Here is a 221976-nt window from a genome sequence, read left to right as displayed (position 1 = left end):
TCGGAGGCAACCCAGCTACTGACCCGCGAGGACGTGATGGACGGCGTTCCCGAGCTAGTCGACATGATTCAGGTCGAGCCGGTCTTCCCCGACGGCACGAAGCTCGTTACCGTTCACGATCCGATCCGGGCCGACAGTCATGACCAGCTCGAGACGGTCGATCCGGACCCGGACGAGGAGCTCGGGACGGACGATGCGACCGCGGACGGAGACGCACACGAAGTCGACGGCGGTACCGAACCGATGGAGGGTGACTGATGGGGTACCGAGACGTGGCGAAAGTCGGCCTCGGCGGTCCCGTCGGCTCGGGGAAGACGGCGATGGTCCGAGAACTCGTCCCCGAACTCGTCGCGCGCGACTACGAGGTAGGCGTCATCGCCAACGACATCATGACCCAGGAGGACGCCGACGTCTTCCGCGAGTCGTTCGCCGACCTGTTGCCCGCGGATCTCGTGGAGGGCGTCGAAACGGGGGCCTGTCCGCACACGGGAATCCGCGAGGATCCCTCGATGAACCTCGCGGCCATCGACGAGTTCACCGAGCGCCACCCCGATCTGGACGTGGTGCTCATCGAGAGCGGCGGCGACAACCTCGCCGCGACGTTCAACCCCGAACTCGCCGACTACTTCCTGTTTATCATCTCCGTCGCGGAGGGCGAGGACATCCCGCGCAAGCGCGGTCCCGGCGTCACCCAGGCGGACCTGCTGGTCGTCAACAAGACCGATCTCGCCCCTCACGTCGACGCCGACCTCTCGGTGATCGAGAGAGATGCCGCTTCGGTCCGGGGCGAGGAGCCGTTCGTCTTCACCAACTGCAAGGACGGCGAGGGGGTCGAGGCGGTCCTCGAGCACGTCGAACGCGAGGTGTTGTTCGCGTGAGCGCGGGCCGCTCGAGCGCCGCGACCGACCCCGCCCGACTGCCGCCCGCGTTCGAGGGCTACGCCGAGGAACCCCTCGCGCAGGCTCCCGCCGGCGGCCCAGGTAAAAACGGGCTGCTCGAGGCGACGTTCGCCCGCGAGGGCGACGGCCCGACCCGCCTGCTCCGCGACCGCGTGGAAGTCCCCTACCACCACACCGGGACGCTGGAGACCGATCCGGTGCCCGGGCTGACGACGCTGGTCGCGCAGGAGCCGACGGGTGGCGTCGCACAGGGCGACCGTCATCGGATGACGATCGACGCGCGAGCCGGCGCTCGCGCCCAATTGACGACCCAGAGCGCGACGAAGGTACACAGCATGAACGAGAACTACGCCCACCTCGACGCCGCGCTCCGCGCGGAGGCGGGGAGCTACCTCGAGTACGTTCCGGGCCCGACGATCGTCAACGAGGACGCCCGCTGTCTCCAGACCGTCTCGGTCGACCTCACTCCGGGCTCGGTCGTCGTCGTCGCGGACGTGCTCGTTCCGGACGGCCTGAGCGACCACGAGCCGTTCACCTTCGACCACTATCACGCGCGCGTCGAGGCCGAGTGCGACGACCGGTTGGTCTGTGCCGACGCCGTCGACCTGCGACCCGAGGAGCGCGACCCGCGGGATCCGGCCAGCGTCGGCGAGTACGGCGTCGTCGGCTCGCTGTACGTCTTCGCGCCGGACGGGGACGGGGAACCCGATTCTGCGAGCGCGGAACTCGACGCGCTGATCGAATCCGTCCGCGATCGGCTCGGCGAGTGCGAGGATGTCGCGGCCGGCGTCTCGAGGCTTCCCTTCGACGCCGGCGCGATCGTCCGACTCCTCGGTCACCGACAGGCGGACGTGACCGCGGCCCTGCGCGCTGCGTGGGACGAGACGAGACGGCAGACGGTAGGGGTCGGCATTCCAGCCGACCGGCGATACTGATGGAGCGAATCGACGGGGTCGTCGGCAACGTCCACGCCGACGACGAACTCGAGACGCTGCGCGAGACCCACGAGGAGCGAGGCTCCCTCGAGTGGGTCGTCCTCGATGCCGAGAACCGCCGCCGGTCGCGGTTCCGGGCGACGACGGACGCGGGGACCGAGGTGGGCGTCATCGTCGACAAACCGGCCGTATCGGCTGGCGACGTACTGCTGGTCGACGACGACCGGATGATCGCTGTCACGTTCGAACCCCGCGACGCGCTCGCGATCTCGCTGCCCGACGCGACGAGCGAGGCGCTCGAGGCCGCGGTCGACCTCGGTCACCGCGTCGGCAACCAGCACTGGGATCTCGCGGTCGACGATGGGGTCGTCTACGTCCCGCTCGCAGCCGACCGCCACATCGTCGAACGCATCGTCGCCGACGTCGTCCCCGGCTCCGAGATCCGGGCGACGACGGTCGAGGCGGAGCTGTTCGTAACCGAACTCGAGGACTCGGAGACCGATTCCGACGGTGGCCGTCGCCCCGTTCCCGACCTCGAGCACGACCACAGCCACCACGCTGGCGGGCACAGCCACGAACACGGCGAGCACGATCACAGCCACTCTCATCATGACCACTGATCCCGCGCCGTTCCTGACCGCGCTTCGCCTCTCGGACTCGTTTCTCCCCGTCGGGGGATACACCGCTTCGTACGGCCTCGAGCAGTATCTCAACGAAGACCGGATCGAAGACGGTGACGACCTTCGAGAACTGATCGCGGCGTACCTGCGGCGCGTCGTCGGTCCCTGCGAGACCGTCGCACTCGCCAACGCACACGCCGCGAGCGCGGACGGCGACCGCGAGCGACTGTTGGCGGTCGACGAGCGACTCCACGCGGTGACGATGCCCCGCGAATTCCGCGAGAGCTCGACGAAGGCGGGCGCGAAGCTCTGCGAACTGTTGGCATCCCACTCGAGCCGAGAGGACTCACACGCAGACGGGGGGATCGAGCCGTCGGACGACGCAGTGCACCGGGCGGCCGACGGGGGTGATGTTGCGGCGGCCGTCGACGACGCGATCGAGCGCGACGCGACGCCGGGTCACTACCCCGTCGTCTTCGGCGTCGTCGCCGAGGCACGGGGGCTCTCGCGACTCGAGACCTGTCTCGCACACGCGTACTCGTTCGTCACGGGGTTGCTCGGGGCGGCACAGCGACTCGGCCGGTTTGGTCACACCGAGATTCAGTCGGTGCTCGAGACGCTGCAGCCGGTGATCGCGACGGTTTGCGAGCGTCACGTCAGCGATGATGTCACGGCGATGGCCCCGTTCGCACCGCTCGCAGAGATCATGGGGATGCGTCACGAACACGCTGGCAGACGGCTGTTCATGAGCTAAGACCGACCGGCCATTCGAAAGGACTGTACTGCAGTCACCGATAGTGCAAGCCGTGTTTCCGTGGGTCGTCCGAGGGATCGTCATTCCACAGCGGATACGTCGCTCTATCGAGAGTCACGTCGCTGACGACCATCCACACGAGGCGGGGGGATTTCTCGCGTGTGAACGGCGCGGTACCCGGCTGCACGCGACGCGTCACGTCCCCGTGCTAAACGGGTCGTCGACACCGGAGAACCGCTTCGAGACGGTCGTCGACGCACGCGTTCCGCCGCCACCGCGAGTGTTCTATCACTCTCATACGAGCGCCCGGTCACCTTCCGGCCTCTCTAGCGTCGACGAGCGATCGATCCCCGAGCCGTTCGCTCTCGTCGTCTTCGCGCCCCACGGAACGGCGCTCAGTTTCCGAGCCTTCAAGCGCGGATTGCTCCAGTGGCGAGAACTCCTCGTCGAAGCCGCTACGGACCCGATGTAGTCGGCATCTCTCCGCCGTTCCCCCTCGCGTACGGATATATATTGTATAATCATTCACCAACAGGCATGCGTAGTTCATGCGTGTACGTGCGCCACAGAATTAAATATACAAATACAGGCCAGCACTTTTCATTGGTGAACGTTTTCCAAGTGCTGTCGATAATATGCTCGCAGAAGAACGCTACACTCGAGTAAAAGTAGACAAACACTCATCGGGACAGGCGAGGCAACGGGGGGCAAAATAATGGGCGTCATCACCTACGGGCTCGCGGCCGTCATCGTCGCGATGCTGGCGATCGGATTCTACGTGTCTCGGAAGGTCAACGGCGACAGCGTCAACTACATCGTCGCGGGTCGGGGACTGATACTTCCACTGGCTGCGGCCACGTTGATGGCTCAGTCGCTGGATTCGAACGCCACCCTCGGGAACACTGACCTCACGTCGGCCGCCGGTTTCTGGGCCGGTGCAGCGCTGCCAATTGGTTTGGCGCTCTGTCTCTTCCTCACCGGCTTGTTCTTCGCCAAGCCGATGAACCGAATGAACCTCACGACCCTCCCGGACTTTTTCCGCCGGAAGTACGGTCGCACGTCGGAGATCGTCGCGAGCTTCATCATGTCGGTCGCCTACGCGTTCTTGCTGGCGGGGAACCTCGTCGCGGGCGGCTACCTCTTCGAGATTTTCGTGGGGACGAGCTTCGAACTCGGCGTCTTCATTATCGCTGCGCTCGTCCTATCCTACACCCTCGCTGGCGGCCTGTTCGCAGTCGCGTACACCGACGTACTCCAGGCTGGCGTCGCGTTCGTCGGGTCCATCGCACTCATCGTCTTCGTCGCGACGCAGTACGGCATCACCATCCCCGCCGGGATGGGGCCCTCGAACCTGGGGCAACTCACCGATCCGAGTCAAGGGGCGTACATCAATCTCGCCACGATCGTCGCCCTCGGCTTGGGCGACATCGTCGCCATCGACTTCATGGAACGCGTCTTCGCGGCCGATAGCCCCGAAACCGCACAGAAGGCCTGCTTCATCGGCGGTGCCGGCACGCTGATTATCGGAGTGCCGTTCTCCATCGTGGCGCTCTCCGCCAACTCGATTCTCGCGTCGCTGGGCGTCGAAGCCGGTAACCAGGCAATACTGTACACGCTGTTACAGAACGCGGTCCCGCCGTGGCTCGCGGCGATCGTCATCGCGGGCATCGTCGCCGCTTCGTTCTCGACGAGCGACGGAGCGATACTGGGTACTTCCTCGGTCATCGCACGAAACATCGGCGGTATCCGCGTCGACGAGAGCACGCCCGCAGCGGCGGCAGACGGCGGCGTGGACGACGGAATCCTCGGCAACAAGAGCGATAAGCTGCTTACCGTGACCCGGCTGATGGCGATCCCGATCACGCTGCTCGGGATTTTCTTCGCGATTCAGGTCTCCGCCACCGGGATGTTGCTCGTTCTGGCGTTCGATATCATGCTCGCCGGCGCGTTCGTTCCGCTCGTGATGGGCCTCTACTGGTCGGATATGGCGAACACGCCCGCGGCACTCACCTCCATGCTCGCCGGATCGGCGACACGCCTGTTCTTCTTCGTGCTCCTCCCCACGACGTACGCCTACGAGAATACCCTGCTCTACATTCCGAACGATATCTTTACGGCCGCCTTCGACGGCCTGCCGACGTTCATTGCGGCGGGAGTGAGCCTCGTCACCTTCGTGACGGTCGCCTACGCCACGAAGGAGACCCACGAAGCACGCTCCCTCAATCGGGAGGGACGCCGTACCATCGTCGCGGCTGGAGATAACGAAGAAGAATAACGGGTTATGTGCACTTTTAACCAATAATGCCGCTATGACTTTCGCATACAGACTTATATGTGATCGGAACATCCCAATATCTGTCCCAGTGATTCCAGTTAGTCAAATTTCGAGGTGGGGCGAGTGAAGGGGAGCGATCTGCGTATCCGCCGGAAAGCCCAGCAGCTTGGCTCCTCGACGCTCGCAGTATCGGTACCCGCTGAGTGGGCCCATTACCACGAGCTCACGAAGGGTGACGAGCTAATCGTGCAACGTGACGAGAACGGTAACTCGCTTCTCATCACACCCAACCAACCAGCGGCCGAAGACGTCGAAACGACCATCAACGCCGATGCGATGAGCACGGACGCGCTTTCCCGGGCCGTCATCACGCAGTACGTTCTCGGGCGGGGCCTCATTCGCATCGAGGCAGACGAGTCACTTGACGCCGAACACTACGACGCAGTACTCGAGGCCGAACGCCGGTTGATGGGGCTCGGTATCGTCGAGGAGTCGGCGACCCATATCACAGTCCGCTGTTCGGTTGATCCCGACGACTTCGAACTCCCGACGTTACTCGGCCGGTTAGGACGGACGGAAGCGACGATCCGATCGAGTGCCGTCTCGGCCCTGTTGGACGGTGATACCGACGCAGCCCAGCGAGCACGGAATCGTGGCTCGCAACTCGAGAAACTCTTCTCGCTCTTTCTCAGACTCGTCTTCACCACCTACCGGAATCCACGGCTCAACCAGGCCGTGGGGGTCGGAACGGGGTTTCCGCTCATCGGGTATCGCTCCGCCGCGCAGGACGTGTCGCTGATGGCCGGCATCGCCGACGATATCGCGACGATCGCCATTGAACACGTGACTGATCCGCTCGAGGGCCCAGTAGCAGACGACATCAGATCGGTTCACGACGCTCTCGATACGGCCGTCGAAAAGGTTCGGAACGCCGTTATCGATCCGGATTACGAGTTAGTAACTGACGCCCGCGCAAGTCTCCAACGCGTCGACGACCACTCGGCAGCGGCCATCGATCGGCTCGAAACGGACCGCCCAGAACCGCTACTCGCACTCACCCGGGTTCACTTCCTCTTCGAGCGAAGTGCGCGCCACGCACGGGACACGCTGGATGTCGCGACGCACCTCGCGTTCAGGGAGAGTCCCGACGTCGTCAGACACGGTGCGAACTGACATCTACGTGCGGTCACAGAAGTCACAGGCGACCGCCCACGGCGTTAACCGTGGGAGATGGTCAACGCCGTAGCGCCCCTCTCCCAACCCCTTCGGACGTCTTCTCCGCCGACCGAGTTCGCACCTCGAGAGCGTTCTCCTGCCGACTCCTCGACCGTCTCGCCGCGCGATTCGACGCCCGTAGAGCGTCTACCCGATCTCGTGATTTAAGGTGTATTATGGCACTCGAGTTGCTCGAGCGTGCACCCACTCACCGGAAGGATTTGGACATCCTCCAAGCAAGTCTTTAGTATACTCTTGTGCATCCACCAGATGGGCAAGAAAGAGCTCGAATGCACTCGAAATTGCGCTAAAAGGAGACAAACAAATACATGGCTAACGAACGATCCGGCGAAGATATCTACGGCGACGAGTACAAAGAAGCGAACGAACCGATCTTCAGCGGCATCCCGACTTTCCTCAAACTCCCCGAGGTCGAACGAGAGCAGCTGGCCGAAGAGAACGTCGACATCGGCATTATCGGTGCGCCACTCGATACGGCCACCACGATCCGTCCCGGGACCCGCTACGGCCCGCGTGCCGTTCGTGCGGCCTCGACAGTCCCGTCGCCGCCGTACGAGCACTTCAATATCGAGACCGGCATCGATCCCTTCGATACGTTCAAAGTGGCGGACACCGGCGACGCTCCCGTCTCCCCCGGCGATACGCGACAGAGTCAGTTGAACATCGAGGACGCCGTGGCGGAAGTGAGCGAGCAGGCTACGCCGATCGTCATCGGCGGTGACCATTCTATCTCGTACCCCGATATCAAAGGCTGGGCGGAAGCCAACGGCTACGAAGACATCGGCCTCATTCACTTCGACTGCCATGCCGATACCGGCGAGGACGGGCTAACCGGCTTCGAGTACGACCACGGCGCGTGGGTCAAACGCGTCTACGACGACGAGCTAATGGCCGGCGAGAACTACACGCTCATCGGTCCGCGCGGCTTCTGGCCCGGTCCCGACACGTACGAGGAGATGCGCGAGGCCGGCATGAAGTGGTACACCGCGATGGAAGTCGGTCGGATGGACCTCGACGATATCGTCACCGACGCGGTCCAGCGTGCCACGGACGGCACCGACGCAGTGTGGGTCTCGTTCGACGTGGACGTGATGGAACCCGCCTACGCACCGGGCACCGGCGAACCCGAACCGGGCGGGCTCATCCCCCGCGAAGCCATTTACATGGTTCGCGAAGTCGTCAAGGCGCTCGAGCCGTCCGAGTTCGGCTTCGACGTGGTCGAGGTTTCGCCGGCGTACGACGTGAGCGATACGAACTCCTACAACGGTGGGATTACCAGTGGCTTCGCCAATCGCCTCATCATCGAAGTGATGGGGAGCATGGCCCTCGCGGAGAAGGGAGTAGCGGAAGGCTCGCCGATAAAACCGAAGGAACCGCTGGGCCCGAGTACGGAGCTCGAGACGCAGGCGGACGACTGAACCGTTACTCGTTTTCGGAGTGAGCCGCCGAGCCGTCGAAATCGGCCTCGATTGCAGCGGCTAGTCGGAACAGGGTCGCCTCGTCGAATCGACGGCCGACGAGTTGGAGCCCGACCGGCAATCCGTCGACCGTTCCGCACGGGACCGACACGGCGGGATGTCCGGTCTGATTGAATATACCGGTGTTGACGGGGAGCGTCGACAAGCGTCCGACTCGCTCGACGCGGTCGGCGTCGGGGTCGTGTTCGACCGCCGTCATCGGTGATGTCGGGAGGACGAGTGCGTCACACCGGTCGAGTTTCTCGTCGTATTCTCGGCCGAGTGCGAGAACACGATTCTTGGCTCGAGCGTATCCGCTCCACCCCGTCGTCTCCCAGCACTCCCGGGCGAACAGGAGCGTCGCGACGACCGCGGGCGAAAGCATATTTGGGGACTCCTCGAGCGCTGCCTCGACGGCCGCGCGGCCGTTCGTCCAGTGCCAGCCGGGTGTCGTCGTCCCGACACCTCCCTGGCGGACGGTGATCGCGGCACCGATTCCAGCCGTCACGCCGACGAGCGACGGTGCACGTCGGTGGCCAGGAACTGAGACGGAGACGACATCGACGCCCGTGTCTTCGAGTCGAGCGATAGCCTGCCGGACCGTCTCGTCGACTCGAGGCTCCGATTGCGGCCAGTCGAACCCCGCTTCTAAGACGCCGACAGTCATGCCCGCTACGTCACGATCGGCTGCCACGACGTAGTCGTCGGGGGTGACACCCCTGGGTTGACGCGAGTCGAGCCGGCAGCCGTTCTGTCGATCCTCGCCCGCGATCACGCCGAGGATCCGACCGGCATCCCGAACCGTTCGCGTAATACCGCCGACGTGATCGAAGCCGAAATCCATCCCGAAGACCCCGGTGTACGGGACCAGCCCGTAGGTAGGTTTGTAGCCGACGACGCCACACCAAGCGGCCGGGGTGCGAACCGATCCCGCCTGATCGGTCCCGATGGCGGCGTCACAGTCGCCGGCCGCCACAGCGGCGGCGGAACCGCTGCTCGAGCCGCCCGCTAGCCTGTCCTCGTCGGCGGGATTCAACGTCGGCCCGTAGTCTTGGAGTTCGCCCGCATCGCCCATCGCGAACGCGTCCATGTTGGTTTTCCCGAGTACCGTCGCCCCTGCATCGAGGAGACGGCCGACGACCGTCGCGTCGATTTCCGGCTCGAACGCTTCTAGTGCCTTTGCCCCGGAGGTACAGGGGACACCCGCGACGGCGACGTTGTCCTTGATACCGAGTGTGTACCCCTCGAGTGGGCCGTCGGGCGCTCCGTCGATCCGACACCGGCTGAGCCACGCGTTGTACGGGTCCCGGTCGGCCCCCGGTCGCGTGACCGCGTCGCGACCGTCGTGTCGGTCAGGCGACCCGTGAAGTACGTCGAAACGCGGCGGCGACATCGACTCGATGTCAGATAGCGCTGCCATCATGTCGTCGACTAGCGTTCGGTAGTCGTCTCGTTCCGCGGCGGTGAGATCGATCCCCCACTCCGCGGCGATCGCAGAGAGCGTCGGTGCCACGTGTCACTCCTCGACAGTTACCGGCCCGGTCTCTGGATGGACCCGTCCCGTCTCTTTGACGCGTTGGACAACCGGGTTCCCGTCGTATTCGTCGAACGATTCCGTGACGGCCTCGAGCGAACGAACCCCTCGCGGCTGCAGGTATCGAAGACAGCGGAGCCCGAGTTCGTGGAGTTCGTCACTCGGGGCACCGGTTCCCTCCTCGACGACACGGAAGGCGTAGTCGCGCTCGTGGGCACCGTGGGCCGTGTACTGGACGCAGATGTTCGTCATGAACCCGACGAGGACGACGGTGTCGACGTCGTACGTGGCGAGTAGGTGCTCGAGATCGGTCCGGTGAAAGAAGTTGTATCGCCGTTTAGCGATGATGTACTCGGCGGGTCCCATATCGCCTTCGTCTACCACGAGCCGGTCGTCTAACCGTTCGGCAGCGGTCCCGTAGAGGCCGTGTTCGGGTTCACTGGACTCGAACTCCGCTCCGTAGTCGGCGAAGTCAGTTCGGTGGAGTTCCTTCCCCCAGACGATCGGGACATCGGCGGCTCGAGCGTGTGAAACGACCTCGTTGATTCGTTCGAGGATCGCTTCGCGCCCGCCCGGAACGGAACCCGATCCGGAGTGCATCTGATCCGATCGGTCGGAACTGCCCTGTTGTGCGTCGATTACGATCAGCGCCGGGGTCCCACCGGTCGGTGAGTTGGTCATCGGTAGCATGGTACGTGTACGCTCACTCTCGGAACGGTTCGCTTGAACCTTCCCCTAGGTTACTAGGGTATCAATAGAAGAGTGAGATCGCACGATCGCCCCTAGTACTCGTATGGTCATATATAAGGTGACCATGCTACTTCTAACCATACTTGCGTACTGGCACCGATAAGAGATATCACCCTCATATATGGAGAAGCCTTTTCAGTATCTTCCGTTTGTCTGATTATGTCGCAATCGAGCTTGCGTACTACACAACAATGCGAGAAAAAGATAAAACAATATCGAATAGCAGGAGAAATTTTGTTAAATATGCCGGCGCTGCCGGCGCAACGGGACTCACGGGTCTGAGCGGGTGTGTATCGATGTTCGCCGGTTCGGACGGGACGACCCTGACTGTCTCGAGTTTCGGCGGCGCGTTCAAGGAGATCCTCGACGAGCAGTTGTTCGGTCCCTTCGAGGAAGAGACGGATATCACGGTAGAATCGCAGGCACAAGGAGGAACCTCGGAGGTACTCCCGCGGATCAGAAGCGCAGTCGAGAACGGGAACGCGCCAGTGGACCTGCTGATCATGACTGTGCCCGGTGTACTGCGAGGGCTCAACTCGGATCTCTGGGCGACCTTCGACGAGTCGGCCTTCGAGAACCTGGAGTACATCTCCGACGACCTCAACGAGTACGACGACGAAGACAATCTCGTCGGGGTCGGGTCACAGGGGTGGCTCATCAACCTCGTTCACAACACCGAGGCAACCGATGCTGGCCCGAGTTCCTGGGGGTCGCTCTGGGATTCGGCCTACGAGGATCAGATGGCGATGATGACGCCGGCCGTCACCGGATATATGCTCGATATCACGGCACACGTCCATTTCGACGGCGCCGAGTCGCTACAAACGGAGGACGGTATCCGCGAGGTCTTCGAGAAGCTGCAGGGGGTGAAACCGCAGGCGAACATGTGGTTCACTAACGAGGCGAACTTCCAGTCGCGACTGGCGGACGGTGAAGTTCCGATGGGGATGTTGTACAACGACATCACGCTGGTGTTACAGGACCAGGGTGCCCCCGTCGAGAGCACGTTCGTCGACGAGGGGTCCGTCCTCGGCAGCGGACGCTGGGTTTCCCCCCGGACCTCGGAGAATCACGACGCAGTCACGCAGTTCATCGACTACGCCTCGAAACCGGAGGTTCAGGATCGGGTCTCAGAGAACCTGTATACGGTCCCGACGATCGAGGCACAGCACTCGAACCTGGACGACGACACCTACCAGAAGATCGCCGGTCCGGGGCTAGACGCGGCCATCCTGCCGAACTTCGAGATGTACGTCGAGCGCCAACAGTTCATCAACCAGCAGTGGAACGAACTCATAATCAATGAGTGACATCGTTCTCGAGGGTGTCCACAAAGTCTACCCCGGCGGTGTCGAAGCAGTCACAGGGGCATCACTGGTCGTCGAGGACGGAGAGTTCGTGACGATCGTCGGCCCGTCGGGCTGTGGCAAGACGACGACGCTCCGGATGATCGCCGGCTTCGAGCATCCAACCCGCGGGAGAGTCGGCATCGGCGGTGACGACATGACCGACGTCCCACCCGACGAGCGCAACACCGGCATGGTGTTTCAGGACTTCGCCCTGTTCCCGCACATGACCGTCGGTGAGAACATCGCGTACGGGTTGACCGTCGGAGGCGGCTGGGACGAAGCGGACGCGCAGGACCGCGTCGAGGAGATGCTCGAGCTCGTGGAGCTGCCGGGATTCGCCGACCGCGATCCCGAACAGCTCTCGGGCGGTCAGCAACAGCGCGTCGCCCTCGCTCGTGCGCTCGCTCCGGAACCCGAAGTGCTGTTACTGGACGAACCGCTCGCGAGCCTCGACAAGAAACTCCGCGAGAGCATGCAGGTCGAACTGCGCCGCATTCAGGAACGCGTCGGGATCACGACGGTGTTGGTGACCCACAACCAGAAGGAAGCGCTGACGATGTCGGACCGGATCGCGGTAATGAACGACGGCCAGTTCGATCAGGTAGGCACACCGCAGGAGGTCTACAATCGACCGGCAACGCGGTTCGTTGCCGATTTCGTCGGCACTGCAAACGTCTTCGACGGGACCGTCGTCGACCGGTCTCACGAGAAGATCACCGTCGACTGTGAGGCCTTCGAGATCGTGGCGACGGCACGTACCGATGTCACCGTGGGCGATACGGTGAGTGTCGTTGTCCGTCCCGAACACACCCGCGTGGAGACGACCAACGGCGCCGCGAACGTCATCGAGGGGAACGTCGAAGTGAGCCGGTTCTTGGGCGACCACGTCGAGTGTCACATCTCGCTCCCGACCGGAACCGAAGCCGTCGGCATCGTCACGCCTGACAGCCCGTCGCCGACGACCGGCGAACAGGTCACCGTCGGCATCGACGCCGAAGACTGTCTGGTGGTGACCGACTGATGTCACACGGGACCGACACCTCGGAGACGGCAGATTGGACCGGGCGGCTTCCGCAGACGAAGTACCTCATCGCCTCGTATCCGGCGACGGTTCTCGTCTTATTGTTCTTGCTCCCGCTCTGTCTGTTGTTCCTGTACAGCTTCTACACGAACGTCAGCGGCGGCTATCTCGAGCGAACGCTGACGCTGGCAAACTACCTTCGGCTGGTTCGGGAGCCGCTGTACGTGGATCGGCTCGTGTTCACCCTCCGAATCGCGGCGATGACGACCGTCCTTTCGTTGCTACTGGGCTACCCGCTCGCCTATCGGTTGGCCAGAACGCGTAGCTCGAGGGTCCGACGAACCGTGCTGACGATCGTCGTCTCTAGCCTGTGGTTGACGTTCATCATCCGGGGCTACGCCTGGTCGGTGATGCTGAGTAGCGACGGGCTGATCCCCGTCGCCGCCGCCAATGTCGGTCTGCTAGCCGAACCCGTCTCGTTCGTCCCCGGCTACTGGGCGCTCGTCGTTAGCATGGTGTACGTGTTCCTGCCGTTCATGGTCTTGACACTGTACACGAGTATCAAGAACGTCGATCTCGAGTTGCTCGAGGCGTCGAAGAACCTCGGCGCTGGCCCGCTCACGACGTTCCGTCACGTGACGCTCCCACTGACGAAAAGCGGTATCGTCAGCGGGTCGTTGCTGGTGTTCGTCCTGTCGTTGGGCGTGTACGTCCTCCCGCGTATCCTCGGAAGCCCTCCCCAGTGGACGCTGGCCGTCATCATCGGCAATCAAGTGACCATCGAATCGAACGTCCCGTTCGGCGCGGCGCTCAGTATCGTCCTGATGCTCGTCGTCGTTCTCTTGGTCGCGGTGACCGTCCGCCTCACCGGCGTCACGACCTTCGGCCTGAACAACGGAGGTGAGGAGACGTGAGGCCGAGCCGCTGGGCGAACCGCGACGCGATCATCGAAGCGCTACTCGGCATGTACACGTGGCTGGTAGTCGGGTTCATCCTGCTTCCTCTGTTCGTTATCGGCGTCATGTCGTTTACGCCGGGCGAATTCATGGAGTTCCCACCACAGGGAGTGTCACTCCGGTGGTACGGAGAATTCTTCAGTTCGCTCACGTGGCTGACGGCGATGCAGAACAGTCTGCTCATCGCGACGATCTCCGCCATCGGTGCGACATCGGTCGGGGCGACGGCCGCGTTCGCGCTCGATCGATACGACTACCAATTCGAGTGGGCACTCACCGGGCTGGCGGTGTTGCCGACCCTTCTCCCGCCGGTGATCATCGGGGTGGCGTTCGTCACCTTCTTCGGCGCGATCGGCGTCGGCGGGCAGCTGTGGACGCTCGCGATCGCCCACAGCATCTTCTTCGCTCCGTTTCCGTTCATCCTCGTCTCCCAGGGTCTCGCCGACGTCGATCGGACCTACGAGGAAGCGGCTCGCGATCTCGGGTCGCGGCCGCTCACTGTGATCCGAACGGTGACGCTCCCCCTCTTGCGTGCGAACGTCTTCGCGGGGGCGATTTTCGCCTTCATCCTCTCGCTCAACGAGTACATCATCAGCTGGTTGATCTCGGGGTTCTCGTTCCAGACGATCCCGATCCAGATTTTCACCAGCCTTCGGTACTCCTACTCACCGGTCATCGCGGCCGTGAGTCTGATCTTCATCGTGGCGACGTTCGTCCTCATGACCGCCGTCGACCGTATGACAGGTGGGGTATGGGACTGATCGGCCGCCTCTCACACGAGACGTATCGACTGCCAACCATCACACCATCCACCACGCATCAATGACCAACGACATCACCAAACCGACGAATCGACTACCAGAACTCTCCTACGCCGGCATCGACACCTTCCTCGGTGCCGAGACGGCCGACCCGGAGGCCCTCACACCAGACATCGACGTCGGATTCGTCGGCGTCCCCTTCGACGGCTCGGTGTCGCGCCGTCCCGGTACCAGGTACGGCCCAGGCGCACTTCGGTCGGCCAGTAGCTGGTACGACCACTTTGGTGGCCAGCCCGGCGGCGCTCACAACGTCGACGTTGACCGCCACGTCAATCACAACGACATCACGATGCGCGACTGCGGTGACGCGCCGACCGTCCCGAACGACGTCGAGCAGACCCGCGATCACGTCGCCGCCTACGTCGAGGCCGTCGCCGAGAGCGCGTTCCCGGTCGTCCTCGGCGGCGATCACTACATTACGTACCCATCCTTTGCGGGTTTCGCGAACACCATCGACGGCGACGTGGGGTTGATCCACCTTGACGCGCACTCGGACACGATGGACGACGAGGAGATCTATGGGCCACACTGGCACGGGTCGCCGATGGCCCGTATCGACGACCTCCCGAAAGGAGGGTACGAGAACCACGCCATGATCGGGATCCGCAGCTACGAGCGGGCCGACTTCCCCGATATCGTCGAGGATCGCGGCATTCGGGTCGACTACGCTCACGACGTTCGCGAAAAAGGGATTCGAACCTGCGTCGAGGAGGCCATCGACCACGCGACCGACGGTACGGATGCAGTGTATCTCACCGTCGATATCGACGCTGTCGATCCGTCGTTCGCGCCGGGGACCGGAACGCCGGAACCGGGCGGGCTCACCAGCGCCCAACTGCTCACCGCAATGGACCTGTTAGGTGCCTGCTCGGACATTCAGGCGATGGACCTGATGGAGGTCGCCCCTCGTCTCGATCCGACCGATGCGACGCAGATGCTCGGGGCGATGGCCATCACCCGCTTCGTCGAACGCCGGTTCTGCTGATGACCGACCGACCCAATACGAACCGACCGGTCACCGAGATCGGTAGTGGCATCTACGATCTCACGCTCACGCGTGAGCCGGCGCGGTACCGGGCGTTCCTGTTCGACTGGGACGTCCCAACGCTGATCGATTGCGGCCCCGCCGAGTCGCGCGACACGCTGCTCGAGCGAATCGACGCGTGTGGCGTCGCTCCCGAGCGACTCATCCTCACGCACGCGGATCACGATCACGTCGGCGGGTTCGACGCGGTCGTCGACCGCTACGACCCGACGACGTGGGTCCCCGACCAGTCCCGCCTCGGAACGGACAACGATCCCGACCGGCGGTACGGCCACGAAGACCAGATCGGCCCGTTCACGGCCGTCCATATCCCCGGCCATACCGAGGACAACCACGCGCTTGTGGCACCCGAGTACGACTTGGCGATCATGGGCGACGCACTGATCGGTGCCGACTGGCGAGGCCTTCCAGCCGGGTATTTCGTTCTGGTCGAGGGGATCTACTCGGACGACCTCTGTGCGGCCGAACGCAACGCCGAGCGCTTGCAGGAGTACGCGTTCGATGTCGGCCTCGTCTTCCACGGCTCCTCCGTTCTCGCGGACGCCCGCGTGAAACTGGACGCCTTCCTCGACTTCCCGAACAAGGGCGAGTGGGACGACTAGCCGCGACTTATCTTTCGAGATCGACCACGCTTCCGGTCCGTTTGACGCGTTCGACGGTTTCGTTGCCGTCGTAGTCCGCGAGCGCATCCGTGACGGCATCGAGCGACTGCACGCTGTCCGGTTGCAGGTATTCGAGCATCTCCAGGGCGGCGTCGTGAAGCGATCGGCTGGTACCGGCCGTACACTCCTCGACGACACGGAAGACGTAGTCGCGCTCGTGTGCGCCCTGTGCCGTGTAGTGGACGCAGACGTTGGTCGTGACGCCGGCGAGTAGCAGCGTGTCGATATCGAACGTCGAAAGGAGATGCTCGAGATCTGTGTTGTGAAAGCAGTTGTAGCGACGTTTCCGTACCAGATACTCCGCTGGGGGGAAGCCGTCCGCGACGGAAAACGTCGACAGGAACTGTTCCCCCTCAGTACCGGCAAGGGTATGATCTCGCTCGACCGAGAGCAACTCCGCACCGTAGTCCGATCGATCCGTTCGATGAGATTCTTTCGTCCAGATCACCGGCAAATCCGCCTTACGAGCGGCAGCGGCCACGGTTCGAATGTTCTCGGCCACCTGCGCCGTGGATTCGACTGACGAACACGGGCAATAGACCGCTCCGTCCGGATCCAAAAAGTCATACTGTGGATCGATGATGAGCAACGCTGGTGTCGTGCCGATAGGACCTGGCTGAGTTGGGATCATGACAACGCTTGCTACCAACAGGAAGTGAAATGGCGAATAGGTTCGTTTTTGTGCAAAAATAGCGCGAGCTGGCGAATACTATCGATGGTGGGATGCGGATTCGACCCGCGTCTTGGAAATCACCGCTATTGATTTCCTCGAGCTGGGGTGTTTGGCCCTATCGTGCGGTCCGAGCGTGGAACCTGCTTAAACACAACAAGGGAGATGCTACTGATTATATGGCCACCAAACAGCAATTACAGTGGGTGCAAGACACTAATATACCGAAACCTCGAATCATACATCCATATATATTACGAAACTGGTTTAGGATGGTCGATTGTCTCTCTCAGTATGAGCTCAGGATCGTATTCGAGCGAAAACAGCGATTTTCCCGAGTCACACCCGGAGCCACTCCGCTCCCGTGAGGCAGCACACGACCCCTTCGGGTGGTACGACCGCAAGCGTCAGGCCAGTCCGATCCACTACGACGGTGATCGAGGGGTATACGATGTCTTCTCGTACGAACACGTCAAAGCAGCCCTCCAAGACGACGAGCGACTCGTCCGCAAGAAACTCTCTCGGCCCCGGATGTCGGTTCCGAACCCGTTTTCGTACATCGACAACGCGATAGTGTGGTCCGACGGGTCGGGACACAGTCGGATGAAACACCAACTGTTCGAATATTTCAGACCGGATATCTTACGCGATCTCGAGCACACGATCTCGGATATCGCTCGCTCGCAACTCGACATCGCGCTCGAGGATGGTCCGGCGTTCGACTTCGTCGCAGACTTCGCAGTGCCGGTCCCGTTGCGAGTGGTCATGCAGTTAGTCGGTATCCCACAGTCCGACCACCAGCAGTTGCTCTCGTGGCTGGAGACGTTTCGGAAGGTGATGAACAAAGAGTACAGCGCTGCGGAGAGCGAGAACCCGGCCGCGATGGACGCCACGGTCGAGTACTTCGAACAGCTAGTCGACGCTCGAAAGACCGACCCGCGTGACGATCTCGTCTCCCGTCTCGTCGCGGAATCCGAACTGAGCGACGAGGAGATTGGCGCGAATTGCTTCGATTTCATCATGGCGGGACAGGGAACGATATCCGAGTTCCTCTCGAACGCCCTCTATCTCTTCGATCGACACGGGTTGTTCGAACAGCCTTCGGAGTACGAGATGGAGGTCGTTCTCGAGGAAGTGCTGCGATACCGGAGTCCGTTACAGTCTCGAGTCCGCGAGACGACCGACCCCGTGACGCTACACGAGACGGAAATTCCCGAGGGCGAAACCGTCGTCTTGTGGCTCGGCGCAGCGAACCGCGATCCGCAAAAGTATGAGGACCCCGAAACGTTCACACCGGGCAGAGACCCCGACCATCTCGCGTTCGGTAGCGGGGCACACGTCTGCATCGGCGCCCCGCTCGCGCGTCTCGAAGGGCCGATACTCATGCGCACGGTCGTCGACCGCTTTGACGACATCGAGATCGATCACGACGAGTTGAAGCCGAAACCCAAGGCGTCGAAACTCGGGTTCGAACGACTTCCCGTCTCCGTGACGCCTGCCTAACTGACTCTCATGATCGTTGCACACTCCGAAGTCCCGGTGAAACCCGCATTCCGAGACACGGCGATGGAACTGCTCGAAGAGATGGCGGTCAGGTCGCGTGCGGAACCCGGTGTCATCGACTATCGGGTCACAGCCGACCTCGAGGATCCGCACACGCTACGGATCATCGAACAGTACGAGGACGAAGCGGCCTTCGAGTCACACGAATCGAGTGAGCATCTCGAGCGGTTTCAGTCCGAGATTGCTCCCTGCCTCGCCGAAGAGGCAGAACTCACCTGTTTCACTGTCACGTCAGAGACCGTAGTGCCAGGTCCCTGAAACCCCGACTGTTGCCGTCGATCACCGCACCCGTCCTCGGAGAATCCTGGCGGGGAGTCAATTCCGTCCCGATATGGCAACCAGTGAATCACTTCGTGCTGTAACAATAAGATTGGGAGACTTCTCCGATTGTCCCCGCCTCCCGCTGGTAAGAGATCGACGATAGAACTATCATTCCAGACTCAGTTAGTCTATCTTGATAATCGTGAGCGGAAGTAGATCCCAAACTGACGGTGAGGGGGAAATCACTCCGATAGTGATCCTTATCGCTTCCCTCGTTTTCGGTGGGTACGTAGTGTTCGAACGCCCGTTTGATATCGGTGCGACCTATATCTGGGTCATCATACTCGTCCTTTCGGTGGCAGGCATCCTCTATGTCGTATGGGGATTTAACGCAGCCAAGAAGGAATCTGGCCTAAACACCGCGGTCAGCTGGTTATTTACAGAAATCAAACTTGATGGAGAGATACAATCATCGTCTGCTGATTCGGCCACAACCACCGAGAAAACGCCGCCGACACCGGAGCGGTTGAAGAACGACCTACGGCTTGATCGAGCAGATGGCCAATGTGAGTATTGTGATGAGGAGATCGACTTACTGGAAGTTCACCACATCCAACCGAGATCGGAAGGTGGACCAAACACACGGAAGAATCTCATCGTTCTATGTCCGAATTGCCACAGAAAGGCCGATCGAGGTGTCTACAGCAGATCGGAGTTAAAACATAAGGTGAAGCAACAAGAAGCGCTACAAGAGGTGTAAATAATGGGGACAGTTAGACGAGACGGAAAGTGGACACTAGAGAAGGATGAGGACGGAGTATACGCCATTTGTGAGCGTGGTGAATTGCGCGCTCGAGTCATCACGGACGACTACGAGCCACAAGGATTGCTGGATGATGCTACTACTGACATGATGACGGAAACGATTGAGGTTCGGTCGTTCTCAGAAGCAGAACAGGAATTTCAAAACTATATCAAGGACATGGAAAGCGGAGGGTTCTGGTAGGATGTCCATTGCTGAAATTTTCAGATGAGAGAACAGAGGTGTACAGTATCAGAATTACGGTTCGGTGGCTTTCTATTGTCACTCGGCGTGTTTTGTGCTGAAAGGATTTGATGGCAACACGATTGAGCGGTAGAGAATATAATAACTACGACTTATTTCGACATGATCGCAAGACGGCACCGACCACAACCAGTTTATTTCACAAAAGTGGAGTAATGGTGCAGCGGACCTTTAAGAACAACCGGCTCACGTCTGCTGTTTCGCGAGCGTGAAGCGAGCGAGTGAGTTGGGGCAGATTTGAACTACGCCGAGACGTGCTCGCTCCGCTGTGCGCGTCTCGTCTAATTCAAACTGCCGACCATTTTTACTGACGCAGACTCGTCGCTCTGCTCCTCGTCGTTGCGTCAGTAAAAATGGGTTGGGGCAGATTTGAACTGCCGACTTCCTCCGTGTGAAGGAGGTATCATAACCGGACTAGATCACCAACCCGCACGAGGCGATACCCGTGCGTTCGACTTAAGGCTTCCTTTCAGCGCTCGTCGTCGGCGTCGCTCGAGCCACTCCGGCCGACGCGAGTGCGCGCGGAGCCGACTGTACGGCGAACGCGCGTTTCGGCGCGTCGCTCGAGCGCGGTCACGTCCTCGCGAACGCGGTCGACCCGGCTCGGCTCCTCCCCTTCGGGCTCGTCCCGGCCGATCCGCGACCGAACCCGGCTTACGAGGGGCGCTACGGACTCCGTGACGCCGAGTCGGGCGTGTTCGACGGCTCGCGAGAGGTAGTAGCGGCTGTCGTGGAAGTGCCTGTTCATGGTACTCTATCCCAAACTGAGGTCGGGCGAGAATATAGTTCTTTCGCGAAGGTCAGAATTCGCTGGTGGCCTGGAACGGACGGATCGGTTTAGGTGTCGGCGCGTGAATCTCCCTCCATGAACGAGTTACAGCCGGTCGCCCTCGAGCGCGATGGGGCGACCGCCGACCTGGTCGTCGAAGACGGACGCGTCTACTGTTCGAACCGCAGGGAGTTCCTCGAGCGCGACGTGGCGGTCGTCGGCGACAGGATCGCTGCACTACTCGCGGACGCCGACGCCGTGATCGGGCCGGAGACGACGGTCGTCTCGGCCGCGGATCGGGTCGTCCTCCCGGGGCTGATCGACGCCCACACGCACGCCGACATCGAACTCATCCTCGATCGGACGGTTCCCGACCTGCTCGCGACCGGAACCACGTCGATCGTCACCGAAAGCTCCGGGCTCGGACTGCTGTTCGGCAGCCGCGGCGTCGACACCTTCCTCGAGCGAACCGCCGACTGTCCGGTGTCGACGTACGTCTCGCTCCCGCCCCAGGGGTTCGTCGACACGTTCGAACCCGCGACCGGATCGCCGGCCGAACTCGAGGCACTCGCCGATCTGCTCGAGCACGAGCGCGTCGTCGGCGTGGGCGAGATCGACTGGATCCACGTCGTCGGCCGGGACGCACCGCTCGAGGCACTCTACGAGCGCGCACGCGAAGTAGACGCGACGATCGTCGGCCACGGCGCGGGCTGTCGCGGCGAGTCGCTCCGGGCGTTCGCGACCGTGGTCGACAACGACCACGAGGCGATTTCGGCCGACGGAATCCGTGCGCGGGCCGATAACGGCATCCACGTGGTCGGCCGCTGTGGCTCCAACCGGGACGATCTCGGCGCGCTGATTGAGGCCTTTCCCGACCTCGACCGCGGGAGCGTCTCGCTGTCGACCGACGGCGTCGCGTCGGCAGACCTCCTCGATGGGTTCGGGATGGCTGAGGTCGTCCGCCGGCTGATCGACGCCGGAATCCGACCGGCGGACGCGATCGACGCGGCGACACGGAACCCCGCCGAACACTTCGGGCTGACGGGGCGGGGCGTCGTCGCACCCGGAGCCGCGGCCGACCTGCTCGTCGTCGATGACCTTGAGACGATGGGCGTCGAGACGGTCGTGGCCGACGGCGACCTCGCCGTCTCGAACGGGGAACCGATCGTCGACGCCAGAACCGATCCGTATCCCGACTACGTCTACGACACCGTCTCGGTCGCGACCGACCGCGAGCGGTTCACCGCGCCGCTCGAGGCGGCACCCGACGGTACCGTTCGCGCGATGGATGTCGGTCGCGGGCTCGTGACCACCGAGACGACCGTCGAGGCCGGTATCGTCGGTGCCAACGGCGATGACAGCGACGACGGGACAGCGCGGCGACTGGGTCCTGCACCCGAGCACGACGCTCTCACTGCGACGCTGCTCGACTGCGATCCCGCGACCGACGAGCGTGGCTTCACCGGCTTTCTGACCGGCTACGGGCTCGAGACGGGTGCCGTCGCCACGACTGGCACCTGGGAATCGACCGGGCTGGTGACCGTCGCGGCGGACACCGACGACGCCGTCGTCGCCGCTGAGCGCGTCACCGCGATGGGCGGCGGCTTCGCGGTCGCCCGGAGCGGCGAGATCGTCGCCGACCTCGCGACGCCGATCGCCGCGACCGCCGCCGAGATGCCCCCCGACGTGTTCGCGACCGCCAGCGACGCGGTCGTCGATGCGCTCCGCGAGAGCGGCGTCGATGTCGACCTGCCGCTGTTGACCGTCCAGACGCTCACGTTCCCTGGCGTCCCCGCACTGAAGCTGACGCCGTCGGGCTACGCCGACGTGCTCGGTCGATCCGTCGTCGGGCTCGAGCCCAGTGGCGACCCCTCACCCTGAGGTCCTCAGTGGCGAAGCGTCGGGGGACGGGCTGGACGCCGACCCATATCGTACCGTGCATCGGCTCCGTTCTCCGCCGACCATCTATCCCCTCTCGCTGCGTTTCGGTCCCCTGAGCGCCCGGTAGAGGGCCAGCAGGATCAGTATCGGGACGACATACGTGACCGTGAGCAGCAGAACCAGTACGAGCAACTCCCAGAGACCGACCCCGCCCGAAATGAACAGGGGGGACATCCGATAGTAATAATCTCTCTCGAGGGAGTAAATGAAAGGTGTTTCGGCAGCCGGTCAGCGGACAGGACGGCGAAGACGCTTCGCGGTCGACCGCCTGCAACACGGCTCGAGCCGACGAGACCCTAGTACTCGGGGGCGTCTTCGGGTTCGCCGTCTCGAGCGTTGACGACGCGAGCGAGGGTGAACAGGCCGTCAGAGAGCCGATTCAGGTACTGAACCGCGTCCTCGTTGATCTCCTCCTCGCGGGCGAGCGCGACGGCGCGGCGCTCGGCGCGCCGGCAGACCGTGCGGGCGTGGTGGAGCGCCGCCCCGTGGTCGCTCCCGGTCGGCAGGATGAAGGAGGTCAGCGGCTCGAGTTCCTCGTCGTACTTGTCGATCCAGTCCTCGACGGTTTCGACGTGGTCGGCGCGGATCGCGGGGTCGTCCTCGTCGGGGTCGGGGTTCGCGAAGTCGGCCTGAACGACGTGGAGGTGATTCTGGATCTCCGCCAGCCGGTCGTTGATATCGTCGTAGTCGGTCGGTCGGACGGTGCCGATGAGGGCGTTGAGTTCGTCGACAGTACCGTAGGCCTCGATACGCGCGCTGGCCTTCGAGACGCGCGTCATATCCCGGAGGTCCGTCTCACCCTCGTCGCCGCGACCGGTGTAGATCGACATGCCCGAACCGACGGACGGCGTTCACTTAACTTCCGCGTCGCTCGAGTCGCGCTCGGTCGTCGGCGACGGCGACCGAACCCCACCTCGCGGCCACCGCAATCAGTACGTTAAACTCGCTCCGTTCGCTACCACCGCGTATGGCCATGGAACTCGACCACGAGTGTCCCGACTGCGGCGGCGAGAAGACGTTCTACCGCGCCGCCAGCACGGAACTCCACCTCGGCGAGAAGATCAAGTGGCACTGCCCCGACTGCGACTACGGTTTCGTCCAGATCCGCGATAACGGAACCGTCATCGACTCGAGCGCCGCATAACCGGGTTCGGCATTCGACTTTCTCTACCGACCGCTTCGTCAGGAGTCGTCCTCGAGCGCCTGCCACGAAAGCCGCGGGTTCCGCGCGGCGCTCGTCTGGTCGATCCGGCGTGCGGTCGTTCGCTCCGGCGCGGTCTCGAGCGTCTCGCTGTCCTCGCCGGCGACGGCGTTGAACGCGGCGGCGAGCCGATCGAGCGTCGCCTTGCTCTCGACCTCGGTCGGCTCGGTCATCAGGGCCTCGGGGACGATCTCGGGCCACTTGGTCGTCGGCGGGTGGACGCCGTGGTCGAGCATTCGTTTGGCTACGTCTGCGGCGTCCTGTTCGCCGGCGCTGGCGACGAACTCGTGGTGGAACGGGCCGTAGGGCACGTCGTACTCGATCCCCTCGGCGAGGTAGTTCGCGTTCAACACTGCGGAGGCACTGGCGTCCGCGAGCCCCTCGTCGCCCAACCGGGCGATGTAGGCGAATGCCTTGATCAGCACCAGCCAGTTGCCGTCAAAGCCGTGGACCTTGCCGATGGTGTGTTCGGGCTCGAAGCGTTCGTAGAGCCCCTCGCCGGCGTTCGACCGCTCCTCGCGTTCTCGGACGCGCGGTGCGGGCAGGAACGGGGCCAACTCCTCGACGACGCCGACCGGCCCGGCTCCCGGCCCGCCGCCGCCGTGGGGCGTCGCGAACGTCTTGTGGACGTTGTAGTGCATCACGTCGAAGCCCATGTCGCCCGGCCGCGCGCGGCCGAGCAGCGCGTTCAGGTTCGCTCCGTCGTAGTAGAGCAGCCCGCCCACGTCGTGGACCATCTCGGCGATCTCGGTGATATCGCGCTCGAACAGCCCCAGCGTGTTCGGGTTGGTCAGCATCAGCGCCGCAGTGTTCTCCGAGAGGGCGGCCTCGAGCGCCTCGAGGTCGACCCGGCCCGCGTCGTCGCTGGGCAGGGAGACCACGTCGTAGCCGCCGAGCGCGGCGGTCGCGAAGTTCGTCCCGTGGGCGCTCTCGGGGACGATGACCTCGTCGCGGTGGCCCTCGCCGTTGTGCTCGTGGTAGGCCGCAGCGACGCGGATGCCGACGAACTCGCCGGCCGCGCCGGCGGGCGGCTGGAGCGTCACCGCGTCCATGCCGCCGATCCGAGCGAGGTAGTCCTGGAGCCGATACAGGAGCTCGAGCGTCCCCTGAACCGACTCCTCGGAGCGGTCGGGGTGGACGGCCGCCGACGGCAGCGCCGCCACGTCCTCGGTGAACCTTGGGTTGTACTTCATCGTACACGAGCCGAGCGGGTAGGGGCCGCTGTCGATCCCGTAGATCATCTGCGAGAGCCGCGTGTAGTGGCGCGCGAGCTCGGGCTCGGAGAGTTCGGGCAACTCGAGTGAGTCCCGCGTCAGGTCGTCGGGGAGCGGCGAGCCGCCGTCGCCGTCGTTCTCGCTCCCGTTACTACCGTCACCGCTTCCCCCGTCGCTGCCGCCGCCGATCTCGACCCGCGTCAAATCTTTCTCCGAGAGCAGCGGCTCGTACTCGCCGTTTTCGATGTAGCGAGCCTGGTCGTACCGCGACAGCGGCGGGTCGCCGTCCGCGGTTCGGTCACCGGTCATCGCGCCACCTCCGCGAGGACATCGACGAATCGATCGAGTCGCTCGTCGGGGACGCCGGCGACGCAGACCTGTATCTCGTGGTCGCCGACGACGTGAACCGCGAAGCCGCGGCGCTCTAAGTCGTCGGCGACGGCGCGAGCGGGCTGGTCGACGCGGGCGACGAACTCGCGGATGTGGTGTCGGTCGTGAACCGGCGCTTTCGCGCCGACGAGGTCGTCGACGCGCTCGGCGAGGGCCGCCGCGCGCGTCACGCCGCGGTTCGCGAGGTCGACCAGTCCGGTCGGACCGAGCGCGGCGGCGTGCATCGCGGTCCGGAGCGCGACCCACGCCTGATTCGTACAGATGTTACTCGTCGCACGCTCTCGGCGGATGTGCTGTTCGCGCGTCTGGAGGGTGAGCGTGAACGCGCGTCGGTCGGTCGCGTCCTCGCTGGCCCCGACCAGTCGGCCGGGGACCTGCCGAAGGTAATCCTTGCGGGTCGCAAAGAGGCCAAGTCCCATCCCGTAGCTCGTCGGCAGGCCGAGAACGCTGGCGTCGCCGACGACCACGTCGGCACCGACGTCGGCGGGGCGCTCGAGCAGGGACAGCGCGACGGGGTCCGAGCCAAGCACGAACAGCGCGTCGGTGTCGTCGGCGAACTCGCCGACCGCCGTCAGGTTCTCCTCGATCGTCCCGCGGACGGTCGGGTTCTCGGCGTAACACATGACGACGTCCTCGTCGAGGACAGCCTCGAGCCCCTCGAGATCGACGTTGCCGTCGTCCATCGGGTAGGCTTCGACGGCGAGGTCGGTGCCAGCGACGTAGTTCTCGAGCGTGCTCCGGCGCTCCTCGCGCAGCAAGTCGGGGACCAGCACGCGATGGCCCGACGTGTCGCGGACGCGGTCGGCAAGCGTGGCGGCCTCGCCAAGCGCCGTCGCCGCATCGTACATCGAGCAGTTGGCGACCTCGAGACCGGTCAACTCGACCAACAGCGACTGGTACTCGAACAGCGCCTGCAGGAACCCCTGGGAAATCTCGGGCTGGTACTGCGTGTAGGACGTGAGAAACTCCGATCGGTCGGCGAGGTGGTCGACGACCGACGGCACGTAGTAGCCGTAGTGGCCCCGGCCGAGCAGTTCGGTCAGGTCGTCGTTGCGACCGAGCATCGAGCGTACCAGCCGGCGCGTCTCCCGCTCCGTTCGCGCGTCGATCTCGAAGCGGCCGTCGAACCGAACGTCGGCCGGAATGTCGAAGAGTTCTTCGACGGTGTCCGCGCCGACCGCCTCGAGCATCGCCGTGCGGTCCTCCTCCGTGTGGGGAGCGTACGGACTCCCCGTGGCGTGTGATCCGTGCATGACTAGACGTGGTCCCGGTCGATCGGTCCGTTCGATCCCCTCCCGCGTCGACCGCGGCGTTCGATCCGAGACACGATACACGCCTCTAGCGGGTACGGGGTTATGAACGCACTCGTTTCGGTACTCCGCTCTCGAGCCGACGGACGGTCACTCCTTCGAGCCAGTACCGGTGTCGGAATCGGTGTTGGCCGTCGGCTCCGATTCGCTGTCCGCGTCGGACGGCGACTCCGTGTCAGTATCTGTCTCGGTCGCCGCCTCGTCGGCGTCGGCCGTCGACTCCGGATCGGTCACCGCCCCCTCGAGGTCGGCATCGGCCGGCGGCTCGCCGACGTGTTCGCGCGCGAAGCAGTCGAGAGTGAGTTTCGCGCCGCCGAGGACGACGGGACCGATGAACAGCCCGACGGCACCGAAGACGACGAGCCCGCCGAAGATGCCGACCACGACGATCGCGGAGTTGAACGCGCTCGTCCGGCCGATCATCGCGGGGCGGAGGTACGAGTCGGAGAAGCTGACGAGCAGCCCGTAGACGGTGACCGCGGCCGCGGCGGTGGGCCGACCGACTGCCACGAGATAGACCGCCACCGGAATCCAGACGCCGAACGCACCGACCAGCGGGAGCAAGGTGAGCACGAACGTCGCCACGGTGAGGAAGATCACGGCGGGGACGCCGGCGATCGCCAGGCCGACGCCGAGCATCACCGCCTGCACGGCGGCGACGGCGACGTTGCCGACGACCGATGCCCACATGAGCCGGTCTAACCCAACGCGGAGTTCCTCTAAGACCTCGTCCTCGATCGGCAACACCCACTGGAACCACGCGACGAGGCGCTCGCCGTCGCGCAACAGCGCGAAGAGGACGAACAGCGTGACGGTCAAGCCGATGAAGATTCCCGGAAGGCCGCCGACGATGTCGATCGCGCCCGTCGAGAGCCCTTGTAGCCCCGTCGCGATCCGCCCCTGATTATCCGCGTACAGCTCGGCGAAATCGACGGCGTACCCGTTGGTTGCCAGGACTTCTTCGATCGTCGCGACATCGATCTCACCCTGCCTGATGGCGCGAACGACGCGGAGCGATTGCTCGAAGGCGACGATGGCGACGTAGATGAGCGGGAGCAACACGACGAGTAACGTCCCGATGACGACGCCGACCGCTGCGAACGTCGGTCTGACGAACGCCTCGAGTCGTCGCTGGACGGGCATGAGAATGTACGCGAGAACGACGCCGAAGAGGACGTACTGGAGGTACGGTAAGACGACGAACAGCGCTAAGATGCCGCTCAACAGCGCGAGAACTGTCAGTCCGGGCTGTTCGACGAGCCAGTCCGGCGGACTGGGGCGGTCTGCCATATGCCGTATTGCGAGCGCCCTATAAATTAGTCCACTGATACGACCGACCTGTAGGGACCGTCTAATCGCTACTCGACGTACCGATACTTCCGCTCGCTCATACAGACGGACTTTTTACTCGCTCGCGCTGGCGCGCTCGCTCGCAAAAACCTCCACTAAAAACCCGCAAACCGCTACTCGACGTATCGGTACTTCCGCTCGCCCATCCGGCCCCAGCCGTCGAAGACGAACTCCGCACTGGGCGTCGTGAACTCCTCGACGTCGACGTCCATCTCGTGGTTGTGGGCGTCGTGGATCTCCTCGTAGTCCTCCCACGCCATCTCGTAGCGGTCGGCGAGTTGCTCGTCGACGTTCAGGGACTCGATCTCGTCCTCCCAGCCCTCCCGGATCGTCTCGGCGTGGATCTCCGCCTGCGCGCCGCTGCCGTAGGAGCCGACGAGCAGTTTCTCGCCGGTCAGGTCGCGGTCGTTCTCGAGGGCGTGTTTGAGCGCGCTCGCGCGGGCGACGTGAACGGAGCCGGTGTACCAGTTGCCGACTTCGCGGGAGATCGTCAGCGTCGGGTCGATCGTCGCGTCGTACCACTCGGCGTAGCGGTCGGTGCCCTTGAGCGCGTCCATGTACTCCCGGAGCGCCTCGCGGTAGGCCTCGTCGTCGTCGAACGCCTCGGGGCGGGGCTGGCGGCCGATCTCTTCGGCGAGATCGTCTTCGATGGGCGTGTCGCGGATGACGTGACGGTAGGCCAGCAGCGCCGCCTTTCGGACCATGCCGGGGAACGGCGTGTGGAACGGCGCGAAGACGAAGTCGTCCTCGTGGACCTCGCCCGCGACGCTCTCGAAGTCCTCGAGGGCCTCGCGCATCCGCGCAAGGTAGACCTGGACGGAGCGCTTGCCGTCGACCGAGGGGAACTGCTGGTTGGGCTTCAAGAAGTCGGTCTCGTCGGCCGAGCCGTAGCCCTGCTCGGCGGAGAGTTCGACCAGATTCGGGTCCTCGCTGATGAGCATCGCGACGGCACCGGCCCCCTGGGTCGCTTCACCGTCGTCGCCGCGGGCGTAGAGCGCGGTATCGGTCGCGATGACCAGCGCCGAGCGGCCGCGATTGCGACCCGCGCGGATCCAGTTGTACGCGTCGTCTAAGCTCTGGGTTCCCGCGATACAGGCGAACTTGCGCTCGCCCTTGTTGGCGTGATGAAAGTCGCCGTCGTAGACTTGCTCGAGACAGCCGGCGACGTACGTCGAAACCGGTTTCGAGTTGTCGAACGCGCTCTCGGTCGCAACGTCGATCCGGCCGATATCGTCGGGCTCGAGGCCTTTTCGCTCCATCAGACGATGAGCGGCATTGGCACCCATCGTGACGATGTCCTCGTAGCTGTCGGGGAACGAACTGGCGTTGAGGCCGAGTCCTTTCGTGTACTTTTCGGGGTCTTCGCCTTTCTCCGGGGCGAACGTTCCCGGAAGATCGAGTTTGAGATTACCGGTCCAGATCTCGACGGCGTCGATGCCGACTGCAGTCATACCTCTCCAATACAGGTGATAGTACAAGGTATTGTCGTTCGCCGTTTCGACGATCAACGAACGTCTCGATGGGACCACTGGGCAGCAGAGAGGAGAGGTGCCGTCGAGTCGGCGAACGGAGTGTTACCCGGCGACTTGCGTCCGAGTTGCGGTTGCGCTGTCTCCGTTACCGTCCGTGACGGTCAACTCGAGCGTGTACTCCTGTCCGTTGCCGAGGTTGTTGAACCCCGCGTTGTTCGTACTGGCAGTTTGACCGCTGACACCCCTCTGGTTCTCGTCGATGTACGTTCCGTCCCTGTACAGTTCGACGACGACGGTGTCGAGCTCCGCTCCTGCCGACGAGACGGACCAACTGTACCGAATGCCGACGTTGTTTCCGGGTCGCTGCTGCGTCGTAAACGAGTCGACCGACGGTCCGGACCCACCTCCGCCTCCGCCCGCCCCGCTCCGGGAGATCACGAGCTCGATTGCGTCGCCGTCGCTCCCGCTCGAGGTGTAGACGGTCACCGTGTCCCCGTCCTGGGCGTTCGAATCAACGGAGAACGTCGTTGTATGCGTCCCGCCGCTGCCGGTCGTTCCTTCGGCCGGCGAAACGGTCCCCACGCTTCGATCGCTCACCGCGTACTCGACGGTCGCACCGTCGACGACGCCGTCTGTCTCCATCGTCAGATCGACCGAGGAACCGGTGACGACGCAGGAGTCCGCGCTACAGTTGCCGTCGTCGACGCTCGATTGACCCGACGGGTCCCCCCAGTCGACGTAGTATGCTGGGCTCGCCCCGGTCCCGTTGCCCCCCTGTCGCCGGTGAACGTCGAACTCGTCGCTCGGGTCATCAGAATCGCCGATGCCGACGCGCGCCACCCGAAGGTCGTAGGGCTCTCTTCGCTGAGCGAGTTCAATTCGAAGCGTTCCGGCCGCATAGGACACGACTCGAGCGTTCGATTCGCCGTCACCGAACGCAGTTCCGATCGTTTCGTTCCACGCGCTGGGGGCGTGTGTCGGGACGGACAGCGTGATGTTCCCACTCCCGTCGTCCTCGATGGGAACGGGGTCGCTCGGACCGCTGAGAACCGCCGGGTCGAGCGAAACCGCACCGCGTCTTGACTTCGAGAGACTGCCGTTCAGGAGAACGAGCCGGACCGTGCCGTCGCTGACCAGTCCCTGCTCGGTCAACGGGATCGTCGCGTTCTCGAACTCGTTGTACGCGAGACCGTGTTCGATTCGAGTCGTCGGCGCGCTCCGATACTCGTTGTAGTCGGGCCGGTAGACGAGCGAGGTCGTCGCGTGAGTCCCCTGTGTCAGGTTCGACGGATCGCCGTCGTAGTCGCCCGAATCACCCGCGAATCTCGCGTTGTCGATCGACACGTTCGCCGTGCCCGTCGTCTCGAGCGTCCCCGTCGGATCGATCGGATTCGTCAGAAACGTTCGGGAGGGGTACTGGGTGCCGAGCGTGACGGAGACGGACGCTGAGCCGCCGTCGGTGCCGACGTTCCGGATCGCGTTTCGCAACTCCTGTAACTCGTTTTGAACCGCTCCGTTGTGCTGGCTCTCGATCGCCCCGTTCTCCGCTGGCACGGCGTTGACCTGATACAGCGCGAGTGCGGCGAACACGATGGCGAGAAGCAACACCGCCCCGATCTGGACGGTCACCGCTCGGTCGTCTCGCCACCGTGACATAGGCGAGGATAGTCGCCGCCGCTTAAACGTCTGATGGCTCTCGAGGCGCGGAATTCGGAACGGGTCCAAAAGCGGACGTTACTCGTCTTCTTCGACGACTTCGGGGTCGCTCATCGCGCTCTGGAGGCTGTCGAGTCCGTTGATCCACTCGGTGACCAGTCCGTACTCGAGATCCTCGGCGACGGTCATGTCGAGGTCTTCCTCGTCGATAATGAGCGTCCCCGCCTGTGCGGCATAGCCCAGCGCGGCGTCGAGATCTTCCTCGGCTTCGGCGTCGGCGGCGGCGCCGAGATAGTCGGCAACGCTGCCGTCCTCGGCCGGCCCGTTGGCGATGAACTCTTCGGCGGCGAAGAAGACGCAAACGAGACTGGTCTGGACGCCGTCGACGAGGATCAGTTTCTCCTCGTCCTCGATGTCGACCTCGCTGAGGACGATCTCGCGAACGTCGTTGATCTCCTCGAGCGCTTCCTCCTGGTCGAGTTCCCCGTCGTCGTAGGCGGCGACGATCTTCGCGATCGCGATCGCCGTGTCGTCCTGCAGATTGAGCAGGAGTCGAGCCGAGTCTTCGTTTTCCGGATCGATATCTTCGTCTTTGATGCGATCGATCCAGTTCTGCCAGCGTTCCTCCGAGTAGAACTCGGTCGGGGGATTGCTCATACAGACACCTACACCGGCCGCTTGAAATGCCTTTCTCTACATGAGCCAGCTCGGTTGAATGTTCAATTTTCTCTGTAGTGCTCCGAGAGCCACTCAGGTTCCCGATCTGGGCCTCGGTGCCTCTCCTGAGGGCCTGTCTCGAGCGAACGATCACACTCGAGGACGTGTCGGGGTCACCGGTCCAGCTCGAGGGTCGCCTCGGTGTCGATCCCGTAGACGTCCATCGGCGTCTCCACGTGGGCGAGTTCGACCGCCTCGTCGTGGCCGTTCTCGAGCAGCCAGCGAACGCGTCGCGGAACGGTTTTGGGGCCGAGCACCGCCCCCGGCCGGTCGGGGTCGTCGATGTAGTCGGTCTCCATCAGGAACGGCTCGCCGCGTTCGGCGGCCGTCTCGAGGCGCTCCTTGTCGCTCATCACGCTCGGGGTCGGCCCCTCGAGGCGGCCGCCCGCGTAGTGTTTGACGACGCGGTGGGCCGGCATGCCGGCGTCTTCCGCCCACTCGGCGACCTCGGTCATGTCCTCGCTGGCCTCGGCGTGCAGTTGGACGGCACACTCGAGGTCGGCCCCGTGTTCGAACGCCCGGCGCATGACCGCGTTCGACGCCGCCCAGACATCGTCGTCGACCTCGTAGTGGGGCCGCCCGGATTTCAGCGCCAGCGCATCGCCGGATTCGACGTACTCGGCCGCCACGTCGATCCCCGCCTGCATGAGATCGCGGGCCTCGTCGGGCGCGAAGCCGCGCTCGTCGACCAGCCGCGAGACGAGTCCGGGGTGGACGCCCAGCACGGGCCAGGCGCGACCCTCGAGTTCGCTCGAGGCCTCGTCGACGATCTCGATCGTCCGCTCGAACACCTCGCGAAAGTCCTCGCCGGTCTCGGCCTCGACGCCGAGGTGCCAGGAAGGCTTATTCACCACGAGCAGGTGGGTGCCGCCGACGCGGGCGAAGTCCCTGACGGCGTCGATGCCTCGGTGGTGGTCCGGATCGAGGTGGAGGTGGTCGTCCAGTACCGGCCGATCGTCGATCATACGCGGTACTGGGCGGGCCGCGCTCGAAAAGTCACCGACTCTCGAGCGCGTCCCCCGCTGCCGGTCGAAACCGACGAGTAAATGAGCACCGTCGTGCGTATCGAACGAGGGATAGACGATGACCGAACCAATCGTGGCTTCGCTCCCGTCTGAATTATAAGTATGTTTGTTACAGTTACTGTGAACGTGTGGTACTATGAGTAACGACGAACCGACCGATCAGTTCACGACACCCGACAGCGGCGGTCCGGCCGTCGAGTTCTACGGCGGCCGCGGAATGAGCGCGTTCCCGATCGCGTTTTTCATCGTCTGGGCCATCGTCCAGACCGCCCTCTGGCGGATCGGCGACACGGGTGGGCTCATCGTCGGCATCCTGATCGGGCTCATCCTCGGGATGTTCTTCGTCCGCGGGAACTGGCGGACCTACGCGAACACGATCTTCGAAGGGATGACCCAGCCGGTCGCCGTGACGGCGATCGTGGCGTGGATCTGGGCCGGCATGTTCGCCCAACTGCTTCAGGACGGCGGCTTCGTCGGCGGCCTCGTCTGGCTCGCCGACGCGGCGGGCATCGGCGCGGCGCTGTTCCCGGCGATCACGTTCGTCCTGGCGGCCGTCTTTACGACCGGGATCGGGACCGGCTACGGCGCGAGCGTCGCCTTCGTCGGCCTCTTTTTCCCCGCCGGCGTCCTGCTCGGTGCGAGCCCCGTCTTGTTGTTCGGGGCGATCCTCTCGGGCGCGATCTTCGGTGACAATCTCGCGCCCGTCAGCGACACGACGATCGTCAGCGCCGTCACGCAGGACGCCGACATCGGCGGTGTCGTCGCCTCTCGATTCAAGTACGTGATCATCGCCGCGGCGATCGCCTTCGTCGGCTACGTCGTCGCCGGCGGTGCGATGGACGGCCTCGAGATCAGCGCGCAAGCCCAGGAGATCTTCCTCTCGGGCAGCGAGGCGATCGGGCTCGTCCACGTGCTCTCGATGCTCGCCGTCATCGGCGCGGCGATCGCCGGCCGTCACATCGTCGAAGCGATCTCCTGGGGGATCGTCCTCGCCGTCGTCTTCAACCTCGTCTTCGGCCTCGCCGGCATCGGCGACATGGTCATGTTCAACGCGCCGCCGGACGCCCCGCTGGCCGAACCCCTGGCCGGACTGCCGTTCCTCACGGTCGTCGAGAACCCCGACGCGGTCGGCGTCACCGGGAGCCTCATGACCGGCGTCGCCGGCTTCCTCGAGCTGTCGATCCTCGTCTTGCTGATCATCGGCGCGGCTCAGATCATGATCCGCGGCGGGGCCTTCGAGGTGCTGCTCGAGTGGTCGATCGAGAACCTCGCGACGAACGTCCGCAACGCGGAACTCACCATGGTGGCCTCGACGGCGCTGATCAACGCGATCATCACGATCAACACCGCCGCCGAGGTCGCGATCGGCCCCTACATCTCGAAGATCGGCGAACGGTTCAACCTGAACGGTTACCGGCGCGCGAACATTCTGGACGGCCAGACCGCCGCGCTGGGTTACATCTTCCCGTGGTCGGGCGGCGTCCTCGCGGGGTACAGCGCGATGCAGAACCTGCCGGGCGAGTACGAGTGGTTCGACCAGTCGATGCTCGTTACGCCGATCGATGTCGTGCCGTTCGTCTTCCAGGGCTGGCTGCTCGTGGCGGTGTTCATCGTCGCCGCGCTGACCGGCTTCGGTCGCGAGTACGTTATCGACCGCGAGAGTGAGGAGGTGGCCCGCGTATGAGCCTCTTCGGCAAGTACCTCAAGGGCTGGCGGTTCCGAGCCAATCGGCCGAGCCTCGAGGAAGGAAGCGAGATCGATGTCTTCGTTGCGGAGACCAACGGCACCAGCGGTCGGGCGTACGTCGGCGACACCGAACTGGTCGTCGAGGGTGCCGGGCCGGAAGCGGTCGAGAAACAGGTCCGTGTCCGCGTGACCGAGTTCGACGAGACGACCGCGACAGGTCGCGGCGAGCTGATCGAAATCGTCGGCGAGAGTTCCTACAGCGGCTAGTTCCCGTCCTCGAGCGTCACCGCCTCGTCGGCCGCGTTCCGCAGCGCGTCAGAGCGACCGTAGGTGCCGGGCGCGATGGCGATCGTCTCGACGCCGACGGTCCCCGCGTACTCGAGGACGGGCTTGAAGTCCGTATCGCGCGAGGCGATCGCGAGTCGGTCGATGGTGCCGTCGCCGGCGAGCGCGGTCGCGTCGACGGCGAGTTTCACGTCGACATCGCCGCTGGTGACGACGACCTCGAAGCCGCGGGCTTCGGCGGCCTGGATGAGTCCGGGCGTGGCGTGTTCGTCGAGGTAGAGTCGGATGACGCCGACTCGGCCGAGGTCGCTCGCCGCGTCGCGCAGGTCGTCGAGGTCGACGTCGAACTCCTCGCGGAAGACGTTCGGTCCGTCGACGAACAGCCCCACCGACGGCTCGGCGGGGGGCTGTCGATCGCCGGATCGGGAGAGACGAGCGCGAACGCGGTCGAACATGCTCGAGCGTTGCCACGGCCGTGAGATAGGTGTGGCGAAACGGGGCGACAGCCGCGTCGGCCCGACGTACGGTCGGTTCCAGAGCCGTCCGGCGAAAACGCCGGGATCGTTTCTTCGGCTCGATCTCGCCGCTTCAGCGGCCGACTGTACAGATTCTCGCTTTAAGTCAGCTTCCGGTTTCGTTCTTCGACAGTCACTCCGAAACGTTCCTGGATAAACGGTTCTGAGTTCGATAAGAGTTTACTAATTTCACGGAATGGTGACTGTCGTCCGATGACACAGAACGGTCCCCCCGACGACAGCGCCGATCGGACGTACGACCGCCGGACGGTCTTGACCGGTGTCGGTTCGATCGCTCTCGGCGGACTGATCGGCTCGAGCGGCGTCGCGAGCGCGACACCCGGCCGCGAACCCGGTCCGAAGGAAGACGAGATCATCGTCGGTATCGAACCCGACGCCGACGTGGCCGCGGAAGCGCGGGGAGCCGTCCCCGGCGACGCCGAGGTCGTCCACAGCAACGAGACGATCCGCTACGCCGTGGTCTCATTCCCCTCCGAAGCGCCCGCCCACGCTCGCGAACAGTTCATCGAGACCATCACGCGTTCGCCTGCGGTCGAGTACGCGGAGCCCAACGTCACGGTCCAGTCGCTGCTCGCGCCCGACGACCCCTACTACGACTACCAGCACGCGCCCCAGCAGATCGGCTGCGAGCGCGCCTGGGAGACGACGCGCGGCAGTTCGGACGTCGTCATCTCCGTCGTCGACCAGGGGATCCAGTACGACCACCTGGCGCTCGAGTCGGTCGTCGACGACCGGATCGGCGAGGACTTCGCCGACGACGACGGCGATCCGTACCCCGCGGCCGACGAGGACCACGGTACCCACGTCGGCGGCATCGCTGCCGGCGGCACCGACGACGCCACCGGTCACGCGGGGATTAGCGACTGCTCGCTGCTCTCGGCTCGCGCCTTAGACGAGACCGGGCGGGGATCGCTCTCGGACATCGCCGACGCGATCCAGTGGTCTGCCGATGCCGGCGCGGATATCGTCAACCTCTCGCTGGGCGTCGACGGCTCTTATGAGACCATGCGTTCGGCCTGCGAGTACGCGGCCGACCGCGGCGTCCTCCTCGTCGCCGCGGCCGGCAACTCGGGAGCCGACCGTGTCTTCTCGCCCGCATCGGAGGACACCGTCGTCGCCGTCTCGGCCGTCGAGTCCGACGACTCCCTGGCATCGTTCTCGAACACCGGCCCGGAGATCGAACTCGCCGCGCCAGGGGATCGAATCGTCTCGAGCGTCACCGGCGATGGCTACGCCCGGATGTCGGGCACGTCGATGGCGTCCCCGATCGTGGCCGGCGTCGCCGGCCTTGCACTCTCGGCGCACCCCGATCTCACGCGGTCGGAACTCCGCCGGCACCTCCGCGAGACCGCCGTCGACGTGGGCCTCGGCGAGACCGAACAGGGGTACGGCCGGGTGGACGCGGCCGCGGCGGTCGAGATGGACCCGTTCAGGACGGCGAAAGCGAAGGCGGCGACGCCAGCGAAGACACGCAGAGCCAGTGCGGCGACGAGACGATCACCGCCAGTGCCGGCGGCTCGCTCGACGGCAGCGGCTGGTGGGGCGAAAGCGACCGGTATGGCTACGCGCTGCAGACGGCTGACCCCTGCTCGATCACGGTCTCGCTCGAGGGCCCCTCGAGCGGCGACTTCGACCTCTACGTGACCACCGACGGCCGCTCGCCCAACCGGTGGAACCACGACGAGTCTGCGACCGGGTCGGGGACGAGCGAATCGGTCACGTTTGCGCTCGAGGGCGGCGAGGATCTCGGGCTACAGGTCCACGCGAAAAGCGGGTTCGGTGAGTACACGTTGCGACTCGAGGAACGCGGGCGATAAAACGGGTCGCGGGCGGTACCCGACCGGCCGCCAGCCGATCTAGTCGAAGATGAAGTAGTCGCGCTCCTCGCCCTGCACCGAGATCCACTTGGGTTCGGTCAGCTCCTGGACGATCCACTCGCCGTGGTAGCGCCCGAGGCCCGACTGCTTGACGCCACCGAAGGGCGCGTTGTGGTCTTCGTTGATCGGCTGGTCGTTGATGTGGACCATGCCGGCTTCGACCTGATCGGCGAGGTCGCGGGCGCGCTCTTCGTCTTCGCAGAAGACCGCCGCCGAGAGGCCGTACTCGGTGTCGTTGGCCAGTTCGATGGCCTCCTCGTCGTCCGAGAACGGGATCACGGGTGCGACGGGGCCGAAGTGCTCGTTGCAGGCCGTCGGCATGTCGTTGGTGCAGTCCGAGAGGACCGTCGGCTCGACGAACAGCCCGTCGGCCTCGCCGCCCGTCTCGAGGGTCGCACCCGCGTCGACCGTCTCCTCGATGAACGCAACCAGATCGTCGCGCTGGGTTTCGTTTTGGACCGGACCGAACGTGACGTCCTCGTTCTCGGAGGGGTCGCCCACGATGAGCGATTCGGCGTGGTCGACCAGCAGGTCGACGTACTCGTCGTACAGCGACTCGTGGACGAGGTGGCGGTTGATCGAGATGCAGACCTGCCCTTGGTGGAAGAACGACCCGAACGCGCCGGCGCGGGCGGCCCGCTCGAGGTCGGCCTCGTCGGTGACGATGAATGGCGCGTTGCCCCCGAGCTCGAGGGCGGGTAGCGCGAGGCTGCCGCCGGCGTTTTCGGCGACGCCCTTACCGACGGCCGTCGAGCCGGTAAAGGAGATGACCCGCGGGATGGGGTGGTTGGCGATCCGGTCGCCGATGTCGGAGCCGCGGCCGGTGACGACGTTGACGACGCCGTCGGGGACGCCCGCGGCCTCGCAGAGCTTCGCGATGAGCAGGCCGCCCGTGATCGGGGTGTCGGTCGCCGGCTTCAGGACGACGGTGTTACCCAGCGCGATCGCGGGCGCAACGGCGCGCAGCGAGAGGTGCAGCGGGAAGTTCCACGGCGAGATGACGCCGACGACGCCGACCGGCTCGTAGACGATGTGGTTGTCCTTGTCGTCGACCGATGAGGAGGGCCGGACCTCCTCTTCGGGCGCCTCGAGTTCCAGTGCCATCTCCACGTCGCCGGTCGCGGTGGCGAACTCGCCCATCGCTCGATAGCCGGGCGTGCCGGCCTCCGTCGCGAGCAGGCCCGCGACCTCCTCGAAGCGGCCGTTGAGTTCGTTCAGTAGGTTCTGGACGATCTCGTTGCGCTCCTCGCGGGGCGTGTCTTCCCACTCCGGCTGGGCGGCCTCGGCCGCCTCGTAGGCGGCGTCGACGTCCTCCTCGGTCGCCGCCGGTACTTCCGTAAACACTTCCTGTTTCGCCGGATTTTCCACCGGGAGCGTCTCGCCGCTGGCAGCCTCACGCCACTCGCCGTCGATGTAAATTCGATCCCACTCCGCTTGGGGCTCGAGTTTCGGAGCGCTCATACGGAGATCTGTACGTTGTTTTTAGGCATATAGTTTCGGCAACCGGAGGCGATAGCCCGCCGGGTTGTTAACCACACTAGGTTTCGCCTCCCCGTCGGTCGAATCGGACGTGATGTGGACTCTCTCGAGGCGGGTACCGGCTCGAATGTTTCGAAGGGGACGCCGGTCCCGTCATCGGTCGCGGCGTTCGGCCGACGAAAAGACATTACTACTCCGCGGATGACGTTCCGGATATGCCGCTTCAGACGCCGCCGTTACGTGGGATTCACGACGAGCGCGGGGCGAAGTTCACGGAGTTTGGCGGCTGGGATATGCCGGTCGAGTTCGATTCGATTCAGACCGAGCACGCGGCCGTCAGGGAGGACGCGGGCATCTTCGACGTCTCGCACATGGGCCAGATTCACGTCTCGGGCCCGGACGCGACGGAACTGATGCAACGGCTCACCTCGAACGACGTCACCCGGCTCGACGTGGGTGACTCCCAGTACGCCGTCATCACCGACGAGGACGGAGTCATCATCGACGATACGGTGATCTACCGACTGCCCGACGAAGACGGGCAGTCGACTTTCCTGTTCGTCCCCAACGCCGGCACCGACGAGGCGACTCACGAGCGATGGATCCGCTACCGCAACGAGTGGGATCTCGAGGCGGTCGTCGACAACCGGACCGACGAGTACGCCATGTTCGCCGTCCAGGGGCCGAACGCGGTCGCGCTGGTCGAGGAAGCGACCGACGAATCGGTCGACGACCTCGAGCGCTTCGGGGCCCGCTACGCGACGATCGACGGCGTCGAGTGCTGGACCGCCCGCACGGGCTACACCGGCGAGGACGGCTTCGAGCTGATCGTCCCGTGGGCGGCGGCCGAGGAGATCTGGGCGGCGTTCGACTGCCAGCCCTGCGGGCTCGGCGCGCGGGATACGCTCCGCATCGAGGCCGGCTTGCTGCTCGCCGGGCAGGACTTCGACTCCGAGACCGACCCGCGGACGCCCTACGAGGCCGGCATCGGCTTTACCGTCGCGCTCGAGACCGAGTTCGTCGGCCGGGACGCCCTCGCGGAGATCGAGGACGCGGGCGTCGACGAACAGTTGGTCGGCTTCCAGTTGATCGACCGCGGCGTCCCCCGACACGGCTACGACATCACGAACGCCGAGAGCCGGGTTATCGGCACCGTCACGAGCGGGACGATGAGCCCCACGCTCGAGCGACCGATCGGGTTGGGCTACGTCCCCGTCGAGTACGCCGAGCCGGGGACGACGCTGCAGGTGATCGTCCGCGGTCAGTCCAAAAAGGCAAGAGTTGAAACGACGCCCTTCATCGACACAGTATAACATGAGCTTCGACGTTCCCGACGATAGACGGTATCTGGAATCGCACGAGTGGGCCCTCGAGACCGACGATGGCACCGTTCAGGTCGGCATCTCCGACTTCGCTCAGGACGAACTCGGCGACGTGGTCTTCGTCGAACTCCCCGACGTGGGCGACGACCTCTCTCAGGAGGCGGAGTTCGGCGTCGTCGAGTCGATCAAGGCCGTCTCCGACCTCTACGCGCCGGTCGGCGGCGAGGTCGTCGCGATCAACGACGACCTGTTCGACGCGCCCGAACTCGTCAACGACGACCCGTTCGGCGAGGGCTGGATGCTCGAGATCGAACCGGACGATCCCGACGAACTCGGGGCGCTCCTGACCGCCGACGAGTACGAGAAGCAGATCGCGTAAGCCGCCGCTGATCACCTTTCTGCTCGGTTCCCAACAGCGGCGCCGCAAGCACTACTGGCTCACTCGAGGGTCACGAGGTGCTCGAGCATCTCGTCCAACGGCGCGTTCGTCACGGCCAGCGAGTAGCCGTCGATCCGCGCCAGATCGGCCGCGTGGTCCCAGAGGTCGGCCTCGTCGATGCCGTGGAGGATGACGGCGTTCGGCGTCGGGTTGACGACCCGCAGCGCGACCAGCGGGGATTCGCCTCGCGTCACGCCCGTGAAGACGAGGACGCGATTCGTGCTCTGGCCGTAGAGTCGGAAGAACTCCTCGCTCGAGAGGCGGGTGATCGCCTGAATGCTGTCGATGACGGTGTGGCCGCTGACGCTGTCGGTGCCGCTCGACGCAATCTCCGTGGCCTCGAGGTCGTCGTAGAGCCGCGCGAGGGGGATCGAGGTGGCGTACTCCCGCAGGTCGTGGACCACGTCGCTCTCGAAGCCCGCCGAGAGGACGCGACCGTACTGCCGGATGCGCTCGCCGCCGCGGCGCTCGTCGATCGCGAGTAGCCCCTCGACGAGTCGACCGACGACGCCGATGCCGGGGCTCTCCCGGCGGCCGCTCTCGTAGTCGGAGATAACCGACGACGAAACGTCGAGTTCGGCCGCGAGGTCGGTCTGCGAGACGTCGAAGTCGGTGCGCCACTTCCGCAGCGTCGCGCCGGGGTCGTCGCTCAACGTGATCTCCCCGGCGATCTTCTCCGCGAGTTCCCGTTTCGGTCCGCGCCCGCCCATACGCGTCGGTCGCCCGGTCGACTCAAGTACCTACCGGAGACGGACCGCCGCGACGGGTCGCGCGAGCTCGACCCGACGCCCCAACAGTCAAGCCCTCGCGGTTCGAGTCGGCGGTACGTGCCATCGACCGTCGTCCACGTCGCGTTTGCGGGACTGCTCGGCGTCGCGCTGCTCGGCGACGCGTTCGATACCCGCAAGATCCTGTTCGTGATGGGCTGTAGCGCGCTGCTGGATCTCGACACGCTGATCGGGATCGTCGTCCCCGGCACCCACCGCGCGGCGCTGCACAACCTCTGGATCGTCCTCGTCCCCGCCGCCGTCTTGCTCTGGGACGGCGCGGTCCGCGAGGAATCGTTCGTCCGAGCGCGCTGGGGAGAGACGGCCCCTCGAGTCGCGTGGACGACGCTCGCCGCGCTCCTGTTCGCGCACGTCCTGTTCGACGCCTTCTTCAACGGCGTCAACCTCTTCTGGCCGCTCCACGACCGGTTTTACGACCTCTCGGGCTCGCTGCTGCTCACCGACCAGCGCGGGCTCGTCCAGACGTTCGTCGAACTCGAGGGCAGCGGACTCGCCGAGACGACGGCCCGCGGGACGACCGAGAACACCCACTACAGAACCGGGTTCGACCCCACCCGTGGCGAACCCGCGACGGGCATCGAGCGGATCTTCCCCATCGCGGGGACCGGCGAGCGGTTCGTGCTCACCGTCGCCGGACTGACTGCGGTGGGCGTGCGGATTCTCGAGGACCGTCGGTCGGCATGACCACTGATCCCTTTCGATACAGCGCGACGGTGACGCTCAGTTCGGTCACCGTGGTCTTATTGGATCAGTCGGCCGCCAACGAGCGAAGCTGCCTGAGGCGCGTCTCGAGCGGCGGATGCGTCGAACGAAGCCCCGAACTGGGGCGTTCGTCGCCGAGTGTCGGAAGAATAGCGATCGCGTTTGTCGAGCGAGCGTGCTCGCGAAGGTCAGCTGTCGGTTTGGCGGGCGCTGCTTCGTCGAGTTTCTCGAGCGCAGTCGCAAGTGCAGCCGGATCGCCGGTCAACTCGGCGGCGGCACGGTCTGCGGCCAGTTCTCGACCTCGGGAGAAGACGCCGACCCCGATCAGTGCGATACTGTTGAGGAGATGCCCGCAAACTTCGAGGACGTTCGACGTACTCCCCTCGTCCGGTGTAAGCCTTTCAGCGCCGATGAGCGGGATGAGTATCACCGTGAGCAGTCGAAGATCGTCGTTGGAAATGTGGGCGAGTTCGTGTGCGAGGACTGCCGAGAGCTCTGACTCCGAGAGTGTCTCGATGAGTCCCCGCGAGACGACGAGGACCGGCGTCGCGTCGTGACCGGTTCTGACGATCGGGTCATCCGATCGATACGTCGTGAACGCGAGCGGCGTCGCCGTTGGATTGACTCGTATCGGCGGTGTTGGGACATCTATCTGGCTCGCGAGACGACTAATTGCGTATTCGGTGTTTGACGGCTCCTTTCCCGCTATCTCCGAGAACGGAGTCGTTCGTTGGAGGAGATCAGTGCGTCCGAGACGGACGGCGCTCGCAATCGCCCGAGTGAACCAGACGATCGCACAGAGACCACAGAGCGACCAGACGGCCGCCCACACTACACTCGGGAGAGAAATATGAGCGAAGTCCAGCACATCAGACGCGTATGCAGAGAAAACCATCCCGCTGACGACTGCGATCACCACTACGATGGCAAGGCTACCGGCGAGTACTACTCCACTGATGGCCACTGCAAGCGTGGCACGGGCCGCAAGTCCCGCAAATATCGTCGGTCGCATTCTCGACGGTGTCCTCTCCCTGTATATTCACTACTTCCTGAAATTAAAAGCTCCGCGTGTTCCGTTGGTTGGACCCAGTCAGATTGCTCGAGAACGAACCGTCGTCCGTCAATCCGTGGTGTTCACATCGGCCGACGGCGGTTCGGTCGTCTCGACGCGCTCCCGCAGCCACTCGAGGGCCGCGTCGACCGTCTCCGGCTCCGTACTCGAGACCCGAATCCGGCCCGGTCGGTGCTCGCTGCGGGGATAACTACCCACGGAGACATCGAACCGCTCGCTCACCTCCTCGAGCGCCTCGTGGAGGGATCCCTCGGGGGCCGGCGTGTACAGCGTCCGAGCGACGGCGTCGCCCTGAAACTCGTCGGCCACTTGCTCGAACATCGCTTTCATCTCGTCGGGGATGCCGGCGAAGACGTAGACGTTCTCGACGACGCAGCCGGGAGCCCACCCCTCGTCGACGACGATCGGCGTCGCGCCCTCGGGGATCGAAGCGGCCGCGTCGATGTCCAGTTGGAGGTCGTACTCCTCGACCATCTCCGGGTTCTCGTCACGGAAGGCCGCGGCCTTCTCGAGGAGGCGCTCGCGAATTTCGCCGTGGACGACGAACTCCCGCTCGAGGCCGTCGGCGACGGCTTCGACGGTCACGTCGTCGGGCGTGCCGCCGATGCCGCCGGTAACGATGACGGCGTCGAAGGCGTCGCTCCAGCGGGCGACGTAGTCGGCGATGAGGTCGCGGTCGTCGGGGATCGTCAGAATTCGGGCGACGGTGCTGCCGCGTGCGGTGATCCGCTCGGCCAGCCACGACGCGTTGGTGTTGGTGGTCGACCCCGCGAGGATCTCGTCGCCGACGGTGACGATCGCGACGTTCATGGGCGGCGTTGGAGTTACAGCCAGTTAGCCGCTCCGGACCCGGCCATCGATCGGACGGACCGGCGTGCCGTTGCCGGCCGATCGATCGCGGCTTCGGACGAGCGCCCGCCGGTCGGCGGTCGATCGCCAGCGCTACGGTTTTGTAAGTCCTGTGCCAAGTACCCGTATGGTCGTCTCTACCGGCTGCGAGGCCCGTTCCGCGTCTCCGCCGCCGATCGTCGTCCGTCGGGCCGCTCGCTCGAGCGAGCGAGACCGACGGATCGGTCGTCGAGTGCGTCGAGAAACTGTCGTGAGTGCGACGCCGACGAAGCGCTCGAGGTCGCCGAGGTGGGGGCGGTGGTAGACCTCGTTTTCTCGGTCGGTCGGCTCCTCTTCGCTCTCTTCTTGGTCTTCCTGAACGGCTTCTTCGTCGCGGCGGAGTTCGCCTACGTCCGCATCCGATCGACTCAGATCGAGACGCTCGTCGAGGAGGGGAAGTCGTCGGCGAAGCTGGTCCAGGAGGCCGAGGAGAATCTGGACGATTATCTGGCGACCACCCAATTGGGGATCACGATCGCCTCGCTGGGACTGGGCTGGGTCGGCGAACCGGCCATCGCCTCGCTGCTCGAGCCCGTTTTGGGGCCAGTGTTGCCCGCTGGTACGCTGCATCTGGTCTCTATTGCAGTCGGGTTCAGCGTCATCACGTTCCTCCACGTCGTCTTCGGCGAACTCGCGCCGAAGACGCTCGCCATCGCCGATGCCGAGCGGATCGCGCTGCTGGTCGCCGCCCCGATGAAGTTCTTCTACTACATCTTCATCCCCGGTATCGTCGTCTTCAACGGGACGGCGAACTTCTTCACGCGCCTGATCGGCGTCGCGCCGGCCTCCGAGCGCGACGAGAGCCACAGTCCGGAGGAGATCGTACGCATCGTTTCGCGGTCCGGCGAACAGGGCGCCGTCGAGACGGACGAAGTCGAGATGATCGAGGCCGTCTTCGATCTGGGCGATACGATCGCCCGCGAGGTCATGGTCCCCCGACCGGACGTCGTCACCGTCCGCGCCGATATGCCCCTCTCGGAGCTCCGGGGCGTCGCCGCGAGCGGGAGCTACACCCGATTCCCCATCGTCGACGACGACGCCGACGAGCCCGTCGTCGGGTTCGTCCACGCGAAAGACGTCCTCCACGCGATCGAGACCGCAAACGAGACCGACGGCTCGGCGGCCGAGGAACCCACCGCGCGCGATCTGGCTCGAGACGTCATTATCGTCCCCGAGACCCGCCGAATCGACGAGATCCTCGCGGAGTTCCGCGCACGGAACGTCCAACTGGCGGTCGTCATCGACGAGTGGGGCGCGTTCGAGGGAATCCTCACGATCGAGGACGTCATCGAGGTCGTGATCGGCGAAATCCAAGACGAGTTCGACGTCGCGGAGATGGAACCCTCGATCGACGAGCTGACCGACGGCCGCTACGCCATGGACGGCGGCGTTTCGCTCGCGGCGGTCAACGAGACCCTCGAGACGAACTTCGAGAGCGAGGCGTTCGACACCATCGGCGGACTGGTCCTGAGCCGGCTGGGCCGTCCGCCGGAGGTCGGCGACGCGATCGAAGTCGACGGCTACGAAGTGACCGTGGAGGCGGTCGAGGGGACGCGGGTCTCACGAGTGGTCGTCAGTGAAGGAGTTCCGGAAGCCGAAGCCGAGGATCCCTCCGATTGACCGCCGGACGCGGGGTCTCGAGGTCCGACCCGACTGATTCAGGACCACTGCGTGACCGGTTCATCGCCGGCCGATCGGTCGAAGTACTCGCGTTGCATGGCGAACACTGCGTCCTCGAACGATTCGCCCGCCTCGAGCCCGTCGGCGACCCGGTCGAGCTTCCAGCGACTGGGCGTCGTCCGCTCGGCCCAGCGGGTCTCGAGCAGACCGAGGTACGTCTCGATCGTCTCCGACGGCACGCCCTGCTCGCGGAGGCCGCGACGGGCGAACGCGAAGAGCTCGTCGTAGATCACGCTCGAGTCCGTCGTCCGGTCGCCGTCGGCGGTGAGCCACGCGAGGTCCGCCTCGAGCCCGTCCTCGACCGCCGCGTAGAAGCTCCGCTCGGCCGCGTCGTGCTCGAGGCTCGCGAGCGGGTGGTCGGCCACGTACAGCCCGCGGAGGAGGCCGGCGACTAAACACTGGAACCCGATGTTCTCGGCGATCGTCGGCTGGGTCGGGAGCGGGCGGTACTCGATGCGGATCGACCATCGGTCCCCCTGACCGACGGGCTGGCCCCCGATGACGGCCCGGAGCCATCGCCAGTACGTTCCCCGCTTGTGGTCGAGTTCCCAGAACCGATCCGAAAACGTCTCGCGGTCCCCGTCCGCGAGCCACTCGCGCAGAAACGGGGCACACGTCTGGTCGGCCGCGAGCCGCTCGAGGGTGTCGGTCGCGTCGTCGATTCCGCGGGGGAACCGGACCTTCTCCCACGCCCGATTGATCGACTGTTCGAACACCGGAATGCGGAGTTCGTGGTAGGTCTCCTCGAGCAGGCTGGCCGGGTCCTCGATATCGTACAGGTCCGGCGGTAACAGCGGCGAGTTCGTCGCCAGCGCGAGCACCGGCCCGAGCGTCCGGACGGCGAGGTTGTAGTAGCGCGGAAACGCCTCGGCGTCGGGAATCTGGACGTGGGGCTGGATCGAACTCGCCAGCGACTCGAACAGGATCGACGGAAAGCGCCGCTCGACGCCAGGCACCTCGAGCGCGACCGACCCGCCCGTTCGCGCCAGGATGTCGTTGTCGATCGCGCAGTACCGCGGCGACGGCGTCATGTTCTTGGCGATCGTGACCCCCTCGCGGTCGCCGACGTCCGCGAGGTACGGATAGCTTCCCGCCGCGGGCGGCATCGTCCACATGGCGTCGAGGGCGATCGATGCGCCCGCTTCGTCCGCGACCCGTTGCACGCGCCGATAGCGCCGCCGGAGCGCTGCTGCCTGATCGGCGATCCCGTCGCCGTCGAACGACGACGGCTCCGTGTGAAACTCGACGTTCTGCCGTCCGAGTTCCTTCTCGCAGTCGCTCTCGAGGACGGTCTTCGGCACTCGGGTGAGTTCGCCGTCCCCGTCGACCGCGTAGGCCTCGAGTTCGATCCCCAGCCCGAAGCCGGGGCTGTCGAGTCGCCCCTCGCGAAGGGCGTCGGCCAGCCGCGTGGCCTGCTCGTCGACGCGGTCGTCGAACTCGCGTCGGGCCTCGTCACGGAGCGAGCGGTGAACGAGGTCGACCAGATCCGCCATTACCGGATTAAAGCCGGCCAGTCGCATAGAAGTAGGGTATCGAGGATGGCTCGAGCGACGAGGCGCACGAAGACGTTCCGGCCCGCCTCGACCTGAAACCGATCGACGAAGAGTGACGCTCCGCAACCACTAAACGCGGCTCACCCCAATCGGTATTCAATGACCGACTGGACGGAGACGTACCGCCCGACGACGCTGTCGGAGGTGCGCGGCAACAACAAGGCCCGCGATCAGCTCAGGGAGTGGGCCGAGAGCTGGGACGACCACCGCAAGTCGGTGATCGTTCACGGCAGCCCCGGCGTCGGGAAAACGTCGGCCGCCCACGCGCTGGCCAACGACCTGGGCTGGCCGGTGATGGAACTCAACGCCAGCGACAGCCGTGGGGCCGACGTGATCGAACGCGTCGCCGGCGAAGCCGCAAAAAGCGGGACGCTCACCGCCGGCGGGGCGGGCCGCAGGCTGGTCATTCTGGACGAGGCGGACAACTTCCACGGGAACGCCGACTACGGCGGCTCGCGGGAGGTCACCCGCGTCGTCAAGGACGCGAACCAGCCGATCGTTCTCGTGGCCAACGAGTTCTACGACATGAGCCAGTCGCTACGCAACGCCTGCGAGACCATCGAGTTCCGCGATGTCTCGAAGCGCTCGATCGTGCCCGTCCTCCGGGACATCTGCCGCCGCGAGGGCGTCGAGTTCGACGAGGAAGCGCTAGAGAAGATCGCCGAGTCGACCAGCGGCGACCTGCGCTCGGCGGTCAACGACCTGCAGGCGGTCGCCGAGGAGACCGAGCGGCTGACCGTCGAGGACGTGGTGACCGGCCAGCGCGACACCACCGAGGGCATCTTCGACTTCCTCGACGCGCTCATCAAAGAGGAAGACGCCGAAGGCGCGTTGCGGGCCTCCTACGATGTCGACGAGACGCCGGACGATCTGCTCAACTGGATCGAAGACAACGTCCCGAAAGACTACGAGGGCGCCGAACTGGCCGACGCCTACGGGTTCCTCTCGAACGCCGACCGCTGGCTGGGCCGGGTTCGGGCCACGCAGAACTACTCGTTCTGGCGGTACGCGACGGACAACATGACCGCCGGCGTCGCCGCCTCCCGGCGGGGCGACAAGGGCGGCTGGACCCGCTACGGCCCGCCGAGCTACTGGTCGAAACTCGGTCGCACGAAAGGAACCCGGAACACCCGCGATTCGATCGCCGAGCGTATCGCCGAGCGCGAGGGCGCGAGCGTCGCCACGGCCCGCCGCGAGATCCTTCCGTTCCTCTCGGCGATGACCCACCACTGCAAGAACCGCGAGCTGACCGTCCGCATGGCCGCCGCCTACGACCTCGACGCGTCGGAGGTCTCCTTTGTCACCGGCAGCGGGAAAGACACAAACAAGGTCCAGTCGATCGTCGAAGACGCCGAAGAGCGCAAAGCGGAGGAAGCGGTCGAACACTCGGGCAACGCCTTCTTCGAGGCCGAGCGCTCGAGCGAGGACGATACCGACGAACCCGCCGCCGATACGGACGCGGATGACGGCGGCAACGAACAACAGACGCTCGTGGCCTCGGAGACCGACGACGGGTCGGCCACGGAGTCGACAGCGGACGATCAGTCGGCGGCCGACGAACCTGACGACGATCAGTCAGGGCTGAGCGATTTCATGTGACGAACGTCCCTGCTGGTTCGTCTCCGGATGCCATCCAAGCGTTCAGCCCGCTCGATATATCCATATATTGAATAATCGACACTATTACGTCGATAAACGATGAGACGAATACATGGTGACTGGTTGAATGACGAACCCCCATAGCTGCCCGCTTTGCACAGAAACGTACGGCGACCGCAACGATCTCCGGGTCCATCTCGAGGTGAAACACCGGAAATCCGAGGTTGTCTCCTGCCTCGTCGACCTCGACGGCGAGGCGTCGACTGTTTCGTCCGACCACGACCGGTCGTCGTCGGAAGAAGAGCCACCGACACCGTCGGCCTGAGTGGACGCCGACCGATCAGACGCGTTCTATCGGCAATCGCTCACGAAACGCGGGCGACAGTGCGTCGCTGACGCCGGCGGCTAGCTCGCGCGGGTCGGGTTCGTCGTCTCTCCCGCCCAGCGGCGGCACCGTCTCGACCGCGTAGCCGGTCATCCGCTCGAGTTCGTCCGGGTTCGTCCGCTCGGCGACGGTTTCGCCGGCGTACTCGTTGACGACGATCCCGCAGACATCGACGCCGCGGTCCTCGAGCGCGTCGACCGAGAGCGCGGTGTGGTTGAGCGTCCCGAGCCCCGACCGGGTGACGACGACCGCCGTCGCCTCGAGATCGGCCACGAGGTCGATCACCTCGTGGTCGCCGGCCAGCGGCACCCGGAGTCCGCCGATCCCTTCGACGAACGGGACCGGCGTCGCCTCGATCTCGCGCTCGCAGGCCGCACGGATCGACTCGTAGGTGAGCTCTTCGTCCGCGATTTCGGCCGCGACGCGGGGAGCCAGCGCGGGCTCGAGGTAGCGCGGGCAGGTCGCGGCGGTCGGATCGTCACAGGCCCCGGCGACGAAGCCCGCGTCGTCGTCCGGCGGATGACCCGTCTGGGCCGGTTTGATCGCCCGTGCGTTGTGACCGGCGTCGCGAAGCAGGTGCGTGAGCCCGGCCGTGATGACCGTCTTTCCGACGTCGGTCCCGGTGCCCACGACGGCGATCGGTCGGGCTGCGCTCACAGCAGCCCCACCTCCTCGCCTGCGGCGCGGAACGCCTCGAGGCAGGCGACGATGTCGCCCTGCCCGTGGGTCGCCATCGGGACGACGCGGATGCGGCTGGTTCCCTCGGGGACAGTCGGCGGCCGGATCGCCGGTGCGACGACATCTCGCTCGCGGATCCCCTCCGCGAGGGCCATCGCGTCCCGACGGTCGCCGATGACGACGGGGAGAATCTGGGAGTCGCCCCAGACCTCGAGCCCCATCGACTCGAGGCCATCGCGCAAGTGAGCGACGTTCTCCCAGAGTCGCTCGCGCACGTCGCCGTGGCGAGCGACGTGCAACGCCTCGCTGGCGGCGGCGGCGGCCGGCGGCGCGAGGCCGGTCGAGAAGACGAACGATCTGGCGTCGTTGAGGAGACACTCGATCAGTTCCGAACTGCCGGCGACGTAGCCGCCCTGACTGGCCAGCGCCTTCGAGAGCGTCCCCATCTGGATTTGGACTCGGTCCTCGAGCCCTTCGGCCTGGACGATACCGCCGCCGTTCGCGTAGAGGCCCGTCGCGTGGGCCTCGTCGACCATCACCCACGCGCCGAACTCCTCGGCGGCGTCGCAGATGTCCTCGAGCGGGGCGACGGTGCCGTCCATGCTGAACACCGAGTCGGTGACGATCAGCCAGGATTCGTCGGCCGTTCCCCCTCCAGCTCGGTCGGCCCGCTCCTCGAGGGCCGCTCGCAGGCTCGCGGCGTCGCAGTGGTCGTAGACGACAGTCTCGGAAGCCGCGAGCCGACAGCCATCGATGATGCTCGCGTGATTTAGTTCGTCGGAGAAGACCACGTCGGGCTCGAGCGCTGCGATCGTCCCCACGTTCGCGGCGTACCCGGACGAAAATGCGAGCGCGCGCTCGGTGCCTTTCGTCTCGGCAAGCACGCGCTCTAAATCCTGATGGACCAGCGTATCACCGGTGACGAGGCGGCTCGCGCCCGCGCCGGTGCCGACGGTCGCGGCCGCCTGTCGGGCCGCGTCCTGTACCCGCTGGTCGTCGGTCAGCCCCAGATAGTTGTTCGAGGCAAACACCAGCGCCTCCGCCGAGTCGAGTACCGGGAGATCGGCGCCCGACGGCTCGGCGAAGTAGCCGCGCTCGGCGACCCGATCGCCAGGCGAGAGTGCCCGTTTCAAGTCGTTCTCCTCGAGCGTCCGGAGTCGGTCCTCGAGGTCGAACCCGCGGTCGGCCATTCGACTAGACGGACTCAGCGCCACGGTTTCACTCTCACGGTTCGGCTCGCTCGGGTGGTTCGTCCCGGAGACCGCTCGAGGCGTGCGATATGTGGCGGTATTGATTGCATCAATAGTTTTGATCATTGAAACGACGAGGGGAACAGTGCGGTCAGAAGCCGGGCATCAGATCGGCCGGTCCGAAGACGCCGTACTCGCCCGCACGGTTGCGCCGGACACCGGCTTTCAGGTAGCCCAGCGCGGGGCCGTTGACGTTGGCTTCCATGCTCGTCTCGTCGCCGAGTTGGAACGTGTTCGTCGCGGTCTCGCCGTCGGAGGTCCGCCCGGTCACGCGGACGGTGGTCGTCGTCGGCTTCTCGTCGTTGCGCACGTCGAGGATTCCGCCGACGGAGACATCCGCGGCGTCACAGACGCCCGCGCGCTCGAGCAACACGTCGTCGGCGTGTTCCATGTCCTCGAATTCGATGACGCCGTCGTGGTCGTCGATGATCGCCTCGATCTCGGCCTCGGAGAGCTCGCGTGCGGTCTCGATGTCGTACTCGGGGAGGTGGGCGATGTCCTCGCGGACGGTGCCGCGGTTGTCCTCGTAGCCGGATTTGAGGCCGACGCCCCAGTGGATGTCGACGTCCGTGACCTCGACGAACGACTGTGCCGCGAGCGCCGCCGCGCCGGTCAGCAGGCCGGGCGTCGCGCCAGCGCCGCAGATGAAGGTGATGCCGGCCTCGGCGAACTCGTCGCGGCGGTCGTCGAGCATGTCGATCACGCGCGAGCGCTTGAGCACGTCGATCATGACGCCGGAGTAGTCGCCCTCGACGAAGCGGTCGGCGGTCCGCGGGATGAAGTCGTGTTCGTAGTTCGGCAGGGCGAGCAAGACCGCGTCGATCCGGTCGCCGTGGTCGATGACCTCCTGAATGGGGTCCTCGCTGGGTCGGGCCTGGCTCGAGGCGACGACGCCCTTGTCCTCGCCGTGCTGTTTGACGCCGCCCCCGGCGGCTGTCGTTCCTCCATCAGTCGCAACTTCGTTATCGATATTTCCCTCCGTGGCCGCCAGCAGTTCGTCGACGTCGAGGCCGTCGAAGTCGAACGCGACGCCGTGTCGGTCACAGGCCGCGATGGGCGTCAGGGCGTCTTTGTGCTGGCTCACTTCGAGTGCTCGTCGGCCGATGCCGCCAGTTCCGAGTACCGCAAACGTGATGTCGTCCATGTGTATCGATGTGGTGAATTCGCGTGTCGTCAGTCGTCGCTCGGTTCTGCGCCCGTACTCGCCGACCCGGTCGACGATTCGGCGGCCCCGCCGTGGCGGGCCTTGACCTCCTCGGGGTCGAAGTTGTTGGTCTCCCGGTTGGGCTCGAGCCCGGCGCGTTCGATGATCTCGATGTCCTCGCCGGGGGACTGGCCCTCGGTGGTGAGGTAGTCGCCGGTGAGAATGCCGTCCGCGCCAGCCTCGAGGGGGAGGTGTTGCTCCTCGGGCGCCAGGTTGACCTCGCGGCCGCCGGTGAGCCGCACCCGCGACTCGGGGTGGAGCAGCTTGTACACCGCGACCGTCTTGACGATTTCCGCCGTACTGATGTCGACGCCCTGCTCGGCCAGCGGCGTGCCCGCGACCGGATTGAGGACGTTGACCGGCAGCGAGGAGATCCCGATGTCCTGCAGGGCGATCGCCGCCTCGACGCGGTCGGTCGGCGTCTCGCCCATGCCGAGGATGACGCCGGCACAGAGGTCCATGCCGGCCTCCTTGGCCACCTCGAGGGTCTGAACGCGGTCCTCGAAGCTGTGGCTCCCGACGATCTCGGGGAAGTAGTTCGGGGAGGTCTCGATGTTGTGATTGTAGTGGTTGATCCCCTCCTCGGCGAGGATCGCGGCCTCTTCCTCGGTCAGAATACCGAGCGAGGCGTCGACCTCGAGGTCGCACTCGTCGCGGACGAGTCGGATCGACTCGAGAACTTCCGCCCACTCTTCGGGGCGGTGTTCCTTCGAGACGCCCTTCTCGGCGACGACGATGCCGAATCGCTGGGCGCCATCGCGTTCGGCTCGCTTGGCGGCCTCGAGGATCTTCTCCGGGCCGAGGAAGCCGTAGGTGTCGATGCCGGTGTCGAAGTGGACCGATTGCGCGCAGAACCCACAATCCTCGGCGCAGTTGCCCGCCTTCGCGTTGACGATCGAGCAGGCGTCGACCGTGCCGTCGCCGAAGCGATCGCGCACGGCCGCGCCGGCCTCCGCGAGGGCGTCGACCGGCTGGGCCATCAGCGCGAGCCCGTCGGTCCGGTCGAGGCGCTCGCCGGAGAGCACCCGCTCGAGTGCGTCGTCGACCGTCTCGTTTCCAGTCTCGTAAACCACGATTCTAGACGTGGTTAACGAGATTATAACGTTTTTGGATAGTTGCGACGAGCGTGAAGTGTTCGGTGGCCGGTCAAGCCGCTTCTTCCTGCGGAGTAACACATTGTGATTATGGACGGAGACGGACCAGAGAAAATCTAGAATCGGTTGATATCGGTTCCCCAATCTTTGAATAGTGGTGTGGGGTATCACGCCGTATGGTCCTTAGTGTCCCGGAGGAGCGATTCGAGGACGTGCCGGATTTCGATTACGAGCCCCAGTACGTCGATGTCGGCGGATTGCGCATGGCGTACGTGGAAGCCGGCGACGAAGCCGACAAAGCCGAGGAGACGTTCCTCTGTCTGCACGGCGAGCCAACGTGGTCGTTCCTCTACCGAAAGATGATGCCTACGCTGGCCGAGCGCGGCCGCGTCGTCGTTCCAGACCTGATCGGCTGTGGTCGCTCCGACCGGTACGAGGACCTCGATGAGTACTCCGTCGAGATGCACTACGACGCGCTGAAGACCTTCGTCGAGGAACTCGACCTGACGAACGTCACGCTCGTCTGCCAGGACTGGGGGGGCGTTCTCGGACTGTCGCTTGCGACCCACGAACCCGACCGGTTCGCGCGCATCGTTCCGATGAACACCGGCGTCCCGGACGGGACACAGGAGATGAGCGACCGGTGGCACGAGTTCCTCGAGATGGTAGAGACCGCCGAGGAGTTCGACATCGGCAGGCTCGTCGAAGGGGGCTGCTACCGCGACCTCTCGGCGGAGGAGGTCGACGCCTACCGCGCGCCGTTCCCGGACGAGCGGTACAAGGCCGCCGCGCGGACCTTCCCCGGCCTCGTCCCGACATCGCCCGACGATCCCGGGGCGGAGCTGATGGCCGAGACCCAGGACCTCCTCGGCGAGTGGGAGAAACCCGCGTTCGTGCTGTTCGGGAGAGAGGACCCGATCACGTCTCACGATCGTGATCCGCTTCGCCAACACATTCCGACCGCAACCGAGCAACCCGACATCTGGATCGACGAGGCCGCACACTTCCTGCAGGAGGACGCCGGCGAGGAGATCGCCGAACACATCGTCGAGTTCGTCGACCGGACATCGCCGTCCGAGTAAGCGCCACTCGACTCGAGACGGTCGAGTACCGCCCGTCGACTACGGGTTAGCGTTGGTCGGTGAAAAACGACCGGAGCAGCGGATACCACGCCCCGAAGACGGCTCCGAACAGCAACAGGGCGAAGAAACTCCCCCAGTGGCGGAACGGAACGGGATACGCGTCACCGGTGACGAGACCGAACGCGAACGGAGCCGCGTAGGCGACGACGGTCACCCAGAGGAGGGCACCGTAGGAGAGCCCCACGCAGGCACAGAGGAACGGACTTCGATGGCTCTCCGCGAGCGGCCGCGGGACGCGTCGTCCCCGTGACAGTCGAGTGACGATCGCGACGAACGGGCCGCCCGCGACGAGACTGTGACAGAAGACCAGCGTCCACTCGTTTACCACGCCCTCGAGTCCGTACAGGCCGGCGATCGTCCGGAGGTTTCCGGTCGCGTGTAACGCGCCACCGAGGGCCGCGCCGGCGATCAGGGCGGCCGTCACCGTGGTGAGAACGGTCACCGGTGACAGACTGTCCCTTCGGTGTGACTGTCCATACGCCATTGACGAATATCTAAACTACATTTATAAATATCTATCTGACTTCTAGACGAATGTCTAGTTTTCGAAGAATATCGGCCTTGATCGGTCGCGATAGCTATGCTCGAGGGCCCCTACCGAGGTTACCGCGGAGTCTCCGCCCCCCACTTCTCGAGCGCCGTCGCGAGTTCGGCGTGGTCCACGGCGTAGTCCTCGAGACTGTCGCCGGCCATCGACGCCTCGACCGACTGTCGGAGCGCTTTCGCACCCGCGTGAGTCCCGTCGGGGTGGCCGTGGACGCCGCCGCCGGCCTGGACGACGATGTCGGTCCCAAGCGCCTCGAGCAACTGGTCGACCACGCCGGGGTGGAGCCCGCCAGAGGCCACCGGAAGCACGGGTTTCAGGCCGTGACAGTCGCCGGTGAGCCAGTCGTTGATCCCCGGCGTGTCCTCGTTTTCGAGTTTGCCAAGTCCCGCGGTACCGGTGTGGATGTGATCGACGCCACAGAGGCGGGCGATCTGGGCGATGACCCGCATCGAGACGCCGTGGTGGTCCAGTCGGTCGAAGGCGGCGTGCATCGCGCGGTGAGCGTGGATCGCCAGTCCGTGTTTCTCGCAGCGTTCGCGGACCGATTGGACCGCCGACCAGCCGCACGTGATCACGTCGACCATGACGAACCCGCCGCCGTGTTCGGCGACGAGGTCGACTCGCTCGAGCATCGCGTTCGTCTCCGCGGTCACGTTCACGAGGTAGTCTTTGCGCTCGCCCGTGTCCTCCTGTGCGCGGTCGCGGGCTGCGAGGCTCTCGGTGAGCCGGTCTTCGAACGGGTTGAACGCCTGGTCGGTGAGGTTCTCGTCGTCTTTCAGCAGATCGATACCGCCGCGCCAGGCGTCCTCGCCGACGCGGGCGTGGGCCTCGGTCGAGAGGCCGACCTTGGGTTTCGGGACCGTGGCCAAGACGGGGCGCTCGCCGGCGTCGAGCTTTTCGCTGGCGACGCTCGTCCCGAATTGCGGGCCCGGAAACCCGCCGACGATCGATTCGGGCCACTGGCAGTCCTCGAGCCGGATCGAGTCGACGGCCTTCATGCCGAGGATGTTGCCGGCGATACACGAGAGGATCTGGGGCATGCTGCCGGCTTCGAACAGTTCGGGCGGATACGCGACGGTGACCTCGGTCCCGTCGATTCCGCAGGCCACCGCGCCCAGATCGGTCAGTTCGTCCTCGTCGACGTGTAACGCCGCCCACGTCCCGTTCGAGGACTCCGAGGCGACCCGGCTGGCGGCCGCTTCCATCGACATGTCCGCAGCCGGTTCGATCGCGAACTCACAGACCAGTTCAGCGTCCGCGGGCTCGTACCCGAGGTCCAGAAAGTCGTCGTACTCGATCCCAGTCATGCTAACGCACCACGTACAATGCGTCGACTGATAGGGTTTACCCCGGCAGCGCCGCGGCGCTGCCGTGGTCCCGGCATCCGAGCAACACCTCCTGAATCGTGATTTTACCGATCGTTACCCGAAGCAGCTATTCAGTGCCTAGTTGTCAATTTTCGTGTTCGTCCCTCCCCCCGGACGGCCATCACACTAATACGTCATCGATATCATCTATCCGGACTGAAAAAATTCCAAAAATTAAAGTCATGTGATAATCCACTAGAAGTGAACGGGTTCATGACAGATAGTACGACAGACACCAGTTCGGGTGACAGCGCGTTCGATATCGGCTCGAGCGTCGACGAACTCTTCGGGGACCTCGAGACCGACGACTGGGGGGCCGATCGTCCCACGACGGACGACGAGGCGGCCGGTCGGGAGGAACCCGACGACGTCGAGGACAGGACGGCGGCCGACGTGTTCGAACAGCTCCGTGCCGACGCTGAGGACGAGGGCGGGGCCGACGACGTGCTCGAAGACGAGAGTCCGGAAGACATCATCGCGAGCGCGGACGAACCGGACCCAGAGCCCGACGCCCCGGTCGACGACGAGTTGCTGGCCGACGAGGACGAGCTCGCGGACCTCCTGCTTACCGGCCGCACGAAGGACCAGGAGTTCCTCTGGGTCGAGACGGAGGACTCGAGCGAGCCCGACGAACTCGGCGAATCGGCCGAGGGCAGCGACTCTCCGGCGACCGACGCTGACTCCGAATCTGCGACCGACGAACCTGCCGATGGCGTCGACGACGCGTCGGCCGGCGACGAGCACGACGAACTCGTCGACCGACTCTTCGGAGACGAGGACGCGCCGAAGTACGACCCCGACGAGGCGTCGGCGGCCGACGCCGATACCGAGAGCGAACGCGACTCGCCGTCGAACTCGAGCATCGCCGTCACGACGGAGGCGGGCGAGACGGACTCGAGCGCCGAAACCGGTGCGGACGGCTCCCCAGCCGCGGACTCGGACAACGACACGGCAGCGGACGAGACGGACGCGGATTCCGACGACTCGTCCGGCTTCTTCGGTCGGCTCCTGCCGTTTATGGGCTGATCCGTGCTGTCATCCGGCGGCTACTAGCATGCGACCAGGGTCACCGTCGGTTCGCGCTCGTGTCGCTGTGTGACCATCGCTGTTCTGCGCTCTTCGTTCGATCACGGATCGGGATGCCACTCGAGGCCGCGTCGGCGGACCGTGTACGGACGTTCACCACACGCCGGACACCGCGTGCCACCCCCTGAAATGTCGCTCCGCTCAGGAATCGTGTGTTCGGTTCCGCAGTGGTCACACTCGAGCCAGACCGGCATACGAGACGGTATCGGGCGAGATAGCATGACGGTACTGCGGGCGTGTGACGGGTCGGTTTGGGGCCGACGAGAGCGGTGAAACCAGTCGCTCGTGGCGTATGGTCGCGGTAGCTGTCGCCTCAAGCGAAAACGGGTGTCACCAGCCCGCGGCTCCGATCGCGGGCGACGCTGGTGGAGACGACTGCGTTAGCCGAGGAACTCCTCGATGTGGTCGGCGACTTCCTCGGGGGTGTCGCCGACGGGGACGCCGGCGTCGTTCAACGCCGAGATCTTGCTCTCGGCGGTGCCGGTACCAGAGCCGGAGACGATCGCACCGGCGTGGCCCATCCGCTTGCCCGGCGGCGCGGTGCGGCCGGCGATGAAGCCGGCGACCGGCGTGTCGACGTAGTCGTCGATGAACGCGGCCGCTTCCTCCTCGTCTTCGCCGCCGATCTCGCCGCACATGACGATGGCGTCGGTGTCGGGGTCGTCCTCGAACAGCTCGAGGGCGTCGACGAAGTCGGTGCCGATGATCGGGTCACCGCCGATGCCGATCGCGGTGGTCTGGCCGATGCCGCGAGAGGTCAGGTTGTCGACGACTTGGTAGGTCAGCGTGCCCGAGCGGGAGACCAGGCCGACGTTCCCCTCCGAAAAGATGTTGCCGGGGAGGATGCCCAGTTTGGCCTCGCCGGGAGTGATGAGGCCGGGGCAGTTGGGGCCGATCAGACGGGTGTCGGTCTCGGTCAGGCGCTTGTTGACTCGCGCCATGTCCTGGGTCGGAATGCCCTCCGTGATGGCGACCGCGAGGTCGAGATCCGAGTCGAGCGACTCGAAGATCGCATCGCCGGCGAACGCCGGCGGGACGAAGATGACCGACGTATCGGCGTTCTCCTCCTCGACGGCTTCGTGAACCGTGTCGTAGACGGGGACGCCGCTGACCTCCTGACCGCCCTTGCCGGGGACCGCGCCGGCCACGACGTTGGTGCCGTACTCCATCATCTGTTCGGCGTGGAACTTGCCTTCCCCGCCGGTGATGCCCTGTACCACGACGCGCGTGTCGTCGTCGACTAGTACACTCATGCTTCCACCTCCCCAGCGTACTCGACGGCACGCTGTACCGCGTCCTCCAAGGTCTGTTCGACCGTCACGAGGTCTTCGTTGAGAATTTCCATGCCTTCCTCCCAGTTCGTCCCGGCCAGTCGCACGACGACCGGCTTGGGGATCTCGTCGAACTGCTCTAACGCCTCGTTGATCCCGCGGGCGACCTCGTCACCGCGCGTGATGCCGCCGAAGATGTTGAAGACGACCGAATCGACATTGTCGTCGGAGAACACCATGTCCAGCGCGTTCGCGATGCGAGCGGCCTTCGCGCCGCCGCCGACGTCGAGGAAGTTGGCAGGCTTTCCGCCGTAGTGATCGACCAGGTCGAGCGTCGTCATCACGAGCCCGGCGCCGTTGCCGATGATGCCGACGTTACCCTCGAGCCGGACGTAGTCGAAGTCGTACTCGTCGGCCTTCTGCTCGAGTTCGTCGCCGCCCGACGCTTCCTCTTCCATCTCGGCGAGTTCGGGCTGGCGGAACAGCGCGTCCTCGTCGATGTTCATCACGGCGTCGGCCGCGATGACCTCGTCGTCGCTCGTGACCATCAGCGGGTTGATCTCGGCGTCGGCGCCGTCCTTGTCGTCCCAGAGCTGGTAGAGCGTGGTGAGCACGCTCGAGACGTCGCGCGCGACCGACTGGTCGACGCCGGCGTCGTAGACGGCCTTGCGAGCCTGGTAGGGATGCATCCCGAAAGAGGGGTCGATGTGTTCGCGGGCGATCGCCTCGGGGTCCTCCTCGGCGACCTCCTCGATGTTGACCCCGCCCTTGGTCGAGACCATCGCGACGGGCTTGCCCTCGCCGCGGTCCATCGTGATCCCGACGTAGAGCTCGTTGACGAAGTCGACCGCCTCCTCAACGAGGACTCGGTCCACGTGGTAGCCTTTCAGGTCCATCCCGAGGATGGATTCGGCCGCTTCGCGGGCCTCGTCCTCGTCCTCGACCAGCTTGATCCCGCCGGCCTTTCCGCGGCCGCCGACCTGTACCTGCGCCTTGACCGCTACCGGATACCCGATCTCCTCGGCCGCGGCGACGACGCCGTCGACGTCGTCCGCGAGTTGGGACTCCGGCGTCGGCACCCCGGCATCGGCGAAGACCTGCTTCGCCTGGTACTCGTGTAATTTCATACCATTCGAACGGCCGTTCCGCCCTTGCTTAAATCCTGCCAGTTTCCACTCGCCACGGGAATTCCATCCACGTGTATCAACGACTGCGGGTCAGCAGCCGTCGTACCGTTTCCGGTTCGGCCTTCTTTGTGTGGTTCTTCAACTGAAGCTAGACTGGACGCAACCACACGTTCGAACTCGAGCCCGAACGGTCGGCGTGAGTGGGCGATTTTCCAGATCGGGTCCCGTTCGTCAACCGCGTTCGAGTGCGCCGCCCCGTTCGATCCGGTCCGGCCTGGCCGGCAGCCGGCAGTGACTCCGCCGTCGCCGCCCGCTGGAACAGCGGGACCAACACAGCATTCAAACCCCGTCTGTCCCTAGCTCTCACACGAGGCCATCCCCGTGACGAACCAAGCGACGACGCACCGGACGCCACCATGGGTGTCGTCGGTAGCGGCCGTCCTCCGGTTTCTGGTCCACAGCAACCTCTTCATCTCGCTGTCGACGGTCAGCGTCGCGGTCACGACGGTTCGGCTCGCGGGGCTCCCGTTAGAGCCGCTGCCGCTGTTTATCGTCTTCGCGGCGACGATGTTCGTCTACACCGTCAACCGGTTCACCGACCTCGAGGAAGACGAGCGAAACGTTCCGCGGCGCGCAGCGTTTACGAAGCGCTACGGCCGGCTCTGGCTGGCGGCGGGTGTCGCCCTCTACGTCGCCGCGATCGGCCTCGCCGTCGCGGTGGGGCTGCCGGGTGCGGTGTACATGTTCCTGCCGCTCGCGGTGGTCCTGCTGTACTCCGTCGGTGGCGTCAAGCAGATCTTCCTCGTGAAGAATCTCGTCGTGGGCTTTGCCTGGGGCGCGATTCCGCTGGGCGTCGGGTACTACTACGATCGGCTCGCCTCCGTCGAGGTACTGTTCGTGTTCGCGTACGTGACCGTCATGATAACTATCGCCGCAGTGATCTTCGACGTGAAGGACATAGAGGGTGACCGCGCGGAGAACATTCCAACCGTTCCCAATCTGTTCGGTCCGCAAGCGACCAGGCGCGCTTCGATCGTCGCTACCGTCGCCGTCGCCGTCGGCGTCGTCGCCTTCATCGCGAACGGGGTCGTCCCAGCCGAGTTCCTCGTCGTTCTGGCGATGAACGTCTACGTTTGCGCATACATCCCTTTCGCAACCCCCGATCGCGGCCCGCTGTACTATGGCTTCGTCGTCGACGGCGAACACGTCTTCCTGGCCGCGGTCGTCCTCGCGCTCGAGTGGGTGGTCTGGTAACCGGCGTCCTGAACTCCCCGCCTATCGGCGGATACGCGCGCTCGCCGTTCGCCGTCTCTCGGGGCGAAATGGCGACGGCTCCGTCATCGACCGTCGGACCACGTTCAATCGCTTTTGAACGTTTCTTCGGGCGGGATGAACGTCCCGATAGAGACCGTGTACAGGGACACCGTCGCCACGCGGACCAGGGAGGCGACCAACACCGCCAGCGGTGAGAGGACCACCCCCGTCGCGACCACCACCACGATCGGCATGACCGCCGGATCGATCGCCGTCGGCAGGTCCGAAGCGGCGGTATAGGTCTGCGAGAGGAAGTACGCCACGAGTATCGCCGGGACGCCGGTGTAAATCAACCGCCGGGAGAGCATGGCGAGTTCCTGTTGAAGGACGAGCGTCTTGAAGAACTGCCGCATCGTTGCGGTTGCCTTCAACAGTTCGAAAACGTCGTCGAGAGCCTCGTCGGCCTCGTCGGAGAAGTCGTCGCCGTACTTGCTCCGGAACGATCGCGTCGTCTGGAGGTGGTCCGCGTAGTCCGTCCCGAGCGTGATCAGCAGCACTTTGTACGGGTCGTCGAAATCGTCGGCCCTCGAGAGGTGGTCGCCGTAATCGGTGATCGACGACGCGTACGTCTCGAGGTCGTCTCCGCCGCCGAGTCCACCGGCTCTCCGCTCGACTTCGCGACGGAAGTCCCCGACGCGCCGCGTCAGCGCCTCGCCGAGAAGGCCGATAAACGCACTGGGCTCGTTCGGACTCACGTTCACACCCGCGATCTCCTCGACGGTTCGCCGGTAGTCGAGGGTCTCCTCGAGCTCGCCAGAGAGGCCTCCCGCCGAGCCGAACAGACGCGAGAGGATGAGCTGATTGATCGAGAGGGCGACCGTCAGTAGCGTCAGTAGACCGGACAGCAGGCCGCTCGAGAGTGCCGTCGAGAGGTTGCTCCCGGACCTGACGTAGACGAAGCCGAACTCGATCGCCAGCGCCGCCGAGGCTGCAAAGAGGAGCGATAGTACGGCCGCGACTCCGAGGCGATTTCCCGTGAAGAAGAGCCACCGGACCGCCAAGTTGTCGCTGTCTCTGTCCCACGACGAACTCATTCTAACTCCCTCATCGCACCCTCGATACTCCACGATGTGAGTTAAATTGTGGCCGGGCCCTCGCCTGCGTTCGGAACGCTGCTCCCGGACAGCAGCGGCTGTCGGTCGCGGTCGGCGCTCGAGCGGACGCGATCAGTCGCGGTCGGCCTCGCTCCAGTCGCAGTCCTGGCACTTCCAGCCGGTGACGAGCTCGGTGACCGACGGCATGTAGGTCACTCGCAGGACGTTGCCGCCACACTCCGGACACGCTTTGTCGGCCTCCTCGATCGAGTCGACTTCCATCACCGAGTCGCCTTCGACCAACTCGGCGAGCGTTTCGGCCGTCACCATTCGCCCCTGAACGACGCGGTTCTCGCTCACACTCGCAGTACCGGATGCGATGCCCTAAGCGTTTCCTGAATCGACTCACACCGCCGGTCACGCACCTTCGTAACCCGTCGACGAGAAAACGCCGGTCCCGGCCCGACGAACCGGAACCGAACGACGGACGTCTCGCCGTGCACACGTCGTGGTCCGTGCGGGACCACCTCCCCTGATCGACGACTGTGAACGCAGCGGTGTCGTGCGGTTGCCGTTTCACCACCTACCGCATTGGCACCCCCGCCCCGAGACGATATTAGTGTATCCCGCACACGATGTGCGTGGCATGCACACCAACGATTGCCGCCGCTCACCCGTCGCCGCCGACCGGCGTTGCCCGTCGCTTCGCCGCATCGAACCGGTCGATCGCCCACTCCCTGACCCGTTCGTCGCTCGTCTCGAGTAGCGCCGTCGGCAGACCGCCGTCGTCGTGGACGCCGATCTGGACCGCCTCGTCGATGATTCCCAGGTAGAAGGCGACCTCGTCGTCGACGACGGACAGCGAGACTCCCTCGTGGACGGCGATCGACGCGAACTCGTCCGCGACCGGCGGTTCCGTCCGCAGGGCCTCGGCGACCGATTCGGTGGCGACCAGCTCGAACGTCGCTCCCGCTTCGATCGCGCTTCGAGACGCCTCGAGCGGATCGGCCCCCGTCGCCGGCAACAGCAACCTGGCGTGGTCAATGTCCGTGAGACTGTCCGCGTGGTAGTCGACCGGCGCGTACGGGTTGGCCGTCGTGGCTTCGACGACCGTCGCGTCGAGTAGTCGCTCGAGGTCAAACTCGAGTTCGTCCGCGGGCAATCGCTCGAGGACCGGCCGCAGTCGGTCGGCCGCGCCGACTCGTTCGAGCGCCGTCGACACGCCGGTAACAGCGAGCGATCCCGCAGGCGTGATCTCGTAGCAGCGATCCCGTTCGCGAATCAGTCCGTGTTCGGTCAGCCCCTCCAGGTTTCGTTGTAGCGTCGTTCGAACGACGTCGACCTCGTCCTGTAACGAGTCCCGCGAGACGCGGTCCCCACTCCGGAGCATCTCGAGAATCCGTATCCGGCACGGCGACCGCGCCACGAACTCGAGGGTCTCGATCGCGTCACGTCCCCAATCACTCATCTACGCTGATACGTTCGGCTACCACTACTTTATCTCATCGGCCCTACACGCGTCGTGACAGCGCCCGATCCGTCCGGCCGCGGTCGCGAGCCGGCCGGCCTGTGTCTGCGGGCACAACCGTATAACCCCTCAGCCACGAACGACCGTCCATGGAGACGCGATGGGCGACCGTCGACGGAGTTACCCTCGAGCTGCCCGCCGACTGTACCGCCTGCGAACTCAGAGACGCCCTCTACAAGCCCGACGACGCGGTACTGATCGGGGTCACGGGCGATCTCGTCTCGATCGTCCACGACGAAGACCGCCCGCTCTCGGAGCTCGTCGCCGGCTGTGCCGACACCTACTACTTTCGGCGGCCGGACGAGCCCGAACGAAACGAAGTCTTGGCCGCGCCGGAACTCGAGGCGGCGCTTTCCGGGCCGTCAGACGAGCGAGGCGGCGCCGAGACCACGTTCCAGCGACCGGGGATCGACCACTGAGCGTCAGTTCTCGACGACCGCGACCGGATCGCCGACCCGAAGCGTCGCTCCGCGATCGCGGTCGGCGACCCGCGCGATGAGCATGACCGTATAGTAGTGGTCGAACGCCTCGGCGTCGGCCCACTCGGGGAAGGTCTCCTCGCGCTTCGTCACGAACCGCTCCCGGAATTCGGGGGTCGGCTCGCCGGTCTCCGGATCACGCTGGGGGACGACGCAGCGCCCACACGGCGTCACCCCCTCGAGTCGAACGTCGCCGATCTCGAACGCCGGCGCGTCGGCGCCGACGAACCGGTCCTCCCAGAACGGCTCGGCGCCGCTCACTTCGACGTTCGCCCGCAGCCGTCGGCGCGCGCCTTCGACGGTCAGATCGTCGAACCACGAGGCGACCGTCTCGAGCGTCGCCGTGCTGATCACCGACGGTCCCATCTCGCGTCTGTCGACGAAGCCGAGCGTAGTATCGCGCTCCAGCGAGAGGTCCGCGTCGAAGAACTCGCCGAACCAGTCCGCGGCACTCGCGCGATCGTCCTCGAGATCGAACCGTCGACGCTCGCCGTCGGGCGTCTCGACCGTCAGGTCGCCGGTGTCGGGATCGAACTCGGTGTCGAGGTCGTGGACACGGTCGGTCCGTTTGCCGTTCAGAACGTCGCCATCGCCGTCGAACAGGGCGAACTCCCTGTCCCGGGCGAGCGTCCCGCCCTCGAGTATCGTGGCCGTCTCGCGGTCGATACCGTCGAGCCCCTTGATCGGGTACACCCGGAGTCGGCTGAGTTGTGCCATTGGCAGTACCTACCGATCGGTGGGCTATAGTAGCCACTGAAAGTCACTGCATATCCGATCGCACGAGAGCAGTGCGGTCGGTGTGAATCGTTTCGGTCGTCACGATCTCAGCGTTCGTTCGAACGGAGACGCGGGCGGTCGTGGTCGACGCCGACCCGTCGGTCAATCGATGGTCACGACCGGCTCCCCGTTCTCGTCGAACTCCACGGAAATCCGATGATCGGCGTACGTGAACCTCACGCTGCCGCTCCTGAGCCCACCCGATTCCGTCGTCGCGAAGATCGCCGTCAGTGCGTCGGGATCGACCGCTTCGAACAGCGGTGGTAACTCCATCGGATCGATCCCCTCGAGCGCTGCTACCCCAGTAACGATCCGTTCTGACACCTCGTCGGTGTCGACCGCGAGGGTCTGTCCCATTGCTATCTACCGCCACACTACTCTATTAATAACTTTCGGAACAGTCCTGTCGCTCGGATAGTACGAACGGGTATTCTGCCCCGAACGAACGGTCTGCTGGCGGCGATTCCGGCGGACCGACTCCGTGAGGGCGGAGCGGCTACAGTCCGAGGGGAAGTGTCAGCGCCAGGGAATATGTCTGCGATCCGAGAGAGGATACCGTCGCGGTGATCCGTCCCGTAGCGGTTACCCGTCGCCGCCGGTTCCGCCGCCGTCGCCGGTCTCGTTTCCGGCACTCGGTTCGCCACCGTCGCCTGGGGACTGCGGGAAGTAACCGCGTGTGCCGACGTCTATCCGCGCGAGACTCGGCTCCGCGGCCGCCGGCTCCTGAAGGAAGGTACCGTACGCGAAGTTCGCGATGTAGAGTCTCGTCGCCGTCTCCTCGGTCGTCCCGAAGTGAACGTCGGCGGGAAAATCGAGCGGCGATCCGCTGACGACCGTCTCGATTCCCCCGTCGCTCGTCACGCGGGAAATCTTGTTCTGGGCGTTGACGGCGACGTAGATGTTACCGTCCTGGTCGATCGTCATCCCGTCCGCGCCGACCAGCGCCTGGTCCTGCACGAGTTGTTCTACCTGACCGGCGCTCCCGTCGTCGCTGACCGGGACGCGCATGATCGAGCCCGCATTGAGGTTGTCGACGTACACGTCGCCGTCCGGATGCGCGGCCAGCCCGTCCGCTCCGACCGGCGTCTGTGCCTCCGTGTTCGGGTCCAGTAACGGGTCGTCGACCCAGACCTCGGCCTGGCCGTCCGTCGTCACCCGCCAGATCGCACCGGCCTGATGGTCGGAGACGAGCAACGCGTCCGCCGTCGTAGGGTCGAACATGATCCCGTTCGGCGTCGAATCCTCGGGCGAGAGCGCCGCGATCCGTTCGGGATCACCTCCCTCTAGCTCGACGCGCCAGATACCGTGGGTCTCGGGCTGGCCCGACGCGTTCGCGGCATAAATGACCCCGTCGAGGACCGTGATGCCGAGCAGGAGCCCCTGTTCGCCCGTGTCGATCGTCGCGACGGTCGACTGGTTCCCCTGGGAGTCGACGGCCAAGATCTGTCCCGCCGGTCCCATACTTCCGTAGACCGTTCCCTGACTATCGATCGCGAGGTTCTCGGGCAGCGCCGGTGGTTCGAACTCGGTCACGATCTCGAGGTCTTTCACCGCTGCATCGCCTTGCCGCCCAACGACGCCGGCCGGAGTCCCTGCGAGCGCACCGACCGCGGCGACGCCGCCGAGGAACGCGCGTCTGGACGGCCGTTCGCGAGCCATCCGAGGGTTTGTGTTATTAGTTGCCATGGATATGACGACGGACCGCACTATCCGAAATCCGGTAAACGACACGCATCGTTTCCCGGCAAATCACTCGATTACCGATCGTTCCACCGACACAGAGTCGTGTTAGGAATGTTTCACGAGGTATTATCGACGGCCGGCACAGCGGCGACTCGAGGCGAGGGTACGAGTTCGATGGCCGGATCTGACGGGATCGGACGCCCGACACGAGACGGGGCCACCGCTGCTTTATGGCGCTCGCTGCGGTACTACGCTTCCGATGGACGTACGGACGTTTCCGGTCCTGACCGACGAGGACGAGGGGCTCGTCGAGCGGCTGTCGGTCGGACTCGGCGAGAACACGGCCCGCGTCTTGACGTATCTGCTTTGTCGACACGGCGATCCCGACCTGGCCGACGCGGCCACGCGGACGGCGGTCCACATCGGCGCAGGGGTGAGCAAGAACGCGGCGGCGACGGCGCTGGACGACCTGGTCGCCGCGGACCTGATCGCCGAGACGACGGCGGCGACCGCCGAGCCCGGTCGACCGCCCAAAGCCTGGCACGCGGTCGCTCCCCAGTCCGAGACGGTCCGCCGAACGTACGCGCGCCACGCCGACCGCCTGATCGAGCAGGGCGAGCAAGCCGCGGCGGTCCTCGAGTCCGATCCGCCGGAAGCCGACGGCCGCGATTCGGCGACCGAACTCGACCGGCACAGCGACGAGCGGCCGGGTCCCGAGCACGTCTCCGTCGCGCTCAACTGGCGGTCGAACGCGCTCCACCTGCCGCTGTTCGCCGCGCGGTCGGCGGCCGAGAGCGACGTGTTGCTCGCGTTCGAGGAGTACGACGGCTCCCGCGCGGCCGCGACCGCCGTCGCGTCGGCGGACTGCGACGTCGGTATCGCCGGCGCGGCGACGCTCCTCCGAGAACGAGCGCGCGGGCGGCCGATCGTCCCGATCGCGGTCTGCTTCCAGCGGTCGATGGTCGTCCTCTACACGACGCGGGCGGCCTTCGGCGGCCCGTTCGACCGACTCGAGCAACTCGACGGCCGTCGCGTCGGGATTCGGACGGGCACCGAGACGGGCCTGCTCGGTCGACTCCTCCTCGAGCAGGCCGGGATCCGCGAGAGCGTCGACCTCGTCGACGTCGGCGGCGAAGAGCAGGCGGCGCTGCAGTCCGGTGAGGTCGACGCCGTGACCGGAATGGTCCCCGATCCGGATCGGCTCGAACTCGCCGAACAGCGGGTCGAGGTCGTCGCCGTTTCGGACGCGTACCCCGCGTACGGCCCGGCGCTGGTTACGGCCGAGGAGACGCTTCGACGGCGGCGCGAGCGCGTCACAGCGGTTCTCGTCGCCGCGATGGCGGGGTGGGCCAACGCGGTCTGCGCGACCGACGCGGCCGCGAGCGACTTCGCGAGCGAGACTGACGACTCCCCCGAGCGAATCGCACGGACGTTCGAGGCGGCGGTCGACCGATTCGGTGGCGACGCGGTCCGGCGACGCGGCTGGGGGTGGCACTCGCCGGACGACTGGCGGAACCTCCGCGACGCGCTCGCCCAGGGCGGGATCGTCGCCGACTGACTACCCCTCGCGGACCGACAGCTCGTCGCCGCCGCTTGGCTCCGTGAACTCGAGTTCGATCTCGAGTTCCCGTTCGCGTTGCTGGGAAAACTCGATCTCGACCTCGACGGGGTCGCTGTAGTCGAAGGGGATCTCCCACTCGGAAGCGGAGATCGTGAACGACCCGCCCTCGAGCTGATCGGCGAGGTCGTGGAGGAAGGCCGCCGTCTCCTCGCTCGAGAGGTAGACTTCCTGTTCGAAGAAGCCGCTCGTGATCGTCCGCCGGTCGCTGGTCCGATCGTCCGGAACATTGACGCGGTCGCCCATGCGAATTGGTACCACGTGAACGCCGATAAAGCCCCGTTCACCGGACGCGATACGTCGGGCGTCGGCGGACGGGTCGTTCTCGCAGTCGGGAGCGACGATTACCGATCGCGGGCCGCTCGAGGTGAGAATCGGCGAAACCTTTCTCGAGCTGGATCGCGCAATCGCCGGATATGGGCCTCATCGACGCCCTGGGAAACGGAACGCGGCTGGCGATACTCAGGGAGCTCTCGCGGAAGCCGATGTACGTCTCGGAACTCACGGAGGCCGTCGGTATGGACGGCAAGACGGCCGTTCATCACCTCTCGACGCTCGAGGAGGAGGGACTGGTCAGCCACTACAGACGGGGCAACCGGAAGTACTACGAACTCGATGCCGCGATCGAGCTTCAGATCGCCCCGCCGCCGGAGCGTACGTTCGTGTTGCAGGCAGACGATCTCGACGAGTCGGCCGACGGCTAGTCGTGCCCCGTTTTGCGGCCACCTCTCGCGGCGACCGCGGCGGGGGCTCCGACGAGACGCGTGTATAGATTTCCCGTGAACGTCTCTCCCCGGACTGTTAGCTATATGCCGATAGTTAACATGGGACACCAACATGCTGCGATCCCGCATCGAGACCGCGCTACGCCGGCCGTCTCGGCGGCACCTCGTCGGCTTGTTCGTCGCGGCGGTTCTCGTCGCGGTTCCGGTCGCACCGGCGATCGCACAGGTAGACGACGGCGGTGCTGTGGAAGACGAAGAAGGCGAGAGCGGCCTCGAGGGAGTCATCGAGGGCTTCGTGGACGGGCAGGGAACGATCGGCGCGGTCCTCGTTTTGGCGCTGGGTGGAATCTTCCTGACGGTCTGCGTCGAGAAGTTGATCAGCTACCTGACTCGCGCGGCGTTTGGCTTGCAGCTCTCGCTGTTCGCGCTCGCGATCGTGTTCACCGGCTTCGAGTTCGACGACACGGTGTTCGCTCTGGTGCTGTCGGCCGGCGGTCTGGAGGGCGCCGCCCTCGGGACCGCGCTAGGAACCGGACTGGCGATCGTCGGCGCGACGCTCGCCCTCGCCGCGATCATCAGGCCGTTCCCGGTCGACCTACCGACTGATTACGTCGTACTGTTCGCGCTGGCACCGTTCCTCTTGATTCCGTTCGTCCTCGCCGGGACGCTGACGTTCGGTCACGGACTCCTGTTGCTCGGCGCGTTCGCCTTGGTGTTCGGCTACATCATCGCTCGCGAATCCCGGCGCGAGACGCCGGTGTTTCGGAACACCGAACTCGGTGAGGAGATACAGGCCGACGGCGGGGTGGCAGACGGCGGGATGACGGTCCCAGCCTCGCTCCCCGAGATTCCCGAGGAACGCCTAGTCGGCGATCGTGCGGCCGCGGGGTGGCTCTGGCTCGGTCTGGCCGTCCTCGCGCTGGCCGGCATCGTCTTCGCCTCGATGTTGCTCGAGGCGGGGTCGGAGGCCGTCGTCGAGGGGTTCGGTATCGACGAGACCGTCTTCGGCGCGACCGTCCTCACGATGATTCTCACCTTCGAGGACGTGATGCTGACGATCGAGCCGGTTCGACGGGGCGTCCCCGAGATCGGCGTCGGCAACGTCATCGGGAGCGTCCTCTTCTCGGTCACCGGTAACGTCGGCGTCATCATGCTCTTGAGCGAACTCGAGGTCTCTCGCTCCGTGCTGACGTTTCACCTCCCATCAGTGATCGTCGTGACGGCGCTGGCCGCGTACTTCCTCCACCAGGGCGAATTGAAACGGTGGCACGGCGTGTTGCTCGGAAGCTGTTACGTCGTCTACTGGCTGAGCGCGATCGTCGTATTCGGGGGCGTTCCGATCGGCGGCTGAGCTCCGGTGACGTGACAGCGGTCGGTAACTAAGTGCGTTGCCGAGGTAGCGGGGAGTCATGGTCGGCCCGAGTTCGCTGGTGGCCCTGATCGCCGTGTTTGTCGTCGGCGTCGTGCTGGTCATCTGGTGCGTCGAAGTCTTCATCGAGGCGGTCGCCCAGAGCGCCGTCTCGCTCGGGATCTCGGGCTTTTTCCTCGCTGTCGTACTGGCCGGCGTCGACCTCGAGAACGCCGTGCTCGGGGTGACCGCGGCGGTGGTCGACCTGCCCGGGCTGGCGCTCGGGACCGTCTTCGGCGAGTCGCTGTTCGTCCTCACCGTCGCGGTCGGGCTGGCGGGGCTCTTGGTACCGTTTCGGATGGACGTGCCGCGTGCGTACCTGCTCGTGCTCGTACTCGCGCCCGTCCCGGCGTTCGCGCTGTCGATCGGTGGGACGATCGACCTCCTCGAGGGCATGGCTCTCGTCGCCCTGTTCGTTCCGCTGCTGGCCTACATCTTCTGGCGCGAGCGCCGCTCCGAGACGACGTACCTGCTCGCCGAGGAAGTGCAGGAAGTGGTCGACCTCGAGGCGGAACGGGGCGCGGATCCGACCGCGGAGGCGACCGACGGCGGCGACAGGGCGAGCCGAGCGACACGGGAGAGCAATCTAGATATCGACCTCGACCTCGACGAGTTCGTCCCCTCGCTCGAGGACCGAAGCGGATACGTCTCCCTACTGGTAGCCGTGCTCGCGGCGGTCGGGATGACGATCGGCTCGGGGCTGACGGTGTACAGCGCCGAGGGCATCTTCGTGGCGTTTGGCATCACGGGGTTGGCCTTCGGCGCGACGGTGTTGAGCTTCATCGCCTCGCTCGAGGAACTCGCGCTCACGGTCGAGCCCGTTCGTCAGGGACGGCCGGAACTCGCCGTAGGGAACGTCGTTGGCAGCACGGTCTTCTACATGACGGCCAACGTCGGCCTCATCGCACTGCTCCACCCCGTCGCCACCGGCGGCGACGTGCTGACACTTCACTGGCCGTTCTTCGCCGGTAGTCTTCTCGTGGTGACGATCCTACTCGAGCGTGGCCGCGTCACTCGCGTCGGCAGCGGCGTGTTGATCGGTTGCTACGTCGCCTACTGGATCGCGAACTACCTCTGAGTCGCGTGCGGGAACTCGCCGCCGACCGCGTTACGCTCGGTTCCCGGTCGATGGGAGATCGTACGCGGATCAGTGTGTGCACGATTAGGTGTCGAAAGACGGAGTTGAGACGCGATAAACAGCTATTAGGAATCCAGCGTTCTGACAAGTCGATCTTGAGTAGGGAACGATCGATCCGGTTTATTGCGCGATATCGACACTACGCTATGCGGTACGCAGGGTGATCCGGATCGATATCCGGCGCGGCGTACTGAGACTATGACACGGAACAACGACGACAAATCGGCGATTTCGAGGCGGAACGTTCTCCGCTCGTCCGCGGCGCTCTCCGTCGCGGGTCTGGCGTTACCCGGAGCGGCCCAGCAGGAGGGACTACCGAACGAGATCCGAATCGGCGGCCGGATCAGCGGCTGGATCGGCATGGAACCCGACGCGATCGCAGAGGAACGAAATCCGACGCTCACCCTCGTCGAGGGCGAAACGTATACGCTCACGTGGGAGAACCTCGACGGCGCGGGGCACAACTTCAACATCGAGAGCGAGGGCGGCGACGAACAGTTCGTTTCCACGGAGATCGTCGCGGGTGCCGGCACGACTCAGACGGTCGAGTTCACTGCTCAGGACGGGATGGCTCAGTACTACTGTGGCCCACACCCGGTCTCGATGCGCGGCGACATCGAGTTCACCGACGCGGGCGCCGACGGCGCCACCGGGGCCGAACAACCGGGACAGTACATCGGCCAGGGCCCGACCGTCGGCCTCGAGACGGTCGCCGAAGGCTCGCTGACGACGCCGACGAGCATGACGGTCGCCGACGAGGACGCCGATCGGCGGTTCATCACCGATCAGACCGGCCAGATCTACGTCCACGGCCCGGACGGGTTACAGGAGGAGCCGTTCCTCGACGTTTCGGACCAACTTATCGAGTTCATGGACTTCGACGAGCGCGGTCTGCTCGGGCTCGCCTTCCATCCCGACTTCGCCGAGAACGGGCGCTTCTACATCCGGTACAGCGCACCGTTAGGGGACGACATGCCCGAGGACTACGACCACACGTTCGTCCTCGCGGAGTACCAGACCACGGGTGACGACAACGCGACCGCCGACCCCGAGTCGGAGCGCCGACTGCTCGAGCTGCCGGAGCCGCAGTTCAACCACAACTCCGGCGCGCTCGCGTTCGGCCCCGACGGCTACCTCTACGTCGGGACCGGCGACGGCGGGGCGGCCAACGACGTCGGCCTCGGCCACGTCCAGGACTGGTACGAGGCCAACGAGGGCGGCAACGGGCAGGACACCGAGGAGAACCACCTCGGCGGCATCCTGCGGATCGACGTCGACGGAGAGTCGGAGGGCCGACCGTACGGCGTCCCCGACGACAACCCGCTCGTCGATATGGGGGACCAACTCCCCGAATACTACGCCTGGGGCTTTCGCAACCCCTGGGGGATGTCCTTTACCTCCGGCGGCGAACTGCTCGCCGCGGACGTCGGTCAGAACCTGATCGAGAGCGTCAACCACGTGCGGGCGGGGGGCAACTACAGCTGGAACGTCAAGGAGGGGACCTACTGCTTCAGCACTGAAACGCCGAACTCGCCGCCGGATCAGTGTCCGGAGACCACCCCCGACGACGTTCGCGGCGGCGAGGAACTGCTCGATCCCGTCCTCGAGTATCCCCACGAGCTCGGGGCCATCCAGTCACCGCCGGACGCCGGCGGCGACGGCGGGAACGCGACCGGTAACGCGACCGAGAACGGTGGCGCTGGCGGTGAAGCCGCGGCCGACGGAACGCGTCAGGGCGGCGGCGTCGTCGGCGATCAGATCGGCGTCTCGATCATCGGCGGCTACCTCTACGAGGGTGGCCAGATCGGCGGTCTCGAGGGCGGGTACGTCTTCGGGGACTGGAGTTTAGACGGCGAGAGTCCGGGTACCGTTTTCGTGGCTCGGCCGCCGGAGAACTGGCAGGATGCCGGTGGAGAGGATCTCGAGGACATGTTCCTCGATCCGCCGACCGAGGACGACGGTGACAACGAGACCGCCGGTAACGAGACCGCCAGTAACGAGACTGACGGAAACGAAACTGGCGGCGGCGACGGCCTCCATCCGACGGGAGAGGGCCGGGCGAACGGCGGCGATGGCGGCGGGACACAGGAGTCGGCTCGAGCCGGGCTGTGGCCCATCGAACAGATTCAGCTTGAGGGAGAGGCCGCACAGGACGGCCGACCGAACGGCTACGTGTACGCTTTCGGCGAGGGCGCCGACGGCGAGCTCTACGTCCTCACCACGACCACGGCGACGGTCGAAGGTGACGGCGCGGTCCATCGGCTCGTCCCCGCCGACGGCGGAAACGGTGGCGACGGCGGTGGTATGGCGGGCGGCGACGATGCAGGCGGAAACGAGACTGCAGGCGGAAACGAGACCGCGACCGGGAACGAAACGGACGGATAAAGTCCGACAGCTCCGTTACTCGAGTCGGCGCGTCCAATCGCGACGGACGGTGTTAGCGGCTTTCGATTTCGACGCGAAAAAATCGCCGTCGGCGACCGACTGTTCGACCGCGTTACTCCTGGAGCGAGTAGACGGCGATCGTGTTGCCCTCTTCGTTGACCTGATTGCCGCCGCCGCCGGTGATCGCGACGTACTGTTTCCCCTCGTTGGGGTCGTACCAGCTGATCGGCGCGCCGTCGACGCCGTGGTTGCCGACCACGTTGGTCGACAGCCGTTCGCCCGACTCGGTGTCGAAGGCGTGGAGGTAGCCGCCGGGACCGCCGGCGAAGGTCACACCGGTCGCGGTCGTCAGCGAGCCGCCCCACGGCGGGCCGACCCGCCAGCTGAACCAGTTTTGCCACTTCACGTCGCCGGTGAGCGGATCGATCCCGGCGATCACGCCGGCGTTCTGGTTCCACTCTTCGACGGACTCGTCGGCGAACTGCGTTTCAGGTTCCGCTTCCTCTTCCTCCTCCTCTTCTTCTCCGTCGTCTCCCGCATCCTCGTGGAGATCGCCACCATCACCGCCCGTCTCGTTGCCAGCGGTCTCGTTGCCGAGGCCGGTCTCGTTTCCGGCAGTCTCGTTGCCGAGAGTCGTTTCGTTACCGATGGCCGTTTCGTTACCGATGGCCGTTTCGTTTCCGGCGCGCTCGTTGCCGACCTCGTCACCCTCGCGCTGTTCGCCTACTTCCACCTTGACCGGCTCCGTCCGGCGCACGGTGTCCATCCCGATGTAGATCTCGCCCGGCTGGTACTCCGTTTCGAACCAGGAGAACTTGATCGGGTAGTTGGTCCCCTTGACGACCAGCGTCCGCGTCTCGGGGTCGTACGCGCTCGGCTGGGGATTCGTGCCGCCGATGAGGTCCGGCATGATCCACGGCGCGCTCTCGAGGTCGTCGTAGGGCGGGAGGTTGAACGTGTTGAGGTGCTGGACGAACTCGTCGCTGCGCTGGTGGAGCTGGCCGGTTTCCATGTCGACCGTGTACACCCAGCCGGTCTTCCCGGGCCAGGTCGCGAAGTTCTTCGTCTCGCCGTCGACCTCCGCCTCGAAGACGACCGGCGGGCTCGGCGAGTCGTAGTCCCACCAGTCGTGGGGGGAGTCCTGGTGGTGCCACTGGTACTCGCCGTCTTCGGTATTGACCGCGACCTTCCCGCAGGAGTAGGGGTTCCAGCCCGGCCTGACGGTGCCGTACCACGGCCCCGGGTTGGCCGCCGGAATGACGACCGTTCCCGAATCGGGCTCGAGCGCCCCGGAGGCCCAGGCGGTCGCGCCGCCGTGTTCCCAGGACTCGCCGACCCACTCGTGGGGCGGCGTCATGTTGACCCGCCACTGCGGACTGCCGTCCTCGAGACTGATGCCGTCGAAGAAGCCGCTGACGCCGAACTCGCCGCCGAAGCTGCCTTTCATCAGCATCCCGTCGTAGATCAACGGCGGGAACGAGGAGGTAGTCCCGCGGGAGCGTTCCCACATCAGTTCCTCGTGCATGGGGCCGTCCTGGGCGACCTCGCCGCGGTAGGCAGCCGCGCCGTTGTAGTACCACCGCTCCTCGCCGGTGTAGCGGTCGATCGCGATGACGCCCAGATCGAGCGTGCTCTTGTAGACCGTGTCGCCGAGGACGGCGGCGCCGCGTTCGGCCGGCGGCGTCGTGTCGGACGCGCCGACGAGAGGACGATAGAAGTGCCGCCAGAGGATCTCGCCCGACCGGGCGTTGATCGCGTACAGCAGATCCGGCCCGACCGTGACGTACATGATCGGCGGATCGCCGTCGACGAGGATCGGCGACCCCTGGAAGTCGTTCGGATGGTCCGCGACCTCGAGTCGATACTCGGTCTCGAGCTGATCGACGTTGTCAGGTGTGATGACGTCGGCGGTGGTGTGGCGCTGGGACTGGTACGAACCGCCCATGATGAGCCAGTTCGTGGGGTCCTCGCCCGTTTCGCCAAGGTCCTCTTCGGTAACGTCTACCTCGGGGATCTGATCGGTGTCGCCCTGTCTGTGGATCGATTCGCCCGGCTTTTCGTGCCACGGTGCGTCTTCGGGTAGTTCGATGAGGTGGGATTCGTAGGTCATTCGTGGTCACCCTGGTTAGTCGCTCGCCGGAGTCCGCGGCGCGCGCTTGTCGTCGGTGATCCGGACGACATCGCTGATCAGGAACTCCTGGGCGATGATCATGAGCGCGGTGCTGGCCGTCGTCAGCGTCGTGAGGTGGTCGTCAGCGATGTCGCCGGCTGCGAGGTCGCGCGCGGCCGATGCAAGCAGGTAGTACCCGCCGAGCATCGATTTGACGTCCCACAGACCGCGGCCGATCATCTCGTCGGTGACCAGCGGTTTCCGCTGCCACAGGAAGTGATCGAGCCCGTCGATCCACAGCAGCGATCCCTCGGCCGCCCGCTGGTGTAGCGGAGCGACGTACTCGTGGACGACACCGTCGTCGACCGCGTCCGCCGGCGGATAGTCCGGCGTCTTCATCCACCACGAGAGCTGTTCGCGGGTGTTGACGATGTTGACCACCAGCGCCGTCTGTTCTTGCTCCGAGAAGCCGACCTCCGACAGCGTCGCCGGCAACGCGTTGATCTGTAACAACTGTCGCGTCGTCCGCTCGATGTGGTCGGCGCTAAACGCCGGCAGGTTCGCCTCTGCGCTCGCGAAAAACCCCTCCTCCGACAGATGGTCGTTGATCGCCCACGCCGCCGTCGTCAACTCTTGGTAGGCCGACGCATCCTGTTCGGGGACGCCCATCGCCTCGAGCTCCGAGAGCATGCCGAAGCTCCCCTCGAGCGCCGCCAACTGTTCGCCCAGGAAGGCCTCGTCGAGCGTGCCGGTCAGTCCGTTCTGGACCGCCTGCCCCATCTCGGCGAGCCCCTCGGTCGCGCCGCTCGAGACCTCCGTTCTGAGGTCTTCTAACGTCGCACCGGCGACAGCGCCGCCGGCGATGACGCCAAGCGCCTTCAGGAACTCGCGACGGTTCTCGTCGCTGACCTCCCCGTAGCTGTATCTCTCTTCTGGATTGGTACCGTATGCCATGGCACTTGTTGGCCAACGGCATTATCTTCATTAGGGGTTCTCACAGTTGCAGTGTTTAGAGCGTATTTCTTCGCCGGGCCGATCCGCATCGTCCACTCAATATTAGGTATCGAATGAGGTCATGAGTCCTAATACATGGTTGGAATAGTCGCCAGACACTCAACGAAATGTTTCGATCGAATCCGCCATCTCGTGACGGTCTTCACAGGGATCGAATGCAGGTCTCCCATCGGACGGCTGACGGCGTCGCTCGAGCACGACGTGGGACGCGGTCGGGTATCGATCGATTCGGACAATGCTGCAACCGCTTCGACTTGTGACCTATGAGACAGGTTCGGATTACTTTATTGGCAGCTTCAACCATCGGCTCGTCTCTCGGAACGGCGATCGGGTTAAAAATACTCTGACACAATAGACGGAATTCGAGAGATCGAACGCGGAGCCGCTGGGTCGGATTCGGAACGGGGAACGACCGTCGCTGCCGCTGCGGCCCGGTTCGATACGACGGACGGATGCCGTCTGCGATTGCTTCTTCGGTACTTCGTCGCGCAGAAGAGTGCTCCGTCTGGGATTTGAACCCAGGTCATCGGCTCGAAAGGCCGAAATGATTGGCCGGACTACACCAACGGAGCCCGTACTCACCCGTTGCTCCGGGCTAGTGAAAAACGTTCCGTTCCGGGCCGGGAGTGCTACGCCGTCACGCACTCGAGCGCTCACTCGACGGAATCGCGAAGCGACGCCCCGTCGAACTCCATCGAGAGCGTCCCCTCGAGCCCTAGCAGAGCCGCGAGCGTCGGCGTCACGTCGGTCGCGTCGACCGGCCCGTCGCCCTCGAGTGTGGGCGCTGCCGGGCCCCGAGGCCGAAACAGCCGGAGGCCGACTCGTCGATGCGGTCGTGAGAGGTGCTGACCTGCAAGGGGTCGAGCGAGACGGGCCCCCTCTCCCCCGGCGCCGAAGAACAGCTCGCAGGGGTCGAAGCCGGGTTTCGCGTAGATGTCCATCTCGGTCGCGTCCGGCGGCGCGTCCGCGCGGTCGTCCCACCAGTAGTACTGGAACCAGGCGTCGGGCTCCGCGACGAGGACGAGGTCGCCCGCGGTCGGGAGGCCTCCGCGGCGCTCGAGCGGGACGCGTAACTCCGTCAACTAGCCCTCGCGCTCACCGCCTTCTCAACGCTTTTGATCCCCGGTGCCCATTCCACCGAGCATGAAATACGTCCGCTTTCGTGATCCGGCCGGCGCGGTTCGCCGTGGCGAGTACGACGACGGGACGGTAACGTTCGCGAACGAGCGCTACGACCTCGAGAGCGACGAGATCGACGTGCTCCCGCCGTCGGAACCGTCGAAAATCGTCTGTATCGGACGCAACTACGCCGACCACGCCGACGAGATGGGATCGGACCTGCCCGATCGGCCGATGCTCTTCTTGAAGCCGCCGAACGCGCTAGCGTCCCACGGCGATACCGTCACCCTCCCTGCGGGTAAAGAGCGACTCGACCACGAGGCCGAACTCGGCGTCGTCATCGGCGAGCAGTGTCGCCACGTCGCCGAGGAGGACGCGATGGACGTGATCGCCGGCATCACCTGCGTCAACGACCTCTCGAACCGCGACGACCAGCGCCAGGAACAGAACTGGATCCGCGGGAAGGCCTTCGACGGCGCTGCTCCGATGGGGCCGGTCGTGGCGACCCCCGACGAGGTCCCCGAAGACGCGTCCGTACGGACCCGCGTCAACGGCGAGACGAGGCAGGACGGCTCCCGCGAGCAACTCATCTTCTCGATCCCGGAACTGATCGCCGAGATCACGACTTACCTCACCCTTGAGCCGGGCGACGTGATCGCCACCGGCACGCCCGAGGGCGTCGGCCCGCTGTCGGACGGCGACGAGATCGAAATCGAGGTCGAAGGCGTGGGCACGCTCGAGCACTCGGTTCGGATTCCCTGACGGCTTCGACGCAGCGCCCGTCGCCCCGTCGGGAATAGAACGCTTTTCGGCCCGCTCGAGAAAGGACCCGTATGACCGTCACCTTCGACGCGCTGACCATCGACTGGTTCGGCCTCGCGACCCTCCGACTCGAGGGCCAGACGGGCGCGGTCGTCTACATCGATCCGGGCCCGGAACGCTACGGCGTGCTGGACGGCTTCGAACCCCGCGACGGCGACCTGGTGCTCGTCAGCCACGATCACCACTACGATCCCGACTCGATCCGACGGGTCGCTCGCGACGACGCGCTGATCGTCGTCCACGAGTCGATCCGCGCGAACGACCTCGACGGGATCGACGAGGACCCCGACGACCTGGCGTTCGAAGTCGAACGCGTCGGCGCGGACGAGTCGTTCGCCATCGGGCCGCTCGACCTGTATACGACGCCGGCGTACAACGATCCCGACGGCCCGCACACCGACGAACCCGGCGAGCCCTATCACCCCGAGGGCCGTGGCTGTGGCTTCGGGGTCACGATCGACGGGGTCACCGCGTTCTGGCCGGGCGATACCGACGTGCTGGCGGTCCACGACGACCTGCCGGTCGACTGCTTCTTCCCGCCGATCGGCGGCACGTTCACCATGGATCGCCGCGAGGCGGCGGCGCTTGCTGCGCGCCTCGAGCCGGATCTCGTCCTCCCGGTCCACTACGATACGTTCGCGGCGATCGAGGTCGATTCGGACGCGTTCGTCGTCGATGTCGCCCGCCGGAACGTGCCGGTCGTCCTCGACGAGTAGCGTCCTGTCGCTCTCCCATCGACCGCTCAAACGCCGACGCGAGTCCAGGCGAACGCGCCGAGTGCGAGGAGGACCAAGACGCCGATCGCGGCCCACGGGAGGAGCCCGCCCACTGTGAACGGCGCGAGGACGTTGACGAGGCCGGTCGCCTGCATCAGTCCCAGCGCGAGGATGAGGACGGCGATGATGGACACGAGGCCGACCGCGACGCCCTCTTTCATCATCCACGCGGTCTCGTCGGCCTCCTGCGCGCCGGACGTCGTCGGCTCGTCGATCGCCTCCTGGTCCGGCTCGCTGTGCATCGGCCGTTTGTCGTCAGTATCGTCAGCCATGTCACCGATCTAGCCGGAGAGAGTCGACGCAGACGGGAACCGGTTGCACCTGCAGACACAGGGCGACGCCGAACGACACGAGACGGCGATCGGGTTCGGTACTCTCGAGTCGGGAAAGCGAGAGGCAATTCGAACCGGGACGAGACTCGCGGACCGCCTACAGGACGCCCATCTCGTCCAGCCGCTCGGGGTCCATCTCCCTGAACGACGGGTCGACGGGCGTCTAGAGGACGCCCATCTCACTGAGGCGTTCAGGGAGATAGGTGTCCGTCACGAAGTCGAGACCGTGAGACGCCAGTGACTGCTGTTCGGACTTCTTCTCGATGTCGAGTTGCAGTTCGATCTGTTCTTCCCAGTAGTCGGTCTGGAATCGCGGGTCCTCGAGTTCGCTCTCGAGGGCGTTGATATCGGAGTCCGAAAGCGGGTCGGTCGGCAGTTCGTACTCGACGATGTCGGCGGGCTGGATGCCGATGAACTGCGCTTCGGGGGTCGCGAGGTACTCCGAGAGGTGGGCGGACTTGATCGAGCCGTACGCGACGGAGCCGAAGATACGGTACGACCAGGGGTCACCGTCGGTAAAGACTGTGACGGGGAGGTCGAGTTCGTCGTGCAGACGCTTGGTGATCCGCCGGGTCGCCCGCGCGGGCTGGCCCTTGAGGTGGACGATCAGGGCGTTGTACTCGTCGTCGAAGCCGTTTTCGACCAGTCGGTCGCGCATCCCGCCGGTCTCCACCGCGAGGATGAAGTCGGCGTCGCAGTCGAGGAAGTCGATCGTGTCGGGGTTGTTCGGGATCTGGTAGCCACCTTCGCCGACGTCTTCCTGACAGTGGATCTCGCGCTCGCCGCGGCGGGTCTGCTCTCGCAGGTGCAGCGGCCCCATGATCGTCGCGCCGGACTCCTCCGGGCGCATGTGGAAGTCCTCGCGGGTGACCCCCGAGACGATCTCCAAGTCCTCGACCATGCTGTTTGACTCGTCCTGATCCGAGAACTGGGCCTCGTTGTTGTCCCAACTCTCCGAGAGGTAGTAGAGTTCACGCAGGGTCGAGGAGCGATCCTCCTCGAGTTGGTCGGCGAGGAAGTCGATGGTGTAGACCGCCTTCAGGAGCTTGCGCGCCCCCCGGACGGAGTTGGCCGACCGGGTCGATTCGCGGTCGCCGTAAACCCAGACTTCTTTGTCCTCGTCGTACTCGATGTTGTTCTTCGTCCGCGTCGGCACGGACATGTGGGGGATCTCGCCCAGTTCGAACTGGTCGTAAAACTGCGCGGCGAGATCGATCAACTGCTCTCTGGCCTGTTGGTTGTCGTCTGCGCTCATTGGTCACTGACGGTAAGTTTCTCGCTCTCGACGCCTTTGACGTCCAGATCGAACGTCGCGTCGTCCGGTACCTCGTACTCGAGGGTGGCCTCGCCGTCGCTGCCGACCTCGGGCTCCCACTTGACGAACCACTCGCCGTCCATCTCGACGACGGTCGCGCCATCGGAGAGGCTCGTCGGCTCCGCCGAGACGATGTCGGTGATCTCGAGGGACTCGTTCGTACTCGAGTTGTTCTCGACGACGACGGAGACGGCCGTGCCGTCGCCGTTTGCCTCGACCTGCCGTTCGACGAGGACGTTGTTCATGATGCGGGCGATCGCGTCGCCGATATCGGGCTCGTCGCGGCCGGTGACCTCGGCGACTTTTTCGGCCATCTCCGGGAGGATCTTCCCGAGGACGTTCTGTTTCTTTCGGCGCTGTTGCATCGACCGGCGCTTGTTGAGATAGCTCTTGAGGTCGCGGGCGGCCTCCCGGATGGCGAGTTCGATCTCGTCTTCGATCTCCGGGACGTTCGCGACGGCGTCTTTCGACTCGCTGGTGAAGGGAACGTTCGTCGAGGCGACGTGAATCATGATCACCACAGGGCCGTTCGGCAGCCCGGAACCGCCGGGCTGGTCGAGGCCGTAGTTGCGCCAGCCGATCGACTTGACCACGTCGGTGGTCGCGCAGGCCCCGCGCTGGTAGACCAGCGGGACGCGGTTCGCAAAGCGCATGACTTCGCCGGTGCCGTCGGCTGGCAGGTCGCCGCCGTAGGCGATCCCGGCCTCGACGATGAACGGATCGCCGCCGGAGACGCCGGCGTCGCGGGTCGCGGAGGCGAAGAAGTCCGCGTCGAACTCCTTCTCGAGGCCGGCGGTGATGAGGTCTTCGGAGATGGGGGAGAGACACCGCGTCGGCGGCGCCATGATGTCGGTCGCGCGCATGGCGTCGACGAGATTACTGGTGGCGTCGCGGTCGCCGTTGAGTTCGCGCACGAGCGGCGGATCGTCGGGGACGGTCGCCATCACGTCCCAGACGGCCTCGACGACGTTCTCGCGTGCCGTTTCGCCGAATGAGACGTCGTCGTACTCCTCGGTGAGCTCCGCCGCCCGGTCGACGAACTCGCGGAGCCGCGTTCGGGTGAGCCGGTGGCGGACGTTCTCGGCCTCGCGTTCGTCCTCGAACTTGGCCGCGAGCCGCTCGGCGAAGGCGTGGATAATCTCGTCGTCTTTGCGGGTACTCGTCGCGTCGTCCGCGAGGTCGTACAGGTCGGCGGTGAGCCGCGACTCGGCGTTTTCGTCGGACTCGTCGGCCGCATCCGCGGCGGCCTCGAGTTCCGTATCGGCGGCGTCGATCAGCTCGAGCCAGACCGCCTCGACGGCGTTCTCGCGGACGGTGTCGCCGAACGTCGTTCCGTGGTCGGCTTCGACGTCGTCGGCGGCCGCGTCGACGGCCGCGAGCAGTTCGTGGTGGGCGACGCGGTCGTGGTCGTCGACTGCCTCGGCGATAGCCTCGGCGAATGCGCTGGTCGCGTCGGCGCCTTTGTTCGCCGTAGCGGCCTCGACCGCGGCTTCGATGTTGACGGACTCGTGAGAGGCGGGCGGCCGCCAGCGCATCTCGCGGCCGTAGTGGCGGTCGCGGAACGCGTCGATGATCGAATCGGCCGTTTTCTTCCCGACACGGGTGAACTCCTCCTGGACGAAGCCGGAGACCGTCTGGGAGTCCGTCGCCGCCAGCATCTTCATCACGGTGCCGAGTTCGACGCCGTGGGGGTGGGGCCGGATCTCCTCGGTCTCCTCGGGAAGCTGGTCGGTCGCGCGCTCGAATTTGAAATGTTCCTGTGGCTCGCGTAGCTCGAGGCGGGCGTGGGGATTGACGACCGCTGTGTGCTTGATGTAGTCGTGGAGCTGCTGGCGGGCGCGCATGTTTGCCTCCATCTCGAGTTCGATGCGCGTCCCGTGGGGGCGGTCCCAGGTGGTCGTCTCCTCGACGCTGATCTCGGGCTCGTTCTCGTCGGTGTCGACGATGAGTTCGAAGTACTCCGCCTCGCTCGAGCCCTGGGTTCGACTGGTGATCTTGGCGGGTTTGCCGCTGGTCAGTTGCGAGTAGAGGACGGCCGCGGAGATTCCGATCCCCTGCTGGCCGCGAGACTGTTCGCGCGCGTGAAAGCGAGAGCCGTAGAGCAGTTTCCCGAAGACTTTCGGCAGCGATTCCTTCGTCAGCCCGGGGCCGTTGTCCTCGACGATCAGCCGGTAGTAGTCGCCGGCTTCCTGAATCTCGACGTAGATATCCGGGAGGATGCCCGCTTCCTCGGCGGCGTCTAAGGCGTTGTCGACGGCCTCCTTGACGGCCGTGACGAGGCCTCGAGCACCGCTGTCGAAGCCGAGCATGTGCTTGTTCTTTTCGAAGAACTCGGCGATGGAGATCGACTGCTGGCTTTCGGCCAGCTCCTCGGCGATCCCCGGCTCGTCACCGAGTGTCGACTGGAACGACGTCATCGTCTCCCTGTACTAACGGCGGGGCTAAAAGATGTGCGCTACCGAAGTGAAAGTGAATGCGGAGGCCATCGCTGGCCGTACCGAGGGATCTCACCCTGCTCGGACGCGTCAGAACGTGATAATCTCGTAGCCGTCGTCAACTAACGAGCGGATGCTCGGATGTCCTTCGTTCTCGTCGACGGCGACGACGTCGGTGTCGTCGACCGCGTCGCTGACGCCGAAGGCGTTCGAACAGTAGTCACAGACGGCCGCCTCGTCGCGGAGCGACTGATAGAGGTCGTGGTAGTCGTGGTCTTCGTCCTCGAGTTCCGGGACCCACTGTGTCCCGGCTCCGTCGAAGATCAACTCGAGATCGTCGTCGGGGTTCTCGTCGAACTCCTTTGCCGCCTCGAGGCCGTTGACGAGTCGGCCGAGATCGCTGTGTGACTCGGTGCCTGCCAGAATGACGACTGCTGCGTTTACCATTACGGACGACACTGAGAGACGGGATCACAAGAGGTGACGCCGGTCGTGTGTCGCACGTGCAGAGTCGGCGGTCGGGGAGTGATCGGCGAGACGGTGCGACGATCAGTGATCGTGGTCACGACCGCCGCCGTGGCTGTGATCGTGCTCGTGCCCATGACCGTGCCCGTGCTCGTGACCACCGCCGCGCGTGAACTGCCCGGAGAACGCGCGCTGGACGACCTCCGAGAGCGCGGGGTGGATGTGGACCGACTCGCGGATGTCGTGGACCGTCCCGGAGCCGGCCGTCATCGCGACGACGACCTCCTGGATCAGGTTCGAGGCCTCGGGACCGACGATGTGACAGCCGAGGATCTCCCCCTCGAGGGAGATGAGCGGCTTGACGACCCCTTCGGCGTGCATCGCGCTCCCGCGGGCCGTCTCCTCGTACCGGTAGGTGCGCGTGGCGTACTCGCGGTCGGTCGCGCGCAACTCCCCTTCGGTCAGTCCGACGCCGGCGACCTCCGGCGAGCCGAAGACGGCGAATGGCATCGCGGAGTAGTCGACCGGCTCGAGGTCCTCGCCGAACAGGTTCCGCGCGACGGTTCGTGCCTCGTGGTTGGCGTTGTGTTTCAGCAGGTACTCGCCGACGATGTCGCCGAGCGCCCAGACGCCCTCGGCGGTCGTCCGCAGGTACTCGTCGGTGTCGACGAAGCCGTCCTCGTCCGTGTCGATGCCCGCGGCGTCGACGTTCAGCGTGTCGGTGTTCGGAACGCGGCCGGCCGCGACGAGCAGTTCGTCGCCGGTGACGGTCACGGGCTCCTCGTCCGCGCTCGTCTCACCGACGCCCACCCCCGAATCGCTTTCGTCCTCGTACGTGAAGGGGTGCGCTTCGACGGAGATCGAGCCGTCGGTCGCCGAGACGCTGGCGGCCTCGTAGCCGGTGTACACGTCGTACCGGTCGGCGTACCGCTCGGTGAACTCGGCGGCGACCTCCTCGTCGGCGTCGGGGAGTAACCGGGGCCGCCGGCCGACGATCGAGATCTCGCTGCCGAACGCGCCGAAGAACTGCGCCAGTTCGGCCGCGATGTAGCCGCCGCCGACGATGACGAGGTGGTCCGGTCGGGTCTCGAGTTGCAGTGCCTCCGTGCTGGTGAGGTACTCGATGTCTCCGAGGCCGTCGATCGTCGGAACCGCCGGACGCGTTCCGGCCGCGACGAGGACGGTCTCCGCGCGGAGGCGCTCGGCGTCGGCTCTCCCTCCGGCGAGCTCGATCGTCCGGTCGTCGACGAATCGGGCCTCAGCGTCGTACAGGTCTATCGCGTCCGACGCGTGGAGGCCGCGCTGGATCGAGTCCGAACTGCCGTGGACGTCCTCGGTGACCTCGCGGACGATGTCGGCAAAGGCCACGTCGTTCACCGTCGCGTCGATGTGAAACTCGCCGGCCTGATCGATCGTTTCCTTCACGTGCGCGTGATAGAGCAACTGCTTCGAGGGAATACAGCCGCGGTTGAGGCAGGTGCCGCCGAGACGCCCCTTCTCGACGACCGCGACCGAGAGTCCCTGCGTGGCCGCCGCGTTCGCCACGTCGAGCCCGGACCCGGAGCCGATGACGAGGAAGTCGTACTCCTCCATGGGCGTTCGACGGGACGGAGCGCAAAGAACCTCGGCCCGGCTCACTCCTCGAGCGGCCGCCACTCCCACGCGTCGGCCTGGACGACGCCGAGCAGGCGCTTCCGGCGGTCGGTCAGCTCTGAGAGGGAGAGAGCCTCCGCGAACTCCCGACCGAAGACGGTCGGGATGTCGTCCTCGCGGAGCTGCTCGAGCTTCGACGACCTCGGCCAGCACGTCCGCGGTCGCCGCGGGACGCGTTGGGTGCTCGCTCGCACTGAGTCGGGCCTCTCGAATCGGTCGCCTGCGAGCCCGACCGCGACAGCCAGACGACGTTGCCTTCAGAAGAAGGCCTATATATTTCTATCCCTTACCACAGGTGAAGATCAAATGCAAGGACAATCCCAGCAGCAGGCCTACGACCGGGGGATCACCATCTTCTCCCCCGACGGACGCCTCTACCAGGTCGAGTACGCCCGCGAGGCCGTCAAGCGCGGGACCGCAAGCGTCGGTCTCCGGACGCCCGACGGCGTCGTCCTCGCGGCGAACCGGCAGGTGAGTTCGCCGCTCATGGAGCGCTCGAGCGTCGAGAAGATTCACAAGGCCGACGATCACGTCGGGATCGCCAGCGCGGGCCACGTCGCCGACGCGCGCCAGCTGATCGACCTCGCCCGCCGTCGCGCACAGGGCGAGCAGCTCCGCTACGGGCAGGATATCGGCGTCGAGACGCTGACGCGTGCGGTCACCGATCACATTCAGGAGTACACCCAAACTGGCGGCGCGCGCCCGTTCGGCGTCGCCCTGCTCGTCGGCGGCGTCGAGGACGGCGAGCCCCGCCTCTTCGAGACCGACCCCTCCGGGACGGACTACGAGTGGCAGGCGGCCGCCGTCGGCGGCGACCGCGATACCATCCAGGGCTACCTCGAGGAACACTACCGCGAGGACCTCGATATCGACGGCGGGATCGAACTCGCCGTCCGCGCGCTCAGCGAGCCCGAGGACGGCGTCGTCGACGCCGCGGATGTCGACGTCGCGACGGTCACGACCGACGACGAGTCGTTCCGCTCGGTCGAGGAGGATCGCCTCGAGTCGATCATCGCCGAAATCGACACGGAGGAGAGCGATGAGTAACTGGAACGCGCAGACCCCGCGGGGTACCGGCGACCCGTCGCCGTACGAGCCCGAGTTGGGTTCGCTTCCCGACGGCAGCCCGAACGCCGGCGAGGGTGGCGACACCGTGAACAAGACCGGGACGACCACCGTCGGTATCACGACCGACGAGGGCGTGATCATCGCGACGGACATGCGCGCCAGCCTCGGCGGCCGATTCGTCTCGAACAAGAACGTCCAGAAGGTCGAACAGATCCACCCGACCGCCGCGTTAACGCTCGTGGGCAGCGTCGGCGGCGCTCAGTCGTTCATCCAGACGCTGCGCGCCGAGGCCAACCTCTACGAGTCTCGCCGCGGCGAGACCATGAGCATCGACGCGCTCGCGACGCTCGCGGGTAACTTCGCTCGCGGCGGCCCGTTCCGTGCGATCAACCCGATTCTGGGCGGCGTCGACGCCGAGGGCAGCCACGTCTACAGCATCGACCCCGCCGGCGGCGTCATGGGTGACGACTACACCGTCACCGGCTCCGGGATGCAGTTGGCCTACGGCGTCCTCGAGAACGAGTACGAAGACGACCTTTCGCTCGCGGACGCACGATCGGCAGCGGCCCGCGCCGTCAAGAGCGCCGTCGAGCGCGACACCGGCTCCGGTAATGGCGTCTTTCTCGCCGAGGTCACCGACGAGGGCGTCGATATTCAGGGCCACGAGTCGTTCGACGAACTGCTGTAGGCCCGACACCGACTTCGCTCTCGAGACGGAAACGGATGGTTTCGGTTCGCGCTCGCGCGCGTACACGTGACTTTTATTAGGGGCGGACTGCTATCCGAAAGCAGGTTTTACATGTCCCAGGAAAGCGAGTACGGCGCCGGACAGATTCAGGTCTTAGAAGGCCTGGAGGCTGTGCGAAAGCGGCCGGCGATGTACATCGGCTCTACCGATTCTCGAGGACTCCACCATCTGGTCTACGAAGTGGTGGACAACTCGATCGACGAGGCACTGGCCGGTTACTGCGACGAGATCACCGTCTCGATCAACGAGGACGGCTCGATCACCGTCGAGGACGACGGTCGCGGCATCCCCGTCGATACCCACGAGGAGTACGACCGCCCTGCACTCGAGGTCATCCTCACGGTCCTCCACGCCGGCGGCAAGTTCGACAACAAGTCGTACCAGGTCTCCGGCGGCCTCCACGGCGTCGGCGTCTCGGTCGTCAACGCGCTCTCCATGCGACTCGAGGCGGAGGTCAAACGCGACGGTGGCGTCTTTCGCCACGCCTTCGAAGCGGGCGAACCCGTCGGCGACATGGAGCGGGTCCGCGATATGGAACCCGACGAGGAGACGGGCACCGAGATCCAGTTCTGGCCCGACACCGACATCTTCGAGACCGACGAGTTCGCCTTCTCGACGCTGTCGAACCGGCTTCGCGAACTGGCCTTCCTCAACTCCGGCGTCCGCATCACGCTTCGCGACGAGCGCCAGGAGGCGGGCGACGGAGACGGTCCGGTCACCGACACCTACGAGTATCAGGGCGGCATCCGCGAGTTCGTCGAGTATCTAAACGAGACGCGCTCGGCGATGCACGAGGAGGTCATCTATTTCGAAGACGAAGACCAGAACATCCAGGTCGAGGTGGCGATGCAGGCCACCGAGGAACTCCAGGGGTCGATCCACGCCTTCGCGAACAACATCAACACCCGCGAGGGCGGCACCCACCTCACCGGGTTCAAGACCGCGCTGACCCGCTGTGTCAACGATTACGCGAACGAGAACGACCTGCTCTCGGACCTCGAGGACAACCTCAAAGGAGAGGACATCCGCGAGGGGCTGACGGCGGTCATCTCGGTCAAACACCCCGATCCGCAGTTCGAGGGCCAGACAAAGACGAAACTCGGCAACAGCGAAGTCCGGGGAATCGTCGAGAGCGCCATGCACGAGGGGCTCGGCACGTACTTCGAGGAACATCCCGACACCGCGCAGGCGATCGTGATGAAAGCCGTCGAGGCCGCCAAGGCCCGCATGGCCGCCCAGAAGGCCGAGGAACTCACGCGTCGAAAGTCCGCCCTCGAGTCGACCTCCCTGCCGGGCAAACTCGCCGACTGTCAGACCAAAGACCCCGAGGAGGCAGAGCTGTTCATCGCGGAGGGTGACTCCGCGGGCGGGAGCGCCAAACAGGCACGCAACCCCGAATTCCAGGCCGTCCTCCCGATCAAGGGGAAGATCCTGAACGTCGAGAAACACCGCCTCGATCGCATCCTCGAGAACGACGAGATCCGGAACATGATCACCGCCATCGGCGCGGGGATCGGCGACGAGTTCGACGTCGAAGACGTTCGCTACAAGAAGATCATCATGGCGACCGACGCCGACGTCGACGGCGCGCACATCCGTACCCTCATGTTGACGTTCTTCTATCGGCACATGCGCCCGCTGCTCGAGGGGGGCTACGTCTACGCGACCCAGCCGCCGCTCTATCGCATCCGCTATCGCGGCGAGACCTACGACGCAATGACCGACGCCGAACGCGACGAGATCGTCGCCGAGAAGTGCGACGGCAACCCCTCGCAGGTCCAGCGGTTCAAAGGCTTGGGCGAGATGAACCCCGAACAGCTCTGGGAGACGACGATGAACCCCGACAACCGCATCCTCAAACAGATCACGATCGAGGATGCGGCCGCGGCGGACAAGATGTTCTCCGTCCTGATGGGCGACGCCGTCGAACCCCGCAAGCAGTTCATCAAGGACCACGCGCCGGAAGCAGAGTGGATCGACATATAGAGTTTATCGCCACATGAGTTCAGACGTACCCGATCCGACGGACGTAGAGGCCAGAGCGGTCGAAAACGTCCGTATCGAAGACGAGATGGAGCAGAGTTACATCGACTACGCGATGAGCGTCATCGCCGGTCGCGCACTACCGGACGTCCGGGACGGGCTCAAGCCCGTCCACCGGCGCATCCTCTATGCGATGCACGAAATGGGCGTCTCCTCCGGGAGCAGCCACCGCAAGTCCTCCTCGATCGTCGGGGAGACGATGGGTGACTACCACCCCCACGGCGACAGCGCAATCTACGATACCCTGGTCCGGATGGCTCAGGACTTCTCGATGCGCTATCCGCTGGTCGACGGGCAGGGGAACTTCGGCTCGATGGACGGCGACCCGGCCGCCGCGCCCCGGTACACGGAGGCGCGGATGGCCCCCGTCGCCGAGGAGTTACTCGAGGACATCGAGAAGGACACCGTCGACTTCTCCTCGAACTACGACGACCGTCTGCAGGAACCGGACGTGCTGCCGGCGGCGTTTCCCAACCTCCTCGTCAACGGCTCTTCGGGGATCGCGGTCGGGATGTCGACGAACATCCCGCCGCACAATCTCGGCGAGGTGATCGACGCGACGATCGAGTTGATCGACAACCCCGAGGCGACCGTCGAGGACCTGATGGACCACGTCAAGGGACCGGACTTCCCGACCGGCGCGAACATCGTCGGTCGCGACGCCATCTACTCGGCGTACAAGACCGGCCGCGGCCGCATTCGCGTCCGGGCCGAGTTCGAGGTCGAGGAGTGGAAGAACGGTCGCGAGCGGATCGTCGTCACCGAACTTCCCTATCAGGCCAACAAGGCCCGCCTCGTCGAACGCATCGCCGACGACGTCAACGAGGGCGAGATCGAGGGGATCTCCGATCTGCGCGACGAGTCCGACCGCGACGGCGTCCGCATCGTCGTCGAACTCAAACGCGGCGCGAACGTCGAGGTCGTCAAGAACAAGCTGCTCGAGAACCATCTCGAGCGAACGTTCGGCGTCATCAACCTCGCGCTGGTCGACGGCCAGCCCCAGGTGCTCTCGCTCAGAGAGACCTTAGAGGAGTACGTCGCCCACCGACGCGAGGTCGTCCGGCGGCGCAGCGAGTACGACCTCGCCGAGGCCGAGGACCGAGCACACATCCTCGAGGGTCGACTGACGGCCGTCGAGAACGCCGAGCACGTCGTCGAGTTGATCCGCAACAGCGAGGATCGGTCGGCCGCGAAAGCCGCGCTGCAGGAGTCCTACGATTTCTCGGAGGATCAGGCCACCCACATCGTCCGGATGCAACTGGGCAGCCTCACCTCGATGGAGGCAGCCGAGATCGAAGACGAGTACGAGGAGGTCCAGGCCGAGATCGAACGACTCACCGAGATCTTAGAGAGCGAGTCGGAACTGCTCGCGGTCATCAAGGAGGAACTCCGCGAGATCAAAGCCGAGTACGACGACGAGCGACGGACCTCGATCGTCGAGGATCAGGGGACGGTCACCCACGAGGATCTCATCCCCGAGGAGGAGGTCTTCGTCGTCATGACCGAGGACGACTACGTCAAGCGGATGCCGATCGACGCGTTCGACCCCCAGGGTCGCGGCGGCAAAGGCATCATCGGCGCGGACGTCAAGGAGGACGACCGCGTCGCGACGGTGTTCCGGGCCAACACCCACGACTACCTGCTCTGTTTCACCAATCAGGGTGAGGTCTACCGCCTCAAGACCTACGAGATCCCCGAGATGGGCCGGACCGCCCGCGGGAAGTCCGCGGTCAACATCCTCGATCTCGAGCCCGGCGAGGACATCACGGCCATCGTCGACACCGACGCCTTCGGCGACGATGAGTTCGTGACGATGGCCACTCGTCACGGCTACGTCAAGCGAACCGCCGGCGAGGAGTTCGACAACATCCTCTCGACCGGGATCATCGCCGCCGATCTCGAGGAGGGGGACGAACTGGTCGACGTGGAGGTCACCGACGGCTCGCAGGACCTCGTCGTCGCGACCGAGGGCGGGATGACGATCCGCTTCGACGAAGACGAGGTCCGCGCGATGGGGCGGAACGCACGCGGCGTCAACGGCATCAAGCTTCAGGACGGCGACGCGGTCGCCGGACTGGTCGCGACCGACGAGGCCGACGAGCGCGCGCTCCTGACTGTCACCGAAAACGGCTACGGAAAGCGGACGCTACTCTCTGAGTACCGCACGCAGTCCCGGTACGGCAAAGGGTTGATCGACATCAAAACTGGCGAGCGAAACGGCCCCGTCACTGCCGTCAAGGCGGTCGCGGCGGACGACCAGCTCGTGTTGATGAGCGAGCGCGGCCAGATCGTTCGCACGCGAGTAGACGAGATCTCGACCGTCGGTCGAAACACGATGGGCGTCATCGTGATGGAGGTCGAGGCGGACGACGCGGTCGCGAGCGTCGACGTGATTCCCGCGACGGCGGCCGACGCGGCCGACGACGACACGGCCGAGTAGCGTCGTCGCGACTACTCGACGGCCGAGCGGCGACATCTCTCTCGAGTGATTTTTCGCGGCCGAGAGCGAGAACGGCGAGTCGAAAGACGAGAGACGAGCGAGCGACGCGGTCAGTGTGCCGGTTCTTCCGCCGGTGCGATCATGTCGTCGATTCGCAGGATGAGGATGTTGTTCGTATCGTCTTTGCCGTCGACGGTGCCTTCGATGACGAGCTTCGAAAGCGGCGTCGGGCCGACGGTGACGGCGTCGTTCTCGTGGATGTCGCCGAGGGCCCCCTGAATGTGGATCTCCGCGCGGCAGAGTTCGGGGTGGTGGACGCTCGAGAGGTCGATCTCCTCGATGATGGTGTCGTCGACGGGTTCGCCCTCGTGTTGCATGGGAACCGCGGCGGGCTCGTCCATCTGCTGGATCTCGAGGGCCTCGTAGGCCGAGGCCGTGGGTTTGTACCCGCCTTTCGGACCGGGTACCCCTTCTACGAGTTGGAGCGCTTTGAGACTCTGCATCTGATTGCGGATCGTCCCCGGATTACGGTCGACCTGATCGGCGATGTCCTCCCCTTTGATGGCGTCCTCGGACTCCTTGTGGAGGTTCGTCAGCGCGCGGAGTATCTTCTTCTGGCTGGGGGTGAGTTCGATGGATGACATAGGGATATATTCGTAGTTGCGTTCCTTAAACCCGGCGGGTGAGCGGACGTTCTGCCGGGAATGTGTCGCTCGAGCCGGGTGTGAGTCGGCGCTTTGTGACGTTCTGTCGCGGAGAGCGGAGCGTCCGTTTACCGCGCGATCCGTCCACTCGTACGGGCCCGTGTGCCGATTTCGATTACGATTTCGCTTCTGCGGGCCGTGCGACCCGAACGTGGTGGGCGACGGATTCGGGAAGCGACACCGGCTCGTCGGCTTCGTTCGAGCGCGCCGTCACCATGCCGAAGGGGGCGATCTCGAGGATCTCGAGTTCGACGCCGGGTTCGACGCCGTGCTCCGATAGATACGACAGCACTTCGGGATCGCGGTCGGCGACCTCCGCGACGGTGACGACGGTTCCTTCCTCGAACTCGGTGATGGCCTCGCCGTCGGGGCGCTCCGGCGGCTCGAGGTCGGCGCTGGGGATCGGCGAGCCGTGGGGATCGACCGTCGGCTCGCCGAGGGCGTCGGCGACGCGGGCCTCGAAGTTCTCGCTGATGTGATGTTCGAGCCGGTCGGCCTCGGCGTGAACCTCCGACCAGTCGTAATCTAAGTGTTCGGTGAGGTAGGCCTCGAGCAGCCGGTGGTGGCGGACGATCTCGAGGGCGACGGTCTCGCCCTCGTCGGTCAGGGTCACCCCGCGATACTTCTCGCGGTCGACGAGTTCCCGCTCCTCGAGCTTGTCGAGCATGCTGGTGACCGTCGGCGACGTGACGTCCAGCTCGTCGGCGATCTCGGAGGTCTTGATCCGATCGTCGGTCTCGCGCTGGAGCTGGTAGATGGCTTTGAGGTAGTCTTCCATCACGTCGCTCAGCATCATTCTGTGGCGAATTTAGAGTCGTCTACCCCTAAAGCTATCGACGCGCCGAACCGGCCGACCGCCACGACCAAACGGGTCGACGGCGTACGGGGCGTATGGGACGGACCGTCAGGATCATCGGCGCGCCGATGGACTACGGGGCGAACCGCCGTGGCGTCGACATGGGGCCCTCCGCGATCCGCTACGCGGATCTGGCCGACGGCCTCGAGCGAGCGGGTGTCGAGCCGATCGACGACGGCGACATCTCGATGCCGCGGGCCGAAGAGCGAGACCCCGACGCCGACCAGCCGATCGGCGCCAATGCGAAGTTCCTCCGGGAGATCGAGGGGGTCTGCACCCGCGTGAGCGATCGGGTCGCCGCGACGCTCGCCGACGGCGAGTTCCCGCTCGTGCTGGGCGGCGATCACTCGGTCGCGATCGGGTCGCTCAACGGCTCGGCGCGCGCGGCTGACCTTGGCGCGATCTGGTTCGACGCCCACGCCGACTGCAACACCCCGGAGACCTCGCCCAGCGGCAACGTCCACGGGATGCCGCTGGCCGCAGCCCTTGGTCGCGGCGCGTTCGGCGACCTCGAGTGGGCGCCCGCGCCCCGACTTCGGGAGTCGTCGATCGCCTACGTCGGTCTCCGGAGCATCGACGAGCGCGAGCGCGCGCTCATCCGCGACAGCGCGATGACCGCATTCACCATGTCCGACATCGACAAGCGGGGAGTGTCGGCGGTCGTCGAGGACGCCCTCGCGGTGGCGACCGACGGCACCGACGGCGTCCACGTCAGCCTCGATCTGGACTGGCTCGACCCAAAGGCGGCACCCGGCGTCGGGACCCCCGTCCGCGGCGGCGTCACCTACCGGGAGGCTCACGCCGCCCTCGAGACCATATCCCGGCGCAACGAGGGCGAGGGCTTCCTCCGCTCGATGGACGTGGTCGAGGTGAACCCGATCTTGGACGAGGCCAACGAGACGGCGACGCTGGCGGCCGAACTCACCGCGAGCGCGTTCGGGAAGCGTATTCTCTGACCGCACGGGGGAGACGAGTCGGCGACTCGAGAGGTGTGAACGCAGTGAAAGTAGGGGTGTGGCAACACCGAACACGCGGATTCTCGTTTCAACACCTTTGTATCATAGTGTTTCCCAGTGTGGCGTATGACTGAGAACGTCGTCGTGCTGGGTGCCGGGTACGCCGGTACCGGTGCGATCGCCAAACTCCAGTCGGAACTGGGGGGCAACGCCCGGCTAACCTGGATCGCTGACGTCGACTATCACCTCGTGCTCCACGAGTCCCACCGCGTCATCCGGGACCCCGACGTTCGATCGGACATCACCTTCCCGGTCGATCGGATCGCGGACCCGTCGACCCGGTTCGTCCAGGACGAGGTCACCGGCCTCGACACCGACGAGCAGGTCGTCGAACTCGCAGAGGGCGACGATGTCGAGTACGACTACGTCCTCGTCGGGTTGGGGAGCCAGACCGCCTACTACGGCATCCCCGGCCTCGAGGAACAGTCGCTGACCCTCAAAAGTCTCGACGACGCCCTCGAGATTCACGAGGCCGTCACCGAGGCCAGCCAGGAAGCGACCCGCGGCGACCCCGCGCAGGTCGTCATCGGCGGCGCCGGCCTCTCGGGCATCCAGACCGCCGGCGAGATCGCGGAGTTCCGCGACAACCACCGCGCACCCATCGAGATCCACCTCGTCGAGGCCCTCGAGGAGATCTTCCCCGGCAACGACCCAGAGATTCAGCAGGCCCTGCGCGACCTCCTCGAGGAGGCCGGCGTCCGCATTCACACGGACGATCCGATCACCGAGGCGACCGACGAGGCCATCGAGTTCGACGAGGGCGACCCCCTCGAGTACGACGTGCTCGTCTGGACCGGCGGCATCACGGGTCGGGACGCCTTCGACGGCACCGACCTCGAGAACGAGCACAACCGGCTCACTGCCGAGGCGAACTTCCAGACCTCCGACGAGCGCGTGTTCGCCATCGGCGACTCCGCGATCATCGACCAGGGCGACCAGCCCGCGCCACCGACGGCACAGGCCGCCTGGCAGGCCGCGGAGGTCGCCGGCGAGAACATCGCTCGCGCGCTCGAGAACCGTCCGCTCAAGACCTGGGAGTTCGACGACAAAGGGACCGTCATCTCCGTCGGCGAGAAGGCCGTCGCCCACGGCGTCAAGCCCGCCTTTGGCATCGCCCTGCCAGTCGACACCTTCGGCGGCTTCCCGGCCCAGAACTTGAAGAAGATGATCGCCGCCCGCTGGATCGCCGACATCACCTCGTGGAACGAGGCGCGCAAGTCCTGGTCGTCGCTGTAGAATCGGTTTCGGCACCTGTTTTCGGCGGTGTTTCGAAGCGGATACGCGTACCCGAGAGCGCAGGTGCTACGACATCGTGAGCGGCGCGTCGGGCTCGACAGGCGTCACGTCGCCGGCTTCCGCCGCTTCGTTGTAGATGTAGCCCCACATGGCGAACGTAAAGAGGGTGGCGTACGCCGCCGGAACGATCGCTAGCAAGGGAAGGAGGATGATACCGACGAGCGACAGTATGAGGAAGATCGAAATAATGTTGCCGACGATGGACATGCCGACCCAGAAGGCGGTGAAAAACAGCACGCCCTTGAGATAGTGCACCGAGAGCGCGAACTCCAGAATGCGCCCGTCGGAGAAGGTCTTCTTGAGGCTTCCCGTTCCGAGCAACACGGGGACGACTGCACCCGAGACGTAGCTGGCGGCCAGCATCAGGAAGAGCCCGACACCGACGATCGAAAACACGAGCAGTGGATCGTCCACGACGGCGGAAACGAACACGAACGCCAGCATCACCGCGGTGAGCACGATCGAGAGGAGGAGATAGAGGCCAAAGAGGATTAACCCGTCCTTGCCGATCTCTACCCAGTCGTCGAACGCCGGTAGGTCGGGGTCGCCGCGGGCCACAGCGCGGCCGACGCGATAGGCGTAGCCGAACGCGAAAATGGCGGGGACGATGAAAATCGACCCGAGCCAGAGCAGCGAACTGATAATAATCGGTTTCCCGCCCTGTCCGAAGGGATACGTGATCACGAAGTCGAGCAGGCTCGAGTCGTGGTAGATCGGCTCCGACGGGTCGCTCGCGTTCCGGTCCGCCCCCGTCGGCTCGGCGCCCCAGTTTCGGTCCGTCGTCGCGGTGTCGGCGTCCGAGTCGTGGATCGACCAGTCGGTCGACTCGTCCTCGGCGGGGTCCTCGTTCGACCAGCCCGACGACATTTCTACGCCATCGGGCTCCTCGGTGAGCTTCGATCCGCACTCCGGGCAGAGGATCGTCCCCCGTTCGAACCCCTCGTCACAATCGTGACAGTACGACATAGCCGAGGATTCGGTCGCTGGTCCATATATGTTATGTTGCCACGAACGAGCGCGGTGTATGAATCCTACTCGCCGCTCTCGGAGCCGTCGCCGTGATCGCTGTCGTCGCTCATCGACCGGGCTGGGACGCCCGCGACCGTCGCCCCCGGCGGTACGTCGCGGGTCACCAGCGAGTTCGCCGCGATACTGGCCTCGGCACCGATCTCGACGCCCGGTAAGACGATCGCGCCGGCACCGATCATCGCCCGCTCGCCGACGACGACCTCGCCGGTTCGGTACTCGTCTTGCAGGAACTCGTGACAGAGGATCGTCGCGTCGTACCCCACGATCGCGTCCGCTCGGACGGTGATCAGATCGGGCCAGAAGACGTCGGGCGTGGCCTCGAGCCCCCAGGAGACGCCCTCGCCGACGGTGACGCCGATGCGGCGCAACAGCCAGCGTTTGAGCCGAAGGCTGGGGGAGATTCGGACGAGCCAGACGACGACGTAGTTGATCGCGACCCGAAGGGGGTGGCGTGCGGTCGTCCAGTGGGAAAGCGAGTTGCGCGGCCCGGGCGTCGCGTGGCGTTCGACGCGGTCGTGGCGGTGCGTGGGATCGTCGGAAGCGGTCACTGCCTCTCTCTTTGCGATATCCATACATGAAACCGACCGAAGCGGAACCGTCGCGTCGCGGTCGACTACGGGATCGTCAACTCGACTCTCGTCCCCCGAGGCTCGTTGTCCTCGATCGCGATCGATCCCTCGAGTTGCGTGACGATCGTCTGTGCGATCCAAAGGCCGACGCCCTCCGAATGGGACAGCGGGGTCTCGATGCCTTCCTCGAAGACGGTGCGCTCGATGTCGGGGATCCCCGGCCCCGTATCGCTGACCGCGATCGTCACGGGGCCGTCCGGTGCTGCATCCATCGCCACCTCGATGGTCGGCTCGCCCGTGTCGTCGTGCTCGATCGCGTTTTCTATGAGTTCGTCGACGGCCGTCTCGAGGCGCGGATCGGTCTCGCGAACGACGCCGCCGGGAGCGTCGGTTCGGATCGTCGCCGAGGGATACTGGCGCCGAGCCGTGTCGACACGTCGTTCGAGCAGTCTGGAGAGGTCGAGTCGCTGTGGGCCGTGTGAGTCCCCGAGGACGATATCTCGAAGCAGATGGGTTTTCTCGCTGAGTTCGACGAGCCGTTCCGTCTGATCGGTGATCGTCTCGACGCGTTCGGTCCGGATATCGGTCGCGTCGTCGGCGAGAAGTTCGGCGTTGCCGCGGATAATGTTACAGGTGTTGCGGAGGTTGTGTCGGATGATCCGCTGGAGGATGCTCGTCTGCTGGAGCGCCCGGTCGAGTCGCTCGTTTGTCCGCTCTAGGTCCCGTTGGCTGTACGATACCAGCCCGTAGAGAACGACCGACGAACCGGCGACGAACAGCCAGCCTTTGATGATCCCGACGGAGACGGCAAGCCCCAGGTTTTCGACGGTGGTGTAGACGAGCACGTCCGAACCCAGAATCCAGAGCGTGCCGACCGCCGCGTATCCAGTGGCGATCGCAGTCGGTGATCGTGCGAGTACAGATCTGTCGATCACCCTCGTCACCTGATTGCGGGAGGAATCCGGCCCTCATCAAACTTCGGGGCACAGCACGCGAGCGGTCGGCGGTAGATGCCGTTCTCGACTGGATCCTCGAACGCGGGTATGTCGAGCGTTATGGCCCAACTAGTTAGGCGGTACAGTCGTACCGGTCGACGGCTGACGGTCAGCCATGTCACGATCCCGGACGGAGACCCTCGAGTTCAGCACGATTGCGTTCCTCCTCGCAAGCGAGACGCGGCGACGGACCCTCTCCAGGCTCCGAACGGTCGGAAGGACGACCACTCGTGATCTGGGCCACCACCTCGCGGCGATCGAACGCGGGATCGATTTCGCCGATCTCGAGGCAGCAGAGGGCCCGCGGACGGTCACGATCGAGTTACACCACGACCACCTTCCAAGACTCGACGAACACGGTGTCGTCGAGTACGACAGCGCCGAAAGCCAAGTCGAGACTGGACCAAACTTCGAGGAGGTCGCGCCGATCGTCCAACGCTTCGAGCGGACGGACTCCCGCTAACACATCGCTACGCCACGTTCGTGCCGTCCGCTGCCCGCTCGCCCGGAACGCCGACCAGGTCCCGAAACTCGGGACCCGAGAGTGCACAGCGGTACGCTGGCTTGAACATCATGTTCTCGCCGCCGGCTCGGACGTTCCAGGCCGATTCGATCTCCTCTCGCAGGTAGTACTGCGGCCGCTCGTTGCCAGCTTTGACGTAGTAGTCGCTGAGCCGGATCGGATCCCGCTCGAACAGTCCGCCGGGTTCGCGGCCGTCGACGATCACGACCGGCTTCTCGAGGTAGAGGTCGCCGTCCCGTGCCCGTTTCGCGTGGGCGTTTTCCGGGTGGGCCGCGAGGATCGCCGCCCGTTCGTCGGGGGGCGTTTCGGGGCCGACGACGACCACGTCGTCGACGGTGAAGTAGCCGATCAGGTAGCGGTGGGCGCGGTCGCCGCCGGGCCGGCGCAGGCCGGCGTAGAAGCCGACGACATCGCCCGACTCGAGCGCGCGCAGCCGCGAGACGTAGCCGCTGGTCCGGTGTTCGCCGTAGGTCAGCGCCTCGAAGTTCGGGTCGTGATGCAGGGGCCAGGACGCGAGGGCGTCGCCGGTGACGGTCTCGGTCCCGTCGTGGACCGGCTGGGGGGTGATGCGGGTCGTCAGGTCCGCGGCGACGCCGTCGCCAGCCCGCAGCTCCCACGAGCCGAGGCTCTCGGTTTCGCCCGTCTCCTGGGTTTTCTCCGGAATCGGCACGTACTCGAAGCGTCCGTCGTCGTACAGCGGTGCCAGCGCGCCCACGTTCGTGCTGTCCGCCCCGACGCCGGCGAGAACGACAGTCATCGTGTCTCAGCCTACGCGCTGTTCGGGACGAGAAGGCGATAAACCCGCCGATACGGGGCCGGCCTCGAGAGCGAATCACTCGTATAAGATCGAGGCCGTCACCGATCCGTCGACCGAGCGGCGTAGTACAGCGGGGCGAGCAAGATGAGGAAGATCGACCCCATTGCGGCGATCCCGATCCAGGCCGTCGACAGCCACCGCCCTGGGAGGACGCCCGCAAGCTCGAGCACCCAGAGGAGACTGTAGACGCCCAGTATCACCAGGCTCGCGACGTACGCTCGAAACAGCCAGCCGACGACGCGATACAGCGTCGACTTCGTGACCGCGGGCGGGAGCGAGTTCTCGAGGCGCCCGATCATTCGGTCACCGGCCGGCCGGCAGGATCGAGCGCGGACGGCGTCGGGGCGAGGTTGACCTCGCCGTCCCGGCGGCTGACTCTCTCGGGGTCGATCGTGTGCGATGCCATCGAAACGGTACTCCACGATGGTGAGTCCAGCCGCTTGAAGGTTTCTGCCGGCCCGTGACGCTCGTCCGTTCGTGGATCTGCCCCGGAGAGACGCGAGAGGTACCCTTATCGGGGCGGCCGTTCCACGTCCGCGTATGCGAGTGACTTTTCTGGGTACGGGCAGTGCCATGCCGACCGGCGAACGGTTTCAGGCGGGAATCCTGGTTCAAGAGGGCGGACGGACGCTGCTGGTCGACTGCGGGGCCGGCGCGCTTCAGCGCCTACAGCAGTCCGGCGTCGGCTACGAGAACGTCTCGACGATCCTCCTGACTCACCACCACTTGGACCACGTGGCCGACCTGCTCCCGCTGCTGAAAGCCCGGTGGCTCGCCGGCGGGGAACACCTCGAGATCGTCGGTCCCCAGGGGACCAAGGCGCTGGTCGACGACCTGCTCGACGTTTACGAGTACTTACAGGAGAAACTCGAGTTGCAGGTCAGGGAGGTCGTTCCCGGCGAGTTCTCCGTCGCTGGGTTCGACGTCTCGGCCTACGAGACTCGCCACTCGGTGCCCTGTCTGGCCTACCGGTTCGGCGATCTGTTCACGTTCAGCGGCGACAGCGAGGCCTTCGCAGGGCTGGCGAACTTCGCCGAGGGGTCGGCGGTCCTCGCTCACGACTGCTCGTTCCCCGACGATGTCGATGTCTCGAACCACCCCACGCCCGACGCGCTCGGCCGGGAACTCGCCGGCCGGGAGATCGGCCGGGTCTATCTTACCCATCTCTATCCACACACCGACGGCCGCCACGACGAGATGCTCGAGTCGATCGGCGAGCACTACGACGGCGACGTGCGATTCGCCGAGGACCTTCGGACCGTTTCGATCGAGTAGCGCCACCGCGGCGACCTCCGATGGGAGCCGGTAGCACGGTGATTCGTTTTCGGCCGATCTGGCATAGAAACGTGCGTCTCGAGTCGCCTCTCTCGGGTACGTGCCGGAAACGGCACGCAGGAAGGGATACCGAATACGTTTATACGATCGAGTTTGTAGGATCATAACAACAGAATGGTCCAGACCGATTCCCCGCCAGGTACCAGAGAGGTGTACGGATGAGTATTCCGGACCGCCTCGCAGACGGAATTACGACCCATACGCGAATCGTCCTCGTTGCCCTCCTGTTGACGACGGTCCTCATCGGCGCCGGGATGCCCCGCGTCGACAACGACTCCTCGCTCTCCCAGTTCGAGAGCGAGTCGGCCGAGGCACAGGCCCTCTCACAGATCAACGAGGACTTCACGAGCGAACAACGGGAAAACACGACCAGCGTCCAGCTGATCGCACGCGGCGACAACGTCCTGACCAAGGAGTCGCTCCTTTCGTCACTCGAGTTCCAACAGGAGCTCCGGGCGAACGAGACGATCAACTCGACGCTGGTCGAGAACCAGTCGATCACCGGCGTCGAGAACATCGTCGCGATCTCGGCGATCAGGAGCGAACAGGCGGCCGAACTGAACGAGACGCGGTCCGGTCTCAGCGACGGACTCGACCGGACGGTCGGGCTCCAGCGCCAGTACTCGCGACTGAACGAATCCTACGACAACGGCTCGATTTCGCAGTCCGAATACCAGCAGCGGTCGGCCGCCCTCGAGTCCCGGTTCGACGCGGTCGTCGAGAACGCGACGGCCGACCTCACCGCCAACCAGACCGCACAGTACCGCACGGCGGTCCAGCAGGTCCGAACGATCGAGTCACAGCGATACGAGATCCGCTCACAGTCCGAGAACCCGCGTTCGAATCCCGACTATCAGGAGCTCTCGTCGCAGCTTCAGGACGTGTACCGAATGGGGACCTACGGCGTCCTCGAGGACGAATACGCGGCACTACAGAGCGCCGAACAGCCGCCGCTCGAGGAACAGATCGCGACCCTCGAGAACCTGAGCGCGACGGAGTACGAACGGACGCTCACGGAGACGCTGTCCGGGGAGGGCGACGATAACTTCGCCATCGCGTTGATGCCGACCTCCTACGAGCCCGGCAGCACGACGGCCGAGGCTCGGATGACCTCGATCACCCAGCGGGCCACCATCGATGGCGCGGCGTCCGGGATGAGCGGGTCCGTCGGCGACCATATCATCGAGAGCCAACTCGCCATCGAGGAGCTCGCGGAGACGCAAAATCAGGAGTACCTCGTCTTCGGCGGCGGCGTCGTGACCGACGAAATCCAGGGTTCGATGGGTGACAGCCTCGCCATCGTCGGCCCGCTCGCGCTCCTGTTCGTCGTCGTCGCGCTGATCGTCGCCTACCGCGACCTGCTCGACATCGTCCTCGGGGTCGCCGGCATCATCGTCGTCCTCGTCTGGACGTTCGGCTTCATGGGCTGGGCCGACATCGCGTTCAATCAGATGTTCGTCGCGGTCCCGGTCCTCCTGATCGGGCTCTCGATCGACTACGCGATCCACGTCTTCATGCGCCACCGCGAACAGCGCGAAGAAGACGGGACCACCGGCAGCGTCCGCGGCTCGATGACGATCGCGCTCGCCGGCGTCGGCGTCGCCCTCGTCTGGGTGACGGCCACGACCGTCATCGGTTTCCTCTCGAACCTCGTCAGCCCGATCGGTCCGATCCGACAGTTCGGGATCGTCAGCTCCGTCGGGATCGTCGCCGCGCTGATCGTCTTTGGCGCGCTGATCCCCGCCGCGAAGATCGAGGTCGACGAGTTCCTCGAGTCCCGCGGCTTCGACCGGCGCAAACGCGCGTTCGGGACCGGCGAAGGCCGATTCAGCGATGTCCTTGCGGTCGGCTCGGTCGCCGCCCGGAAGGCGCCGATCGTCGTCATCGTCGGCGCGTTGCTCCTCTCCGCGGGCGGTGCCTACGGCGCGACGCAGGTCGACACCAGCTTCCAGCAGGAGGACTTCATCGCCGACAGCCCGCCCGAGTGGACCCAGAGCCTACCCGAGCCCTTCAAGCCCGGCGAGTACACGATGAAGCAAAACCTCGAGTACGTCAACGAGAACTTCCAGCGCGAGGACAGTCAGGCGCAGATCTTCATCGACGGGAACGTCTCGAACCCCGAGTTACTCGAGCGAATCGACACCGCACAGGCCGAGGCAGCAAACAGCAGCGTCGCCTTCAAGCTCGCGACCGGCGAGGCCGACGTGCAAGGGCCGCTGTCGACGATGCGAATGGTCGCCGCGCAAAACGAGTCGTTCAACGAGTCGTTCACCGCGGCCGACACCGACGACGATGGCGTCCCCGATCGGAACGTCTCGGCGCTGTACGATCAGCTGTTCGAGGTCAACGGCGAGGCCGCGGGTCAGGTGATCCACCAGACCGATGACGGCTCTTACGAGTCGACTCGACTGGTTATCGCCATCAAGGGCGACGCCGCGACCAGCGAGACGACGGGCGAGATGCGCGAGATCGCGAGCACGATCGAAGACGGCAGCGGCGGTCAATGGAGCGCCATCGCGACCGGCGAGCAGATCGTCTTCGACATCGTCGAGCAGGACCTGCTCGATACGGTCATCGAGAGCCTGCTGATCACCCTCGTAGCCGTCTTCCTCTTCCTCACGATCGCCTACTGGCTGACCGGCAGCAGCGCGACGTTGGGTATCGTGACCCTGCTCCCGGTCGCGTTCTCGGTGAGCTGGATTCTGGGGACGATGTACCTCATCGAGATGCCCTTCAACGTGCTCACGGGGATGATCACGAGCCTCACTGTCGGGCTCGGCGTCGCCTACAGCATCCACATCAGCGACCGCTATTCGCTCGAGTTAGAGCGCCAGGGCAACGTCTGGTCTGCCCTGCAGACGACGGTGACCGGCACCGGCGGGGCGTTGCTCGGCAGCGCGGCGACGACCATCGGCGGCTTCGGGACGCTCGCCTTTGCGATTCTGCCGGCGCTCCAGCAGTTCGGCATCATCACCGCGCTGACGATCACGTACGCGTTCCTCGCGAGCGTCGTCGTCCTGCCGGCGCTGCTGGTATTGTGGACGCGGTACTTCGGCCCGGAGGTCTCGTTCGATCCGTCGGGACTCGGCCGATCCACGCCGGCCGCGAGCGACGGCGGGACGCCGACGACCGACGATCCTGCGGGTGGTGACGAGTGACCGACGACGAAAACGCGGCCGTCGACGCCTTCGAAGGCCTCGGACTGACCAGCTACGAGGCCAAGGTGTTCATCGCGCTTCATCAGCTGGGCGCGGGGACGGCCAGAGACGTCGCCGAGGTCACCGACGTCCCTCGGTCGCAGGTCTACAGCGTCGCCGAGAGCCTCGAGAATCACGGTCTGATCGAGGTCCAGCAGTCGAATCCGATCCGGTACCGCCCGGTCGACATCGAGGAGGCGCGAAACACCCTCCAACGGCGGTTCGAGCGCGAACAGGACCGCGCGTTCGAGTACGTCGATACCGTCAAAAACGAGCCCTCCGGCGAGGAGACCCAGGAGGATATCTGGACGGTTCGCGACCGCGACCGCGTCAACGATCGGACCGTCGACCTCCTCTCGCAAGCGGACGAGCGGATCATTTTCGGAACCAGGCTTCCGGAACTCGTCACCGACTCGATCGAACGGGTTCTCGCGGAGCGGGCCGCGGCCGGCGTCGAGGTCGTCGTCGTCAGCGCCACCGAAGCGGTCCGCAATCGCTTCGCCGGCGTCGACGGCGTCACCGTCGACGAGCCCCCGGCCCACCGGACGGACGACCAACGGTCGGGTCGGATCGTCGTCGCCGACCACGATAGCATCCTCCTGAGCGTCCTCGGCGGCGAAGACGGCGAGACGGCGATTTGGAGTTCGGGCTCGGTGTTCGCCTCGGTCCTGATTCAACTCATCGAGGCCGGCGACGAAGTCAGATAACGAGCGCTCGACGGCGGCCGGAGCCGTTCGAGACGGGAGACGGCCGCCTCATTCGAGGCGGTATCGCAACAACGCCGCGATGCCGCCGAGGTTGGCGAGTTGCTGCCCGGGCGGGAACTCGCTCGAGAAGACCGTTACGTCGCCGCCTTTCTGTTCGGTCGTGCGGACGATCCCGTCGACGTTGATCGCCCACTCGCCGTCGGGGCCCCGTTCCTGGCGGAGCCGGTCGTCGAGGACGAGCAGGCGCTCGATCGCGCCGAACTCGGCGGCTTGCTGGACCTGTTCCGGTCCGTAAGCCGCCTTCGCCCCCTCGGCGATGCGGCGGGTGAGTTCGTCGATGTACTCGGCCTCGCTCTCGATGCGGGTCTCCTCTTGAACATCCGCGACGGCGCCGCGTTTGAGCACTTCGTGGACGCCGCGATCGCCGACGGCCGCCGTGTCGACCATCGTAATCAACTCGGCGACGTCGGGCTCGTTCTGCTCTAAGTGCTTGTAGGCGTCCTGTTTCGTAAAGCCGGGGCCGGCGAGGATGATCGCGTCGACCTCGAGGCGTGTGAGCACGTCCCCGAGTTCGGAAAACAGTTCGGAGCGTCCGCGGGCGTACTCGCCCTTGCCGGTCGTGCCGGTAATCGTCGCTCGCTCTTCGGTGCCGTACTGGGCGACCGTGTGGACGTGGGCCTCACCTTCCTCGACGGTCGCGATCGCGACATCCGGGTTTTCGGTGGCCTCTTCTGCCTCCTCGAGGCGGGCCTCCTGGTCGGGTTTGAACCGCTTCTCGATCGAGAACTCGTCGCGGGCCTCGACGTTCAGCGTGTGGTGAAAGCCGAGTTGGTCCTCGCGCGAGCAGGCAACGATCTCGCCGCCGACGCGTAGTCGGTTGGCGAACTTGTGGAACTCGATGTCGTCGACGGCGATGGCGACCCACATGTGCTCGCGCTCGCCGCCGGTGTCGCGCATCTGGTCGTCGTTGCGCTGGATCCGCCGGGTCGTATCGCCCGCGACGCGGTCGCCGGGCTCGAGGACGTACTGCAAGTGCCAGAGGTCGTCGACGCTCTCGGGAACGACGGTGACCCGTTCGCGGCCGCCCTCGACCTGCTCCCGGTCTTTGATCTGCATGGACGGCGATTCACGGGGCGGCGGTAAGTGGACTGCGATCGGTCGCAGCGACGATTCGGCGGCCGGTCGCCGTCACGAGCCACGTCCCCGGCGCTCGAGACGACTGTCAGCGGATGTGTAAAAGTCTGCTAATAGTTCACGTTCGACATAGTTAGGGACGATTTGGATGTGCGATCCCGACCTAGTAAGAGTATGGAACAGAATTACACCGACCGCTTAGAAGACTTCGGCGTCCGCTCGCTGGTTACCCACGCCATCATGGCCGTCACGTTCGCGGGCGCGATCGTGACCGGACTGTTCGTCGACGGGCAGATCGGCCTGATCTCGTTCGTCGCGTTCCTCAACTTCACGGCCGGCGTGTGGATCACGCAATCGATCCATTCGCTCGGGAACGCGCGAACCGACGACTCGTACAACGGGATCGTCTCGGTGTTGCTGGATACCACCGGCGAAAAGACGTTCTACGGCGTCGACACGGGTCGCCTGGGAAGACTGCTCGCGTTGATCGCGGCCGTGACGGCGGTCTCGCTGCTGACCGCCGGCGAGGTCCTCTCGGGAACGGTGGCCGCGATCGGGAGCGTCGCTATCGGAAGCGTCGCCCTCGTGACCGCGATGGTCGGATTCCTGATCGCCCTCGGGTCGTCCTACGATGCCGCCGAGCGCAGTGCGGCCGCCGGCACGGGATACGACGGCGGGGAGTCCGATACGCCGACGGGGCCCCGTCGTCAGGGCGGACCGGAGACGACTCCCGCCGACGAGTGAGAACGGCCGGTTTCGATACCCGACGGTCGTCGGTCGAACCCGTGTCGCCGTCGGGTACCGGTTTTGCTCTGGAGTGTGGTATCCCTCGCTCTGTAGCGAGTGTTGACTCCGCTTACACAGTGTTAGCTTTATATCGGTGAGCGTCGCCGCGACGAACACGGTTGCGCGCGGAGACGCGTCCATCCACCACGCACAATGACGGACTCAGCCACCGACTCATCGCAAACGATTCGGATAGAGGTCTTCCTTCGAAAGTGCGCGCCACCGGACGTGATCGACACCCTCCGCGAGACCGTCGCCCGCTTGCGCCGACTCGAGGAGCGAAACGGCGAGACCGACGTTCGCGTCAAAACGTGGGGATCGGTACGGCCCGCGATCGAGGCGCTGAGCGACTCCGGCCTGTCGGTCGCGCTCACGGTCGACGCGTTCCAGTCGTGGGCCGACCGGGAAGGCTACACGCTCACTCCGGCGTTCGAGCGCCACGAGACGCCCTCGAGAGGCGACCACGGCACGGCGGCGGAGGAGATCCGGGTCCCGGTCGTCTGCGTCGCCGTCTACGAGGAGGGCGATATCGAGTGCGTCGCGCCCTGTTCCGACGGTGACCGAATCTATTCCGTCGAAGATTGTCTTTCCGCGCTCGAGGAGGGCCGAACGACGCCGTTCACTGAGCGGGACGGTTCGAGCGATCGCTCGAGTGGTAGGCCCAGAGAGTCCGTCGTCGAGAAATCGGAGTGAGGACTCGGTCGTAGCGTTCGAGTCGGCGATCAGCCTCTGATCTCGTCGAGCTTGTCTTTCGCCTTCTCGAGACCGGTCTCGAACGTCTCTTCGATCTCCTCGACGGACCGTTCGACGTAGTGGACGCGCTCTTTTGGGACCCGGCGAACGATGTCGTTGCCGTCGTCGTCGGTCCCGTAGGCGAACAGCCAGTGATCCTGAAAGTACGCGAGTCGATCGTTGTCGACGGTGACGCGCTCGTCGTGTTCGCCCGGCGTCTCGTAGACGATGGTCGCGGTGCCGAGTTCGGGATCCGTGTCGGTGTCCGTGTCGATATCCACCATAGGCTCTCGTCTACGGTCGGTCGGGTAGTCGTGGGCCCGGCGACTGCAGCCTCCACTCGAGAGCGGACTGGTCGGTTCGACCGGACTCCGGTTGTGTCCCCGGACTGAACGCCAGGTACGCGACGAAGCCGGTGCTGAGCGCCGGCGTGACGGCGACGACGATGCCGGGACCCGTCGACGAGGACGAGCACCGCGGCCGACGTGACCGTCCCGAGCAGTGATCCCGGGCGCCCGAGACCGAGTCCAAGAGTTGGGCGTTGGTCCGGACGTATCGCGACCGAAACAGCTTCAGAGCGGTCGTCCCTTCTATAACACCGCTGCCCCAGTTTTTTATACGCTGTCCGATACAGTAAAGTGATCTGTACTCCTCTCTACGGCGGAATATCAATGTCAACACAACGTAAAACAGCCGCCACGACGGAATCAGCCGCAGGGATGTCGACCAGTCTCGGCCCGGACGGAAACGTACTCGGGGCGCTCTCGTATCTGTTCTCGCCCGTGACGGGAATCCTCGTCTATCTGCTCGAGAGCGAGAACGAGTTCGCGCGGTTCCACGCCGCTCAGAGCACCGTCTTCGGCGTCGTCGCGATGGTCACGTACTTCGTGCTCAATGCGGTCGCGACGGTCATGGCGATGCTCGTCGGCGACATCCTGGGCTTTCTGATCACGATATTTTCGTTCCTGACGCAGATGGGGCTCGCGTTCGCTCTGTTTCTCGTCTGGCTCTACCTCCTCGTCATGGCGTTTCAGGGGAACCAGACCCGGCTGCCCGTTCTGGGCTCGCTCGCCGAGACGTACCTGCTCTGAGGCGCGCCGCTTCTGACGGTATTCGCTGGTCGCAGAGCCGACGGTCATTCGGGACTCAGTCGTCCGTGATCCGACTCCCGCCCGGCGGCATGAAGTGCTGGATCCGATCGGGGCTGGCGATCTTGCGGACGAACGTCTCGTCCGCGAACCGGTCGCGGAACCGTCGGTAGAGCCGCTTTGCCGCGTCGGCCTGTGCGTACCGGCCGGGCTCGAGTTCGATCATCGTCTCGGCGCGGTCCTCGATGGCCGACGGCGGCCCGCCGATCACTCGCGTGTACGGCTCGCACTGGATGCCGACGGCAGCGCCGACCGCCGTGTCCCGGTAGTAGGTCCGATCGCCGCGGATCGCGAACCCGCCTTTCTCGAGGTACTCGCCGCTCTCGGGGGTCTTCGTGACCTGATCCGAGTCGACGGCGTAGACATCACCCGCGTAGCGGCCGTCCTTCCAGACCGACGAGTAGGAGACGGCGAACTGAGCGGCCTCTTCGATGCTCGCGTCCGGCAGTTCGATGTCGCTCGAGGAAGCCTCGCTTGGATCAGTCGCCTTCAACACGGTGACAGGGCCACCGTGGGCCTGCGTGTGGAGGACTGTATCGCCCGGCTCGAGGTACTTCTTGACGAGTTCCTCGTTCTGATCGGCGTTGCGCCCGCCGATGACGAGGTAGCCGTCGCTGGTGTGGAACCAGCGGAAGCGGTCGAACCAGGGCTCGTTTTCGCGGATGGGGATCGACGGCTCGGCGAGCCAGTCGCGTCGTTCGTTCTCGTCTCCGTCGCCCTCGTCGTCGGCCGGTTCGCTGTCCTCGGCTTCCCACTCGTCGCGGCGACGCTTGGCGTCCTCGAGATCCTCGCGGGTGTCCTCGATGGCCGCCAGCGCGCCCTCCTTTTTCTCCTCGACGCGCTTGGCCTCGGTGTAGAGTCGATCCGCGTTCTGTTCGACCCCTTGCCGGGCGAGGAGATCGATTCGCTCCCCGTCGATCTCGACGGTGACCGTCCCCTCGCTGCCGTCGACGCCGACGACGGCCTCTGCGGCTTCGATCCCGCGGTCGGCCCCCTCCTCGAAGCGCTCTCTGATCTCGTCCCAGGAGCGATCCTGCTCCCGAGCCCCCTGAACGGTCGAGAGGATCTCGTCGACCAGCCCGTACTCGGCGTACAGCGACTCGGCCTGCTCGCGCAACGCCTCGGCCTCCTGTTCGAACCCCTCGATCGCCCCCTGCTGTTGCTCGATGATGCGCTCGTACTTGGCGATCTCCGACTCGAAGTCCGGCCGCTGTGCCGTGGGATCGACCTCCTCTTCGTCCTCGAGATCGAGCCGGAAGAAGTAGTCGTCCAGCGCCGTCAGGAAGGTGTCGTAGGGCTCACCGTCCAGTTCGTCGTGCTCCTCGAGGGGGAAGGGAGTCACGTCGACGACGCGGCCGTCGCCGTCACGGCTTGCATCCGCTTTGGCGTCGTCTGTATCCTCCTCGCCCTCCGCATCGTCGCGCTCGAGGTAGAGCCGCGGCTCGAAGTTCCCGTTTCGGATGTCGAGCGCGAGCCGTTCGATGGCCTCGAAGAGCCGATCGTAGACGTCGTCGTCCGCGTCGGCGATGTCCAGCCCTTTCTCGACGCCGGCGCGGGTACACAGCTCTTCGGCGTAGAGCCCGCCGAAGTTGAGTTGCGTCGCGAGCGTCCGGACCACGTCCGTGTCGGAGTCGTCCATCTCGTGGTCGAACGCCTCGCGGGAGATCGACAGCGGGTTCGTCCGGGTGTCGGGGAACTCGTAGCGTGAACCCGGCACGACGGTTCGGGATTTCAGCCGGACGGTCTCGAGGCAGTCGATCACCTCGTACTCGCCGTCGGTGACCGCGACGTTGCCCTGACCGAACAGTTCGACGATGATGCGGGTCGTCCCATCCTCGCGCTCGAATATGAACTCGAGGATGCGGTCGAACTCGTACTGTTCGACGCCGGCGAAATCGGCCCCGGAGAGGCGGTTGCGCAGCATCATCGCGAACTGGGGCGGCCGGCCGGGTGCGTCGGGCACCCGCTCGGGGGCGACCGTGTGCGCTCGCTTGACCTCGCCGACCTCGAGGACGAGTTCGATGCGGCCGCGGTCGAAGTCGCGCATCTTGAGCCGGACGAGGTCGTCGCCGTAGAGATAGGCCTTGTCGACCTTCGCCCCCTCGTAGGCTCCGAACTCCCCGACGAGGGCGGCGAGGTCGACGCTCGTGAGCTCCCGCTTTGGATCCATACCTGAACTGCCCGGTCCGGTCAAAAAGGCGTGTCGCTCCGTCGCCATCGGCCGCTCGGCGCTCGAGGGGGAAGGATGGGAGACAGCGTGCGCCGGCGACGGCCCGCCGACCGAGGTCGGAAAGCCTAATCCGCGCCGGCACCCAGCATAGGGCATGTCCCAGGCTATCGGCGAATCCGAGCGCGATCGGGGTGATCGAGACGCATGAGCGTCGGCGACGAACCGCCGTGGACCGACGTCACGAAGTTCCCGAACTTCATCGAGCATCTCCGAAACGAGGGCGGCGCGACCGTCCGGAGCATCGTCGATCGGATCGACGCCGACATCGATCTGGACGGCGTCGTCTACCACGACCGGGGGATTCGCGTCCCGGGCTACGACGTAGCCTTCGTCCCGGAAGAGGAGGGGTCGCGGATGGTTCCTACCTTCAGCGCCGAGGTCAACACCGTCGGCCCGCGAAGCACCTGGGCGGTGTTCGACGCGACGCTCTCCTGGGACTTCTACCTCCTTCAGGCCGACGGCATCGCGGCCATCGCCTGGGTGAGCGACGAGGAGTTCAACGCCGAGGAGGCCGGAGCGTTCCTCAAAAAGTACGATGCGCTCGCCGCAGGCCGGTTCTCCTTTGGCACCTTCATCTACGCCGACGAGGAGTGGGAGGAGCAACGCGAGTTCATCGACGACACGAACGCGCCCGCGTTCCTCAAGCGCGACGACGGCAGCGTCCTCGTGCCGACCGACCAGGCCGAGTTCTACGAGATCGTCGGGTCGACGCCCCAGGAGTTCCGCACGACCGGCGGCCGGGCGCCCTCTCACCTCGGCCTGCTCGAGCTCGAGGTTACGATCGACTGACACGACCGGCTCGGTCGCGGCAGGGACGAAGGGGTGCGAACCGATTGATATCTCGAACCACGATAATATATTTAGATGGCTCTCGCATGGATTGCTGTGATATCGCGAGAAAACACGGTGATCGCCGTCGGAGCCGTCCTCTCTGTCGTCGTCCTCCTCGTCGGAGCCGCCATCGGACTCGAGGGACCCCTCTTCGGTGCAATCGTCCTCGTCGGCATTCCGATCCTCGGGCCGCAACTGTATCTCGCAGCCACGGGTGACGTCGAGGTACCGCCGGAAACGCGGATCCGCATCAGCGTGCTGGTCAGTATCGTCCTGCTGAGTGGGTTTACTGTCACCGGGACCGGCCGCGAGCGAACGATCGTTCGGACAGTCGTCTTCGGCCTGTTCGTCGCGCTCCTCGGATACGAGTTCGCCAGCGGCTATCGAAGCCGGAGTGGCGGTCAGTGAGCCCGGTCACGCGACGCCGCTCGTCGAAAGCGGGGGAAATCGACGACCTGCTGTCGAGCCGACGTGCCGATGGCAAGAGGGGTCCGGACGACGAGCGCGTCGGGTTCGCCCCAGGGGATCGGGCGAATCGATGGGAACTGACGCGCTCGAGCGGTGGTGCGGTCTGCCGCTGCCGGGGTGGGGAAACTGACAACGGTGCCGACGTTCGTCGGCGACTGAGTGTATCGTTTCTGCCAGTATAAATTTTGCGCAATTAATTCAAAATATTACTACAATATATCGGATAGTATGCCGATAGCGACGCCTCACGGTGCGGACCCACAGCACGTGCAGCGCATTGCGAAATCGCGTCTCAGAGTCGCTTGCTGACGTAGGGACCGTCCTGGTGGTAGCCGAGTTTGTTCCGGTAGTACTCTCGAGCGCCGATCCCCGAGATGACGCTCAGCTTGTCGTAGCCGGCGTCGGCGGCGAGCGCTTCGGCGCGTTCCATCAGGCGGCGACCGTAGCCCTGGTGCTGGTGCTGGTCGGTCTCACCGTCGCTCGCTCGCGGGCCCTGCCCGCTCGCGTTTTCCGAGCCGCTTTGTGGCTCGCTCCCCACGGCGACCTCCGAGCCATACACGTGCAGTTCCCGGACCAGCGCCGCGTTCTCGAGTTCCGGTCGGACCGGATCGTTCGGGAACCGAAGCCGGCAGAAGCCGACGAGCAGATCCCGATCGAAGTCCTCGAACGAGATGAAGTGTTCCGTGCCGCCGCAGGCGTCGTAGGTCAGCACGTCGAGTTCGACGTTCTCGGGTTTCTCGTCGTTCATGCCGGCCTCGCGACAGCGGATGCAGTCGCAGGTCCAGTCGTGGTCGTCCATCCGCTGTCGGGCGAGTTGGCGCAGGTTCGACTTCCAGACGCCGGCGTCGATGAAGTCCGCCGGAATGTCCCGCTGGACGCGCTGGAGGCGGGTGTACCGGGGGATCATGTCCTTGATCTCGGCGATCAGGTCGGCGGCCTCGTCGTTGTTCAGCGGCTCGTACTCGTCTCTGTGCCACCAGTCGTAGGTCGCGGTGCCTCGCACCACGAGCGTCGGATAGATCTTCAGGTAGTCCGGCTTCCACTGCTCCTGCTCGAAGAGCCGCCGGAAGTCCTCGAGACACATCTCCGTGCTCATTCCCGGCTGGCCCGGCATCATGTGAAAGCCGACTTTGAACGCCGAGTCCCGCAGCCGCTGGTTCGCCTCGATGGACTCCTGGACGCCGTGGCCGCGGTGCATCTCGCGGTTGATCCGCTCGTAGGTCGTCTGGACGCCGACCTCGACTTTCGTCCCGCCGAGGTCGAGCATCCGGTCGATCTGCTCCGGGTCACACCAATCGGGCTTGGTCTCGAAGGTCGTCCCGATGTTGCGGACATCCGCGGTCTCGTTTTCCGCGATGACGTCCTCGAGATACCGCCACTCGTACTCGGCGGGATCCTGCGCGAAGCTGATGCCCTCGGCCGGTTCTGGCTCCTTGTCGACGTCGAAGTCGTTCATCGCCTCGAGGGCGCGCTTGACGAACCACTCCTGATAGTCGTGGCTGCGGGCGGTCATCGTCCCACCCATCAGGATGAGTTCGGCCTTGTCGACGGGGTGGCCGATCTGGCGCAGTTGCTCGAGGCGAAGCGTCACCTGCCCGTACGGGTCGTAATCGTTCTGGACGCCGCGGGCCGCGGCGGGTTCTTCGCCCGTGTAGCTCTGCGAGGAGGAGAACTCGGAGTCCGGGCCGCCGGGACAGTAGAGACACTTCCCGTGGGGACACCGCTCGGGCGAGGTCATGATCGCGACCGGCGAGACGCCTGAGGCCGTCCGAACCGGTTTGCGCCGCAGCACCGTCTCGAGGGTCTCGCGGTGCTCCTCGGGCGCGTAATCGAGTAGCTCGGAATTTTTCGGCACCTTCGGCGCGGAGTGTTCCGAGCAGGCCTCGAGTTTGGCTTTCTCGACCTCGTCACGCTCGATCTCCCCGGCGAGGATCCGGTCGACGAGCGTCTCGCAGACCCGCTCGAACGCTTCGGTTTCGGTCGGTTCGGACGTCTCGGTGCTCACTGTGTATGATTCGTCGCCGTTCGCGAATAAGCGTGTCGGACTCACGGACGATCGTCGCTCCCGCGTCTCGCGAACGCCACTCTCTCCTACCTTCCACACGTTTCTGCCAGCCGAAAGGTAATCGCTTAAGGGCGGTCTTGCCCTAGCCTCGGCGTACTGAATGTCTCCCGATCAGGCGGTGATCGTCGCCGCGGTCGCGCTCCCGTTCGTGGCCGCAGCGCTCACGCCGCTTTTCTTTCGCGTCCTCGGTGAGGGAACCGGGTTCGCGGGGACCCTCGTCGCGCTGGCGTCGTTCGGTCTACTCGCGACCCAGTACGGGGCCGAGGGGACCGTCGCGCTGCAGTGGATCCCCTCGCTGAACGTCGCGCTCCAGTTCTACGTCGACGGCTGGGCGCTACTGTTCGCGCTACTGGCCTGCGGTATCGGGGCGCTCATTTTCACGTATTCGCCCGCGTACATGCACGGCCAGTCGGGCCTCGTCAGGTACTACGCCGCCCTGCTCGCCTTTATGGGCTCGATCGTCGGGGTCGCGCTGGCCGCTGACCTGATCGCTATCTTCCTGTTCTGGGAACTCACCAGCCTCGCGTCGTTCGTCCTGATCGGTTACTACACCGCCGACGAGTCCTCGCAGTACGCCGCCCGGATGGCCATGTTGGTCACCGTCGGCGGCGGCCTCTTCTTGCTCGTCGGCCTCCTCTTGCTCTCGATCGTCGCCGGCGATGTCCTCGGCCCCGCGTCGGCGTTCAACCTCGCGGCGATGCTCGAGAATCCCGAGGCAATGCAAGCCGCGCTGCGCGAGCGAGGACTGTTCCTGCCGGTGCTCGGACTGCTCGCGGTCGGCGCGGCGACCAAGTCCGCGCAGGTGCCGCTGCACTTCTGGCTCCCCAACGCGATGGCGGCCCCGACGCCGGTCTCGGCGTTTCTCCACTCCGCGACGATGGTCAAGGTCGGCGTCTACTTCGTCGGCCGGGTCCGTCCGATGCTCGTCGGCGAGGAGTGGCTCCTCCTCTTTGCGACGCTCGGACTGACGACGATGACGATCTGTGCGATGCTCGCCGTCGCGGCGACGGACATCAAGGAACTGCTCGCGTACTCGACGGCGAGTCACCTCGGGCTGATGATCGCCGGCTTCGGCTTTACCTCGGTCTACGGCGCGGAGACCGGCGTCTTTCACCTGCTCAACCACGCGCTGTTCAAGGCCGCGCTCTTTCTGGTTGCGGGGATCATCGCCCACGAAGCAGGCACTCGGGAAATCGCAAAGCTCGGCGGGCTTCGCCGCGATCTCCCCGTGACCGCGGCGATCACGACGGTCGCCGCCCTGAGCATGGCCGGCATCCCGCCCTTCAACGGCTTCTACTCCAAGGAACTGCTCTACGAGGCCGCCGTCGAGGCGAGCCACCACCACGAGATCGGTGCGCTGGGCTGGCTCTACCCCGCCGTCGCCGTCTTCGGGAGCATCTTCACCGTTCTCTACTCGCTTCGGTTTCTATCCCTATTCTTCGGCGACAGGCCGGACGAACTCGGCCCCGTCCAGAGTCCGCCGCTCACCATGCTCGTGTCGCCGGCGCTCCTGGCGCTACTCGCCGCGGTCGTCAGCGTCGATCCCCAGTTCGCCGTCGACCTCGTCGTCCAACCCGGCCTCGAGGCGACGGCGGTCGACCCCCACGAGATGCACGTCGGCCTCCCGACCTCGTACTCGACGCCGGTCGGCATGAGCGCGGTGACCATCCTCGTCGGGGTCGCTGCGTTCCCGTTCTACGATCGGCTCCACGACGCCATCGGCGCGATTCCGCGCCGTGTACCGCCGATCGGCGCGAACTGGTGGTACGACGCCCTCGTGGGCAGCCTCACCGACGAGGGCAGGTGGCTCGCCGGGCGCGTTCACAACGGACTGCTCCGGACGTACGCGACCTGGACGCTCGGCGCGACCTGTGCGCTCGCGCTCGTCGGCTTCGCCGCCGCGGGAGCCCTCGACCCGATCCGGTTGGGGCTCGAGGCCACGCCCTCGATCGCGCTCGTGTTGCTCGTCGCGGTTGTGGGGGCACTCGCCGTCGTGCTCTCGGATTCGCACGTCGCCGGCGTGCTCACGCTCTCGATTCTCGGGTTCATGATCGCGATCTTCTACATCCTCGCGAGCGCGCCCGACCTCGCGCTGACCCAACTCGTCGTCGAGACGCTGGTGCTCGTGATCTTCCTGCTCGTCATCGAGGAGATCCCCGACGGGGCCGCGATCGGGTTCAGCCGGAGCGTCCGCGACGCCGGCCTCTCGCTGGCCGTCGGCGTGACCGCCTTCGTCACGGTGCTGGTCACGACCGGCGCACGACCCGCCGGCCCGACCGACATCGCCCGCGGCTTCGTCGCCGAAGCGGTTCCGCAAGGCGGCGGGACGAACGTCGTCAACGTGACTCTCGTCGACTTCCGCGGCTTCGACACGCTCGGCGAACTCGTCGTGATCGGACTGGCCGCGATCTCGATTCTGACCTTGATCGTCATGCGCGGCCGCGGCGACAGCGACCTGATCGATACCCGGGCCGGCGACGAACTGCTCGACGACGGGTCGGCCGGGGACGGACCGGTCGGGACGCACGCAGACGGCGGAGATGCCGAGGGCACCGATAGCGACTCGACGGACGCCGGCAGCGAGTCCGAACGAGGTGACGAAGAGTGACGACAGTCATCATGCGCACGACCGCGCGGGCGATCGTCCCGATCATTCTGGTCGTCGCGATCTCGCTGTTCGTCGAGGGCCACAACCTCCCCGGCGGCGGCTTCATCGGCGGCGTCCTCACGACGACGGCCTTCGTGATCGTCTACATGGCCTACGGTCTGGACTTCTTGGAGCGCGGTATCCTCGGCCGAGACGTCGATCCCGGCAAGGAACCGTCTCGTGACCGCGTCGTCGTGGCCTACCGCCGGCTGTTCGCCTACGGCTTCGCGGTCGCGGTCCTCAGTGGGCTCGCACCGCTGGTCTTCGGCCAGGCGTTCCTCTCCCAGACGTTCGTCATCCTCGAGGGGCTGCCGATTTATCACCATCTCGAGGTGGCCAGCGCGCTGGCCTTCGACTTCGGTGTCTACTGCGTCGTGGTCGGCGGCGTCCTCACGATCCTCTCGGTGGTGGGCGCCGAATGACGGCGGTCGTCCTCGCGGCGACGATCGGCGCGCTGTTCGCCCTCGGGACCTTCCTGCTGTTGCGACGGGACCTGATCCGGGTCGTCTGGGGGCTGGCGATCGTCAGCCAAGCCGCGAACCTCTACTTGCTGGCGATGGGCGGTATCGCGCCGGCGACCGCCGAGTCGGTCCCGGTGCTCGCCGGCCACGGCGAGGACGTGCCGACGACGGCCGATCCGGTGGTGCAGGCGCTCGTGTTGACCGCCATCGTCATCGGCTTCGGCATGACCGCATTCGCGCTCGTGCTGTCGTATCGGGTCTACGAAGAACACGACACGCTCGACGTGTCGGAGTTGAGTGATCGCGAATGACGATACCGCTATCACAGCGACCGACGACGACGATGGAACCGATGGGTGATCGACGATGACGGCCGGGCCGTCGCTGGGCGGAAGTTCGCAACTCGTGATCGCGCCGATGCTGATCGTCCTCGTGACGGCCGTCGCGACCCTGCTGCTCGGCCGCCGACCCCGCGCTCGAGCCGCGGTGAGCCTCGGCGGCGGCGCGGCCTACGCGGTCGCGGTAGCGGCGATCGACTGGTACGTCGTCCTCGCGCCGAACGCGCCGGGGGTCGCGACCTACCAGGTGGGCGACTGGCCGGCCCCGTTCGGCATCACGCTCGTCGCCGACGGGCTGTCGGCGTTCATGCTGACGATGGTCGCCGTGCTGGGCGTGGCGTCGCTGGTCTTCTCGACCAGACACCTCCCCGGCGGCGAAGGGCGGAGCTACTACTTCCCGCTCTTTCACTTCCTCGCGCTGGGCGTGACGGGCGCGTTCCTCACCGGCGACCTGTTCAACCTCTTCGTCTGGTTCGAGGTGATGCTGATGGCGAGCTACGTCTTCGTCGCCTACAGCGGCGGGCCCCAGCACACTCGCGCCGCGTTCTGGTACGTCACGCTCAATCTGCTCGCCAGCGCCGTCTTCCTGCTCGCCGTCGGCGGCATCTACGCGACGACGGGAACGCTCAACATGGCGGACCTCGCCCAGCGGTTGGCCGAACCAGCCGCGTACGGTCTCGAGCCGGCCCCGGTGATCGGCCTGTTCGGCTTGCTCCTGTCGGTGTTCGCGATCAAAGCCGGGCTCGTTCCCTTCCAGTTCTGGATCCCGACGGCCTACCGGGCCGCGCCGCCCCAGATCACCGCCCTGCTGGCCGGCGCGACGAAGAAGGTCGGTATCTACGCGATCATCCGCCTCTCCTTTACGGTCTTTGCCGGGGCGGAGATCGGCGTCGATCTCGCGCTCCCGGGACCGGTCGCGATCGATTCGACGCTGTCGTTCGTCGGCGCGGCGCTGTTCCTCATGGCCGGGGCCAGCATCCTCGTCGGCGGGATCGGGGCCGTCGGCCGCGACTCCATGGAGGGCGTGTTCGCCTACTCGAGCATCGGACAGGTCGGCTTCATCGCCGTCCCCGTGGCGATCGCGGCGACGGTCACCGGCCCGGACCTGCGCCAGCTCGCCATCGTCGCCGCGCTCGTCTACGCGCTCAATCACACGCTGGCAAAGGGGCTGCTCTTCCTCGCGGTCGGCACGGTCAGGTCGGCGACGGGGACGAGCAGCTTCGACGGCCTCGGCGGGCTGGCGAAGCACTCGCCGCCGCTGGCGATCGCGGTGTTCGTCGCCTCGCTTGCGCTCGTCGGTATCCCGCCGCTGTCGGGCTTTTTCGGCAAGTTCCTGGTCTTCGATGCGGCGGCTCGAGCGGGGGCCGGCCCGGTGATCGTTCTCCTGCTGGTCGGCTCGCTGCTGACGATCGCTTACGCGACCCGGCTGTGGAACCGGTGTTTCTGGGGCGCTCAGACGCCCGCGGTGGAAGCGGCGGCGATCGACCGCGTACAGGTGGGGGTCCTCGTCGCGCTCGCAGCGACGATCCTCGCCGTCGGCGTCGGCTTCGAGCCCGTCTACGAGTTCGCGACGGCCGCCGCGGAGGCCGCCCTCGACACCGAGGGCTACGTCGAAGCCGTCGACCCCGTGGGGCCGGCGGAACTGGCCGACTCGAGCGCGAACGGAGGTGACCACTAATGGAGGTTCGGACGTGGCCGGTCGTCGGGGTCGTCTTCGCGACGCTGTGGGTGTTCGTCCGCGGCCTCCCGCTTTCTCCGTCGTCGCTCGTCGGCGGCTTCCTCGCAGGGTTGCTCGTCGGCCTGCCGGTCGCGTTCGTCTTCCGCCGGCTCTACGCCGATCGCATCGACCTCGGACGCGGGATCCGAGCGCTGCCCTACGCCGGGCTCTATCTCGGAGCCTTCACCTGGGAACTCCTGCGGGCCAACGTCGACGTCGCCTATCGGGTGCTCTCACCGGGAATGCCGATCGAGCCCGAAGTAATCTTGGTGCCGCTCCGGATCGAGTCCGACGTCGCGATCACCGTCATCGCCAACAGCATCACGATCACGCCTGGGACGGTGACGCTGGACTACGACGAGGAGACCAACGCGCTGTACGTCCACGGCGTCGACGGCCGCGACCCCGAGGCCATCGCCGAGCCTATCCGCACCTGGGAGGATTACGCGCTCGGAATGTTCGACGAGGACGCGTCGTCGTCTGATCCGCCGCCGGAGATCGTCGTCTCGGGCGGGGAAAGAGACAGTACTACGGGCGACCGGAACGGAGGAACGGACGATGACTGAGGCCGATCCGGCGTTCCTCGAGACGGCGATCCGGGCCGCGTTGGTCCTCGTCAGCGGGCTCTGCGTCCTCTGTAGCTACCGCGTGATCCACGGGCCGACGAACCCCGACCGGGTGGTCGCACTGGACGCCATCGCGACGAACGTCGTCGCGATCGCCGTGCTGTTTGCCCTCCTGACCGATCGGGGACTGTTCGTCACCGTGAGCCTCGTGCTCGCGATCATCGGCTTCATCGCGACGGTCGCCGTCGCCAAGTACGTCACCGAGGGCGAGGTGATCGAATGATTCACGATATCGTCATCGTCGCGCTAATCGTCGTCGGCGCGTTCTTCCTGACCGTCGGCACGATCGGTCTGTTGCGCCTGCCGAACGTCTACAACCGGATGCACGCGACGAGCAAGCCGACGACGCTCGGCACCGCCGCGATCTTCCTGGCCGGTTTCGTCGAGTTCGGACCCGGCAACGAGGGGCTAACCGCGCTCATCGGAATCGGGTTTCTCTTCCTGACCGTGCCGACCGGCTCGCACATGATCGCTCGCGCCGCCGAGCAGATCGGTATCCCGTTCCTCGGGAGCGTCACCTGGCCGGACGAGACGCAGGTCGTGAGAGAACGCGCCGAGCGCGTCGAACGGCAGGCGGACGACGAGTGACGATCACGCGCTTCGCGGAGCGAGCAGGCCGCCGTCGGCGGTCAGCGTCACGCCTGCGACGACGCCGGCGACGGCGAGCGCGACGACCGCGCTGCCGAGCAGCAACGCCGCGTACCCGGTCGTCGCAGCGATCCCGGCGAAGGCGACGGGACCGAGCGTTCGGCCGAGGAACGTCGTGCTGTTGCGGAGACTCAGCGCGCCGGCCAGGTAGCGACTCGCGACACGGTCGCTCACCTCCGCGTCGACCGACGGCAACACGAGACCGATTCCCGCGCCGATGATCGCGGTGGCGGCTGCGATCCCCACCACGGAGCCGGCGAGCCAGGCGACGCCGAGCCCGACCCCCAAGCAGACGAACCCCACCGTGACGAGCGCCGGGTTCGTCGCGTGTCTCGCGAACCGCCCGTTCGAGGCCGCGACGACGACCGACACGCCCTCCGCGAGCGTCAGGACGCCGCCGACCACGGCGGGCGCGAGACCGTACGAGCCGGTCAGCAGGAATGGTACCGCCGTCAGGACGGAGCCGAACAACAGGAGTTCGGCCGCGAACGTGGCCAGGTACATCGCCGACACGCTCCCCGAGCCGACGGCAGCGAGCACGCCTCGAGCGTAGGCGCCGTCGATCGTCACTCCCTCGTCCTCGGACCCACCGTCGACCGGTTCTCGGCCGTCGCGCCGTTCGGACTCGCTCGCCCGCTCGTCGGCGGCATCGGGTTCCTCGAGGACGTACCAGGCGGCGATCCCGAGCGGGACCGCGAGCAGGTACAGCAGGTACGGGGCGTCCCACGAGACGGCGACGAGCACGCCGCCGACGAGCGGGAAGATCGCCGCGCCGGCCGAGAGGACCGCCGTGTTGATCCCGAGAACCGCGTTTCGCCGGGCGTCCTCGAACGTGTCGCCGATGATGGTGACCGTCGCGACGAAAATTCCCGCGGCGGCCGTCCCCTGAACGACCCTGACCAGCAGGACCGTCGCGAACGAGGGGGCGACGACGATCGAACCGCCCGCGAGGCCGAAGACGATCAGACTCGCGGCGAGCACGCGGCGGCGGCCGAGTCGATCGGCGAGCGCCCCGATGAACGGCGAGAGGACGATCCCGGCGACGAAGTACGCGCTGATCAGCAGGCTGGCCGTCGGCTCGGTGACGCCGAACGTATCGCGCACGACGGGCAGGGTCGGACTGATAAGCGGAACCCCGAGCGGAGCCAATAACGTGCTTAGAAGGACGATACGAACCGTCGGCGAGTCCCAAGGGATGCGCGCCTCGGCGGAGTCGGACGTGTGAGTCGTCGGTTCCATAGTAGCAGAGAGGCGAGTGAGAACCCTATACTTGATTTCCGAGACGAGTTTCGGACAGCGAACGTCGTTTCACGGCGTGAGATAGGGTTAAGCCCGTGAGCGGAGTACTGTGTGGTGACTGTTAGCAAGGGGTAACCGAGCCGTGACACACAGCCTCCTCGACGAACTCATTCGATACGATCGGAACGCCCAGCGAGACCGGGAGCGACGCGAACGCGAACCGTTTCCGGACACCGAAGAGATGGTCGATATCGTCCGCCACGGGCACCTGCTTCGGGCGCTGCTCGTCGAGCCCCTCGATCGCCGCGAGATCGAGGCGACGCTCGAGGTGTCGCGAGCGACAAGCCACCGGTTCGTCCGCTGGCTCGAGGACAACGAGTACGGCGAGCGCGTCGACGGCCGCTATCGGCTGACGGGGCTCGGTACGGTCGTCGCCGATGGCGTCTGCAAATTCGAGGCCTATCTCCGGACCGCCCGTCGGCTGGACCCGCTGTTCGAGTACATCTGCGAGGACCACGAGGAGTTCGTCATCGAACCGTTCGCCGACGCGACCGTCACCGTCGCCGATCCGTCGGACCCGTACGCGCCGATCGCGCGGTTCCTGTCGCTGCTCCGCGAGAGCGAGTCGTTCCGCGGGTTCAACACGACCCACATGATCCCGCCCGGAAGCGAGGGCGACGCCGATCGGTTGCTCGAAGATCGAACCGTCGAACTCGTCTACGTTCCCGACACCGTCGACGCGCTTCGAGACGAGGCGGACGCCGCGCTCGCGGCGGCGATCGACGAGGGGAACGTCACCGTCCGCACGCGAGAGGCTCTCCCGTACGGTCTGGCGCTGTTCGACGACCGCGTCGGAATCGGCGGCTACGACGAGGAGACCGGGACGATGCGCGTGTTCGTCGACACCGACGCGGCGATCGCACGCGAGTGGGCGACCCAGGTGTTCGAGTCGATTCGGGCGGATTCGAGACCCGTACTGTCGTGACGGCCCGATCTTCCCGCCACGATAACGGGAAACCGGTCGCTCATGGGAGGCGTGTCGGTCACGACTCGTATTCCGTCTCTCGGTTCCGTTCGCTGTGCTTCTCGCGTCGGGTCCACGCCTCGGCGTCCTCGAGCGTCTCCGTGTCGAGCAGGCGCTCGAGTTTGCGCTCGAACTGCTCGTCGGTCAGGTCGCCTGCGGCGTACCGTTCGCGAAGCGTCTCGAGGGCGTCGCGGGTGTTGCGGTCTCGATCCGCCGTCGACGTTTCCGAGTCGGTGGTCGAGTCCGCCTCGCCGGGCGTGTAGTCGTCGACCCATTCGCGGCGGTCCTCCTCGTCGCCGAACAGGAGCGCAACCAGCGGTACGACCGCGATGTAGCCGACGAGCAGCGCCGCGAGCCACCACTCCTGACCCGTGAACATCGCGCCGAGCCAGAACGCCGTCACGAGCATCGACGCGATTCCGGTCGCGTTCTCGCGCAGTCTGGTCCGCCAATCGTCCTCCCTCCCGCGCTGACCGCTTCCCTCGAGCCCGTTCATACGTGGCAATTCGATGCGGATCGGAAATACGTTGGTGGCTCGAGAGATCACATCGTTTCTGGCGGTAGTAGCCACAGCGACGGCGTCGTAGCGCGACCGAAACTGCACAGCCATCGACCGGGTGTGCAGAAAGTATAATGGATTGATATTTACTACAGTACTGTGAACTGACCAACCAGAATGGGTGCGGCCCTCAGAGCGTTTGCGGTCGTGCTCGCGGTGCTCGTCCTTCTGCTAGTCGGCACGATGGCCGCACAACTCCCGCAGCCGTATCCCACGTGGCCGACGATCGGACCGGTCCCGGTCACTCCCGAACTCGTCGTTCCGGGGGTGCTCGGCCTTCTCGCTCTTTTCGGCGTCGTTCGGAACGGGATCACTCTCGGCTCGATACTGGTCGGGCTGGTCGGAGCACTGACGCTGTGGCTCGCAGGGGTGAGTCTGTACTCGCTGTACGCAGGGACTGCGGGCAGTCTCTTCGGTGGCGGACTCCTCACACTCATGTCCGGAACCGTTCTCGCCGTCGCAGTGCTCCTCGAGACGGCTATTCATCGATTCGTCGAGCGTGGTGTCACTCGTCGACTCAGCGATCGTCTCGAGCAGCGGCGGTGACGCAATTATTTCAAAGTCATTTTTACCATGGGTGTGTGAGTTTAGTGAAATGAACGATGATGAAATCATATTCCGTCTTAACGTAATCATCATATTGTTGGGAACCATCGCCGCGACGCTGGTTCTCGCTGCGCTCTCCCAGTGGCTTCCGATCCTCAGCGTGGTTTTCCTCCTCGGTAGCCCGATTCTTCTACTGGCACTCCTCTGGCTCCTCTCGTAACCACCTTCGAGCCGCGACCCCGATCTCTATGCGGACCGATTGCATGCCTGCGATCGTTTGAACACGCTTTTAAGGGGGGCAGCGCTACTGAGGTGTACACCCTACGTGGGGTTGATGATGCTCCTAGCCTCACAGGACTTCCGCCGGGTCGAACCCGGCCCGGGTCCCAGCACCCGGACGGCAGGGGAGCGCGAGCCCACGCGTAGGAGAGGTGAACAACCAATGTCAGTATACGTCACAACCGACATCCCAGCCGACCTCGCCGACGACGCCCTCGAGGCGCTCGAGGTCGCACGAGACACCGGACGCGTAAAGAAAGGAACGAACGAAACGACGAAGGCCATCGAGCGTGGCAACGCCGACCTCGTCTACGTCGCCGAAGACGTCTCTCCCGAGGAGATCGTGATGCACCTCCCGGAACTCGCCGACGAGAAAGGCATTCCCGTCGTCTTCATCGAGACCCAAGACGACGTCGGCCACGCCGCCGGCCTCGAGGTCGGCTCGGCCGCCGCGGCGATCGTCGACGCCGGCGAGGCGGGCGACGACGTCGAGGATATCGCCGACAAGGTCGAGGACCTCGACTGAGGTGATCAGAGATGAGTGCTGAAGAGGAAGAAAGCGGCTCTACGCCCGCCGAGGTCATCGAGATCGTCGGCAAGACCGGCATGCACGGCGAAGCCATGCAGGTCAAGTGCCGAATTCAGGAGGGCGAGAACCAGGGACGCATCATCACCCGGAACTGCCTCGGGCCGGTCCGCGAAGGGGACGTACTTCAGCTTCGCGAGACCGCCCGCGAGGCCGACTCCATCGGTGGACAATAATGGTCGAGAAACGAACCTGCGACTACACGGGCGAAGAGATCGAGCCCGGCACGGGCATCATGTACGTCCAGAACGACGGCACCGTACTCCACTTCGTCGACTCGAAGGCGGAGAAGAACTTCAAGCTCGGGCGCGAACCGCGCGACCTCGAGTGGACCGAAGAAGGGCGTCGCGGTAAGGGTCCCGCGCAGACGGACACGGCCGCCGACGAGGAAGCCGACCAGACCGAAGCGGCCGCAGCCGACGAGGCCGAGGACGCGGAACCCGAGGCTGATGCCGCCGAGGAAGACGAGGAAGACGTGCCTGCTGAAGACGAGACCGAGGACGCGGAAACCGAGGCCGAGGAAGCATGAGCGATCACGAACGCACTTTCGTGATGGTCAAGCCCGACGCCTTCGCGCGCGGCCTCGTGGGCGAGGTCGTCTCCCGCCTCGAGGATCGCGGGCTCAAGCTCGTCGGCATCAAAGTCGAGAACATGCCCCGCGAGCGGGCCGAGGAACACTACAGCGAGCACGAGGACAAGCCGTTCTACGACGACCTCGTCGACTTCATCACCTCGGGCCCAGTCGTCCCGATGGTCTGGGAAGGCCAGGACGCGACCCGACAGGTCCGCCAGATGATCGGCGAGACCGACCCGCTCGAGGCTGCGCCCGGCACGATCCGTGGCGACTACGCGCTCGACCTCGGTCGGAACGTCGTTCACGCCGCCGACCACGAGGACGAGGGCGCGAACGAGCGCGAGATCGCGATCCACTTCGACGACGACGAACTGATCGACTACGAGCAACACGACGCCGAGTGGCTCTACGAGTAACGATCGATCCGGCCGAGCGGACGGCCCAGTTCCGTCTTTTCGAGGCCGATGCCACACTGCTTTTTCACCGAACGCCGCGTTCCGATACTCGAACTCTGTTATCCTCTGGTCGTGTGAACGCCGTCAGTTCGGGAGATCGACGTGTGCGGTAGGCGTCCACTATCGATCGACTCGCCCCAGATTGCGACGGGGAGCCCCGTTTCGCGATACGAAAGCTTCGGTTGGGAAGAACAAAAGCGAGACGCCATCGTTTCGTACAGTGGCAGTCGGCCCCTCCGTCACGGGTTTGTGAAGTGATATCACACTAACTAACTGCAAACGTGTCATAAAGCGCCGACAAAGACCGGGAGCCGTGATACCCGGCGATATCGGAGGAGTGAGGCATATTACGGTGTTGCAATCTCCATTTTTATACACAGATATAACACAGGTCCGTTTCTAGGGAGACGTAACATCTAATGTGGCGGCTGTAGAAGAGGCTGGTGGTGGTTTCGAATGGTAACACACGGTAGGTGGTTCGCGGATGCGTGAAACGGAGGGAGAGGCGGCGGCACTGACAGCGGAGGTGACGCCGTCGTTAGATCTCGTTTTCGAACTGCTCTCGAGCAGCCGACGACGGTACGCGCTCTACTACCTCAACGAGCAACCGGACGGCGTCGCGTCGATCGAAAGCCTCACCGAAAACGTGGTCGCCCTCGAGCGAACGGCCGACGCGACGGCGGAGGACGAACCGACGATCGGGTCGAGTACCGACCACGACGCGGCGACATCGGAATCGGAGGTGCAGATGGAACTCCAACATATCCACCTGCCGAAACTCGAGGACGCGGGACTACTCGAACACGATCGCCGGAGCGAGACGGTGCGATACTGGAGTCAGCCGTCGCTCGAGGAGTGGCTCGAGCACGCTTATCACAAGGAGATCGCGTAATCCGGTCGATTCTGCGGCCACCTGAAGCGACCGTCCGACGGGGCTCCGAACCGAGGGCGCTGAAAGCTTTAACACGGAGCCCGTGGTGGAGTCCACTGACGTGTCGGTAAATCGCACGACGGGACGGCAACGACTTTATGAGGTGTGATATCGTCTCACTCCTCAAAACTTAACAAGCGAGATACCGATACTGACAGTGAGGTGCATACTATGGCTGATCACGAACTTCCACCACTTCCGTACGATTACGACGCGCTCGAACCGTCCATTTCCGAGCAGGTCCTGACCTGGCATCACGACACCCACCATCAGGGGTACGTAAACGGCCTCAACGCCGCCGAGGAGACCCTCGCGGAGAACCGCGAGGAGGGCGACTTCGGCTCGACGCCGGGCGCCCTGAGCAACGTCACCCACAACGGCTGTGGCCACTATCTCCACACGCTGTTCTGGGAGAACATGTCTCCCAACGGCGGCGGCGAGCCCGAGGGCGACCTCGCCGACCGCATCGAGGAGGATTTCGGCTCCTACGAGGGCTGGAAGGGCGAGTTCGAGGCCGCTGCCGGTGCCGCCGGCGGCTGGGCACTGCTGGTCTACGACCCGGTCGCAAAGCAGCTGCGTAACGTCGCAGTCGACAAGCACGACCAGGGCGCGCTCTGGGGCTCTCACCCCATCCTCGCGCTGGACGTCTGGGAACACTCCTACTACTACGACTACGGTCCGGACCGCGGCGAGTTCATCGACGCCTTCTTCGACGTTGTCAACTGGGAGAAGGCCGCAACGGAGTACCAGAAGTGCCTCGACCACTTCGAGTAACGCCGCAAGCCGTCTGAGCGACGAGCCAGTCAATCCCGTCTTTTTGTTGCAGGCGTCGACCGGTAGCGGTTGCCATCTCGAGCAGCGACGATTGAGTCCGCACCTCGCCGGCTCGGTCGCGCTCACATGTGCTGTGAGTGAGTGACATGGTTTAACTAGCTGTGGGACGAGTTCACATCGCATATGGCTGCCGAGGACAGCGGTGTCGACGCGACGGGCGAGGCCGGAGATGGACAGCCGGGACGACCGCCCAGCGAGACCGGCCGTTCTCCGGCCGGCGAGGCGCTCGCGACAGACCTTCGGACCGTCTGCGACGGCGATGTCCGGTTCGACGAGTACACGCGCGTGCTCTACGCGACGGACGGGAGTATCTACGGTGCACAGCCGGCCGGCGTCGTCTTCCCGCAGAATACGGACGACGTACGGGCGGCGGTCCGCGTCGCCGCCGACCACGGCGCGCCGGTCCTGCCTCGCGGGGCGGGTTCCTCGCTTGCCGGCCAAGCGGTCGGGCCGGGCTGTGTCGTCCTCGATCTGTCGCGCCACATGGACGCGATCCGCGACATCGATCCCGACGCACGGCAAGCTGTCGTCCAGCCGGGTGTCGTACAGGACGACCTCGACGCCGCACTCGAGCCCCACGGCCTCCGGTTCGCGCCCGACCCGGCCTCTTCGAACCGGGCGACGATCGGCGGCGGGATCGGCAACAATTCGACGGGGGCACACTCGGTGCGCTACGGCATCACCGACGCCTACGTCGAGGAGTGTGAGGTCGTCCTCGCGGACGGCTCGCTGATCCGCACGCGGGATATCGTCCTCGATAGCCCCGAGTGGGAACGGATCGTCTCGGAAGACGACCGCGAGGCCGAACTCTACCGGACGGTCCGGGCGCTCGTCGAGGACAACGCCGACGAGATCGAGTCACGCTATCCGAAACTCAAACGCAGCGTCAGCGGATACAACCTGCAGAAGGTCATCCGAACGACCGAGGACGGGAAGCAGGTTGTGAACCTCTCGAAGCTGCTGGTCGGCGCGGAGGGAACGCTCGGCGTCGTCGTCGAGGCCACGCTCTCGCTCGTGACCCAGCCCGAGGAGACCGCCCTCGCCGTCTGCTGTTACGACGACTTGCTCGAGGCGCTCGCCGCCGTCCCCGACGCCCTCGCGTGCGAGGCCAGCGCGGTCGAACTCATGGACGAGGAGGTGTTCCGACTCGCGGCCGAGTCGACGGAGTACGCCGAGTACGCGGAGCCGATTCCCGACGGCACGGCGGCAGCGCTGATGCTCGAGTTCGACTCCGAGGTCATCGACGACCTCCCGGACGCGATCACCGCGGCGACCGATCGGCTCGTCGAAGAGGGAGCGGCCTTCGACGCGCTCGAGGCGTTTGCGCCCGCGAAACAGGAGACGCTCTGGAAGCTCCGGAAGGCCGCGATCCCGCTGTTGATGAGCATGGAAGGCGATCCGAAGCCGTACCCGTTCGTCGAGGACGCCTCCGTTCCGCCCGATGAGCTCGCCGAGTACGTCGCGGGCTTTCAGGAAGTTCTCGAGGACCACGACACCACGGCCGCCTACTTCGCGCACGCGGGCGTCGGCACGCTCCACATTCGGCCGGTGTTGAACCTCAAGGACGGGGACGATGTCGAGACGATGCGCGCGATCGCCGACGACGTAACCGATCTCGTCGTCGAGCACAACGGCTCCTTTTCGGGCGAGCACGGCGACGGCCTCGCGCGGACGGAGTTCAACCCGAAGCTGTACGGCCCGGACCTCTGGACCGCCTTTCAGGAGCTCAAGTCGGCGTTCGATCCGGACTGGCGGATGAATCCCGGAAAGGTCGTCTATCGTGACGAGGACCCGACGGACATCCGCGAACACCTCCGATACGGGCCGGACTACGCCTCGCTCGAGCCGCGGACGGCGCTCGACTTCGACGACGACGGCGGCTTCTCCCACCTCGTGGAGCTCTGCAACGGCTGTGGGACCTGCCGGCAGACCGACGGCGACGTGATGTGTCCGACCTACCGGGCGACAGAAGAGGAGATCGCGACCACGCGGGGGCGAGCCAACCTGCTCCGGGCGGCGATCAGCGGCGAGATCGACCCGGAGGAACTGTACGGCGATCGGTTTCAGGAAGAGGTGCTCGATCTCTGTATCGGCTGTAAGGGCTGTCAGAGCGACTGCCCGACGGGGGTCGACCTCGCGAAGCTCAAGACCGAGGTCAAACACCAGTACCACGAACGCGAGGGGACGAGCCGCCGGGAGCGGCTGTTCGCGAACGTCGATCGGCTGGCGTCACTGGGAAGCGCGTTCGCACCGCTGGCGAACCGCGCGACGGAGCTACCCGGTGCGCGGACGCTCCTCGAGAAGACCGTCGGGATCGCCCCCGACCGAACCCTGCCGACGTTTCGGCGGGAGACGCTGGTCGACTGGTACGCGGAGCGAGGCCCGAAGGTGGATCCAGCGGCTGCCACTGCGGGGGTGGTCCTCTACCCCGACACGGACACGAACTACTCGAATCCCGAATCGGGGAAGGCGGCGGTCGAGGTCCTCGAGGCAGCGGGACTCCACGTTGCGATCCCCGATCTGGGTCCGACGGGACGCGCGGCCTACTCCCAGGGGATGCTCGAGGTCGCGGCCGACCAGGGCCGGGCGCTGCTTGCCGACCTCGAGCCCTTCCTCGAGCGCGGCTGGTCGGTCCTGTTCGTCGAGCCCTCGGACGCGGCGATGGTCGTCGACGAGTACCGCTCGCTGCTCGCGGACGACCGCGTCGAGGCGCTCGCGGCCAACGCCTACGGCGTCTGCGAGTACATAGACCGGAATCGGCTGGACGAGGCGATCGCGTTCGACGGGAGCGAGATGGCGGACACAGCGCTGGCCTTTCACGGCCACTGCCACCAGACGGCCCGCGGCGCGGACCACCACGCCGTCGGCGTCCTTCGACGAGCGGGCTACGCCGTCGATCCCGTCGACTCGGGCTGTTGTGGCATGGCCGGGAGCTTCGGCTACGAGGCCGAACACCACGACCTCTCGAAGGCGATCGGATCGTTGCTACGAGAGAAACTCGAGGACAGCGCGGACTCGATGGACGGAACCGACGAACCGACCGTGGTCGCGCCTGGGACTTCCTGTCGGACGCAGGTGGGTGACTTCGAAGGGTACGACCGGCCGGCCCATCCCGTCGAGCTCCTTGCGCGCGGACTCGACGCCGCGCAGTAGCACCGCCGCACCCACAGCGAACGGCGAGCGATTGCGACCGGTCGGTTACTCCTCGTCCTCGAGCCCGGTCGCTCGCAGGTACTCCTCGAGCAGCATCGGAAACTGGCCGCCCCGGACGTAGCGGAGGCCGAACTCGTCGGCCCAGGAGATGATTCCGCGGTCCTCGGTGACGACGCCGGCATCGAGTTCTCGAGCGAGGATCAGCAGGTCGAAGTCCTCCCGCGAGTCGAGGACGCCCTGTCGAAGAGCACGGCGGTACTTGTCCCGCAGGTCCGAGAGGATCCGATCGGCGTCGGTCATGTACTCGTTTGCTCCCTCCGCGTCCGAGCCGGCGGTGAGCTCGTCCGGGTCGAGCTGTTCGACCTCGCGGATCGCTTTCTCCGAGACGCGAAGGCCGCGGTCGACCCGGTCGCTCATCTCGTCGATGAAGTTGTAGACGACGTTTGCCGGGATCATGACGCCGTATCGGTCGGGGCTCTTGCGGACGACCCACGTGTCGAGCCGCGAGAACACCGCCTCGTCGACGTCGCGCTCGCGCAGCATCGCCGCGAGCTCGTCGTGGATCGACGGCGGCACGTAACAGGAGATGTTGAGCTCGAGCCGTGCGGTCGCAATCAGATCGAGCAGGCGGTCAACGGCGTCCTCGAGCGACTCGCCCTCCGCGCGAATCTCCTCGGTGATGAACAGCGACGTATCAAGGACGAACCGTTGGCGCGGCAGTTCCCCGTGCATGGTCGCCGATTGAACGGGAATCCACATAGGTATCATCCCGCTGGTGACCGGCCGCCCAACTACCCGGTGTTTTTCACCGCGAGCGTCGTCTGCCGACGTATGGATCGGGACGCCTACCTCGAGCGGCTCGACGCCACCACCGACGACGCCGCGGACCTCTTCGAGCACTTCGAGCGGCGGTCGGTGGCCGGACGGACCCACCACGTCCTCACCGCCGCGCGCCACGGCATCGAGCGCGGGACGGTTATCGTCGAGGAGGCCGATGTCGTCGTCCGCGGCTATCCGAGCGTGCCACGAATCCTCGTGCTCGATACCGGCGTCCCGTCGTTTTTCGAGGCGAGCGAGCGCGTCGCGATCGAGGAGAAGCTCGACGGCTTCAACGTCCGAATCGCGGATCTGGGCGACCCCCTCGCGTTTACCAGAAGCGGCTTCGTCTGCCCGTACACGACGGACCGAGCGCGCGACCTACTGGCGCTCGAGGACTTCTTCGCCGACCACCCCGAGAAGACGATCTGTGCCGAACTGATCGGCCCGGAGACGCCGTACACGACCCACGACTATGCGAGCGTCGACTCCCACGATTTCCGGGCGTTCGATATCCGCGACCGCGAGGCCGGCGAGGCGCTCCCGGTGCCCGAGCGACGCGAACTGTGCGCGGCGTACGACTTCGGTCAGCCTCGTCTCTTCGGGTATGCAGAGCCGTCCAACGCCGTTCCGGCAGTCCGGGACGCCATCGAGGAACTTGACGCCGCGGGCCGGGAGGGGGTCGTTATCAAATCGGCGGACGGGGCGACGATGGTCAAGTACACGACCGAGTCCCAGCACCACGACGAACTCGCCTACGCGTTCTCGCTCCCCTTCGACTACGGCCGCGATTTCGTCTTCTCGCGGATCGTTCGCGACGCGTTTCAGGCCGCCGAGTTCGACGAGGACGACGACCGATTGCAGCAGCGAGCGCGGGATCTCGGCGAATCGATCCTCCGCCCGATGGTGGCGACCATCCGGGACGTCGCCGACGGCGAGCCCGTCGGCGACCGGCACACCGTCAGGGGCGATCCGGACGCGATCGACGCGCTGTTCGCCCACCTGCACGATCAGTCGATGACGATCGACCTCGAGGACGACCGCCTGGAAGACGGGGATCGCGTCGTCGAATTCGTGAAGGTGGCCGAGTCGAGCCGCGATCGGATCGCACACTATCTGGACGGCGGACTGCGACACGAGTAGCGGACTGGCGCGGATCGCAGCCGGTTCGTGCTCGCGGCGCGGCGTACCGCCGTACCGACTTTGGCCCGACGGTCGGATCCGATTCGAGCGCGGATGAAAACGCGCGATCCGAACCGCTCACGCCGGCCGCCCGTTCGACCCCCGTGAACTCGAGCCGAACGCCGCCGGACTCGCTCTCGGCGACCGTGACCGACCAGTCGTGGGCCGTGGCGATCTGTTCGACGATACTCAGGCCGAAGCCGGTCCCGTCGCAAGTGAGTTCCACAGGAAAGCGGTCGCTCAGGAGGACGCCTGTACGCGGTCGTCGGCGTCGACAGTCTCGACGCCGGTGAGTTCGAATCTGGCGCCACCGTCCTCGCTCTCGGTGGCGTCGATCGTCCAGTTGTGTGCGGTCGCGATCTGTTCGACGATACTCAGGCCGAAGCCGGTCCCGTCCTCGTTGGTCGTATACCCCTGCTCGAAGATTTTCTCGTCGTCGGGAAGCCCACGACCGTCGTCCGCCACGTAAAACCCGTAGACGGAGTTCCCTCCGAGGACGCCGACGGAGACGGTTAGCTGTGGGTCCGCCTCGGTCGTCTCTTCGGAGCCACCAGCGCCGTCAGTCGGCCGCCCGTGTTCGACCGAGTCCTCGCGAGCGTGCGAAGGGGGGCTCGTGGAACCATGTTCCACGGCGTTGCGAAACAGGTTCTCGAGCAGTCGGAGCAGTCGCGCCCGATCGGCGAGGACGACCGCGGAGCTGTCGATCGAGAGCACGTTGGACCCGGTAGCGACGTTCTCCCATGCCTGCTTGGCGACCGCTCCCAGTTCGACGGGTTCAGTTTTGCTCACCGACTTGCCCTCGCGAGCGAGCGCGAGCACGTCGTCGATGATCGCGTCCATCCGGTCGTGGGATCGCTGGACCTTCTCGAGATGGGAGACATCGCCGGTCTCGAGGGCCAGATCGACGTAGCCGTCGGCGACCGACAGCGGGTTGCGCAGGTCGTGGGACACCACGTCGGCGAAGCGCTCGAGGCGCTTGTTCTGGCGCTCGAGTTGGGTCTCGTGACGTTTACGGTCGGTGATATCGCGGACGATAAACAGCCAGCCGACGTGACGATCCAGACTGTCTTCGATCGGCGTGGTCCGCACGTGATAGTGGCTGCCGTCGAGTTCGAGTTCGCGTTCCCGTGTCTCCGGGCGCTGGGTCAGTTCCCAGAACTCGTCGACCAGACCGGGCCGATCGGCCAGGAGCGACTCGATATCGGTCCCGATCGGAGACGAGTCGGTCTCTGCGAGGAACGCTCGAGCGGCGGGGTTGACGTCGATCAGCCGGCCCTGTTCGTCGACGACGAAGACGGCATCCGAGACCGTGTCGAGAACACGTTCACGGGCGACCGGGACGATATCAGTCAGGCGGTAGCGAACGATCGCGATCGCGAACAAAATCCCTGCGACGAGAAACCCGATCGGCGAGGTGTCTACGTCCACCAGCCCGAGGACGTAGACGACGTTCGCGCCCCAACCCACGACCGTCGCCCCTAGCAGCGCGGCGCTCTGGCCGCGGTACAGTGATCGTGACCGATAGAGGAACTCGAGGATCGATACCGTAGCGACGGTCAGGAGGACGTACGAGTAGGCCGTGTGAACCCAGAACGCGATCCCCCACTCGACGGGAGTATACGTCCTGAGAAAGAGGTTTCCCGGATTAACAGCCGCGAAGACGGCGACCAGAACCGGTTCGATCGAGAGCGCGAGGAGCGTCGACCGCGTGATGAACCGTTCCCGGCCGGTGTACTCGAGGGTGAACACGAGCAGCGTCATCACCGTAAACCCGACGGCGAGAAACAGAAGCGCTAAAAGCTCGAGGGCCAGCAGGCCCGATTCGACGACCGTCAGTGCGAGTATCGCACCGGCCCAGACGCCCGCCGCAAGCACGTGTGAGAGCAATGGCACCGCACCCGGTCGATCGCGGTATCGCCACAACACACCGGCGAGAACGGCGCTGTTGAACACGACGACCGCGTAAACCACCTGGATGGGGTCAACTCCCGTACCTGCGACCATCGTCCGTATTCGAATGGGAACGACATAAAATCCACTGGCCGTCCGGATGGCCGGAGAGAGTCGTCGATCGCGGCCGCCAGCACCGAGTTCACGATGTAACGGTGGGTTCGCTGGCTTTGGCGGTCTCGACGCCGGCGAGTTCGAATCTGGCGCCGCCGTCCTCGCTTTCGGTGGCGTCGATCGTCCAGTTGTGTGCGGTCGCGATCTGTTCGACGATACTCAGGCCGAAGCCGGTCCCGTCCTCGTTGGTCGTGTAGCCCTGCTCGAAAATTTTCTCGTCGTCGGGAAGCCCGCGACCGTCGTCAGCCACGTAAAACCCGTAGACGGAGTTCCCTCCGAGAACGCCGACGGAGACGGTTAGCTGTGGGTTTGCCTCGGTCGTCTCCTCGGTGCTACCCGTGTGGTTCGTCGGCCGCCCGTGTTCGATCGAATCCTCGCGAGCGTGCGAAGGGGGGCTCGTGGAACCGTGTTCCACGGCGTTGCGAAACAGGTTCTCGAGCAATCGGAGCAGTCGCGCCCGATCGGCGAGGACGACCGCGGAGCCGTCGATCGAGAGCACGTCGTCGCCGGTGGCGACGTTTTCCCACGCCTCCCGGGCGACTGCCCCCAGTTCGACGGGTTCGGTCTTTCTCACCGACTCACCCTCGCGAGCAAGCGCGAGCACATCGTCGATGATCGCGTCCATCCGGTCGTGGGAGCGCTGAACCTTCTCGAGATGCGAAACATCGCCGGTCTCGAGCGCCAGATCGACGTAGCCGTCGGCGACCGACAGCGGGTTGCGCAGGTCGTGAGAGACAACGTCGGCGAAGCGCTCGAGGCGCTTGTTCTGGCGCTCGAGTTGGGTCTCGTGACGCTTGCGGTCGGTGATATCGCGGACGATGAACAGCCAGCCGACGTGGGTATCGCGGCCGTCGTCGATCGGGGTCACCCGAACGTGGAAGCACCCACCCATGAGCGCCACCTCGCGTTCCGTTTCGGTCGGCTGGGTCGTGAGATCGTGATAGAGGTCGCGCAGATCGGGGAGGTCGACAAATATCGAATCGATATCGAGGCCGATCGCCGACCCCTCTATATCGGCGAGCATGGCCCGTCCGGCGGGATTGGTGTCGATGATCCTGTCCTCGCGGTCGATGACGAAGACGCCGTCGGAGACGTTGTCGAGGATCCGATCGCGGGCGATCGGGACGATATCGACCAGCTGGTACCGAAAGATGGCGACGGTAAACAGGACCCCAGTGATCAGATAGCCGACCGGCGTCGGGTCGAACGGGAACACCCCCGCGACGTAGAGGACGTTCGATGCCGTCGGAATGACCATCGCGCTGAGCAAGGCGACAGCCTGACCGCGGTACACCGATCGGGATCGATAGAGGAACTCGAGAACGAGCACGGCCGCGGCTAGCATCACCACGTACGAGTAGAGAATGTGCAACCCCGCCGCGAACCCCCACTCGATCTCGATTCCGGTCACTGATTCGGGGGCCGGCACGATCGACTCGAAGAAGACGCCACCCGGATTGAAAAACGCGAGCGCGACGACGATGATCGGCTCGATGGCGACCGCCGCGATCGTCGTTCGGGTGACGACGTGTTCGCGACCGGTGTACTCGAGGGCGAACAGAAAGATAGCCGCGATGCTCGTGACGATGCCGACGAACAGCGTTTGGACCATCAACGTCGAAATCGCGACGCTGTCGACGGCCGCCGCGACGAACAGCGCCCCGGAGTAGAGCGCGGTCCCGAACAGACACAGTGACAACGGGATCGCTCCCCGCTTCTCCCGGTTGTACCACACGAAGACGCCGAGTGCGAGCCCCACGGCCGTCGATAATCCGTAAGTGGCCGGAATCGTCCCGTGACCGATTGCCATCGTGACATCTCTCTCGGCAATCTTATAAAATGCTGTGGCCACAAGGGATGGTACCATTACCCACCATCGTGAGCGCGAACGAACGATTTAGGCGTCGGCCGCCGGTACTCCGAGGTATGCCCGTCCCGAAATCGGAGTTCGACGCGCTCCCGCCGTGTGACTTCTACACGCCCGCGGAGCTCCTCGAGAACGAGCAGATGTACACCGTCTACGAGATCGCACGCCTCCTACAGGGCTTAGATCCCGACGCCGATATCGACCGGGAGACCGAGGACATCCTGCTCGACTGGGCGATCCCGTGGATCATGACCAACGCCGACGAACTCGTCGTCGCCGAGCCGCGCGACGAGGACGAGCCCGGCTACTACGGTCTGAAAGAATGATCCTCCTCGTGGTGGGTGCAGACCGGGTCGATGCCGGCAAGACGACCTTTTCGGCCGGGCTGCTCGAGCGAACCGGCGCGGTCGGCTACAAACCCCGGGCCGGCAACGACTTCTGGTTCGACCACGACGACTGCCGGCGAGCGCTCGCCGACGGCCGACTCTACGGCAAGGACGCCGCGCGCCTCTCGGCGGCTGACGGCCGTGACCGGCCGCCAGAGGCGTTGAACCCCGTCCACCGGCTTTGGCGACCCGCGCCCGGCGGGGGAAGCGGCCTGCTCGGTCGGACGGACCGCGAGTTCGTCGTCGACCGGATCGGACGCGGGACCGACGAGGCGCTGTTCGTCCGCAACGCCACCGCTGACGTACCGGACGCGGTCGCCGAGGCGCTCCCGCTCGCGGAGGCGATCCCCGTCGAGACGGTCGAGGAGCTCAACGACCTCGCCGAGCGCGAGTACGTCCCCGCCTTCGAGCGGTTGGCCGACGAGATCGAAGTAGCCGACGTGGCCGTCGTCGAGTCCTACAGCGACATCGCGCTCCCGCTGTCGTCGCTCGAGCCGGCGTCGATCGCCGCCGTCGCGGCCGTCGAACCCGGCCGGGCCCGCATCTACTCGGGGGATCGCTACTGTCGGGCCTGCGAAATCGCCAGCTCGAGTCCCAGAGACGGCGCGATCGAAAAGCGCGTGCCGGATGTCCTCGACTATCTCGACCCGCTCGAGCGCGTTCGACTGCCGGCGATCGGCGGCGCCGATCGGGACGACCCCGCACGAGTCGCCAGCGCGTACGCGGACGCCTACGACGCGCTGCTCGACGCGGCCGGACGGGTATAGCTCGTGTCCCGCTCGCTACATCTGGCGCGCCATCTGCGCCGAGAGTTCGACGTGGTCGTACGGCTCTCTCGTCACGCTCGGTCCGTGACCGGTGTGCATCGCCTCGAGGTCGGGATCGATCCGCTCTTTGACGCGATCGATGCTCTCGATCAGGGTCTCCCGGTCGCCCTCCTCTAGGTCGGTGCGACCGAAACTCCCGTTCTGGAAGACGAGGTCGCCCGCGAACAACACGCCCGCCTCTTCGGAGTAAAAGCAGAGGTGGTCGTTCTTGTGGCCGGGCGTGTGGAGTGCGACGTACTCGTGGTCACCCAACTGAACCGTCTCCTCGTCCGCGATGGCGTGGTCGACGCCGTCGATCGCGGTGTCGTATCCCCACGCGTCGACGCCGTAGGCGTCTTTCACCGCTGTGAGGTTACCGACGTGGTCGCGGTGGGTGTGGGTCAGGATGACGGCGTCGATAGCGTCGACGTGAGAGCGGATGGCCTCGACGACGTCGAAGTTCGCGCCCGTATCGACGACGACGGGTCGATCGCCGTCGACGAGAAAGACGTTGCTCGTAAACGCCTGCACGCCCTGTGCGAGGTTGGTGATCATGGCGGCCGCTACGCGGTCGATCGATTTGTGGGTGTCGACACGGAACCGCGATGTCGAGCGCTCGAGTCGCCCCGGACCGGCCGTGAGCGGTCGCATGAGCCCCCGACGAGACCCGTACTGGTATCCGTCCCGGTATTCACAAGGATTTTTAGCTCCGGCACGTAGTGAGTAGACGAATGAATCGGCCGGTCTCCGTGGGTCTCGTCGTTTTCGTCATCCTCGCGGCCGTTGCGGGCGTCGGTGGGACGGCCGTTCTCGCACCGTCAGGACCGACCGCACCCGCGGCGATGGACACGGCTCCCGAAGACACGCGGTCCGGAACGGCCGCCCTCGAGGACTCGCGGTTCGCCACCGCCCGGGGAATGCAGGAGTTCAGCTCGAACATCGATACGACGACGTTCGAGATCACCGTCCACGAAAACGGGAGCGCGACGTGGACGTTCCGGCACGAACAGCGGTTCGCGAACGACGAGAACGCAACTAAGGCGCGACAGAACTTCGACGCGTTCGCAGAGGAGTTCGAAGACAACGAGACGGCGCTGTACGATAGCTTTCGGAACCAGTCACAGCTACTGACTCAGGCCGGAGCGCAGGAGACCGGCCGGGAGATGGAAGCGCAGAACTTTCATCGATCCGCTCGGATCGAAGAACAGCTCACTCCGACGGGGGTCGTCGAGATGTCGTTTCTCTGGACGAACTTCGCCGTCGTCGAGGATGACCGGATCGTCGTCGGCGATGTTTTCGAAGACCTCTACATCGGCCCCGACCAGCGGATCGTCATCGAGGCCGGTGGCGATCTCACGTTTCGCACGGTCGAACCCGAAAGCCAGTACGCCGGCAGCTCGCTCGCGGCTGTCGATTCGGTCAGCTGGAGCGGCTCACAGGAGTTCGTCGACGGCCGCCCGCGTGCGGTGTTCGACCGTCCCGGAGCCGGTGTCGGGAGTGGCAGTGAACTGAACGACTCGCCATCAGACGCGGGGCTCGTTCCGTACCTCGCCGCCGGTCTCGTCGTCGCCGTCCTCGCACTCGCGGCTATCGTCTGGTATCGCCACAACGGCACCGACGGGACCGACGACGACGGTTCGGCGGCCGGATCGACGGTCCGTCCACCCGATCGGGAATCCGCGAGCGAGGAGTCGACATCGATGGACTCGCCCGCCGCTGCCGACCCGAACGCCGGGACGGACCCGCTGTCGGAAGAGGACCTGATGACGGACGAGGACCGCGTCGTCAAACTCATCCGCGAGAACGGCGGTCGGATGAAACAGGTCAACATCGTCGAGGAAACGGGCTGGTCGAAATCCAAGGTCAGCATGCTCCTCTCGGACATGGAAGACGACGGCACCATCAGCAAGCTCCGGGTCGGCCGCGAGAACATCATCAGCCTCGAGGGGTTCGAACCCGAGGCGACGAAATCGCCGTTCGACGAGTAATCCTGTCAGGTGTCAAATTCGTGGTACTGCACGCCACTCTCGGACCGAAACGGAATCCTTAAACATCGTACCGCGCAACTATCGAGTGCAGGCGACGGACGCTCCGATGGTGTAGTCCGGCCAATCATATTGCCCTCTCACGGCAATGACCAGGGTTCGAATCCCTGTCGGAGCACTCGTTTCGTCCGTTTCTCGTGGTTTTCACCGTAAACTGCCGTCAGTGGAGCAGCGATAGTGGGACCAGTCAGTGGTAGAAGTCCGACAGCAGCCACCGGTCCCTGTCCTCGACCGAGTCCACAGCCCCAGGGTCCCTTGCGAGATGTACCACTGGCAGCGGCCCGGCCGAGAGAGCGACCGTCACCGCCCCGTCCGTGTCATCGGAGTGCGTACCGTTCGATCCCGTCTGCTTCGCTGATGGAAACCCGATTTTCGTCCTCGAGCAAGTCGAGGTGGCCGATCACCTCGGACATGCCGGGGAAGACCTCCGTCGCCGGGAGGTCGGGGAACAGTTCCTGCATCACGTCGTAGGCCGTCATCGCCCCCGTCTCGTCGATCAGGTCCGCGATGTGTTCTTTCCGGCGGTGGTGGTGCTCGAGGATCTCCTCGGCGCGGGCGTTCAGGTCGGGAATCGTCTCTCCGTGGCCGGCGTGGCCGATCTCCGCCTCGACCGTTTGGATCTTCTCTAACGAGTCGAGATACGCCGGGAGGCTTCGCGTTCGTTCGTCGTCGGTCCCGGGTACGATGGTGAGAAGCGGGTTCGGAGAGATGTGCTGGAGGACGTGATCGCCGGTGAACGCGACCGGCTCCGCCGACGGGACGAAGCAGACGGAACCCGGCGCGTGTCCGGGCGTGTGAACCGCCGTCAGTTCGATGCCCACGTCGACGGTGTCGCCGTCGGCGAGCTCGCGGTCGACGGTCAGGGGCGCTTGATAGTTCGTGTACGCTTCGGGAAGCGTGACGGCCGTTCTAGCGACCTGTTCGGGCACTCCCATCGCCGTCAGGAACGGCCGGAAGAAGGCCTGCTCGCGGTCGAAGTGCCCGATCGGATCGGCGAGGTGTCTCGTAGCCTCTCGGTGGGCGACGGTGCGGGCGCCGGACTCCTCGACGACCCGGTCGGCGAGGCCGAAGTGGTCCATGTGGGGGTGCGTGATGAGTACCCGGTCCACGTCGGCGACGGCGAACCCGCGGTCGTCCAGCTCGGCCGCGAGTGTCTCGTACGCCGCCTCCGTCGCCGGCCCGGGATCGAGCAGCGTCAGTCCGTCGGCGGTGAAGACGTAACAGTTCACCCGACCCACGCCGAACGGCGTCGGAATCTCGAGTTTGTGTACCTCGTTCATACGTAGCCGTCTATCCCTCGTCCTAAAACCGATACGGTCGTTTCGCCCAGCGGTCGGGTCTCCACAGGCGAGTTACTCCGCAGTTCCGCACCAATCGATGGCCGTTAGCGCGAGCGTCTGTGCCGTCTGGACGAGCGACTCGATTTCGACGTACTCGTCGGCAGCGTGGATGTTCTCGCCGCGCGGGCCGACCGAGGGACAGGGGATGTCGTAGTAGCGATTGTAGAACCGCTCGTCGTTCCCGCCGCTCCCGCCGCCGAAGGTCGTTTCCCCGCCGGTGATCGTCTCGGCGTTCTCCCGTGCGATCTGGACGATCTCCGCGTCGGTGTCCAGTTCGTGCGGGGCGGCGTTCCAGCCGAACCACTCGAACTCGGGTGGATGTTCGGACAGCCACTCGTCGGTCTCGGTGGCCTTCCGGACGGCAGCTTCCACGTCCGCCCGAACCTCCTCGCGCGTTTCGCCGGGCGGCCAGCCGATGCGTCCCTCCAGTAGGGCTCCAGAGGGAACCGTCGAGGGCCAGTCGCCGCCGTCGATCGTGCCGACGTTCAGGTTCGTCTCGTGGCCCTCGAGCTCCGGGTTCTGCCGGAAGGCCGGCTCGTACGAGATGCGCGATTTCCGCTCTCGATCGAGGTCGTCGAGCGCTCGGTAAATCTCCGCCGCCTTTCCGATGGCGTTGACGCCCGCGTAGCCGCGAGCGGCGTGGGCCGATTTCCCAGGGACCTCGATCCGGAAGTACATGACGCCAGCGCTCGCCATCCCGATGTTCGGGAGCCCAGAGGGCTCGGTGATGATCGCCGCATCGGGCTGATAGCCCCGCTCGAGGGCGGAGAGCACGCCACCGGGGCCACCGGCCTCCTCTTCGATGGTCGTCTGGAGCGTGAGGTCGCCCGCCAGTTCGACCTCGAGATCGTCGAGGGCCTCGTAGGCGATGAGGATAGCGGCGACGCCACCGAGCATATCGTTGCTGCCCCGTCCGTAGAGGCGGCCGTCCTCGACGGTGGCGTCCCACGGGTCGTAGCGCCACTCGTCCTCGTCGACCGGAACGACGTCGACGTGGCCACTGAGGGTCAGCGAGCGACCGTCTCCGACGCCCTCCCTGGTTGCCGCGACGTTCGGGCGGTTCTCGTATCCCTGTTCCTGGTAGGACGCCGTCTCGAAGAATCCGGGGTGGTCTCTCAATTCGTCGGCGTCGGGTTCCCACATGTCGACCTCGAGACCGCGGGACTCGAGGCGCGAGGAAACGACCTCCTGTGCGGGCGTTTCGTTACCGGTGACGGACTGTTGGCCGATCAGTTCGGTCAGGAGATCGACGAGATCGTCGCGTTTGTCCTCGATACGGTCACGGAGAACCGCTCTGTGGTCTGTTGACATAGATCCTGTCACAGTATACCGCCCGCCCATTTACCATTTTCTCCGAATACTACACTCTATTCGACATATATGGGATTTAATCGAACGTGGTGCATCGAATTGCCGGTGGGATAGGAACCCGTTCCGACCTCAACTTCCGCGGTGACGGCCCTTCGAAACCGTCGGTTGCTCTCGCTGTGAGGCGTGGCCGCGCCGAACGCGAACGGCCGCGATCACAACCCTGTTGGAATGGGGCACTCGAGAACGAACAGTGACGGGCTCCGAACAGCGCCGGCGCTCGCTCTGGGTGCTAGTCGCCGCGGCGACGCTGACGGTCATGGCCGGTGCGATTCTCGGCCCCATCGTCCCGCAGATCCAGCGGGAACTGGGCGTCTCCGGCTCGGCTGCGGGGCTCATCATCACCACCCACGGCGGCGTCATCGTCCTCGCGAGTCCGCTCGTCGGGTCGCTCGTCGATCGGGTCGGCCCGCGCACGCCGTTCGTCGGCGGGCTCGCCGTCTACGGGCTCGGCGGCGGTGCAGGGCTGTTCGTCGACTCGTTTTACCCGCTGCTGGCCTCTCGAGTGGTGCTCGGACTCGGGACCGCCGCGGTCTACACGTCGGTGACCGTGCTCATCTACGAGCTCTACGAGGGGCAGGCGATGGAGCGGGCACTGGGCCTTCGAAGCAGCGCGAACAGCGCGGGAGCCGCCGTCTGGCCGCTGGTCGGCGGCGCGGCCGGCACCATCGCGTGGAACCTCCCGTTCGGGATCTATTTGGTCGCGCTCCCGCTGGGAGTCTTCGCCGCGGTGACGATCCCCGAGACGCGGTCCGCGGACGGCGTCGCCACCGAGCAGGCCGCGAACGGCGACGATCACGGCGGAGTCGCGGGCATCCTCGACGTTTTCCGTCGACAGCCGGGCCTTCCCCTGGTGTATTTGCTCTACTTCGGCGCGAACGCGCTCCTGTACGCGATCGTCGTCTTCTACCCGCAGTTGTTGGCCGGTATCGGCGTGAACGGCTCGCTCGAGATCAGCCTCTATCTGGCCGCCAACGGGGCGGCGGGCGGTGTCTCGGCGGTCGCGTACGACCGACTCGTCAGTCGCGTCGACCGGCCGATGCTCGTACTCGCCGCGCTCGCCTGCTGGGTCGCCGGGTTCGGAATCGCGACCGCGGTCGGGACGGCCGTCGGGGCGGCGCTCCCCGTGGTCCTGTTCGGTCTCGGGCTGGGACTGGTCTTCCCGTCGACGTTCGCGTGGGTCGAGGCGTTCGCGCCGCCGGATCGCCAGGGGCAGTTCAGTTCGTATCTCGCCTCCGTCGGCTACACCGGCCAGTTCCTCTCGCCGGTGGCGTTCGGCTTGGCGGTCCCGCTCGCGGGCGTGCGTGGCGTGTTCCTCGTCGCCGGAGCCGTCGCCGGTATCGGTGCGCTCGGACTCGGAGGGATGACGCTTCGCGGACGTGTCTGACCGTTCGGTCCGGCCGGCGAACGCGACGACCAAGCGCCATGGGAATGGTAGCGTGTCACACGTTGGGAACGGGCGGAAGGATCATTACCGCCGATCCCGTTATCCGGTGCTGACGCGAGGGAGACGCCGTCGTTCGGTCGGGTCGGCCGGCGTCGTTCCTCATCGAGACCATGATACCGACGGATCGCGAGCGTGGATCGAAACGCGGGAGCGGCCGCCGAGAGTTCCTCCGAACGGTCGGCACGGCCGGCTACGCGCTAGGCGTGGCCCACGTGCTCGGCGTCGAGGACTTCCTGAGTGCGGACGGCGGGGAAGTCACGATCGCGACCGCCCTCGTCAGATCGGACCCGAGCGACCCGTGGGTGACCGAGACGCGGACGACGACTGTTCCCGCCGACTGGTACGCCGCGGTCACGAAGGCCTTCGAACTCAATCGCCGCCTCGCCCGGACGGGCGTGACCGGCTACCTCGGCAGCGCGGTCGTTCCCGGCGGCTACGACGATCCGGGCGCGTCGATCACGGTCGACGTTTCCGCGCGGGATTTAGACCAGACGCTCGAGTTTCTCGAGACGATCCTCGCCGAGATCGCGTTCGACGTGAACGCGATCGAGCGGGGCGAGGCGGCGACGGACGAACGGGACGGCGGACAGTTCAGACGGGTCGCTCACCTCGACGACGGTCGAGTTCCCGGCGGCGTCGCCTGCCGAGCGGGCTACAGCAGGGCGACGCTCACGCCGGCGCTCTACGATCCGAGCGCGAAACGAGCGCTGTTCGCGACGGCCAGCCATACCTTCGGCGGCTCCGACCCCGCACGCGGCGAACTCGCGCTACCGCTCGAGAACGGACAGTCCGTCCCGATCGGGCGCGTCTACGCAGACCACGCGATCGAGGACGTGGTCGCGGTCGCCCCGCACGGTCCGTTCCGTCCCGACGGCGTGATCGCCGGCCCGACGGACGTACGCGTCCACGGTCAGTTCACCCGACTGGGCCTGGCCGATCTCGTCGCTCGAGGGAAGTCCCTCGAGAAGGTCGGCGCGAAGACCGGACACACGACGGGCCGAATCGAGGGGATTGACGCCATCACGTCGCTCACCGGGGAGTCGCCCCGGTACGGACAGCTCCGATGGGGCGACGAACGCGACATGGCCGACGGCGACAGCGGCTCCGTGAGTTTCCGGGCGGATCCCGCGACCCCGGATCGGGGCGTGCTCGTCGCTGGCTTCAACAACGCCCGGACCTGGTGGCCGGGACAGAACTACATCTGGGGCACGGCGGCCTACCGGCTCACCGACCGGTACGGCTATCACTTCTGATCGATGATGGCACCAACGCGACCGACGACGAGGGCAACGGCGATCACGCGGACGACGGCTCGAGGTGACCGATGAGCGACGACCGACTAGCCGACGGTCAGCGTGACGGGTCGTTGTGGCAGCGGGCCCGGTCGCGAGCGGTCGCCACTACCGCCGGGCGATTGCTCGCGGATCTGGTGGTCGTCGCCTGCTGGGTGCTCTTGCTCACGCTGCTGTCGCTATCGGCGAACTGGTCGCGAGCGCAGTTCTACGCCCTCCTCTTTCTCGGGGTCGTCGCCTACGTCCTCGTGACGGCCCCGTGGGGGCGGTGAGCGGACGGCAACTGAGCGAGGGTCGGACTCGCCGACCGACGAGCCTGTTCTAGAAGAACAGCGCGGGCACGGTGTTTCGGAAGATGTTGAGCGAGATCAGAAACAGGAGCCCGACGACGAACCGGTTGAACAGGTCCTCGTCGACCTCGAGTCGGCGGAGAGACGTGCCAAGCAGCAGGCCGACGATCGTAACCACGGCGATCACCGAGCCGAGCCACAGCCGGTAGGTCGTCAACAGGTCGGTGAACAGCGCCATCTGGACGATGCGAATCGTGAACACCGTCCCGAGCACCATCGAGAGCCCGCCGATGTACCGCTCGGCGTCGCGCTCGAACGTGTGGAAGTAGACGGGGAGGAGCGGGCCGAGGTTCGCGACGGCGAGCAGGAAGCCCTCGAGGAAGCCGGCGGTGCCGAGCGCGACCGGGTGGTGGGCCTCCTCGACCGTGACGAAGCGCTGGACGAGCTGGAAGACGACGTAGCCGAAGATGATCAGCCCGATGAGGAAGGGGACGATGGGGCCGGTGCTGAACTCCGCGAGGAAGGCGACGCCGAGGACGGTCCCGACGGCGGCCAGCGCCACGAGGAGCCACTCGTCGCGGACGAAGGCGAGTCCGGTATCGGTCTCGCCGATCTGGAACATGTTGAGCATCCACGGCGGGATCGCCAGGACGACGACCGCGAATGTCGGGTCGATCACCGACGCGAAGATGGGCGTCGTGATCAGCGCGTAGCCGAACCCGATCATCCCCTTGACGACGCCGGCGACGATCGCGACGAGGACGAACGCTGCGAGCAGGCCGAGCGAGACGTCGGACTGGATACCCGCGCCCACGTTCTCGAGACCGGGGAAGAAGACGATCGATCCCGCGATCACGCTGAGCGTCGCAACGGCCATCATCACTTCGCGATATCTGAACGCGCGGAGGTTCGAGACGAATCGGTCGACGCGTATCGGAGACTCTGGTGAACTCATAGATTGACGAACGCTGGCGCGGTCGACGCGGACCCGCCGATAGCAAAGGCATGGCAGCGGCCCCCTATCCCGCTGTTCGATTCGGCGATATGTACTGACTGAGCCGTCGCAGTCGGTATCGCGCTTCGGTCGATAGCGCTCCCAGTAGCGCCGGTATCGTCGCTCTTTCCCGCCGACGGACTGTCGTAGATTGCGGCAATTGTTTCTTGATCGGGTCTACGGTCGAGCTGCGATCCGGCGGCGAGAACGGCTGTTAGGCCCGGACAAATCGATAGAACGCGACGACCGCTGATCCGGCGTCCACGCGAGCCACAGCGGGTGTCCGTTCCACGCGACGGCGGGTGTCTCGGTGGCCGGCGGATTCTGGAAGAGGGAGAGATCGATCACCGAGCCAAAGCGCACAGGTAGACGCTGAGTAGGGGATCTCACAGCCTGCTCGACCGGGAGTACGAGCGGAGCTAGACGCTGGTCCCTACTCACGAGCAAGTCGACCGATCGGCTCGCGAACCCGAGCGACCGGTTGTGGTGATCGAGCCGTCGGAACCCTCAGTAAGAAGATCGCATTACTCGAGCGTGACACGCCCGCTCGAGTCGACCGTCACGTCGTACCCGCGATAGTCGAACGTCGCCCGGCCGCGGCGGACCGTTCCGTCCGCGAGGGATGCGAAGAGCCGGTCCAACGCCGCCGGATCGACGGCGTCGGCGAGCGGCGGCTCGAGGTCGGCGGGATCGACGCCGTCCGCCGCGGCGACCGCACGGACCACGCGCATGCTCGGTCGTGTCTCGGACTGAAACTCAAAACCTCTCTCGTCGCCGGAGTTTTCGCTTTTCACGGGTTAGACCAGCAGTTGCACGTCCGATTCGGCCATGTGCTGGATGGCGGTCGCCGCGCCGACGCCGGTGGTGACGCCGTCGTAGAAGTCGTCCTCGTTGTAGTCCATCAGCTCGATGGTCATCTGGCAGGCCTGCAGGTCGACGCCGCTCTCGAGCGAGAGGTCGATCAGCTCCTCGATGGTGGCCGTCCCGTTGTCGTCGATACGCTTTTGCATCATCTTCGTCGCCATCGCGTCCATGCCGGGCAGTGCAGCCAGCGCGTTCGGGACCGGCATATTCGGGTTGCCGACGGCGCTCAGCTTGAGGTTCTGGGACTTCTCCTCGTGGAGGATATCGAGCCCCCAGAACGTGTGGAAGACGACGACATCCCAGCCGAAGGCGGCGGCCGTGCTCGCGAGGATCAGCGGCGGGTACGCCATGTCGAACGTCCCCTGCGTCGCGATAATCGTCATCTTCCCCTGATCGTCGGCGTCGTCGAGCTCGGAGACCGACTCCTCGAGCTCGTCGACGCGCTCGCGCAGCGCCTGCAGCTCCGCGGCGTCGAACTCGCCGTCGCCGTCGTCGACCGGTGTGGTGGAGTTGTCCGTACTCATCTTACGCCGTCTTCTTCACGTAGTGGGTGTACAGGTCGCCGTCCTCGACCTGGTCGAGCAGTTCCACGCCGTCGGTACCGTCCGCCCACCCCTGAATGTCGCTCATACTGCCCGAGTCCGTCGCGACGACCTCGAGCACGTCGCCGGCCTCGAGATCGTCGATGGCGCCCTTGGTCTTCACGATGGGCATCGGGCAGGACTGTCCTTTCACGTCGAGCGTCTCCGTGGTAGTGTATTCCGAACTCATGGTTTGTCTGTGCTCTGTTGTGGAGCTATCGTACAATATCGGTTGCGACCATAAAAGGATATCGGTTATTGTGCAGTATTCGAACTCCTCTCGTTGCCGCATCCATACTACGGGCGTATATGAGCACTAAGGTAGCCTCTGAAGGACAAGTTCGGTCAGACTCCCGACCGGCTATATTGTACACTAATCGAAATACTATGCAAACTCTTATGTGGGAGCGGCCGATACTGGACGGTGTACACGATGGACGACATGGACTTCCCAACGCCGGACGTTTCGGTCGAATCGATCGCCCCCGACGAGCTGAAACAGCGAATCGACGCGGGCGAGGACGTGACGATCCTCGACGCGCGCATGGCGTCGGAGTACGACGAGTGGCACGTCGACGGCGACACCGTCGAATCGATCAACGTCCCCTACTTCGAGTTCCTCGAGGAGGAGATCGACGAGGACGTGCTTGCACGAATTCCCGACGACCGTGAAATCACCGTCCTCTGTGCGAAAGGCGGCGCCAGCGAGTACGTCGCCGGCGCGCTCAAAGAGCGCGGCTACGACGCCGTCCACCTAGAGAACGGCATGAACGGCTGGGCGCGCATCTACGAGGCCGTCGAGGTCGAGCGCTACGACGGCGCGGGGACGCTGCGCCAGTATCAGCGCCCCTCCTCGGGCTGTCTCGGCTACCTCGTCTACGACGACGGCGAGGCCGCCGTGATCGACCCGCTGCGCGCGTTCACCGACCGCTATCTCGCCGACGCCGACGACCTGGGCGTCGACCTGAAATATGCGATCGACACCCACATCCACGCCGACCACATCTCGGGCGTCCGCGCGCTCGACGCGGTCGGCGTCGAGGGCGTCATCCCCGCGGCGGCGGTCGACCGCGGCGTTACTTACGCCAACGAGTTGACGACTGCCGCCGACGGCGACGAGTTCGAGGTCGGCGACGCCGTTATCGAGACAGTGTCCACGCCCGGGCACACCTCCGGGATGACCTCGTACCTGATCGACGGCTCGCTGCTGGCGACCGGCGACGGCCTGTTCGTCGAGAGCGTCGCCCGCCCCGACCTGGAGGAAGGCGACGATGGCGCGCCCGAGGCCGCCAGCACGCTCTACGAGTCGCTGCAAGAACGCGTCCTCTCGCTGCCCGACGACACACTCGTCGGCGGCGCACACTTCAGCGACGCGGCTCAGCCGGCCGAAGACGGAACCTATACGGCGCCGATCGGCCAACTCGAGGAGGAGATGGACGCACTGACGATGGACGAAGAGGCGTTCGTGGAGTTGATCCTCTCGGACATGCCGCCCCGGCCGGCCAACTACGAGGACATTATCGCGACGAACCTCGGCCAGCAGGAGGCCGACGACGACGAGGCGTTCGAACTCGAGCTCGGGCCGAACAACTGCGCGGCGAGCCAGGAATCGCTCGCGGGTGACTGACTCGACCGATGGTCGCTGATCCGGTAGCGCTCCAGGTGGCCGCCGAGTTGTTCCCCAACGGGATCAGTCGCTACGCCGTCGGCGGATTGCTCGTCGGCCTCGGCGCGGTCGTCATCTACGTCGGCACCGGCATCCCCGCCGGCGCCAGCACCTTCCTCGAGTCGACGCTCTCGTACGTCTCCGAGCAGTCGCGCTTCCAGCAGTACGTCGCCTCGCGGGACTGGCGCGTCGTGTTCACGCTCGGGATCATCCTGGGCGCGCTGGCGTTCGCGGCGACGATCCAATCGGGCGTAATCACGACCGCGCTCTACGAGCCCGGGACGACCGGCGAACTCTACGAGGTCGGGGGCGTGACGCTGTGGACGACCGACGTGCAGGCCTGGCGGCTGCTGGTCGGCGGCGTCTTCGTCGGCATCGGCACCCGTATCGGGAAGGGCTGTACGTCCGGCCACGGCGTCTGCGGCGTCGGCTCGGCCTCGAAAACGTCGCTCGTCGGCGTGCTGACGTTCCTGACCGTCGCGATCGTCACTGCGCAAACCGTCGCCGCCCTGGGGGTGTCGCCATGAGCGAGACGCCTCCGTCTCGAGGCGGCGACCGGGGAGGTGAGGACCCGTGAGCGAGGATCGTCATCCGCTGTTCATGCCGCTGATCCTCGTCGGCGGCCTGATCTTCGGCTTCGGCCTCGGATTCAGTCAGATGGCGCGCCCGGAAGTGGTGCTGCACTTCCTGCAGTTCGAGGATTTCGGGCTGCTGTTCGTCATGTTCGGCGCGGCGATCGTCTCCGGGATCGCCTTCGCCGTCATGCCCCGCGTCCGCGATAGCGCGCCGCTGACCGGCGATCGGTACGAACGCCGGCTCAAACCGTTCGATCGGAACGTCCTGATCGGCGGCGCGATCTTCGGCGTCGGCTGGGGCCTCTCCGGGATCTGCCCCGGCGCGGCCTACGCCAGCCTCGGCGTCGGTAACGTCGCCATCCTCTGGGCCATCGGCGGCATGTTCGCCGGCGCGTACCTTCAGGGCGCCTGGCGAAGCAGACGGGCGGCGGCCGATTCCGCCGCCTCGAGCGCCGACTGAGCCTATTTTCCGATGACGGCGCCGGTTTCCGGGACCGCGATACCGCCGTCCCCTCGTTCGTAGCGGGTCCGCGCGGTCGCTCGACTGCTCGGCGGTCAGACCGGAGTACGTCTTTAGGCCTCCGCACGAAAGACGCGGACGATGGCCGAGCAGCCACACGGACGGCGGCCGAAGCGCGTCCTCGAGGACCTCGAGTCGCGACCGAACGGGCTGTCGAACGGAGAGGTACGTCGACGACGCGAGGAGCACGGCGAGAACGAGATCGTGCAGGGTGGCGGGCGCTCGGCGGTCGACATCTTCGTCGCCCAGTTCGACAGCGTCCTGATCTGGGTGTTGGTGGTCGCGGCGCTGCTCTCGATCTGGGCGGGTCACACTATCGACGCGGTCCTGATCGCGGTCATCGTCGTCGCGAACGGGATCTTCGGTTTCGTGCAGGACTACCAGGCCGAGCGCAGCCTCGAATCGCTCCGGGAACTGGCCGCGCCGACGGCGACCGTCCGCCGGGCGGGAGAGTCGAGGACGGTCGACGCGACCGAACTCGTCCCCGGCGATGTCGTCGTCCTGCGCGGCGGCGACGTGATCCCCGCGGACGGCCGGCTGCTCGAGGCGACCGGCCTCGAAGTCGACGAAGCGGCGCTGACCGGCGAGAGCGTGCCGGTCTCGAAGGCCTCGGAGGCGGTCGACCCTGACGCACCGCTCGCGGAGCGCTCGAGCATGGTCTACAAGGGGACGAACGTCACGCGCGGCAAGGGCGTCGCGGTCGTCACCGGCACGGGCATGGAGACGGCCGTGGGCGCGATCGCTCGCGAACTCGCCGCGACCGAGGAGACCGAGACGCCGCTGCAGGGCGAACTCGACCGGCTGGGGCGAAGTCTCGGGATCGGGGTCCTCGCGCTCTCGGCGCTGGTCGCGCCGCTGTTGATCCTGCGCGGGACGGACGCGATCGGGGCCGCGCTCACGGCCGTCTCGCTCGCCGTCGCGGCGATCCCCGAGGGATTGCCCGCGGTGGTTACGCTCACGCTGGCGCTCGGCGTCCGCAGGATGTCCGCGGAGAACGCGCTCGTCCGCCGGCTGCCGGCCGTCGAGGCGCTCGGTGCCGTCGACGTCATCTGTACGGACAAGACCGGAACGCTCACGAAAGGGCAGATGACCGTCAGCCGGTGCTGGGTCCACGACGCCGTCCTCGAGTTCGACGAGGAGCAGGCAGCGAGAACGGAGGCGGCAAACGGCGGAGCGCTGGCCGACGCGGAATCGGTCGTCGGTGACACCACCGGCGCTGCGGACGGAGCCGCAGAGGCCGACGCGCCCTCGGACCACGAGGAACTGCTCTTACGAATCGGCGCGCTCTGTAACGACTCGACGCTCGAGGAGGGAGATCCGACCGAGCAGGCGTTGCTCGAGGCGGCCGACCGGCGAGGGCTCGACCGCGAGGCGCTCCGGGCCGAGAATCCGCGGACGGGCGAGGTTCCCTTCTCCTCCGAGCGCAAGTGGATGGGGACCGTCCACGGCGACGTCGGCTACGTCAAGGGCGCGCCGGAGGTCGTCGTCGACAACTGCGATCGGGTCCTGACCGCCGACGGGCCGGCCGCGCTGACCGACGAGCGTCGCGAGCGGATCGAGACGCGGGTCCGCGAGTTCGGCGACGACGCGTTGCGCGTGCTGGCGATGGCCTACCGCGAGGAGCCCGCCTCCCCCGACGACCTCGCGGACGGGCTGACGTTCGTCGGGCTGACCGGGATGATCGACCCGCCACGGACCGAAGTCGCCAACGCCATCGCGGCGACGAACCGCGCCGGCATCGACGTGAAGATGGTGACCGGCGACAACGTCCGGACGGCCGGCGCGATCGCCGAGACGCTGGGGATCGGCACCGAGGTGCTCGAGGGGCGGGCGATCGAGGGCATGGACGACGCGACGCTGCGCGAGCGCGTCGAGTCGGTCGACGTCTTCGCGCGCACGTCGCCCGAGCATAAGGTCCGCATCCTGCGAGCGTTACAGGACCGGGGCCACGACGTGGCGATGACCGGCGACGGCGTCAACGACGCGCCGGCGCTGAAAAACGCCGACGTGGGCGTCGCGATGGGGATTCGTGGGACCGACGTCGCCAGACAGGCCTCGGACGTGGTCCTGCTCGACGACAACTACGCGACGATCGAGCGCGCCGTCGAGCGCGGCCGGACGATCTTCGACAACGTCTGGAAGTTCGTCGCCTACCTCCTCAGCGCGAACGTCGCGGAGGTGGCGCTCGTTTTCATCGCGTCGCTGTTCGGCTACCTCATCCTGCCCGCCGTACAGCTGCTGTGGATCAACCTGCTGACCGACGGGCTGCCGGCGCTGGCCCTCGGCGCGGACCCGAACAGCGGCGACGTGATGGACCGGCCGCCGCGCGATCCCGAGCAGGGGATCATCGGCCGGCCGATGCTCGCACTCGTCGGCGGTGTCGGTGCAGTCACCACGACCGTCATGCTCGGGCTCACGTTGTTCACGCTCGCGGGCGCTGCCGCCGTCACGCCCTACGCGATGACGATGGTGTTCACCGGCTTCGTCTTCCTCGAGTTCGAGAAGCTCTACGTCATCCGCTGGCTGCGCGGGACGCCGACGCTGTCGAACCGGTGGCTCGCGGCCGCCGTCGCGGCGTCGGTCGCCCTCCAGCTCGCGGTGCTGTACACGCCGCTCAATCGGTACTTCGGGACGGTCCCCCTCGAGGCGGCCGACTGGGGGCTCATCGCGGCCGTCCTCGCCGTCTGTTTGCCCGCCTACATCGGGGTCGCTACCGTCGTGCAACGCACGTGGCAGTGACGGAACGGTTGGTCGTGCCGACTCGAGCCGAGCGGGCGGATATCCTCGTGTGCGTTCTCTCATCGGTGTGCTCGGCGATCGCACCGGCCGAACCGATCGGGCGAGTCACGGATTCGCATCGGCATTTATATGCGGCCTTCTGGTACCGGCCGTATGCGCCTCGTACAGGTGTTGGTTCCGGAGGGGAACCGCGCTCAGGTGTTGGAAGCGCTCGACGATCAGGGGATCGATTACGCCGTCTTCGACGAGACCGGGCGCGGCGAGTTCGAGGCGATGGTTCAGTTCCCGGTCCCACCGAACGGTGTCGAGCCGGTCCTCGACGACCTGCAGGCGGCGGGTATCAGCGAGAGCGCATACACCATCGTCCTTCCGACCGAAACCGTCGTTTCGCGCCGGATAACGGCGCTACAGGCGCTCTATCCCGGCACTCGAATCTCGCGGGACGAGCTCAAGGAGCAGGCGTCGACCCTCGCACCGGAACGCTCGACGTTCTTCGCGTTCATCGTTTTGAGCACGCTCATCGCCACGACCGGGCTGTTGCTCGACTCCGCGGCGACGATCATCGGTGCCATGGTCGTCGCACCGCTGATGGGGCCGGCGATCACCGCGAGCGCGGGCAGCGTTCTGGCGGACCGCAGCCTGGCGAGTCGCGGAGTCGTGCTCCAGATCACGGGCCTTCTGCTGGCTATCGCGGTCGCCGCCGCGCTCGGGGCGGCGCTCAAGGGGACGGTGCTCCTCCCGCCGGGAATCGACATCCGAACGATCCCGCAGGTGGCCGAACGGACGAGCCCTGGCTTCCTCTCGCTGTTTCTCGCATTCGGGTCGGGAATCGCCGGTGCGATCAGTATCTCGCGCGGTTCGGGATCGGCGCTCATCGGCGTCGCGATCGCGGTCGCGCTCATTCCGCCCGCGGCGACGGCGGGGCTGGGTATCGCTTGGGGATACACCGGCGTCGCGGTGACCGCCTCGGTGCTGGTGTTGGTCAACCTCCTGGCGATCAACCTCTCCGCACTGCTCCTCTTCTGGTTCAGCGGCTATCGGCCCGAGCAGACCGAACAACACGCCGCGGCTCGCTCGTCGGTGCGCCGACGCGGCGTGATCCTCGTCATCGCACTCGTCGCCCTCTCGGCCGTCCTCGGGGTCGTCACGCTGGGGACCTACTACACCACGACGGTCGAACATCAGGTCACCGCGGAAACGGAACAGTTCTTCGACGATCCGGCACTCTCCGCCTACGCCCTCGAGAGCGTCAGGGTACAGTACGACCTTCAGGACGCCCTTCTCGGCGACAAGCCGACCGTCTTCGTCATCGTCGGTCAGTCCGACGACGCGGCCGTTCCCCCGGACGTTTCGGAGCGCCTCGATCGACACCTAGAGGAGCGAATCGACGATGAGGTCGCCGTCCGGGTGGGCTTTATCACCGCTCAGGAGTCCGAACCGATCCCACCGACGACGGACACCGGGGTCGGGATCTAGCGCTGCGCGCTCTCGAGGACGGGCGCACCGGTGTGCTGTCGACCGAGAGCCGATCGGTAGCGCCATCGAGTTCCAGTCGTCTCGTCCCCTGTCACTAAGGGTGTCGAGCGAGAGTCACGTAGCATGGCCTCCCCGATACGACGGCTCGTCTTCGACGTGATGAAGCCACACGAACCGGACATCCTCGAGTTTGCCGCGGTCGTCACCGAGTGCGAGGGCGTCACCGGCGTCAACGTCGCGCTGATCGAAACCGATCGAGACGTTCAGAACCTCAAGGTGACCCTCGAGGGCGACGACATCGACGCGGCGGCCGTCGAGGAGGCCATCGTCGACCTCGGCGGGACGGTCCACTCGATCGACGGGGTCGCCCGCGGCGAGCGGCTGGTCGAAGAACGCGATACGCCCCAGGACCGCTGATCCGGTGAGACAGTGAGTTCCCTGCACACCCTTCTCGAGGACGATGACGTTCGGTCCATCTCGCGACGGTACTTCATCTCCAACGGGTTCGACGGCACGCTGACGAGCATCGGGGTCATCGTCGGCTCGTACCTGTCGGGGGTCGACGACGGTCTCACCGTGGTCACCATCGGGCTGGGCGCGGCCGTCGGCCTGGGTACGTCCGGCGTCTGGAGCGTCTGGGAGATCGAACGAGCCGAGAAGCAGGCCGACCTGCTGCGGATCGAGCGGGCCATGCTGACCGACTTGCAGGACACGCAACTCCAGCAGCGACGCGCGGGTGCACGGAAGATCAACGCCGTCGCGAGCGGTATCGGCCCGCTCATCGGCATTATCCTTCCGCTACTTCCGTTTCTCGCACACGGCGTGCTCTTCTCGCTGCTCGAGGCGACGCTGGTCGCGGTCGCCATCGGCGTGGCCGTCCTCTTTACGTTCGGTGCGTATCTCGGCTCGATCTCGAAGCAGAACTGGATCGTCGCCGGCGTCCGCATGGGGCTCGCGGGTATCGTGGTCGCGTTTCTCAACCTATTTCTACCCGGCTGAGTCCGGGCTCGGAAGGGGCAGAGGGCAGCTCAGACCCTCGAGGTGACCGGCCTCGCGCGCACCCGCCGGCCGACGATTCGAGCGACGTAGTAGCACCAGATGCCGAGCAACACGGTGTAGCCGGGGCCGTGAAGGAGCGCCGACCACGGCTCCTCCCGGTAGAAGAAGCCGACGCCGACGGCCAACACCGCCGCGTTCCAGAGCAGGACCGTGGCCGGACCGACGACCGACGGAACGGAGCCGCGGGCGAGGAGCGTATCGGAGCGGTCGGCCGTTCCCGACTCCGGCTCCGTTTCGGTCGTGCGCTCGAGGGGGCGAACGGCGAGCAGCGAACCGGCGAGCGCGACGGGGAGCGCCCACCCCGTGAAGAGGAAGTGAAGTGCGCCCGTTTCGATCCAGGCGCGCGGGATCCCGAGCGGGACGCCGAAGAGGATGAACGGGGCGAAACTCGCCGGCGCGAGGACCCAGAACTGCGCGACGAGCACCGAGAAAGCGGTCCCGTTGGGCGTCCCGGCCAGATAGGTCCGCACGAGGGTGTAGGCGTACAGCAGGTAGCCGCCGGCGTACAGCGCGAGGCCGACGCCGGTGACCGACCGTCCCATGCCGAGGACCGGACCGAAGACGAGCGGGAAGATTCCGAACGCGAACAAGACGAGCGAGAGACGTTGCAGGCGATCGCTGTACGGCTCCGCGTCGACGAGTCGGGGAAACAGATCGTACAGCGTTCCGATCGCCGCGAGCCCGAAGAAGCCCCACGCGTTGGCGTGGACGTGCGCCTCGCGAAGCCCGGCCCAGCCGCCCGGAACGGAGACACTGTGACTGTACAGGCCGAACGCGAAAGCCAGCCCGAGCAGGTAGACGAACGGCGAGAGCAGGTAGAAGCCGACGGTCGGATCGCGTGTCAACCGGCCATCGGCGCGGCGGGCCATCCCGAGCACGAGGGCAAACAGCCACAGCGCGAGCAGCCAGACGACCGCGAGCCCGATGTCGAACGCGAGCGGGATACCGACCGCGCGGCCGTACCAGGCGAGGAGGAGCGCGCCGTTCAGCCCGAGGAAACTCGCTCGAGTCGCCCGCGTCGACGGGGTCGGCCGCTCGAGTTTCCGGGCAGCCAGGTTCGGGAGCGTGCCGAAAATCAGCTGGGTGAACGCACCGATCGTCACGAAGTGGATGTGCGTCCACGTGAGCCAGGAGAGCCGCGGCACGAGCGCGAACGCCTGAAGGCCCTGATAGAGCGCGAGCACGAGCCCGGCGAGCAGAAAGCAGACGCCGGCGACGTGAAACGGCGTTCCCGCCGGCACGAGCGGGCTGCTCGTCGGCCGGGTAGCGTCTCGTTCGGAAGCGGGCCCGCGTGACTCGGTCGGCGCGTCGTCGGTCATACGTGTTCGAACGAGCGGCGAGGGCGTATCGGTTCTCGCGAATATCTCGGGGCGATTCGAACATGTTCGAAGGAGTCGCTACCGGTCTGGCCGCCGTCTTCGAAGCCGAATGCCGCGTGCAACGCTTACGGTACGGATTCCCGACTCCCTGTGGATTCGCGAGGTTTCGACGACGTATTCCGACACCGCCTTTCGGGTGATTTCGGTGCTGGTGGGGCCCGATGTCAGCGTCGCCGGTATCGAATTGGCGACGCCGAACCCCGTCCCGATCATCGCCAGCATCGACGACCGTGACGACGTCCGCGACCTGGAACTGCTGTGGAAACACGACGACACCGCGCTCCTCCAGGTCGAAACGGCGGACCCGTCCGTACTCCGCCCGATGCAGCGAGCGGGCGTCCCGGTCGAGACCCCGTTCGTCGTCGAGGACGGCGTCGTCACGTGGGAGTTGACCACGAGCGCCGACCGACTGTCCACGCTCGGGACCCTCTTGGAGGAAAGCGACATCGGCTATCGCCTCGAGTCCGTCCACGACGTCACCGGTCGGACGGACCGCCTGTTGACCGACCGGCAACGAGAGGTGTTCCTGACCGCCGTCGACGAGGGGTACTACGACGTTCCGCGCGCGGCGACGCTCACGGAGGTCGCCGCTCACCTCGAGATTTCGAAGTCAACGTGCAGCGATATTTTACACCGCGCAGAGGGGAAGATCGCGCACTGGTTCGCCGACGAGCGCATCGGACGGGGATCCGACGACCGGTGATCGTCGCGGGTGCCGCCAGCACGCGACTGACAATTCGTTTAGGCCGTCCGCGGCGGCGGGACGAGCAACACGTTCCCGTCGGCTCGAGCGACGATGTCTTCGGAGACGCTGCCGAGCAGCAGGCGGCGGAGCCTGCTGTGGCCGCGCGAGCCCACGAGGGTCGTCGTCGGCTCGTGGTCGGCCTCCGCGGCGAGGATCTCGTCGGCCGGATCGCCCTCGCGGATCTCGGTTCGCGTCTCGATCTCCCACTCCTCGAGTCGATCCGCGAGCGCCGCCAGTCGCTCCTCGGCGTCGTCTTCGTCCGGCAGGTCCGGGTCCTTCGGCGTTCGGACGTGAACCAGCGTGGCTTCCCGAGTCGCGTGGCGAAGGTACGAGAACGCCTCGAACGCCCGGTCGGCGTTCTCGGAGAAGTCCGTCGCGTACAGTACCCGCCGGAACAGGTGGGCCTCGCGGACGGCCGGCTCTTCGGTCTCGCGCTCGATCCGGTTGACCAACAGCGGCGTCACCGTCGTTCGCGCGAGATTGCGAGCGGTCGAGCCGATGACCCGGTTCTCGAGCGGGCTCTTCCCGCGCGAGCCGACGATCGTCAGGCCCGCGCCGATCGTTTCGGCGAGCCCGGTGATGCGTCGGTGGGGCGTCCCTCGCACGACGTGGGTCTCCACGTCGAACCCTGCGTCCTCGATGACGCGGCGATAGCGCTCGAGCGCCTCCGCACGTCGCTTCTCGAAGTCCATTCCCGGCATGCCGACGTGGACGTTCGACGGAATGACCGTCACGAGGTGGACCTCCTCGACCCCGATCCGCTCGAGACACTCGAGACACGTTTCGTTTCGAATGGTCGCTTCACTGGCCGCCGACAGGTCGGTCGCGTACACTGCCTTCATACTCTCCGTAGGGCCCGGCAGTATAATATTGTTTCCTGAGCTCAATACAGTGGGCCAGTTCGCTACCGATAGATTACTCTAGACCAACACGGTTCGATCCCCATGGCCGACGAATGACGACGATCGAAACGGTCGTCCATCGGTACCCCGATAACCCGTCACTCTCTGGGGCCGAACGCGCCCGAGATGGTGACCAACAGTCACGGCCCCCTTCTGTATCTCCATAACTTATGAGAATATTCCGGTGGGTTAGCGGTGAGATAGCCACGGATAATATTGTGCAGTATCTCCAAAAGCGTTATACCGTTGCTTCGGGTAGTGGGTAATGTGCAGAAACCCATGATCCATACACAACCGATTGGCGATCGGAGGCGGTACGAATGATCGACTTCGCAACCCTCGCGACGCCGGTACAGGCGGGCGCGCTCGTCGGCACCGTCCTCACCGAGGCGGTCGTCCTCTACGCCGGCTACGGCGCGCTCGAGCGAGTCGCGGGCCCGCACCTCGTCGGGGTGATCGCGGACCGATGACGATGGAACTGTTCGGTATCGGACTGCCCCTGCTCGCGCTGTTCGTGGGCTTTGGCTTCATGATCGGCGTGCTGTTCGGGTTCTTCGGAATGGGCGGCTCGTTCCTCGTCACGCCCGCGTTGCTCGTGATGGGGTATCCCGCTCGGGTCGCCGTCGGTAGCGGGATGGCGTTCGTCTTCGGGACGGCCGTGATCGCGACGCTGAAACATCACGACCTCGGGCAGGTCGACTACAAGCTCGGCGGGCTGATGGTCGTCGGCACCTCGATCGGGATCGAGGTCGGCCGGATCGGCGTGTTCCACCTCGAGGAACTGGGCCTCGCCAGCGGGGTCATCGGCGTCACCTACGTCGTCCTGCTCGGTGCGATCGGCCTGTTCGTCACGCGCAACGCGCTCAGAGACGACGGCGACGACGGCGGCGGTCACCACGATCCGGACGCGGAGATCGATCCCGACGCGATCCCCGACATCGCCAAGACGATCCAGTCGTACCGAATTCCGCCGATGATGACGATCACGGGCGGGCTGCAGGTCTCGCTGTGGATGGTCCTCGGCGTCGCGTTCGCGACCGGCCTGCTGTCGGGATTCCTCGGCGTCGGCGGCGGATTCATCCGCATGCCCGCGCTGTTCTACCTGATCGGGGTGCCGGTTCCCGTCGCGGTCGGGACCGACCTCTTCGAGATCGTCATCTCGGGCGGGATCGGCTCGTACCTCTACGGGATGGAAGGCGGCGTCGACCTCGCGATCGTCGCGCCGCTTTTGGCCGGGAGCGCCCTCGGCGCTCGCATCGGCTCGGCGGCGACCAGCATCGCCGACGAGGGCGACATCAAGATCTACTTCGGGCTAATGTTGCTGGGCGGCTCGGTCGCGGTCGCATTCCGACAGGCCGGGAACTACCTCGGAATCGAGGCGCTGAGCACGGTCAGCTTCGCGCTGATCATGCTCTCTGCGCTGTTGGTCAGCGGAGCCGTGATCTACAGCACGATCACCACCATGCGCGCCGAACCCGACGCCGCTCCCCGAGCCGCGGACTGACGCGGCTCCCGGGCGGTTCGCGGCGGCGAGATTGTACAATATTCACAAAATCCTTTTATCAGTTCGATTCCTACCACGTGGTAGGACAATGGCAGATTCAATGGCGGAACAACTCCAGCAGGATATGGAGTGCGAAGGGCTGCTGGAGTGTATCCACGGCCTCAAACAGCTCGACAAGGACTGCTTTCGGGTGCTGGTTGACAGCGGCGAGCCGCTGACGATCGACGAGGTCGCCGACCGGGTCGACCGGGAGCGCTCGACCGCCTACCGAGCGATCCAGCGACTGCTCCAGAGCGGCTTCATCCAGAAAGAACAGATCAACTACGATCAGGGCGGCTACTACCACGTCTACCGGCCGACGGACCCGACTCAGATCGCAAACGACATGCAGCGGATGCTAAACGACTGGTACGCGAAGATGGGCCAGCTCATTCAGGAGTTCGAGGATAAGTACGAACAGCCCGACGAAAGCGCGGCGACTGTCGAAGGGTAACTCGCGATCGAGCCTACTCCCTGACGTTGCTGAGGTTTTGCATCTCCCCGCCGCAGTTCGAGCACGCTGTCGTGTGGTGTGCCTTCACTCTCCTACCGCATCGTATACATTCATACAGGTTGTCGGGATGTTTCTCTTCGACCATAGCATACACCGTGGTATATGGTACCACTCATACCGCGATAAGTCATTCGTGCGCAAGACTGGCAATTCGTCGGGTGGCGGATAGCGACTGGTCACGCCGGCCGGACCCCACGCTCGTGCACCCGGTCGCGGCCGCGGATCCGTCGGGCATCTCGAGCGCTGAGAACCACCGCGAACGGTTATCGGAACGCCACGCGAAGGGAATCCCATGCGTCGACTCGCCGTCGGTCTCTTTCTCGTGTTGCACGGCCTCGTCCACGGCTGGTACGTCGTGCTGAGTCTGGGCTGGGTCGAGGTGGAAGACCAGATGGGGTGGAGCGGCCACTCGTGGCTCCTCTCGTCGCTCCTGCCCGAGGGTGTGATACTGACGGTCGCGAGCGTGCTGTACGTCGCGGTCACCGTCGGTTTCGTTCTCGGCGGTATCGGATACGCGTTCGAGTGGGGCTGGTGGAAACCGGCCGTCGTCGGTGCGGCAGTCCTCTCGACGGTGGTCCTCGTCGTCATGTGGAACGGTCGGTTCGACCTGCTGATCGAACAGGGCGCGGCGGGCGTGCTCATCAACATCGGCCTCCTCGTCGCCATCCTCGTTCTCGAGTTGGAGTAGCGCGACCGACTCGAGCGCGCGACTGAACCGATCGACCGTCATCGGAGAACGGGCGCGTCGTACTCGATCGCGTCCACGCTGGCTCGCCAGTACGACAGGTCGCCGTCCTCGAGATTCCACTCGACTTCCGCCTCGGTCGGCACCCGTCGTCCGTCGCGGTCCTCGTAGTCGCCGAAGCGTCCGGTCCACGGCGCGTACGACTCGTCTTCCTGCCGGTAGCGCTCGGCCGTCACCCGCTCGATCTCGTCGCGGTCGTCGAAGTGAAACACGACCGACGCCGTCGCACCGCCGTGCTCGAGCGTCGCCCGGGCGGCGTCATCGTCGTCGATCGGCTCCCACTCGACGCCGCGAGCGGGCAGCAAGGCGGTCGGATACCACGCTGCCTCGGCGAGGTAACGGACCAGTTCGCCCTCGTTCATCTCGGGCGACGGGCCGGCGCTCGCGACGGGAATCGCCGAGCGAAGGCGCGCCCGTAACAGCCCCTCGCCGCGCGCGTACAGGTCGACGACGCGAACCGACAGTAGCGGTGCGACGGCGATCGTCGCGTCCCAGACGAAGCCCGGCGGGCGCGTCGTGACGTGCTGGGTCGCCTCGAGGCGCTTCCACGAGCCGTCCGCGCCGCCGAGGCGGAACTCGCCGCGCTGGCGGAGGCGGACCGTTTGGGTGTACGGCTGTCCCTCCTCGAGCACGGTCCGAAAATATCGCGCCGCGGGCGCGGGCACGTCCTCGAGGTCGTCGCGCGTGAACGCACCGTCGGGATGGGGCTCGGCGGACTCGAGGAGGGCGGTCACGCGGTCGTCGATCCGTCCGTCGAAGCGGCGTGCGGCGGCCGCGAGCGCGGCGACCGCGAGAGCGAACAGGAGTGCGGGAACGAGTCGCATCCACCTCCCCCGCGCAGACCGCGAGTGTGTCGTCGGTGCCATCGGTCATGAACGTCGCTCGAGCAGCCCCCTAAAGCCACTCCCTGCCGGGTGGACTGCCGCGGGTCTATCCCACACTGCTACCGGTGCGTTCGAGCGGTGAAAGAGCGGCGGTGGCAGCCACCATATTGCATGCTTGGGGCACGATTAATACTGGTGGTCGGATCCGGGAGCACCAGCAATTGCTCGAAGAGAACGGATACGCGTACCCCTGCCTGGGATTGCAGTGGATTCAATTGCTTTGTATTGTGGCTTTCGTGCAAACCTTTATGCACTCTCGGTTCATACGGAGGAGTGATGGCAACTGATGCACACCGCGACGCAGCCGGACAGTCGATCGACGAACCCGTCTACATCGAGGGGAAAAACCACCTCGACGAGGTCGTTGACGAGCACGACGTCGTCCTCGTCGACTTCTACGCGGACTGGTGTGGCCCCTGCAAGATGCTCGAGCCGGTCATCGACAGGCTGGCGGGCGAAACCGAGGCGGTGATGGCCAAAGTCGACGTCGACGCGAACCAGCAACTCGCGGCCGCGTACGGCGTACGGGGCGTTCCGACGCTCGCGCTGTTCGCGGACGGCGAGCAAGTCGAACAACAGACCGGCGCGCTGCCGGCGGACCGACTGCGGAGCCTGATCGAGGGATACACCGAATGAACGAGGACCAATCCAGCGTATCGTCCGTCCGTAACGTGATAATCGTCGGCTCTGGCGTGGCCGGCCTCTCGGCCGCGGTCTACGCCGCGCGAGCCGACCTCGAGCCGCTGGTGCTCGAGGGGCCGGAGCCGGGCGGCCAGCTCACGCTGACGACCGACGTGGAGAACTACCTCGGGTTCCCCGAGGGCGTCGGCGGCATGGAGCTGATCCAGCGTGGGAAAGCGCAAGCCGAGCGGTTCGGGGCCGAGTTCCGCCACGGCACCGTCGAGCGGGCGACGCTCGGCGAGCGGCCGTTCGAACTCGAGTTCTCGAGCGGCGACGCCGTACGGACGCGGGCGTTGATCGTCGCGACCGGCGCGAGCGCCCGCTGGGTCGGCGCCGAGAACGAAGACGAGTTGATGGGCTACGGCCTCTCGACGTGTGCAACTTGCGACGGCGCGTTCCACCGCGGCGACGACGTGCTCGTGATCGGCGGCGGCGACAGCGCGATGGAGGAGGCGCTCTTCCTCGCGAAGTTCGCCGACAGCGTGACGATCGTCCACCGGCGCGACGAACTGCGCGCCTCCGAGGTCATGGCACGGCGCGCCCGCGACCACGAGAAAATCGAGTTCCGCTGGAACACCGAGTTGCTCGAGATCCACGGCTCGCAGGCGGAGGGCGTCACCGGCGCGACGCTGGCCTCCCATCCCGACGGCCACCCCACCGAGAAGCTCGAGACGGGGTTCGAGGTCGAGCGCGAGGATGTCGCCGTCGGCGGGATCTTCTACGGCGTCGGCCACGTCCCGAACACGGAGTTCCTCGCCGACACCGCCGTCGACCTCGAGCCATCGGGCCACCTGCGAACGCTCGACGGGCGGACGACCGAGACCGCGGTCCCCGGCGTCTTCGGTGCCGGCGACGTGATGGACCCCGACTACCGGCAGGCGATCACCGCCGCGGGGACCGGCAGTATGGCCGCCCTCGACGCTGAATCATGGCTCGACGAGCGGGCGGCAGCCGAGGAGCAGCCGGCAGTCGCCGCGGAACTCGAGGCAGACGACTAGCCTGCCGGGCGAGACAGCGCGTCGACCGTGGTGGCAGCCGGCCTTCGATTCCAGCGAACCTGTTACTTATATGGCGTCGTCAGTGGTGGATTGGCTCGCCCATGTACGAGACGATCCTCATCGCAACGGACGGGAGCGATTCGGCCGAGCGAGCGACGGACCACGCACTCGATCTGGCGTCGAGGTTCGACGCCGACCTCCACGCGCTGTACGTCGTCGACACGCAGCGATACGGCGGGTCGATGGTGTCGGACGCGGACGCGATCACCGCGGACCTAGAAGAGCGCGGCCGAGAGCTGCTGGACGATATCGCATCGCGAGCCGACGTGGACGTGACGACCGAGATCCGAAGCGGTCGCCCCTCCCAGCTGATCGGCGAGTACGCCGACGAGATCGACGCGGAGCTGGTGGTCATCGGCAATCGCGGTCTCGGCTCCGGCGGCGAGATCGGGAGCACCGCCGAGCGGGTCGTCAGATACGTCGATCGGCCGGTAATCACGGCCTGACGGCGGTCGTGGGGGTCCGGCTCGAGCGACTCACCGGCGACATCCCTCGAAATTAATGGTCACGGGTGAGAGAGTAGGCGTATGACGTTCGTCGTTCCGTTCGACGGATCGGAGCTCGCGGAGGCCGCCCTCGTCAGGGCCGTCGAGTACGGCGCTGCCCTCGAGCAGGAGATCGTGGCCGTCTCTGTAGTCCCCGAACGAAAGAAATACGCGCGAGAGAAGGGCTGGATCGGCGAGGATGAAGAGTACGACGTCGCGGCCGCCGTCGAGCGGCTCCGGGAGCAGGTACAGTCGCTGGCTCCCGACGCGACGTTCGAGTACGAGCGGATCCGGGAGTTCCCCCCGGAAGCGCGGCTCGCGAACCGCATCGAGCGACTCGTCCTCGAGCACGATCCGAGCGTCGTCTTCCTCGGCAGCGACAACGTCGGCCGGGTCGTCACGCCGCTGACCAGCGTCGGCGTCCACGTCGCCGCCGACGAGTCCTACGACGTGTTCATCGTCCGCCAGCGCCACCCGCCGAAACTCGAGACGATCGACGCCCACGAGGACTTCTACGAGGATGCCGACTCGCCGTCGTAGTACACGCGACACCGGGTCGCCGATGTCGACTCGCCCGCCGGCTCACTCGGTCGTTCGCTCGATCGAGTCGAGCATCGCAGAGACGAGTTCGCACTCGTAGTAGCGAACCGTCTCGCTGTGGGCGTCGTACTCGACGAGCCCGCAGTCCTCGAGCCGCGGGAGGTGGGCGTGAGCGAGTTCCAGCGCCCACTCGTCGGCGGTCATCGCCTCGCTCGTGGGTAGCGACTCGAGCAGCGACTCGCGGTGAGTCCAGTTTTTCGGCGCCGTGTCGAGGGTTCGGACGACAGTCCGGCGATGGGCGTCGGCAAGCAGCGATAGGATCTCGTCTACGTCGCACGTGCGCCGGACGGTACCGTCCGAATCGACGATCTGGCACTCGCTCATGGATCCGATGGTCGAGGTGTCGAGACTACCGGATAAAGCTACACAGCGTGTTCCCACGCTATGAAAGCAACCGGACGAGCGGACTATTCAGCGACGCTACCGGAGCCGCTGGACGCACCGACCGGAACCCGATCGACGGCCCACTATTATCGGCTTGATCGTGGTCGATCACCGCATGCGTTATCTCGAGATCACGGTTCCGGAGGGGCGGCAGCGGGCCGTCATCGATATCCTCGAGTCCGAGGGGATCGATTACGTCGTCAGCGACGAGACCAGCGACAGGGGCTACGCCGCGGTCATCCGGTTTCCGCTCCCGACACGCGCTGTCGAACCGGTCCTCGATCGCCTCGCCGACGCCGAGATCGATGACGCGCGCGTCGTCGTCATCAACGCCGAAACGGTCATCTCACGGGAATTTGACGACCTGCTCTCCCGGTACAGCCGCGGCGGGACGGGCGAGCGGACCTCGAGGCAGGTGCTACGGACGAAGGCCGACGAACTCACCCCTTCGTTTTCGATCTACGTCGCCATGCTGGTGATCAGCGCGGTCGTCGGTACGGCCGGTCTGCTGTCGGACTCGCCCGCGGTCGTCGTCGGCTCGATGGTCATCGCTCCGCTGCTCGGCCCCGCGCTGGCCGCCAACGTCGGTATCGTCACTGCCGACGACCACCTCCGGTCGACTGGATTTCGCTACCAACTCGCCGGCATCGTCATCGTCGTCGGTGCGTCGATCGTCCTCGCATTGCTCGCACGGCTGGCGGGTCTCGAGCCGGCGGGCGTCGACATCGTGGTCGTCGCCGAGCTGGAAGAGCGCGTCTCGCCGAACCTCCTGTCGATCGCCGTCGCGCTTGGCGCCGGCGTGGCCGGCATTCTGAGCCTCACGCGAGGGTTCTCGGAAGCGATCGTCGGGGTGATGATCGCGGCGGCGCTCATTCCGCCGGCGGCCGCCGTCGGAATCACGGTCGGGTGGGGGATGTACGGTGCCGCGGTCGGTGCATTCGTGCTGGTCGTCGTCAACATCCTATCGATCAACGTCGCGGCCCTGGCCACGCTGTGGGCCATCGGCTATCGGCCGCAGGGACTGTTCGACCTCTCGCCGACGCGGACGCAGACGATCACGTACGCGACGGTGTTCGGGGTCGCGTTGCTGGTGCTGGCCGCCCCGCTCGCCGGCATGACGCTGCTCGAGATCCGAACGACGCAGCTCCAGTCGACCGCAGAGGCGGAGGTCACCGCGGTCGTCGACGACACCGAGTACGTCGCGGGAGAGGATTCGGTCGAGGTAGTTCTGAACGACGACTACCCGACCAGATCGATCGACAGCGTCGTCGTCACGGTCACCGGACACGATCCCGGCCCGGAACCGACGCTCGCCGACCGGATCTATGAGAATATCTCCGAACACGTCTCGGGGTCGCTCGTCGTCGAGGTCCGGTACGTCATCGCCGATCGGCTCGGGACCGACACCGGCGAGCGAATCGTCGTCCACACTACCCACTCGTCCGATGATTAGTCGACCGTCTCCCGACCGGTGACCGCCGCCGGCTCGAGTTCGTAGAGGACGAACTCGACGTCTTCGACCGCTTCGTCGAACAGGTGAAACGGCGGAAACCACTCGTTGAGCGTCCCCTCGTCGATGTCGCGGTCCGACTGGCGGACGGGGCCGCGGATGTGGATACTCCAGGATTCGTCCCCCGTCGTATCGTAGCAGACGAACGTGGCGGTGTCGGTGGTCTCCAGATATTGACGCTTCTCGGCGTCGCCGTGGTCGCTCACGCGAAGCAGGAACCGCTCGCCGTCGTAGTGGTAGCTCAGCGGAACCGCGTACGCGTCGTCGCCGTCGGCCAGCGCGAGGACGCCGTGGTCGCCGGTTCGCAGTCGCTCCTCGAGGTCGGCGTCGTCCATCCCCGTCGTGTATACGTAGTCGGCGTGCTCCATATCGAACAGGACGGGACGATACGGTAAGTACGCTTACCCCTCGCGCCGTCGAGCCCGAAATACCTGATTTCACAGTCTCAAATGTTCAGCGGCGCGCTCGCGCGGCGATCCTCGACGACGCCGCCTGGCGCGACACCGACTTGGTTGTCATCGGGACTCACGACCGCGCCGGCCTCGGCAGGTACCTCCTGAGAAGGGGCACCGAAAAGTGGCCCCCCCAGCGCCGAGACGCCCGTTCTGGCGGTCTCGCCGCCCGACGAAAAGCGAGCCTCAGTCGTCTAGATACCGGGCCGGCACGTACGCGAGGACGCCGGTCGGGAGACTCGAGACGACATCGCCGTCGAAGAGTTCCTCCGCGATCCGCGGAAGGAGCCGGCGCACCGCGGTGTAGACGACCGCGACGGCCAGCGACGCGGCGACGACCCACCGGAGCGCCCCCTCGAGGGTGAGCAACAGCGGGACGGCAAGCGTCACCGAGAGCAGGAGGTCCTCGGGCGCGCCGTCGTAGCGCACCCACCGGTAGGGGGCGATCCACTGCCCGCGGTAGTGGTCGTAGACCGCCCGGTCGGAGGTCGCCTCCCACGGACGAAGCTCGAGGCCGCCGCCGAAGACGTCCGTGACGCTGTGGACGGCCGCGGCGAGCAAGAATACGGCGGCGGCGACCGTTGCCGCCGTCGGCGCGAGGAGGGCGAGCGGGGCGACCGCGACGGCGAGCGCCGAAAAGTACACCGGGTAGTGCAGCGTCTTCCGGTGGCCGACGTACATATCGAGGTCCGGGAAGACGCCGCCGAGAAAGCCCGCGACGAGCGCCGCGGTACCGAACTCCGGTATCGCGAGCGCGATCGGGAGCGCGAGCACGAGCCCGGTGAAGGCGTGGGTCGGAAGCATCATCGTGACCTGTTTCAGGGGACGGAATTACTTGAACGCGTCGGTGGCTCGAGCGAGCGCGTCGGGACCTCTACGCCGACCGGCCGACGACGAGGACGGGCACGTCGACCGTCCGCAGCAGGGCCGAGGTCACGCTGCCGAGCAGTTGCCGCCCGACGTTCGAGCGGCCGTGAGACCCCATCACGATCAGATCGATGTCGTGGTCGGCGACGTATCCGCGGATACCGGCGGCGGCACCCTCGCCACCGGTCGTCCGGACGACAGCTGTCGTAACGTCGACCTCGGACGCCGTCTCGGCGATCGCGCTCGCGGCCGCGTCGACCGCCTCGGTCCCGCGGGCCTCGAGGCGGTCGACGAACTCGGCCTCGAGGCCGCCGGCGCTGAACAGGCCGCCCGCGCTCTGGAGGTCGACGACGTTCAGGACGTGGACGGCCGCACCGCAGTGGCTGGCGATCGTCGCCCCGCGCTCGGTGGCCCGGTTTGCGTTCTCGCTCCCGTCGGTCGGTACGAGGACGCGCTCGTAGTCGGTGGCGGGCGTCGACGCCGCGTCACCGGCCGGAACGACGAACACCGGAACCTCGCTGCGGTGGAGGAGGTGCTCCGTGACGCCGCCGAGCAGTCGCTTGCCGAGGCCCGTCGCACCCTGTCGCCCGACGACGAGCAGCGTCGCGTCGGCCTCGGCCGCGTACTCGCGGATCCGGACGCCGGGGCGTCCCTCGCGAAGCGCCGTCGTCACCGGCTGGCCGAGCGACGCGGCGATCTCCTCGATCTCCGAGAGGATCGACTCGCCGCGCTCTCGAAGCCGCGTCTCTTCGTCGGCCGACGCCGCGAGCCGAAGGGATTTCCGCTCGACGACGTGGAGCACGTCGACGGTCGCGTCGACGACGGTAGCCAGTTCGAGGCCGCGTTTCGCGGCCCGCGTCGCCTCCTCGCTCCCGTCGACGGGGATGACGATGTGGTCGGTCATTCGTGGGGAGTTCGAACCCCGCCCCCTTCACTATTGGCCGCCGTCCCGAGCGGTGGGAGGTCTCCGGGCGCCGGCCGGCGGCCGGCACCGACACCGCCGCCTCAGTCGACGATCAGCACCTGCGCCGTCGCCTCCTCGGCGACTCGCTTCGAGACGCTCCCGCGAATGAGGTGGTCGAGTTCCCTGTGTCGTCCCATTACGATGAGATCGATATCGTGGTCGGCCGCGTACCCCAGGATCGCCTCGCCGCGAAGCCCGTGGGTCACGCACTCCTCGACGTGCTCGACGCCGGCCTCGAGCGCGCGGTCGCGGACGTAGTCGACCGCCTGCCGGCCGATCGTCTCGAGGTCGGCGAAGCTGATCCCCGGCGCGATCGCGGCGGAGTTGACCACGTAGAGGGCGTGAAGCGTCGCGTCCGTCTCGGCCGCGAGTTCGATGGCTTCGTCGATCGCCTCCTCGGTGTTCTCGCGGCCGTCGGTCGGGATGAGAATGTCGTGATACATACTGCACACTGCGTCGAGGACGCCAATAAGGACTGGTCTCGACGTACTCGACGGTTAGGCGGTCAACACCGGCCGGTCCGCCGAGCGGACGACCCGTTCGGCGGTGCTGCCGATCTTCCCTTCTCGGCTGTGGCTCTGGCCCTGATAGCCAAGTACGATCAGATCGGCATCGACGCCGTCCGCCCGCTCGAGGATCTCTTCCCAGGGCCGGCCGTGGCAGAGACACGTCGACACCTCGACCCCGTAGTTGTCGGCGCGGTCGGCCAGTTCCGACAGCAGGTCCTGGCCGCGCTCCTCGAGGTCGTTGAGCACGATCTCGGCGCTGCTCAGCGCCGGTTCGCCGTAGCGGTACGTCTCGACGCAGTAGAGGATGTCTATCCGGGAGCCGTACTCGTCGGCCAGCGAGAGCGCGTGTTCGACGGCTCGGTTCGCCGGATCGCTGCCGTCCGCGGGAACGAGGATCGTCTCGTACATCGTCGGATCAATGTTTCTGATGCGAAATCGCGGCAAATAGCTTTCTCCCCGGTAGTTGACAGGTGCGTGATTCGAACCGTCTCCGGACTGGAACAACGAGTTACGTCGTCCAGCCGACGAACGGCTCCTCGGTCGCCACGTCGAGCGCGTCCAGCGTCCGCGCCGTCGAGACGTAATGACTGGCGAGCATCGCGACGCCGACGACGGTATCCGTCTCGTAGTGTTCGCCGAGCCGGTCGTGATCGCCGTCGCGCGGATCGCCCAGTGCTACGCTCCGAGCGTACGCGACGAGCGCGGCGTCGCGGTCCTCGAGCGCCGCGAGATCCCCCCGGCTGATGGCGTCGATCTCGGCGTCGGTGACGCCCGCCTCGCAGCCCAGTCGGACGTGCTGGTGCCACTCGTACTCGTGCTCGAGCGCCCGCGCCGCCGCGAGGATCACGACCTCGCGCTCGCGGGCGGGCAGCACGTCCCACAGCCGCGTCGAGTAGCGCATGTACCACCGCATGAGTTCGGGAGCGTTCGCCATCGCCTGGAAGATGTGGGCATCGCCGACGTCGTTTTCGGTGAAGAGGTAGCGGTACTCCTCGGGCAAGTCCTCGGCCTCGAGCAGCGGAACCCGCGCCATCTCACTCCTCACCCGGATTCCGACGTGCGATCATGCCCAGTCCAATCCAGGAGATGACGACATCGCCGTCCTGAGTGACCCCCTGGAGTCGGCTGTCGACGTACCCCCGCCGGGGATCGCTCTCGGAGACGCGCTTGTCGATCACTTCGGTGCGGATCGAGAGCGTGTCGCCGGGCTTGACGGGCTGTTTCCACCGGAGTTCGTCGACGCCGCGGGCGCCCATGCTCGCTCGGTCCTGAATCGGGCCGTCGACGAGCATCCGCATACACATCGCGGCGGTGTGCCAGCCGGAGGCGACGAGTTCGCCGAAGGCGGACTCCTCGGCGGCGTCTTCGTCGACGTGGAACGGCTGGGGATCGTACTGCTCGGCGAATTCGATGATCTCCGCTTTCGTGACGTGGTACTCACCGAACTCGTTTGTCTCCCCGACCTCGATGTCTTCGTAGTAGCGCATCGCCGTGTGGTGTGGTACGTATCGGCAAGAACCTGTGGGACGAGGCAGCGTCGCCCGCTGTCGTAGAGCTCGTCCGCAGCGAATCAGACCGTCAGCGCTCGTGTGTCCGACGACCGGTCAACTCGTCGACTGCTCGAGGTCCGCTCCCGACTCGAGCGGCCGTTCGTCCCGCGTCCGCAGGTGGAGGGCGATCGCACAAGCCGCGGCGATCAGCCCGGCCACCGTCGCGATGGCGAACGCGACCTGGTAGCCGAACTCCGTGTAGACGCGGGTGCCGTTGACGGTCTGGCCGGTCCAGTAGGCGTCGAGCGCGGCCCCGAGGACGACCGGGAAGACCGCCGCGCCGGTCCACGCCATCGTGTTGATCAGGCCGATGACGGTGCCGCTGGCCCCCTCCGGATGGCGCTCTTTGATGACCGTATAGGCGAGCGGTATCCCCCCGCGCAGGACCCGCGAGAAGAGGAAGATCGCGCCGACGAGCAACAGCGGAACGGTGCCAAAGAGGGCGAACACGCCCCAAGTCAGTCCGAAGATGACCGTCGAGAGGACGATGAGTCCCGTTCGCTTGCCCGACCGATCGGACAGCCAGCCGAACAGCGTCGGGCCAATCATCCCGCCGACGTTGCCGAGCAGGAGGTAGACCGACGCTTCGGTCACGGAAATGTCGTGGGTTTGGACCAGATAGGGAATCCCCCACAGGCCGAAGATAGTGATCCCGATGCCGGTCATGAAAAAGAGCATCGTCCCGAGTAGCCAGGTCTCGGGCTCTCTGACCGCGTCCGCGACGTACCGCTTGAGCGTCGCGGCCGAGGTCACGTCCGGCCGATCTGGCACGTCCTCGATCGGCGGCAGGCCCGCGTCGGCCGGCGAATCGTGCGAGAGGAGGGCGATACCGACGGCGGCCGCGAGCCCGACCGCGCCGAGGCCGAGCATCGAGGGCCGCCAGCCAACGGTCGTGACGGCGATCGCGAGCGGCGTCGTCGCCGCCAGTCCGCCCAGAATACCGACGCTGAAGGTCACGCCGGTCATCGTCCCGAACTCGTCCGGCCGGAACCAGTTTGCACAGAAGCGCAACACGGCGACGAACAACACGCTCGCACCGAGCCCGATGCACAGCCGCCCGAGGAAGGCCAGCGCGTAGGTCGTCGCGAGGCCGAAGGCTAGCGCGCCGACGCTCATCAGGATCGTCCCCGCCGCGGCGATCGCACGCGCCCCGTAGCGGTCCGTCAGCAGCCCGGCCGGCACCTGAAAGGCCGCGTAGAGGTAGAAAAACGACGAGTGGAGCAGTCCGAGGCTCGTCGCCGTCGTGTCGAACGACTGCATCAACTGTTCGGAGAGGACCGCGGTCGACGTGCGATGGAGGCTCACGAGAAAGAACGACCCGACGAGCAGGCCCCACCCGAGCCACCGTCGCCGATACGGATTCGAAAGCGGATTCACCTGCGGGCCTTTGCTATCGGGTATAGTAAAGCTAGGTCCATATCCGGTGTCTCAGGGCCGCTGGCGCGTTAAACTAACTCGAGCCGCATCGAATGATGTGTGTTCACGTCCCACATATAGGGCCGTCTCGCCTCGTTCGTCCTCGAGCGCGGACGCGTGCAGGACCTCGAGCCGGCGACCGGTGCGTCCGCCATGCCGTCGCCGCCTCCAGACTGGCTTTCACAACACCTATGCGTCGCCGCACGGGGGTTTCCGTATGGACCTCGAGGAGCGATCCGTCCTCGTTACCGGCGGGGCGGGATTCATCGGTTCGAATCTGGCGAACCACCTGGCTGCGGACAACGACGTGACCGTCGTCGACGACTGCTATCTGGGGACGCCCGAAAACCTCTCCGACGACGTGGACTTCGTGAACGCGAGCGTGCTCGACGACGACTTGCCGACCGACGTGGACATCGTCTTCCACCTGGCGGCGCTGTCGTCGTACGCGATGCACGAGGACGATCCGACGACGGGTGCCCGCGTCAACGTCGAGGGGTTCGTCAACGTCGTCGAACAGGCTCGTCAGGAGGGCTGCGAGACGGTCGTCTACGCGTCGACCTCGTCGATCTACGGGAGCCGCACCGAGCCCTCGCCGGAGGACATGCCGGTGACGGTCAACACCGGCTACGAGGCCTCGAAGCTCGCCCGCGAGCGCTACGGGGAGTACTTCGCGAACCACTACGGCATGACCGCGGCCGGCATGCGCTTTTTCTCGGTCTATCAGGGCTACGGCGGTGCCGAGGAACACAAAGGCGAGTACGCCAACGTGATCGCCCAGTTCGCCGACGATATCGCCGACGGCGACGCGCCCGTCCTCTACGGCGACGGCACGCAGACCCGCGATTTCACCCACGTCGACGATATCGTCCGCGGGCTCGAGCTGGCCGCGGCCCACGAACTCGACGGGATCTACAACCTCGGAACCGGCGAGGCATACGACTTCAACACCGTCGTCGAGATGATCAACGACGAACTCGGCACCGATATCGAGCCCGAGTACGTCGAGAACCCGATCCCCGAATCGGTGTACGTCCACGACACCTGCGCCGATTCCTCGAAGATCCGCGAGGAAACCGGCTGGGAGCCCGCGATCGACTTCGAGGAAGGGATCCGGCGGGTCTGTGCCCAGTACACAGACGAGTAACGACGTACGATCGTCGCGACCGGAGCGGTTCGCCGCGTTTTCGCTGCTCGAGTGAGCGGTCTCGAGTCTCCCGTTCGCCACGGGGACAGCCCTCACGGTCGTCACGGACGACAGCCGCGGTCTCGTCGTCCCGGCGGCGCTCGAGCGGGCTCGAACTCGACGAAGCGGTCGTCTCAGCGAGAGTCCGCTGTAGAACAAGCAGAATTCGTCGCTCGCTCGACGGGACGAATTACCGACCCCAGTAACGTCCCCGAACCGGCACTGGATATATAAGTGGAAATTTAACTATTCGGAACTGTTAAGTAATCACAGATAGGGGGTAACAGTAGTCCGAGCGATCCCGGAGGAGAAACGGGGGCGGAAACGATGTCAGAAAATATACTAACCAAAACGACCCACTGTTCGAACTGCGACGCCAAACGAGCCGTGCGGATCACGGTCCCCTGGCGAGACGATATCTGCGCCAGCTGTGGGACGAGCGTCTGCGACTGACGCCGCTCGGCGACGAGCGAGGAGACCGGTCGGCTCCGTAGCCCGTCCACCGGCACGTCGGTGGGGCGCTGATTCGAGATGCGGCCTCGAGAATGGGTCTGCGACTCCCATCGTGAACTGGATGCCCGACGAGCGGATTCGCTGTCCTCGTGATAGCGATCGCGGTGTACGGACGCCTCACCCTCCGAAGCAACGAGCATCCCACGAGGAGCGACTCGCGAGTGAGTCGGCGAGGTGCTGGACCGCTCGGACGAGCCGGTCCGCGAGGACTGGCCCTCGAAGAATCTCGGTTCCAATCCGATCTCACGGCGTGGCGGTTCGCGCCATCGGTTCGGAGACGCGACCTGCGCGTACAAGGAGTTTTGACGCGCCGCGTCCATGCACCTGACATGCGCCTCCATAACAGGGATGTCCGCCAGGATGTCCGCGAACTCGGTGCGCTGCTCGGTGACGTACTCGAGGACCAGACGTCTCGACGGGACTTCGAGACGGTCGAGTCGTGTCGGCGGGCCGCGATCGAGTACCGATCGGGCGAACGCGAGTCGCGCGAATCGCTAATCACCGAACTCGAGGGGCTCTCGCCGCATCAACAGCGGGTCGTCGCCCGGGGCTTCACGACTTACTTCGAGCTGATCAACCTCGCGGAGGAGCGCGAGCGGGTTCGGACGATCCGGTCCGAATCTCACGAGGGAACGCTCGCGGACAGCCTCGAGACCGCGGCCGAGGAACTCGGCGAGGCCGACGTCGAAACGGTCCGCCAGATTCTAGACGACGTGTTGATCGAGCCGACCTTTACGGCGCACCCAACCGAGGCACGACGCAAGACGGTCAAATCGAAGCTGCGGACGATCTCGACGTATCTCGAGACGTTAGACGAGCGCCTGCTGACCGAGAAGGAAGAAAGTCAGGTCTGGCGTGATATCGACGCGGAGGTGACGAGCCTCTGGCAGACCCCGCAGGTGCGCAATCGCCAGCCCGAGCCCGAAGACGAGGCGCGCAACGTTCAATGGTACTTGGAGAACACGCTGTTCGATGTCGTCGGCGAGGTCTACGACGAACTCGACGACGCCATCGACGACGAAGTTCCCGGCACGCTCGACATTCCGAAGCTCTTCGAGTTCCGCTCGTGGGCCGGCAGCGACCGCGACGGCAACCCCTACGTCACCCCCGAGGTGACGGCCAACACCCTCGAGCGCCAGCGCGAGGTCATTCTGGAGCGCTACCGCGACCAACTCAAGCGCCTCTCGGGCGTGCTGAGCCAGGACGGGAGCCGGATCGACGCCGGCTCCGAGTTTCAGGTTTCCCTCGAGCGCGACCGCGAGCGCCTGCCGGGTAGCGCGCGCACGGCCGAAGAGCGCTACCCCGGCGAACCCTACCGGCAGAAGCTCAAACTCATGCGCGAGCGGCTCCATCGGGTCGGCGACGTTCGGCCGGGCGGCTACGACGAGGTCGACGATCTCCTCTCCGACCTTGAGGTGATCGCGACGAGCCTGCGCAACAACGGGGCCGAGAGCGTCGTCGAGGCCCACGTCGACCCGATCCGACGACAGGTCGCGACGTTCGGGCTCTCGCTGGCGAGTCTCGACCTGCGGGACCACCAGCAGAAACACACCGACGCCATCGCCGAAGCCCTCGAGGCTGAGGGGATCGACTACCACGACCTCTTGGAGGACGAGCGCGTCGAGTTCCTCACCGACGCCGTGTTACAGGACGAGCCGGTGATCGACCTCAGTGCGACCGACGGGCTCTCGGCGGACTCCGCGCGCGTCCTCGAGTTGTTCGACAGCCTCGCCGAGTGGCAGACCGAGTACGGCGTCCACGCCATCGACACCTACTGCATCTCGATGACCGAGGAGCCCAGCCACGTCCTTGAGGTGCTCTTCCTGGCCGATCAGGCCGGCGTCGTCTCGTTGCCGGAGCACAGCGGCGTCGACATCGTTCCCCTGCTCGAGACCGAGTACGCCCTCTCGGGGGCCCGACGGATCATGGGCACGCTGTTCGAAAACGAGGCCTACGCGCAGGCCCTCGAGGCCCGCGGGCGCACCCAGGAGATCATGCTGGGGTATTCGGACTCGAACAAGGAAAACGGCTTTCTGGCGGCCAACTGGTCGCTGTACAAGAACCAGCGCCGGCTCGGCGAAATCTGTGACGATCACGACGTGACGATGCGGCTGTTCCACGGCCGCGGCGGCTCGATCTCGCGGGGCGGCGGCCCCATGAATGAGGCACTACTCGCGCTGCCGAACTCGACGGTGACGGGCCAGGTCAAGTTCACCGAGCAGGGCGAGGCCATCGCCGAGAAGTACGGCAACCCTCGCATCGCCGAGCGCAACATCGAGCAGATGCTCAACGCCCAGCTTCGTGCGCGCAAACGCGCGGTCGACCAGCCCGAAGAGGTGGTCCGCGAGGCGTGGCTCGAGGCCATGGAGACGATGGCCGACGCCGCCCGCCAGGAGTACCGCGATCTGCTCGAGAGCGACGGCTTCGTCCAGTACTTCGAGCAGGCGACGCCGATCACGGTCATCGAGGACCTCGACCTGGGCTCGCGGCCGGCCTCCCGGTCGGGCGAGCGCACCGTCGAAGACCTGCGGGCGATCCCGTGGGTGTTCTCGTGGACTCAGTCACGGTGTATCCTGCCCGGCTGGTACGCGATCGCGACGGGCGTCGACGCCTACCTGGACGACGGCGGCTCGATGGAGACGCTTCAGACGATGTACGAGGAGTGGCCGTTCTTCCGAACGACGCTCGACAATGCCGCGCTCTCGCTGTCCCGAACCGAACTCGAGATCGCCGAGCGCTACGCCGACATGGCGGACGCGGACCTCCGCGAGCGGTTCTTCCCGCGGCTGACCGGCGAGTACGAACGAGCGGCCGAACTGATCCAGAAGATCGGCCAGCGCGACCGGCTCCACACCCGCGACTGGCTCGGGGAGAACTTAGAGCGCCGGAACCCTTACGTCGACCCCCTGAACCTGTTGCAGGTCTACCTGCTCGATCGGACCCACCGGACGGACATCGAGGAGCGGACGCTGCGGCTGACGGTCAAGGGGATCGCTGCCGGAATGAAAAACACCGGCTGAGGACCCGGACGACCGTCGCGAGTAGTAGCCGCGACCGGTTCGGCGTGGCTGCGGCGGGCGGCGACCGGCGACCCACCCGGACGCGACTCGGTCACAGGGACGCGAAAAATCGAAACGGGTAAAAACGTCTCTCGAGTAGGAACGAGTGAGCCGAGATAGCCTAGCCCGGCCAAGGCGGTAGATTCGAAATCTACTGTCCTCACGGACTCGGGAGTTCAAATCTCCCTCTCGGCGCTTCTTCGCGACACAAGCCGGCGAGCACCGCGTGGCGCGTATTCGCCACGGATTAGCGAACGGTGAAGCCGCAAGCACCGCGAAGCGAGTGGTTCGTTTCGAAAGGCACAACACGGGGGTTCGACCGCGGTGAGCCACAGCGCGAGCGAAGTGTCCTCGTTTCCACGTCATCCGGACGCCGTCTCGACGCGTTTCACGGCGCGATATGGCGAGCGGTGTCTATGGCCCGTCACTCGCAGGGCGGAGTCATACGGAGATCCTCCCGGTAGTATTCATGCTACGACAAACCAATGTACGCAACTCGAGATCTACCGGCTCAAACGGGGTGGGTGTGATGAGTTCCGAGAACACCGACGAGGTGTCCGATGCGGACGACGAGGCGTTCCACCCGCTCGGGGAAGCGTGGCAGGACGACCTCGAGGACATGCTCGACGACACCGAGTACGATACGAAACTCGGCATGGAGATGGGGAAAGATGCGATGCGGGTCACGAAGGGGGAACTCTCCGAGGAGGAGTTCCACGAACGCTATCACGAGGACGTGATGGAGGAGTTCGGCGAAGACGAGCGGCCGATCGCCAGTCCCGACGATGTCGACGACGCGGAGTCTGGATCGCTGCTCTCGTCGCTCACCGGCGACGAGTCCCGTCGCGAGGTGCTCAAGAAAGGGGCCGCCGGTGCCGGATTCGCCAGTCTCGGCTGGGGAGCGGTCGACCAGCAGGAGCCGGAGCAGCCGGCCGTCGAGGAGGCGGGCGAGGTCGAACCCGACGAGGACGCAACGCAGTGGGGGATGACGATCGACCTCGAGCACTGCGATGGCTGTCTCTCCTGTGTCGTCGCCTGCAACGAGGAGCACAACTGGGATCTGGGTGCCAACTGGATGTACGTCCTCGCGTTCGAGGACGGGCAGGTCGAGTCGCCAGAACCGGACAACTACGAGAGCGTTCAAGACTTCAACTACCTCGTCCGGCCGTGCCAACACTGTACGGACGCTCCCTGCGAGAAGGTGTGCCCGACGACGGCGCGACACACGCGCGAAGAGGGCGGGCTGGTGCTGACCGACTACGATATCTGTATCGGCTGTCGCTACTGTCAGGTCGCCTGTCCGTACGGCGTCAACTACTTTCAGTGGGGCGAGCCGAACGTCGATGTCGAGGAGATCGATTCGGATATGATGTACGATCAACGTGACCGCTGGGTCAGCAGTCGAGCACCCCGCGGCGTCATGTCGAAGTGCGTCTTCGATCCGCCCCGTCAGGACGGGAACATGGGCGACGAACTCGTCGGCACGACGGCCTGCGAGATGGCCTGTCCGCCGAACGTGATCCAGTTCGGCGACAAGAACAACCCCGCGAGCGACCCGGAGCGGTACAGGAGCAATCCCGCCAGAGCACGAACGGTCATCAATCTGTACTCGGCGCTCCCGTCGCCGGATGCGGCCAGTTCGTCCCTTCAGGGCGTCGACGGGGATCTAGACGCGGTTATCGACGCCGTTCCGGAGTTCAATACGGGACGAATCGCGCTCGTGGCGGCGATCCAGCTTACACAGCAAGACTACGAGGAGGAAGCGTCGCCGGGCGATACCCTCCCGGACAAAGAGCAAACCATCGTCGAAGTCGCGAACGCGATCGAAACGACCGGACTGGACCTCACCAGTCAGCAGACGCTCCAGCAACTCGGGCTGACGGTCGAACAGTTTCAGGGGCCACAGCAGGACGTACCGGTCTCTACTCAAGCGGATGTCGCCCAGGAACTGTTCGAAGACTACGTCGACGCGCCCGAAAACGAGTTCGAACTGCTCGGGGACTTCGGCACGAACCCGAACGTCGACTACCTCGGGCACCAACCCGGCCCCGAAGCCCACCAGGTCCCCGGCCCGACCTCCTACCAGGACGTCGGGATGCTCAACGTGCGACAGAAAGCGCTCGCCGAGGAAACCATCGGCCCCTTCGGACGGGACGTAGATCTCGGCGTGGGCGAGACATCGGATTCCGGCCACTGACACCGTTCTCTCCTCTTCGTGTCCGCGTTTCAGCTCTTCGCCCGCGGGGCGAACGACGGATACCGTGAGCGAAGCCGCGGGGCGGCTTACACGTCGAAGCCGAAGTTGAAGTCGCCCTGCCAGCCGTCCCGTTCGCCGGCGAAGTCGGTCTCGCCGTTGTGGCGATTACCGACCCAGAGCACCGACGAGAGCGTCGTGTCGGGGTCGCTCAACACCAGACCGTCGAAGAACGAGCTTTCGACGGTGTGATTCTCGCCGCTCTCGGCGAATCGGAGGCTCGCGTCGGCATCGATCGTACAGCTATCGAGCGTGAGCCGATCGATCGCGTCCCCGCCAGCGACATAGATGCCGTGACGATCCGTCGACGACTGAGAATCGATGTCGAACTCGCAGTTGTCGAAAGTGACGTTCGACGACCGCACGTAAACCGCGTAGTCGGCCACCGTCGGACTCGAGCGATCGGTGATCGTACACCCCTCGAAGACCGTCGGCGCGGCGTCGTTGTCTGCGACCCGGATCGCCCGGCCGTCGGTTCCCTCGTTGGTGATGTGAACGTCGGTCAGTCGTGCCGGTCCGTCCTGCGTGAGCCGGACGATTTCGGTCGCGGTCTCGACCTGGTTGTTGACGAGGAGTTGCGAGACCAACTGGCCGCCGCCGTTCTCGAGCCAGAGGCCGGACCACGGGAAGCCCGGATACTCAGTCATGGTGATCTGGCAGTCCTGGACGTTGTCGTTGGGGCCGATTCGGATGCCCGCGCCGGCGCAGTTGCGGACGTAACAGCCGGTGACGACATTCCGGCCGTCGTCGCCGGAGACGTAAATGCCGTTGTCGATGTAGTCCGCGACTTGGCACCCCTCCCAGAAGTTCGTCCCGTGGTTGTAGATATCCGAACTGAAGGGGATCGCGTGACCGACGTGCGTCGGTCGGTCGTATCTGGTATCCCCGTTAGTCAGGGTACAGCCGCGGATCACGTTCGTCGTCGTGTGTCTGACGCCGTCGACCATGATCGTGTAGCGGTCGCCGCCGTAGGCCGGGTTCAGTTTGTCACGCTGGCCCCGCATCGAGACGTTCTCCATGTGGCCGTAGGCGTAGGTGTACCAGCGCGCGATACCGGCGTCGTACTCGCCGCGGATGTCGACCTGAAGGTTTCGCATCACGGTCCGCTGTGCGTGCGGAAGCGACGCATCTAGCGTGCCCACCGTCATCAGCCGGTCGACGTTCTGGTCGGTCACTTTGAGCACCGCGAACGGCGAGCCGACGATCTCGAGGTACTCGTGGGCCTCGAAGTGGACGTTGTTCGTCGCGACGTGCCACGTTCCGGCGGGGATCTCGTAGCGGTGGTTCCGCTCCGTCGGGGCGAACGAGTGGTAGTGGTCCCCGATCGCGGCCAACAGATCGGCGTCCTCGGGGGTCACGTCGAGATCCTCGCGGACGTCGACGACGTTCGGGTTCGTTTCCCCTCGCACCGTGACCGCGTTCTCGTCGGACTGGGTCGCGGAGAGGGTCTCCGCGAAGTTCAACCGCGTCACCTCCTCCCCGACGGTCGTGCCCGAGTCGCTGACGCTGACACCGCCCGCCGTCCCGCCCGGTTGGGCCGCGGCGGTACCGTCCCCTCGAGAGCCCGTCGCGGCGACGCCGCCGCCGAGGCCCAGCGCGGCGAGGAGTCCGACGTACGAACGGCGCGTGGTCGTTCCGGTGCGAGTCGACCGATCTGACTGGTGGTCGTCTTTCATCGCTGTCGGACAGTCTCGAATTCGGTAATTCGTTATAGACAATCTACTGATACTTGCGCCGCTGCGAACGGTGTTCTCTCAGTTTCTCCCCTGCAACGGTCGCGACCGAAAGCGGTAGGCACTCACTCACCGGACCGCTGCCGTCTCGGAGAAATTACTCCCTATCTCGAGTTGCAAGCAGCGATTTCGACTACCGACGGCTGCCAGTCGATCGTCGCGAAAACTATCCGATATCCGATTGGTGTGCCGTTCGAGCGGACCGACTGCGCGTCAGTCGTCGGCTGGCGTCAGTGGGCGCTGGTCGGCCGCGAGCAGTCGGTCGAGCGCGTCGACCATCGCTTTGACGCTCGCGCGGGTGATGTCGGCCTCGCTGCGGGCGACCGTTACCGAGCGGTCGTTACGAACCATCGTCACCTCGACGGTGACGACCGCGTCCGTCCCGCCCGTCACCGCGTCGACGTGGTAGGACTCGAGTTCGGCGTCGGCCATCGAGCCAAGCGCCTCGCGGACGGCCGAGACGGCGGCGTCGACGGGCCCGGAGCCGGTGCCGCTGGCGACGCGTTCCTCGCCGTCGACGTCCAGGCGGACGCTAGCGGTCGGGACGGCCCCGCCACTGGTGGCGGTGAGATCGAGCAGATCGACGACGCGGTCGCGGTCGTCGCCGGTGACATCCTCGGCGACGGCCAGCAGGTCGGCGTCCGTCACGCGGCGGCCGCGGTCGCCCAGTTCGGTCACGCGCTGGGCAATCTCGGCGATCTCGTCGTCGTCGGCGTCGACGCCGTGTTCCTCGAGTGCGGCTTTGACGCCCGCGCGGCCGGTGTGTTTGCCGAGCGCGAGTCGCCGTTCGCGGCCGACGGTCTCGGGCGCGTAGGGCTCGTACATCTTGTCGTCTTTGAGCGTGCCGTCGGTGTGGATCCCGCTCTCGTGGGTGAAGGCGTTCTCGCCGATGACGGCCTTGTTCGGGGCCAACTGGATCCCCGTCGCTCGGGAGACGATCTGCGCTAAGTCGTACAGCTCCTCGAGCTCGAGCGTCTCGACGTCGTAGACGTGCGAGAGCGCGATCGCGACCTCCTCTAAGGCGACGTTGCCGGCGCGCTCGCCGAGCCCGTTGACGGTGCAGTGCACGAGGTCGGCTCCCGCCGAGATGGCCGCGAGCGCGTTGGTGACGCCCAGCCCGAGGTCGTCGTGGGTGTGAGCGCTGACGGGGCCGAGTTCGGCGAGCCGGGAGACGGCCTCGTGGGTATGTTCCGGGCCGGTGTGACCGACCGTGTCGGCGAAACAGAACCGGTCCGCACCGGCCTCGAGGGAGGCTCCGGCCAGCTCCTCGAGGTAGTCGAGATCCGCTCGGGAGCCGTCTTCGCCGATGACTTCGACCCAGAGGTCGTGGTCTTTGGCGTAGGCGACGAGTTCGGCGGTTTTCTCGAGATTCTCCTCGCGGGAAGTGCCGACCTTGCCCTCGACGTGGCGGTCGCTCGCGGGGACGACGATGTGGACACCGTCGACATCGCAGTCGAGCGCGAGGTCGATGTCGGCTCGCATCCCGCGACAGAAGCTGGTGACGCGGGCGTCGAGATCGAGATCGGTCACCCGCGAGATGGCCTGTCGCTCACCCGCGCCCGTACAGGCGCTGCCGGCCTCGATGACCGAGACGCCGGCGCGCTCGAGCGAACGGGCGATCTCGACTTTCTCGTCGGGGGAAAGCGAGACGCCCGGCGCTTGCTCGCCGTCGCGAAGCGTCGTGTCGAGAAGGCGCACTGTACGGTCCGATGCGATCGTCTGTTCGGGTGAGTGAGTTACAGGCAAGAGTGGTGAGTTCCGGGAACTGCGGTTATCTTCGGCGGAGAATTTCACGCCCAGCCGGGTCGCCCCGACTTCCTCTATCCTCGTCAGATGGCGTATGACGTGCCATTGTACTGCAGGCTAACGGAAGTCGCCGACTTAAATCCGCCGGTCGTCGATCGCGGCCGGTGTGCCGATAGTCTCACTCGTCCTCGAGTTTCAGCCGGTCGCCGGGTTCGACATCGGCCGCAGCGCCGGCCGGGAGTTCGACGATCAGGTCGGCTCGAGCGCGGGCGAAACTCCGCCACGGCCGTAGGCGCTCGACGCGCTCGACGACGCCGTCGACGACCCAGACGGCGTCGATAGGAAAGCAGACGAACAGCATGTGAAGGTCGCGAACCGCCGCCGAGTCGAACCGGAAGGCGAGCGCATAGTCGTCCGGGATCGACCGGCGGAACATGAGCCCGCGGGCCTGACTCACCAGCGAGTCCGCGAGGTCGACGTTCGTCGCCACCGCGTTCGTCCGCTGGTCGAAGACCTCGTCGTCGGCATCGGTCGCGGGCTCGTGGACGAGTCGCACGACCAGGGGTGCGAACGGCGACGAGAAAAAGCTCTCGGCCCGGACGTGGCAAGGTCGGAGACGCGACTCCTCAGAGATCCCGGACCGATTCCGCGGCGTCGAACAGCGCCAGCACGCCTTCCTCGAGCAGCAGACGACCGAACTCGGTCAGTTCGTACTCGGTTCCCTCGACCGAGGGATCGACGAGACACGGCATCCGTTCGGCGAGCACGCCACCCGCGACGAGCGCGTCGACGCGCGTCGAAACCGCCGACTCGCCGTCCGCGACCTCGGTGGCGATCTCGCTCACCGTGAGGCCGTCCGCCGGGTGGGCGTACACCGCGTACGCGACCTCGAGGCGGCCGCGGTCGCCGATTGCGGTGACCGTCTCGAGTACGTCCTCGGTCGACAGGATGGTGTCGCGGTCGTCGGTCGGAAGCACGACGATGGCGACGCAGGCCGAGTAGAAAATTCCATCGACGATGGCGTTCCGAGGCGCCCACCGAGCGGGCGATTCAACATCCCTCGCACCCTACGGCCCGCCGACGATGGAGAAAACGCCGCAGGGGACTTCGGTCGGCGTCGACGACCCCTACGAGTTCGCGGGCGTCTGTGACCACCTGACCGGCGAGGGGACGTGTCGGTACGCCTTCGACCACTACCAGCACGACCCCGAGTTCGCCCGCGAGCGCGCCGCGGACGACTACGAGTGTCCCGTGGTCGACCCCGAATCCGACTGGTCGTGGGTCGACTGCCCCCATTTCCGCTCGCGCAACCGCGACCGCGAGTGCGTCCGCTGCGGTCTCGCCGAAAAGCGGATGGCACACGACGACGAGCGGCCGCTGCTCGAGGAACACCACCTCTCCTACGAACGCGATGGCGAGACCCTCTCCCACGAGATCACGATCTTCCTCTGTCGGTGGTGTCACGCCAAGGTCCACAACTCGTGGGCGCGGATCACCGACGATGCCGCGCCGGAGCCCGAGGCGGTCGCGGAACTCGAGGGGCGGCGCAGTCGCGAGCAGTCGGAACTCGGCTTCGAGTCGGCGGCGGAGCGCTACGAACCGGGCGACGAATAGGAGCTACGCGAGTTTTCGCAGGAGACCGTACACCGCGTCGCGCAGTCGGTCGGGGAGATAGCGCGCATAGAGGCCGTACTGGGCCATCGGGCCGACCGGGTACCGCGCCGGCGGGTCGGGGCTAGTCGCAGCCTCGAGGATCGCCTCGGCGACGTCTTCGGGATCGGACGCGAAGGGGCCGCCGGACCCGCCGCCACCGATCAGTTCGAACTCGTCGTAGAGCTCGTACAGCGACTCGTAGGCCGGCGTCCGCTCGTCGTCGGGCAGTTCGTCGTTCGCGCGTTCGGTGAAGTTCGTCTCGACCGGTCCGGGTTCGACCACGACCACGTCGATGCCGAACTCCTCGACCTCGCCGCGCAGGGAGTCGCTCATCGCCTCGAGGGCGTGCTTCGAGCCGGCGTAGGCACCCGCGCCGGGGAATGAGATCCGACCGATGACGCTCGAGACGTTGACGATCGTGCCGTCGCTCTGGGCGCGCATGTGCGGGACGGCGGCGCGGGTGAGCCGGTGTGGGCCGTAGACGTTGACGTCGAACTGTCGGTGGAGGTCGACCGTCGCGATATCTTCGAGCGGCCCCATCTGGGCGTAGCCGGCGTTGTTGACGACGCAGTCGATCGCGCCGGCGACATCGACGGTTTCCTCGACGGCCGTCGCGACCTCCTCGGGGTCGGTCACGTCGACTTCGAGCGTCTCGCAGCCATCCTCCTCGAGATCCTCGATGTCGTCGGCGTTCCGCGCCGTGGCGAACACCTGCCAGTCCTCCGTGAGGAAGGCCCGAGCGGTCGCGCGGCCGATCCCCGACGAGCAGCCAGTGATCAGCACCGACTTCTTTCGCGTGTAGCGGTCGGTGTCGCTTCCCGCCGTCTCGCGGTCTCGGTCGCGGTCGTCCTCGACGACGGTGCCGTCCGGCCCGTCGTCGGCTGTCCTCTCGACGTCCTCGGCGGTGGCCATACGCGACCGGTTCGAGAGCCGATACCTAAGTATCGACGGTTTGTCGCGCGATGCGTAATTTCAAGACAGAATCGGAGTCGCGATGCGGAGGACGATCGGTGTGGAATGGCAAACACCTCGAAAGCCCCCGACCGGCCCCTTTCAGCCCCATCCGCCTGCGGCGGGTGGTCGGTCGGCTGTAGTTGCCGGCCGAGTAGCAGGTCTAGTCGTCGAGCGATTTCTTCGCTTCGTCCGCGTACTTGTCCGCGAGCCGGACCGGTTCGGGAAGCTTGTACGACGAAGCCAGCTCGAGCACGACCTCGGCCGCCGTCTCGGGGCCGACGCGGTGGCCGGAACTGACGTACAGCGGATTGATGTGGCGGTTCGGCGCGTCGTACTGGCGCGTCTGGACCGCGTAGCCGATGAGTGTCCCGTCCGGCGCGTCGACCCGCGAATTTGCGTCGATGGGAACTCTCGAGCCAGCGGGTAGCCCGTCGGTGTCTTCTCTGGGTGCGCCACAGAGGAGGCTCTTCGCGACGCCGATGCTCGGCACGTCCCGGACGACGCCCATGTGAGTCGCGATACCCGCCTGCCGGAAGTGGATGCGGCCGCTGCCATCGAACAGTAGGAGGTCGGGCTCGGCGGAGAGTTCCTCGAGCGCGGCGAGGATCGGCCCGCCCTCGCGAAAGGAGAGAAGACCGGGGATGTAGGGGATCTCGAGGCCGGTCACGGCGTGGACGCGCTCGATGACCTCGCCGCCGCGCATGGCGACGACGGCGGACAGCGCGCGGTCCTGCTCGCCCGCGGCGTTCGTGAGAAATGATTGGTCGACGCCGACGACGACCGGGGGCGACCCGCCGGTGGCGGTCGCCTCGAGCGGGTTCGAGAGCGCGCCGGGGTCGAACGCGAAGTCGTCCTCGAAGACGGCAACGGCGGCGATCTCGCGCTGGAGGTCCTCCATCTCCTGACGCGAGAGGCCGGGCTCGGGTACGAGATCGGGGCGGGGGTCGGACATCTGTTTGCCGGTGGTAGACACCCTGTGAAAATCAGTTGCGGGGTTGTGACGGCGCGAGGGCGGCGTGGGTCAGAACCGGCGACGACCGCCGGGGCCGCCGGGACCACCCGGACCACCGGGGCCGCCACCGCCGAACTCGAGCTGGTTCGGCGCGCTGATGTTGCGGTTCTGCTTGACGTACTGACCGTAGGCGAGGCCAATTACGAGGCCCACGAGGTGTGCCATGTGGGCGATGCCCCCGCCGCCGCCGACGGCGCCGGAGAGGAAGGTAATGCTGAGAAGGGCGTAGCCACCGGTGAGCACCCAGATCGGCACCGGGAGGATGAAATAGAGGTACACCTTGAGCCCGGGGTTCAGGACCGTCAGGACGCCCATGATGGCGAGCACCGCCCCGCTGGCACCGACAACCCCTCCGGTCAACGGCGTTATCGTACTCGCTTGCAGTATCTGAATACCGATCTGGCTCAGACCAGCGAGCGCGCCGCTGACGAGGAAGAGGATAGCGAAGTTTCGCGACCCGACGTATCGCTCGACGAGCGGGCCGAAGAAGAATAACACGATGCTGTTACCGATGATGTGGTAGAATCCGCCGTGCGCGAAGATTGACGTGAACCACGTCCAGACGTACTCTGGATAGTAGGGGCGCAGTACGAAGAGAGTCTCCATCAGGTCGGAACCGAAAATCGCTCCGACGGCGATTTGGGCACCGAACGTCAGCCACATCAACGCGAGGAACGTGTACGTCATGTTCCCGCGGAAATAGCTCAAGGGACCGCCAGTGCCGGTGTTTATCGGGATCTTATCCGCGGCGCGTGAGATGCGCGACCCGCTCGTACCGGAGCTGACGCTGTCGTCGAATCCGCTGTCGAAGACGCCCTGCGGGTCGTTCCAGTTCTGGAGCCCCGAGCAGTCGTGGTTCTCGGGAAGCCGATGGTCGGCACAATACGTCCCACCACAGTGCCGACAGTTGTACGGCATGTTTTCGTCCTTCCCACACACGTCGCACTTGGCCATTGATCGGGGGTATGTGGGGAGCCGCTAAGGGATTTGGGGTTTTCACCGACTTTTTTCGGGTTGAACGAGCGATGTATCTTGGTTGCAGACCTCGAGAGGCCTCGGAAGTAAGTCGTGGCGGAGATCGGTACCCTGTTGGTACGCCCTATCGAACACAATCGCCGATGGGAAGCGAAACGGCGGTCGATCTCGTCGACTACCGACGGGGCGGAATCGCGCTCGGACTCGCGTTCCTCACACTGCTGTTCAACTACGGGGACGCCGTCGTAACCCCTCTGGACGCGGTGCTCTGGGTCAGTACCAGCGTCGTCGTGGGGTATCCGGTACTCACCGTCTTCTCGGTCGTCGGTGCGCGGATCTGGGAGCCGTGAGCGTCGACGGCCCGGTGACCGATCGCGGGACGGCCGGTTCTGGGACTGTACATTTTTGCCTCCCCGGCACCCACATTCGGCCGTGCAAGAGTACGAGCGCAAGCAACTGCTCGAGCGCGTCGAGCGCGAGGGCGCGACCGTCGGCGCGGACATCCCGGAGACGATCACGGTCCAGGGGGAGGAGATCGACCTCCGGACGTTCGTCTTCGAGATCAAGCGCCGCGAGACGGTGCCCTCGGGGGAGCGCGAGCGCGTCGAGCAGGCCAAGAGGAATCTGCGGCGCGAGCGCCTCGAGCGCCTCGAGCAAATCGAGGAGGGCGAGATCGCCCGAGAGAAGGGCGAAGAGCTCGCCCGGAGCATCATCGGCATCGATCGGGCGTTGAACGCCTTAGAGAGCTTGGGGCCGACCGACCTCGAGCGCGAGCAGAAAGTCCAGCAGGCACAGGATCGCAAGCGCTGGATGTCGTTCCTCAAGAAGGCGCTCGGGCAGGACGACGATCAGGCCACGCGGAGGGGGCGATGACGACCAACGCCGAACTCGCCGGCCGACTCGAGGAGTTCGCCGACCTGCTCGAGGCCGACGACGTGGAGTACAAACCCCGCGCGTACCGTCGGGCGGCCGAGAACGTCCGCTCGTTTCCGTCCCCGATCGCCGACCGAATCGAGGATGGCGACCGCGAGGCCGTCGAGAACATCGACGGCGTCGGCGAGGCCATCGCCTCCAAAATCGTCGAGTACGTCGAGACCGGCGGAATCGAGGAACTCGAGGAACTCCGCGCGGATCTCCCCATCGACATCGCCGACCTGACTCGCATCGAGGGCGTCGGTCCTAAAACGGCCGGGAAGCTCTACCGCGAACTCGGGGTGCAGACGTTGGACGATCTCGAAGACGCCGCCGAGGCCGGCGAGGTCCAGGAAGTCAAGGGGTTCGGCCCGAAGACGGAAGAGAACATCCTCGAGAACCTCGAGTTCGCCCGCAGCGTCGGCCAGCGCCACCTCGTGGGTGAGGCGCGCCCGCTGGCCGACGACGTGCTCGACTTTCTCGAGTCGCTCGAGGCGGTCGAACGCTGCGAGGTGGCGGGCTCGATCCGCCGGTGGCGCGAGACGATCGGCGACGTGGACGTACTCGCGTCGACGACGGCGAACGAGGCGGTGATCGAGGCGTTCGTCGACTGGGACTCGGTCGACGACGAGATCGAGTCCGGGCCGGAGAAAGCAAGCGTCCGCGTCGGCGAACTCCGCGTCGACCTGCGCGTGGTCGTCCCCGACGAGTTCGGCTCCGCCCTGCAGTACTTCACGGGGAGCAAGGACCACAACGTCGCCCTGCGCAACTACGCGATCGACCGCGGGATGAAGCTAAACGAGTACGGCGCGTTCGACAGCAGTGAGATCGACGATCCGGACGCGGGACAGCGGGTGGGCGAGCGCGTCGCCGGCGAGACAGAGGAAGGGATGTACGAAGCCCTCGGACTGCCGTGGATCCCGCCGGAGCTCCGAGAAAATCGCGGCGAGATCGCCGCCGCCGAGAACGGGGAGTTGCCAAACCTCGTCACTCGCGACGATATGCGGGGCGACCTGCACACCCACACCGAGTGGTCCGACGGCAACAACACCATCGCGGAGATGGTCGACGCCGCCACGGAGCGGGGCTACGACTACTTCGGGATCGCCGACCACGCCGAAGGTCCCGGAATCGTCGGCGGGATGGGCCTGGCGGACGATGAGATCGTAGAGCAAGTCGAGGAAATCCGCGCGGTCGGCGAGGATGCCGAGATCGAGGTCTTCGCGGGGATCGAGGCCAACGTCGACGCCGACGGCGAGATCGGCCTCTCCGATGAGGCGATCGATGCGTTAGACGTGATCGTCGCCTCACCTCACAGCGCGCTCGATCAGGACGCCGAGACCGCGACGGAGCGGCTCGTCACCGCCGTCGAGAACCCGGCGATCGACGTGCTCGGCCATCCGAGCGGCCGCTTGCTCAACCAGCGCTCCGGGCTCGAGTACGACGTGTCGGCAGTCGCGCGGGCCGCAGCCGACCACGGCACCGCCCTCGAGGTCAACAGCGATCCTCGCCGACTGGACCTCTGGGGCAGCGCCGTCCAGGCCGCCCTCGAGGAGGGCGCGACCATCGCGATAGACACCGATTCCCACCAGCCCTCGACGCTCGAGTACATGCGCTGGGGCGTCCACACCGCGCGCCGCGGCTGGGCCGAACGGGACGACGTGATCAACGCCTGGGAGCTCGATCGGATCCGAGCGTTCCTCCACTGACCGCCCTGCTGATCCATCGCCTGCGCCACTCATCTACTCATGCGCCTGCTCGTCGACGTCATGTGCGGCGGCATCGTCTCGTACCTGCGGATGTGCAACCACGACACCGTTTACGCCGGCGATTGGGGCCTCGAGGCCGACGACGACGCCCTCGCCATCGCTCGAGACGAGGGTCGGGCGATCGTCACCCGCGACAGGCCGCTCGCGAGTCGAGCTGACGAGTCGATCCTGCTCGAGTCCCGCGAGGTCGAGGCTCAACTCGCCGAACTCGCCGCGGCCGGTGTCGACCTCACGCTCGCGGACGACCCTGCATTCTGCGGGCGGTGTAACGGCCCGCTCGAATGCGTCGACCCGACCGCCTCGACGCCGGATTATGCTCCTGATCCGGCCGAATTCGAGACGTGGGTCTGTCGGGACTGCGGGCAGCACTTCTGGCGGGGCAGTCACTGGGATCGGGTAGCGGAGACGCTCGCTCGAGTTCGCGAATCAACTGAAGAATAGGAACCCCGTTTCTTCGATCAGAAAAGGAGTCGAAACGGAGTCGGAGGACTCGGTACTACGTGTGCGTACTCATCTCGATTTCATCCCGGGCCCCGAATAAAGGAACTGGATTGCCCACTACTGTTACCTAGGTATTTCTCGTTACCGACCCCTCTATCCGTTCCAAAGGGGTAATTCTGGAGTTCGGTCTGTTGTGTCGTACTCTCCGTTATATGGTAGGTGGCTGAGTACGTGAACTCCTCCGACTCGGAATAACTGTACTCCCCCGGTTCAGACCATGGTGATTCGACGACAGGAATCCCACCCCGACATTCTAAAGCGACGCGAAACTCGTCTGTACTAACGTTCGAGACTGAAACAGCGGTACAGTCGGCTATCACTCTTTCCTCGGAATCGAAACTGTGGTTGCGACTCGCAAGGAGATCGTTATAGAACAGGCGCTCCTCGTAAGTAACCGTGTAGTCCACGACGTTCGAGGAATTCAAAGGGATCGGTTTCTCGGGACCGTCTGGATAGGCGTCAATATGCACATCACCTTCTGTCTGCTCATCTGGCACTACATGAAACAGTGTGAATACGCCAAGCCCAACAAGAAGCACTATAACGAGAAATCCGAGTGGGATGACTACCCAGTCTGGGTCCATTGGATTAAAATAATACATCTATCGGCATAACTCTTAGGTGTATTAAAATGCGTCTACCGAGTGCTACGTCTACCGCCTGTACCGAACACGAGTTTTACCCCTTCGCCGATTCGATAAAGAAACTGATTGCTGACTACCGACGGAACGCGAGGCTGCGTGCGGTTCAGTCGAAGCCGCCAGTTCCCGAAAGCAGATGCTCCTCGACGGTCGCCTCGTCCAGTTCGATTCCCAGTCCCGGCTCGGTCGGCACGTCGATGTAGCCGTCCGCGATCAGCGGCTCGTCGCGTGCGAGCAGGTCGTCCCACCAGTCGACCTCGAGCGCGTGGTACTCGAGCACGTCAGCATTCGGAACTGCCGCACAGAGGTGGACACAGGCCATCGTCCCGACGGGGCTACAGACGTTGTGCGGCGAGAAGGGGATGTAGCGCTCCTCGGCGCGCTCGGCGATCCGTTTCGACTCCGCGAGGCCGCCGCAGGTCGCCGGATCGGGCGTGATCACGTCGACCGCGTAGTCGTCGATCAGGTCGCTCAACTCGTGGATGCGAAACCGGTTTTCGCCCGTCGCAAGCGGCGTCTCGGTCCGGCGAGCGACCTCCTTCTGGGCGGCCGTCTCCTCCGGTGGAACGACGTCCTCGAGCCACATGAGGTCGTAGGGCTCGAGTTTGCGTGCGAGCCGGGCGGCGCTCTCGACGGTGTAGTCCCAGTGGCAGTCGAAGGCGAGGTCGATCTCGTCGCCGACCGCCTCGCGGACGGCCTCGACGACCTTGACTTTCCGATTCAACGCGGCGTTCGTCAATCGCCCGTTGTACGGATCCGGCTCGTTGTCCCGTTCCATATCGAGGTCGAACTTGATCGCGTCGAAGCCCATGTCGACGACGCGCTCGGCTTCCGCGGCGTAGGCCTCGGGCGTGTACGCCGCCGCGTCGGCGTACTCGGTGAAACCCCCGTCGTCGACCGCGTAGGCCTCGCCGGCGTGGCAGTCGCAGTAGATCCGGACCCGATCGCGGTAGCGTGATCCGAGCAACTGGTAGACCGGCAGCTCGAGAATCTTACCGGCTGCATCCCACAGCGCGATCTCGATCCCCGAGGCGGCAGTGACGACCTTGCCGGTCGTTCCGCCGTGGCCCGACATCTCTTGGACGATGCGCCGGAACAGCCGCTCGACATCGAGCGGGTTCTCGCCGACGAGAAAACGGTTCGCGTACTCGACGAGTTCGGGGATTCCGCCGCCGCGATAGGCCTCGCCGATCCCCGTCACGCCCGCGTCGGTGTGGACCTTCACGAGGTTCCACTCGAAGTTACCTTCCACGACCGCCGCCTCGAGTCCGGTAATTTCCACGTCGTGGCCAGCGGGGCGGTCGGTCGCGTGATTCGAGAAGTCCCTCACCGCCGATCACCGCCGTCTCCGTCGCTCGGACCGGCCTCGAGACGCCGATTCGACGCGACGGCCAGCTCTCGCACTCCCATGATATTCGATAGCATATCTGCGTACTAGCACACCGGAGACCGTGTAACTACCGTCCGGCGTCGGTCGGCGATCGCGACTCCCGCCGGCCGTCCGTTCGCGGCCGTCGCCGTCAGTACACCGCCACGTCGTCGAACCGGCCATCGTAGGCGATGTGGTTCGGATGGGTCGGCTCCGTGCCCGAGAGAAAGAGTCGGTCGACTTTCTCCCACGTGTTCTCGTAGGCGAGATGTGCGAGTTCCGCCGTCGTGGTTGTCCAGCGATCACACCCGTTGTCGTAGATTACGCGACGGGCGACGCCGTCCGCAATGGCGGATAGCAGGTCCCGCTCGTCGTCGATCGCCGCGTCGAACGCGGTGTGGGCGACCCCGACCGACCGCGGGAGGTGAGCGTACGAGGAGGTAAACGGCGGCAGCGAGAGTGTCTCGGCGAGTTCGCGCGCGCGGCGATTGTGCGAGGGGAGGTGTTTCGGATTGAAGATTTCGAGCGCGTCGACGGTATCGGCGTACCGCCGCAGGTCGGATTCGGTCAGGCCCACCGTCGCGAACTCGGGATGCGGGGCGAGGACGGTCGCGTCCTGCCGGTCGAACTCGGCCATCGCTGCCTCGAGCGGGATGAAATCCGGGACGGGCTCCTCGAGTCCGAGCGCGAGGACGTGCTTGCGGTTTCGCCACGAGCCGGTGAACACTTCTCGACCGGGGATCACCAGCAGGTCCTCGCTCGAGTAAGCCGCCGCCCGCTCGCGGATCTCCGGGAGGCGGGTGAAATGCGGCGCGTAGACGATCGCGTCGAGACCGGCCCGCGTCGCACGCTCGACCACCCGATCGTCGAGCACCTTCACGTGGCAGTCGACTCGGTACGGCGCTCCGTCGGTCACGAGCCACACTTTCGGGACAGTCGAGTTATGAATTCTGATTCGGCGGCCACTCGATCGTCTCCTTGATCGCATCGACGATCGGGACGACCGGTTCCTCGGGGTCGACCGCGACGAACAGCCCCGTCTCGCCGACGTACACGCGAACGATCTTCATGAAGTCCATCGCCGTCGTGATGTACTCGACGCGCTCTGCGTCCGGAAACAGCGTGTTCCGAAACAGCTTGATCTGCATGAAATCCATGTGGACGTTCGTGTGAATCGTCTCGAAGTGCTCGAGCATCGCCGCCTGACTCTCGTACATCGAGACGGTCTCGTCGCTGAGAAAGAGCGGGCGAAACGACTCCGTGTTATACTCGCAGAACGCGTGTAGCGGCCCGGACACTGTCCGCTGGACGGCCTGACGTGCCCGATCGGCGTCGAACGCCGCCAGTTCCGACCTGTTTATCGCCGGCATACAAAGACCGACGAACCCGACGGCCGAAGGTCTATCGGCGGCGTGTGTTCTGGCCGATGGGGACCCCTGCGAAACAATCATTAGGGCGGCCCGTAGAGATGCAGTATCGAATGGCCTGGGAATGCGGAATCGACGGCTGCGGATCGGTGTTCGAGGACGTCGAATCGGCCGTCGTCCATCAGGCGACGGAACACCAGCGCCGCGAGTGTGCGGTCTGTGGCACCGTCGTCCCCGACGGCTATCTCGCGATTCGCCACGCCTTCACCGAACACAGCCGTGCCGAGTACGTCCGCGCCTACGGGGCGAGCTCCGAGGACGTCCGCGAGCGCGAAGAGTTGCTCGAGGAGATCGAGTCCGAGGCGGACATGCAGGCGATCGCGACGGAACTGAAACGCTAGCCCCCACACTCGTCGTCGCAGTCCGCAGTCGGTGTCAAACACCGTGTCGCGTTCCGTACATCTGCTGTCGTTCCACGTGACCGCCGTCACCGTCTCGATGTAGCTTAGGTACTCACGCAGCCACAGCAGGGTCTGTTCTCGATATGAATAGCGTAGAATATTCGACCGACGGAACCGGCCTGACTACTTGACGAGCGTATTCCCGCTCGTCGCTGTCTGCTCACGGCCACGAAGTGTCCGTTCGCACGGTCCGACGAACTACCGTTCGTCGCTATATTCAGCGCGGCAGAGCCGCGCTGACTGCTTGACGAGCACGTTAGCGCTCGTCACTGTCTGCTCACGGCCACGAAGTGGCCGTTCGCATGGTCCGACGAACTACCGTTCGTCGCTATCGAGCACGCGAATCTGGTCGCCCCGCACCGTCACCGGAATGGGAACGGTCGCCTCGTACAGTTCGACCGTCACCTGATCTTTCCCCTCGTCGATCCGCTGGACCTGCGCTTTCTCGCCTTTGAACGGACCGGCGATGAGTTCGACGATGTCGCCTTCTGCGATCCCCTCGACGTCCGGCTTCGGCGAGAGGAAGTGCTCGACTTCCGAAATATCCGACTCGCCGGGCACGATACTCCGCGCGTGCGGGATATCCTCGAGCACGCGGTTCAAGACCGCGTCGCCTTCGGCTTCGACCATCACGTAGGAGGTCAGCGAGTCGGGCGCGAGCGCGGCGTGGATCTCCGGCTCTTCGCGGTTGATGATCATGTCGGCGACGGTGCGCTCTTGGCTTGCCGTCGTTTTGACAGCGAAGATACCCATCAGATGCCACCACCGGTCAGCAACAGCATGATCGCGCCGATGAGGAACCCGACGAGACCGATCAGCAGGATACCCGCACCAGCGATCTTCGACACCTGGAGGAACTCCTCGGTCGTGGGTGTCGTTGCCATCTTCAACACCCGAACGTACGAGGTGAGGTCGTACGGAACGTCCATATCTGTCTATTCACAATGTGGGGTCTTTTATCTGTCTTTCGTGTCTCCCGAACGATCGGAATACTCGCCGACCGGCGACGTGAACCAACTACCGGCAGGTATCGACGTTGCACTCGAGCGGATCGGTCGCGATCCCGACGGTCTTCCTCCTCGTCGAACAGCCAACACCAGCGATGGACTGGCTCGACGAAACGTATGCTTCGTCGAACGACGCTGAACTTCGCTCAGCGAACTTGACTTCGGCTCACGCCTCGTCGAACAGTTCCTCTCCCTCGACCATGTGCTCGGCGACGGCGTCCATATCCAGCGTCACGCCCAGGCCGGGCTCTTCGGGGACCTCGATGTAGCCGTCCTCGATGACGGCTTCTTCGACCAGATCCTCCCACCAGCCGAGTTCGTAGGAGTGGTACTCGACCGCCAGCGCGTTCGAGATGGCCGCGCCGACGTGGGCGCTCCCGACCGTCGCAACGGGCGACGCGACGTTGTGCATCGCGACCGGGACGTAGTAGAGGTCCGCGAGATCGGCGATCTTTCGCGTCTCGCGCATTCCGCCGACCTTGGGCATGTCCGGCGCGATGATGTCGACGGCCTGCTCCTCGATGAGCCGGCGTTGGCCGTGCGTGCGGTAGACGTTCTCGCCGACGGTGATCGGCGTCGCTGTCGATCTCGTCACCTCGCGTTGCACATCGTGATTTTCCGGCGGTACCGGATCCTCGAGCCACCAGACGTCGTACTCCTCGAGGCGCTTTGCGAGCCGTGTCGCGCTGTCGGCCGAAAAGGTCCAGTGGCAGTCGAAGGCCACGTCGGCACGAGAACCGACGCGTTCGGTGATCGCATCGACGATCGCAGCCTTGTGCTCGATCTCGGGCGGCCGGAGGTGACGGTTCGCGCGGTCCTTCTCGTGGCCCGAGGGCACGTCGAGGTCGAACTTCAGCGCGTCGTAGCCCAGCTCCTCGACGACGCGCTCGGCCTCGTCGGCGCAGGCGACCGGGTCGGCCTCCTCCTCGGTGTGACAGTCGCAGTAGACCCGCACCTCGTCGCGGTACTTCCCGCCGAGAAGCTGGTAGGCCGGCAGCTCGAGGATCTTCCCGGCCAGATCGTGCAGTGCGACCTCGATACCCGAAATCGCGGTCACCGTGACGCCGCCGATCGAGCCCTCGCCGGACATCTTCTGGACGAGGTGCTCGGTCAGCCGGTCGATGTCGAGCGGATTCTCGCCCTGCAGGAAGGGTTTCATCCGCTCGATGAGTTCCGGCGCGCCCGCGCCCCAGTAGGCCTCGCCGGTACCGGTGATCCCGGCGTCGGTGTAGATCCGCACCAGTGTCCACGGAAAGTTGCCGTCGACCATCGTCGTCTGGATGTCCGTGATTTCGACATCCCGACCCTGGCCGCGCTCGCGCGTGACCCCCATCGTCTCGCTCGAGAGATCCCGCATGGTGTACTCGGCGTTCGGGTCGTGTAGCTGCGAGTAATCGATGCCCATAGGTCGTCGTTCACTCGCCCGATAGTAATAGATAGCACCTGCTGTGGGCGGGTTTCCCGCCGGCCGCCGCGAACTGACTGTGACGCTCAGGCCCGCTCGAGTTCGTCGCCGACCTCCTCGAGATCGACGCCCAGCGCCGACGTTGCGGCGAAGGCAGCCCGCTTCTCGGCGGTCCGGCGGTTGATCGCCTGCGGGCCGACGGCGAACTCGATCCGGGTCCGGTCGTCGGCGGTGCTCGAGCGGCCAAGCACCGTGACGGGACCGACCTCGCGGGTGTTCCGGACGTGGGTGCCGGGGCAGGCTCGGGCGTCCCACGGTGTCGGCGTCCCGTTCGTCCCGGCGAAGCGATTGCCGCGTCCGCCGTCGTTCTCGTCCTCGATGGCGACGATGCGGACGCGGCCCTTCTCGACGGCGGCTTCGTTGGCGTCCGGATCGAAGCGGATATCCGCGCGTTCGCGCGCCTCCGAGATCGGCACGTCGTCCCACGACACCGGTCGGGACTCCCAGATCACGCGGTTGACCCGCTCGTCGAGTTCGATCAGCGTCTCGTCGTCGATCGGAGCGTCGACCTCGAGGTCAACCCGAACCGTTTCGGGGCCGATCTCGAGGCCGGCACTGGTCGCGCTCTCGAGTACTCGGCGTGCGGCGCCCGCGAGGATGTGGCTGGCGGTGTGGGCTCGCATGCAGTACATCCGAAACGACCAGTCGACGGCACAGAGGGCGCGGTGGCCTACGTTGAACGATGGCGCGTCGGCCAGGACGTGAACCTGTTCCCCGCCGACCAGCTCTACGTCCGCCACCGCGATATCGGCGATCGTCCCGCGATCGGCCGGCTGGCCGCCGCTCGCACCGAAGAAGTGACTGCGCTCGAGCCAGACCCGCCGGCCGTCGATCGAGGTCACTTCGGTCTCGAACCGCGTCGCGTACGGCTCCGCTGCCGCCCGTTGCCCGGTCATCGGTTGCAGTCTATCGGCTGCGGTTAAAAGTCTGCTCGCCGAGAGTGTCAACTATTTTGAACAGAACTGGGGCCGCACTACTCCGAGAGGGTCACGTCCAGTCGGTCCTCGAGCGCCGCGATCAGGCCGCCACCGACACCGGCCTGGGTCGCTCGCCCCTGTTCGACGGCGAGGATGTCCGTCTCGGGCGCGCCGAGTTCTTCGGCGAGCTCCTCGCGCTGGAGGCCGGCCTCCCGTCGGGCCTCGACGAGGGTCTCACCGTAGTTCGAGACGAGGTAGGGGAGTGGGTCGTCGTCGTAGTTGGTTCCTTCGCTCTCCCAGTGCTCGGAGTCCCCGTCCCAGACCGGGTTCGCCTTCGCGACGTTCTGGGCCGCCTTCTGCTTGCGGCTCGGCTCGCTGTCGGAGCTTCCGCTCGAGCTCGAGGCCTGCCCGCCCCCGCCGCCCCGGTTCCGATCCCGGCCGTGGGTCTGCGAGTCGTCGTGTGGCGCGCAGTCCGGACAGACCTCGAGTTCCGCGCCGGCGACCGACGCGAGCCGAAGCGAGTCGCTCTCGGCACCGCAGAGTTCGCAGTTCGTCCCGCCTCCGCCGCCGGACGAACCGGTCGAGTATTTGGCCATGCGACACGTTGGCCGCTGGCGCATTTTAACGGTTCGGTACGGCGGGTTTCGGACGCTGTGGCTCGGCAACGATCGCTTCGAACGTGCCAGAACGATCGACGACTAGCGACCGAAGTGCTTCCGAATCGTCGTCCGCAGCGGCAGCGCCAGCCCGCCCAACAGCGGGACGACCACGAACGCAGCGATGTCGAGGGGAAGCGTGGCCGCCCCCGCCACGGTAGCACAGAAGCCGACCGCCGGCGCGAGCACCGGCAGGACGTATAGATAGGACGGTTTCCAGCCGGGCAGTCGCCGCGTGTGGCGGACGATCACGCCGAACAGGAACGGCATGAGGACCGTTCCCGCGAGCAGCGGGCCGCCGATCAGCGTCGTCGCAAGTCCCAGCGCGAGCGCGGCGACGATCGTCTCGTTGATCGTCACCGCCCCCCACGTGTCCTCTCGACTGCGGACGCGGGTCACGAGCAGGCCGGCGAGCGCGACCGCGACGACGCCCGCCAACGCGGCGTACCACAGCGTCGGCTCGAGCGGCGGGGAGACGAGTTCGACGCCGCTTACGAACGCCGCCGCGGTCTCGATCCCGTGGCGGCTCGCCGAAAGCAGACTCCAGAGGCCGGCGGGATCTGCGCCCGTCGCGCGCAAGTCGGCCCACAGCGAGCCGAGCGCGTCCCCATTCGAGAGCGCGAAGTGGCCGACGCCGGCCGCGTAGACGAGCACCGACAGCCAGATCAGCGGCAGCGAGAAGTTCTGTCGCCGCCACCAGCGGACGAGCGGGTTGTCGGTCTCGCTTTCCGTTCGCGACCGCGAGCGCGTTCCGGTCCCGCCGGCCGTCCCCGTTCCGCGAGCCGAGCCGCCACCGGAGCCGCCGGTTCGGCCGGCGGTCCCCGAGCTGCTTCCACCGGGGGTACCCGTTCCCGTCCCGGTACCGGCGCTCGTTCCGGCGGCCCTCGAGCCGCCGGCCGCGGCACCGGCCGATGTCGCACTGCCCGCGGCCGTCCTGCTCGAGCCGGCCCCGGCGGTCGATCGGCTCGAGGCGGTCGAACCGCTCGCCGCGCCGCCGGCTGCCGAGGCCGAGGCAGAGGCCGTTTCCGACTCCGAGTATTGCAGTTCCGTCCCGCTCGAGTCCTCCTCGTCGTCGCTCTTCCAGACATCGGGGGACGGAAGGCCGCTGGTTCGCTTTGCGACGTACTCCTCGTGGCCGAGGCGGTCGTACGCCTGGCGCTCGACGGGGTCGCCGAGGATGTCGTAGGCCGTCTTGACCGCGGTGAACTGGGCCTGTGCGCGGTCGTCGTCGTTCAGGTCCGGATGGTAGACGCGGACCTGTTCGCGGTAGGCGTCCTTGATCTCGCCCTGGGAGGCGTCGGAGGGAATCTCGAGCAGGTCGTAGAAATCCTCTGTCATGTGAGCGTGGGACGGTGTGGTCTGTGACGGGTTTATCGGGCGGGGGTTATAATTTCAGTGTTCTTTCCGGTCGGTTCGATGACCATCGTTACTCGAGGTATGAGTGTGTTGTGGCCGTACCGGCCGCCGGCGGCCAGTTACGAGAAGTCGCCGAGCGAAGATTGGCCGGCCGATAGCTCACTGGAGACGGGGTCCGGCTCCGAGTCGAGACTCGACTGGTCGGCGTCCGACCCGCCATCGGGCTCGGGGACGGAACCGCCCTCGTTGGACCCCCACCCCTCGAGGCTGGCCTGATCGGCGGCCGCGAACTCGAGGTTGGCGACGCGGACGCCGAGTTTGCGGACCGGCTCGGTCTCGAACTCGGTAAAGAGGTCGCGAGCGATCCGGTCGACGAGCTCGGGATCGTCGACCGGGCCGGGCAGCGACCGCTCGCGCGTGTTGACGTCGTACGGCGGCGTGACGGCTTTGACGCCGATGGTCCGGTATAGCGCGCCCTCGCGCTGTGCGCGATCTGCGACCGCCGCCGCGAGCGTCTCGATCAGGTCGTACTTCGGTTCGGGATCGTCGACGGGCTCGGCGAACGCCGACTCCCGGGAGAAGCTCTTGGGATCGCCCTTCGGCTCGACCCGGCGGTCGTCCTCGCCGCGAGCGCGGTCGTACAGTTCCCGGCCGCGCTCGCCGAATCGGTCGACCAGCGGCTCGGGATCGGCCGCCGCCACGTCGCCCGCCGTCTCGAGGCCCAGCTCCCGGAGCTCGCGGGCCGTCACGGGGCCGACGCCGTGGAGCAGGTCGACCTCGAGGGGGGCCAGAAACGCCCGGATTTCGCCGGGTTCGACGACGGTCAATCCGTCGGGTTTGTCGAAGTCGCTGGCGATCTTCGCGGCGCTCATCGTCGGCGCGACGCCGACGCTGACGGTCACGCCGACCTCCCGGCGGATGCGGTCCTTGACGTGGCGGGCGAAGCCGTCCGCGACCTCCCAGGCGGTGCGCTCGGTCACGTCGAGGTAGGCCTCGTCGATGCTCACTTCGCGGACGGTGTCGGCGCAGTCGTGGAGAATGTCGCGCACCTCGGCCGCGACCGACTCGTAGTAGTCCATGTCGACTGGCCGGTAGTGGCCGGTTTCGTCGCGCTCGAGTTCGGAATCGTCGATCTCGCCGTTCTCGTGGGCCGCGCGCCTGGGGAGGCGCTCGAGGGCCGTCGAGATGGCTTGGGCGCTCTCGACGCCGAACGCGCGGGCCTCGTAGCTGGCGGTGGCGACCGCGCCGATCGTCTCGCCTTCCTCGTAGCCCATGCCGACGACGAGGGGCTCGCCGCGGAGGTCGGGCTCGCGGAGGCGCTCGCAGGAGGCGTAAAAGCAGTCGGCGTCGACGTGGCAGACGATCCGGTCCTCGTCGTCTGCGCCCTCGACGCCCGGTAGCCGCGGCCCGTCGGACATTCGTCTACGGGTCGATTCGTCCGAACCGACGTGAACGTTGTGCCCGCCCGCGGCGGTCGGCCGGGCACCCGCAAGCGCCGATCGAGATGGCTACAGCTCGTAGGCCATCATCACCTCGTCGACGTGCTCGCCGTCGATCGTGTAGTGGTCCTTCCGGATCGCCTCGGTGTCCCACCCGTGTGCGGTCAGGAACTCGAGTGCGGTGTCGTTGACGACCGGGATGCTGTTGTACAGTTTCCGGTAACCGTTCGCTTCGGCCCACTCGACCCCGCGTTGCAAGAGCGTGCTCCCGATGCCGTGGCCCCGGTAGGCCTCGCGGACGCCGACCGTCTGCTGGGCGACCTCCCGCACCGGATCGATCTGGTGGAGGTCGAGGTGAGTCCAGCCGACGACCTCGCCGTCGACGGTCGCGACGAAGAACCGCCGGGACTCCACCGCGTTGTGTCTGGTGACCGCGTTCTCGTACAACAGTTGCTCGGCGATCGTCTCGGCGACGACGTAGGTCTCTTCCGACGTGACGTCCCGGATCGTGTCGATGAGGCCGTCGAAATCCTGCTGGCGCGCGGGACGAACCGTGACCGTGAACTCTCCCACGTCGTGCTTTTCGATGGCCCCGAACTCGAGTGCGATCCGGAGCGTTCCGCCCTCCTCCTCGAGATAGCCGTCGTCTTTGAGTTCCTCGAGATGCGTACGGAACTCCTCGGCGGGCAGGGAAACGATGTCCAGCAGCTTGTGTCGCTCGGCAGTTCCGTGCCGCTCGACGTACTCGTACATGCGTTTGCTGGCGTCGGAGGAAAACGCCGGCCGTTCTCTTACGTCCATACGAACGCTACGAGTCACGGTCGCTTATCCCTTGTCCATCGTTAGCATGCAACGAACATGAGGGGTGTCGAGAACTCGCAAATGGACCTCGGGCTTCCCGACGACCAGTAATGCGTGCGAGACCCGGCTAGTTGTACTCCCGCCAGCGGTATCCGCAGTCGGTACACTTGAAGAACCGCGTCGGCGGCTCGTCGGCCGAGGCGGTCTGTTTGAGTGTGTACCACGCCTCCTGGTTTTCGCACTCGTCGCAGACGATGTCGGTGGCCTTCGGCTTCCCCTCGAAGTTCGCGTTCTCGTCGGATTCGATCACGTCGTCGTCGGTCTGTGACTCCGTTGTCACGAACGCGTCTTCGTGCTCGCGGTCGCGCTCGCTCGAGGCGCCACAGTCGTCGTTCGTACAGACCATGCGGTCGCCCCGCGCTTTCATCATCGAGCCGCAGTCGTCGCAAAACTGCATAGCCGTTGGCTACGGACTCGAGACGCAAAACTCCATTCGTCCGGGCGCGGAGCCACTCGCTCAGTACGCGTCCTCGAGCGACTCGTCTTCGCGGACGACCGGGCAGTCGGCGACCCGAAACGTCGCGACCGTCGGCACGGAGAGAATGTCGGTCCCCTCGCGAGTACACGCGGTCTCGGGCGGCCCGGCGAAGTGATCGCAGTCTTGACAGTAGGCGCGCTTCTCGACCTCGCGGACCGTGCGCTCGGCCGGGCGGATGACCGCGTCGGAATCGTTCGCGTCGTCTCCCTCGAGTCGCTCCCAGAGCCGATCGGTGTCGATATCGGCCGCGTCTTGGCGATCGAAGAGGTCGTCGAACCCCGGCTCGTCCGCGTCCGCGCGATCCGCGTCCGATCGCTCCGCTACGGTCGCCGCGAGGTCACCGAGCGGCTCGGCGTCGTCTTCGTGTGTCACCTCGATGCCACCCTCCGTCCCGTCCTCACGGCGTTCCTCGGGTTCACACGTCTCGTCCCGCGTACGGTCGTCCCGTCCGTGTCGGTCGGTCATCGCTCCTCACCGTCCGCTCGAGTCGATGGATCCGCCGCCGTGCTTTCCTCGCCGTCGGCCGCCGCTTCGACCGCGTCGAAGACCTCGTCGGTCAGCGACTCGCCGGCCCCGTCGGCCCGTCCCTCGAGCGCGGGCGGATCGCCGGTCAGCAGCCGGTGGGAGCCGAAGATCGACGACCGTTCGGCCACGTCGGAAAACTGGCTCGCACAGCGGGGACACTCGGGCGCGGTCAGTAACGCGATATCGACGCTCGAGTCGCAGTCCTCGCAGGCTGCCGTCCGGATCCCGACCCGGTTCGCCGCGAGCCGGAGCCGATCCGCGGCCTCGCGTCGCTGCCGGCGCTCGGCGAGTGCCTGGCGCTGCTCGCGGAGGTCGACGACGGCTCGCGCGAGCGCCGTCGATCGGTCCGCGAGCGCGTCGGTCTCGGCGAGCAGTTCCTCGAGGACGGTCTCGAAGTTGTCGAAGCCGCTATCCACGCGGTCCGCGAGGGTCGCGAGGTCCTCCTCGAGCGTCTCGCAGTCGGCCGCCGTGGCGAGGTCGGGGTGGTCGTGGTCGGCCGACGCTTTCCCGTCTGTCTCGCGTTTGACCTGCACGACGCGGTCGCGAACGTCCTCGAGGTGGTCGGAAAACTCCTCGCGCTGGGCCTCGAGTTGCCCCCGTAGTTCTGCGAGGTCGTCGCGGGCGGCCGGTTCGTGGTCGTCGGTCGTCACGGCGTGTGCCGCGGAGACCAGTCGACGACAGACGGCGCCACGACTCTCACCTCGCCGAGTCGCTTCCTCGGCGAGCCAGTCGTCGACCTCGGGCGGCGGATAGAAAGAGACGCCGCCGTCGTCCTGGCTGGACATTTGCCGGAGAGAGGGCCCGGAATCGCATAAGGGTTAGTTCCGACTCAGAAGCTGAGTTCGGCCTCGTGGGACCGCCCGCGGCGGTCACCGAATCTTGCGGACGTTGCTGATGTCGAAGCCGCCGTCGTGGATCTCGGTCTCGAACCGGACGATGTCCTCGTCCTCGAGTCGCGAGAGCACGCCTCGGAACTGCTCGACGACGAGCGTGCGGGCGCGCTCCGAGCCGCCGCTTTCCCACTCGAACAGCAGCGTGCCGTCGGTGGCCTCCTTGAGTCGACCCAGATCCGTCGGCTCGAGCAGGTCGGCGTTGACGAGCAACAGAATGACGCCGCCCCATCGGTGTGAGGCGCGTTTGAGCCCTTTCAGCAGAATCGTCAGGTCCGCCCAGCCGAGTCGCTCGTCGGCCGCCGCGACGAGGTCGGTCAGCGAGTCGATCACGACGAGGTTGCCCGTGGCGTGATCGGTCAGATAGTCGCCCAGCGCCTCGAGGACGTCGGTCCGCTCGTTGTGGCTCCCGAGTTCGGTGATATCGGCCATCCCCTCGGCGTACCAGTCGGTCGGCACCGGCGTCAGCTGGAAGTACTCCTCGGCGAATTCGACGAACGAAACGTCCGTCATGCCGGCGTCGACGAGTTCGTCGTCCATGACGAATCCCATCTCGCTGACGACGGCCGCTTGCTCGTCGGTAAACGAGACGTAGTGGACGGTTTCGGGAACCGTCACGCCCGGCTCGAGGTCGCCGTAGTAGAGTTCGAACAGGTCGGGATCGGTCTCGAGGAGGCCGTTCATCGCGGTGCTCGTGTAACAAAATTCCCGCGCGCCGGCCCCGGACTCGCCGGCCAGCAGGACGACGCTGCCGGCCGGTGCGCCGCCGCCGATCATCCGATCGAGCCGCGAGATTCCCAGCGGCATCCGCTCCATACGTCCCCGTTCGGACGAACCGATATACCTGTTGTGGCAGGGGTGACGGATTCGGTCACGACGGGTCGGTGCTAAGGCGCTCGGGCGCGTATCGAACGCATGGCTATCGTCGCGGAAATCTCGATCGAGGCCGACGAGTTCCTTCTGGGCCGGATCATCGCCGAGTACCCCGGCCTGTCGGTGGAAATCGAACGCGTCGTTCCCGCTGCAAAGCGTATCATGCCGTACATCTGGGGCTACGGGACGGATCTGGACGCGTTCGAAGCAGCCATGAAAGCGAGCCCGAACGTCGCGTCGATCACCGTTCTCGACGAGTACGAAGACCGGGCGCTGTACAAGATCGAGTGGGAAGACCCGGCCGAGCAGCTGATCACCGGCATCGCTCGGACCGACGCGACGATCCTCGAGGCCCACAGCGACGACGAGTGGCTCTTTCGGATTCGCTTCGAGGAACACGCCGGGCTCACGCGGTTCAACAAGTACTGCCTCGAGAACGACATTACGTACCGGCTCAACCGCGTCTCTTCGCTCGCCGACACCGGCGCGGGCGAGGACGACTACGGCCTCACGGAGGCCCAGTACGAGGCGCTTTCCCTCGCCGTCGAGCGCGGCTACTTCAAGGTCCCGCGCGAGGTCGAGTACGAGGAACTCGCGGACGAACTCGGCGTCTCGGTGCAGGCGTTCTCCGAGCGGGTGCGCCGCGGCGCGGACAAGGTACTCGAGAGCGCTTTCAATCAGGCCGTGTCGGGAAAGCCTTAAGACGATATTCAGGGAGGCCATTACTACCGAGATAAAGGCCATGAGTAGCCCGGAGCACGCGCTTTGCCGATCCGCTTCCCTCAGAGAGCATGGTCGAACGCCTTCGGCTCGAGCAAGCTGAGACGCCCGAATTTCTCGACGCGATTCACGCGCTGCTGGCCGACTCGGACCGGCGAACCGTGCTTCAGTATCTGATGGCCCAGCACCAACCGGTGACCGTCCACCGGCTGGCGACCGAACTCGCGGCGGCGGAGTACGGTGCCGCCACGGCCGATGCACTCGACCGCCAGCGGGAGATCGCGTTGGGCCTGCGCCACGCACATCTGCCCTTGCTTCAGGATGCGGGGGTAGTCGACTGGAACCTGGAGCGAGACTCGGTCGCGCTGACGCCGATACTGGACCACCTGTCGGTGACGGTTCCGGATCCCGGCGGACTGCTCGACCTGTCGCTGTCCTCCCGTCCGAACTCTCAGTAGACCCGTTTCGGTTCGCGTCTCGAACCGCCGCCGTCACTCTCCTTCGAGGTGGCCTCGAGCACCGCTTTTGGCGGCTTCTGCGAGGATCACTCGCCCCTCGAGCCCCCGCTCTGCCAGCGCGTCTGCGGCCGCGGCTTCGGCCTCGTCGACGTGATCGATATCCGTGACGCCGTAGACGACGGGGCCCCACGACGACTGCCCAATGCCCGACAGCACGGGGCAGTCCTCGAGCGCTTCCACCAGTTCACCCGCGGGCGGCCGGAAGACGCCACCCTGCGCGTCGGCGTACCAGGCACCGTTCTTGCGGCCGATCTCGGCGATGGCCTCGCCGAAGGCCTCGAGCCGGCCCGCTGCGGCGGCTGGCAGCAGTTTTCGGGTGACGACACCGGCAATCTCGTCGGCGACCGCGGGATCGGCTCGCTCGACGACAGTGCGCATGCTCGCGTCTTCGTCGTCGCCGCTGCGGCCGGGGTCGGCGTCTGGGACGACGACCAGAAACCGCCACTCCGGCGGGAGGGTGTGGCGGGCGACGACCGGCGGCACCGTCCAGTCGCCCTCGGCCGGCGGCTCGGTGGTAAAGCGAGTCGTCGGGTGCCCGGCGTCGACGACGAAGCCGCCACCTTCGAAGGTCGCGACGCCGACGCCGCTGCGACCGCCCCGCCCCATCGCCGGCGCGTGCTCTCGAACCCGCGGCTCGAGGCCGTGGGCCCGCGCGGTCGCCGCCAGAACGGCCAGCGCGACCTGCGTGCCGCTGCCGAGACCGACGTGGCGCGGCAGCGACTCCTCGAGCGAAATCGAGACGCCGTCGACCGCGAGCACGTCGGCGGCGCGACGGGCGTACTCGCGGACCAGCGGGTCGTCGGTTGCGACGGTTGCGGCTGGTTCTGCGGTGACGGTGACCCGCGGCTCCGCGAGGCCGACGCCGATACCGCCGTAGAGTCGCTCGCGAGCGAGCGAGAGGTTCTGGAAGCCGACGTGGAGTCGTGCGCCGGCGCTGACGGTCGCGGTGGCCATTGCTGTCCGCCGCTACGAAAGCCCCGGGCAAGGGGGTTTCGACGCTGGCAACGACTGTCGGCGTTTTCTCCGGCAGCAGATCGTCGCCGTCGGACCGGGTGACCGATGGCTGCCCTCGGATCGCAGGACACAGCGGTTATATCGCTCGCACCGACAGTTCACGACGATGCCGGACCCCGACGCCTCGGTCGTCGTCCCCGCCCGCGACGAGGGAGACCACCTCGAGCGAACGCTGGATGCGCTCGCGGCCCAGCGGTTCGACGGGCGACTCGAGGTGATCGCCGTCGCGAGCGGCGAGACGACGATTTCGGTGGCACGCGAGCATCCGATCGTCGACCGGGTGCTAATCGACGACCGACGGGCCGGTCCGGGACCCGCACGAAACCGGGGCACGACGGTGGCCGACGGCGACGTACTACTCTTTACGGACGCCGATACGGTCGTCCCGCCGACGTGGGTCCGGCGGCACTACCGCCACTACGCTACCCCCGGCGTCGTCGGCGTCGGCGGCCCCCTCCGACCGCTCGAGGCCGGCATCCGCCACCGAGCGTGCTTTCGGCTCCTCTCGGACTGGTGGTATCGCGCGTGCTGGCCGCTGGGGTTCGTCCAGCAGCCCGGTCCCAACTGCAGCGTGCGACGGACGGCGTTCGAGGCGATCGACGGCTTCGACGAGTCGCTGGGGTTTCTCGAGGACACCGATCTCTCCTTGCGGCTCTCGCGGGAGGGAACCGTCGTTTACGATCACACCTGTCCCGTCGAAACCTCCGCGCGACGGCAGGAACGAGTCGGCTACGCGCGACTCTTTCTGTGCTATCTCGTCGGCTACCTCGAGTACGCCGCGCCCGACCGCTCGCCGACGCGGGATCACTTCCGGTGAGACCGGGCTTCGGACGACTACCCCTGCCGGCTGGCCGAACAAATTCGGCCGAATACGGGGGCACGAACGGGTAACCGAGAAAGGGGAACTTATGCCCGCTCGAATCACAGTCAGACCATGAGCAGCGACGACGAGTTCGACTACGGGAAAGACGAGTCCCTCCGAAGCCGTGAGGTGACGGAGGGACCGGACAAGGCCCCGCACCGCGCGATGTTCCGCGCGATGGGGTTCGACGACGAGGACTTCGGCTCGCCGATGATCGGCGTGCCGAACCCGGCGGCCGACATCACGCCGTGTAACGTGCACTTAGACGACGTGGCCGAGGCCGCCCTCGAGGGCGTCGACGACTCCGGCGGCATGCCCATCGAGTTCGGGACGATCACCATCTCCGACGCGATCTCGATGGGGACCGAAGGGATGAAGGCCTCGCTGATCTCCCGCGAACTGATCGCCGACTCCGTCGAACTGGTTTCCTTCGGCGAGCGCATGGACGGGCTGGTCACCGTCGGCGGCTGCGACAAGAACATGCCCGGCATGATGATGGCCTCGATCCGGACGGATCTCCCCTCGGTGTTCCTCTACGGCGGTTCGATCAAGCCCGGCGAACACGAGGGCCGCGAGATCACGGTTCAGAACCTCTTCGAGGGCGTCGGTGCCGTCGCCGACGGCGAGATGAGCGAGGAAGAACTCGACGAGATGGAGCGCCACGCCTGCCCCGGCGCGGGCTCCTGTGGCGGCATGTTCACCGCGAACACGATGGCCTCGATCTCGGAGGCGATCGGCTTCGCGCCGCTTGGCAGCGCCAGCCCGCCCGCCGAGGACGAATCGCGCTACGATGTCGCCCGCGAAGCCGGCGAGATCGCCGTCGAGGCCGTCGAAGCCGGTCGGAAGCCCTCCGACTTCCTGAGCAAGAAATCGTTCGAGAACGCCATCGCGCTGCAGGTCGCCGTCGGCGGCTCGACCAACGCCGTCCTCCACCTGCTGGCGATGGCCGCCGAGGCCGGCGTCGATCTCTCCATCGAGGAGTTCGACGAGATCAGCCAGCGCACCCCGAAGATCGCCGATCTCCAGCCCGGCGGCACGCGGGTGATGCAGGACCTCCACGCGGTCGGCGGCGTCCCGGTCGTTCTGAACGCACTCTACGAGGCCGACCTGCTTCACGGCGACGCGCTGACGGTCACGGGGAACACGGTCGGCGAGGAACTCGAGCGACTTGATCCGCCGTCGATCGAGGAACTGGACGCGGACTTCCTCTACACCGTCGACGAGCCGAAAGACGAGCAGGGCGCGATCCGCATTCTGACGGGCAACCTCGCGCCCGGCGGGGCCGTTCTCAAGGTGACCGGTGACGATGACCTCCATCACGAAGGCCCCGTCCGCGTCTTCGAAGATGAGGAAAACGCCATGGCGTACGTCCAAGAAGGCCACGTCGAAACCGGCGACGTGCTCGCCATCCGGAACGAGGGTCCCCAGGGCGGCCCCGGTATGCGCGAGATGCTCGGCGTCACGAGCGCGGTCGCGGGCCAGGGCCACGCCGAAGACGTCGCGCTCCTCACCGACGGTCGCTTCTCGGGCGCGACGCGTGGCTTCTCGATCGGTCACGTCGCCCCCGAGGCGTTCGCCGGCGGCCCAATCGGTCTCATCGAGGACGGCGACGTGATCACCATCGATATCGAAGATCGCACCCTCGAGGTGGACCTCTCCGAGGCGGAACTCGAGGCCCGGCGCGAGGAGTGGGAGCGACCCGAACCCAACTACACGAACGGCGTGCTGGCGAAATTCGGCCACGCCTTCGGGTCGGCGGCCAACGGCGCGGTGACCAATCCGGGCGTCAAAGACGACTGACCACACTGAACCGTTCGGTATCACCTCGCACGCCGGCGCTCGCGTACTACTCGAGTGGCGGGTCGGGGGCGGGTCCCTTCGATTTCCTGCACGAATCTTTCCCGCCCATGCGATCGAATACCAGCTAGACCGACGTATGTGCAAATACTGTCTCGAGTGTGACTGGCAGGCCAGCACTGCCGACGGCTACACCGAAAAGGAGGTGTCGGAGAAGGCGATCGAACACTTCGTCGAGACGGGTCACACGGTCGACTCGCTTCGGCTCCCACCACCGGTGATCCTCGAGAACTGAGCCGGCTGCCGTCGATCGCCCCGCCTGACGCGCCCAGCGACCGGTCTCTACGTCGCTCGATTCGGGACGGACGAGGGCCCTGACTGTTATCCTCGTCGCTCGAGGATGCGATCGATGATCAGCCGCGTCGACAGCAGTTGCGCGTCGTCGGTCGGCTCTCGAGCGCTCGCGCGGCGAACCTCGCAGTCGATCCCGCGGCGCTCGAGTTCGGCCGAAATGGCCTCGTCGTCGTGGTGCTGGTCGTGGCCCAGCGCGATCACGTCGGGATCGATCTCCTCGATCGGGATGAAGATATCCTCCTCGTGGCCGAGTATCGCCTCGTCGACGGCCGCGAGCGCGCCCACCACGTCTCGACGCTGCGTCCCCGGACAGATCGGTTTCTCCTTGTGATCGACGTTCGCCTTGCGCGCGACGATCACGTACAGTTCGTCGCCCATCGCGGCGGCCTCCTCGAGGTAGTGAACGTGGCCGGGGTGGAGGATGTCGAAGGTCCCCTGGGCGATGACCGTCCGCGTCACGGCTGTGCCCCCGAATCAGCCCGTCGTTTCCGCATCGATTCCGCCGTCCGTGGTCCGGTAGTCACTGATAGCATCGTCTCGAGCGTTGCCAGTCTCATCCTCGCAGTTCCTCGTCGATGTCCGCCTGCGTGAAATCGAAGAAGTCCTCGGTGTCGGGCAGGTCGACGTCGATCACGTTCAGTTGCGTCGGTTTCCCCTGGGAGTCGAACGCCTTCCAGTCGGTCCGGCGATATGGTGCGCCGATGATGACGTGAACGCTGCCCCGTCCGAAGGTATCCAGATCCGCGTTGCTCGGCCTGATGACGCCGTTCGGGTGAGAGTGGATACTCCCCAGCGCCTTCACGTCGTTGGGTATCTGGTTCGTCTTGACGGTCGCGCTGACGCTGTTGGACTCGGTGCCGGGTACCACGAGAATGTCCGTGATGACCAGCCCATCCCGGTCCACTCCCAGCCGATCGGCCTCGGTCCCCCGGAGAAACCCCATGTACTCGTTGGGATGGGTCTCCTCGGAGGACTCGAGGGCGAACTCCAGCGTCTCCTCGGCGATGCCGAGGATCTCGCTCGAGCGAAACAGCGCGTCGAACAGCCCCATACACCCACCTGCGGCTTTGCGGTTGCTAAACGTTCCGATGCACCGGTTCGCCTCGAATTACGTCGACCACCGGCTTGTCCGGAACCGCGCCCTTCGGCGCGATGCCGTCGATATCGGTCGAACGCAGTGCACCAGGTCACGTACTCCTCCCGGAGCACAGTTGATTCGATCCAGTTTTATCGTTCGCGATACAGTAGGACAAAAGACATATCTGAGTTATGGATCCAATATCGAACCATGCCCTCCCGCCGTTCAGCGCTCGCTACCGTCGTTAGCGTTCTCCCGTCCGCTATCGTTGGGTGTGCATCGTTTCCCCGACTTCGGAACCCCGCCGGAACTGATTGGTCAGCTTCGGTCCCGGAACCGGATATGCTCACACCACCGGTCGCTACTGACGGAGTCGTCGTCGCCGGTGGCCGTCGCGAGGGCAATTTAAAAGACGGGCGTCTAGTCGCGTTCGATACAGAGACGGGAAAGCAAAAGTGGGAGCGTGAGTTCGGGAGAATGACCGGGGTCGCCGCCGCCGACGGCACCGTGTTCGCCGGCGAAAAACGGGTACCAGACCGATCTCGAGTCGTCGCCTTCGACGCTCACACGGGGGAGCGCCGGTGGACGCAAACGGTCGCCAATCTCTCGTCGTCGATGGCCGTAGCGAACGGAACGTTGTATACTGCAAACGGTAGCCTCGCCGCGATCGAAACCGCGGACGGCTCGATTCGCTGGGAGCGGTCCGCTGTCGACGGGACGGATTTCACCGTCGTCGCTGCCCCGGACGATCAGTTGGCAGCCGACGACGACGCGGTCTATTTCGGCGATTCGGACGGAGTCATCGCGCTCGCGGCCGCCGACGGAACTCTGACCTGGCGTTGGCGACCGGAACGATGGGACGTGACTGCCGTCGGTCCGACTCCGATCGACGACACGGTCTACGTCGGCGGTGGCGGAGACGCCGTCGCGCTCGACGAGACGGACGGCTCCCCTCGATGGCGGACATCGTTCGGTCGAGGTGCCGAGATAATGGGATTCCACGGAAGCGACTCGTCGCTACTCGTCGCAGAGAAAACCGACGCCGCTCCGTCGGACGTCTTCGGCACGATATACGAACTCTCGTTGGAAGACGGGAGCGAGCGGTACGAGATGCGGTTCGACGCACCCGTCGAGCGAGCGGTGTCGACGGCGGCCACGTTCGTCATCGGGACCGACGACGGAACCGTGACGTGGACCGACGGCGCGTCGTTCTTTCCCCGGTCCGAGACATCGCTCTCGACCGGTGACTTCGCACTCGGTGCCGCCGGCGAGCGAGCATTCGCACAGACCAGTGACGGAACGCTTTGGGCGCTGTCACCGCCTGCGTGAGGGGCCTCGCTGTGTTCTGATCCGCCACAAACAGCCGAATCGGGATCCAGTGATCGATTCCCTCGAGCCGCCATCGCTTCTTGACAAGGGTTATACGCGACCACCCCAAACGACGAGTCAAGATGACGCGTGACTCCGCCGGGGAACCCGGCGCAGGCGACGGGGATTCCGTCGTCTACGATCTTGCTTCCGATTGTACCGCCGACGACGTAGCAGAGGGGCGCTCCTATCTCGCCGAAATCAACGGCATCGTCGACTACGGCGTCTTCGTCGATCTCTCCGACTCCGTCTCCGGTCTCGTCCACGAATCCGTCCTCGAGGGAACGTTCGCCGTCGGCGACGAGCTCGTCGTCGAACTCGAGAGCATCCGCGACAACGGCGACATGGCGTTCGAGCCCGTCGATGTCGATGACTACACGCTCGCCGAAGTCACCCACGACTACGCGCTGACCGGCACCGACCGCCTCGAGGCGAACGTCGGCGAACAGATTCACCTCGAGGGCGAGGTCACGCAGGTCAAACAGACCGCCGGCCCGACGATCTTCCACGTCGCCGACGAGTCCGGCGTCGTCCCCTGTGCCGCCTTCGAAGAGGCCGGCGTCCGCGCTTACCCCACCATCGAAGTCGGTGACATCGTCCGCGTGACGGGCACGCCAGAACACCGCGAGGGCTCCGTCCAGATCGAGGTCGAGGGCCTCTCGAAACTCGAGGGCGAGGATGCCGACGAGGCTCGCGAACGCCTCGAGCGCAGTCTCGAGGCTCGCGCCGAGCCCCACGATGTCGAGCCGCTGATCGACTGGCCGGCTTTCGAGAAACTCCGGCCGGATCTCGAAGAAGTCGCCCGACTGCTCCGTCGGACGGTGCTCGAGGGGCGGCCGATCCGCGTGCGCCACCACGCCGACGGCGACGGGATGTGCGCCGCGGTTCCGGTCCAGATCGCCCTCGAACGGTTCATCGCCGACGTACACGAGGACGGGAACGCCCCGCGTCACCTCATCAAGCGCCTGCCTGCGAAGGCCCCCTTCTACGAGATGGAAGACGCTACGCGGGACCTGAACTTCGCGCTCGAGGACCGAGAGAAACACGGCCAGCAGCTCCCCCTGTTGCTCATGCTGGACAACGGTTCGACCGCCGAGGACGTGCCGGCCTACGAGACGCTGGCCCACTACGACATCCCGATCGTGGCGGTCGACCATCACCACCCCGATCCCGACGCGGTGGGTGAGCTGCTCGACGCCCACGTGAACCCGTACCTCCACGACGAGGACTACCGGATCACGACGGGGATGCTCTGTGTCGAACTCGCGCGAATGATCTACCCCGAGATGACCGAGGAACTCCGTCACATCCCGGCCGTCGCCGGCCTCTCGGACCGCTCGAAGGCCGACGCGATGGACGACTACATCGCGCTCGCCGCCGAGGAGGGCTACGACGAAGCGCGCCTCCAGGACGTCAGCGAGGCGCTCGACTACGCCGCGTTCTGGCTGCGCTACAACTCCGGCGACCAGCTGATTCAGGACCTGCTCGAGGTCGACAGCGACGACGAGGAACGCCACCGCGACCTCGTCGAGTTCTTCGCCGAGCGCGGTCGCGAAGCGGTCGACGACCAACTCGATGCCGCGATGTCCCACCTTGAGCACGAGACGCTCGAGAACGGCGCGCACCTCTACCGGATCGATGTCGAGAACTACGCCCACCGATTCACCTACCCCGCGCCGGGCAAGACCACCGGCGAGATCCACGACCGCAAGATCGAGGAGACCGGCGATCCGGTCATCACGGTCGGCTACGGCCCGGACTTCGCCGTTCTCCGCAGTGATGGCGTCCGACTGGATATCCCCAACATGGTCTCCGAACTCGAGGCCGAGATCGCCGGCGGCGGCGTCTCCGGCGGCGGCCACCTCGTCGTCGGCTCGATCAAGTTCGTTACCGGCAAGCGCGAGGAAGTGATCGACGCCTTGGTCGAGAAGATGGCCGAGGCCGACATCGACGAGGCGCTCTCGAGCGCCGCGCCGATCGACGACTGAGCCGCGACGGGGTCGCGCTCGAGGTCAATTCGACTGTTTTCACGCGAGTACGGCGTTGTCACGACGAGAGCGATGACTCTCGGTCGTCGACCGACCGATATCGGGAGCGACACGCGCTCGAGATCGAAAACCGGGGAGAGTGTTCGGCGGGCGACTCGAGACGGCGACCGACTCAGTCAGCGCCGTGATGCGGCGTGTGGCCGCAGTCGTCACAGACGAGCGACTCGTATCGAGTCGCGATCGATCCCGCACACTCGGGACAGCGGTACGCGTCGGCGGTAACTTGACTGATTGCCATATTGGACTGCAAGCCGCGAGAGGTCATAAACTGACCTATTATGCAGTAACGAGTGTATGATTGGCATTAAATGGATAATATGGTCGTCTGCTCGAGTCACGCGAGGGTGACCGACCGGTCGATTCCCGTCGGATCAGAACTGATAGCGGCGCTCGTCGTCCATCGTCGGATACTGGTCCGCGCCGGTCATTTCCTCGAAAGTCATCCCCGAGAGGTACTCGTCGTAGGTCACGTCGTACCCAGACCGGAGTTGGAAATCGATCTTTCCGGTGTCGACGGTCGACTGAAAGAGCATGTGGATCGCCCGTCGGACGAGTTCGTCCGTCGCCTCGGGCTCTAAGGCGGTCTCGAGCAGGGCCAACTCGTTGCGCGTCTCGCGGTCGAGCGAGACGGTCAGTTCGTCGCCGATATCAGAATACGAGTCCGTCACGTCGTCGGAGAGGTCGTCGAGACTCATACGGGAGGGGACTCGAGCGGGCCGGATAGGCCTTTCGTGGTCGAGTCGGGTTCGACCGCCTCACTCGGCGGCGCGGATTCAGCAGCTGGCCCCACAGTAGTCACAGGTATCGGCGTCGGCGTCGATCCGAGCGCCGCAGGACTCGCAGTTCGTCCGCTCGAGGTGGTCGACGTCGTCGTACCCGGCCGATTCACGCAGCGAGACGACGATGCCCGCGACCACGATCGATCCGCCGACGAGCATCCATCCGATGGGACCGAGCGACAGGTACAGCGTGACGAGATACGGACCGACGAGGGCCGCAAATCCGACGGCGATCAGTTTGAGACCGAGCGACTGCGAACTCATGTCAGTCGGGTGGCGTGTGTACGATCAAAAGCGTACCGGGATACGTCGCCGTCGACCACCACCCCTAAACCGTCGCTTCCCTAACCCCCGCCGATGACAGCAGAGGCAGGGGAACGGGCGCTGCCGGACGATCTCGAGGCCGCTCGCGAGGCGCTGATCGCGTGGTACGAGGACGACCACCGCGACTTTCCGTGGCGGCGAACCGACGACGCCTACGCGATCCTCGTCAGCGAGGTAATGAGCCAGCAGACCCAGCTCAGCCGCGTCGTCGAGGCCTGGGAGGCGTTCCTCGAGCGCTGGCCGACAACCGCCGATCTGGCCGACGCGGACCGCGCGGACGTGGTGGGGTTCTGGACCGACCACAGTCTCGGGTACAACAACCGGGCGAAGTACCTGCACGAAGCGGCCCGACAGGTCGAGGAGGAGTACGACAGCAGCTTCCCGGAGACGCCGGACGAACTACAGGAACTGATGGGTGTTGGTCCCTACACCGCCAACGCGGTGGCGAGTTTCGCGTTCGACAATGGCGACGCGGTCGTCGACACGAACGTCAAACGGGTGCTCTATCGGGCCTTCGACGTGCCGGACGACGACGCGGCCTTCGAGGACGCGGCACGGAAACTCATGCCCGCGGGCCGCTCTCGCGTCTGGAACAACGCGATCATGGAACTCGGCGGCGTCGCCTGCGAGCAGACGCCCGCTTGCGACGAGGCGGGCTGCCCGTGGCGCGAGTGGTGTGACGCCTACGCCACCGGCGACTTCACCGCCCCCGACGTGCCGACCCAGCCGAGCTTCGAGGGGAGCCGCCGGCAGTTCCGCGGCCGCGTGATCGCCGCGTTGCGGGAGTACGACGAACTCGAGCTCGATACGCTCGGCCACCGCATTCGGGTTGACTACGCGCCCGGCGGAGAGTACGGTCGCGAATGGCTCGAGGGACTGCTCGCCGATCTGTCCGACGACGAACTGGTCGAAACGACCGAGCGCGACGGCGACCGGGTCGCGCGGCTCCGTCGCTGACTGTCCGACCGCTCAAGCCCACGGATCGCGAAGCTACGCCGTTCTGGTGTTGGACGCCTTCTTCCTGTGCTGGATGACGTTCGAATCGACTGGGAGTAGCAAGGTCGTCCAAGGGATGTAGCGTACGCTCGAGTACACGGCCGAGAGGAACGGAAAAGAACGGACGACGAGCGCCGCGCATTCCCTGACGGCCAAATTCCAGTAGTTGGCCACCGAAACCAACGATGTCACCGCACTTGTAGCTAGCCAGGAGTTTCAGGGGTTGAGAACCCACAAGGTGTTCGACTCGTTCGGCCCCTCGTCGCGACCGGCAGACATATTATGGTAGCAACATTTTCGGCAGAGAATAATGAGGAGCTGCCGGGGAAAGGACGGAAAGCGGTCCTCGGCGGACTTGTTGTCTCGAGCGATCCTCACATGATACTGACAGTCACTGCGATTGGGTGGCGGGAAAGGCTACCGGTAACAAAATCCGTCTATACGTCTCTGTGGTGGAGTCCGATAATGACTACAGTCGTCGAACTCGAGATTCCGGCCGATCGACTCGGTTTCGACCGGACGTTCGATCGAGTGTCGGCGTTCGAGTTTCAGGTCGGGGGACTGATCGGCGGAGCGTCGCCGCTGGTCTGGACGGGCGGTCCGGACCGAGAGACAGTTCGGAACGCCCTCGAGGCGGATCCGTCGGTCGATCTGATCGGGAGCGTCGCGGACGACAGCGGTGGCTCTCCGGCGGAAGATGGGCCTGCCGTCGGACCGGGAGACCGCTGGCTGTTTCGGCTCGAATTCGGGGACGGCGTGAAGCTCTTCGAGGAGATCGTGACCGAACACGACGGAGCGATCCTGACGGCACGCGGCCACGACGGGCGCTGGAAGCTGAAACTGCTCTTTCACGACCGCGAGTCGGTCTCGACGTGTCACGAACTCTTCGAGCAGTACGAGTACCGGGCGAACGTCACCCGGATCAGCGGCGTCGACGATCTCGCGACGGCGCGGACGCCGCTGACCGAGACGCAGTACGAGACGATCTACAAGGCTCACGAACTGGGCTATTTCGACGTGCCGAGGGGCGTCACGCTCAAGGAACTGGCCTCGGAACTGGGAATCTCCCACCAGGCGCTTTCCGAGCGACTTCGCCGCAGTCACGCCGCCCTCGTCAGCGCCGAGCTCTCCGATCGAACCGCACCCATGGAGATCGATCCCTGATCGAACCGGTAGTCGTTTCCGAGCGGCTGACAGATCGCTATCTCTGGTGGCAGATGTGGGGGAAACATTTGCGTATGAAATACTCTCTCCCCATATTTTGCCACGTATTTTATATTTTACCGAGCCATCTGTCGTATTTGTCTCGAGAGGTAGCTTTATTACTGGACACACTAATACTACGGTGTCGGCGAGGTGTCGACCGCCCGCCGCACCGAGAAGCCTGAATACGCCGGTGGATCACCCGTGCTCAATTACCGATACGCGGTCATTCGTGGCTGTATGACCGCGTTGCTACCGGACACCCGGCGGGTCGGCTCTCGACCCGTTCCTCTGTTTTACTTACTAGCCCGACGGTCGTTCAAACCGAGTCCGTAGCTTTATCTGTTCGTCAGGAATACAGTCTGTCGGGAACGAGAGTGATCGGTCGCAGTCACACGGATGCGGTCGACGGACCGACGCGAACACCCGATGCGGAGGCGCTCTCGTCGGATCTGGACCTCGACGATATCTACCATCTCTTGCAGACGAGGCGGCGGCGTGACGTGCTCCGATATCTCCGAGAGGCGGAGGAACCAGTGCGCCTGCGCGAGCTCGCCGAACAGATCGCCGCCTGGGAGCAGGACACGACCGTCGAGAACCTGCAATCGGACGAACGCCAGCGGGTCTACATCTCGTTGTACCAGTCTCACCTGCCGAAGCTCGACAATCATGGGATCGTCGACTACGATAAGGACCGCGGCCGGGTCGCGGCGACCCCGCTCGCGAACCAGTTCGATCAGTACCTCCGTCCGCCCGGCGAGACCGAGTCGGCCGATCGGTGGCCACTGTGGTACGCGGGGACGGCCGGCCTGGGCGGCCTCCTTCTCGCCGTGATCGCGATGGGAATCGTGCCGATCAGCGGTCTCACCGGCGGCGCTATCATCCTCGTCGCGTTCGCGGTCGTGACCGGTATCCACGCGTGGTCGACCGGTCACGTCCAGTAACAGCGGGCCCGCCGAGCGGTTCGAAGCGCACAGCCAGCGACGACCGTCAGTCGGCGCGGGAGGGGGCTGATGCGCTCGGTTCTCGAGTCCGCTCGAGCAGGCGATGGGCGTGAAACGCGACCGAGAAGTCCTGCGGGCTGGGGAGCGCACAGGCCAGCCAGCCGATGGCCGCCGCGGCGACGACCGGCGTCTCGGTCGTCACGTAGCCGGCGGCCGCGAGCCCGAAGACAGGGAGCGCGAGGAGCGCGGGTGCGAGGGCCGCAAGTCGAAGGGCCCACGCGGGCTCGCGGCCGGTCGGCCGGGGGTGAACGGCAGCCCAGGGACGGGTCGTCAGGAGCGAGACGATCCCGTCCGGTCGGCCAGGGAAATACGAAACCGAGTACTCGACGCGGGCGAGTCGGAGAACCGTTGCGTGCGCCCACTCGTGGGCCACCAGCCCGACTGCTACCGCGAGTGCGAGCGCACAGCCAGCAACCGCCACGTTCGGTCCGATCATGAGGAACGCGAGACACACCTGTCGGGCGCTCCGGCGCGAACCGGAGTCATCTCGCGCACTCGAGGCGTCGACCTACCGACGGAAGGTCCTCCGGCTGTACCAGTTGTCGCCTTAAGAGCGAGCGATCTCAGACGGACTCGAACGTCCAGCGCTGGTTGGCACCGCCCGTATCGGGCCATTGCATGACGTTCGCGCCGCTTTCGGTCGACCAGTTTTCGACGTCGGCGACCTTGCCGCTGTGGACGGCCTCGAGTGCGTACTGGCCGCCGTCGTCGACGATACCCCAGCGCTGACAGGCAGAGCCTGTCGGGGCATACTGGCGGACGTTTGCGCCGTCGGTCGTCTCGGCGAACGCGACCTCGAGGAGCTTGCCGCTGTTTTCGTTTTGGATGTGGTACTCGCCGTTGCCCAGATCCTCGACGTACCACTGCTGGGTCGGATGGCCGTTGGCGGGCCACTGCTGGACGTTCGCACCGTCGGCCGTCGAGGCGTTAGCCACCTCGAGAAGCTGGCCGCTGTGGACGTTGACGATCTCGTAGGTACCCGTCGGGATCGGGCCGCTCGCGCTCCCGTCGTCGCCGCTGCCGTCGCCGGGCGCCGAACCGCCGTTCTCGACCGCGCTGGCCCACTGGGCGAGCCAGTCGCGTAGGCCGCTGTCGGGGACCGACAGCGAGTGGGTGTTGACCGGTAGTTGCGGGTAGCCGCCGACCTCGTCGTGGTGGCCGACCCAATAGTCGTGCGGCGAATCGAGCCGGTCGTTGCCCGCGCGGTCGCGAATCTCTTGGACGATGCGCTGGTCGTTGCCGGTCCGATCGGCCGGGCGCGCTCCCGCGTTCGCGAGATTGTGACTCTCGACGTCGCTCGAGGGAAGCTCGGAG

At 65.7% G+C, this 221976-nt stretch carries 221 protein-coding genes, 4 tRNA genes and 3 pseudogenes (2 of these 228 cut by a window edge); 115 read left to right on the top strand and 113 right to left on the bottom strand.

Going from position 1 to position 221976, the window contains the following annotated elements; translation table 11 throughout:
* From NKH51_RS06920 to NKH51_RS06885, 8 genes are all read left to right on the top strand, one after another.
* Positions 1-258 carry the 3' portion of an urease subunit gamma gene (locus NKH51_RS06920; RefSeq protein WP_254764510.1) on the top strand. 171 nt of this gene lie to the left of the window's left edge, so only the last 258 of its 429 coding nucleotides appear in the window; its start codon lies off the left edge, out of view; it ends in the stop codon at positions 256-258.
* Entirely contained in the window at positions 258-878 is a 621-nt protein-coding gene (gene ureG, locus NKH51_RS06915; RefSeq protein ID WP_254764509.1) for an urease accessory protein UreG, read from the top strand. The genes NKH51_RS06920 and ureG overlap by 1 nt, the downstream gene beginning before the upstream one ends.
* Entirely contained in the window at positions 875-1834 is a 960-nt protein-coding gene (locus NKH51_RS06910; RefSeq protein ID WP_254764508.1) for an urease accessory protein UreD, read from the top strand. The genes ureG and NKH51_RS06910 overlap by 4 nt, the downstream gene beginning before the upstream one ends.
* Complete coding sequence (ureE, locus tag NKH51_RS06905) at positions 1834-2454, top strand: urease accessory protein UreE (protein WP_254764507.1); 621 nt, start codon at positions 1834-1836, stop codon at positions 2452-2454. Before NKH51_RS06910 ends, ureE begins: the two co-directional genes overlap by 1 nt.
* Positions 2444-3208 (top strand): urease accessory protein UreF, encoded by a 765-nt coding sequence (locus NKH51_RS06900; protein ID WP_254764506.1) that lies wholly within the window; start codon positions 2444-2446, stop codon positions 3206-3208. The genes ureE and NKH51_RS06900 overlap by 11 nt, the downstream gene beginning before the upstream one ends.
* A 715-nt stretch (positions 3209-3923) precedes the next feature.
* Entirely contained in the window at positions 3924-5483 is a 1560-nt protein-coding gene (locus tag NKH51_RS06895) for a high affinity choline transporter 1 (protein WP_254764505.1), read from the top strand.
* Positions 5484-5597: 114 nt separating this feature from the next.
* Positions 5598-6656 (top strand): AbrB/MazE/SpoVT family DNA-binding domain-containing protein, encoded by a 1059-nt coding sequence (locus NKH51_RS06890; RefSeq protein ID WP_340674302.1) that lies wholly within the window; start codon positions 5598-5600, stop codon positions 6654-6656.
* A 371-nt stretch (positions 6657-7027) separates the two neighbouring features.
* The gene (locus NKH51_RS06885) at positions 7028-8137 is read left to right on the top strand and encodes an agmatinase family protein (protein ID WP_254764503.1); all 1110 of its coding nucleotides are present in this window, start codon (positions 7028-7030) and stop codon (positions 8135-8137) included.
* Positions 8138-8141: 4 nt separating this feature from the next.
* Here the strand turns inward: NKH51_RS06885 and NKH51_RS06880 are convergent, their stop codons facing one another.
* Entirely contained in the window at positions 8142-9689 is a 1548-nt protein-coding gene (locus NKH51_RS06880) for an amidase family protein (protein ID WP_254764502.1), read from the bottom strand.
* A 3-nt stretch (positions 9690-9692) separates the two neighbouring features.
* Complete coding sequence (locus NKH51_RS06875; RefSeq protein WP_254764501.1) at positions 9693-10391, bottom strand: cysteine hydrolase family protein; 699 nt, start codon at positions 10389-10391, stop codon at positions 9693-9695.
* A 260-nt stretch (positions 10392-10651) separates the two neighbouring features.
* Between NKH51_RS06875 and NKH51_RS06870 the strand changes: the two genes are divergently transcribed.
* From NKH51_RS06870 to NKH51_RS06845, 6 genes are all read left to right on the top strand, one after another.
* Entirely contained in the window at positions 10652-11770 is a 1119-nt protein-coding gene (locus NKH51_RS06870) for an ABC transporter substrate-binding protein (RefSeq protein WP_254764500.1), read from the top strand.
* Positions 11763-12830 carry an ABC transporter ATP-binding protein gene (locus tag NKH51_RS06865; protein ID WP_254764499.1) on the top strand — a complete coding sequence of 356 codons (1068 nt, stop codon included), beginning with the start codon at positions 11763-11765 and terminating at the stop codon, positions 12828-12830. The genes NKH51_RS06870 and NKH51_RS06865 overlap by 8 nt, the downstream gene beginning before the upstream one ends.
* Entirely contained in the window at positions 12830-13744 is a 915-nt protein-coding gene (locus tag NKH51_RS06860) for an ABC transporter permease (protein ID WP_254764498.1), read from the top strand. The genes NKH51_RS06865 and NKH51_RS06860 overlap by 1 nt, the downstream gene beginning before the upstream one ends.
* Positions 13741-14547 (top strand): ABC transporter permease, encoded by an 807-nt coding sequence (locus tag NKH51_RS06855; RefSeq protein WP_254764497.1) that lies wholly within the window; start codon positions 13741-13743, stop codon positions 14545-14547. The genes NKH51_RS06860 and NKH51_RS06855 overlap by 4 nt, the downstream gene beginning before the upstream one ends.
* A 61-nt stretch (positions 14548-14608) precedes the next feature.
* A complete protein-coding gene (locus NKH51_RS06850) occupies positions 14609-15592 on the top strand; it encodes an agmatinase family protein (protein ID WP_254764496.1) in 984 nt (327 codons plus the stop codon).
* On the top strand, positions 15592-16254 hold the full coding sequence (locus NKH51_RS06845) for an MBL fold metallo-hydrolase (protein WP_254764495.1): 663 nt from the start codon (positions 15592-15594) through the stop codon (positions 16252-16254). The genes NKH51_RS06850 and NKH51_RS06845 overlap by 1 nt, the downstream gene beginning before the upstream one ends.
* A gap of 7 nt (positions 16255-16261) precedes the next feature.
* Here NKH51_RS06845 and NKH51_RS06840 read toward each other — a convergent pair whose 3' ends face one another.
* The gene (locus NKH51_RS06840; protein WP_254764494.1) at positions 16262-16945 is read right to left on the bottom strand and encodes a cysteine hydrolase family protein; all 684 of its coding nucleotides are present in this window, start codon (positions 16943-16945) and stop codon (positions 16262-16264) included.
* A 204-nt stretch (positions 16946-17149) separates the two neighbouring features.
* Here NKH51_RS06840 and NKH51_RS06835 point away from each other — a divergent pair, with 204 nt between their 5' ends.
* From NKH51_RS06835 to NKH51_RS06825, 3 genes are all read left to right on the top strand, one after another.
* Positions 17150-18487 carry a cytochrome P450 gene (locus tag NKH51_RS06835; protein ID WP_254764493.1) on the top strand — a complete coding sequence of 446 codons (1338 nt, stop codon included), beginning with the start codon at positions 17150-17152 and terminating at the stop codon, positions 18485-18487.
* Between the two features lie 9 nt (positions 18488-18496).
* A complete protein-coding gene (locus NKH51_RS06830; protein ID WP_256527521.1) occupies positions 18497-18805 on the top strand; it encodes a putative quinol monooxygenase in 309 nt (102 codons plus the stop codon).
* A gap of 295 nt (positions 18806-19100) precedes the next feature.
* Positions 19101-19568: an HNH endonuclease gene (locus tag NKH51_RS06825; protein ID WP_254764491.1), complete on the top strand. Its 468-nt coding sequence runs from the start codon at positions 19101-19103 to the stop codon at positions 19566-19568.
* Positions 19569-20228: 660 nt separating this feature from the next.
* Here the strand turns inward: NKH51_RS06825 and NKH51_RS06820 are convergent.
* Positions 20229-20303, bottom strand: a tRNA-Val gene (locus NKH51_RS06820).
* A 40-nt stretch (positions 20304-20343) separates the two neighbouring features.
* Positions 20344-20622, bottom strand: coding sequence for a DUF7553 family protein (locus tag NKH51_RS06815; RefSeq protein WP_254764490.1), 279 nt, complete (start codon positions 20620-20622; stop codon positions 20344-20346).
* A 117-nt stretch (positions 20623-20739) separates the two neighbouring features.
* Here NKH51_RS06815 and NKH51_RS06810 point away from each other — a divergent pair, with 117 nt between their 5' ends.
* Entirely contained in the window at positions 20740-22524 is a 1785-nt protein-coding gene (locus tag NKH51_RS06810) for an adenine deaminase C-terminal domain-containing protein (RefSeq protein WP_254764489.1), read from the top strand.
* A gap of 84 nt (positions 22525-22608) precedes the next feature.
* Here the strand turns inward: NKH51_RS06810 and NKH51_RS06805 are convergent, their stop codons facing one another.
* Positions 22609-22758: a hypothetical protein gene (locus NKH51_RS06805; protein WP_254764488.1), complete on the bottom strand. Its 150-nt coding sequence runs from the start codon at positions 22756-22758 to the stop codon at positions 22609-22611.
* Between the two features lie 122 nt (positions 22759-22880).
* On the bottom strand, positions 22881-23414 hold the full coding sequence (locus NKH51_RS06800) for a cob(I)yrinic acid a,c-diamide adenosyltransferase (RefSeq protein WP_254764487.1): 534 nt from the start codon (positions 23412-23414) through the stop codon (positions 22881-22883).
* Positions 23415-23551: 137 nt separating this feature from the next.
* On the opposite strand from NKH51_RS06800, the gene NKH51_RS06795 reads away from it, so the two are divergent.
* Positions 23552-23728, top strand: a complete 177-nt coding sequence (locus tag NKH51_RS06795) for a DUF7838 family putative zinc beta-ribbon protein (RefSeq protein ID WP_254764486.1) — start codon at positions 23552-23554, stop codon at positions 23726-23728.
* A gap of 38 nt (positions 23729-23766) precedes the next feature.
* On the opposite strand, the gene gcvPB is transcribed toward NKH51_RS06795, so the two are convergent.
* The 7 genes from gcvPB to NKH51_RS06760 all read right to left on the bottom strand — a co-directional run bounded on the left by gcvPB (position 23767) and on the right by NKH51_RS06760 (position 32859).
* Positions 23767-25308, bottom strand: coding sequence for an aminomethyl-transferring glycine dehydrogenase subunit GcvPB (gcvPB, locus tag NKH51_RS06790; RefSeq protein WP_254764485.1), 1542 nt, complete (start codon positions 25306-25308; stop codon positions 23767-23769).
* Entirely contained in the window at positions 25305-26642 is a 1338-nt protein-coding gene (gene gcvPA, locus NKH51_RS06785) for an aminomethyl-transferring glycine dehydrogenase subunit GcvPA (RefSeq protein ID WP_254764484.1), read from the bottom strand. The genes gcvPB and gcvPA overlap by 4 nt, the downstream gene beginning before the upstream one ends.
* A gap of 147 nt (positions 26643-26789) precedes the next feature.
* Complete coding sequence (locus tag NKH51_RS06780; protein ID WP_254764483.1) at positions 26790-27989, bottom strand: AI-2E family transporter; 1200 nt, start codon at positions 27987-27989, stop codon at positions 26790-26792.
* A gap of 173 nt (positions 27990-28162) precedes the next feature.
* The gene (gene hmgB / locus NKH51_RS06775; RefSeq protein WP_254764482.1) at positions 28163-29500 is read right to left on the bottom strand and encodes a hydroxymethylglutaryl-CoA synthase; all 1338 of its coding nucleotides are present in this window, start codon (positions 29498-29500) and stop codon (positions 28163-28165) included.
* A 123-nt stretch (positions 29501-29623) separates the two neighbouring features.
* On the bottom strand, positions 29624-31177 hold the full coding sequence (locus tag NKH51_RS06770) for a hypothetical protein (RefSeq protein ID WP_254764481.1): 1554 nt from the start codon (positions 31175-31177) through the stop codon (positions 29624-29626).
* Between the two features lie 78 nt (positions 31178-31255).
* Positions 31256-31834 carry a DUF2150 family protein gene (locus NKH51_RS06765; protein ID WP_254764480.1) on the bottom strand — a complete coding sequence of 193 codons (579 nt, stop codon included), beginning with the start codon at positions 31832-31834 and terminating at the stop codon, positions 31256-31258.
* A 173-nt stretch (positions 31835-32007) separates the two neighbouring features.
* Positions 32008-32859: a TatD family hydrolase gene (locus NKH51_RS06760; RefSeq protein WP_254764479.1), complete on the bottom strand. Its 852-nt coding sequence runs from the start codon at positions 32857-32859 to the stop codon at positions 32008-32010.
* Between the two features lie 196 nt (positions 32860-33055).
* On the opposite strand from NKH51_RS06760, the gene NKH51_RS06755 reads away from it, so the two are divergent.
* Positions 33056-34603, top strand: a complete 1548-nt coding sequence (locus NKH51_RS06755; protein ID WP_254764478.1) for a Na+/H+ antiporter NhaC family protein — start codon at positions 33056-33058, stop codon at positions 34601-34603.
* The gene (locus NKH51_RS06750) at positions 34600-34872 is read left to right on the top strand and encodes a DUF7513 family protein (protein ID WP_254764477.1); all 273 of its coding nucleotides are present in this window, start codon (positions 34600-34602) and stop codon (positions 34870-34872) included. The genes NKH51_RS06755 and NKH51_RS06750 overlap by 4 nt, the downstream gene beginning before the upstream one ends.
* Here NKH51_RS06750 and NKH51_RS06745 read toward each other — a convergent pair.
* The gene (locus tag NKH51_RS06745) at positions 34869-35345 is read right to left on the bottom strand and encodes an NYN domain-containing protein (RefSeq protein WP_254764476.1); all 477 of its coding nucleotides are present in this window, start codon (positions 35343-35345) and stop codon (positions 34869-34871) included. The genes NKH51_RS06750 and NKH51_RS06745 overlap by 4 nt on opposite strands.
* A gap of 273 nt (positions 35346-35618) precedes the next feature.
* Between NKH51_RS06745 and NKH51_RS06740 the strand changes: the two are divergent.
* Positions 35619-37243: pseudogene (locus tag NKH51_RS06740) on the top strand (S8 family serine peptidase).
* Positions 37244-37282: 39 nt separating this feature from the next.
* On the opposite strand, the gene NKH51_RS06735 reads toward NKH51_RS06740, so the two are convergent.
* A complete protein-coding gene (locus tag NKH51_RS06735; RefSeq protein WP_254764475.1) occupies positions 37283-38764 on the bottom strand; it encodes an aldehyde dehydrogenase family protein in 1482 nt (493 codons plus the stop codon).
* A 233-nt stretch (positions 38765-38997) separates the two neighbouring features.
* On the opposite strand from NKH51_RS06735, the gene gcvT reads away from it, so the two are divergent.
* Together gcvT and gcvH are read left to right on the top strand one after the other, a co-directional pair.
* A complete protein-coding gene (gene gcvT / locus NKH51_RS06730; RefSeq protein ID WP_254764474.1) occupies positions 38998-40095 on the top strand; it encodes a glycine cleavage system aminomethyltransferase GcvT in 1098 nt (365 codons plus the stop codon).
* A 1-nt stretch (position 40096) separates the two neighbouring features.
* Positions 40097-40483 carry a glycine cleavage system protein GcvH gene (gene gcvH, locus NKH51_RS06725; RefSeq protein WP_254764473.1) on the top strand — a complete coding sequence of 129 codons (387 nt, stop codon included), beginning with the start codon at positions 40097-40099 and terminating at the stop codon, positions 40481-40483.
* 59 nt (positions 40484-40542) lie between these two features.
* Here gcvH and NKH51_RS06720 read toward each other — a convergent pair whose 3' ends face one another.
* Positions 40543-41253 carry a helix-turn-helix domain-containing protein gene (locus NKH51_RS06720; protein ID WP_254764472.1) on the bottom strand — a complete coding sequence of 237 codons (711 nt, stop codon included), beginning with the start codon at positions 41251-41253 and terminating at the stop codon, positions 40543-40545.
* A 117-nt stretch (positions 41254-41370) separates the two neighbouring features.
* Here NKH51_RS06720 and NKH51_RS06715 point away from each other — a divergent pair, with 117 nt between their 5' ends.
* Positions 41371-42015: a metal-dependent hydrolase gene (locus tag NKH51_RS06715; protein ID WP_254764471.1), complete on the top strand. Its 645-nt coding sequence runs from the start codon at positions 41371-41373 to the stop codon at positions 42013-42015.
* A gap of 64 nt (positions 42016-42079) precedes the next feature.
* Here the strand turns inward: NKH51_RS06715 and NKH51_RS06710 are convergent, their stop codons facing one another.
* Positions 42080-42997, bottom strand: a complete 918-nt coding sequence (locus tag NKH51_RS06710; protein WP_254764470.1) for a M48 family metallopeptidase — start codon at positions 42995-42997, stop codon at positions 42080-42082.
* Positions 42998-43153: 156 nt separating this feature from the next.
* A complete protein-coding gene (locus tag NKH51_RS06705; RefSeq protein WP_254764469.1) occupies positions 43154-43915 on the bottom strand; it encodes a competence/damage-inducible protein A in 762 nt (253 codons plus the stop codon).
* A 336-nt stretch (positions 43916-44251) separates the two neighbouring features.
* On the opposite strand from NKH51_RS06705, the gene NKH51_RS06700 reads away from it, so the two are divergent.
* Entirely contained in the window at positions 44252-45613 is a 1362-nt protein-coding gene (locus tag NKH51_RS06700) for a hemolysin family protein (protein WP_254764468.1), read from the top strand.
* A gap of 38 nt (positions 45614-45651) precedes the next feature.
* Here the strand turns inward: NKH51_RS06700 and NKH51_RS06695 are convergent, their stop codons facing one another.
* Positions 45652-47166, bottom strand: a complete 1515-nt coding sequence (locus NKH51_RS06695) for a glutamate-cysteine ligase family protein (protein WP_254764467.1) — start codon at positions 47164-47166, stop codon at positions 45652-45654.
* 159 nt (positions 47167-47325) lie between these two features.
* Between NKH51_RS06695 and NKH51_RS06690 the strand changes: the two genes are divergently transcribed.
* Positions 47326-48825 (top strand): replication factor C large subunit, encoded by a 1500-nt coding sequence (locus NKH51_RS06690; RefSeq protein WP_254764466.1) that lies wholly within the window; start codon positions 47326-47328, stop codon positions 48823-48825.
* On the opposite strand, the gene NKH51_RS06685 is transcribed toward NKH51_RS06690, so the two are convergent.
* The 5 genes from NKH51_RS06685 to bioB all read right to left on the bottom strand — a co-directional run bounded on the left by NKH51_RS06685 (position 48818) and on the right by bioB (position 53415).
* Complete coding sequence (locus NKH51_RS06685) at positions 48818-49105, bottom strand: hypothetical protein (RefSeq protein WP_254764465.1); 288 nt, start codon at positions 49103-49105, stop codon at positions 48818-48820. The two genes, NKH51_RS06690 and NKH51_RS06685, sit on opposite strands and share 8 nt — an antisense overlap.
* Positions 49106-49165: 60 nt before the next feature.
* Positions 49166-49867 (bottom strand): dethiobiotin synthase, encoded by a 702-nt coding sequence (gene bioD, locus NKH51_RS06680; RefSeq protein ID WP_254764464.1) that lies wholly within the window; start codon positions 49865-49867, stop codon positions 49166-49168.
* The gene (locus NKH51_RS06675; RefSeq protein WP_254764463.1) at positions 49864-51078 is read right to left on the bottom strand and encodes an aminotransferase class I/II-fold pyridoxal phosphate-dependent enzyme; all 1215 of its coding nucleotides are present in this window, start codon (positions 51076-51078) and stop codon (positions 49864-49866) included. The genes bioD and NKH51_RS06675 overlap by 4 nt, the downstream gene beginning before the upstream one ends.
* A 151-nt stretch (positions 51079-51229) precedes the next feature.
* The gene (bioU, locus tag NKH51_RS06670; RefSeq protein ID WP_254764462.1) at positions 51230-52282 is read right to left on the bottom strand and encodes a (S)-8-amino-7-oxononanoate synthase BioU; all 1053 of its coding nucleotides are present in this window, start codon (positions 52280-52282) and stop codon (positions 51230-51232) included.
* A gap of 29 nt (positions 52283-52311) precedes the next feature.
* Positions 52312-53415, bottom strand: coding sequence for a biotin synthase BioB (bioB, locus tag NKH51_RS06665; protein WP_254764461.1), 1104 nt, complete (start codon positions 53413-53415; stop codon positions 52312-52314).
* A 197-nt stretch (positions 53416-53612) separates the two neighbouring features.
* On the opposite strand from bioB, the gene NKH51_RS06660 reads away from it, so the two are divergent.
* Positions 53613-54518, top strand: coding sequence for a haloalkane dehalogenase (locus NKH51_RS06660; RefSeq protein WP_254764460.1), 906 nt, complete (start codon positions 53613-53615; stop codon positions 54516-54518).
* 46 nt (positions 54519-54564) lie between these two features.
* On the opposite strand, the gene NKH51_RS06655 is transcribed toward NKH51_RS06660, so the two are convergent.
* Together NKH51_RS06655 and rbcL are read right to left on the bottom strand one after the other, a co-directional pair.
* Positions 54565-55020 carry a hypothetical protein gene (locus NKH51_RS06655; protein ID WP_254764459.1) on the bottom strand — a complete coding sequence of 152 codons (456 nt, stop codon included), beginning with the start codon at positions 55018-55020 and terminating at the stop codon, positions 54565-54567.
* 161 nt (positions 55021-55181) lie between these two features.
* The gene (rbcL, locus tag NKH51_RS06650; protein WP_254764458.1) at positions 55182-56432 is read right to left on the bottom strand and encodes a type III ribulose-bisphosphate carboxylase; all 1251 of its coding nucleotides are present in this window, start codon (positions 56430-56432) and stop codon (positions 55182-55184) included.
* A gap of 273 nt (positions 56433-56705) precedes the next feature.
* Between rbcL and NKH51_RS06645 the strand changes: the two genes are divergently transcribed.
* A complete protein-coding gene (locus NKH51_RS06645; protein ID WP_254764457.1) occupies positions 56706-57518 on the top strand; it encodes a midas domain-containing protein in 813 nt (270 codons plus the stop codon).
* Between the two features lie 440 nt (positions 57519-57958).
* Here NKH51_RS06645 and sucD read toward each other — a convergent pair whose 3' ends face one another.
* The gene (sucD, locus tag NKH51_RS06640) at positions 57959-58831 is read right to left on the bottom strand and encodes a succinate--CoA ligase subunit alpha (protein ID WP_254764456.1); all 873 of its coding nucleotides are present in this window, start codon (positions 58829-58831) and stop codon (positions 57959-57961) included.
* Positions 58828-59976 carry an ADP-forming succinate--CoA ligase subunit beta gene (gene sucC, locus NKH51_RS06635; RefSeq protein WP_254764455.1) on the bottom strand — a complete coding sequence of 383 codons (1149 nt, stop codon included), beginning with the start codon at positions 59974-59976 and terminating at the stop codon, positions 58828-58830. Before sucC ends, sucD begins: the two co-directional genes overlap by 4 nt.
* Before the next feature lie 381 nt (positions 59977-60357).
* On the opposite strand from sucC, the gene NKH51_RS06630 reads away from it, so the two are divergent.
* Positions 60358-61230 (top strand): UbiA family prenyltransferase, encoded by an 873-nt coding sequence (locus NKH51_RS06630; RefSeq protein WP_425606693.1) that lies wholly within the window; start codon positions 60358-60360, stop codon positions 61228-61230.
* Positions 61231-61334: 104 nt separating this feature from the next.
* On the opposite strand, the gene NKH51_RS06625 is transcribed toward NKH51_RS06630, so the two are convergent.
* The 3 genes from NKH51_RS06625 to NKH51_RS06615 all read right to left on the bottom strand — a co-directional run bounded on the left by NKH51_RS06625 (position 61335) and on the right by NKH51_RS06615 (position 63792).
* Positions 61335-62324, bottom strand: a complete 990-nt coding sequence (locus NKH51_RS06625; protein WP_254764454.1) for a DUF7972 family membrane protein — start codon at positions 62322-62324, stop codon at positions 61335-61337.
* A gap of 132 nt (positions 62325-62456) precedes the next feature.
* The gene (locus NKH51_RS06620; RefSeq protein WP_254764453.1) at positions 62457-62684 is read right to left on the bottom strand and encodes a DUF5795 family protein; all 228 of its coding nucleotides are present in this window, start codon (positions 62682-62684) and stop codon (positions 62457-62459) included.
* Between the two features lie 310 nt (positions 62685-62994).
* Positions 62995-63792 carry a helix-turn-helix transcriptional regulator gene (locus NKH51_RS06615; protein WP_254764452.1) on the bottom strand — a complete coding sequence of 266 codons (798 nt, stop codon included), beginning with the start codon at positions 63790-63792 and terminating at the stop codon, positions 62995-62997.
* Positions 63793-63941: 149 nt separating this feature from the next.
* Here NKH51_RS06615 and NKH51_RS06610 point away from each other — a divergent pair, with 149 nt between their 5' ends.
* The gene (locus NKH51_RS06610; protein WP_254764451.1) at positions 63942-64271 is read left to right on the top strand and encodes a hypothetical protein; all 330 of its coding nucleotides are present in this window, start codon (positions 63942-63944) and stop codon (positions 64269-64271) included.
* A 3-nt stretch (positions 64272-64274) separates the two neighbouring features.
* On the opposite strand, the gene NKH51_RS06605 is transcribed toward NKH51_RS06610, so the two are convergent.
* From NKH51_RS06605 to NKH51_RS06595, 3 genes are all read right to left on the bottom strand, one after another.
* Complete coding sequence (locus NKH51_RS06605; RefSeq protein ID WP_254764450.1) at positions 64275-65048, bottom strand: MOSC domain-containing protein; 774 nt, start codon at positions 65046-65048, stop codon at positions 64275-64277.
* A 162-nt stretch (positions 65049-65210) separates the two neighbouring features.
* Complete coding sequence (locus tag NKH51_RS06600) at positions 65211-65465, bottom strand: HalOD1 output domain-containing protein (protein ID WP_254764449.1); 255 nt, start codon at positions 65463-65465, stop codon at positions 65211-65213.
* A 225-nt stretch (positions 65466-65690) separates the two neighbouring features.
* Positions 65691-66767: an SMP-30/gluconolactonase/LRE family protein gene (locus tag NKH51_RS06595; RefSeq protein WP_254764448.1), complete on the bottom strand. Its 1077-nt coding sequence runs from the start codon at positions 66765-66767 to the stop codon at positions 65691-65693.
* A gap of 283 nt (positions 66768-67050) precedes the next feature.
* Here NKH51_RS06595 and NKH51_RS06590 point away from each other — a divergent pair, with 283 nt between their 5' ends.
* Entirely contained in the window at positions 67051-68349 is a 1299-nt protein-coding gene (locus tag NKH51_RS06590) for an ABC transporter substrate-binding protein (protein WP_254764447.1), read from the top strand.
* On the opposite strand, the gene NKH51_RS06585 is transcribed toward NKH51_RS06590, so the two are convergent.
* Entirely contained in the window at positions 68350-68655 is a 306-nt protein-coding gene (locus NKH51_RS06585; RefSeq protein WP_254764446.1) for an amphi-Trp domain-containing protein, read from the bottom strand. It abuts the gene before it with no gap.
* 170 nt (positions 68656-68825) lie between these two features.
* Between NKH51_RS06585 and NKH51_RS06580 the strand changes: the two genes are divergently transcribed.
* The 4 genes from NKH51_RS06580 to NKH51_RS06565 all read left to right on the top strand — a co-directional run bounded on the left by NKH51_RS06580 (position 68826) and on the right by NKH51_RS06565 (position 74065).
* Positions 68826-69113: an ArsR/SmtB family transcription factor gene (locus NKH51_RS06580; RefSeq protein WP_254764445.1), complete on the top strand. Its 288-nt coding sequence runs from the start codon at positions 68826-68828 to the stop codon at positions 69111-69113.
* Positions 69114-69246: 133 nt separating this feature from the next.
* Positions 69247-70485: a sodium:calcium antiporter gene (locus NKH51_RS06575; RefSeq protein ID WP_254764444.1), complete on the top strand. Its 1239-nt coding sequence runs from the start codon at positions 69247-69249 to the stop codon at positions 70483-70485.
* 58 nt (positions 70486-70543) lie between these two features.
* Complete coding sequence (locus NKH51_RS06570) at positions 70544-71620, top strand: sodium:calcium antiporter (protein ID WP_254764443.1); 1077 nt, start codon at positions 70544-70546, stop codon at positions 71618-71620.
* A gap of 258 nt (positions 71621-71878) precedes the next feature.
* Positions 71879-74065, top strand: a complete 2187-nt coding sequence (locus NKH51_RS06565; protein ID WP_254764442.1) for a PQQ-dependent sugar dehydrogenase — start codon at positions 71879-71881, stop codon at positions 74063-74065.
* 112 nt (positions 74066-74177) lie between these two features.
* Here the strand turns inward: NKH51_RS06565 and NKH51_RS06560 are convergent, their stop codons facing one another.
* From NKH51_RS06560 to NKH51_RS06545, 4 genes and pseudogenes are all read right to left on the bottom strand, one after another.
* Positions 74178-76175: an outer membrane protein assembly factor BamB family protein gene (locus NKH51_RS06560; protein WP_254764441.1), complete on the bottom strand. Its 1998-nt coding sequence runs from the start codon at positions 76173-76175 to the stop codon at positions 74178-74180.
* A 15-nt stretch (positions 76176-76190) separates the two neighbouring features.
* Positions 76191-77129: a twin-arginine translocation signal domain-containing protein gene (locus NKH51_RS06555; protein WP_254764440.1), complete on the bottom strand. Its 939-nt coding sequence runs from the start codon at positions 77127-77129 to the stop codon at positions 76191-76193.
* Positions 77130-77686: 557 nt separating this feature from the next.
* Positions 77687-77761, bottom strand: a tRNA-Glu gene (locus NKH51_RS06550).
* 81 nt (positions 77762-77842) lie between these two features.
* A pseudogene (locus tag NKH51_RS06545) lies at positions 77843-78229 on the bottom strand (alkaline phosphatase family protein); the annotation flags it as partial.
* Positions 78230-78332: 103 nt separating this feature from the next.
* Here NKH51_RS06545 and NKH51_RS06540 point away from each other — a divergent pair.
* Both NKH51_RS06540 and NKH51_RS06535 read left to right on the top strand, forming a co-directional pair.
* A complete protein-coding gene (locus tag NKH51_RS06540) occupies positions 78333-79070 on the top strand; it encodes a fumarylacetoacetate hydrolase family protein (RefSeq protein WP_254764439.1) in 738 nt (245 codons plus the stop codon).
* A gap of 71 nt (positions 79071-79141) precedes the next feature.
* Positions 79142-79846 carry an MBL fold metallo-hydrolase gene (locus NKH51_RS06535; protein WP_254764438.1) on the top strand — a complete coding sequence of 235 codons (705 nt, stop codon included), beginning with the start codon at positions 79142-79144 and terminating at the stop codon, positions 79844-79846.
* Between the two features lie 26 nt (positions 79847-79872).
* Here NKH51_RS06535 and NKH51_RS06530 read toward each other — a convergent pair whose 3' ends face one another.
* The 6 genes and pseudogenes from NKH51_RS06530 to NKH51_RS06505 all read right to left on the bottom strand — a co-directional run.
* Positions 79873-80178: a hypothetical protein gene (locus NKH51_RS06530; protein ID WP_254764437.1), complete on the bottom strand. Its 306-nt coding sequence runs from the start codon at positions 80176-80178 to the stop codon at positions 79873-79875.
* A gap of 223 nt (positions 80179-80401) precedes the next feature.
* Entirely contained in the window at positions 80402-81493 is a 1092-nt protein-coding gene (locus NKH51_RS06525) for a DNA topoisomerase IV subunit A (RefSeq protein ID WP_254764436.1), read from the bottom strand.
* Entirely contained in the window at positions 81490-83970 is a 2481-nt protein-coding gene (locus NKH51_RS06520) for a DNA topoisomerase VI subunit B (protein WP_254764435.1), read from the bottom strand. Before NKH51_RS06520 ends, NKH51_RS06525 begins: the two co-directional genes overlap by 4 nt.
* A 108-nt stretch (positions 83971-84078) precedes the next feature.
* Positions 84079-84435 carry a DsrE family protein gene (locus tag NKH51_RS06515; protein ID WP_254764434.1) on the bottom strand — a complete coding sequence of 119 codons (357 nt, stop codon included), beginning with the start codon at positions 84433-84435 and terminating at the stop codon, positions 84079-84081.
* Between the two features lie 102 nt (positions 84436-84537).
* Positions 84538-86046, bottom strand: a complete 1509-nt coding sequence (locus tag NKH51_RS06510; protein WP_254764433.1) for a dihydrolipoyl dehydrogenase — start codon at positions 86044-86046, stop codon at positions 84538-84540.
* A gap of 41 nt (positions 86047-86087) precedes the next feature.
* Positions 86088-86267, bottom strand: a pseudogene (locus NKH51_RS06505) (two pore domain potassium channel family protein); the annotation flags it as partial.
* 145 nt (positions 86268-86412) lie between these two features.
* Between NKH51_RS06505 and psmA the strand changes: the two are divergent.
* The 4 genes from psmA to gyrA all read left to right on the top strand — a co-directional run bounded on the left by psmA (position 86413) and on the right by gyrA (position 92405).
* On the top strand, positions 86413-87153 hold the full coding sequence (gene psmA, locus NKH51_RS06500; RefSeq protein WP_254764432.1) for an archaeal proteasome endopeptidase complex subunit alpha: 741 nt from the start codon (positions 86413-86415) through the stop codon (positions 87151-87153).
* Positions 87146-87862 carry an archaeal proteasome endopeptidase complex subunit beta gene (psmB, locus tag NKH51_RS06495; protein WP_254764431.1) on the top strand — a complete coding sequence of 239 codons (717 nt, stop codon included), beginning with the start codon at positions 87146-87148 and terminating at the stop codon, positions 87860-87862. Before psmA ends, psmB begins: the two co-directional genes overlap by 8 nt.
* A gap of 111 nt (positions 87863-87973) precedes the next feature.
* Entirely contained in the window at positions 87974-89908 is a 1935-nt protein-coding gene (gene gyrB, locus NKH51_RS06490) for a DNA topoisomerase (ATP-hydrolyzing) subunit B (protein WP_254764430.1), read from the top strand.
* A gap of 13 nt (positions 89909-89921) precedes the next feature.
* A complete protein-coding gene (gene gyrA / locus NKH51_RS06485) occupies positions 89922-92405 on the top strand; it encodes a DNA gyrase subunit A (RefSeq protein ID WP_254764429.1) in 2484 nt (827 codons plus the stop codon).
* 110 nt (positions 92406-92515) lie between these two features.
* Here the strand turns inward: gyrA and NKH51_RS06480 are convergent, their stop codons facing one another.
* Positions 92516-93049: an Rrf2 family transcriptional regulator gene (locus NKH51_RS06480; RefSeq protein WP_254764428.1), complete on the bottom strand. Its 534-nt coding sequence runs from the start codon at positions 93047-93049 to the stop codon at positions 92516-92518.
* Positions 93050-93224: 175 nt separating this feature from the next.
* Positions 93225-93905 (bottom strand): metal-dependent transcriptional regulator, encoded by a 681-nt coding sequence (locus NKH51_RS06475; protein ID WP_254764427.1) that lies wholly within the window; start codon positions 93903-93905, stop codon positions 93225-93227.
* A gap of 95 nt (positions 93906-94000) precedes the next feature.
* Between NKH51_RS06475 and rocF the strand changes: the two genes are divergently transcribed.
* Both rocF and NKH51_RS06465 read left to right on the top strand, forming a co-directional pair.
* Positions 94001-94921: an arginase gene (rocF, locus tag NKH51_RS06470; RefSeq protein ID WP_254764426.1), complete on the top strand. Its 921-nt coding sequence runs from the start codon at positions 94001-94003 to the stop codon at positions 94919-94921.
* Between the two features lie 126 nt (positions 94922-95047).
* Complete coding sequence (locus NKH51_RS06465) at positions 95048-96217, top strand: NAD(P)/FAD-dependent oxidoreductase (RefSeq protein ID WP_254764425.1); 1170 nt, start codon at positions 95048-95050, stop codon at positions 96215-96217.
* 66 nt (positions 96218-96283) lie between these two features.
* Here NKH51_RS06465 and NKH51_RS06460 read toward each other — a convergent pair whose 3' ends face one another.
* From NKH51_RS06460 to NKH51_RS06450, 3 genes are all read right to left on the bottom strand, one after another.
* Positions 96284-97243, bottom strand: coding sequence for a DUF4013 domain-containing protein (locus NKH51_RS06460; protein ID WP_254764424.1), 960 nt, complete (start codon positions 97241-97243; stop codon positions 96284-96286).
* A gap of 65 nt (positions 97244-97308) precedes the next feature.
* Positions 97309-97854 carry an acyltransferase gene (locus tag NKH51_RS06455; protein ID WP_254765126.1) on the bottom strand — a complete coding sequence of 182 codons (546 nt, stop codon included), beginning with the start codon at positions 97852-97854 and terminating at the stop codon, positions 97309-97311.
* Between the two features lie 65 nt (positions 97855-97919).
* Complete coding sequence (locus tag NKH51_RS06450) at positions 97920-98819, bottom strand: sensor histidine kinase (RefSeq protein ID WP_254764423.1); 900 nt, start codon at positions 98817-98819, stop codon at positions 97920-97922.
* 166 nt (positions 98820-98985) lie between these two features.
* On the opposite strand from NKH51_RS06450, the gene NKH51_RS06445 reads away from it, so the two are divergent.
* Positions 98986-99333: a DUF7344 domain-containing protein gene (locus tag NKH51_RS06445; RefSeq protein ID WP_254764422.1), complete on the top strand. Its 348-nt coding sequence runs from the start codon at positions 98986-98988 to the stop codon at positions 99331-99333.
* 7 nt (positions 99334-99340) lie between these two features.
* On the opposite strand, the gene NKH51_RS06440 is transcribed toward NKH51_RS06445, so the two are convergent.
* Both NKH51_RS06440 and NKH51_RS06435 read right to left on the bottom strand, forming a co-directional pair.
* Positions 99341-100150 (bottom strand): Nmad3 family putative nucleotide modification protein, encoded by an 810-nt coding sequence (locus tag NKH51_RS06440; RefSeq protein ID WP_254764421.1) that lies wholly within the window; start codon positions 100148-100150, stop codon positions 99341-99343.
* A 98-nt stretch (positions 100151-100248) separates the two neighbouring features.
* Positions 100249-100509 (bottom strand): hypothetical protein, encoded by a 261-nt coding sequence (locus NKH51_RS06435; protein WP_254764420.1) that lies wholly within the window; start codon positions 100507-100509, stop codon positions 100249-100251.
* A 241-nt stretch (positions 100510-100750) separates the two neighbouring features.
* Here NKH51_RS06435 and NKH51_RS06430 point away from each other — a divergent pair, with 241 nt between their 5' ends.
* The 3 genes from NKH51_RS06430 (at position 100751) to NKH51_RS06420 (ending at position 105449) form a co-directional block, all read left to right on the top strand.
* Positions 100751-101485: an MBL fold metallo-hydrolase gene (locus NKH51_RS06430; RefSeq protein WP_254764419.1), complete on the top strand. Its 735-nt coding sequence runs from the start codon at positions 100751-100753 to the stop codon at positions 101483-101485.
* A 218-nt stretch (positions 101486-101703) separates the two neighbouring features.
* On the top strand, positions 101704-104703 hold the full coding sequence (locus NKH51_RS06425) for an MMPL family transporter (RefSeq protein ID WP_254764418.1): 3000 nt from the start codon (positions 101704-101706) through the stop codon (positions 104701-104703).
* On the top strand, positions 104700-105449 hold the full coding sequence (locus NKH51_RS06420) for a TrmB family transcriptional regulator (protein WP_254764417.1): 750 nt from the start codon (positions 104700-104702) through the stop codon (positions 105447-105449). Before NKH51_RS06425 ends, NKH51_RS06420 begins: the two co-directional genes overlap by 4 nt.
* Before the next feature lie 48 nt (positions 105450-105497).
* Here the strand turns inward: NKH51_RS06420 and NKH51_RS06415 are convergent, their stop codons facing one another.
* Positions 105498-106565 (bottom strand): mRNA surveillance protein pelota, encoded by a 1068-nt coding sequence (locus NKH51_RS06415; protein ID WP_254764416.1) that lies wholly within the window; start codon positions 106563-106565, stop codon positions 105498-105500.
* A 192-nt stretch (positions 106566-106757) separates the two neighbouring features.
* On the opposite strand from NKH51_RS06415, the gene NKH51_RS06410 reads away from it, so the two are divergent.
* Positions 106758-107327 (top strand): hypothetical protein, encoded by a 570-nt coding sequence (locus NKH51_RS06410; protein ID WP_254764415.1) that lies wholly within the window; start codon positions 106758-106760, stop codon positions 107325-107327.
* Between the two features lie 195 nt (positions 107328-107522).
* The gene (locus NKH51_RS06405) at positions 107523-108062 is read left to right on the top strand and encodes an HTH domain-containing protein (RefSeq protein WP_254764414.1); all 540 of its coding nucleotides are present in this window, start codon (positions 107523-107525) and stop codon (positions 108060-108062) included.
* 29 nt (positions 108063-108091) lie between these two features.
* Here the strand turns inward: NKH51_RS06405 and NKH51_RS06400 are convergent, their stop codons facing one another.
* On the bottom strand, positions 108092-108385 hold the full coding sequence (locus tag NKH51_RS06400; protein ID WP_254764413.1) for a hypothetical protein: 294 nt from the start codon (positions 108383-108385) through the stop codon (positions 108092-108094).
* A gap of 435 nt (positions 108386-108820) precedes the next feature.
* On the opposite strand from NKH51_RS06400, the gene NKH51_RS06395 reads away from it, so the two are divergent.
* On the top strand, positions 108821-109192 hold the full coding sequence (locus tag NKH51_RS06395) for a DUF4870 domain-containing protein (RefSeq protein ID WP_254764412.1): 372 nt from the start codon (positions 108821-108823) through the stop codon (positions 109190-109192).
* A 55-nt stretch (positions 109193-109247) separates the two neighbouring features.
* Here the strand turns inward: NKH51_RS06395 and rqcH are convergent, their stop codons facing one another.
* Complete coding sequence (gene rqcH / locus NKH51_RS06390) at positions 109248-111419, bottom strand: ribosome rescue protein RqcH (RefSeq protein WP_254764411.1); 2172 nt, start codon at positions 111417-111419, stop codon at positions 109248-109250.
* Positions 111420-111623: 204 nt separating this feature from the next.
* On the opposite strand from rqcH, the gene NKH51_RS06385 reads away from it, so the two are divergent.
* On the top strand, positions 111624-112268 hold the full coding sequence (locus NKH51_RS06385; RefSeq protein WP_254764410.1) for a hypothetical protein: 645 nt from the start codon (positions 111624-111626) through the stop codon (positions 112266-112268).
* A 96-nt stretch (positions 112269-112364) separates the two neighbouring features.
* Positions 112365-112718, top strand: a complete 354-nt coding sequence (locus NKH51_RS06380; protein WP_254764409.1) for a hypothetical protein — start codon at positions 112365-112367, stop codon at positions 112716-112718.
* Positions 112719-113070: 352 nt separating this feature from the next.
* Here NKH51_RS06380 and NKH51_RS06375 read toward each other — a convergent pair whose 3' ends face one another.
* Complete coding sequence (locus tag NKH51_RS06375; protein WP_254764408.1) at positions 113071-114783, bottom strand: tRNA uridine(34) 5-carboxymethylaminomethyl modification radical SAM/GNAT enzyme Elp3; 1713 nt, start codon at positions 114781-114783, stop codon at positions 113071-113073.
* A 160-nt stretch (positions 114784-114943) separates the two neighbouring features.
* Here NKH51_RS06375 and mbhE point away from each other — a divergent pair, with 160 nt between their 5' ends.
* Genes mbhE through mnhG form a run of 7 tightly spaced genes read left to right on the top strand, consistent with a single transcriptional unit; the run spans position 114944 to position 121220 of the window.
* Positions 114944-117451 (top strand): hydrogen gas-evolving membrane-bound hydrogenase subunit E, encoded by a 2508-nt coding sequence (gene mbhE / locus NKH51_RS06370; RefSeq protein WP_254764407.1) that lies wholly within the window; start codon positions 114944-114946, stop codon positions 117449-117451.
* Positions 117448-117912: an MnhB domain-containing protein gene (locus tag NKH51_RS06365; RefSeq protein WP_254764406.1), complete on the top strand. Its 465-nt coding sequence runs from the start codon at positions 117448-117450 to the stop codon at positions 117910-117912. The genes mbhE and NKH51_RS06365 overlap by 4 nt, the downstream gene beginning before the upstream one ends.
* Complete coding sequence (locus NKH51_RS06360; protein ID WP_254764405.1) at positions 117909-118262, top strand: sodium:proton antiporter; 354 nt, start codon at positions 117909-117911, stop codon at positions 118260-118262. Before NKH51_RS06365 ends, NKH51_RS06360 begins: the two co-directional genes overlap by 4 nt.
* A 55-nt stretch (positions 118263-118317) precedes the next feature.
* Entirely contained in the window at positions 118318-119967 is a 1650-nt protein-coding gene (locus NKH51_RS06355) for a complex I subunit 5 family protein (protein ID WP_254764404.1), read from the top strand.
* A complete protein-coding gene (locus tag NKH51_RS06350) occupies positions 119967-120572 on the top strand; it encodes a Na+/H+ antiporter subunit E (protein ID WP_254764403.1) in 606 nt (201 codons plus the stop codon). The genes NKH51_RS06355 and NKH51_RS06350 overlap by 1 nt, the downstream gene beginning before the upstream one ends.
* Complete coding sequence (locus NKH51_RS06345) at positions 120565-120855, top strand: MrpF/PhaF family protein (protein WP_254764402.1); 291 nt, start codon at positions 120565-120567, stop codon at positions 120853-120855. Before NKH51_RS06350 ends, NKH51_RS06345 begins: the two co-directional genes overlap by 8 nt.
* On the top strand, positions 120852-121220 hold the full coding sequence (mnhG, locus tag NKH51_RS06340) for a monovalent cation/H(+) antiporter subunit G (protein ID WP_254764401.1): 369 nt from the start codon (positions 120852-120854) through the stop codon (positions 121218-121220). Before NKH51_RS06345 ends, mnhG begins: the two co-directional genes overlap by 4 nt.
* Positions 121221-121223: 3 nt before the next feature.
* Here mnhG and NKH51_RS06335 read toward each other — a convergent pair whose 3' ends face one another.
* Positions 121224-122519, bottom strand: a complete 1296-nt coding sequence (locus tag NKH51_RS06335) for an MFS transporter (protein ID WP_254764400.1) — start codon at positions 122517-122519, stop codon at positions 121224-121226.
* Between the two features lie 142 nt (positions 122520-122661).
* On the opposite strand from NKH51_RS06335, the gene NKH51_RS06330 reads away from it, so the two are divergent.
* Positions 122662-123504, top strand: a complete 843-nt coding sequence (locus tag NKH51_RS06330; protein ID WP_254764399.1) for a helix-turn-helix transcriptional regulator — start codon at positions 122662-122664, stop codon at positions 123502-123504.
* Between the two features lie 58 nt (positions 123505-123562).
* Here the strand turns inward: NKH51_RS06330 and NKH51_RS06325 are convergent, their stop codons facing one another.
* Positions 123563-124039 carry an SHOCT domain-containing protein gene (locus NKH51_RS06325; protein ID WP_254764398.1) on the bottom strand — a complete coding sequence of 159 codons (477 nt, stop codon included), beginning with the start codon at positions 124037-124039 and terminating at the stop codon, positions 123563-123565.
* Positions 124040-124219: 180 nt separating this feature from the next.
* Here NKH51_RS06325 and NKH51_RS06320 point away from each other — a divergent pair, with 180 nt between their 5' ends.
* From NKH51_RS06320 to NKH51_RS06280, 9 genes are all read left to right on the top strand, one after another.
* Positions 124220-124648, top strand: a complete 429-nt coding sequence (locus NKH51_RS06320; RefSeq protein WP_254764397.1) for a hypothetical protein — start codon at positions 124220-124222, stop codon at positions 124646-124648.
* A gap of 49 nt (positions 124649-124697) precedes the next feature.
* Positions 124698-124868, top strand: coding sequence for a hypothetical protein (locus NKH51_RS06315; RefSeq protein WP_254764396.1), 171 nt, complete (start codon positions 124698-124700; stop codon positions 124866-124868).
* 222 nt (positions 124869-125090) lie between these two features.
* Positions 125091-125453, top strand: coding sequence for a 50S ribosomal protein L7Ae (gene rpl7ae / locus NKH51_RS06310; RefSeq protein WP_006090865.1), 363 nt, complete (start codon positions 125091-125093; stop codon positions 125451-125453).
* An 11-nt stretch (positions 125454-125464) separates the two neighbouring features.
* Positions 125465-125689, top strand: coding sequence for a 30S ribosomal protein S28e (locus NKH51_RS06305; protein ID WP_004214009.1), 225 nt, complete (start codon positions 125465-125467; stop codon positions 125687-125689).
* Complete coding sequence (locus NKH51_RS06300; protein ID WP_254764395.1) at positions 125689-126042, top strand: 50S ribosomal protein L24e; 354 nt, start codon at positions 125689-125691, stop codon at positions 126040-126042. The genes NKH51_RS06305 and NKH51_RS06300 overlap by 1 nt, the downstream gene beginning before the upstream one ends.
* Positions 126039-126503 (top strand): nucleoside-diphosphate kinase, encoded by a 465-nt coding sequence (ndk, locus tag NKH51_RS06295; protein WP_254764394.1) that lies wholly within the window; start codon positions 126039-126041, stop codon positions 126501-126503. Before NKH51_RS06300 ends, ndk begins: the two co-directional genes overlap by 4 nt.
* Positions 126504-127026: 523 nt before the next feature.
* Entirely contained in the window at positions 127027-127434 is a 408-nt protein-coding gene (locus NKH51_RS06290) for a DUF7344 domain-containing protein (RefSeq protein WP_254764393.1), read from the top strand.
* 210 nt (positions 127435-127644) lie between these two features.
* Positions 127645-128247, top strand: a complete 603-nt coding sequence (gene sod / locus NKH51_RS06285) for a superoxide dismutase (RefSeq protein ID WP_254764392.1) — start codon at positions 127645-127647, stop codon at positions 128245-128247.
* A 183-nt stretch (positions 128248-128430) separates the two neighbouring features.
* Positions 128431-131460 carry an FAD-binding and (Fe-S)-binding domain-containing protein gene (locus NKH51_RS06280; protein ID WP_254764391.1) on the top strand — a complete coding sequence of 1010 codons (3030 nt, stop codon included), beginning with the start codon at positions 128431-128433 and terminating at the stop codon, positions 131458-131460.
* Between the two features lie 45 nt (positions 131461-131505).
* Here the strand turns inward: NKH51_RS06280 and NKH51_RS06275 are convergent, their stop codons facing one another.
* A complete protein-coding gene (locus NKH51_RS06275; protein ID WP_254764390.1) occupies positions 131506-132192 on the bottom strand; it encodes an RNA ligase partner protein in 687 nt (228 codons plus the stop codon).
* 99 nt (positions 132193-132291) lie between these two features.
* On the opposite strand from NKH51_RS06275, the gene NKH51_RS06270 reads away from it, so the two are divergent.
* Positions 132292-133419 carry an RNA ligase gene (locus tag NKH51_RS06270; RefSeq protein ID WP_254764389.1) on the top strand — a complete coding sequence of 376 codons (1128 nt, stop codon included), beginning with the start codon at positions 132292-132294 and terminating at the stop codon, positions 133417-133419.
* 279 nt (positions 133420-133698) lie between these two features.
* On the opposite strand, the gene NKH51_RS06265 is transcribed toward NKH51_RS06270, so the two are convergent.
* Both NKH51_RS06265 and NKH51_RS06260 read right to left on the bottom strand, forming a co-directional pair.
* A complete protein-coding gene (locus NKH51_RS06265) occupies positions 133699-135462 on the bottom strand; it encodes a histidine kinase N-terminal 7TM domain-containing protein (RefSeq protein WP_254764388.1) in 1764 nt (587 codons plus the stop codon).
* An 88-nt stretch (positions 135463-135550) separates the two neighbouring features.
* Entirely contained in the window at positions 135551-137332 is a 1782-nt protein-coding gene (locus NKH51_RS06260; RefSeq protein WP_254764387.1) for a histidine kinase N-terminal 7TM domain-containing protein, read from the bottom strand.
* Between the two features lie 116 nt (positions 137333-137448).
* Between NKH51_RS06260 and NKH51_RS06255 the strand changes: the two genes are divergently transcribed.
* Together NKH51_RS06255 and NKH51_RS06250 are read left to right on the top strand one after the other, a co-directional pair.
* On the top strand, positions 137449-137715 hold the full coding sequence (locus NKH51_RS06255; RefSeq protein ID WP_254764386.1) for a DUF5827 family protein: 267 nt from the start codon (positions 137449-137451) through the stop codon (positions 137713-137715).
* The gene (locus NKH51_RS06250; RefSeq protein WP_254764385.1) at positions 137712-138542 is read left to right on the top strand and encodes an ATPase; all 831 of its coding nucleotides are present in this window, start codon (positions 137712-137714) and stop codon (positions 138540-138542) included. Before NKH51_RS06255 ends, NKH51_RS06250 begins: the two co-directional genes overlap by 4 nt.
* Before the next feature lie 15 nt (positions 138543-138557).
* On the opposite strand, the gene NKH51_RS06245 is transcribed toward NKH51_RS06250, so the two are convergent.
* Positions 138558-139136 carry an MBL fold metallo-hydrolase gene (locus tag NKH51_RS06245; protein ID WP_254765125.1) on the bottom strand — a complete coding sequence of 193 codons (579 nt, stop codon included), beginning with the start codon at positions 139134-139136 and terminating at the stop codon, positions 138558-138560.
* A 176-nt stretch (positions 139137-139312) separates the two neighbouring features.
* Here NKH51_RS06245 and NKH51_RS06240 point away from each other — a divergent pair, with 176 nt between their 5' ends.
* Positions 139313-140569, top strand: a complete 1257-nt coding sequence (locus tag NKH51_RS06240; RefSeq protein ID WP_254764384.1) for a helix-turn-helix transcriptional regulator — start codon at positions 139313-139315, stop codon at positions 140567-140569.
* Positions 140570-140669: 100 nt separating this feature from the next.
* Positions 140670-140744 (top strand) — tRNA-Glu (locus tag NKH51_RS06235).
* A gap of 199 nt (positions 140745-140943) precedes the next feature.
* Here the strand turns inward: NKH51_RS06235 and NKH51_RS06230 are convergent.
* Entirely contained in the window at positions 140944-141906 is a 963-nt protein-coding gene (locus NKH51_RS06230) for an MBL fold metallo-hydrolase (RefSeq protein ID WP_254764383.1), read from the bottom strand.
* A 72-nt stretch (positions 141907-141978) separates the two neighbouring features.
* Positions 141979-143277, bottom strand: a complete 1299-nt coding sequence (locus tag NKH51_RS06225; RefSeq protein WP_254764382.1) for an ArgE/DapE family deacylase — start codon at positions 143275-143277, stop codon at positions 141979-141981.
* A 250-nt stretch (positions 143278-143527) separates the two neighbouring features.
* Here NKH51_RS06225 and NKH51_RS06220 point away from each other — a divergent pair, with 250 nt between their 5' ends.
* The 3 genes from NKH51_RS06220 (at position 143528) to NKH51_RS06210 (ending at position 146345) form a co-directional block, all read left to right on the top strand.
* A complete protein-coding gene (locus NKH51_RS06220) occupies positions 143528-144721 on the top strand; it encodes an MFS transporter (protein WP_254764381.1) in 1194 nt (397 codons plus the stop codon).
* Positions 144722-144891: 170 nt separating this feature from the next.
* A complete protein-coding gene (locus NKH51_RS06215) occupies positions 144892-146034 on the top strand; it encodes a hypothetical protein (protein ID WP_254764380.1) in 1143 nt (380 codons plus the stop codon).
* Between the two features lie 71 nt (positions 146035-146105).
* Positions 146106-146345, top strand: coding sequence for a DUF8119 family protein (locus NKH51_RS06210; protein ID WP_254764379.1), 240 nt, complete (start codon positions 146106-146108; stop codon positions 146343-146345).
* A 49-nt stretch (positions 146346-146394) separates the two neighbouring features.
* On the opposite strand, the gene NKH51_RS06205 is transcribed toward NKH51_RS06210, so the two are convergent.
* From NKH51_RS06205 to NKH51_RS06190, 4 genes are all read right to left on the bottom strand, one after another.
* Positions 146395-147318: a sulfite exporter TauE/SafE family protein gene (locus tag NKH51_RS06205; RefSeq protein ID WP_254764378.1), complete on the bottom strand. Its 924-nt coding sequence runs from the start codon at positions 147316-147318 to the stop codon at positions 146395-146397.
* A gap of 563 nt (positions 147319-147881) precedes the next feature.
* Positions 147882-148151 carry a DdfA family disk-determining factor gene (gene ddfA / locus NKH51_RS06200; protein WP_256527520.1) on the bottom strand — a complete coding sequence of 90 codons (270 nt, stop codon included), beginning with the start codon at positions 148149-148151 and terminating at the stop codon, positions 147882-147884.
* Between the two features lie 3 nt (positions 148152-148154).
* Positions 148155-148745, bottom strand: a complete 591-nt coding sequence (locus NKH51_RS06195) for a DsrE/DsrF/DrsH-like family protein (protein ID WP_254764376.1) — start codon at positions 148743-148745, stop codon at positions 148155-148157.
* Position 148746: 1 nt separating this feature from the next.
* Positions 148747-148992 carry a sulfurtransferase TusA family protein gene (locus NKH51_RS06190; protein WP_254764375.1) on the bottom strand — a complete coding sequence of 82 codons (246 nt, stop codon included), beginning with the start codon at positions 148990-148992 and terminating at the stop codon, positions 148747-148749.
* A gap of 243 nt (positions 148993-149235) precedes the next feature.
* Between NKH51_RS06190 and NKH51_RS06185 the strand changes: the two genes are divergently transcribed.
* The 7 genes from NKH51_RS06185 to NKH51_RS06155 all read left to right on the top strand — a co-directional run bounded on the left by NKH51_RS06185 (position 149236) and on the right by NKH51_RS06155 (position 156777).
* A complete protein-coding gene (locus tag NKH51_RS06185) occupies positions 149236-150429 on the top strand; it encodes an MBL fold metallo-hydrolase (protein WP_254764374.1) in 1194 nt (397 codons plus the stop codon).
* 8 nt (positions 150430-150437) lie between these two features.
* Positions 150438-150995, top strand: a complete 558-nt coding sequence (locus NKH51_RS06180) for a YeeE/YedE family protein (RefSeq protein WP_254764373.1) — start codon at positions 150438-150440, stop codon at positions 150993-150995.
* A 46-nt stretch (positions 150996-151041) separates the two neighbouring features.
* The gene (locus NKH51_RS06175; RefSeq protein ID WP_254764372.1) at positions 151042-151503 is read left to right on the top strand and encodes a YeeE/YedE family protein; all 462 of its coding nucleotides are present in this window, start codon (positions 151042-151044) and stop codon (positions 151501-151503) included.
* Positions 151504-151644: 141 nt separating this feature from the next.
* On the top strand, positions 151645-154302 hold the full coding sequence (locus tag NKH51_RS06170; protein ID WP_254764371.1) for a cation-translocating P-type ATPase: 2658 nt from the start codon (positions 151645-151647) through the stop codon (positions 154300-154302).
* A 153-nt stretch (positions 154303-154455) separates the two neighbouring features.
* Positions 154456-155778: a TIGR00341 family protein gene (locus NKH51_RS06165; RefSeq protein WP_254764370.1), complete on the top strand. Its 1323-nt coding sequence runs from the start codon at positions 154456-154458 to the stop codon at positions 155776-155778.
* Between the two features lie 123 nt (positions 155779-155901).
* Positions 155902-156195, top strand: a complete 294-nt coding sequence (locus NKH51_RS06160) for a DUF211 domain-containing protein (RefSeq protein WP_254764369.1) — start codon at positions 155902-155904, stop codon at positions 156193-156195.
* Positions 156196-156207: 12 nt separating this feature from the next.
* Positions 156208-156777 (top strand): VIT1/CCC1 transporter family protein, encoded by a 570-nt coding sequence (locus NKH51_RS06155; protein WP_254764368.1) that lies wholly within the window; start codon positions 156208-156210, stop codon positions 156775-156777.
* A 29-nt stretch (positions 156778-156806) separates the two neighbouring features.
* On the opposite strand, the gene NKH51_RS06150 is transcribed toward NKH51_RS06155, so the two are convergent.
* Positions 156807-158156 (bottom strand): cbb3-type cytochrome c oxidase subunit I, encoded by a 1350-nt coding sequence (locus NKH51_RS06150; RefSeq protein WP_254764367.1) that lies wholly within the window; start codon positions 158154-158156, stop codon positions 156807-156809.
* Positions 158157-158361: 205 nt separating this feature from the next.
* On the opposite strand from NKH51_RS06150, the gene NKH51_RS06145 reads away from it, so the two are divergent.
* On the top strand, positions 158362-158919 hold the full coding sequence (locus NKH51_RS06145) for a helix-turn-helix domain-containing protein (protein WP_340674299.1): 558 nt from the start codon (positions 158362-158364) through the stop codon (positions 158917-158919).
* A 38-nt stretch (positions 158920-158957) separates the two neighbouring features.
* Here the strand turns inward: NKH51_RS06145 and NKH51_RS06140 are convergent, their stop codons facing one another.
* A complete protein-coding gene (locus NKH51_RS06140) occupies positions 158958-159803 on the bottom strand; it encodes a universal stress protein (RefSeq protein WP_254764365.1) in 846 nt (281 codons plus the stop codon).
* A 380-nt stretch (positions 159804-160183) separates the two neighbouring features.
* Between NKH51_RS06140 and NKH51_RS06135 the strand changes: the two genes are divergently transcribed.
* The 3 genes from NKH51_RS06135 to NKH51_RS06125 all read left to right on the top strand — a co-directional run bounded on the left by NKH51_RS06135 (position 160184) and on the right by NKH51_RS06125 (position 161860).
* Positions 160184-160333 (top strand): DUF7512 family protein, encoded by a 150-nt coding sequence (locus NKH51_RS06135; RefSeq protein WP_254764364.1) that lies wholly within the window; start codon positions 160184-160186, stop codon positions 160331-160333.
* Between the two features lie 2 nt (positions 160334-160335).
* Entirely contained in the window at positions 160336-161367 is a 1032-nt protein-coding gene (locus NKH51_RS06130; RefSeq protein ID WP_254765124.1) for a sulfite exporter TauE/SafE family protein, read from the top strand.
* A gap of 88 nt (positions 161368-161455) precedes the next feature.
* Positions 161456-161860 (top strand): helix-turn-helix domain-containing protein, encoded by a 405-nt coding sequence (locus tag NKH51_RS06125; protein WP_254764363.1) that lies wholly within the window; start codon positions 161456-161458, stop codon positions 161858-161860.
* A 13-nt stretch (positions 161861-161873) separates the two neighbouring features.
* Here NKH51_RS06125 and NKH51_RS06120 read toward each other — a convergent pair whose 3' ends face one another.
* Positions 161874-162005, bottom strand: coding sequence for a rubrerythrin-like domain-containing protein (locus NKH51_RS06120; RefSeq protein WP_254764362.1), 132 nt, complete (start codon positions 162003-162005; stop codon positions 161874-161876).
* Positions 162006-162212: 207 nt separating this feature from the next.
* On the opposite strand from NKH51_RS06120, the gene NKH51_RS06115 reads away from it, so the two are divergent.
* Positions 162213-162608, top strand: a complete 396-nt coding sequence (locus NKH51_RS06115) for a hypothetical protein (protein ID WP_254764361.1) — start codon at positions 162213-162215, stop codon at positions 162606-162608.
* Positions 162609-162646: 38 nt separating this feature from the next.
* On the opposite strand, the gene NKH51_RS06110 is transcribed toward NKH51_RS06115, so the two are convergent.
* Positions 162647-163489: a DUF6920 family protein gene (locus NKH51_RS06110; RefSeq protein WP_254764360.1), complete on the bottom strand. Its 843-nt coding sequence runs from the start codon at positions 163487-163489 to the stop codon at positions 162647-162649.
* Between the two features lie 336 nt (positions 163490-163825).
* Here NKH51_RS06110 and trxA point away from each other — a divergent pair, with 336 nt between their 5' ends.
* The 4 genes from trxA (at position 163826) to NKH51_RS06090 (ending at position 166313) form a co-directional block, all read left to right on the top strand.
* A complete protein-coding gene (gene trxA / locus NKH51_RS06105) occupies positions 163826-164185 on the top strand; it encodes a thioredoxin (protein WP_254764359.1) in 360 nt (119 codons plus the stop codon).
* Positions 164182-165228 carry an NAD(P)/FAD-dependent oxidoreductase gene (locus NKH51_RS06100; RefSeq protein WP_254764358.1) on the top strand — a complete coding sequence of 349 codons (1047 nt, stop codon included), beginning with the start codon at positions 164182-164184 and terminating at the stop codon, positions 165226-165228. The genes trxA and NKH51_RS06100 overlap by 4 nt, the downstream gene beginning before the upstream one ends.
* Positions 165229-165329: 101 nt before the next feature.
* Positions 165330-165734, top strand: coding sequence for a universal stress protein (locus NKH51_RS06095; RefSeq protein WP_254764357.1), 405 nt, complete (start codon positions 165330-165332; stop codon positions 165732-165734).
* 81 nt (positions 165735-165815) lie between these two features.
* The gene (locus NKH51_RS06090) at positions 165816-166313 is read left to right on the top strand and encodes a universal stress protein (protein WP_254764356.1); all 498 of its coding nucleotides are present in this window, start codon (positions 165816-165818) and stop codon (positions 166311-166313) included.
* Positions 166314-166355: 42 nt separating this feature from the next.
* Here the strand turns inward: NKH51_RS06090 and NKH51_RS06085 are convergent, their stop codons facing one another.
* The gene (locus NKH51_RS06085; RefSeq protein WP_254764355.1) at positions 166356-166697 is read right to left on the bottom strand and encodes a DUF7344 domain-containing protein; all 342 of its coding nucleotides are present in this window, start codon (positions 166695-166697) and stop codon (positions 166356-166358) included.
* Between the two features lie 175 nt (positions 166698-166872).
* On the opposite strand from NKH51_RS06085, the gene NKH51_RS06080 reads away from it, so the two are divergent.
* On the top strand, positions 166873-168210 hold the full coding sequence (locus tag NKH51_RS06080; RefSeq protein WP_254764354.1) for a TIGR00341 family protein: 1338 nt from the start codon (positions 166873-166875) through the stop codon (positions 168208-168210).
* Here the strand turns inward: NKH51_RS06080 and NKH51_RS06075 are convergent.
* From NKH51_RS06075 to NKH51_RS06040, 8 genes are all read right to left on the bottom strand, one after another.
* Positions 168207-168635, bottom strand: a complete 429-nt coding sequence (locus tag NKH51_RS06075; RefSeq protein WP_254764353.1) for a pyridoxamine 5'-phosphate oxidase family protein — start codon at positions 168633-168635, stop codon at positions 168207-168209. The two genes, NKH51_RS06080 and NKH51_RS06075, sit on opposite strands and share 4 nt — an antisense overlap.
* A 270-nt stretch (positions 168636-168905) precedes the next feature.
* The gene (locus NKH51_RS06070; protein WP_254764352.1) at positions 168906-169526 is read right to left on the bottom strand and encodes a metal-dependent hydrolase; all 621 of its coding nucleotides are present in this window, start codon (positions 169524-169526) and stop codon (positions 168906-168908) included.
* 67 nt (positions 169527-169593) lie between these two features.
* Positions 169594-170490 carry a universal stress protein gene (locus tag NKH51_RS06065; RefSeq protein WP_254764351.1) on the bottom strand — a complete coding sequence of 299 codons (897 nt, stop codon included), beginning with the start codon at positions 170488-170490 and terminating at the stop codon, positions 169594-169596.
* 101 nt (positions 170491-170591) lie between these two features.
* Entirely contained in the window at positions 170592-170993 is a 402-nt protein-coding gene (locus NKH51_RS06060) for a universal stress protein (protein WP_254764350.1), read from the bottom strand.
* A gap of 54 nt (positions 170994-171047) precedes the next feature.
* Positions 171048-171467 (bottom strand): universal stress protein, encoded by a 420-nt coding sequence (locus NKH51_RS06055; protein WP_254764349.1) that lies wholly within the window; start codon positions 171465-171467, stop codon positions 171048-171050.
* A gap of 100 nt (positions 171468-171567) precedes the next feature.
* Complete coding sequence (locus tag NKH51_RS06050) at positions 171568-172092, bottom strand: carboxymuconolactone decarboxylase family protein (protein ID WP_254764348.1); 525 nt, start codon at positions 172090-172092, stop codon at positions 171568-171570.
* A gap of 1 nt (position 172093) precedes the next feature.
* The gene (locus NKH51_RS06045) at positions 172094-172546 is read right to left on the bottom strand and encodes a MaoC family dehydratase (protein WP_254764347.1); all 453 of its coding nucleotides are present in this window, start codon (positions 172544-172546) and stop codon (positions 172094-172096) included.
* A 117-nt stretch (positions 172547-172663) separates the two neighbouring features.
* Positions 172664-173986: an MFS transporter gene (locus NKH51_RS06040; RefSeq protein ID WP_254764346.1), complete on the bottom strand. Its 1323-nt coding sequence runs from the start codon at positions 173984-173986 to the stop codon at positions 172664-172666.
* Positions 173987-174242: 256 nt separating this feature from the next.
* Here NKH51_RS06040 and NKH51_RS06035 point away from each other — a divergent pair, with 256 nt between their 5' ends.
* The 4 genes from NKH51_RS06035 (at position 174243) to NKH51_RS06020 (ending at position 180980) form a co-directional block, all read left to right on the top strand.
* The gene (locus NKH51_RS06035) at positions 174243-175172 is read left to right on the top strand and encodes an NAD-dependent epimerase/dehydratase family protein (protein ID WP_254764345.1); all 930 of its coding nucleotides are present in this window, start codon (positions 174243-174245) and stop codon (positions 175170-175172) included.
* Between the two features lie 881 nt (positions 175173-176053).
* On the top strand, positions 176054-178744 hold the full coding sequence (ppc, locus tag NKH51_RS06030; RefSeq protein ID WP_254764344.1) for a phosphoenolpyruvate carboxylase: 2691 nt from the start codon (positions 176054-176056) through the stop codon (positions 178742-178744).
* A gap of 149 nt (positions 178745-178893) precedes the next feature.
* Positions 178894-178978, top strand: a tRNA-Ser gene (locus NKH51_RS06025).
* A gap of 334 nt (positions 178979-179312) precedes the next feature.
* Complete coding sequence (locus tag NKH51_RS06020; RefSeq protein ID WP_254764343.1) at positions 179313-180980, top strand: 4Fe-4S ferredoxin N-terminal domain-containing protein; 1668 nt, start codon at positions 179313-179315, stop codon at positions 180978-180980.
* 86 nt (positions 180981-181066) lie between these two features.
* Here the strand turns inward: NKH51_RS06020 and NKH51_RS06015 are convergent, their stop codons facing one another.
* The 4 genes from NKH51_RS06015 to NKH51_RS06000 all read right to left on the bottom strand — a co-directional run bounded on the left by NKH51_RS06015 (position 181067) and on the right by NKH51_RS06000 (position 185493).
* Complete coding sequence (locus tag NKH51_RS06015; protein WP_254764342.1) at positions 181067-182713, bottom strand: right-handed parallel beta-helix repeat-containing protein; 1647 nt, start codon at positions 182711-182713, stop codon at positions 181067-181069.
* Positions 182714-182983: 270 nt separating this feature from the next.
* Entirely contained in the window at positions 182984-184516 is a 1533-nt protein-coding gene (locus tag NKH51_RS06010) for a (R)-citramalate synthase (protein ID WP_256527519.1), read from the bottom strand.
* A gap of 178 nt (positions 184517-184694) precedes the next feature.
* A complete protein-coding gene (locus NKH51_RS06005) occupies positions 184695-185072 on the bottom strand; it encodes a DUF192 domain-containing protein (protein WP_254764340.1) in 378 nt (125 codons plus the stop codon).
* 70 nt (positions 185073-185142) lie between these two features.
* Entirely contained in the window at positions 185143-185493 is a 351-nt protein-coding gene (locus NKH51_RS06000) for an ArsR family transcriptional regulator (protein WP_254764339.1), read from the bottom strand.
* Between the two features lie 106 nt (positions 185494-185599).
* On the opposite strand from NKH51_RS06000, the gene NKH51_RS05995 reads away from it, so the two are divergent.
* Positions 185600-186130 (top strand): DUF7097 family protein, encoded by a 531-nt coding sequence (locus NKH51_RS05995; protein WP_254764338.1) that lies wholly within the window; start codon positions 185600-185602, stop codon positions 186128-186130.
* Positions 186131-186133: 3 nt separating this feature from the next.
* Here the strand turns inward: NKH51_RS05995 and NKH51_RS05990 are convergent, their stop codons facing one another.
* From NKH51_RS05990 to NKH51_RS05980, 3 genes are all read right to left on the bottom strand, one after another.
* The gene (locus tag NKH51_RS05990) at positions 186134-187081 is read right to left on the bottom strand and encodes an SDR family oxidoreductase (protein WP_254764337.1); all 948 of its coding nucleotides are present in this window, start codon (positions 187079-187081) and stop codon (positions 186134-186136) included.
* 202 nt (positions 187082-187283) lie between these two features.
* Positions 187284-188075, bottom strand: coding sequence for an endonuclease V (locus NKH51_RS05985; protein WP_254764336.1), 792 nt, complete (start codon positions 188073-188075; stop codon positions 187284-187286).
* A 69-nt stretch (positions 188076-188144) separates the two neighbouring features.
* Positions 188145-189089, bottom strand: a complete 945-nt coding sequence (locus NKH51_RS05980; protein WP_254764335.1) for a rhomboid family intramembrane serine protease — start codon at positions 189087-189089, stop codon at positions 188145-188147.
* A 164-nt stretch (positions 189090-189253) separates the two neighbouring features.
* Between NKH51_RS05980 and NKH51_RS05975 the strand changes: the two genes are divergently transcribed.
* The 4 genes from NKH51_RS05975 (at position 189254) to NKH51_RS05960 (ending at position 192232) form a co-directional block, all read left to right on the top strand.
* Positions 189254-189460 carry a hypothetical protein gene (locus NKH51_RS05975; protein WP_254764334.1) on the top strand — a complete coding sequence of 69 codons (207 nt, stop codon included), beginning with the start codon at positions 189254-189256 and terminating at the stop codon, positions 189458-189460.
* An 82-nt stretch (positions 189461-189542) separates the two neighbouring features.
* On the top strand, positions 189543-189983 hold the full coding sequence (locus NKH51_RS05970) for a DUF5788 family protein (RefSeq protein WP_254764333.1): 441 nt from the start codon (positions 189543-189545) through the stop codon (positions 189981-189983).
* A complete protein-coding gene (gene polX, locus NKH51_RS05965) occupies positions 189980-191731 on the top strand; it encodes a DNA polymerase/3'-5' exonuclease PolX (RefSeq protein WP_254764332.1) in 1752 nt (583 codons plus the stop codon). The genes NKH51_RS05970 and polX overlap by 4 nt, the downstream gene beginning before the upstream one ends.
* Before the next feature lie 39 nt (positions 191732-191770).
* The gene (locus NKH51_RS05960) at positions 191771-192232 is read left to right on the top strand and encodes a Mut7-C RNAse domain-containing protein (RefSeq protein WP_254764331.1); all 462 of its coding nucleotides are present in this window, start codon (positions 191771-191773) and stop codon (positions 192230-192232) included.
* A gap of 80 nt (positions 192233-192312) precedes the next feature.
* On the opposite strand, the gene NKH51_RS05955 is transcribed toward NKH51_RS05960, so the two are convergent.
* From NKH51_RS05955 to NKH51_RS05940, 4 genes are all read right to left on the bottom strand, one after another.
* On the bottom strand, positions 192313-192876 hold the full coding sequence (locus NKH51_RS05955) for a hypothetical protein (RefSeq protein WP_254764330.1): 564 nt from the start codon (positions 192874-192876) through the stop codon (positions 192313-192315).
* Between the two features lie 163 nt (positions 192877-193039).
* The gene (locus NKH51_RS05950; RefSeq protein ID WP_254764329.1) at positions 193040-194263 is read right to left on the bottom strand and encodes a mandelate racemase/muconate lactonizing enzyme family protein; all 1224 of its coding nucleotides are present in this window, start codon (positions 194261-194263) and stop codon (positions 193040-193042) included.
* Between the two features lie 190 nt (positions 194264-194453).
* Entirely contained in the window at positions 194454-195218 is a 765-nt protein-coding gene (locus tag NKH51_RS05945; protein ID WP_254764328.1) for a PHP domain-containing protein, read from the bottom strand.
* A 25-nt stretch (positions 195219-195243) separates the two neighbouring features.
* Positions 195244-195672, bottom strand: coding sequence for a hypothetical protein (locus tag NKH51_RS05940; protein ID WP_254764327.1), 429 nt, complete (start codon positions 195670-195672; stop codon positions 195244-195246).
* 110 nt (positions 195673-195782) lie between these two features.
* On the opposite strand from NKH51_RS05940, the gene NKH51_RS05935 reads away from it, so the two are divergent.
* Entirely contained in the window at positions 195783-196070 is a 288-nt protein-coding gene (locus tag NKH51_RS05935; RefSeq protein WP_254764326.1) for a DUF7565 family protein, read from the top strand.
* 375 nt (positions 196071-196445) lie between these two features.
* Here NKH51_RS05935 and NKH51_RS05930 read toward each other — a convergent pair whose 3' ends face one another.
* From NKH51_RS05930 to NKH51_RS05875, 12 genes are all read right to left on the bottom strand, one after another.
* Positions 196446-196883, bottom strand: a complete 438-nt coding sequence (locus NKH51_RS05930; RefSeq protein ID WP_007109343.1) for a transcription elongation factor Spt5 — start codon at positions 196881-196883, stop codon at positions 196446-196448.
* The gene (locus tag NKH51_RS05925) at positions 196883-197059 is read right to left on the bottom strand and encodes a protein translocase SEC61 complex subunit gamma (RefSeq protein ID WP_254764325.1); all 177 of its coding nucleotides are present in this window, start codon (positions 197057-197059) and stop codon (positions 196883-196885) included. The genes NKH51_RS05930 and NKH51_RS05925 overlap by 1 nt, the downstream gene beginning before the upstream one ends.
* 244 nt (positions 197060-197303) lie before the next feature.
* Complete coding sequence (locus tag NKH51_RS05920) at positions 197304-198542, bottom strand: mandelate racemase/muconate lactonizing enzyme family protein (protein WP_254764324.1); 1239 nt, start codon at positions 198540-198542, stop codon at positions 197304-197306.
* An 86-nt stretch (positions 198543-198628) separates the two neighbouring features.
* On the bottom strand, positions 198629-199498 hold the full coding sequence (locus NKH51_RS05915) for an alanyl-tRNA editing protein (RefSeq protein ID WP_254764323.1): 870 nt from the start codon (positions 199496-199498) through the stop codon (positions 198629-198631).
* A gap of 77 nt (positions 199499-199575) precedes the next feature.
* The gene (locus NKH51_RS05910; protein ID WP_254764322.1) at positions 199576-200115 is read right to left on the bottom strand and encodes a helix-turn-helix domain-containing protein; all 540 of its coding nucleotides are present in this window, start codon (positions 200113-200115) and stop codon (positions 199576-199578) included.
* A 102-nt stretch (positions 200116-200217) separates the two neighbouring features.
* Positions 200218-201513: a J domain-containing protein gene (locus NKH51_RS05905; RefSeq protein WP_254764321.1), complete on the bottom strand. Its 1296-nt coding sequence runs from the start codon at positions 201511-201513 to the stop codon at positions 200218-200220.
* Between the two features lie 137 nt (positions 201514-201650).
* Positions 201651-202949 carry a DNA polymerase Y family protein gene (locus NKH51_RS05900; protein WP_254764320.1) on the bottom strand — a complete coding sequence of 433 codons (1299 nt, stop codon included), beginning with the start codon at positions 202947-202949 and terminating at the stop codon, positions 201651-201653.
* A 90-nt stretch (positions 202950-203039) separates the two neighbouring features.
* Positions 203040-203771: a GNAT family N-acetyltransferase gene (locus NKH51_RS05895; RefSeq protein ID WP_254764319.1), complete on the bottom strand. Its 732-nt coding sequence runs from the start codon at positions 203769-203771 to the stop codon at positions 203040-203042.
* A gap of 127 nt (positions 203772-203898) precedes the next feature.
* Complete coding sequence (locus NKH51_RS05890) at positions 203899-204228, bottom strand: transcription factor S (protein WP_254764318.1); 330 nt, start codon at positions 204226-204228, stop codon at positions 203899-203901.
* Positions 204229-204288: 60 nt separating this feature from the next.
* On the bottom strand, positions 204289-204774 hold the full coding sequence (locus tag NKH51_RS05885) for a DUF8135 domain-containing protein (RefSeq protein WP_254764317.1): 486 nt from the start codon (positions 204772-204774) through the stop codon (positions 204289-204291).
* Positions 204771-205619 (bottom strand): hypothetical protein, encoded by an 849-nt coding sequence (locus tag NKH51_RS05880; protein ID WP_254764316.1) that lies wholly within the window; start codon positions 205617-205619, stop codon positions 204771-204773. The genes NKH51_RS05885 and NKH51_RS05880 overlap by 4 nt, the downstream gene beginning before the upstream one ends.
* A gap of 84 nt (positions 205620-205703) precedes the next feature.
* A complete protein-coding gene (locus tag NKH51_RS05875) occupies positions 205704-206540 on the bottom strand; it encodes an RAD55 family ATPase (RefSeq protein WP_254764315.1) in 837 nt (278 codons plus the stop codon).
* A 99-nt stretch (positions 206541-206639) separates the two neighbouring features.
* Between NKH51_RS05875 and NKH51_RS05870 the strand changes: the two genes are divergently transcribed.
* Both NKH51_RS05870 and NKH51_RS05865 read left to right on the top strand, forming a co-directional pair.
* Positions 206640-207299: a helix-turn-helix domain-containing protein gene (locus NKH51_RS05870; protein WP_254764314.1), complete on the top strand. Its 660-nt coding sequence runs from the start codon at positions 206640-206642 to the stop codon at positions 207297-207299.
* An 89-nt stretch (positions 207300-207388) separates the two neighbouring features.
* The gene (locus NKH51_RS05865) at positions 207389-207775 is read left to right on the top strand and encodes a DUF7344 domain-containing protein (protein ID WP_254764313.1); all 387 of its coding nucleotides are present in this window, start codon (positions 207389-207391) and stop codon (positions 207773-207775) included.
* A gap of 33 nt (positions 207776-207808) precedes the next feature.
* Here the strand turns inward: NKH51_RS05865 and NKH51_RS05860 are convergent, their stop codons facing one another.
* Entirely contained in the window at positions 207809-208789 is a 981-nt protein-coding gene (locus NKH51_RS05860; RefSeq protein ID WP_254764312.1) for a beta-ribofuranosylaminobenzene 5'-phosphate synthase family protein, read from the bottom strand.
* 166 nt (positions 208790-208955) lie between these two features.
* On the opposite strand from NKH51_RS05860, the gene NKH51_RS05855 reads away from it, so the two are divergent.
* From NKH51_RS05855 to NKH51_RS05845, 3 genes are all read left to right on the top strand, one after another.
* Complete coding sequence (locus tag NKH51_RS05855) at positions 208956-209666, top strand: glycosyltransferase family 2 protein (RefSeq protein WP_254764311.1); 711 nt, start codon at positions 208956-208958, stop codon at positions 209664-209666.
* Between the two features lie 117 nt (positions 209667-209783).
* On the top strand, positions 209784-211511 hold the full coding sequence (ilvD, locus tag NKH51_RS05850) for a dihydroxy-acid dehydratase (RefSeq protein WP_254764310.1): 1728 nt from the start codon (positions 209784-209786) through the stop codon (positions 211509-211511).
* A 136-nt stretch (positions 211512-211647) separates the two neighbouring features.
* Positions 211648-211803, top strand: coding sequence for a hypothetical protein (locus tag NKH51_RS05845; RefSeq protein ID WP_254764309.1), 156 nt, complete (start codon positions 211648-211650; stop codon positions 211801-211803).
* 86 nt (positions 211804-211889) lie between these two features.
* On the opposite strand, the gene NKH51_RS05840 is transcribed toward NKH51_RS05845, so the two are convergent.
* Both NKH51_RS05840 and NKH51_RS05835 read right to left on the bottom strand, forming a co-directional pair.
* Positions 211890-212321, bottom strand: coding sequence for an FAD synthase family protein (locus NKH51_RS05840; RefSeq protein ID WP_254764308.1), 432 nt, complete (start codon positions 212319-212321; stop codon positions 211890-211892).
* Positions 212322-212415: 94 nt separating this feature from the next.
* The gene (locus NKH51_RS05835; protein ID WP_254764307.1) at positions 212416-212913 is read right to left on the bottom strand and encodes a Mov34/MPN/PAD-1 family protein; all 498 of its coding nucleotides are present in this window, start codon (positions 212911-212913) and stop codon (positions 212416-212418) included.
* Positions 212914-213150: 237 nt separating this feature from the next.
* On the opposite strand from NKH51_RS05835, the gene NKH51_RS05830 reads away from it, so the two are divergent.
* Both NKH51_RS05830 and han read left to right on the top strand, forming a co-directional pair.
* Positions 213151-214269 carry an outer membrane protein assembly factor BamB family protein gene (locus NKH51_RS05830; protein ID WP_256527518.1) on the top strand — a complete coding sequence of 373 codons (1119 nt, stop codon included), beginning with the start codon at positions 213151-213153 and terminating at the stop codon, positions 214267-214269.
* Positions 214270-214391: 122 nt separating this feature from the next.
* A complete protein-coding gene (gene han, locus NKH51_RS05825) occupies positions 214392-216296 on the top strand; it encodes a Hef-associated nuclease (protein ID WP_254764305.1) in 1905 nt (634 codons plus the stop codon).
* Between the two features lie 172 nt (positions 216297-216468).
* Here the strand turns inward: han and NKH51_RS18805 are convergent, their stop codons facing one another.
* The 3 genes from NKH51_RS18805 to NKH51_RS05815 all read right to left on the bottom strand — a co-directional run bounded on the left by NKH51_RS18805 (position 216469) and on the right by NKH51_RS05815 (position 217399).
* The gene (locus NKH51_RS18805) at positions 216469-216594 is read right to left on the bottom strand and encodes a hypothetical protein (protein ID WP_256527517.1); all 126 of its coding nucleotides are present in this window, start codon (positions 216592-216594) and stop codon (positions 216469-216471) included.
* 133 nt (positions 216595-216727) lie between these two features.
* Positions 216728-217051: a ribbon-helix-helix protein gene (locus tag NKH51_RS05820; RefSeq protein WP_254764304.1), complete on the bottom strand. Its 324-nt coding sequence runs from the start codon at positions 217049-217051 to the stop codon at positions 216728-216730.
* Between the two features lie 78 nt (positions 217052-217129).
* A complete protein-coding gene (locus NKH51_RS05815) occupies positions 217130-217399 on the bottom strand; it encodes a hypothetical protein (RefSeq protein WP_254764303.1) in 270 nt (89 codons plus the stop codon).
* A gap of 93 nt (positions 217400-217492) precedes the next feature.
* Here NKH51_RS05815 and NKH51_RS05810 point away from each other — a divergent pair, with 93 nt between their 5' ends.
* From NKH51_RS05810 to NKH51_RS05800, 3 genes are all read left to right on the top strand, one after another.
* Positions 217493-218416: an HhH-GPD family protein gene (locus NKH51_RS05810; RefSeq protein ID WP_254764302.1), complete on the top strand. Its 924-nt coding sequence runs from the start codon at positions 217493-217495 to the stop codon at positions 218414-218416.
* Between the two features lie 504 nt (positions 218417-218920).
* Entirely contained in the window at positions 218921-219619 is a 699-nt protein-coding gene (locus NKH51_RS05805; protein WP_254764301.1) for a helix-turn-helix domain-containing protein, read from the top strand.
* Positions 219620-220035: 416 nt separating this feature from the next.
* Complete coding sequence (locus NKH51_RS05800; protein WP_254764300.1) at positions 220036-220602, top strand: DUF7344 domain-containing protein; 567 nt, start codon at positions 220036-220038, stop codon at positions 220600-220602.
* 46 nt (positions 220603-220648) lie between these two features.
* On the opposite strand, the gene NKH51_RS05795 is transcribed toward NKH51_RS05800, so the two are convergent.
* Together NKH51_RS05795 and NKH51_RS05790 are read right to left on the bottom strand one after the other, a co-directional pair.
* Positions 220649-221098: a hypothetical protein gene (locus NKH51_RS05795; RefSeq protein ID WP_254765123.1), complete on the bottom strand. Its 450-nt coding sequence runs from the start codon at positions 221096-221098 to the stop codon at positions 220649-220651.
* A gap of 127 nt (positions 221099-221225) precedes the next feature.
* Positions 221226-221976, bottom strand: the 3' end of a protein-coding gene (locus tag NKH51_RS05790) for an RICIN domain-containing protein (RefSeq protein WP_254764299.1). Its footprint extends 959 nt past the window's final position; 751 of the gene's 1710 nt are visible here — the last part of the coding sequence; its start codon lies off the right edge, out of view; the stop codon is at positions 221226-221228.

Origin of the sequence: Natrinema marinum, assembly GCF_024296685.1 — an archaeon.
Lineage (GTDB): Archaea > Halobacteriota > Halobacteria > Halobacteriales > Natrialbaceae > Natrinema > Natrinema marinum.
The sequence above is the reverse complement of the archived record's forward strand: the minus strand, read 5'-3'. Positions and strand labels throughout refer to the sequence as shown.

What these genes read in the sequence shown, in the direction of transcription:
- ureG (WP_254764509.1), top strand. Translation starts at nt 258, where the DNA reads ATGGGGTACCGAGACGTGGCGAAAGTCGGCCTCGGCGGTCCCGTCGGC.
- ureE (WP_254764507.1), top strand. Translation starts at nt 1,834, where the DNA reads ATGGAGCGAATCGACGGGGTCGTCGGCAACGTCCACGCCGACGACGAA.
- NKH51_RS06900 (WP_254764506.1), top strand. Translation starts at nt 2,444, where the DNA reads ATGACCACTGATCCCGCGCCGTTCCTGACCGCGCTTCGCCTCTCGGAC.
- NKH51_RS06895 (WP_254764505.1), top strand. Translation starts at nt 3,924, where the DNA reads ATGGGCGTCATCACCTACGGGCTCGCGGCCGTCATCGTCGCGATGCTG.
- NKH51_RS06885 (WP_254764503.1), top strand. Translation starts at nt 7,028, where the DNA reads ATGGCTAACGAACGATCCGGCGAAGATATCTACGGCGACGAGTACAAA.
- NKH51_RS06875 (WP_254764501.1), bottom strand. Translation starts at nt 10,391, where the DNA reads ATGACCAACTCACCGACCGGTGGGACCCCGGCGCTGATCGTAATCGAC.
- NKH51_RS06870 (WP_254764500.1), top strand. Translation starts at nt 10,652, where the DNA reads ATGCGAGAAAAAGATAAAACAATATCGAATAGCAGGAGAAATTTTGTT.
- NKH51_RS06865 (WP_254764499.1), top strand. Translation starts at nt 11,763, where the DNA reads ATGAGTGACATCGTTCTCGAGGGTGTCCACAAAGTCTACCCCGGCGGT.
- NKH51_RS06860 (WP_254764498.1), top strand. Translation starts at nt 12,830, where the DNA reads ATGTCACACGGGACCGACACCTCGGAGACGGCAGATTGGACCGGGCGG.
- NKH51_RS06850 (WP_254764496.1), top strand. Translation starts at nt 14,609, where the DNA reads ATGACCAACGACATCACCAAACCGACGAATCGACTACCAGAACTCTCC.
- NKH51_RS06845 (WP_254764495.1), top strand. Translation starts at nt 15,592, where the DNA reads ATGACCGACCGACCCAATACGAACCGACCGGTCACCGAGATCGGTAGT.
- NKH51_RS06840 (WP_254764494.1), bottom strand. Translation starts at nt 16,945, where the DNA reads ATGATCCCAACTCAGCCAGGTCCTATCGGCACGACACCAGCGTTGCTC.
- NKH51_RS06835 (WP_254764493.1), top strand. Translation starts at nt 17,150, where the DNA reads ATGCTACTGATTATATGGCCACCAAACAGCAATTACAGTGGGTGCAAG.
- NKH51_RS06830 (WP_256527521.1), top strand. Translation starts at nt 18,497, where the DNA reads ATGATCGTTGCACACTCCGAAGTCCCGGTGAAACCCGCATTCCGAGAC.
- NKH51_RS06815 (WP_254764490.1), bottom strand. Translation starts at nt 20,622, where the DNA reads ATGAACAGGCACTTCCACGACAGCCGCTACTACCTCTCGCGAGCCGTC.
- NKH51_RS06810 (WP_254764489.1), top strand. Translation starts at nt 20,740, where the DNA reads ATGAACGAGTTACAGCCGGTCGCCCTCGAGCGCGATGGGGCGACCGCC.
- NKH51_RS06805 (WP_254764488.1), bottom strand. Translation starts at nt 22,758, where the DNA reads ATGTCCCCCCTGTTCATTTCGGGCGGGGTCGGTCTCTGGGAGTTGCTC.
- NKH51_RS06800 (WP_254764487.1), bottom strand. Translation starts at nt 23,414, where the DNA reads ATGTCGATCTACACCGGTCGCGGCGACGAGGGTGAGACGGACCTCCGG.
- NKH51_RS06795 (WP_254764486.1), top strand. Translation starts at nt 23,552, where the DNA reads ATGGCCATGGAACTCGACCACGAGTGTCCCGACTGCGGCGGCGAGAAG.
- gcvPB (WP_254764485.1), bottom strand. Translation starts at nt 25,308, where the DNA reads ATGACCGGTGACCGAACCGCGGACGGCGACCCGCCGCTGTCGCGGTAC.
- gcvPA (WP_254764484.1), bottom strand. Translation starts at nt 26,642, where the DNA reads ATGCACGGATCACACGCCACGGGGAGTCCGTACGCTCCCCACACGGAG.
- NKH51_RS06780 (WP_254764483.1), bottom strand. Translation starts at nt 27,989, where the DNA reads ATGGCAGACCGCCCCAGTCCGCCGGACTGGCTCGTCGAACAGCCCGGA.
- hmgB (WP_254764482.1), bottom strand. Translation starts at nt 29,500, where the DNA reads ATGACTGCAGTCGGCATCGACGCCGTCGAGATCTGGACCGGTAATCTC.
- NKH51_RS06770 (WP_254764481.1), bottom strand. Translation starts at nt 31,177, where the DNA reads ATGTCACGGTGGCGAGACGACCGAGCGGTGACCGTCCAGATCGGGGCG.
- NKH51_RS06765 (WP_254764480.1), bottom strand. Translation starts at nt 31,834, where the DNA reads ATGAGCAATCCCCCGACCGAGTTCTACTCGGAGGAACGCTGGCAGAAC.
- NKH51_RS06760 (WP_254764479.1), bottom strand. Translation starts at nt 32,859, where the DNA reads ATGATCGACGATCGGCCGGTACTGGACGACCACCTCCACCTCGATCCG.
- NKH51_RS06755 (WP_254764478.1), top strand. Translation starts at nt 33,056, where the DNA reads ATGAGTAACGACGAACCGACCGATCAGTTCACGACACCCGACAGCGGC.
- NKH51_RS06750 (WP_254764477.1), top strand. Translation starts at nt 34,600, where the DNA reads ATGAGCCTCTTCGGCAAGTACCTCAAGGGCTGGCGGTTCCGAGCCAAT.
- NKH51_RS06745 (WP_254764476.1), bottom strand. Translation starts at nt 35,345, where the DNA reads ATGTTCGACCGCGTTCGCGCTCGTCTCTCCCGATCCGGCGATCGACAG.
- NKH51_RS06735 (WP_254764475.1), bottom strand. Translation starts at nt 38,764, where the DNA reads ATGAGCGCTCCGAAACTCGAGCCCCAAGCGGAGTGGGATCGAATTTAC.
- gcvT (WP_254764474.1), top strand. Translation starts at nt 38,998, where the DNA reads ATGCCGCTTCAGACGCCGCCGTTACGTGGGATTCACGACGAGCGCGGG.
- gcvH (WP_254764473.1), top strand. Translation starts at nt 40,097, where the DNA reads ATGAGCTTCGACGTTCCCGACGATAGACGGTATCTGGAATCGCACGAG.
- NKH51_RS06720 (WP_254764472.1), bottom strand. Translation starts at nt 41,253, where the DNA reads ATGGGCGGGCGCGGACCGAAACGGGAACTCGCGGAGAAGATCGCCGGG.
- NKH51_RS06705 (WP_254764469.1), bottom strand. Translation starts at nt 43,915, where the DNA reads ATGAACGTCGCGATCGTCACCGTCGGCGACGAGATCCTCGCGGGGTCG.
- NKH51_RS06695 (WP_254764467.1), bottom strand. Translation starts at nt 47,166, where the DNA reads ATGGCGGATCTGGTCGACCTCGTTCACCGCTCGCTCCGTGACGAGGCC.
- NKH51_RS06690 (WP_254764466.1), top strand. Translation starts at nt 47,326, where the DNA reads ATGACCGACTGGACGGAGACGTACCGCCCGACGACGCTGTCGGAGGTG.
- NKH51_RS06675 (WP_254764463.1), bottom strand. Translation starts at nt 51,078, where the DNA reads ATGGCCGACCGCGGGTTCGACCTCGAGGACCGACTCCGGACGCTCGAG.
- bioU (WP_254764462.1), bottom strand. Translation starts at nt 52,282, where the DNA reads ATGGACGACATCACGTTTGCGGTACTCGGAACTGGCGGCATCGGCCGA.
- NKH51_RS06660 (WP_254764460.1), top strand. Translation starts at nt 53,613, where the DNA reads ATGGTCCTTAGTGTCCCGGAGGAGCGATTCGAGGACGTGCCGGATTTC.
- rbcL (WP_254764458.1), bottom strand. Translation starts at nt 56,432, where the DNA reads ATGACTGGGATCGAGTACGACGACTTTCTGGACCTCGGGTACGAGCCC.
- NKH51_RS06645 (WP_254764457.1), top strand. Translation starts at nt 56,706, where the DNA reads ATGACAGATAGTACGACAGACACCAGTTCGGGTGACAGCGCGTTCGAT.
- sucD (WP_254764456.1), bottom strand. Translation starts at nt 58,831, where the DNA reads ATGAGTGTACTAGTCGACGACGACACGCGCGTCGTGGTACAGGGCATC.
- sucC (WP_254764455.1), bottom strand. Translation starts at nt 59,976, where the DNA reads ATGAAATTACACGAGTACCAGGCGAAGCAGGTCTTCGCCGATGCCGGG.
- NKH51_RS06625 (WP_254764454.1), bottom strand. Translation starts at nt 62,324, where the DNA reads ATGAGTTCGTCGTGGGACAGAGACAGCGACAACTTGGCGGTCCGGTGG.
- NKH51_RS06615 (WP_254764452.1), bottom strand. Translation starts at nt 63,792, where the DNA reads ATGAGTGATTGGGGACGTGACGCGATCGAGACCCTCGAGTTCGTGGCG.
- NKH51_RS06610 (WP_254764451.1), top strand. Translation starts at nt 63,942, where the DNA reads ATGGAGACGCGATGGGCGACCGTCGACGGAGTTACCCTCGAGCTGCCC.
- NKH51_RS06605 (WP_254764450.1), bottom strand. Translation starts at nt 65,048, where the DNA reads ATGGCACAACTCAGCCGACTCCGGGTGTACCCGATCAAGGGGCTCGAC.
- NKH51_RS06600 (WP_254764449.1), bottom strand. Translation starts at nt 65,465, where the DNA reads ATGGGACAGACCCTCGCGGTCGACACCGACGAGGTGTCAGAACGGATC.
- NKH51_RS06595 (WP_254764448.1), bottom strand. Translation starts at nt 66,767, where the DNA reads ATGGCTCGCGAACGGCCGTCCAGACGCGCGTTCCTCGGCGGCGTCGCC.
- NKH51_RS06590 (WP_254764447.1), top strand. Translation starts at nt 67,051, where the DNA reads ATGGACGTACGGACGTTTCCGGTCCTGACCGACGAGGACGAGGGGCTC.
- NKH51_RS06585 (WP_254764446.1), bottom strand. Translation starts at nt 68,655, where the DNA reads ATGGGCGACCGCGTCAATGTTCCGGACGATCGGACCAGCGACCGGCGG.
- NKH51_RS06580 (WP_254764445.1), top strand. Translation starts at nt 68,826, where the DNA reads ATGGGCCTCATCGACGCCCTGGGAAACGGAACGCGGCTGGCGATACTC.
- NKH51_RS06575 (WP_254764444.1), top strand. Translation starts at nt 69,247, where the DNA reads ATGCTGCGATCCCGCATCGAGACCGCGCTACGCCGGCCGTCTCGGCGG.
- NKH51_RS06570 (WP_254764443.1), top strand. Translation starts at nt 70,544, where the DNA reads ATGGTCGGCCCGAGTTCGCTGGTGGCCCTGATCGCCGTGTTTGTCGTC.
- NKH51_RS06565 (WP_254764442.1), top strand. Translation starts at nt 71,879, where the DNA reads ATGACACGGAACAACGACGACAAATCGGCGATTTCGAGGCGGAACGTT.
- NKH51_RS06560 (WP_254764441.1), bottom strand. Translation starts at nt 76,175, where the DNA reads ATGACCTACGAATCCCACCTCATCGAACTACCCGAAGACGCACCGTGG.
- NKH51_RS06555 (WP_254764440.1), bottom strand. Translation starts at nt 77,129, where the DNA reads ATGGCATACGGTACCAATCCAGAAGAGAGATACAGCTACGGGGAGGTC.
- NKH51_RS06540 (WP_254764439.1), top strand. Translation starts at nt 78,333, where the DNA reads ATGAAATACGTCCGCTTTCGTGATCCGGCCGGCGCGGTTCGCCGTGGC.
- NKH51_RS06535 (WP_254764438.1), top strand. Translation starts at nt 79,142, where the DNA reads ATGACCGTCACCTTCGACGCGCTGACCATCGACTGGTTCGGCCTCGCG.
- NKH51_RS06530 (WP_254764437.1), bottom strand. Translation starts at nt 80,178, where the DNA reads ATGGCTGACGATACTGACGACAAACGGCCGATGCACAGCGAGCCGGAC.
- NKH51_RS06525 (WP_254764436.1), bottom strand. Translation starts at nt 81,493, where the DNA reads ATGAGCGCAGACGACAACCAACAGGCCAGAGAGCAGTTGATCGATCTC.
- NKH51_RS06520 (WP_254764435.1), bottom strand. Translation starts at nt 83,970, where the DNA reads ATGACGTCGTTCCAGTCGACACTCGGTGACGAGCCGGGGATCGCCGAG.
- NKH51_RS06515 (WP_254764434.1), bottom strand. Translation starts at nt 84,435, where the DNA reads ATGGTAAACGCAGCAGTCGTCATTCTGGCAGGCACCGAGTCACACAGC.
- NKH51_RS06510 (WP_254764433.1), bottom strand. Translation starts at nt 86,046, where the DNA reads ATGGAGGAGTACGACTTCCTCGTCATCGGCTCCGGGTCCGGGCTCGAC.
- psmA (WP_254764432.1), top strand. Translation starts at nt 86,413, where the DNA reads ATGCAAGGACAATCCCAGCAGCAGGCCTACGACCGGGGGATCACCATC.
- psmB (WP_254764431.1), top strand. Translation starts at nt 87,146, where the DNA reads ATGAGTAACTGGAACGCGCAGACCCCGCGGGGTACCGGCGACCCGTCG.
- gyrB (WP_254764430.1), top strand. Translation starts at nt 87,974, where the DNA reads ATGTCCCAGGAAAGCGAGTACGGCGCCGGACAGATTCAGGTCTTAGAA.
- gyrA (WP_254764429.1), top strand. Translation starts at nt 89,922, where the DNA reads ATGAGTTCAGACGTACCCGATCCGACGGACGTAGAGGCCAGAGCGGTC.
- NKH51_RS06480 (WP_254764428.1), bottom strand. Translation starts at nt 93,049, where the DNA reads ATGTCATCCATCGAACTCACCCCCAGCCAGAAGAAGATACTCCGCGCG.
- NKH51_RS06475 (WP_254764427.1), bottom strand. Translation starts at nt 93,905, where the DNA reads ATGATGCTGAGCGACGTGATGGAAGACTACCTCAAAGCCATCTACCAG.
- rocF (WP_254764426.1), top strand. Translation starts at nt 94,001, where the DNA reads ATGGGACGGACCGTCAGGATCATCGGCGCGCCGATGGACTACGGGGCG.
- NKH51_RS06465 (WP_254764425.1), top strand. Translation starts at nt 95,048, where the DNA reads ATGACTGAGAACGTCGTCGTGCTGGGTGCCGGGTACGCCGGTACCGGT.
- NKH51_RS06460 (WP_254764424.1), bottom strand. Translation starts at nt 97,243, where the DNA reads ATGTCGTACTGTCACGATTGTGACGAGGGGTTCGAACGGGGGACGATC.
- NKH51_RS06445 (WP_254764422.1), top strand. Translation starts at nt 98,986, where the DNA reads ATGTCACGATCCCGGACGGAGACCCTCGAGTTCAGCACGATTGCGTTC.
- NKH51_RS06440 (WP_254764421.1), bottom strand. Translation starts at nt 100,150, where the DNA reads ATGACTGTCGTTCTCGCCGGCGTCGGGGCGGACAGCACGAACGTGGGC.
- NKH51_RS06435 (WP_254764420.1), bottom strand. Translation starts at nt 100,509, where the DNA reads ATGATCGGGCGCCTCGAGAACTCGCTCCCGCCCGCGGTCACGAAGTCG.
- NKH51_RS06430 (WP_254764419.1), top strand. Translation starts at nt 100,751, where the DNA reads ATGCGAGTGACTTTTCTGGGTACGGGCAGTGCCATGCCGACCGGCGAA.
- NKH51_RS06425 (WP_254764418.1), top strand. Translation starts at nt 101,704, where the DNA reads ATGAGTATTCCGGACCGCCTCGCAGACGGAATTACGACCCATACGCGA.
- NKH51_RS06415 (WP_254764416.1), bottom strand. Translation starts at nt 106,565, where the DNA reads ATGCAGATCAAAGACCGGGAGCAGGTCGAGGGCGGCCGCGAACGGGTC.
- NKH51_RS06410 (WP_254764415.1), top strand. Translation starts at nt 106,758, where the DNA reads ATGGAACAGAATTACACCGACCGCTTAGAAGACTTCGGCGTCCGCTCG.
- NKH51_RS06405 (WP_254764414.1), top strand. Translation starts at nt 107,523, where the DNA reads ATGACGGACTCAGCCACCGACTCATCGCAAACGATTCGGATAGAGGTC.
- NKH51_RS06400 (WP_254764413.1), bottom strand. Translation starts at nt 108,385, where the DNA reads ATGGTGGATATCGACACGGACACCGACACGGATCCCGAACTCGGCACC.
- NKH51_RS06395 (WP_254764412.1), top strand. Translation starts at nt 108,821, where the DNA reads ATGTCGACCAGTCTCGGCCCGGACGGAAACGTACTCGGGGCGCTCTCG.
- rqcH (WP_254764411.1), bottom strand. Translation starts at nt 111,419, where the DNA reads ATGGATCCAAAGCGGGAGCTCACGAGCGTCGACCTCGCCGCCCTCGTC.
- NKH51_RS06385 (WP_254764410.1), top strand. Translation starts at nt 111,624, where the DNA reads ATGAGCGTCGGCGACGAACCGCCGTGGACCGACGTCACGAAGTTCCCG.
- mbhE (WP_254764407.1), top strand. Translation starts at nt 114,944, where the DNA reads ATGTCTCCCGATCAGGCGGTGATCGTCGCCGCGGTCGCGCTCCCGTTC.
- NKH51_RS06360 (WP_254764405.1), top strand. Translation starts at nt 117,909, where the DNA reads ATGACGGCGGTCGTCCTCGCGGCGACGATCGGCGCGCTGTTCGCCCTC.
- NKH51_RS06355 (WP_254764404.1), top strand. Translation starts at nt 118,318, where the DNA reads ATGACGGCCGGGCCGTCGCTGGGCGGAAGTTCGCAACTCGTGATCGCG.
- NKH51_RS06350 (WP_254764403.1), top strand. Translation starts at nt 119,967, where the DNA reads ATGGAGGTTCGGACGTGGCCGGTCGTCGGGGTCGTCTTCGCGACGCTG.
- NKH51_RS06345 (WP_254764402.1), top strand. Translation starts at nt 120,565, where the DNA reads ATGACTGAGGCCGATCCGGCGTTCCTCGAGACGGCGATCCGGGCCGCG.
- mnhG (WP_254764401.1), top strand. Translation starts at nt 120,852, where the DNA reads ATGATTCACGATATCGTCATCGTCGCGCTAATCGTCGTCGGCGCGTTC.
- NKH51_RS06335 (WP_254764400.1), bottom strand. Translation starts at nt 122,519, where the DNA reads ATGGAACCGACGACTCACACGTCCGACTCCGCCGAGGCGCGCATCCCT.
- NKH51_RS06325 (WP_254764398.1), bottom strand. Translation starts at nt 124,039, where the DNA reads ATGAACGGGCTCGAGGGAAGCGGTCAGCGCGGGAGGGAGGACGATTGG.
- NKH51_RS06320 (WP_254764397.1), top strand. Translation starts at nt 124,220, where the DNA reads ATGGGTGCGGCCCTCAGAGCGTTTGCGGTCGTGCTCGCGGTGCTCGTC.
- NKH51_RS06315 (WP_254764396.1), top strand. Translation starts at nt 124,698, where the DNA reads ATGAACGATGATGAAATCATATTCCGTCTTAACGTAATCATCATATTG.
- rpl7ae (WP_006090865.1), top strand. Translation starts at nt 125,091, where the DNA reads ATGTCAGTATACGTCACAACCGACATCCCAGCCGACCTCGCCGACGAC.
- NKH51_RS06305 (WP_004214009.1), top strand. Translation starts at nt 125,465, where the DNA reads ATGAGTGCTGAAGAGGAAGAAAGCGGCTCTACGCCCGCCGAGGTCATC.
- NKH51_RS06300 (WP_254764395.1), top strand. Translation starts at nt 125,689, where the DNA reads ATGGTCGAGAAACGAACCTGCGACTACACGGGCGAAGAGATCGAGCCC.
- ndk (WP_254764394.1), top strand. Translation starts at nt 126,039, where the DNA reads ATGAGCGATCACGAACGCACTTTCGTGATGGTCAAGCCCGACGCCTTC.
- NKH51_RS06290 (WP_254764393.1), top strand. Translation starts at nt 127,027, where the DNA reads ATGCGTGAAACGGAGGGAGAGGCGGCGGCACTGACAGCGGAGGTGACG.
- sod (WP_254764392.1), top strand. Translation starts at nt 127,645, where the DNA reads ATGGCTGATCACGAACTTCCACCACTTCCGTACGATTACGACGCGCTC.
- NKH51_RS06280 (WP_254764391.1), top strand. Translation starts at nt 128,431, where the DNA reads ATGGCTGCCGAGGACAGCGGTGTCGACGCGACGGGCGAGGCCGGAGAT.
- NKH51_RS06275 (WP_254764390.1), bottom strand. Translation starts at nt 132,192, where the DNA reads ATGCACGGGGAACTGCCGCGCCAACGGTTCGTCCTTGATACGTCGCTG.
- NKH51_RS06270 (WP_254764389.1), top strand. Translation starts at nt 132,292, where the DNA reads ATGGATCGGGACGCCTACCTCGAGCGGCTCGACGCCACCACCGACGAC.
- NKH51_RS06265 (WP_254764388.1), bottom strand. Translation starts at nt 135,462, where the DNA reads ATGGTCGCAGGTACGGGAGTTGACCCCATCCAGGTGGTTTACGCGGTC.
- NKH51_RS06260 (WP_254764387.1), bottom strand. Translation starts at nt 137,332, where the DNA reads ATGGCAATCGGTCACGGGACGATTCCGGCCACTTACGGATTATCGACG.
- NKH51_RS06255 (WP_254764386.1), top strand. Translation starts at nt 137,449, where the DNA reads ATGCCCGTCCCGAAATCGGAGTTCGACGCGCTCCCGCCGTGTGACTTC.
- NKH51_RS06250 (WP_254764385.1), top strand. Translation starts at nt 137,712, where the DNA reads ATGATCCTCCTCGTGGTGGGTGCAGACCGGGTCGATGCCGGCAAGACG.
- NKH51_RS06245 (WP_254765125.1), bottom strand. Translation starts at nt 139,136, where the DNA reads ATGATCACCAACCTCGCACAGGGCGTGCAGGCGTTTACGAGCAACGTC.
- NKH51_RS06240 (WP_254764384.1), top strand. Translation starts at nt 139,313, where the DNA reads ATGAATCGGCCGGTCTCCGTGGGTCTCGTCGTTTTCGTCATCCTCGCG.
- NKH51_RS06230 (WP_254764383.1), bottom strand. Translation starts at nt 141,906, where the DNA reads ATGAACGAGGTACACAAACTCGAGATTCCGACGCCGTTCGGCGTGGGT.
- NKH51_RS06225 (WP_254764382.1), bottom strand. Translation starts at nt 143,277, where the DNA reads ATGTCAACAGACCACAGAGCGGTTCTCCGTGACCGTATCGAGGACAAA.
- NKH51_RS06215 (WP_254764380.1), top strand. Translation starts at nt 144,892, where the DNA reads ATGATACCGACGGATCGCGAGCGTGGATCGAAACGCGGGAGCGGCCGC.
- NKH51_RS06210 (WP_254764379.1), top strand. Translation starts at nt 146,106, where the DNA reads ATGAGCGACGACCGACTAGCCGACGGTCAGCGTGACGGGTCGTTGTGG.
- NKH51_RS06205 (WP_254764378.1), bottom strand. Translation starts at nt 147,318, where the DNA reads ATGAGTTCACCAGAGTCTCCGATACGCGTCGACCGATTCGTCTCGAAC.
- NKH51_RS06195 (WP_254764376.1), bottom strand. Translation starts at nt 148,745, where the DNA reads ATGAGTACGGACAACTCCACCACACCGGTCGACGACGGCGACGGCGAG.
- NKH51_RS06190 (WP_254764375.1), bottom strand. Translation starts at nt 148,992, where the DNA reads ATGAGTTCGGAATACACTACCACGGAGACGCTCGACGTGAAAGGACAG.
- NKH51_RS06185 (WP_254764374.1), top strand. Translation starts at nt 149,236, where the DNA reads ATGGACGACATGGACTTCCCAACGCCGGACGTTTCGGTCGAATCGATC.
- NKH51_RS06180 (WP_254764373.1), top strand. Translation starts at nt 150,438, where the DNA reads ATGGTCGCTGATCCGGTAGCGCTCCAGGTGGCCGCCGAGTTGTTCCCC.
- NKH51_RS06170 (WP_254764371.1), top strand. Translation starts at nt 151,645, where the DNA reads ATGGCCGAGCAGCCACACGGACGGCGGCCGAAGCGCGTCCTCGAGGAC.
- NKH51_RS06165 (WP_254764370.1), top strand. Translation starts at nt 154,456, where the DNA reads ATGCGCCTCGTACAGGTGTTGGTTCCGGAGGGGAACCGCGCTCAGGTG.
- NKH51_RS06160 (WP_254764369.1), top strand. Translation starts at nt 155,902, where the DNA reads ATGGCCTCCCCGATACGACGGCTCGTCTTCGACGTGATGAAGCCACAC.
- NKH51_RS06150 (WP_254764367.1), bottom strand. Translation starts at nt 158,156, where the DNA reads ATGACCGACGACGCGCCGACCGAGTCACGCGGGCCCGCTTCCGAACGA.
- NKH51_RS06140 (WP_254764365.1), bottom strand. Translation starts at nt 159,803, where the DNA reads ATGAAGGCAGTGTACGCGACCGACCTGTCGGCGGCCAGTGAAGCGACC.
- NKH51_RS06135 (WP_254764364.1), top strand. Translation starts at nt 160,184, where the DNA reads ATGATCGACTTCGCAACCCTCGCGACGCCGGTACAGGCGGGCGCGCTC.
- NKH51_RS06130 (WP_254765124.1), top strand. Translation starts at nt 160,336, where the DNA reads ATGGAACTGTTCGGTATCGGACTGCCCCTGCTCGCGCTGTTCGTGGGC.
- NKH51_RS06125 (WP_254764363.1), top strand. Translation starts at nt 161,456, where the DNA reads ATGGCAGATTCAATGGCGGAACAACTCCAGCAGGATATGGAGTGCGAA.
- NKH51_RS06120 (WP_254764362.1), bottom strand. Translation starts at nt 162,005, where the DNA reads ATGGTCGAAGAGAAACATCCCGACAACCTGTATGAATGTATACGATGC.
- NKH51_RS06115 (WP_254764361.1), top strand. Translation starts at nt 162,213, where the DNA reads ATGCGTCGACTCGCCGTCGGTCTCTTTCTCGTGTTGCACGGCCTCGTC.
- NKH51_RS06110 (WP_254764360.1), bottom strand. Translation starts at nt 163,489, where the DNA reads ATGCGACTCGTTCCCGCACTCCTGTTCGCTCTCGCGGTCGCCGCGCTC.
- trxA (WP_254764359.1), top strand. Translation starts at nt 163,826, where the DNA reads ATGGCAACTGATGCACACCGCGACGCAGCCGGACAGTCGATCGACGAA.
- NKH51_RS06100 (WP_254764358.1), top strand. Translation starts at nt 164,182, where the DNA reads ATGAACGAGGACCAATCCAGCGTATCGTCCGTCCGTAACGTGATAATC.
- NKH51_RS06095 (WP_254764357.1), top strand. Translation starts at nt 165,330, where the DNA reads ATGTACGAGACGATCCTCATCGCAACGGACGGGAGCGATTCGGCCGAG.
- NKH51_RS06090 (WP_254764356.1), top strand. Translation starts at nt 165,816, where the DNA reads ATGACGTTCGTCGTTCCGTTCGACGGATCGGAGCTCGCGGAGGCCGCC.
- NKH51_RS06085 (WP_254764355.1), bottom strand. Translation starts at nt 166,697, where the DNA reads ATGAGCGAGTGCCAGATCGTCGATTCGGACGGTACCGTCCGGCGCACG.
- NKH51_RS06080 (WP_254764354.1), top strand. Translation starts at nt 166,873, where the DNA reads ATGCGTTATCTCGAGATCACGGTTCCGGAGGGGCGGCAGCGGGCCGTC.
- NKH51_RS06075 (WP_254764353.1), bottom strand. Translation starts at nt 168,635, where the DNA reads ATGGAGCACGCCGACTACGTATACACGACGGGGATGGACGACGCCGAC.
- NKH51_RS06070 (WP_254764352.1), bottom strand. Translation starts at nt 169,526, where the DNA reads ATGATGCTTCCGACCCACGCCTTCACCGGGCTCGTGCTCGCGCTCCCG.
- NKH51_RS06065 (WP_254764351.1), bottom strand. Translation starts at nt 170,490, where the DNA reads ATGACCGACCACATCGTCATCCCCGTCGACGGGAGCGAGGAGGCGACG.
- NKH51_RS06060 (WP_254764350.1), bottom strand. Translation starts at nt 170,993, where the DNA reads ATGTATCACGACATTCTCATCCCGACCGACGGCCGCGAGAACACCGAG.
- NKH51_RS06055 (WP_254764349.1), bottom strand. Translation starts at nt 171,467, where the DNA reads ATGTACGAGACGATCCTCGTTCCCGCGGACGGCAGCGATCCGGCGAAC.
- NKH51_RS06050 (WP_254764348.1), bottom strand. Translation starts at nt 172,092, where the DNA reads ATGGCGCGGGTTCCGCTGCTCGAGGCCGAGGACTTGCCCGAGGAGTAC.
- NKH51_RS06045 (WP_254764347.1), bottom strand. Translation starts at nt 172,546, where the DNA reads ATGCGCTACTACGAAGACATCGAGGTCGGGGAGACAAACGAGTTCGGT.
- NKH51_RS06035 (WP_254764345.1), top strand. Translation starts at nt 174,243, where the DNA reads ATGGACCTCGAGGAGCGATCCGTCCTCGTTACCGGCGGGGCGGGATTC.
- ppc (WP_254764344.1), top strand. Translation starts at nt 176,054, where the DNA reads ATGCGCCTCCATAACAGGGATGTCCGCCAGGATGTCCGCGAACTCGGT.
- NKH51_RS06020 (WP_254764343.1), top strand. Translation starts at nt 179,313, where the DNA reads ATGAGTTCCGAGAACACCGACGAGGTGTCCGATGCGGACGACGAGGCG.
- NKH51_RS06015 (WP_254764342.1), bottom strand. Translation starts at nt 182,713, where the DNA reads ATGAAAGACGACCACCAGTCAGATCGGTCGACTCGCACCGGAACGACC.
- NKH51_RS05995 (WP_254764338.1), top strand. Translation starts at nt 185,600, where the DNA reads ATGGAGAAAACGCCGCAGGGGACTTCGGTCGGCGTCGACGACCCCTAC.
- NKH51_RS05990 (WP_254764337.1), bottom strand. Translation starts at nt 187,081, where the DNA reads ATGGCCACCGCCGAGGACGTCGAGAGGACAGCCGACGACGGGCCGGAC.
- NKH51_RS05985 (WP_254764336.1), bottom strand. Translation starts at nt 188,075, where the DNA reads ATGTCCGACCCCCGCCCCGATCTCGTACCCGAGCCCGGCCTCTCGCGT.
- NKH51_RS05980 (WP_254764335.1), bottom strand. Translation starts at nt 189,089, where the DNA reads ATGGCCAAGTGCGACGTGTGTGGGAAGGACGAAAACATGCCGTACAAC.
- NKH51_RS05975 (WP_254764334.1), top strand. Translation starts at nt 189,254, where the DNA reads ATGGGAAGCGAAACGGCGGTCGATCTCGTCGACTACCGACGGGGCGGA.
- polX (WP_254764332.1), top strand. Translation starts at nt 189,980, where the DNA reads ATGACGACCAACGCCGAACTCGCCGGCCGACTCGAGGAGTTCGCCGAC.
- NKH51_RS05960 (WP_254764331.1), top strand. Translation starts at nt 191,771, where the DNA reads ATGCGCCTGCTCGTCGACGTCATGTGCGGCGGCATCGTCTCGTACCTG.
- NKH51_RS05955 (WP_254764330.1), bottom strand. Translation starts at nt 192,876, where the DNA reads ATGGACCCAGACTGGGTAGTCATCCCACTCGGATTTCTCGTTATAGTG.
- NKH51_RS05940 (WP_254764327.1), bottom strand. Translation starts at nt 195,672, where the DNA reads ATGCCGGCGATAAACAGGTCGGAACTGGCGGCGTTCGACGCCGATCGG.
- NKH51_RS05935 (WP_254764326.1), top strand. Translation starts at nt 195,783, where the DNA reads ATGGCCTGGGAATGCGGAATCGACGGCTGCGGATCGGTGTTCGAGGAC.
- NKH51_RS05930 (WP_007109343.1), bottom strand. Translation starts at nt 196,883, where the DNA reads ATGGGTATCTTCGCTGTCAAAACGACGGCAAGCCAAGAGCGCACCGTC.
- NKH51_RS05925 (WP_254764325.1), bottom strand. Translation starts at nt 197,059, where the DNA reads ATGGACGTTCCGTACGACCTCACCTCGTACGTTCGGGTGTTGAAGATG.
- NKH51_RS05920 (WP_254764324.1), bottom strand. Translation starts at nt 198,542, where the DNA reads ATGGGCATCGATTACTCGCAGCTACACGACCCGAACGCCGAGTACACC.
- NKH51_RS05915 (WP_254764323.1), bottom strand. Translation starts at nt 199,498, where the DNA reads ATGACCGGGCAACGGGCGGCAGCGGAGCCGTACGCGACGCGGTTCGAG.
- NKH51_RS05910 (WP_254764322.1), bottom strand. Translation starts at nt 200,115, where the DNA reads ATGGCCAAATACTCGACCGGTTCGTCCGGCGGCGGAGGCGGGACGAAC.
- NKH51_RS05905 (WP_254764321.1), bottom strand. Translation starts at nt 201,513, where the DNA reads ATGACAGAGGATTTCTACGACCTGCTCGAGATTCCCTCCGACGCCTCC.
- NKH51_RS05900 (WP_254764320.1), bottom strand. Translation starts at nt 202,949, where the DNA reads ATGTCCGACGGGCCGCGGCTACCGGGCGTCGAGGGCGCAGACGACGAG.
- NKH51_RS05895 (WP_254764319.1), bottom strand. Translation starts at nt 203,771, where the DNA reads ATGGACGTAAGAGAACGGCCGGCGTTTTCCTCCGACGCCAGCAAACGC.
- NKH51_RS05890 (WP_254764318.1), bottom strand. Translation starts at nt 204,228, where the DNA reads ATGCAGTTTTGCGACGACTGCGGCTCGATGATGAAAGCGCGGGGCGAC.
- NKH51_RS05885 (WP_254764317.1), bottom strand. Translation starts at nt 204,774, where the DNA reads ATGACCGACCGACACGGACGGGACGACCGTACGCGGGACGAGACGTGT.
- NKH51_RS05880 (WP_254764316.1), bottom strand. Translation starts at nt 205,619, where the DNA reads ATGTCCAGCCAGGACGACGGCGGCGTCTCTTTCTATCCGCCGCCCGAG.
- NKH51_RS05875 (WP_254764315.1), bottom strand. Translation starts at nt 206,540, where the DNA reads ATGGAGCGGATGCCGCTGGGAATCTCGCGGCTCGATCGGATGATCGGC.
- NKH51_RS05870 (WP_254764314.1), top strand. Translation starts at nt 206,640, where the DNA reads ATGGCTATCGTCGCGGAAATCTCGATCGAGGCCGACGAGTTCCTTCTG.
- NKH51_RS05865 (WP_254764313.1), top strand. Translation starts at nt 207,389, where the DNA reads ATGGTCGAACGCCTTCGGCTCGAGCAAGCTGAGACGCCCGAATTTCTC.
- NKH51_RS05860 (WP_254764312.1), bottom strand. Translation starts at nt 208,789, where the DNA reads ATGGCCACCGCGACCGTCAGCGCCGGCGCACGACTCCACGTCGGCTTC.
- NKH51_RS05855 (WP_254764311.1), top strand. Translation starts at nt 208,956, where the DNA reads ATGCCGGACCCCGACGCCTCGGTCGTCGTCCCCGCCCGCGACGAGGGA.
- ilvD (WP_254764310.1), top strand. Translation starts at nt 209,784, where the DNA reads ATGAGCAGCGACGACGAGTTCGACTACGGGAAAGACGAGTCCCTCCGA.
- NKH51_RS05845 (WP_254764309.1), top strand. Translation starts at nt 211,648, where the DNA reads ATGTGCAAATACTGTCTCGAGTGTGACTGGCAGGCCAGCACTGCCGAC.
- NKH51_RS05835 (WP_254764307.1), bottom strand. Translation starts at nt 212,913, where the DNA reads ATGGGGCTGTTCGACGCGCTGTTTCGCTCGAGCGAGATCCTCGGCATC.
- NKH51_RS05830 (WP_256527518.1), top strand. Translation starts at nt 213,151, where the DNA reads ATGCCCTCCCGCCGTTCAGCGCTCGCTACCGTCGTTAGCGTTCTCCCG.
- han (WP_254764305.1), top strand. Translation starts at nt 214,392, where the DNA reads ATGACGCGTGACTCCGCCGGGGAACCCGGCGCAGGCGACGGGGATTCC.
- NKH51_RS18805 (WP_256527517.1), bottom strand. Translation starts at nt 216,594, where the DNA reads ATGGCAATCAGTCAAGTTACCGCCGACGCGTACCGCTGTCCCGAGTGT.
- NKH51_RS05820 (WP_254764304.1), bottom strand. Translation starts at nt 217,051, where the DNA reads ATGAGTCTCGACGACCTCTCCGACGACGTGACGGACTCGTATTCTGAT.
- NKH51_RS05815 (WP_254764303.1), bottom strand. Translation starts at nt 217,399, where the DNA reads ATGAGTTCGCAGTCGCTCGGTCTCAAACTGATCGCCGTCGGATTTGCG.
- NKH51_RS05810 (WP_254764302.1), top strand. Translation starts at nt 217,493, where the DNA reads ATGACAGCAGAGGCAGGGGAACGGGCGCTGCCGGACGATCTCGAGGCC.
- NKH51_RS05805 (WP_254764301.1), top strand. Translation starts at nt 218,921, where the DNA reads ATGACTACAGTCGTCGAACTCGAGATTCCGGCCGATCGACTCGGTTTC.
- NKH51_RS05795 (WP_254765123.1), bottom strand. Translation starts at nt 221,098, where the DNA reads ATGATCGGACCGAACGTGGCGGTTGCTGGCTGTGCGCTCGCACTCGCG.